This window comes from Pseudomonas sp. NPDC090208 (genome assembly GCF_044746785.1).
GTDB lineage: Bacteria > Pseudomonadota > Gammaproteobacteria > Pseudomonadales > Pseudomonadaceae > Aquipseudomonas.
Genome location: NZ_JBIVCU010000009.1, coordinates 1 through 230,686, shown reverse-complemented (window position 1 = coordinate 230,686; position 230,686 = coordinate 1). Strand labels below are relative to the sequence as shown.

The following is a 230,686-nucleotide window of genomic DNA, read 5'->3' as shown; positions in this document are numbered from 1 at the left end:
TGCCGACTTCCAGGTATTGCGACCACATGCCCTGTTCGATCAGCAGCGCTTTCAGTTTGCTCGCCTGTTCGGAACCCGGTTTGACGCTGCGCAGGTTATCGCCGATAGCGTCGTGAACAATGGCGCGCACGCTTTCAGCCTTGGCCGGGTCGCCTTTGGCCTGCTCTTCGATGACGCGCTCGATCATGCTGGCGGCGAAGGTCACGCCAGCGGCCTTGATCACTTGCAGGTCGGCGGGGGCCAGCAGGAACGGCTTGCTGCTGTCCGGGCTGGCGCTGGAGTTGGCCAGCAGTTCTTCGACACTGGCAATGCGCTCGCCCTGGGTTTCACGCACGGCCTGCAGCGGCGAATCCAGCTCCAGCAGCTCGCTCAAGGTGGCGAAACGCGCCGACAGATCGAACACACCGTCGCTGCGAAGCACCACCGGCGATGGGCCGCCGACCTTGCCGGGCACCCAGGCACGGCCAATCAGAGTACCGTTCAGGCCGTCGGCGGGCAGGGTGTTTTCAGGGGTGAGTGCGATAGGCATGGGTTGAATCCTCGGCGATGTTTTTATGCTTCTGCTGCAAAACCTAATCAGCCATCTCGATAAACTCCAATGACATCTGCTCAATTATCGATAACACTGGGTTATCGCGTATCGAGGCTGCTCCCATGTCCGACATTTCTTTCTCGACGGTCTGCAACTGGCTCAAGTTCAAGCATCTGGTGCTCATCGACACCCTGGCGCGGACTCGCAACATGCACGCGGCGGCGCAGCACATGAACCTCAGCCAGCCAGCAGTGAGCAAGATGCTGCGCGAGATCGAGCGTCTGCTGGGTTTCGATCTGTTCGAACGCCTGCCGCGCAACATGCCGCCGACCGCGCTGGGCGAGCACGTGGTGCGGTATGCGCAGATCGCCTTGAACGACGCGAGCAAGTTCGTCGACCAGATCAGCAGCCTGCGTGAAGGCGGACATGGTTTTCTCAAGGTCGGCGCAATCTTCGCCGCGACCGCCGTGGTGCTGCCGGACGCCATCGTGCAGCTGAAAAAGCGCTGGCCGCTGCTGTCTATCGAGGTGGTCGAGCAGACCAGCGATCACCTGATGGAAATGCTCGACGACAAGAAACTCGACCTCGCCGTGGCCCGTTACACCCACGAAAGCCAGCATCAGGTCTACGACTTCCAGGCGCTGGCGCCGGAGCCGTTCTGCATGGTGGTCAACAGCCGCCACCCGCTGACCGAAATGGAGCAGGCCCCGTTGCAGGAACTGGGCAACTGGCCGTGGATTCTCTACCCGGTGGGCACGCCGATCCGCGCGCGGATGGAACAGGCGTTCGCCAAGGCCGGCATCGCCACGCCGAAGAACACCATCGACACCATCTCCATGCAGACCTTCCTGCAAGTGCTGCAATCCGGGCCGATGATCGCCATGCTGCCGGCGTCCATGGCCCAGCCGCATCTGGAAGCGGGGCTGCTGAAAGTGCTCAACACCCCGCTGCAACTGGCACCGCAGGACTACGGCATTCTGACCCGGCGCGGCGAGCCGCTGCTGGGGGCAGCGTCGGAGTTTGCGCAGATTCTGTTGGCTAATGCGCAGAAGAAGCCCGAGTGACCCCTGACCTTTTGCCGGCCACCGAACTGTAGGAGTGAGCTTGCTCGCGATTGCGAAGTGTCAGGCGATGACAATTTCGAATGAAAGCAAGTCATCGCGAGCAAGCTCACTCCTACAGCGTTCGTAGCATCGCGATAACCCCACGTTATCAATCAATGGAAACATGTCATTGTCCCGTCCCGTGTTTACGGTGGTCAGGGCGGTCTGTTATCGGTAACATCGGTCTCCGTTTCGATCCTCCATAACAACAATACAGGCGCCCCGTGTGCCTGGAGGTCCCACCATGGAAACCGTATCTCCACGCCTGCCCGAGTCTTCGGGTGCCGGGCAAGCCAGCTTTGAAGATCGCACGTACCGCAAGGTCATCCTGCGCATCCTTCCGGTCCTGCTGCTGTGCTACATGGCCGCTTACCTGGACCGGGTCAACATCGGCTTCGCCAAGCTGGACATGCTCAACGACCTGCAATTCAGCAACACCATCTATGCCCTCGGCGCGAGCGTTTTCTTCTGGGGCTATTTCATCTTCGAAGTGCCGAGCAACCTGCTGTTGCACCGCTTCGGCGCCCGCTTCTGGATCGCCCGGATCATGCTCAGCTGGGCCATCGTCTCGATGGCCGTGGCCTTCACCGTGCCGCTGGCGAAGTTCTTCCACGTTGAATCGGAAACCATGTTCTACGTGCTGCGCTTTCTGCTCGGCATCTGTGAAGCCGGGTTCTTTCCGGGCGTGATCCTGTACCTCAACTACTGGTTCCCGACCCGTCGCCAGAGCCGGGTGATGTCCGGTTTCCTCATGGCGATGCCGATCAGCCTGACCCTGGGCGGCGTCATCTCCGGCTGGCTGATGAGCAAGATGCAGGGCGTGCAAGGCATGGCCGGCTGGCAGTGGCTGCTGATCATCGAAGGCATTCCGTCGGTGATCATGGCGTTCGTCGTGCTGGCGTTCATGGCCAACAACATCGACGCCGCGAAATGGCTGTCGCCGGAAGAAAAAGCGCTGCTCAAGGCCAACCTGCAAACCGACAACAAGGGCAAGGCCGGCAGCCTGCGCGAAGTGTTCTTCAATGGCCGGGTGTGGCTGCTGGTGCTGATCCTGCTGACCTTCAACACCGGCTTCTATGGTCTGGCGTTCTGGATGCCGTCGATCATCAAGAGCGCCGGGATTTCCAACCCGCTGGACATCGGCCTGTTGACCGCCATTCCCTACGGCATTGCGGTCATCGCCATGACCCTCAACGCCCGTCATTCCAACAAGACCGGCGAGCGCCGGCTGCACGCGGCGATTCCGGCGATCATCGGCGGCATCGGCCTGATCCTCAGCGCCTACTTCGCCAACAACGTGGTGCTGTCGATCATCTTCCTCAGCGTCTCCGCCTCCGGCGTGCTGAGCCTGATGCCGATCTACTGGACCCTGCCCGGCACTGTGCTGTCCGGCGTCGCGGCGGCAGCGGGCATCGGCATGATCAACGCCATCGGCAACCTGTCGGGTTTCACCGGCTCGATGATCACTGCCATGGCGGAAAACCTCACCGGCAACATCAACAACGGCACCTACGTGCTCGGCGCCTGCCTGTTCATCAGCGCAGGGCTGATCCTGTCGATTCCGCGGGCGATGCTCGGCAATCCCAAGGCCGAAGCGGTGGAGCCGGGCGGGGCGTTGTCGCAGGCGTAAGAGCCTCTCGACGCGCCACAAGTTGTAGGAGCCGGCTTGCTGGCGAAGGCGACGTGTCAGTCAGCATTGAGTTGGCAGGCCTGACGCGTTCGCCAGCAAGCCGGCTCCTACAAGTCCGTTTTCACCCTTCATATTCTCGTCACCACCTGCCATCGCCATCCGCGATGGCAGGCTCGCCAATGCCTGATATACGCCCCCGCCGCTGACTCCTAACATCGGTCGCCAATGACCATTCGTTCCTCGACGGGCCAGCCCATCGGTGTCCGAATCTCCAAAAATAATAAGTTGAGTCCCACGAGGTTTCCCCCATGAAAACCCTGGCTGCCGGGCCTGCGCCCGTGACTGCTTCCGTCGATGGCAGCGCTCAGCTGAGCGTTGGTCAACGTTATGCCACCTTGGGCGGCTCCTGGGCCGCATGGCTGTTCGATGCGCTGGATGCCACCGTCTTTGGCTTCGTCCTGCTGGCCATCGCGAAAAGCTTTTCGGTCGGGCTGGGCGATGTCGTCTCTACCGTGGCCTGGTTTCTGCTGGCGACCGGGATCGGTGGCTTCTTCCTCGGCAATATCTCCGACAAGATCGGCCGCAAAAAGACCATGATGCTGTCGGTGTTCGTCTACGGTACGGGCACCCTGTTGTGCGGCTTCGCCGACAGCCTCTGGCAGCTCAACCTGTTTCGTTTCTGCGTGGGGATTGCCGTGGGTGGCCTGTGGTCAGCGGCAGCGGCGCTGGTGTCTGAAATCTGGCCGCCGGCCGGTCGCGCCAAAGCGTTCGCGGTGATGCAGACCGGCTGGTCCGGAGGCGGTCTGCTGGCTGCGATCTTCGCCTGGAGCTTTCTCGACAGCAGCAACCCCGAGTCCTGGCGCACGCTGTTCATCTATGCCTCGATCCCGGCCTATTTCACCCTGGTGTTCATCTGGCTGTTCGTCAAAGAGTCGCCGGTCTGGCTGGCCAACCGCGAATTCATGCGCCGCAACAGCGACAAGGGCCGGCTGATGGAAATCTTCAGCCCGCAGTACCTGAAAGTGACTCTGCTGGGCCTGAGCATTTCGGTGCTCGGCATGTACGGCTACTGGATCATCACCACGTTCATGCCGGCTTATCTGCAGAACATTCTGAATGTGCGCATCGATCAGGCGCCGGTGTTTGTCATCTGGATCGGCATCGGCGCCACCATCGGCTATCTGGCTTACGGCTACCTGGCTGAAAGCCTCGGCCGTCGCCTGTCCTTCGCGATCTTCTTCGGCGGCATGGCGATCATGGTGCCGGTGTTTGCCTACTCGGCAACGTTGATGCCGCTGACCGATGGCAAGTTGCTGTTCACCACCCAGAACGTCATCACACTCGGTTCGCTGGCCGCGTTGCTGGGTTTCTTCACCGGTTACTTCAGCGGCTTCGGCGCGTGGTACTCGGAACTGTTCCCGACCAGCATCCGCTCTACCGCGTCGGGGTTCTGCTTCAACTTCGGTCGGGTCGGCGCCATTGCCGGCATCAAGCTGGTGCCTGTGCTGATCCCGCTCATCGGCTTCACCGCCACGATTTCTCTCGCTTCCGTTTCCTACGCGATCGCCGCCGTCATGGTGTTCACGCTGCAGGAAACCAAAGGCGTTCAACTCACCAGCGGCAACTGATCTGTATCAGAGGACAGACCCATGAAAAACTTTCGAATCGGCCAAATCGTTCCCAGCTCCAACACCACCATGGAAACCGAAATCCCGGCGATGCTGACGTCGCGGTATGAGTTGTTTCCGGAAGAGCGTTTCACCTTCCATTCCTCGCGCATGCGCATGATGCATGTCAGCCCGGAAGAGCTGAAAAAGATGGACATCGACAGCGACCGTTGCGCGCTGGAACTGAGCGACGCACGGGTCGATGTCATGGCTTACGCCTGTCTGGTGGCGATCATGTGCCAGGGCGCCGGCTACCACAAAGTCTCCCAGGAGCGCCTGGGCAAGACCGTCGCTGCCAACAAGTCCACCGCGCCGGTGCTGAGCTCGGCCGGTGCGCTGATCGACAGCCTGAACCTGCTCAACTACAAGAAAATTTCGATCATCACCCCGTACATGAAGCCGCTGACTCAGCAGGTCATCGACTACATCGAAGCAGCCGGCATCGAAGTGGTCGATTCGATCAGCCTGGAAGTCGCGGACAACCTCGCGGTGGGCCGTCTCGATCCGATGAACCTGGTCGGCCACGCCGACAAGCTGAACATCGGTCAGGCCGATGGCGTGGTGCTGTCGTGTTGCGTGCAGATGCCGTCGCTGCCGGCGATTCAGGTGGTGCAGGACCGTCTCGACAAGCCGGTGCTGTCGGCGTCGGTGGCGACCGTTTACCAGATGCTCAAGACCCTCGGCCTCAAGGCGCAAGTGCCGAACGCCGGTCATTTGCTGTCCGGCGCGTTCTGAGTCGATGGATGTCCGGGTACTATGGCCGCCTCGGTCACCACGCCCGGTACATCACATGAAGCTCGATCCTGTCTCGCTGCGCCTGTTCGTCAGTGTTGTCGAAGAAGGCACCATCGCTGCCGCCGCCAAGCGCGAACACATTGCGGCGGCGGCGGTGAGCAAGCGGCTCAGCGAGCTGGAAGAGCTGCTTGACTCGAAGCTGCTCAACCGTACCAACAAAGGCATCACCGCGACCGATGCGGGCCTGTCGCTGCTGTTCATGGCCCGCAGCGCGTTGAACAACCTCAATGAAATCGTCGTGCAGATGCGCGACTACTCCCATGGCCGGCGCGGTTCGGTCAGCGTGCTGGCGAATATCTCGGCCATCACCCAGTTCATGCCGGGGCTGATCCAGTCGTTCATGGCGCAATACCCGTTGATCAACATCAGCCTGGACGAGCAGCAGAGCCTGGCGATCACCAAGGCGGTGGCGGAAAACCGTGCCGACATCGGCATCTTCACCCGCCTGCCCCACGGCGCCGACATCGAAGTATTTCCGTTCCGCACTGACCGGCTGGTGCTGCTGGTACCCAACGATCACCGGCTGGCCCGGCGCGAGTCGGTGACCTTCGGTGAAACCCTAGACGAGCAATACGTGGCCCTGCGCAGCGGCACCCATCTGAATTTCCAGCTGATCAAGGCGGCGAACGATCTTGGCCGCTCACTGAATATCCGCATGGAAGTGTCCAGCTATGACGCGCTGTGTCTGATGGTCCAGGCGGGCGTCGGCATCGGCATCCTGCCCGAGGGCAGCGTGGGGATTTACAACCTGCCCGGCGCCACGGCGGTGCGTCTGGAAGAAGACTGGGCCCTGCGCGAACTCAGCGTATGCGTGAGGTCACGGCAGGGGCTGTCGGTGGCGGCGGAGCTGTTTCTGGGGCATTTGCTCAACGCCGGGCACCGCAACCCCTTGTAGGAGCTGGCTTGCCCTGCGACCGGCGACGAAGTCGTCGTAAAACCTGTGCACGTGTTTTGTCTGAAATACCGCGTTCACCGGGTTTACGACTGCTGCGCAGTCGTTCGCGGGACAAGCCGCGCTCCTACAGGTTTGGTCCGCGACGATCACTTCGGGTCATACCCCCCCAGACACGCGCGAAACAGCACCATCAACACCATCAGGTTGCCGGTGACGTTGCTGATCTTGGTAGGCACTTCGCCTTGTGGATAACAGCGCATGCTCGGCAGTTCGATGCAGCGGTAGCCCAGTTTCGGTGCGCGGTAAGACATGTAGGCCAGCAGTTCGTAGCCCATGAACACGTTGCGGAAGATCGCCAGGCGCGGGTCCAGCAGCATCTTGCGGCTGTAGGCGCGGAAGCCCTGGGTGGTGTCGGTCCAGTTGATGCCCGACGCCAGGCTGAGCAGTGGCGCGTGGATCAGTCGGATAGCCATGTCGCGCAATGCTGGGGTGTTTTCCGCCATGCCGCCGGCTATGAAGCGGGACGCCTGGACGAAATCGACTCCGCGTTTCAAGGCATCGATGAATGAGCCAATCGCCTGCGGGTCGTCCTTGTCGTTGCCGTCGATGGTGACGATGCCTTCGTAACCCTGATCCAGCGCGAAGGCGTACGCGCAGCGCAATTGCGCGCTGAGTCTCCCCGGCGAGGTTTTTACCAGCAGGCCGCGCACGCTCATCACTGCCAGCATGTCGTCGGCCAGCGAACCGTCGGTGCTGCCGCCGTCGACGATGATGATGTCGGCGATCTGGTTGATCGAATGAGCAGCCATGCGCGCCAGCAGGCTGATGATCCGTTCGCCTTCGTTGATCACCGGGATGATCACGCAGTGGGGATGCTGGCGGCCGCGCCACAGCCGGGTTTCGAACAGGGGAACCTGACGGGCCAGGGTGGCCAGGGTCGGTCGTCCGGGGGAGATTGTTGTGTCGTTCATGAGGCCACCCGCGCAGTGATCAGGGCGACACCTGCGATTACCAGCACAATGCCGGCCGCGGTCGTCCAGTAGAAAGTTTCACGAAAAATCAGGGCCGACGAACAGGCCACGGCAGCCACCGCGCCGGCGGTCAGCAGCGGGTGGGCGACGTTCAGCGGCAAGCGCGCCAGGGCGGCGGCATAGAGCAGAAACGCAGCGCCATACAGTGCCAGGCCGAGCCAGAAGGGCCAGTTGCTCAACGCCTCCAGCGGCGCGCTCAACGAGGGAAAGCGCCGGGGCGGCATCATTGCCATTTTCACCAGCACGCTGGCCGAGGCGTTGCACAGGATGCCGAAAATCAGGATCGCCCATTTCATGCGTACATCTCCACGGCGGCGTTACGGTAATGGTGGATGGCAACGTTGAGCGCGCGCTCGATGGTCACCGGATGCGGTTCGTGGCGGTTGGGCAGCATTTCGATGCTGACCAGTTGTCTGGGCAGGTGACGGTTCAGCGCAGTTGCCATGGCCACATGGTCGGTGTCGCCGTCGCCCAGGGTTTGCAGGTCGCGTTCGCTTGCGTGCACATGGCCGATCAATTCGGCATGGGCATCGAGCACGTCGAACGGGTCTTCGTCGTTGATGGTCAGCGAGCCGGTGTCCAGTTGCATGAGGATGTGCGGGTGATCGACCTCGCGCACTACCTGCGCGGTCTGTGGCGTGTCGGTCATGAAGTTGGCGCCGTAGCAGACCGGGTTCGGCTCCAGGCAGATGGTCACGCCGTGCTCGCGGGCGATGTCGCCGAGGGCGCGGAAGAAGCACAGGTAGATCTGCGTCAAGTGCTCGTCGTCGAGGCCGCTGCGGTCGCGGTTCTTTGGCGAACCGAACACCAGCCGGGTCGCGCCGAGACCTGCGCCGATGCGGCAGATATGGCGCAGGTGTTTGAGCATCGCCGCCTGGCTGGCGATGCTGCCGAACAGGTTCAGGCCCTGGGTGCCGAACAACAGCGCCTGCATGCCGGTGATGCCGATGCCGTGTTCGGCCCAGCCTTTGCGGATCTCGTCGATCTGTGCCGCGGTGGTCGCGGCCGGGTCGGGGAAATATTTGCCGGGGGCGACGTCGATGGCGTCGATGGCGTGCTGCCTGAGCAGCGTCGCGATGTCCTGGTCTTCACTGATGTCCCAGGCGATGTTGGAGATAGCCAGTTTCATTCCATTGTCTCCAGTGAGCGGGGCTCTGATTGCGCGTAGGAGCGAACCGCCAGAAGGGTTTCCCTGGCGCTGTATTGGTAGTGCCCCGTCACACCGAACAGATCGGCATGGCGGGTTTGCATGGAATAGGCCGGGGCGACACCCGGCAGTTCATGGGTGAATGCCTTGCCGAAACCGTGCAGCGCGACGTCGGCGACGCTCAGCGGTTCGGCGCACAGGTGAATCAGGCTCAGGCCGGCATCCAGCGCGACGCGGATGTCGTGCCAGAGGTTGACCATGGGGTAGAACTGGAAGCGGCCACGGCTGTCGATGGCGTCCAGATTGTTGTGGTTGAGCAGGTCGAAAATCACGTTCTTGCGCAGGCCCGGCCCGACCAGTCCTGGCAGGCGCACGATCAGGTGACGCGGGAAGTAATCCTCGACGAAGCACTCCAGCAGCCGCCGGTTCAGGCCGTACGCGTGCAGCCCGACTTCGTTCACCGGCGTGCCCTCGTCGACATGCATCGGCATGGCGAACACATCCACGGTGCTGATCAACACGAAGGTCTCGCAATGCACGGTGCGCAGGTGTTCGATCAGCCCTTCGATCTTTTGCCGGTCGGCTTCCGGGTCGCGGTTGGCGATCCACTTCTGGGCCGGTGCGCCGGCGCAGATCAGGGTGTTGAACCCGCGCCCGTCGATGTCGCCGATGCTGGTCGAGCGGTAAAGCTGCTCGAAGCGCGTCTGCTTCATCAGGGTCGAGCCGACGAAGCCGCTGAAGCCGATCAGAGCGTTGCTCATAATTGCGCACCCAGCGGGCAGTGAACCCGGATCAATTGAGCGTTGTAGACGTAGAAATACGAGGTGTACGTGCAGTTCAGGCGGTTGATCTCTTCCTTGAGTGCGATGCCACGTTCGCTGGTGTCCGTGTCCAGGTTGATGTGCGACACCAGCATCGAGAAGTCACTGGCCGGGCGCTGTTGCAGCAACTCCGTCAGGGATGCCTGGTACTCGGCCCGACCTTGCGCCGGGTCGCGGCGTTTGGTGGTTTCGTCGTAGATCCAGGTGTAATGGTGCTTGCTCAGGCGCTGGTCGATCAGGCTGTAGAACTCCAGCGACGGCACCGCGTCGGGGTAAACCAGAAACTCTGTAGGCGGCAACTCGGCGACGTACTGATACAGCGCGTTGTTGTCGACATAGGCGTAATTGACGCCCTTGACGTTGTTGTAGACGGCCTTGCCGGCCTGCAACGTCAGCACGGTCAGCAGCGCCCAGCCCAGCAGCCGCACGGCCCGGGACGGAGCAGGGATGAATTCGAGGATCGCGCAGCAGGCAATCACCATGCTGAACGGCGCCAGCCAGATCACATGACGCGGGTAGCTCACTGGGTAAAAGCCGATGATTCGCCCGGCCACGACCACCAGCGCGATGCCAAGGAAAAACAGGTTGAGGCGGAACAGAAAATCGCGCTGACGCCGCAACAGCAACGCCAGGTTGGCGACGCCGGAAACGATCAGCAGGGCCTTGCCATAGGCGCCAAGCACGGCTTCCTTGAGCATTGCCAGGGCGGCCAACGCCGAACTGGCGTGGTAGTCGTCGTAATTGGTCAGCTGGAACTGGGCCAGGTATTTCATGAAGGCGTACGCTGCGACGATCGTCAGTGCCGAAGCGAACCAGGCAATCACCGTCGGCTTGCTGCGCACGTCCCGTGGCCTGCGGCTGAACAGCAGGCAGGCGTAAATCAGCAACGCGCCGGAGACGATCAGCGTCGAGAAGCCCAGCACGCTGATCAAGGCGGCCATACCGATCGGCCAGTAGAGGTTGTCGTGTTCGTCGGCTTGCCACAGGGCAAAGATCGCCAGAAAACTCACCGACACTTCCAGGAAGTAATGCTTGAGCTCGGTGAGAAACAGGCCCATGGAAAACGAGTGGCCGATCAGGATCAGCAGAAACAGCGCCACGCCCCAGCGATAGCGACGCAGCGTCAGTACCGTCGGCGCAATCAACAGGCAGGACAGCGCCAGCACTGACAGGCGCAGCGGCTCGATGTCGTAGTGAAACAGGCTGATGATCGCCTTGAAGAACAGCGAGGCCAGCACCGGTTCGGCCTGGTCGTAATAGGGCAGTGGGCGGAAGAATTCCCCCGCGCTGTCCAGCGCGATGATGTCCTTGAGCAGCATCGCTTCATCGACCCACACTGAGCGGGTCGCGAGGGTCAGAAACAGGCTCGCCAGCATGGCCAGGGCCAGGGCGGTCGCGACGCGGGGCAGGCTAGAAGACTTCATGGTCGAGTTTCTCCAGCACGTCGTAGATGTTGTCGATCTTGCCGCCCAGCACGGAATAACACCCCGGCAGGCTGGCGTGCTTTTCAAAGAGAATCGGCCGACCGTCGTTGCTGTCGTTTTTCGCCAGCACGGTTTTCACTTCGTACAGCGAGTCGACATGGCGGGCGCCGAGTATCGCCGGCAGATAGCGGCCGACATCGCGGACCATGCGCTCGACGCGACTGCTGCACGGGTGCTGACGCAGCTTGTCGTACGGGTCGATGGCCTTGTCGTCGTCCCAGTGCAGGTGCGGAGTGAAACGCACGTGGGAGAGGGTGTGCAGGCCGCGAGACGGGAAGGGCATCATCGAAAAGAACGGCCCGTCCATCACCGTCACGCCGAGGCCGTCCAACACCGTCGGCATCTGCATCAGGGCCAGTTCGGTGATCTCATGGCGCAGCCCGGCATGCAGCCCAGGAAAGTCGCCGTCGAACTGATTGCTGCCGCTGTAGGTGCAATTGAACACGTAGCGGCAGTCCAGTTGCCGCGCGCCGTCGGCGTCTTCGCTGATCACCTGCAACGTTGCATCCGGGCCGCGATGGATCTGCGTGGCGCGGGTCTGCAAGCGCACCTGCACACCGCATTCGTCCAGCTCTTGCGCTGCCCAGTCGGCCAGGCGGGTCGAGTCGAAAGCGTACTCTTCGACCTCATACACGTCCTCGATCAGCCGTGGTTCGAACAATCGATGGGTCGGCGCGTCGGCGCGGCGAACCTGTGCACCGATGCTGTGGCAGAAGCGCTCGAACTGATGGGCGGTGATCTTGGAGTTGTGCCGGGCAATGGCGTACAGCTTGGTGAAATCGCGAGTCACCGCCTGCGGCCAGTCAGCAACGAAACGCGGCAGGTTGATGCGGCTGCGATAGGCCGTGGTGAAACTGCGCGGGTAGTGATAGCCGTTATGCACACGCGCTTGATTGTTGTAGGAGGCGCGTCTGAGCAGGCCGCTCTCGCGCTCCAGCAAGACCACGCGGCGCAAGCCGTGTCGGCGGGCGAGGTGGATGGCAATCGCCGATCCGTAAAAGCCGCCTCCGATCACCACGGCTTCGTGCTGGCTGCCCGCTTCGCCGTTCACGATGCCCGCCCTTCACGCCAGCTTCTGACCACGGTCGGCAGCGGCGTGACGTCTTCGATATTGAGCTTTTCCTGCCGGGTCATCCGGCAACTCGTGAACTCCTGACTGATGTGATAGAGCGGCCCCTCACCGGAAAAACTGCCCATGTTGAGGATGTATTCGCCGAGCACCAGCAGCACCAGAGAGATCAGGAAAAACATCCCCGACTGTTGCAGCGACAGGCTGATCCAGCCTGCCGCCACATCGGTCTTGAACAGCGCGATGGCAACCACGTACACGCAGTACAACAGGTTCGTTCCGGCGCCGAACAGCGACAGCGCCGTCACCAGTCGCATCGGCGCGCGGGTGCTCGACACCAGCATGCGGATGCCGCGGTCGACACTTTCGCCCAAGGATTTGCGTGGCTGGGCTTTCGGTGCGGCGGAGTAATGCAGGCAGGTGCGGGCAAAACCGCCGGTGGCCGGCAGATGCCGGTAGATCATGGTCGGCTTGGGGTGCTGCAGGATGAAATTGATGACCTTGCGCGTCAGCAGACGATACTGCGGTGCGTCCTTGACCAGATGCACGCCGTTGCACCAGCAATAGGTCCGGTGAAACAGGCGGAAGGCGAAGCGATACAACAGACTTTGATAGAGATGCTCGCTGTTGTGCGCGAACACCACGTCGGCGCCCTGCGCGGCCTGCTCCAGCAACTGCGGAATAAAAGCGATGTCGTCGGCCAGCGGATCGATGACCACGCCGTAATCGCCCAGCGCATTCTCCAGCCCGACCCAGGACGCCGTGTCCAGGTCGACTTCCTTGGTCAGCGCATACACCTGCAGATTGGCAATGCCGTTCTCGCCGGTCAGCCGTTTCAGCTGCCTGATGCTGTCATCGCTGGACGCGTTGTCGACGATGATCAGCTCGTAATCCGAGACCATCGACGCAATGATCCGCGTCGCTTCGGTCAGCATGGATTCAAGCCCTTCGGCCTGATTGCGAACGACAAACACCACTGACAGGAAACAGGGAAGAAATGCCATGTCTCAGATACTCTGAACGGCCATCCATAGCGTTGTTGTTTTTTTGTGTGCAGACAGATGTTGATCTGTGAACACGCATGAATGACAAGTTATTCAAGTGTAGGAAATGAATCGATATGGCGGATAAAGGCGGGGATAACGCGGTGAAAAGCGAGAGAACTGTTGGCGCCGCGGAGTGACTGTTTTGGAATCAACAAGTTAGGCGCAATATTACGCCCGGCAGAGGCCTGTGGAAGGCGCCATGTACTGCCGTCTGTCATGAATCACGTTCATTTAAAGTTTGCATGGATATAACAGCGCTCGACCGAAAAATTGACGCCACCGCCATGCAGGTGCAAGGGCGCAATCATGCAGGAGCTGGCTTGTCCCGCGGCCGGCTGCGAAGCCGTCGTAAACCCTGACGTCTCTGCAACTCTGACACACCGCGTTTACCAGCTTTACGACGGGTTCCGTCGAGCGCGATCCCGGCGCGCTCGCAGTATTCGCCAGCTCCTACCGTTCATTCATACAACCACGGCTTCAATTCATCCAGATTGCGCACCACGATCTGCTGCGCAGCCGCTCTCGGGTCGAGCTTCTTCGGATCGATCTGGAAGCGCTGCAGCACGTACTTGACCAGTGCCCGACGCGTCGGGATCACCAGTACGCCGTCCCGCATGCCGAAGTCGGCTTCGATGATCGCCTTCTGCTCGGGCGCGAGGCGCGAGTCAGGCTCGATGACCACCGACACTTCGGTGTTCCAGTCTTCGTCCTCTCCGATCAGGTTATTGGCCTTGCGGTCTTCCAGCGCGGGTTCGCCACGCAGCCGGCTCAGGACAAAATCCCGGTACTCGCGGTTCTTCTCGCAATAGGCCCGCACATGCCAGCGCATGCCGGTGTAGACCAGCGTATGCGGCGCGATCAGGCGGGTCTCCGGCAACGGGTTGGCCAGCGACACATAAGCCACTTCGATCAGCTCGCTCTCGCGGCAGGCCTTGAGCAATGGCCGCAACACCTCCGGGCGGATCGTGCGGTCCGGCACTTCCAGCACCAGCGTATGCGCATAGGCCAGCGCCAGCCCTTCGACATGGGGCGCGCGGGAGTGGGTCTGATTCAGCAGGTGCAGATAGGCGCTGGCGCTGTCATCGATGAACAGCGGCTTGAAGTGCTTGCCCGGTACATAGCCCTTCAGCTGCTTGTCATATGTAAGGTTTTTAGGCGCATGGTCATTGATGTAGGTGTTGATGTCTTTCGAGGCCTGCTGACGGCTGATGCCGAAGCTCTGGATCAGGTGGCCCGTGGTCAGCCGGCCTTCCCACCAGGCAACGGTCTCGATCAGACGGTAGCGAAGTGCCAGGTCCCAGCGAACCTGCTTGATGTGCTGTGCGCGTTTCATGACCTCTCCATGTGCGTGATTTGTTTACCTGTATAAGTCTACATTCTATACGTGTAAGGAAACACTACATATTCTTCGGCCATCTCCGAGAGCTATCGGAATCACGAAAGGATGTGGACATGACAACGTCGGATGCAATTTCGACAGGGGCGCTGGTCACCATGACAGCGATTGCGATCGTGCTGGTTATTCAGTGCCTGAAGCTGCAGGACATCTGGCAACTGATCGTCGACTGCAAGACCTCGCTGCGCTGGGCACGCATTCAGGAAGCAGAGAACCGCGAGCTGCGCTCGGCCCTGCGTGCCGAAAAAGCCCACGTCGAGCAGCTGAAACGCAAGCTCGACCTTCTGCAAGACCTGCTGCCAGTTGCGTAAGGACACCCACATGAACCGACTTGAACGAATCAAAGGCTGCCTGCTCGGCGGCGCAGTGGGCGACGCACTGGGCGCGCCCGTGGAATTTCTCGAATGGAACGCCATCCGCGCCGGTTTCGGCGCCCAAGGCATCGTCGACTTCGCCCCGGCCTATGGCCGTGTGGGCGCGATCACCGACGACACGCAAATGATGCTGTTTACCGCCGAAGGCCTGCTGCGCGCTTTTGTGCGTGGCAGCTCACGCGGTATCTGCCATGTACCGAGCGTGATCCACCATGCACTGCTGCGCTGGCTGATGACCCAGGACTATCCACCGGCCACCCCTGTCAGCCTCGACGGCTGGCTGGTCAAAGAGCACGCCTTGTGGTCGCGCCGCGCTCCGGGCAATACCTGCCTGCACGCCTTGAAGGCCAGCGCGAACCTGGGCTTTCTCGCCGAAAACAACAGCAAAGGCTGCGGCGCCGTCATGCGTGTGGCGCCCTGCGCCTTCTTCGGCAACGCCTTCGATTACGCCGCCGAATCCGGTCGCCTGACCCACGGCCATCCCACCGGCTACCTCGCTGCCGGCCTGTTCGCCGACATCCTCCAGCGCATGGCCGAACGCCAGGACAGCCTCGAACACGCCATCAGCGAAAGCCTCGCCCAATACGGCGACCAACCCGGCATGAAAGAGACCCGCACCCTCATCGAACGCGTGCTTTTCTACTACTACGAAGGCTACCGGCCAACCCCGGAACGCATCGACGAACTCGGCGCCGGCTGGACCGCCGAAGAAGCCCTGGCCATTGGCCTATGGTGCGCGCTCAGCGCCAGCTCCTTCGAACAGGGCGTCATCACCGCCGTCAACCACAGCGGCGACAGCGACAGCACCGGCCTGATCACCGGGCATTTGCTCGGCGTTCAATACGGCGTACAAGCCATCCCGCCACGCTGGCTGGAGCGTCTGGAATTGCGCGAAGTCATCGAGAAAGTGGCAGAGGATATCGAGCGCGTACCAAGGGACTATTCGGGGTATGGCGGGGAGTTTGATGGGGAGATTGAGGTGGAGTATCCGGGGAGTTGACGGAACTCTACTTGCTGGGGCAAGCGCGTCGAGACCTTAATGTGTGCCAGTGCAGACTACTGATTTCTCGCGGATGATTGAACGGTTCGACCATCTGTCTTCAGTCGTGAGCTTGTGCAGAAAGAACGTTACAGACTTGCAGGTTCAACTCTACAAACTCATTCCAGGTGTAACGCTCGGCATAGTGCATCTGATACTGACGATCGACCCGACAAATGTCGGGGCGATCATCATAGATAGAGCAGTGCTTGCTGCCTTCAACGTAATGTCGACATGTGCCATCGCCACGATCAAGAAAGCGTGTTTGCTCCGCGAGGTGGACGTTCTGGCAGCACAACCCACATTGGTAGCACGGGAAGGTTTGCATTGTCAGACCAAGGACGCTAGCCATGACCGCGTACTGCCACTGTTTCCCATCTCGAAGGGTAGCGTCACGTCACGTTTGTCCAGTTCTTTTTTCAAAATATGGTTAATCTGCAATTCGTCATTGCAGGAGAGCAGTTCTTGTGTAAACAGGGCGAGTTCATCTATATCAAGATTGAATTCTTGCTGGCTCAGCGCGGATAAATAGTTATCCAATTCTGCATTGATATCCTGGAATTCCCGGACCGTCCCGGCATGGGGCATGATGGACTCAACGAACGTCCAGAGTGTCAGCGCCATTGCACTGTGGAGCATGAAATAGTTCAGTCCCAGTGTCAGCACACCAGTTACCAGAGCGCTGGCAAACGCAGCCAGCTCACCGCCAAAAGGGAAGCTGCAGAGGGGAAGGAGATGGGTATAGGCAATCGAGCCCACCACGGTAGCAACACCGACCGACAATACAGAAACCACGGCCTTGCACAGATCTACGAAACCTAGCTTTCCTGGGTTGAAGATAATCAGTTTGATGGCCTTGACCAGTTGTCCCCAGATCTCCCGAATGATCTTGACTGCCATCTTCTGCGTCGCGGCAAAAATGTTGAACAGCGTCGTGGTAGCGCTGGCCAGAATGCCGGAAAAAACACCATCCTTAAAAGCAATCAGGAAGTCATGGAAGCGTGCCTGAACGCGTGCCCATATTCCTTTCAATGACGCGTTGACACTGTCCAGAAACGCTTCAAGGTCAAACTTGTTCTTGAGCCGTTCCAACAGGAGAGGTAGCTGCGCGCGCAGTTCAAACCAGACTTCTGCCATGATCAACCCCAGCATTTGCCGAGTGCCCATGTTCAGGCCTGCTATGCCTGAAGCCGTAGCTGTCTGTTTCAAAAAGGTGCTGCTGGTGTAGTAGGAATGATTAATTTGCTGCTCATAGGGGGCCCGGGCATCAGCGTCCCGCTTGCGCATCTGCTCGGGGTCAATAGCCTTGAGTTCGGAAATCTTGCCTGAAGTCTTGCGGATTTGGTCTTCCAGAACTCTGGCTTTGTGCTGTTGCTCAGCCGTTTCTCGGGGCATGCTTTCGAGGCGCGCCTGATCTTTTGAGAGTGACGCTTCGTGAGTACTGATGAGATTGGGCAGTCTGTCGAGATAGCTGTTGATAGAAGACTGCTTTTTGGATTTGTTGACCGTTTCGTGGGTGGATTGCAGGTTGCTGCTCTGGTTGGCCAGTTCAACACCATCCAGCCCGGCTAGCACACGCCCAGCGTCATCATGAATTTCCTTGGCGCTGATGACGTGGTCAAGATTGCGCTGCTCGGTCGCTTGCATGGTGCTGTTGCGATAGGGGTCGTGTAGCTCGCCAGCCTGATGAGCCAACTTATCTTGCTGCCCAGTCGCGATGTAGTTTTCATGCTGATGATACGGATCGGAGTTGTACTCTTCACGCTGCTCATAGCGCTGTTTTTCAGCTTCCGTCGCCCAGATCCCCTGGCGGACGTTGTTGATGGTATTGACCTCTCCACCTACCTTGTCCTTGAACAGGAGAAAGTCTAGGCCGAAGCTGGTGGCGAGACTATTGATCACGGTCTTTTCGAGCTCGTCGGCCCAAGGATACTCTGTCGCTGCTGCGTGCATGATGACACCCATGAAAACGGAAGTTTGGAAAAGAGGGCCGAGCCGCCCTCTCATCAAATCAGGCAATGATTCTTCCTGCTTCGGAACTGGCTTGAACCAACACATCCGCCAGTTCTTCGTCGTTCAGGATCATGGAGCCATCGGCATCTGTTTCCATAACAGGCACACCATCCTTGCCTTCTGCGATCTTGCCATCCACTTTCTTCATCTTGAAGATCGGCGTCGTAATGACATTGACTAGAATGGCGGCCAGAGCGTAACCGTTTTCGATAGTGCGAATGATGGAGTCATTAAACTTTGCCAGTTCGCTAGCGCCGTCAGCATTGCGACTTTTGGCATCCTCAATCACACCATTCATGCTCTTGAGTGCATCAAAGTAGCGACTGAACTGACCATTGAGGGCGAGCAACGTCACCCTAATTTCACCGACGTATTCTTCTGTCTCTGCGAGCAAGTTCATAGCCTTGCCGAGCTTGGATACCGCCTTATCGACCTCTTGGTCGGCCTTGCGAGCATTTTTGACAGCTTCTTCGCCGTGACTGTTGTAAGCCCATCCCGCAATTGCCAGAACAGGGGCTGCCACCGCAGCGCCCAAAATGGCTGTTCCCCCAGCGATGCCCAAACCGCCAGTGGCCAGCGAGCCCCCTCCAATAGCGGCCAAGGTCGCATTGGAGGCTGCTACGCCCGCAAGCGATGAGATCGCAGTACCAGTAGACGCAGCACCCAAGGCCATGACGCCGCCATAGACTGCGAAGCCTGCCGCTGCGCCAGCGACGCCAGCGCCAGCCGCACTGCCCAGGACACCTATAGCGGTATAGCTGTAATTTTCTACCTTCTTCAACTTGTGCTTGGGAATCTTCAGTTCCAGTTTGTTCTGGCGCCCAGCGTTAAGTTGTTGTAGGAGTTGGTCTGCTAGCGTCCGGAACTCGTCGAAACTCTTCCCAATTTCAAGTTCTTTCTTTCCGAGCGATTCAAGCGCAGTGTTCGTTTGTCTCTCTTGCAGATCAAACGCGCTTTTTTTGTCGTCGTAACGAGACTTCGCCGCCTTTACAATGTCATCAGCCTCGGAATGAAGCTGATACCCGTCATAGCCTTTTTTTGCACCGTAGGCAGCCGTAACCAGTGCAGCAGCACCGATAATGAGAGGAAGCGGCATAGCGATATCCTTCTATAATTTAGCAGCGTTGCATGTTGAGTCGTCGGCGCTCTGAATGTTGAACACCGAAGGGATCTGAAGAATAGTTAGTTGGCAAAGCCCTGGGCGAGATGGGCGGGGCACTTAGTCCCACGTTTTTCATATTCGTGCTCGCCAGCGGCGTTATGTCGGTCGAGTGCGCGAATGATTGCGCGTGAAGCACCGGCGAAACCGAGGCTTGCTATCAATGCTGAGCAAGAAGTGCGGATAGAAGAAGGGCGCGTCGAGCCGAATTGCGTTCGACAAAAAGGGAGTTTGAGCCGCGTGTCCTTCGCTGGAGGCATGGAGACTTCCTTGTAACGATTGATCAACAGGTGCGCCGGGGATCTGGCGCCAGAGTCACGATGATATTACGTGCCAGGGTGGCTTTATGCTACTGGTATTTGTGATCTGGGCGGGTCAGACAAAGCGTGTTTCGACATCCAGCCGGGTAGGCATGGGGTGGCTAGGTGACGGCTTTTGGGCTAGTAAAGCTGACCGCTGCTCGAATAGATCGTGCTGATGCGATGAACTGAATGCTCGCCGGTACGAACTGGTGTCTGAGGTTTTGTTCTGCCCATTAAAAAGCCGGCTTGTGGCCGGCTTCTCGGTGACAGGTTTGGGGAGTTTTTGGCTCACCGCACCCATCCGCAAAAGTGCGCGCTGTGAACAGGCGCTTGTCAGGTAGACGAGGGCGGTCTGAAAGACTTTACCCCGGTCGATCACCGGCTGGCGGGTAGCCAGCGGGTGTTGAAACGAAGGCGTGCAGGATACGCATGTTCGGCGCGTCTGCCCAGTCTTGTTCGCCTGCCATTTGTCTTTTTCGTTGCAAATCAAGGCACTGTCGCCGGGTGGCGGCGGTTGTTGAGGGTGGACCACCAGAAGATCCAGCCGAGGATGTGAATGTTCTGCTCCTGGATCTGTTCGGCGCTGAAGATTTCGTCCGGGTATTCGCCAGCGTTGTGGCTGCGCAGGCGCAAGCTGCCGCCGGGCAGGCGGTAGAGGTATTTCACCCGCAGCATGCCGTCGTGCTCGATGGCGTAGATCTCGCCGTCGATGATGTGCACGCGGCCGCGGTCGATGCCGATCAGTGAGCCGTCCTGGATCTTGTCGGCCATGCTGTTGCCGACCATCGCCACACAAATGGCATTGTGCAATTCGACGTCCATGGCCTCCAGCACGCGACGTGACAGGCGGACCTTGTGGTTGGGAATTTCGCTGACAGCGGTCTGACCGGGCGTCTGTGTCTGTCGCTCGGTGTAGACGGGCATGTCCAGTTCTTCGCGGCCGTTGCGGTCGGCGCGGGATCTGGGTTTGTCGTCATGGCCGGATTTTTCGCGACCTTCTCTGGGATGTTTGGGACCTTCGCCGTTGCGCAACCAGCGTGCATTGACGCTGAGCAGTTCGGCAACCTCTTCCAGGCGTGCCATGGGGATACCGCGTTTGAACCAGTTGTTCACATGTTGCGGTGTCACCTTTCGGTTGGCGGCAAAGTCTGTTGCGGAGAGATGGCACTCTCGCAGAAGGATGCGTAGTCGATCACCTGATGTATTCATGAGGCAAAGTTTACGGGGAGTGCAAGTTTGTTTAAATGAACGAAGTGTTCAAATGCGATGGGGTTCAAACTTGCCAATGAGTGTCTGGACTACATATTTGAATAAATGATGTAGGGTAATTCTTTCATTGTTTTGTTTCGTGAAAACGCAAATTGCAACAGCCGGCAGTGGCGGCTTGCATGTGCCAATGAAACGGTGTGGAACTCAAAGTGTTGCGTGCTGGGCAGTGCTGTGCGGTGAGTCGACTGTTTCTATTGTGAACTTTCGGAGTGTACGTGGCCGATTAAACGTTCTGTTGAATGCGGCTGAAATAAACACGGGGCGCAAGGAGCAGGGGTGTGATGCGGGGAGGTTGACGAGTGGTGTCGCCACCGAAGCGACAGGCGCTTCGGTGGCGATGCATCGGATCAGCCTTTGTAGGCAGCGACCGATTTGGTAATGGCTTCGCGAGCGGCGTCTGCGCCGGCCCAGCCTTCGATCTTCACCCATTTGCCTTTTTCGAGGTCTTTGTAGTTGGCAAAGAAGTGCTCGATCTGCTGGATCAGCAGCGGTGGCAGGTCGGTGTATTCCTTCACGTCGACGTACAGTTGCGACAGTTTGTCGTGAGGAACAGCGATGACTTTGGCATCGCCGCCGCCGTCGTCGGTCATGTTCAGTACGCCGACCGGACGGGCGCGGATGACCGAGCCTGGAGCGACCGGGTACGGGGTGACAACCAGCACGTCCAGCGGATCGCCGTCGTCAGCCAGCGTGTTCGGGATGTAACCGTAGTTGGCCGGGTAGAACATCGGGGTGGCCATGAAACGGTCAACGAACAGGCAGTCGCTATCTTTGTCGATTTCGTACTTGATCGGCGCGTGGTTGGCCGGGATTTCGATTGCGACGTAGATGTCGTTCGGCAGGTCTTTGCCGGCCGGAATCTTGCTGTAGCTCATTGGGCTTTGCCCCCTTGGTTGACCATTCAGAATCTGGCGTACAACGCCAAAAAGTGGGCCGGATTATAGGCATATTTGGTAACCGTTACCATGTACGCCGATCAGTCCTGGCTGTGGGTATGAGCCTGATAGACCGGGTTATCGGCCTGAAGTGCCGTCAGCCGAGCCAACGGGTCCTGACGGTAGAACAGCTTCAACTGGCGGTACACCTCGGGCAAGGCCTCGTTGAGCAAATCCGGGGCGCTGAAGAAGTATTCGCTGGTCACCGCAAAGAACTCCGCAGGGTCTTCCGCGGCATAAGGGTCGATGGCCGTTTCTGCATCGGGATCGGCGTCGAGCTGGCGGTTGAGGTCGTCGTAGGCGGTTTGCATGGCGTTGGCCCATTCGCTGACGCGCATGTTGCTGTGCAACGGCGGCAAGCCGTTGGCGTGGCCATTGAGCATGTCCAGCTTGTGCGCCAGTTCGTGGATCACCAGGTTGTAGGCTTCCCAGCCACCGCTTTCCAGTACGCCGGGCCAGGCGAGGATGACCGGGCCCTGCGACCAGGCTTCGCCGCTGTGTTCGGCGTCCCACTCATGCTCGATGCCGTTGGCGTCGCGGTGTTTCTGCGGGCTGACGAAGTCGTCGCCGTAGAGGATGATTTCGTGAAAACCCTGATACCAGTTCAGATCGTCCAGGGCCAACAAGGGTAGTTGCGCCTGGGCGGCGAGGAAAAGCCGCGATTCGTCATCCAGCTCGACGCCTTCCAGTTCAGTCAGGCGCTTGGCCTGCAGAAACAGTACGCAGCTGTCGAGCAGGCGGCGGTTTTCATCCTCGGTCAGGCCATCGAGCATCGGCAACCGCTCGCACACCCGTTCCCACAATTCGGCAGGAACGGGGTGGCGTGCCAGCGTGCGGCGTTTCAGCCAGTTACCCAGCAGGCCCATGCTTCAGCGCGCTTCAGCGGAGCGGCCCATGCGGCTGCGGATCAGGCCGATGATCATCGGCAGCAGAGAAATCAGGATGATTGCCAGCACCAGCAGGGTGAGGTTCTTCTTGATGAACGGGATGTTGCCGAAGAAGTAGCCCAGTGCGACCAGGCTGCCGACCCAAAGAATCGATCCCAACACGCTGAAGCCTAGGAAACGCAGATAAGGCATTTTGCCGAGGCCAGCGACGAATGGAGCGAAGGTCCGGATGATCGGCAGAAAGCGCGCCAACGTCACGGTTTTACCGCCATGGCGATCATAGAATTCGTGGGTCTTGGTCAGGTAATCGCGGCGGAAGATTTTCGAGTCGGGATTCTTGAACAGCTTGTCGCCGACCGTGCGGCCGATGATGTAGTTGGTGCTGTCACCGATGATCGCGGCGGCCATCAGCAGGCACGCGAGCAGTACCGGGTCCATGCTGCCACCGGCGGCCACTGCGCCGGCGATGAACAGCAAGGAGTCGCCCGGCAGGAATGGCGTCACCACCAGACCGGTTTCGCAGAAAATCACCAGAAACAGAATGGCGTAGACCCAGGTGCCGTAGTTGGTCACCAACATGTCGAGGTAGACGTCGAGGTGGAGAATCAGGTCAAGCGGGTTGAAATCCATGTACGGCACCTGGTGATTAGACCCGATCCGGGTCGGTGGAAAGAGCTGGTGTGGGCCGCATTATAGAAGCAAGCACGCGAATGTTGCCGGGTGTGGTACCGAGATTGAAACATTTGGATGTAATGCCACGCATGAAGGGGGCACTGTAGGAGTGAGCTTGCTCGCGATTGCAGTGAATCAGTCAATGTAGATGTGACAGAAACGGCATAATCGCGAGCAAGCTCACTCCTACAATCCGGCGTATACGCACGGCATCAATTGATCGGCAACACGTAGTTCTTGAACTGAGTGTCTTCCTTGAAGCCGATCGACTCGTAGACCTTCTGCGCCACTTCGTTGTTGGCGCTGGTCGATACGCGCATGCGCACGGCCTGGGTCTCGCGGGCCATTTTCTTGGCTTTCTGGATCAGGTGGTCGGCCACCAGCTGGCGGCGGGCGTCTTCGGCGACGTAGATGTCGTTGAGGATCCACACGCGCTTGAGCGACAGCGAGGAATAGCTGGGATACAGCTGGCAGAAGCCCAGCAGCTTGCTGTCGTCGTCATCGTGCAGTGCCAGATAGATCACCGACTCTTCGCGGCGCAGGCGCTTTTCCAGAAAGGCGCGGGAGGAATCGGGGTAGGGCAGTTCGCCGTAGAACTCGCGGTATTTGACGAACAGTGGTGTCAGCAGGTCCAGGTGCTCAAGGGTGGCTTGAATGATCCGCATGGTTGGGCCTCAGCTTCATTGTGTAATGCATGAAAGGGGGAGGACGCGCCTGGCACAGGGACAGACGGTTTCGACTGTGCCTAAGCGCTTTAGAAAGCGCAATCCAACTTCGGGATTAGCATTGCGCTCGATCCCTGTAGGAGCCGGCTTGCTGGCGAATGCGTCGTGCCGGTCACATCAGTGGTGCATGGATCACGGCGCCACCCCTGTAGGAGCTGGCTTGTCCTGCGACCGGCTGCGAAGCAGTCGTGAAACCTGACGACTATGCAGTACTGACACACCGCAGATACCGGATTTACGACTGCTGCGCAGCCGGTCGCAGGGCAAGCCAGCTCCTACAGACCAATAAAAACGGCCTCCGAAGAGGCCGTTTCATTCAACAGGTGCTGCGCGGGATCAGAAGAAGCCCAGCGGATTGATGTCGTAGCTCACCAGCAGGTTTTTGGTCTGTTGGTAGTGCTCCAGCGCCACTTTGTGGGTTTCGCGGCCGACGCCAGACTTCTTGTAGCCACCGAACGCGGCGTGCGCCGGGTACAGGTGGTAGCAGTTGGTCCATACGCGACCGGCCTTGATCGCACGGCCCACGCGGTAGGCGCGGTTGATGTCGCGGGTCCACACGCCGGCGCCCAGGCCGAACTCGGTGTCGTTGGCAATGGCAATGGCTTCGGCTTCGTCCTTGAAGGTGGTGACGCTGACCACCGGGCCGAAGATTTCTTCCTGGAACACGCGCATCTTGTTGTTGCCTTTGAGCAGGGTCGGCTGGATGTAGTAGCCGGTTGCCAGATCACCCTGCAGTTTTTCAACCTTGCCGCCGGTCAGCAGCTCGGCGCCTTCGCCCTGGGCGATGTCGAGGTAGGAGAGGATCTTGTCGAACTGCTGCTGCGACGCCTGGGCGCCGACCATGGTCTCGGTGTCCAGCGGGTCACCGCGCTTGATCTTCAGAACCTTCTTCATCACCGCTTCCATGAACTGCGGATAGATCGATTCCTGAACCAGGCAGCGGGAAGGGCAGGTGCAGACTTCGCCCTGGTTGAAGAAGGCCAGTACCACGCCTTCGGCGGCTTTTTCGATGAACTCCGGCTCGGCGCTCATCACGTCTTCAAAGTAGATGTTCGGCGATTTGCCGCCCAGTTCCACGGTCGACGGGATGATGCTGTCGGCCGCCAGTTTCATGATGTGCGAACCGACCGGGGTCGAGCCGGTGAAGGCGATCTTGGCGATGCGCTTGCTGCTGGCCAGGGCTTCGCCGGCTTCACGGCCATAGCCTTGCACCACGTTCAGCACGCCTTTTGGCAGCAGGTCGCCGATCAGTTCCACCAGCACGCTGATGCCCAGCGGGGTCTGCTCGGCAGGCTTGAGCACCACGCAGTTACCGGCGGCCAGAGCCGGCGCGAGTTTCCACGCGGCCATCAGGATCGGGAAGTTCCACGGGATGATCTGGCCGACCACGCCCAGTGGCTCATGAATGTGGTACGCCACGGTGCCTTCGTTGATTTCTGCGGCAGTGCCTTCCTGCGCACGCAGCGCACCGGCGAAATAGCGGAAGTGGTCAACGGCCAGCGGAATGTCGGCGTTGAGGGTTTCGCGGACGGCCTTGCCGTTGTCCCAGGTTTCGGTGATGGCCAGCAGTTCGAGGTTTTGCTCGATGCGGTCGGCGATTTTCAGCAGGGTCAGCGAACGTTCCTGAACCGAGGTCTTGCCCCACGCATCGGCAGCGGCGTGGGCAGCATCCAGGGCTTTATCGATGTCTTCGGCAGTCGAGCGAGGAAAGGTGGCAATCAGCTTGCCGGTAATCGGCGAGGTATTTTCAAAGTACTGGCCTTTGACCGGCGGCACGAATTCGCCACCGATGTAGTTGCCGTACTGGGTCTTGAAGGTGACGAGCGAGCCTTCAGTACCGGGATGGGCATAACGCATGGTGAATATCTCCTTGCTCTTGTGATTGTGTGGGGATAACCGCGCTGCTGCGCTTGATCAAGAGTAGAGCAAAGGCCGGGCCACTGCCGGGAAGTGCCCGTATTCAGGGGCTTTTGCCGATAAAACAGGCGGTTGCAGGCACGCGCTGTGCCGGTCTCGGTACGCCATGGGTGACACTTTGTATCGAATGTGGGACAGCCTGGCGTTCCGCGCCTTTGGAAGCATTGCAATGCACGAGAGCGAGGAGGATGCTGGTCGGCAACTCCTCGGGAGAACAATAAAAAGTGCACAGCAATCATCTGACCCGGCATGCCCGGCAAGTCCTGACGGTCGCTCAAGGCAAGGCCGACCCGCGTTACGGTCCGGGCGCCGATCCGTCCATCGCCCGTTCCTGGCAGCGTTGCCTGGAGGACTATCACCTCGACCCCGCCCAGGCCATGGCGCCCACCGTGCTGGAACACGCCCGTGTGCTGGAAAGTCGCGAACGTCTGCAACAGGTGCTGACCATCGCCGGTGGTGAAATGAACAGCCTGCACCGGCAGCTTTCCGGGGGTAATGCGGTGCTGCTCACCGACGCGCGCGGGGTCATCCTCAATTGCGTGACCGAGCCCGGTGAGCGGCGGATTTTCGAGCGCGCCGGGCTGTGGCTCGGCGCCGACTGGAGCGAAGCGCGCGAAGGCACCAACGGCATCGGTACCTGCCTGGTCGAGCGCCAGCCGGTGACGATTCATCGTGACGAGCATTTTCGCGGCCGGCACATCGGCCTGACCTGCTCGGCCAGTCCGGTGTTCGATCCTCATGGCGATCTGCTTGCGGTGCTGGACGTGTCCTCGGCCCGTCACGACGTTTCGCGGCAGAGCCAGTTCCACACCATGGCCTTGGTCAATCTCTCGGCGAAGATGATTGAAAGCAGTTACTTCCTGCGCCATTTCGATGATCAATGGCTGCTGCGCTTTCATTTACAGGCCGATTCGGTGGGGCTGTTCAGCGAAGGCTTGCTGGCGTTCGACGGTGAAGGGCGAATTGCGGCGCTGAATCAGAGTGCGCTGAACCTGCTGGGCCTGGGGCGTGACAGCCTGCTCGGGCAGCCGGTCGATGCGCTGTTCGAGTGTTCACTGGATGAGTTGATGAGCCGCGCTGCGCCGGATGCCATGACCAGTTGGCCGCTGCGCACCCGCGACGGCCGCGGCTTTTTTGCCCTGTTGCGCGGACAAACGCGAGTGGCGGCAAAAGTGCTGGCGACGCCGGTGGTGGCCAAAGCCCATGTCGCGCCGACGACCCATAGCCTGTGCCTCGGCGATGCCGGGTTGCAGGCCGATTTCCGCCGGGCCCTGAAAGTCTATGAGCGCGACGTGCCCTTGCTGATCAATGGCGAAACCGGCTCCGGCAAGGAGGCTTTTGCCAAAGCCGTCCATCAAGCCAGTCAGCGCACGGATAAACCGTTCGTGGCGCTGAATTGCGCGGCGATACCGGAAAGCCTGATCGAAAGCGAGCTGTTCGGTTATCGCGGCGGCAGTTTCACCGGCGCGCGCAAGGAAGGCATGCGCGGCAAGTTGCAACAGGCCGACGGCGGCACGCTGTTTCTCGATGAAATCGGCGACATGCCGCTGGCCTTGCAGACCCGACTGTTGCGCGTGTTGGAGGACCGTCTGGTGGTGCCCATCGGCGGCGAACCGCAGGCGGTGGATGTGCGAATCATCAGTGCGACCCACCGCAATCTGCTGGGGCGCGTGGCCGATGGCAGCTTCCGTGAAGACCTCTATTACCGGCTCAACGGCCTGGAAATCGCCTTGCCACCGTTGCGCGAGCGCAGCGACAAGTCGCAGTTGCTGGATTTCCTGTTGCAGGAAGAGGCAGGCAATCATCGCGTGCTGATCGACGCCGACGCCCGCCGGGCGCTGCTGGACTTCGCCTGGCCCGGCAACGTGCGGCAGATGCGAAATGTGCTGCGCACGCTGGCGGCGTTGTGCGAGGACGAGCGGGTGGGGCTGGCCGATCTGCCGCAGGTGGTGCGTCAGGGCGGGGTGTCGATGTCTGCGACGCCGGCCTCGAACGATTCGCCGCTGGACGACGCCGAACGCGCCGCGCTGATCGCCACGCTGGAAGCACAACGCTGGCACATGACCCACGCCGCGCGTGAACTGGGCGTGAGCCGCAACACCCTATATAGAAAGCTGCGCAAGCACGGGATCTCACGGTGAGGGCTCCGTAGCAGTCCGGCTTGCCGGCGGCAGCGATGTCACGATTGTCACCGCCGGCAAGCCGGACTGCTACAGAGGATCTGGCGCAGTCAGCCTGTAGGAGTGAGCTTGCTCGCGATAGCGTCCGGTCAGGCAGCATCTGCCATAGGGGCAGATCGCAATCGCGAGCAAGCTCACTCCTACGAAGGCTGGGCCAGTAATTGAACTGTGCGAATCCACCTGCTCTAAGCTACCCTGCGCGAATGTTTTAAGAGGTCGGTCATGCACATTCATATTCTGGGTATCTGCGGCACGTTCATGGGTTCGCTGGCGGTGCTCGCCAAGGATCTGGGCCATAAAGTCACTGGCTCCGACGCCAACGTCTATCCACCGATGAGCACACAGCTAGAAGCGCAGGGCATCGAGCTGATGCAGGGTTACGATCCCGCCCACCTGGACCCGGCGCCGGATCTGGTGGTGGTCGGCAACGCCATGTCGCGGGGCAACCCGGCGGTGGAATACGTCCTCAACAAGGGGCTGCCTTACGTCTCCGGCCCGCAATGGCTGGCCGATCATGTGCTGCGCGGTCGCTGGGTACTGGCGGTGGCCGGCACCCACGGCAAGACCACCACCAGCAGTATGCTGGCCTGGGTGCTGGAGCATGCCGGCATGAGCCCGGGCTTTTTGATCGGTGGTGTGCCGCAGAACTTTGCGGTGTCGGCGCGTCTGGGTGACACGCCGTTCTTCGTGGTCGAGGCCGATGAATACGACAGCGCGTTCTTCGACAAGCGCTCCAAGTTCGTTCACTACGGCCCGCGCACGGCGATCCTCAACAACCTCGAATTCGACCACGCCGACATCTTCCCGGACCTGCCGGCCATCGAGCGTCAGTTCCACCATCTGGTACGGACCATCCCCAGCGAAGGCCTGGTGATCCACCCGACCACCGAACCTGCGCTGCAGCGGGTGATTCAGATGGGCTGCTGGACGCCGGTGCAGACCACCGGGCAAGGCGGGCAGTGGCAGGCGAAGCTGCTCAGCGAAGACGGCTCCAAGTTCGAAGTGATCTTTGAAGGCGTTGCCCAAGGCATCGTCGACTGGGGCATGACCGGCCAGCACAACGTCGCCAACGCTCTCGCGACCCTGGCGGCCGCCCGGCATGTCGGCGTCGTGCCGCAGCAGGGCGTCGATGCCTTGAGCGCGTTCAAGAGCGTGAAGCGGCGCATGGAAAAAGTTGCCGAGGTGCGCGGCATCACCATTTATGACGACTTCGCCCACCACCCGACCGCCATCGCCACCACGCTGGACGGCCTGCGTAAAAAGGTCGGCGACGCGCCAATCGTTGCCATCGTCGAGCCGCGTTCCAACTCCATGAAACTGGGCGCGCACCGTGACGGCCTGCCGGAAAGCGTGGTGCAGGCCGATCAGGTGGTCTGGTATGCGCCAGCCAACCTCGGCTGGGACCTGGGCGCGACCGCTGCGCAGTGCACAGTGCCAGCGGTCGTCTGCGACTCCCTGGAAGCGATCATCGAGCGTGTGAAAAGCCAGGCCCAGCCGGGCACCCATGTGGTGATCATGAGCAACGGCGGCTTCGGCGGCCTGCACGGCAAGCTGGCCGAGGCACTGAAATGAGCGGCCCGGAACGCATCACCCTGGCGATGACCGGCGCGTCCGGCGCGCAATACGGCCTGCGTCTGCTCGATTGCCTGATACGTGAAGACCGCGAGGTGCATTTCCTCATCTCCAAGGCCGCGCAACTGGTCATGGCCACGGAAACCGACGTCTCGCTGCCGGCCAAACCGCAGATGATGCAGGCCTTTCTGACTGAGTACACCGGCGCGGCCGACGGGCAGATCCGCGTGTATGGCAAGGAAGACTGGATGTCGCCGGTAGCCTCGGGCTCCGGCGCGCCAGCGGCGATGGTGGTGGTGCCGTGCTCCACCGGCACGCTGTCAGCGATAGCCACCGGCGCTTGCAATAACCTCATCGAACGCGCCGCCGACGTCACCCTCAAGGAGCGTCGGCAGTTGATTCTGGTCCCGCGCGAGGCGCCGTACTCCAGCATCCATCTGGAGAACATGCTCAAGCTGTCGAACCTTGGCGCGGTGATCCTGCCGGCATCGCCGGGCTTCTATCATCAGCCGCAGACCATCGACGATCTGGTTGATTTCGTCGTCGCACGGATTCTCAATCTGCTGAACATCCCTCAAGACATGCTGCCGCGTTGGGGCGAGCATCACTTTGGCCTCGATGAATAAGCTGCTGATCATCACCCTCGGGCTGCTGCTGACCACCGGGTGTTCCACGGTGCGCACGCTGGACGCCAATCAGCCCGGCGCTCCGGTTGTGTATTCCGGTACCCGGCTGGATCTGTACGCGATGCGCGGTGGTTGCTGCGAGAAGGACCGTTTCGGCGCCGAGGCCCCGAAATACCCGTTGCTGGACCTGCCGGGCAGCGCGCTGCTCGACACCTTGCTGCTGCCGTTGTCGGTGCTGACGGTACTGGGGGTAGGGTTTCAGGCGACGGGAGGGATGTAGCCGACACTACTCCTTGTAGGAGCTGGCTTGTCCTGCGATCGGCGGGGAACCCGTCGTAAAGTCTGAGGACTCTACATCCCTGACACTCCGCGTTTCCCGGCATTACGACTGCTTCGCAGCCGGTCGCAGGACAAGCCAGCTCCTACAGGTTTATTACTTGCCGAGCCTGCGCAACTCATCCGACTCGACAACCCGCACGCCATCTTGCTCTTCCAGCGCCAGACGCCACAACGCGCGGGCCAGTTGGCAGGCTTCGATGCCGCCGTATTTGCCGGGTATCAGCTTGGCGATGGGCGCCGCCAGTTGCTCGACCAGACGTTGATCCTGACGCTCGCCGATCAGCAGCGAAGGCCGGGCGATGGTCAGTTGCGGCCAGTTCTGATCCTTGAGCGCTTCTTCCATCTCGCCTTTGACGCGGCTGTAGAAAATGCTCGACTCCGGATCGGCGTTGACCGCGCTGATCACCAATAGATGCCGCGCACCCAGTTCGCGGGCGCGTTTGCCGAAGGCTACCACCATGTCCCGGTCCACCGCACGGAAGGCGTCCTGCGAGCCGGCCTGTTTGATCGTGCTGCCCAGGCAGCAGTAGGCGATATCGACCCGGCCGCCCAGTTCGGGCAGCAGGGGCATCAAGTCGCCAACAGGGTTTTCCAGGTGGGGGTGCTCCGCCAGTGGCCGACGGCTGGGGGCCAGCACGCGGCTTACGGTGGGTTCATTGAGCAAGCGATCGAGCAGATGCTCACCGGTCAATCCAGTCGCCCCGGCCAGCAGGATGTGTTGCGGCGTCAAGTACATGGTCTTTCTCCCTTGATACGCCACAAGCATAGGCGCTCTAACGCAAGAGACTGCACAGGCACGAAGCAGGTTTCACAAATTGTAAGAAATCTTCATTCGAACCAATGACCGGCTGGGCACTGAGCAGTGAACTGTGGGAGGGAGCCCTGCTCGCGAAAGCGTCAGTTCTGGCACCTCTACGGCGACGGTCATACGGTATTCGCGAGCAGGGCTCCCTCCCACGGGGAATCTGTTAATGCCTGATGTTTTTGTCCAGCGACACGGTATTCAGCGCCCGTTCGGCCTGACGTTTGCGCAACTGCTGCCAATGGGCGATGACGCCTTTCGGTGCCCAGATCTGCGGCTCGGACGCTTCGAAGTTTTCTTCGATCTCGCGCTGGGCGACGATGGCCCGCGCGTTCTCGAAGGCTTGCTGCAAATCGTCGGTCTCGACCAGGGCCTTGCCGAACAGCGCTTCGCCGAAATAAGTGAAGTCGGCCTCCTCGGAACAGCCGAACGACACCCGGTCTTCCCGCGAGGCGGTGATGACCATGGTCTTCTCGTCCTTGATCGCCGGGATGAAACCGCCGGAATAACAGGCCGAAATCACCACGATCTTGTCGCGGTTCTTCAGCGGTGCCAGCACGTTGGCCATGTCGCTGGCCGGCAGATCGGACAGCTCCAGGCGCGGCTGGTCGAGTACCAGTTCGTGGTCGTGGGTGCCATGGCTGGTCAGGTAAATGAAGATCAGGTCTTCCGGGCCGCTGCGCTGGGCGAGCGTCTGCACGGCACGGCTGATGTTCTCGCGGGTCGCCAGCGGGCGGTCGGCCATGTGGTCGCGGTGGTTGACCAGATCGATCTGGCCGTAGGCGCCGAAACGGCTGGCGAGCAGTTTGTTGACGTAGTCGGCTTCGCGCAGGAACACGCTCTGTTTACCGTCGCCACCGACCACCAGGCTGTACAGCTCGACCGCGGGGGTCGAGGCCGGCACGGCGGCGAGCGCCTTGTCCAGCAGCGGGCCTTGGGCGAGCAGGCCGAGCTCCAGCGGATCGGGCAGCAACTTGCCTTGGGCATCACGCACGCGTTGACCATTGGCCCAGGTGCCGCTCTGGATGCTGCCGTCGGCATTGGTCAGCATGCCCGGGCCTTCGTAGGTGTCCTGATCGAAGCGGCCGACGTACACACTGCCATCCGGCAACTGCAAACGGCCTTCGCCGGAGAAGCGCCAGTTGTTGAATTGCCCCTGATAACGGGTGCCGTCGGTGCCGATCAGCTCGCCCTTGCCGGTGAAGGCGCCGTCCTTGAACTGCCCGGACCAGACATCGCCATCGGCGTTTTCGTAACGGCCACGGCCGTTCAACTGGCTGTTGTGAAAGCCGCCGACGTACTGATCGCCATCGGCGCTGTTGAAGTTGCCGGTACCTTCCAGCTGGCCGTTGACGAACTTGCCGCTGAACTGATTGCCCGCCGCATCGCTGCGCTGGCCTTCGCCGTTGGGCTTGCCGTGGTTGAACTGGCCCTGATACTCGCTGCCGTCGGCCAGTTCCAGATGGCCGACGCCGTCGTACAGGTCGGCCTTGAACTCGCCGCGATAACTCATGCCGTGTTCTTTGAGGGTGCCTTCGCCTTCGCGACGGCCCAGCTTGTAGCCGCCGACATAACTGCCGGCGCTGGTGGTCAGCGTGCCCTGGCCGTCGAACAGGCCGTCGCGGAAACCGCCCTTGTAGACGTCGCCGTTGCTGGCGTGCCACTCGCCCTGGCCGCTCCATTGGCCTTTGTCGAATTCGCCGGCGTACCAGCTGCCGTTGGGGTAATCGATGCGGCCTTTGCCTTGTAACAGGCCGTTGACCACGTCACCGCGATAGCGGCCGCCGTCGGGCAGACGTGCATCCGGCGGCAGCAGCGATTCGCCGTCACCGCAGGCGGTCAGCAGAAGGGTCAAGGCCAGAGGGGCAAGCGCGCGCATGGTAAATCCCGAAAAAAAGATGTTTCGGCGTGATCGGATCGCGTACTTGTATTGAGTCGCTCACACGGCCGCCCGCGAGTATGCCGCAGCCGGGAAGCGTCATGAAACAGTCTGTTACGACTGTTTCATGTTTTGCGGGTTTTACACGAAGCAGAGCGACAGTGGCTCAGCGATGAACGCCGGCTTGTCCTGACCTTCGATTTCAAGCGTTGCGGTGGCTTTCAGCAGCCATTGCCCCGGCTTCTTTTCGGTGACTTCGGTGAGCGCAACTTTTAGACGAACGCGCGAGTCGACCTTCACTGGCTGGATGAAACGCACGCTGTCCAGACCGTAGTTGACGGCCATTTTCATCCCTTCCGGCATCACCAGCAGCGGTTCCATGAGCTTGGGAATCAGCGACAGCGACAGGAAGCCGTGGGCGATGGTCGAGCCGAACGGCGTCTGCGCAGCCTTCACCGGGTCGACATGGATGAACTGAAAGTCGCCGGTGGCCTCGGCAAACAGGTTAATGCGTGCCTGATCGATGGTCAGCCAGTCGGACGTTCCCAGGTCCTTGCCTTCGTAGCTCTTGAGTGCTGCAACCGGTACTTGAGGCATCGTTACTCTCCTTGTGAATCAACCTTGTGTTTCAACTATGTTTTAACGGACCCACCGATCCGAACGTCGAAGATCAGCACGCCCCGCAGTATTGTCAAGAAACCGGAGACTTGCGAATACCGATCCATAGCCTGCGGGGTGGCATGCGTATAATGCCGCCGCGAATTTGCTGGAGTTTTCTATGTTGCTCAGAGGCCTGACGTGGCTGGTGCTGTTTCAACTGGTGGGGACGGCGCTGAATCACCTGTTCCTGTCGATCCTCCCGGGGCCGATCATTGGCCTGGTGTTGCTGCTGGTCTATCTGATGATCCGCGGCGAGGTCAGCGAGCCGGTGAGCCTCGCGGCGAGCAGTCTGCTGCGCTATCTGCCGCTGTTGCTGGTGCCGCCAGCGGTGGGTGTGATGGTGTACGCCAGCCAGATCGCCGACGATTTTTGGGCGATTGTCGGCTCGCTGGTGCTGTCGCTGATGTTTTCCCTGACCTTTGCCGGCTGGCTGATGCAAAAGCTCATCGACCGCCGCAAGGACGGAGGGCCCCATGATGCTTGACTGGCAAGGCGCGTGGCTGGCGGTGATCCATCACCCTTTATTTGGCATCGCCGTGACCCTGGGCGCCTATCAACTGGTGCTGGCCGGCTATGAGAAAACCCGCTGGGTGTTTCTGCAGCCGGTGCTGGTGTCGATGCTGGTAGTGATCTGTGTGCTGGTCGGTTGCGGGTTGAGTTACGCCGAATACCGCAAGAGCACGGAAATTCTCAGCATTCTGCTCGGCCCGGCGACCGTGGCGCTGGCGGTGCCGCTTTATCTGAATCTGCGCCGCATCCGGCAGTTGTTCTGGCCTGTCTTGACTACGCTGGTGATTGGCGGCGTGGTGGCAACGGCTTCCTGCGTGGCTCTGGGCCGGGTGCTGGGGGCCGATCACATGATTCTGATGACCATGGCGCCGAAGTCGGTGACCTCGCCGATCGCCATGCTGGTGGCCGAGCAGATCGGTGGCGTGGCGGCACTGGCGGCCGTGTTTGTGTTGATCACCGGCGTCATCGGCGCCATATTCGGCCCCGGCCTGTTGACCCTGGCGGGCGTGCGCAGCCCCGAAGCGCGCGGCATGGCGCTGGGTTTGACCGCCCACGCGGTGGGCACTTCGGCGGCGCTGCAGGAAGGTGAAGAATGCGGCGCCTTCGCGGCGCTGGCGATGAGTCTGATGGGGGTTGCCACGGCCTTGTTCCTGCCGTTGGCGGTGTCTCTGGTTGCTTGAGGATGGGTTTATGTCGTTGCCGTTGTTTCCGCTGAACGCTGTGTTGTTTCCGGGGTGTGTGCTCGATCTGCAGATTTTCGAGGCCCGCTACCTGGACATGATTGGCCGCTGCATGAAACAGGGCGAAGGGTTCGGCGTGGTTTGCATCACCGAGGGCAGTGAGGTAGGCGAGGCGCCGGAAGGCTTTTCGCAGATCGGCTGCGAAGCGCTGGTCACTGACTTCCAGCAACAGGAAAACGGCCTGCTTGGCATTCGCGTGGTGGGTGGGCGGCGCTTTCGTGTGGTCAGCACCGAGGTCCGCCGCGACAACCTGCTGGTCGCCGATGTGCACTGGCTGGAAGACCCGCAGGAGCAGCCGCTGCAGGAAGAGGACGAGGATCTGGTGGCGCTGCTGGCGGCGCTGGCCGAACACCCCATGGTCGCGGCATTGAACATGGGCATGACCGCCAGCGGTCAGCATTCACTGGCCAATCAGTTGGCCTATCTGCTGCCGTTTACCGAAGAAGACAAGATCGACCTGCTGGAGATCGACGACGCCGAAGAGCGTCTGGATGCGATTCAGGACCTGCTCGACGAGATGCAGGGGGATTTGCAGGCTTAACGCATGACTTGTAGGAGTGAGCTTGCTCGCGATTGCAGTGGGTCAGTCGATGCTCATGTCGCTGACACGACGTATCGCGAGCAAGCTCACTCCTACAAAGCTGACCGGTGTGAGCAGGGCGACATCAATACTGATAGCGAATCAACCCATGGGCGAACGAGTGCACGGTAAACCCGCCGAGCAACGCCACTATCGCCGGCAGCAACAGCCACCACACCTTCACCGGCAGCGCCGGCAACGACTGCCGGTTCTGCACCACGCTCAGGCTCGCCGCGCAGGCGAAGAATGCCAGCAGCATGCCTGCCAGCAAGTCGGTGGGCCAGTGAACGCCCAGGTACACCCGCGACATGGCAATCGATGTCGCCGGAATCGCCCCCAATACCAGCCAGGTCAGACGCAGGCGCACCGGTTGGCCGCGACCGGCCAGTACCGCCAGGGTCATGAACAGCGCAAACGCGCCGGATGCGTGCCCGCTGGGCATGCTGTAGCTGCTCAGCGGTTCGGCCAGAATTTCCGGGCGGGCGCGGGCGAACAGCTGCTTCATGCACTGATTGATGACGGCGGCGCCCAGCGTCGTGCCGAGGGCGAAAAGGGCGTGGCGCCACTGGCGGGTTGCCACGAGGATGATCAGCAGCAGCGCTGCGGCGCAGAACTGGGTCTTGAAGTCGCCAAGACCGGTGACCAGCACCACGAAGTTTTCGGCGGCGGCGCTGCGATGTTCCTGCACCAGCGTCATCACGCCCTGATCGAGATGGGCCAGATACGGCCAGCCGAGAAACACCGCAATCAACAGAACCAGACTGGTCAGGGCAATCCAGCGTGGCGCATGGCGCTGGTCGCGCAGGCTGGTCTGGATGGCAACGCCCAGCAGAACGGCAAGGCCCGCAGCGACCACCCCGGCCTGTGGCCAGAAACCTTCAGGCAGTGGCAGGCGAATGGCCGCGCCGGTGGCCCAACCCGGCAGAATGTACGCCACCGACCAGCCGGCTGCAGCGATCAGGCTGACCCCGGCGAAGCGCACGACCGGCATGTCGAACATGCCTGCGACCATTGGCAGCATGGGTCGCAGCGGGCCGATGAAGCGGCCGACCAGAAGGCTGGCGATGCCGTAGCGCTGGAAATAGGTTTCGGCGCCACTGATCCATTCCGGATGCTGGCGCAGGCCCGGCAGGCGGCGGATGTTCTGATGGAAGCGACGACCCAGGAAATATGAAACGAAGTCACCCAGCAGGCCGCCGAGAAAACCCAGCAGCAGGGCCTCGCTCAATTGCAGGACGCCGCTGCCGGCCAGTGCCGCGATGGCGAACAGGGCGACGGTGCCGGGCACGATGATGCCGGCAATCGCCAGGCATTCGGTGAAGGCCACCAGAAAGATCGCCGCGCCCAGCCACGACGGGTTGATGCTCAGCCACGCAGTGATGCTGTCCAGCCATGCGCCCATGTTTCAGTGTCCTTGTTCGATGAACAGATAATTGCGGCCTTCGACTTGTCCGCGTCGCACCGGGTTCCGGGTGCAGACCCGCGCATACTCGGCGTCGACGAAGCGGTACATCAGGTGTTCGTCACGGCCGGCGGTAATGCCCAGGCGCGTGGTTTGAATGATTCGGGCAGGGCGCTTGCCCACGTCTTCGACGAAAATCCGCTCAGGGTCGAAACGCTTGCCGTCCCACATCGGAACTTTCAGCCCGAGTGCCTTGCACAGCAGGGTCTGGCCGGCGCACAGCCGTTCCGGCGGGCGCAGGTTGCCGCTGGCGTCGGGGTTGTTCAGTTGCATCCGCGCCAGGCTGTTCGCATCGGAGAAGGCATCGACCCACGGATAGGCCGATTTGATCAGCACGGCGTTGCCCGGGCCTTCGGCGCTGAAGTTCAGCGAATCGCCGCCACGGGAGTAGTACATATAGATGTGGCCGCCATCCAGAAACAAAGCCTTACGCTTTTCTGTGTAGCCGAGAGAGGCGTGACTGCCTTTTTCCTCAAGGTAATACGCTTCGGTTTCGATGACCCGCGCCGACAGCCACAACTCGCCGACCTTGTGCCTGACCACTTTGCCCAGCAGGTCGCGAGCGAGCGTCTGGGCATCGCGGTTGAAGAAACTGTCGGGCAGGGCGCGCTGTGAGTGGTTGGGCATGTAGGCGGGCAACAGGGTGGAATGGCTGGCGATGATAGCAATGTCGCGCTTAATTGCAGCTGAATAGGATTGCACCCTATGTAGGAGCGCGCTTGCCCGCGATTGCATTGTGGGAGCGAATTCATTCGCGATTGGCCGGTACAGCCGGAGCAGATTTGCCAGCCGGAACATCACATCGCGAATGAATTCGCTCCCACAAAAGCGCCGTGATGCGGTTTAGGCCCCCTGAAACCGGCATATATCGACCATCCGCCTGTCGCCGCTGTCGTTCGTCACGCCCGACAGCTATAATCGGCCGCTTTCCTCTCTGCCAAGACCCCTGAGACCATGACTGAGTCCGTTCTTGACTATATGAACCGTCTGGGTCGCGCCGCCCGTGAAGCGTCGCGCGTGATCGGTCGCGCCAGCACCGCGCAGAAAAACCGTGCGCTGGCAGCCACTGCCGCCGCGCTCGATGCTGCCCGTGACGAGCTGACGGCTGCCAACGAACAGGATCTGGCCGCCGGTCGCGCCAACGGTCTGGAAGCCGCATTGCTCGAACGTCTGGCCCTGACCCCGGCGCGCATCGACAGCATGATCGCCGGTTTGCGTCAGGTCGCCAGTCTGCCGGACCCGATCGGCACCATTCGCGACATGAACTTCCAGCCTTCCGGTATTCAGGTCGGCAAGATGCGTGTGCCGCTGGGCGTTGTCGGCATCATCTATGAGTCGCGTCCAAACGTGACCATCGACGCCGCCAGTCTGTGTCTGAAGTCCGGTAATGCCACTATCCTGCGTGGCGGTTCCGAGGCGATCAATTCCAACCGCGCCATCGCCACCTGCATTCAGCGCGGTCTGGCCGAGGCCGGCTTGCCGGCTGCCGTGGTGCAGGTCGTGGAAACGACCGACCGCGCCGCCGTCGGTGCGCTGATCACCATGCCCGAATACGTCGACGTCATCGTACCGCGTGGCGGCAAGGGCCTGATCGAGCGCGTCAGCCGCGAGGCCAAGGTGCCGGTGATCAAGCACCTGGATGGCATCTGCCACATTTATGTCAGTGCTCACGCCGACCTGGCCGCCGCGCAGGCCATCTGCTTCAACGCCAAGACCTACCGTTACGGCATCTGCGGTGCGATGGAAACCCTGCTGGTGGATCAGACCGTCGCAGCCGACTTCCTGCCGCAGATGGCGGCCCAGTTCCGCGAAAAAGGCGTCGAACTGCGTGGCTGCGAGCGCACCTGCGAGCTGATCGATGTCATCCCGGCCACCGAAGAGGACTGGCACACCGAGTACCTCGCGCCGATCCTGTCGATCCGCGTAGTCAGCGGTCTGGATCAGGCCATCGAACACATCAACCACTATGGCTCGCACCACAGCGACGCCATCGTGTCCGAGCACCAGGGCCAGATTCGCCGTTTCATGGCAGAAGTCGACTCCAGCTCGGTGATGATCAACGCGCCGACCTGCTTCGCTGATGGCTTCGAATATGGCCTGGGCGCGGAAATCGGCATCTCCACGGACAAGATTCACGCCCGTGGCCCGGTCGGCCTGGAAGGCCTGACCTGCGAGAAGTACCTGGTGGTCGGCGATGGCCGGCAACTGCGCGGACAAGGGCCGCTCTGACTTGGCCAACGTTCGTCAGAACAAGACTTCCCGCACCCGCCCGCCGAAACGCATCGGCATGTTGGGGGGAACCTTCGATCCGGTGCATATCGGCCATTTGCGCGGCGCGCTGGAAGTCGCCGCGCTGCTTGAACTCGATGAGTTGCGCCTGACGCCCAGCGCCAGGCCGCCCCATCGCGACACGCCGAGTGTTTCGGCACAGGACCGTCTGGCGATGGTCCGCAGTGCGGTGCAGGACGTGCCGCCCTTGACGGTGGATGACCGCGAACTGCTGCGGGACAAGCCGTCGTACACCATCGACACGCTGGAATCGATGCGCGCCGAACTCGCCGCCGACGACCAGCTGTTTCTGTTGCTGGGTTGGGACGCTTTCTGTGGCCTGCCGACCTGGCATCGTTGGGAAGAGTTGCTGGAGCACTGCCATATTGTCGTGCTGCAGCGCCCGGACGCCGACAGCGAGTCGCCGGATGCCTTGCGCAACCTGCTGGCGGCCCGCGCGGTCAGCGATCCGAAGGCCCTCACGGGCCCGGGCGGACACATTACATTCGTCTGGCAGACGCCGCTTTCGGTGTCTGCCACCCAGATCCGCCAACTGCTGGCCAGCGGTAAGTCGGTACGTTTTCTGGTGCCGGACGCAGTACTGGCCTATATCGAGGCACACGGGCTGTACCGTGTGCCCAACTGAACTGAATGAGTTTTTTATGACAAAGCAAAAAATTACCCTGTCCGGCGAAGAGCTGGTCGAACTGGCCAAGGCCGCACTGGAAGACGTCAAGGCCCAGGATATCCAGGTCATCGACGTTCGCGACAAACACAGCCTGACCGACTACATGGTCATCGCCACCGGTACCTCGAACCGCCAGATCAATGCGATGCTGGACAAGGTTCGCGAAAGCGTGAAGTCCAAGGGCGCGCAGCCTCTGGGTGAAGAAGGCAAGGGCGAAAGCGACTGGGTACTGCTGGACCTGGGCGATGTCATCGTCCACATGATGACCGCCGCTGCCCGCCAGTTCTACGACCTGGAGCGTCTGTGGATGGGCGCCGAGCAGAGCCGTGCCGCCAGCGGCGCGCATCACACGCCGGGCAACGAATAAGGCCTTGTCGTGCGTCTGCGTCTGATCGCTGTCGGTTCACGCATGCCCAAGTGGGTGGAAGAGGGCTGGCATGAATATGCCAAGCGTCTGCCATCCGAATTGGCCCTTGAACTGGTCGAGATTCCGCTCAATACCCGTGGCAAGAATGCCGACGTGGCTCGCCTGATCCGTCAGGAAGGTGAGGCCATGCTGGCGAAAGTGCAGCCGGGCGAGCGGATCGTCACCCTCGAAGTGCATGGCAAGCCGTGGAGCACCGAGCAACTGGCGGTCGAACTCGATCGCTGGCGCCTGGATTCGCGTACGGTCAACCTGATGGTCGGTGGCCCGGAAGGGCTGGCGCCGGAAGTCTGTGCCCGTGCCGAGCAGCGTTGGTCGCTGTCGCCCTTGACGCTGCCGCACCCGCTGGTGCGCATCCTCATCGGCGAGCAGATTTATCGTGCCTGGACGGTGTTGTCCGGTCACCCTTATCACAAGTAGCGCCGCTGCCTTCACTGTGAACACGCCCTAAATGTCTCAGCCGATTCGCCTGAAAGATCACGAAAAGGACGCACGCCTGGTGCGCAACCGGGTCGTGGTCGGTGCTGTGCTCGTGATCGTGCTGATTTGCGTTTTGGTGGCGCGGCTGTATTTCCTCCAGGTGATCCAGTACGAGTACCACTCGACCCTGTCGGAAAACAACCGGGTGCATGTGCAGCCGATTCCGCCGAGTCGCGGGCTGATCTTCGACCGCAACGGCGTGGTCATTGCCGACAACCGGCCCAGTTTCAACCTGAGCATGACCCGCGAACGCTCCGGCGGCGACTGGGCGAAGGTGCTCGACACCATCGTCGAAGTGCTGGAGTTGACCCCGGATGACCGGATCATCTTCGAAAAGCGCATGAAGCAGGGGCGTCGTCCGTTCGAGCCGGTGCCGATTCTGTTCGAGTTGACCGAAGAGCAGATTGCCCGGGTTGCCGTGAACCAGTTCCGTCTGCCGGGCGTCGAGGTGGTCGCGCAACTGATGCGGCACTACCCGCAGGGCGCGCATTTTGCCCACTCGGTCGGCTACATGGGGCGGATCAACGAGAAAGAGCTGAAAAGTCTCGATCCGGTGAACTACAGCGGCACCCACCACATGGGCAAGACCGGCATCGAGCGCTTCTACGAGCCTGAGCTGCACGGTCAGGTCGGTTACGAAGAAGTCGAAACCAACGCCCGTGGCCGTGTACTGCGCGTGCTCAAGCGTACCGATCCGGTACCGGGCAAGGACATCGTGCTGTCCCTCGACATCCAGTTGCAGGAAGCCGCCGAGGCCGCGTTGGCCGGGCGTCGTGGTGCGGTGGTAGCGCTCGATCCGAACACTGGCGAAGTACTGGCGATGGTCAGTCAGCCGAGTTTCGACCCGAACCTGTTCGTCACCGGGATCAGCTTCAAGGCTTATTCCGAGCTGCGCGATTCGGTTGACCGGCCGCTGTTCAACCGCATCCTGCGTGGCCTGTATCCGCCCGGCTCGACCATCAAGCCGGCGGTGGCCATCGCTGGCCTCGACACGGGTGTGGTGACTGCGAGCACCCGGGTGTTCGACCCCGGTTACTACATGCTGCCGAACTACGATCACAAGTACCGCAACTGGAACCGCACCGGTGACGGCTGGGTCGATCTCGACACGGCGATCATGCGTTCCAACGACACCTACTTCTACGACCTGGCGCACAAGGTCGGCATCGACCGGCTGGCGTCGTACCTGAACAAGTTCGGCATCGGCCAGAAGGTCTCGCTGGACATGTTCGAGGAATCCCCGGGCCTGATGCCGTCCCGTGACTGGAAGCGCATCACCCGGCGTCAGGCCTGGTTCCCCGGCGAGACGCTGATTCTCGGTATCGGTCAGGGCTACATGCAGGCCACGCCGCTGCAACTGGCCCAAGCCACCGCGCTGGTGGCGAACAAGGGCAAGTGGAACCGTCCGCACCTGGCCAAGAGCATCGAAGGACAGAAACCGGTGGACCCCAACCCGATGCCTGACATTGTCCTGCGCGATTCGTCCGACTGGGCCAAGGTCAACCACGGCATGCAGCAGGTGATGCACGGTGCCCGTGGTACTGCGCGCAAGGCGGCCATCGGTGCGCAATACCGCATCGCCGGCAAGAGCGGCACGGCGCAGGTCGTGGCGATTCGCCAGGGCGAGAAGTACGACCGCTCCAAAGTCCAGGAACGCCATCGCGACCACGCCCTGTTCGTCGGCTTCGCGCCGGCCGACAACCCGAAAATCGTTGTGGCGGTGATGATCGAGAACGGTGAATCCGGTTCCGGCGCTGCGGCGCCTGTGGTACGGCAGGTCATGGACGCCTGGTTGCTCGGCCCGGATGGCCGCCTGAAACCTGAATACGCCAGCAATACACTGCCTCCGGAGACCGCGGCCCGTGAAGAGTAATTTCGACCGCATCCTCTCCAGCGAAGACGTGATGCGCCGTCGCGCCACCTTCCTGCAGAAAATCCATGTCGATGGCCCCCTGCTGATCCTGCTGCTGACCCTGGCGGCCGGCAGCCTGTTTGTCCTTTATTCCGCCAGCGGCAAGAGCTGGGACTTGCTGATCAAGCAGACCACCTCGTTCGGCATCGGTCTGGTGTCGATGTTCGTCATTGCCCAGCTGGAGCCGCGTTTCATGGCGCGCTGGGTGCCGGTGGCCTACGTGTTCGGCGTGCTGCTGCTGGTGGCGGTGGACGTCATGGGCCACAACGCCATGGGTGCGACGCGCTGGATCAACATTCCCGGGGTGATCCGCTTCCAGCCCTCGGAATTCATGAAGATCATCATGCCGGCGACCATCGCCTGGTATCTGTCCAAACGGACCCTGCCGCCGCACCTCAAGCATGTGGCGGTGAGTCTGGGCCTGATCGGTCTGCCGTTCATTCTCATCGTGCGCCAGCCGGACCTCGGCACGTCGCTGCTGATTCTGGCCTCGGGTACTTTCGTGCTGTTCATGGCCGGCCTGCGCTGGCGCTGGATCATCGGTGTGATCGCCGCCGCCGTGCCGGTAGCCGTGGCGATGTGGTTCTTCTTCATGCACGACTACCAGAAGCAGCGCATCCTGACCTTCCTCGACCCGGAAAGCGACCCGCTGGGCACCGGCTGGAACATCATTCAGTCCAAGGCGGCCATCGGTTCCGGCGGCGTATTCGGCAAAGGCTGGTTGCTCGGCACTCAGTCGCACCTGGACTTCCTTCCGGAAAGCCACACCGACTTCATCATCGCCGTGCTTGGCGAGGAGTTCGGTCTGGTCGGGATCTGTGCGCTGCTGCTGATCTATCTGGCGCTGATCGGCCGCGGCCTGGTCATCACCGCGCAGGCGCAGACCCTGTACGGCAAATTGCTGGCGGGCAGCCTGACCATGACTTTCTTCGTTTACGTGTTCGTCAACATCGGCATGGTCAGCGGTCTGCTGCCCGTGGTGGGAGTGCCGCTGCCCTTTATTAGCTACGGCGGAACTTCGCTCGTGACGCTGCTGTCAGCGTTTGGGGTTTTGATGTCGATCCATACCCACCGCAAGTGGATCGCTCAGGTTTGATTAAGGTGAAAAACTCGATGCAAGTAGTGCGTGGCTGGGCTGCCCGATGTGTACCGCTGGTCGGTCTGATGGGCATCTTCGGTTCTGTGCAGGAGTCGCTTGCCGGCGACTATGAGGGCTCCCCTCAAGTCGCTCAGTTCGTGGGGGAAATGACCCGCGATTACGGTTTTGCCGGCGAGCAGTTGATTGAAGTTTTTCGCGATGTGCAGCGTAAGCAATCGATCCTCGACGCCATTTCGCGGCCGGCCGAGCGCGTCAAACCATGGAAGGACTACCGTCCGATGTTCCTCACCGATGCGCGCGTCGCAAGGGGCGTGGACTTCTGGCGGCAGCACGAATTTGCCCTGGCGCGGGCCGAGCAGGAGTACGGCGTGCCGGCGCAGGTGATCGTCGCGATCATCGGGGTGGAAACCTTTTTCGGCCGCAATACCGGGAATTACCGGGTGATCGACGCTTTATCGACGCTGAGTTTCGACTATCCTCCTAGAGCCGAGTTTTTTCGCAAGGAGCTGCGCGAGTTTCTCCTGCTGACCCGTGAAGAGCAGGTCGACCCATTGACGCTCAAAGGCTCGTACGCCGGAGCGATGGGTTTGCCGCAATTCATGCCCAGCAGTTTTCGCGCTTACGCGGTGGATTTTGACGGAGACGGTCACATCAACATCTGGAACGATCCGGACGACGCCATTGGCAGCGTGGCCAGTTATTTCAAACGCCACGGCTGGGTCGCGGGCGAGCGGGTAGTCAGTCGTGCAAGCGTGCAGGGCAGTCGCGTCGACGAAGGTTTGAGCCCGGGTCTTGAGCCGGTGAAGACCGTCGGGGAGTTGCGGGCGCTGGGGTGGGCGAGTCATGATGCGCTGCGCGATGATATGCCGGTCACGGCTTTTCGCCTGGAAGGCGACAAAGGCCCTGAATACTGGATGGGTTTAAAGAATTTTTACGCTATCACGCGATACAACCGCAGCGTGATGTACGCCATGGCCGTGCATCAGCTGTCTGAACTGCTTGTTCAAGCCCGGGGCGTCAAGTAATGCGGTCATTGCCGATTCAACAACCATTGAAGCTGATGGCCTTCGCGGCACTGGCATTGCTCGTCGTCAGTTGCTCCACCAGTCGTCCGACCCAACAGGGCAACATCATCCGTTCGCAGCCGGGTCTGGACATCAACCGGGCCCACAAGGACGGCGCGCCGTGGTGGGATGTCGACGTTTCGCGCATTCCCGATGCCGTCCCGACCCTGCACACCGGCCCCTACAAGGCCAACCCGTACACCGTGCTGGGCAAGACCTATTTCCCGCTCAGCGACTCGGCGAGCTACGTGCAGACCGGTACGGCGTCCTGGTATGGCACCAAGTTCCACGGGCAGAACACCGCCAACGGCGAAGTGTATGACCTGTATGGCATGAGCGCTGCGCACAAGACCCTGCCGCTGCCCAGCTATGTCCGCGTGACCAACCTGGACAACAACCGCACCGTGATTCTGCGGGTCAACGATCGCGGGCCGTTCTATTCGGACCGGATCATCGACCTGTCCTACGCGGCGGCGAAGAAGCTCGGTTACGCCGAAACCGGTACTGCGCGGGTGAAAGTCGAAGGTATCGACCCGGCCCAGTACTGGGCACAGCGCGGCAAGCCGGCGCCGTTGATGCTCGATCAGCCGCAAGTGGCCAGCAACCCGCCACCACGGCAGGTCGCAGCGCCGGTGATCACGGCGTCGGCGGGCACCATCGAGCAGTGGACGCCTCCGCCGCAGCAACACGCCGCGCCGGTTTCGCCGGTCCCGATCGATGCAAAAAAAAACGCTTCCGGACCAGCGTCTGGGCTGTTTCTCCAAGTGGGAGCCTTCGCCAACCCGGACGCTGCGGAACTGCTCCGTTCGAAGTTGAGCGGGATGGTTCGGGCCCCGGTGTTCGTGAGTTCGATAGCGCGCAATCAACAGACGCTCTACCGCGTGCGAATGGGACCGGTCGACACGCCGGGTGAAGCCCAGCAACTGCAGAACAGCGTACGTTCGGCCAACCTGGGGTCGCCGAGCGTCGTCACCGATCAGTGATCCGCGTCCCGGCAACGGGACAGGATCAAAACGCCGGACCGGCGACTTGCCGCCAGAGCAAGCGTCCCCGGCGTCGTTTCACGGGCTTTCAAAAGTCCGTTGCCAGGGTGGCCTGGCACACACAACAGCTTTGCCCGCGAGGGCATGTTTGCCCATTAGCATTTTCGAGAGACGGATGAACATCACCACCTTTGCAAAACGCCTTTGCCTGCTTATTCCGCTATTCACCGCGCCTGCCGTGTTCGCGGCAGAACAGATGACGCCATCGCCTCCGCAACTGGCTGCCAAGGCGTATGTGCTGATGGATGCCAACAGCGGCAACGTCCTGGTCGAAAACAACGGAGACCAGCGCCTGCCGCCGGCTTCCCTGACCAAGCTGATGACGGCGTACATCGCCACCCTGGAAATCCGTCGCGGCCAGATCGGCGAGAACGATCCGGTGACCGTCAGCGAAAACGCCTGGCGTACCGGCGGTTCGCGGATGTTCATCAAGGTCGGCAGCCAGGTCACCGTCAGCGACCTGCTGCACGGCATCATCATTCAGTCGGGTAACGACGCCAGCGTCGCGGTGTCCGAGCACATCGCCGGCAGCGAAGACGCGTTCGCCGACATGATGAACAAGACCGCGGGCGACCTGGGCATGGTCAACAGCCACTTCATGAACCCGACCGGCCTGCCGAACCCTGATCACTACTCCACCGCCCACGACATGGCGCTGCTGGCCCGTGCGATCATCCACGAAGACCCGGCTCACTACGCGATCTATTCGCAGAAAGAGTTCTTCTGGAACGGCATCAAACAGCCGAACCGCAACCTGCTGCTGTGGCGCGACAAGACCGTCGACGGTCTGAAAACCGGCCACACCGAAGAAGCCGGCTACTGCATGGTGTCGTCCGCCGTGCGTGACGGCATGCGTCTGATCGCCGTGGTCTTCGGTACCAACAGCGAACAGGCTCGCGCCGCTGAAACCCAGAAGCTGCTGACCTACGGTTTCCGCTTCTTCGAAACCCAGACCTTCTACCAGAAGGGCACCGAACTGGCTCAGGCGCCGGTCTGGAAAGGCGCCGAGCACCAGATCAAGGTCGGCCTGGCTGACGATCTGTCCATGACCATGCCAAAAGGCGAGATCAAGAAGCTCACCGCCAGCATGAGCATCAACCCGAAACTGGTCGCTCCGATCGCCAAGGGCGATGTGGTCGGTCAGGTTGAAGTGAAGCTGGAAGACAAGGTCGTGCGCACCGCTAATCTCATCGCTATGGACGGTGTTGAAGAAGGTGGTATCTTCCGCCGCCTGTGGGACAGCATCCGCATGTTCTTCTACAGTCTGTTCAACTGATCGACGCTCGATCATTGTTCCGTACGCCCCTGCCGCTGATCGCGGCGGGGGACTGTCCGTTTTCCGGCTTACGAGGCCGTTACTGCCATGACAGATTCCGAAGTTAAAGCTCCAAAGATCGAATTCCCCTGCGCCGATTACCCGATCAAAGTGATCGGCGACACCATTGTCGATATCAAGCAGAAGATCGTCGACATCGTGAAGAAGCACGCAACGATCAACGATGAACGTGTGGACGAGCGCCAGAGCAGCAATGGTAAATACACCACCATTCAGCTGCATATCTTCGCCACCGGTCAGGACCAGCTCTACGACATCAACAGTGAACTGCGCGCCACCGGTTTCGTGCACATGGTGCTGTGATGAGCGCAACGCTGGGCTTTCGCGATCTCGGATTGATCGACTACGAGCCCACCTGGCAAGCCATGCAACGTTTTACCGACGGTCGCACCCGCGATACCGCCGACGAAGTGTGGCTGGTCCAGCACCCGCCGGTTTTTACCCAGGGACAGTCCGGCAAGCCCGAGCATCTACTACTTCCGGGTGATATTCCGGTGGTACAGGTCGATCGGGGTGGCCAAGTGACTTATCATGGTCCCGGTCAACTGGTGGCCTACCTGATGCTGGATGTGCGCCGCCTGGGGTTTGGCGTACGTGAACTGGTGACGCGGATCGAGCACAGCCTGATCGACCTGCTGGCCAGTTATGGCGTCACCGCTGCGGCCAAGGCCGAAGCCCCCGGGGTCTATGTCGATGGCGCGAAGATCGCCTCGCTGGGCCTTCGTATCCGTAATGGCTGTTCGTTCCATGGTCTGGCGCTGAACGTCGACATGGACCTGAACCCCTTTAACCGGATCAATCCCTGTGGGTACGCGGGGCTGGCGATGACCCAGCTGCGTGAACAGGCAGGGCCGATTGAATTTGCCGAGGTCAGTGCCCGGCTGCGCGCGCAGCTCGTCAGACACCTCGACTACGCTGAGCAGACGACCCTAACGGGCGGAATCGATTGATATGACTACTGCGCATGAGACGGCAGACATAGCCGTGCAAAATGATAGTGCCGTGCAAACCCTGATCCCGACAGTAAGCGTGGCCACGCCGCGCCCTAAAGTAGAAGCCGGCGTGAAGCTGCGCGGTGCGGAAAAGGTCGCGCGCATCCCGGTGAAGATCATCCCGACGGTCGAGTTGCCGAAGAAGCCTGACTGGATTCGCGTGCGCATCCCGGTTTCGCCGGAAGTCGACCGCATTAAGCAATTGCTGCGCAAGCACAAGCTGCACAGTGTCTGCGAAGAAGCGTCCTGCCCGAACCTGGGCGAATGCTTCTCCGGCGGCACCGCGACTTTCATGATCATGGGTGACATCTGCACCCGTCGTTGCCCGTTCTGTGACGTCGGTCACGGCCGTCCGAAACCTCTGGACGTCGATGAGCCGAAGAACCTCGCGGTGGCGATCGCCGACCTGCGCCTGAAGTACGTGGTCATCACCTCGGTAGACCGCGACGACCTGCGTGACGGCGGTGCCCAGCACTTCGCCGATTGCATCCGCGAAATCCGCGCGCTGTCGCCGAACGTACAGCTGGAAACCCTGGTGCCGGACTACCGCGGCCGCATGGACATCGCGCTGGAAATCACCGCAGCGACGCCGCCGGACGTGTTCAACCACAACCTGGAAACCGTACCGCGTCTGTACAAGGCTGCGCGTCCGGGCTCGGACTACCAGTGGTCGCTGACGCTGCTGCAACGCTTCAAGGAAATGGTCCCGCACGTGCCGACCAAATCCGGTCTGATGCTGGGTCTGGGTGAAACCGACGATGAAGTCATCGAAGTCATGCAGCGCATGCGCGAACACAACATCGACATGCTGACCCTGGGCCAGTACCTGCAACCGTCCCGCAGCCACCTGCCGGTCCAGCGTTTCGTCCACCCGGACACCTTCGCCTGGTTCGCCGAGGAAGGTTACAAGATGGGCTTCAAAAACGTTGCGTCGGGGCCGCTGGTGCGTTCCTCGTACCACGCGGACGAGCAAGCCAAGCTGACCAAGTCGCTGCTGACAGCGGGTTGATCGCAGGCTTCTGCCGCAGAAAACAGAACGGGCCGGAGAGTGATCTCCGGCCCGTTTTTTGTTTGCGCCGACAATGGTTGCCTGGCTTCAGGCCGAAGGTCGTGGGAGGGAGCCCTGCTCGCGAAAGCGGACTATCAGTCGATGTCACAGTGACTGACCGGACGCATTCGCGAGCAGGGCTCCCTCCCACTGGGTCATGTGTCCGGTCAAGCCGAGAGGGTAGCCCGGGCGACGCAAGGCTTTTACTGCCGACGCAGACTGTCCAGCAACTCCTGAGTCGGGTAGCCATCGGCGGGCCAGCCCAGCGATTGTTGCGCGCTGCGGATGGCTTTGCGCGTATTGGCGCCGATGATGCCGTCTGCAGCGCCAGCATCGTACTGACGGGCCGAGAGCAGGGTTTGCAGTTCGATGCGTTCGGAACGGCTCAACGGGCGGTCGCCCCGTGGCCAGTTGCCGACAACGTAACCGCCGCCGTTGAAACGCCCGGACAGCAGGCCGATGCCCAGTGCATAGGACGAAGAGTTGTTGTACTTGAGAACCGCGCGGAAGTTGTCCATCACCAGAAACGCCGGGCCCTTGTAGCCGGCTGGCAGCAGCAATGCCGCCTGCTGTTGCAGCAGATTGGCCGGCAATGCCGAGCCGTTCGGCAATTTCAGGCCCAGTTGCTGCCATTCGCCGATGCTCTTGCGCGTCGATGCATCGGTCATCGCGTAGTCGAAGCCTGGATTCAACCGCACCTCGAAGCCCCACGGCTGACCTTTCTGCCAGCCGGAGCTTTGCAGGTAATGCGCGGTCGAGGCCAGTGCGTCGAGAGGGGAGTTCCAGATGTCGCGGCGGCCATCACCGTCGAAATCCACTGCGTGGGTGTTGTAGGTGGTCGGAATGAATTGGGTCTGGCCCATGGCGCCGGCCCACGAGCCGAGCATGTTCGGTGCATCGATATCGCCGTGCTGAATGATCTGCAAGGCAGCGATCAACTGCTCCTGAGCGAACTGCGGACGGCGGCCTTCATAGGCCAGGGTAGCCAGCGAGCGGATCACCGATTGCGTGCCCTGGAACTGGCCGAAGCTGCTTTCCATGCCCCACACCGCGATCAGCGCCTGACGGTCCACACCGTAACGCTGCTCGATGGTGGTCAGCGCATCGGCATACTGCGCCAGCAGGGCCTGGCCCTTGCGCACGCGCACGGCGGAAATCGCACTGTCCAGGTATTCCCAGACCGGGCGTGTGAATTCGGGCTGGCTGCGATCAGCCTTGATGACACTCATGTCCGGGGTGACACCGGCAAAGGCGCGGTCGAAAACGTCAGGGCGAATACCGGCGTTCAGTGCCTGGGCGCGAAACGCGCTCTGCCATTCGCTGAAACTCATGGCCGGCTGGATTTCGAAATTGTCTTCATCAGGGCTGGCTACGGCGCCAACGGCGACGGGCGCGCTTCGGGCGACTTGCAGAGGCGCGGTGCCCTGCAGTGGTGTTGCGGCGGCGGGCGTGGGTTGCTCGGCGCAGGCAACCAGTACAGAGAGGCTGGAGAGTGCGATCAGCTGGCGTACCGGCCAACGACGGGGAAAGCTAAGGGGCATTCTGGGGTCCGCAGGTAAAACCGTAAGGTGCAGACCTTAACATGGCGCTCCGGCTGGCGGGGCGTTGGGGCGATAACCTGATGTGTTTTCAGGCCGCCATAACGGAAGAAGCCTCCCAATCTCTCGACTGGAAGGCTTCGCGGCGGTAGCTGCCCTTGCCCTTGGCGGGTCGTTCCTGGCGGCTGCGGAACAGGGGCTGGGCGATGATGGATTTGGCTTTGTTGGGCCGTTTCGGCTTGCTCATGACACGTACTCCGTGTGGGTGATTGAAACGCGGCGGATCATCGGCCAGAACGGCCCACGCGTCTAATTGATCTGCGCTATCGCGGAGATGGGCTGCGCGATGGCAACGCAAGTATGGCCAACTGTAGGAGCGAGCTTGCTCGCGATGGCGATGTTTCAGGCGCATTTGTATTGATTGTCAGAATGCGATCGCGAGCAAGCTCACTCCTACAAAGGAGAGCGAAGGCGGTTATTCGGAGGGCAGGCTCAGGCGCTGTCCAGCCATCAGCAGCGCCAGTCGGCTCAGGCTGCTCCATACCGATCCTTCGGCCTGGCCTTTGATCTGTGCGTCGATGTGCTGGGCGTCCATCAGCAACTGGCCCCAGCGGCGTGCCGTGTGGCGTTGCAGGGCTTTACTCATGAGTGGCTTGCGCTTGTCCCAGATCGGCGGACGCGCCTGGCTGAAGGCTTTGTCCAGCGGCACGCCCTGGCTGTATTGCAGGGCCAGGTTGGCCAGCACTCGCAATTCCCGTGACAGCGCCCAGAGAATCACCGGCGGCTCGACACCTTCGCCGCGCAAGCCTTCCAGCATGCGCAAGGCATGGGCCGCTTCGCCGTTGAGGATCGCATCGGTCAGGCCGAACACGTCGAAACGGGCACTGTCGGCCACGGCCGCCTGCACGGTTTCCACGGTGATCTGGCCTTGCTCGGCCATCAGCTTGAGCTTTTCGATTTCCTGCGCCGCGGCCAGCAGGTTGCCTTCTACGCGGGCGGCAATCAGCTCCACCGCATCCGGGCTGGCAGCCAGGCCGGCCTGGCCCAGACGCTGACGGATCCATTGCGGGAGCTGGGCGGCATCCACCGGCCAGATCTGGATGAACTGAATCTGCGCGCCTTCGACCAGCGCCTTGCCCCACTTGGTTTTCTGCGCCGCGCCATCGAGCTTGGGCAGGCTGATCAGCAGCAGCGTGTCTTCAGCAGGGCGGTTGCAGTATTCCATCAGGGCGGCAGCGCCCTTGTCGCCGGGCTTGCCGGACGGCAAGCGCAGTTCCAGCAGGCGCCGTTCGGCGAACAGCGACATGCTGGCGCCGGCTTGCAGCAGCGTGCCCCAGTCGAAGTTGGCGTCGGCGCTGAACACCTGGCGTTCGTCGAAACCCTGCTGGCGCGCGGCGGCGCGGATGGCGTCGCAGGCTTCCTGGCATTGCAGCGGGTCATCGCCACTGACGACATAGACGGGCGCGAGCGCACCCTGGAGGTGTTTGGCGAGCTGGGCGGGGGCGAGTTTCATAGGGCGGAAAAGGTCGGGGCCGGCGAACCGGCCCCGTTGCCATCACTTGGTCGGGAATTCGACAGGCGACTGCTGTGGCGTCTCGTCGCGAACCCGCTGGGCAGCGGCTTCGGCGTCAGCCTCGGCGCGGGCGGCGGCATCGGCCTTGGCCTGCAACTCGTCCAGACGCTCAGGTGTCAGCTGTTGCAGACGGGCGACCATTTTCTGCACCAGTTCGTTACGCATTTCCTTGCGGATCTGCTCGGCTTCCTGGTCGGAACCGATCAGGTTGTTGCCGTCGTGAACGAAGGTTTTCTGCGCCTGCACGGTGTCGTCCAGCAGCAGGACGTTCTTGGTGCCATGGATTTCATACTTGAGCACGTTGGTCAGCTCGTATTCGGCCGAACGGCCCGAACCGACGTAGCTGGCGGTGCGCTGGGTTTCGTCTTCGCGAGCCAGGAACAATTTGTACTGGGCGCCGGTGTAGACGTGTACGCCGCTGTTGCTCAGGGTCTGACGCAACTGGGTGACGACCTGGCCGTAAGCGTCACGGGCACTGACGTCCAGTTCCTTGATCGACAGTGCGTTGGTGCCGGTGCCGCGCAGCTGGAAACCGCAGGCGCTCAGCAATACCGCGAGGCCCATAACCAGCAGATTGCGTTTGCTCATCTTGTTGCTCCCCTTGAATCCGTTTGAGCCCGAAATCGCGGGCCCTGGAAGTAAGTCTGGCGCCTGACCGTGCAGGCGCCCGGTTCCGTCAGCTGGCGACGATGTTCACCAGTTTGCCCGGCACCACGATCACTTTGCGGATCGTCAGGCCGTCGATGAAGCGCAGCACGTTCTCGTTGGTGCGTGCAGCGGCTTCGACGTCCTCGCGGCTGGCGCTGGCCGGCACTTCGATCTGGCCGCGCAGCTTGCCGTTGACCTGAACCACCAGTTGCAGGCTGTCCTGCACCAGAGCCGACTCATCGACGACCGGCCAGCCGGCATCGATGACCGGATCGGCATGGCCCAGCGCAGTCCACAGCTCATGGCTGATGTGCGGAGTGATCGGCGCCAGCAACAGGGCCACGGTTTCCAGACCTTCCTGCAGCAGGGCACGGTCCTGAGTGGTGGCTTGCGCTGCTTTTTCCAGCACGTTCATCAGCGTCATCACCTGGGCGATGGCGGTGTTGAATTTGTGGTGCTGACCAACGTCCTGACCGGCCTGCTTGATGGCCAGGTGGATCGAACGGCGCACGGCTTTCTGTTCGTCGCTCAGCGAAGCCTTGTCCAGTGCATCGGGCAGGCCGGCGCTGACGTGGGCCTGAGCCAGACGCCAGACGCGCTTGAGGAAGCGGTGCGAACCTTCGACGCCGGAGTCGGACCATTCCAGGCTCATGTCCGGCGGCGAGGCGAACATCATGAACAGACGGCAGGTGTCGGCGCCGTACTGGTCGATCATCGACTGCGGGTCAACGCCGTTGTTCTTCGACTTGGCCATCTTCTCGATGCCGCCGATTTCCACCGGCAGACCGTCGGCAATCAGTTTGGCGCCGATGATCTTGGCCTTGCTGTCGCGCTCGAACTCGACGTCGGCCGGGTTGAACCAGGTCTTGCTGCCGTTGGCCTCCAGGCGATAGAAGGTCTCGGCGACCACCATCCCCTGGGTCAGCAGGTTCTTGAACGGCTCGTTGGAGCTGACCAGACCTTCGTCGCGCATCAGCTTGTGGAAGAAGCGCGCGTACAGCAGGTGCAGGATCGCGTGTTCGATACCGCCGATGTACTGGTCGACCGGCAGCCAGTGGTTGGCGGCTTTCGGGTCGACCATGCCGCCTTCGTAGTGAGGCGAGGCGTAGCGGGCGAAGTACCAGGACGATTCGACGAAGGTGTCCATGGTGTCGGTTTCACGCTTGGCCGCTGCGCCGCATTTCGGGCAGGTGCACTCGTAGAATTCCGGCATGCGGGCCAGCGGCGAACCGGCGCCGTCCGGCACCACGTCTTCCGGCAGTTTGACCGGCAGTTGGTCTTCAGGGACCGGCACGTCGCCACAGCTGGCGCAGTGGATGATCGGGATCGGGCAGCCCCAGTAGCGCTGACGGCTGATACCCCAGTCGCGCAGGCGGAACTGGGTGCGCGACTTGCCGAGTTCTTTCTTGATCAGCGCGGCTTCGATGGCGTCGAACGCGCCAGCGAAGTCCAGACCGTCGAACTCACCGGAGTTGATCAGTTGGCCGTGCTCGCCGTAAGCGTCCTGCCAAGGGGCAGGCGAGGCGTCGCCAGCGCTGGTGCGCACCACCGATTTGATCGGCAGGCTGTACTTGTTGGCGAATTCGAAATCGCGCTCGTCGTGGGCCGGTACGGCCATCACGGCACCATCGCCGTAGTGCATCAGCACGTAGTTGGCGACCCACACCGGCAGTTTTTCGCCGGTCAGTGGATGCTCGACGAACAGCGAGGTCGGCAGGCCTTTCTTTTCCTGGGTGGCGACGTCGGCTTCGGCGACGCTGCCGCTCTTGCATTCATGGATGAACGCTTGCAGCTCGGGATTGTTTTGCGCAGCCAGGGTCGCCAGCGGGTGCTCGGCGGCAACGGCCACATAGGTAGCGCCCATCAGGGTGTCCGGACGGGTGGTGAAGACTTTCAGGGCGCCGGCTTCGCCGATCGAGGCCTGATCGTACGGGAACTGCACTTCCATGCCGCGGGACTTGCCGATCCAGTTGCGCTGCATGGTCTTGACCTGTTCAGGCCAGCCCGGCAGTTCGTCGAGACTCTCCAGCAGCTCATCGGCGTAAGCCGTGATCTTGAAGTAGTACATCGGAATTTCGCGTTTTTCGATCAGCGCGCCGGAACGCCAGCCGCGACCGTCGATCACCTGCTCGTTCGCCAGTACGGTCTGGTCCACCGGGTCCCAGTTCACGGTGCCGTTCTTGCGGTAGATCACGCCTTTTTCGAACAGGCGGGTGAACAGCCACTGCTCCCAACGGTAGTAGTCAGGCTTGCAGGTGGTGACTTCGCGGGACCAGTCGATCGCCAGGCCCAGGCTCTTGAGCTGGGACTTCATGTAGGCGATGTTTTCGTAGGTCCACTTGGCCGGGGCGACGTTGTTCTTCATCGCGGCGTTTTCCGCCGGCATGCCGAAGGCGTCCCAACCCATCGGTTGCAGCACGTTCTTGCCCTGCATCCGCTGGTAGCGGGCAATCACGTCGCCGATGGTGTAGTTGCGCACATGCCCCATGTGTAGCTTGCCGCTGGGGTAAGGAAACATCGACAGGCAGTAGTACGTGTCCTTGCCTGGCTGTTCACTGACTTCAAACGACTTTTGCTCTTCCCAGAAGGTCTGGGCGGCGGCTTCGATTTCACGGGGCTGATAGAGTTCGTGCATGGCTACTTTTTTTGCTAGAGATTGGTGATCCTTGACCTCTTCGCCGTGTTCCCGGATCAGAAGGGCTGCGCTGTGGACCGTCTCGTCTGCGGCGCGGTGCAATCATGCCCGGGGGAGCTGAAGTGGAATGACAGGAAGCGCCGTAGCATACATGAGGCCAGACAGCCGAGGGAAACCCTCTTTATGTACAAGTCGCCGTTGGTCGCGGCATCGCGCCGGTTTTTGCAGTGCCGCTAAGCTCATTTACGAGGGTATGAGTTTATCTTCAGTGAGGTGAACGGATGGCAGAGCTGCGGCACCAAGTAAACACACCTGATTTGTATGACCGTTTGATTGATCGTCTGGGGCTGGCTCTGGACATGGCGAAAACAGCAGTACGGCTTCGCAATGAAGATCCGGCCGAACTTGAGTTGCGCGGGTTGAGCCCCGCCGAATTCCAGTTGATCGAGGCGTATCTTGATCGTAAGGAAGTCGTTGTCAGAGAGGATTCGTCGAACATAAAGAAGGGGAGTGTCACCACTTCACGGGAGCCTTCGGAGCCGCTCCGCGCCCCGCGTCCCGCAGCCAACGTCATCTGGCTGAAGGACCAGCGTCGCGCCAAAGTGTCGGCTAAGTTGAGCCGTTACAGTTCCAGCAAACATTTCAAGCGGTAACTTTTGCGGGTGCCAACCCCGTTCGATCAAGCATTGTTGCTTGGCATTATTCCTTCTAGGCTTCGGGCATCTTCTGGAGATGCCCGATGCCTTTTCGTTACTTCATCAAGAACCTGTTATTGCCGCCCGGCCTCTTTCTGCTGTTATTGCTGCTGGCCTGGTGGTTGAAACATTCACGGCCACGGCTGGCGCGAAGTTTATTTGTTATTGGACTTGGCGGATTAGTGGCTATGAGCCTGCCGGTTGTCGTGGAGTGGTCGGCGCGCAGTCTGGAGCGAATACCGCCGCTGGCGCAGAGTCAGTGGCAGGATCTGGCCCAGCGAGCCGACGCGATCGTGGTGTTGGGCTCCGGTCGTGAGCGTAACGATCCGAGCTGGGGCAGCGACATTCCGACCGGCATCGCCCTTGAACGGCTGCGCTACGCCGCGCGGCTGGCGAAGGCGTCCGGGCTGCCGATCCTGGTCACGGGTGGGCTACATTACGGCGAGCCGCCGAGTGAGGCGGCGATCATGGCGGAATCACTGAAGAACGATTTCGGGGTGACAGTGCGCTGGCAGGAAGGACTGAGCCGCACGACCTGGGAAAATGCCACCATGAGCGCAGCCATTCTGCAGCCTCAGGGCATCCGGCGCGTGGTGGTGGTCACCCAGGCCTGGCACATGCCGCGTTCGGTGTGGAGTTTCGAGAAGGCGGGGTTCAGCGTGGTGCCGGCGCCGGTCGGGTTTCTGGGTGTCGACAACGCCCGCCCGTTCGGCGGCTGGACGCCTGAGGCAAGGGCGGTCTGGCAAAGCGGCCAATTGATCAATGAAGCGGCGGGGTTGCTGGTGTATCCGTTGATTTATCGCTGACTCGATACAACCCCTGTAGGAGCGCGCTTGCCCGCGATTGCGCTGGATCAGACACATCAACGGTGACTGAAAGAATGCTGTCGTGGGCAAGCGCGCTCCTACGGGATTTGCGCCACGCATCTGCCATCGAATTGTAGGAGTGAGCTTGCTCGCGATTGCGCTGGGTCAGACACATTACCGATGACTGACAGAATGCTATCGCGAGCAAGCTCACTCCTACAGGGGGTGCGTTCCAGCATGTGGAACGTCCGTGTCAGGCAGTCGTGTGCATCCGCCGCGCCACCATCGCCCAACCCACCAGTCGCGGGCAAGCGCGGTCCTACGGGGTTTGCGCCAGGCATCTGCCATCGAATTGTAGGAGTGAGCTTGCTCGCGATTGCGCTGGGTCAGACACATTACCGATGACTGACAGAATGCTATCGCGAGCAAGCTCACTCCTACAGGACTTGCGTTCCACCTTGGCAATCGTGAGTCAGGTGGCTTTGTGCATCCGCCGCGCCACCATCGCCCAACCCACCAGCAACACTGACAGAATGATCAGTGGCCACGAGCGCCAGTGCAGATACGGCGTCAGGTTGTGCATCGGCGTGACTTCGCCGTACATCACCGCGCGTTCAAACTGCGGTACGGTGGTGGTGATCTTGCCGTACGGGTCGATCAGTGCGCTGACGCCGTTGTTGGTGGCGCGGATCATCCAGCGGCCGGCTTCCAGCGCGCGCATCTGCGCCATCTGCAAGTGCTGCAGCGGGCCGATCGAGGTGCCGAACCAGGTGTCGTTGCTGACAGTCAGCAGCAGATCGCTCTGGGCCGAGAGGCCGGCGGCGAATTCCGGATACACCACTTCGTAGCAGATGAATGGCGCAATCTGATAACCCTTGGCTTGCAGCAGCGGCTGGTCGGCAGGGCCGCGAGCGAAGTCGGACATCGGCAGGTCGAAGAAGGTGATCAGGCCGCGCAGCATGTCCTGCAACGGCACATATTCGCCGAAAGGCACCAGCTTCTGCTTCAGATAGGTGCCGTCGCCTTCGCCGGTCACGGTGATGGCGTTGTAGTAGCGATACTCGCCGCGACCGCCTTTCTGGCGCAATGGCACCCCGGTGATCAGCGCCGAACCACGCTCGGCAGCGAACTTGCCCATCACCGACAGATAGCCTTCCACCGACTCTTTAAGCACCGGCACGGCGGTTTCCGGCCAGATGAACAGGTCGGCCTTCTGTGCGGTGAAGGTCATGTCGCGGTACAGCGCCAGTTGTGCGTTCAGTGCCGCCGGGTCCCACTTCAAGCTCTGTTCGACGTTGCCCTGCATGGCGGCCACTTTCAATGGCGCGCCGGACGGTTCGGTCCATGCGTGGTTTTTCAGTGCCAGGCCGATCACCCAAGGGGCGAGCAGCAGTGCCATGCCCGCCGCGAAGGCACCCTTGCGTGCGCGCAGGCGCGGCAGGTTGCACAACAGCGCTGCGGTCAGCGCCAGACTGAAGGAAATCAGCCACATGCCGCCCAACGGCGCCAGGCCTTTCAGCGGGCCATCGAGCTGGCTATAACCGGAATAGAGCCACGGGAAGCCGGTGAGGAACCAGCCGCGAAACATTTCCTGGCCGAACCACAGGGCAGCGAAGGTCACGGCGTCAGCCAGGGGAGCCTGATTGCGGCGGATCCAGCGTGCCCATAACCACGCGGGCAGGGCGAAGAAGAATGCCACCGAGGCGCAGAACAGCACCATCAGGAACGCGGCCAGCCAGACCGGCGCCTCGCCGTAGGTATGAATGCTGACGTAGATCCAGCTGGTGCCACCGCCGAACAGGCCAAAGCCGTAGCTCCAGCCACGCCACAGCGCCTGACGCGGTCTGAGGTCACGCAGACCGAGGTAAAACACCACAAGGACGACAATCGCCAGCGGCCAGATATCGAATGGCGCCAGGGCCAGGGTGGTCAGTGCGCCAGCCGCCATGGCCAGCAGGTTACCGGGCCAGCCGGGGCGGGTGATCCAGCGCATTTACATTCCTTAGCAGTGCTACTTTTGGCAACAACTCACGCGCGCGAGATCGGGCTCAGGCGCAACAGATGAATCCGACGGCTGTCCGCGTTCAGGATGCGGAAACGATACGCGCCGATTTCGGTGATTTCATTACGCTTGGGCAGGTGCCCGAACGCGTTCATCACCAGACCGCCGACGGTGTCGAATTCGTCATCGGAAAACTCGCTGTCGAAGAACTCGTTGAAGCTCTCGATGGGCGTCAGCGCCTTGATCAGGAAGTCACCGCTGGGCAGCGGCTTGATGTAGCTGTCTTCCTCGACGTCGTGCTCGTCCTCGATATCGCCGACGATCTGTTCCAGCACGTCTTCGATGGTCACCAGACCCGCCACGCCGCCGTATTCATCGATGACGATGGCCATGTGGTTATGGTTGGCACGGAACTCGCGCAGCAGCACGTTCAGACGCTTGGATTCCGGCACGAAGGTCGCCGGCCGCAGCAGGTTCTTGACGTCGCTGATACCGCCGTTTTCCTTGAGGATCAGCGGCAGCAGGTCTTTGGCGAGCAACACGCCGAGCACGTCGTCGTGGCTCTCGCCGATCACCGGGTAACGCGAGTGGGCCGAGTCGATGACCGCCGGCAGAAATTCGCGAGGGCTCTGGCTGGCCTTGATGCTGATCATCTGCGAACGCGGCACCATGATGTCGCGGACCTGCAGGTCGGCGACCTGAATGGCGCCTTCGACGATGGCCAGGGCTTCGCTGTCGAGCAGCTTGTTCTGATGGGCTTCGCGCAGCAGCTCAAGCAGCTCCTGGCGATTTTTCGGCTCATGGGCAAATGCCTGGGTCAGTTTGCCCAACCATGACTTTTGCCCGTTGCTCGATCGGTCTTCGCTCATAGCCCTTACTCGTGGTCCTTGCCTGGTGTTTCTGAATGGGGAATACCGACGTCTTCATCGTCGGCGTACGGATCCGGATAGCCCAACTCTGCAAGCAACTCTCGTTCCAGTGCTTCCATTTCTTCGGCTTCGTCATCGTCGATGTGGTCGAAACCGAGCAGGTGCAGGCAGCCGTGAATCACCAGATGCGCCCAGTGGGCATCCAGCGCCTTGCCTTGTTCGGCGGCCTCGCGGGCAACCACCGGCACGCAGATCACCAGATCGCCCAGCAGCGGGATATCCAGCAATCCGTCGGGCACCTCGGCGGGGAACGACAGGACGTTGGTGGCGTAGTCTTTGTGACGCCAGGTGTGGTTCAGTTCCCGGCCTTCGGCTTCGTCGACCAGGCGGATGGTCATTTCCGAATCCGCCGTGCGCGGGCGCAGCCCGGTTTCGCACCACAGGCGGAACTGGGCTTCACTCGGGGCGGTGGCTTCACTGGCGACCTGCAGATCCAGTTCAAGCATCGCGGTCGCTGTCCCGTGGGGCCGGACTGCCGTTGTGCTGTTCGAAGCGCTCGTAAGCTTCGACGATGCGCTGCACCAGCGGATGGCGCACAACGTCCTTGGGCTTGAAGTGGGTAAAGCTGATGCCCGGCACGTCCTTGAGCACTTCGATGACATGGGTCAGACCGGACTTGGTGCCGCGAGGCAGGTCGATCTGGGTAATGTCACCGGTGATCACGGCGGTGGAGCCGAAGCCGATACGGGTCAGGAACATCTTCATCTGCTCGACGGTGGTGTTCTGACTCTCGTCGAGAATGATGAAGCTGTTATTAAGCGTGCGCCCGCGCATGTAGGCCAGTGGCGCGACTTCGATGACCTGCTTTTCGATCAGCTTGGCCACGTGTTCGAAGCCGAGCATCTCGTAGAGCGCATCGTAGAGCGGTCGCAGGTACGGGTCGATCTTCTGGGACAGGTCGCCAGGCAGGAAACCGAGCTTTTCACCGGCTTCGACCGCCGGACGGACCAGCAGGATGCGACGGATCTGCTCGCGTTCCAGCGCGTCGACAGCAGCGGCCACGGCCAGATAGGTCTTGCCGGTACCGGCCGGACCAATGCCGAAGTTGATGTCGTTGGCGAGGATTTCCTTCACGTAGCGCTGCTGATTCAGGCCGCGCGGGCGAATCATGCCTTTGCGCGTGCGCAGGGCGACGCCGACTTCGGCGGCAGGGTGGTTGTCCAGCTCTTCGACGCCGGATTCCTGCAGGAAAAGGTGGACCATGTCCGGCGACAGCTCGGTACTCTGGGTTTCCCGATACAGCCGGCGCAGCAGGTTTTCTGCCGAAGTGGTCTGTTTGCGCTCGCCAATCATCTCGAACTGGCCGCCACGATTGCGGATTTCGATGTTCAGGCGTTGTTCGATCAGGCGCAGATGCTCATCGAACTGCCCGCACAGATTTGCGAAGCGATGTGCCTCGATGGATTCGAGGGTGAAACGATGGGGTTCTATAGGTGCGTTCAAGGTCGTTTTGAGCCGCCTGACGGCAATTGAGATGAAATGAAGGATACGCCCTGTGGGCGGTGTCCGAAAGGGTTCGCTTACTAATGGCTGACGGTATGGCCATTGTTGTAGGAGTGAGCTTGCTCGCGATTGCGCTGGACCAGACACCTCTACAGAGGCTGACAAAATGCAATCGCGAGCAAGCTCACTCCTACAGCGGTAACGTCGTCGATAAAGCCGGGTGCTTCCGAAACATTGGCCTTAGATGGGGGCGCTGGCGCTTATTGCAACAGCGAGCCGCGCAGCGAGTGCGGCTGGGCGCTGTCGATGTGCACGTCGGTGAACTGGCCGATCAGCTTCGGGTTGTCGCAACGGAAGTTGACGATGCGGTTGTTTTCCGTGCGGCCCTGCAGCTCGCCGGGGTCTTTCTTCGAATAGTCGGTGACCAGAATGCGTTGCACGCTGCCGACCATCTTGCGGCTGATTTCAAAGCCCTGGCGGTCGATCAGGTGCTGCAGCTGTTTCAGACGTTCTTTCTTCACTTCTTCTGGCGTGTCATCGGCCAGGTCGGCGGCCGGTGTACCCGGACGCTGGCTGTAGACGAACGAGTAGGAGAAGTCCATGCCGACTTCTTCCACCAGCTTCATGGTCTGCTGGTGGTCTTTCTCGGTTTCACCCGGGAAGCCGACGATGAAGTCGGAACTGATGCAGATATCCGGCACGGCGGCGCGCAGTTTGCGCAGGCGCGACTTGTATTCGAGGACCGTGTGGTTGCGCTTCATCGCCGCGAGAATGCGGTCCGAACCCGATTGCACCGGCAGGTGCAGGTGCTTGACCAGTTGCGGGACTTCGGCGTGAGCCTGGATCAGGCTGTCGGAGAATTCCAGCGGGTGCGACGTGGTGTAGCGGATGCGCTCGATGCCGTCGATGGCGGCCACCACGCGGATCAGCTCGGCCAGGTCGGCCAGGCGCCCGTCATGGGTAGTGCCGCGATAGCCGTTGACGTTCTGACCCAGCAGGGTGACTTCGCGCACGCCGTTTTCGGCGAGGTGGAAGACCTCGGTGATCACGTCGTCGAACGGCCGGCTGACTTCTTCGCCACGGGTGTACGGCACCACGCAGAAGGTGCAGTACTTGCTGCAGCCTTCCATGACCGACACATACGCGCTCGGGCCGTCGACACGAGGCTCCGGCAAGTGGTCGAATTTTTCGATCTCCGGGAACGACACATCGACCTGCGGTAGCTGCGTGATCCGCGCCGCGTCGATCATTTCCGGCAGACGGTGCAGGGTCTGCGGGCCGAACACCACGTCGACATAGGGCGCACGGTCACGAATCGCCGCACCTTCCTGGCTGGCTACACAGCCGCCGACGGCAATGACCATCCCCGGTTTGGCTTCCTTGAGTTCCCGCCAGCGGCCAAGCTGGGAGTAGACGCGGTCCTGCGCCCGTTCACGGATCGAACAGGTGTTGAGCAGGATGACATCCGCATCCTCGGCACGACTGGTGACTTCCAGTGCTTGATGTTCGCCCAGCAGGTCGACCATGCGCGAGCTGTCGTACTCGTTCATCTGGCAGCCGTGGGTTTCGATGTAGAGCTTCTTGGCCATGCGGGTTCGGGTCATCAGGTGATTCGAAGAACCGCGCATTATAGTGACGCGGGCCCCGGGTTCCTAGCGTCGTCTAACGAGCGGCGTGCTATAGTTCGCGCCCTTTTTCAAACCCTGATCATTGCCTGCCTGACATGACCAAACGCGAAGCTCCAATCTACAAGGTGATTTTTCTCAACCAGGGACAGGTGTTCGAGATGTACGCCAAACAGATCTATCAAAGCGATCTGTGGGGATTTCTGGAAGTTGAAGAGTTCGTCTTCGGCGAGCGCACGACGGTGGTCGTGGACCCCAGCGAGGAAAAACTGAAAGCGCAGTTCGACGGCGTGGTGCGCAGCTTCGTGCCGATGCATTCGATCGTGCGGATCGATGAGGTCGAGCGCATGGGCACGGCCAAGATCAGCGAAGCACGTCCGACCGGCAACGTCATGCCGTTTCCGGTGCCAATGCCGGAGAAGTGATCAGGGGAGCGGGGCGAACGGCGTACGACCTTCGGCCGTTTGCAGCTCCAGCAGATACTTGCGGAAGATCTGGCCGAGTACCTGAGTGGCCACTTCCAGGTCTTCCTTCTTCATTTGTGCGGATACTTCGTCAGCCTGATCCAGCGCATCTTCCGAACCATTGACCGCGGCCATCTTCAGGACGATATACGCCTGAATGTTATTGGCCTGTACGCCCTCGCCACGAAAGAACATCAGACCCAGTTGATACTGTGCCTGGGCGTGGCCTTGTAACGACGCCTGTTCGAAGTAGTTGAGTGCCTGAGTGAGATCGCGCGGCGTACTCTTGCCGTCGTAATAGAACTGTCCCAACTCGTATTGCGCCTGCGCATCCCCTGCCTTGGCCGCCTGCTGGCAGGCCGACAACGCTGCGGGCAGGTTGTCTGGCTGGGTATTGAGGGTGCAACGACCCACCGCTGGGATCAACAACGAGTTGCCACCTGCATTCACCAGCAGGGGATGAATAAGCAACAGGCAGCCCAATGCAAGGGTGCGGCCGGTGCGGTTCATGGAAGTCGGTTTACCTCTGAAAAAGGTGCGGGCATGCCCGTGCAGCGAAACGTGCTGGCTGCGCATTATGAAATAAGCAGGGCCTGCCTTACAAAGTCTTTACTGATTTTCTGCTGCACGGGCTTGATGGGCCTGTATTCATGCATTCAAACGGCAATACGTAACTAAATATCTAACAAAATAACCGGATGACACCGTAAATCAACTGTGGGAGCCGGCTTGCTGGCGAATGCGCAGTGTCATTGACGAAAATGTTTGACCGTATGCATTCGCCAGCAAGCCGGCTCCCACAGGAGAGGCGCGTCATTTCAGCTTGGCAAACGCCTTCTCGGCCGCATCCAGGGTCAGTTGCAGTTCCGCTTCGCCATGGGCGATGGAGGTGAAACCGGCCTCGAACGCACTCGGCGCCAGGTACACGCCACCTTCGAGCATCAGGTGGAAGAAGCGCTTGAAGCGGTCGGCGTCGCTGCTCATCACGTCCTGGAAAGTGACGATCTGTTTGGCGTCGGTGAAGTACAGACCGAACATGCCACCGGCTTGCGTGGTGGTGAACGGAATGCCGGCAGCGTCGGCGCGCTGTTGCAGGCCTTCGAGCAGACGGGTGGTGAAGGTGCTCAGTTCGTCGTGGAAGCCCGGACGGCTGATCAGGCGCAGGGTGGTCAGGCCGGCGGCCATCGCCAGCGGGTTACCGGACAGCGTGCCAGCCTGATAGACCGGGCCCAGCGGAGCGATGTGCGACATGATTTCGCGCTTGCCGCCGAAGCAGCCCACTGGCATGCCGCCGCCGATGATCTTGCCGAAGGTGCTCAGGTCGGGCGTCACGCCGTAGTAGGCCTGGGCGCCGCCGAGGGCGACGCGGAAGCCAGTCATGACTTCGTCGAAAATCAGCACCACGCCGTGTTTGTCGCAGGCGTCGCGCAGACCTTGCAGGAAGCCCGGCGCTGGCGGCACGCAGTTCATGTTGCCGGCCACTGGCTCGACGATGATGCACGCGACCTCCTGGCCGACGTCGTCGAGCATCGCGTTGACCGCGTCGATGTCGTTGAACGGCAGGGTCAGGGTGTGTTTGGCGAATGCCGCCGGTACGCCCGGCGAGCTTGGCACGCCCAGGGTCAGTGCGCCGGAGCCGGCCTTGACCAGCAGGCTGTCGGAGTGACCGTGGTAGCAGCCTTCGAACTTGATGATGCTGTCACGGCCGGTGAAGCCACGGGCCAGACGGATCGCACTCATGGTGGCTTCGGTGCCGGAGCTGACCATGCGCACCATTTCCATGGACGGCACGATCGAGCAGACCAGATCGGCCATCTCGGTTTCCATCGCCGTCGGCGCGCCGTAGGACAGGCCGTGTTCCAGTTGCTTGCGTACCGCGTCGAGCACCTCCGGGTGGCTGTGACCGAGGATCATCGGGCCCCACGAGCCGACGTAATCGACATAGCGCTTGTCGTCTTCGTCAGTGACGTAGGCACCGGCGGCGTGCTTGAAGAACAGTGGTGTGCCGCCGACGCTCTTGAAAGCGCGAACCGGCGAGTTGACGCCACCTGGGATGTGTTTCTGGGCGTTGGCGAACAGGGTTTCGGAACGGGACATGGTCAAGTCTCTTCTTGAAGCGAAATTGGGTGCGGGCCGCCCGATGCGGGATCAGGCCGGCTTGAACAGATCGTTGAAAGCACGGGCGCGGCGGGTGACTTCCTGAGTCGTCTCGGCACCGAACAGGCCATGCACCACGGCCAGCAGGTCGGCACCGTGGGCCACCAGCGGCGCAGCGTTTTCCAGCGTCACGCCGCCAATCACGGCAATTGGCAGGGAAATGCGTTTGCGCGCATCGGCGAGCATTTCCAGGCTGCAGGCCGGCGCGCCGGGCTTGGTGTTGGAGTTGAAGAAGCGACCGAAGGCGACATAGGTGGCGCCGTCGGCCTTGGCTTGTTCCGCCAGCGCCAGTTGCGCATGGCAGGTGGCGCCGACGATAGCCTTGTGGCCGAGCAGGGCACGGGCGTCCGGCAATGAGCCGTCGGTCTGCCCCAGATGCACGCCGACGCCAAGGCGGGCGGCGATCTCGGCGTCATCGTTGATGATCAGGCGGGTCTTGTAGCGCTCGCACAGCTTGAGCAGTTCCGAGGCTTCGCGCAGGCGACGGTTGTCGTCGCCGGATTTGTCGCGGTATTGCAGCAGGGTCACGCCGCCGTCGAGGGCGGCTTCGACGTAAGCCAGAAATTTGCCGGCCAACAGTTGGCTGTCGGTAACGGCATACAAGCCACGTAGTTTCATCGAGGTGCCTCTTTCGCGTGGCGTTACGAGCAGAAATCCAGCGGCAGACGGCGCGGTACGAACTGGCCTTTGCCCAGTTGTTCTGCGTCGCGCAGCGTGCGCCAAGTGTAGTCCAGCGCCGTTTCCACCGCGCCGATGACGTCCTGCCCCAGGGCCAGTCGACCGGCCAGCGCACTGGCCAGCGTGCAGCCGGAACCGTGATAGCTGCCCGGCAGGCGCTGGCAGGTAAAAGTGCGCGTCTGACCGTTGCGCAGGTACAGGCGGTTATGCACTTCGTGCTCGTCGCCGTGGCCGCCGGTGATCAGCAGGTGCTCGCAGAACGGCAGAAGTTTTTCCGCGCATTCATCGGCAGTGCCTTCCGGCAGTTCGGCGAGGATGCGCGCTTCCGGCAGGTTCGGCGTGGCGATGGTCGCCAGCGGCAACAGACGTTCGCGCATGGCATAGCCGACTTCATCCTTGCCCAGTCGGCCACCGCCACCTGCACGCAGCACCGGGTCGCAGACCAGCGGTAAATGCGGATGGGCGGCGAGCAGTTCGACGACAGTGTCGACCATCTCCAGTGAGCCGAGCATGCCCAGCTTCACGGCGGACACCGTGGAGTCGTTGAGCACGGCATTGGCCTGGGCGAGTACCCATTCACGGTCCAGTACACGGAAGTCGGTGACATTCACGGTGTCCTGAACGGTCAGCGCGGTGACTGCGGGAGCGGCGTGGCAACCCTGGGCGAGCAGGGCTTCGATATCTGCCTGCAGACCGGCACCGCCACTGGGGTCGTGGCCGGAGAGACAGAGGACAACGGGGCGGGAGGTATAGGTATTCATGGTGCGCGAGCTTACCACTAAAGTTTTTCCCGGACCGCTGGTCGCTGACAGATTTTTCCGACGCTGCGCGGCAGAGCCTCTGGCCCGGCGCTCATGCCCGGGAAAGCGCCAGTCGTCATGAAAGGCGGCCGAAAGCTTGGCGTGGGACGATTAAAGATGGTGTCATCTCGCTATCAATCGCTATGCTGTCCTGCCTAGTGCGTGTCCCTGCCGAAGAGTGAATGCAAGTGCGTTGCCTGTTAACCCCGATGATCGAGTGTGTGGTCGCTGCCAAGCGCCGGACGGCTGTTCCAGACCATACGGGCGGTGCCGCATGCGTCTTGCACTGATCCTGTTGCTGGCCTGGCTGCCGCTGTTCGCTGGCGCCGTGGAGTTCGACGAGCACACCCGCACCCTGGCGCTGGGGCGTGCGACGCAAATCTTTGAAGACCCGACCGATGAGGCCACCATCGAACAGGTGTCGTCGCCCGAAGGCGTGGCGCGCTTCAAGGCGCTGGACGCCGGTTCGCTCAATGCCGGTTATTCGCGCTCCACGTTCTGGCTCAAGGTGAGCCTGACCTATCGCCCCCGGGACCCGACCGCTTCCGCCGACTGGCTGCTGGAGCTGGCCTACCCGCCGATGGACCATGTCGACCTGTACCTGAGCAGCGACGACACGCCGCCAAGCCTGACCTGGCAGACCGGCGACATGCTGCCGTTCTCCAGTCGCCAGATAAAACAGAACAACTACCTGTTCGACCTCAACCTGCGGCCCCATGAAAGCAAGACCGCCTACCTGCGGGTCTCCAGCCACGGCTCGCTGCAGGCGCCGCTCAATCTGTGGTCGGCCCATGCCTATATAGAAGAGCAGCCGTCGCGGCTGTATGTCCTCGGCATGATCTACGGCGTGCTGGCGGTGATGCTGGTCTACAACCTGTTCATTTACCTGAGCGTGCGCGACACCAGCTATCTGTATTACATCCTCTACATCACCTGTTTCGGTCTGTATCAGGTGTCGGTCAACGGCGCCGGGATCGAATACCTGTGGCCGGACAATCCGTGGTGGGCCAACACCTCGACCACCTTCTTGATCGCGGCGGCGATCCTGTTCGCCGGCCAGTTCGCCCGCAAGTTCTTGCAGACGCCGAAACTGGGCTGTTGGGTGGATGTGCCGCTGTTGCTGCTGATGGGCTGCGCGGCAGTGATCATGGGGCTGGCGCTGGCGACCGATTACGGCGTAGCGCTGCGGCTGGTGACCGGGCTGGTGCTGCTGTTCACCCCGGTGATCCTGCTGATCGGTATTGTGGCCTGGGCCCGTGGGCGGCGGGTGGCGCGCTATTTTGTCTTCGCCTGGGGCGCGTTCCTGATCGGCGGGGTGATCAACGCGACCATGTTGCTTGGGCACCTGCCCAATAATTTCTGGACCATGTACGCCAGCCAGATCGGGTCGGTGGTGGAAGTGGCCTTGCTGTCGCTGGCGCTGGCCGACCGCATCAACACCATGCGCGAGCGCGAAGCGCAGATCATGGCGCAGTCGGGTCGCGACCTGGAAAGGCTCAACCAGCAACTGGCGGTCAGCAATCGTCTGAAAGACGAGTTCCTCGCCACCCTGACCCACGAACTGCGCACACCCATGAACGGTGTGATCGGCTCGCTGGAACTGATGCAACTGGACGGCGCTGACGAGGACATCGAGCTGTACCGGCAGACCGCCGCCGACTCCGCACAAAACATGATGGGCATCGTCAACGGCATCCTCACCCTGACTGAGCTCCAGGCCGGCCGCGTGACGCTGCAAAACGAAGCCTTCAGCCTGCGGCATCTGCTGTTTCAGGTGCGCAGCACGTTTGAGCCTGCGGCGCGCTGCAAGGGCTTGAGCCTGACGATCGACCTGGACGAAGCCTTGCCCGACAGCCTGCACGGCGACGCGCTGAAACTGCGCCAGTGCCTGGAATGCCTGATGGACAACGCGATCAAGTTCACCAAGAGCGGTTCGGTGCGGATCAAGGTCGGCGGCCAGTGCATCGACGCGCAGCAAGTCAGGCTGCTGGTGGATGTGATCGACACCGGCATCGGTTTCAGCCGGCTGGACGAAGCGACGCTGTACGCCAACTTCTATCAGGTGGACGGCTCGATGACCCGTGAATACGGCGGGCTGGGCATCGGCCTGGCGATTTGCCGACAGCTGATCGAATTGCAGGGCGGGCGCTTGAGCCACCAGTCCGAGCCGGGCAACGGTAGCCAGTTCCGCTTGAGCCTGGAAGTCATGCGGGCGGCTTCGCCGGTGGTGTGATTATCACTGGATTTCTTGCGATTGCCGCCGAACGTGTAGGAGTGAGCTTGCTCGCGATTGCGTTGTGCCAGACGACATCAATGTTTCAGAGACACCGCAATCGCGAGCAAGCTCACTCCTACAGATGACTACTACAGCACGGCAAAAGCGCCGTGATTTAGTCGCCTATGGCACTTTTTTCGTCATCGAGCGCGTGATTCACTGGGTTTCCTCTGCCGAACGGACCGGAGCCCGCCCATGAATCTGCATCAGTTCGCCGAAACCCACGAAGTCAGCAATCAGCCGCCTTCTCTGGATGGTACCAACCTCTACCGCATCGACCTGCCGCTACAGGAGTGGTCGCAGCGTTTCGGGGCGGGCTGGGCGCAGAGCCGGATCGATGCCTATGGCGCACTGGCCGGCGGACCGTTGATGGAGGCGGGTTTTCTCGCCAATCAGAACAAGCCGGTGTTCGCCAGCCATGATCGTTATGGACACCGCATCGATCTGGTGGAATTTCACCCGGCGTATCACCAATTGATGAAAACCGCCGTGGAACACGGCATTCCATCGCTGCCCTGGACCGATCCGCGCGAAGGCGCCCACGTCGCCCGCGCAGCCATGAGCTACTTGCACAGCCAGGCCGAGGCGGGCAGCGGCTGTCCATTGACCATGACCTTCGCCAGCGTCCCCGCATTGCGTTTGCAGCCGGACCTCGCGCAAGCCTGGCTGCCGAAAATCCTCGCCACCGAGTACGACCCGCGTAACGTCGGCATGGCGCACAAGGCCGGCGTGACCATCGGCATGGCCATGACCGAAAAGCAGGGCGGCACCGACGTGCGTGCCAACACCACCCGCGCGTACCCGGTCGGTCAGCCGGGGCCGGGACAGGCCTATGAACTGGTCGGCCACAAGTGGTTCTGCTCGGCGCCGATGTGCGATGCCTTCCTGACCCTGGCGCAGACCGACAAGGGCCTGACCTGCTTTCTGCTGCCGCGCCATCGCCCGGACGACACCCGCAACGAGTTCTACATCCAGCGCCTGAAAAACAAACTGGGCAACTGGTCCAACGCTTCCAGCGAAGTCGAGTTCCGTGGCGCGCTGGCGTGGATGGTCGGCGAAGAAGGGCGTGGCGTGCCAACCATCATCGAAATGGTCGCCATGACCCGCTTCGACTGCATGACCGGCTCCAGCGCGCTGATGCGTCAGGCGCTGACCCAGGCCGCTCACCACTGCGCCCATCGGCGGGTCAGCGGGCGTCTGCTCAGCGAGCAGCCGTTGATGCAGAACGTGCTGGCTGATCTGGCCCTGGAAAGCGAAGCCGCACTGGCGCTGAGCCTGCGCATGGGCCGGGCACTGGAGCGGCTGGACGATCCCCACGAAGCGCATTTCGCCCGGCTGGTGACGGCGGTGGGCAAGTATTGGATCTGCAAGCGCGCCCCGGCCATGATCAACGAAGCCGCCGAATGCATGGGCGGCGCCGGTTACGTCGAAGACAGCATCCTGCCGCGCCTGTACCGCGAAGCCCCGGTCAATTCGACTTGGGAAGGCTCCGGCAACGTGCAGTGCCTGGACGTGCTGCGAGCGCTGTCCAAAGAGCCCGGCGTGCTCGATGTGTTGTTCGCCGAGCTGGGCGACGGTCATGGCGACAAGCGCCTGGCTGCGCACATCGAACAGTTGAAAACCGCGTTCAAGGACACTGGCGACATTCAGTATCGCGCCCGTCAGCTGACCGAAGACATCGCCGTCGGCTTGCAGGCCAAGCTGCTGCTGGAGGCGGGCAATGCGGTGGTCAGCGACGCGTTCATCGCCGGTCGTCTGCAACAGCCAGGGCGAGTGTACGGATCGTTGCCGCGCGGGGTGGATGTCGAAGCGTTGGTCGCGCGCTCCTCGCCGCAGATCGCCTGATCTTCCCCGCCTTTGGGATATCTGCTCGGCGACACCGCTGGCATGCCAGGCCTGTATTCCCTGTGGGAGGGAGCCCTGCTCGCGAAGACGGCAGATCAGACACTGCGGTAGTGACTGAAACGACGCTTTCGCGAGCAGGGCTCCCTCCCACGGCCTTTGGCCAGAAGCCAAAATGGCGCGGGCAGTGTCGATGTCACAACCCCTGCATCAGTTCGTGCCTTCCCCCCGACTTGCAGGCAAGATGGTGACGTGCAAGATCAGAAGGATGCGCATCGTGACTGAAGCCTTTGTTGTCGTAGAAACCGCCGAGCAAGCCGTGGACCGGCTCGCCGAGCTGCATGGACGTGCCACCACTGCCCTGAGCCAGGCGCTCAAGCGTTACCTGAAAGACCGTGTCGAGCCGGACGCCGCCGAGCGCGAGCTGTTCCGTTATCCTGAACTGCGACTGACCTATCACTGCCAGGGCGAAGTGCCGCTGACCACCCGCGCCTACGCCAAGGTCCAACTGCCGGGCACCTACAGCGTCACCGTGACCCACCCGGCGGCGTTCCGTAAATACCTGATCGAACAACTCGTGCCGCTGATGAACGACTTCACCGTGACGGTGGAAGTGGGCGTCAGCGAGCAGAACATTCCGTACCCCTACGTGGTCGAGCAGGGCGACGAACTGGCCGGCACCGGCGTGACTGCCGCCACCCTGGCGCGGGTCTTCCCGAGCACCGACCTGTCTGCCGCGACCGACGGCATTGCCGACGGACTGCATGACTGGGCCAACACCGATCCACTGCCGCTGGCGCTGTTCGACGCGGCGCGGGTCGATTTCTCCCTGCGCCGTCTGGTGCACTACACCGGCAGCGACTGGCGCCATGTGCAGCCGTGGATCCTGCTGACCAACTACCACCGCTACGTCGACCAGTTCATCGTCCATGGCCTGGAGCGTCTGCGCGAAGACCCGCGTTTCGTGAAGATGGTGCTGCCGGGCAACGTGGTGGTCGACAAGAGCATGGACCGCGCCGAGGCTCAGGCCATCGTCGCCAGCGTGGTCTGGCACCGCTACCAGATGCCGGCCTATCACCTGATCGCCGAAGACGGTCACGGCGTGACCCTGGTCAACATCGGGGTCGGCCCGTCCAACGCCAAGAACATCACCGACCACCTGGCCGTGCTGCGTCCGCATTGCTGGCTGATGATCGGCCACTGCGGCGGTCTGCGGCAGTCGCAGACCATCGGCGACTACGTGCTGGCCCACGCTTACATGCGTCGCGACGGCATTCTGGACCGCGTGCTGCCGCCGAACATCCCGATTCCGGCGCTGGCCGAAGTGCAACTGGCGTTGCAGGAATCGGCGGCGCAGATCACCGGCGAGCGTGGCGAAGACCTGAAAAAGCGTCTGCGCACCGGCACCGTGCTGACCTACGACGACCGTAACTGGGAACTGCGCTGGGCTCAGGAGCGTCCGCTGATCAACCTGTCCCGCGCCGTGGCGGTGGACATGGAAAGCGGCACCATCGCTGCCCAGGGTTATCGTCTGCGGGTGCCGTATGGCACGCTGCTGTGTGTGTCGGACAAACCGTTGCACAGCGAAATCAAGCTGCCGGGCTCGGCCAACGCGTTCTACGAGCGCGCTGTCACCCAGCACTTGAAGATCGGTATCGCCGCGCTGGACCTGATGCGTACCCAGCTCAACTCGCTGCATTCGCGCAAACTGCGCAGCTTCGACGAGCCGCCGTTCCGTTAATGGATTAGGCATTTATGTAAAGGGCCACTAAAGTGGCCCTTTCTGTTTCTGCGTTCCGAGTCAACATGCCCCGTCCACCTCGTCCTCCTTCACGCCGCCCTCAAACCGATCGCGCCGCCGCGCCCCGTCGTGTCGCCAAAGCACCGCCCGCCGAACCTCGGCTGATCCTGTTCAACAAGCCTTTCGACGTGCTGACGCAGTTCAGCGACGGCGAGGGGCGGGCGACGCTCAAGGACTTCATCGACATCCCCGGCATCTACCCGGCAGGGCGGCTGGACCGTGACAGCGAAGGCCTATTGCTGCTGACCAACGACGGGCAATTGCAGGCGCGGATTGCCGACCCGAAACACAAACTGGCGAAGACGTACTGGGTGCAGGTCGAAGGCGAGCCCAGCGAAGAGCAGCTGCAAAAACTGCGTGATGGCGTCGAGCTGAACGACGGCCCGACCTTGCCAGCCCAGGCCCGGCAACTGGACGAGCCGGAGCTGTGGCCGCGCAACCCGCCGGTGCGTTTCCGCAAAAGCGTGCCGACCAGTTGGCTGGAACTGATCATCAAGGAAGGCCGCAACCGCCAGGTCCGCCGCATGACCGCCGCCGTCGGCCTGCCGACCTTGCGTCTGGTACGGGTACGGATTGGTGACTGGACGCTGGACGGGCTGGATCAGGGGCAGTGGCGGGAAGTGCCGGCGAAGTTGTAAAAAACATACCCGGCGGGATGGCGAAAATATGGACCTGTGGGAGGGAGCCCTGCTCGCGAAGGCGTCATGTCAGCTGGCACCGATCTACTGTGGGAGCGAATTCATTCGCGAAGGGCCAGTACAGCTGGCACAGCTTTGTCGGATGGACGATTTTTCGCGAATGAATTCGCTCCCACAATGGTCCTGCGTAGCCTGAGGTCAGGGATGTTGCTCCAGCCACGCAATCACCAGACTCTTGATCACGAACGCCAGAATCCCCAGCCCCAGCACGCCAAACAGCATGATGGTGCCGAAGCGTCCGGCCTTGGACTTCTTCGCCAGGTCCCAGACGATGAAGGCCATGAAACCGACCAGTACGGTGACCAGAATGGTCATCATCCATTCTTCAAACAGTCCGGGATCCATGCTGCTTCTCCGGTGAGGGATTGAGGAGGGCTCAGCTACGCAGGTGAACCAGCGGCAGCTCGGTACTGGCCAGCACCTGGTTGAGCACGAAGCTGGAGCGCACGCTGGTGACGCCTTCGATGCGGGTCAGGTGGCCGAGCAGGAATTTCTGATAGTGGTCCATGTCCGGCACTACGACTTTCAACTGGTAGTCGGCGTCGATGCCGGTCACCAGACTGCACTCCAGCACCTGTGGCAGGTTGCGGATGTGCTGTTCGAAGTTCTCGAAGCGGTCCGGGGTGTGACGGTCCATGCCGATCAACACGTAGGCGGTCAGGCTCAGGCCCAGTTTCTTGCGGTCCAGCAGCGCCACCTGACGGACAATATAGCCGTCGTCTTCCAGTTGCTTGACCCTGCGCGAACATGGCGACGGCGACAGGCCGATGCGTTCGGCCAGCTCCTGATTGGAGATGCGCGCGTCACGCTGCAGTTCGGCGAGAATGCTCAGGTCATATCTATCGAGCTTGCTCACGATTGACACCTTTATGGGATCGATTGCGCTGAATTATTCATCCGAAGTGAAAAATTGCGCAAGAGGTGTTTCAGTCAGCAACATTCGCAATCCTGTGTCGTCCGTCCAAGCCTATTCTTTTACCCAGAATCACTGCCCGGACACAGCGTCCAGCGCGGCCCGCCCAATCAGGCCAGCCGCGGCCTCCAGCCCGACAAGGTTGACCAGGCCACCGGGCTACGCACTGTCCAGAAGACGATGCGAGGTGAGCCGGCGTCAAAAGCGTCGTGCCAGGACGAAGCATTCAAGAGAGGGCCCCTGAGCCCTCTTTTTTTATGCCTGCGATTTCTCCCTCGGCATCCGTAGGAGTGAGCTTGCTCGCGATTGCGCCATGTGAGGCACCTGTTTTTTTCCGGCAGATTGCTCTCGCGGGCAAGCGCGCTCCTACAGTTTCGTGAGCGGTGTTGCTAGAGTGCGGCGAACGGCGCTCATATAAAGCAGTCCTATCCACAGGTATCCGCGCCGCAGTGAGGAAAGCATGAACACGCGCATCTGGCGTTTGGCAGGTGTCAGTCTTCTGGCCATGAGCATCAGCGCTCAAGTGCTGGCCGACGATAACAATCAGCAACGCAACGAACAGCGTCAACAGCAGCACAATTTCGATCAGCAGCGTCAGCAACAGCAGAACCAGCAGCGCAATTTCGGTCAGGAACAGCAGCAACAACGTCAGCAGCAACAGCAGCAGTTCCAGCAACAGCAACAACGCCAGCAGGAACAGTTGCAGCAGCAACGGCAGATGCAGCAGAACCAGCAGCAGCGTTTCGACCAGCAGCGTCAGCAGCAGGATCGCGAGCGCAATCAGCAGCGCCAGGAACAGTGGCAACAAGAGCAGCGCCAGCAGCAACAACGTCAGGACCAACAGCGTCAGGAACAGTTGCAGCAGGAGCAGCGTCAGCAGCAACAACGCCAGGAGCAGCAGCGTCAGGACCAGTTCCAGCAACAACAACGCCAGCAGCAACAGCAATTGCAGCAGCGTCAGTTGCAGGACCGTCAGAGCCAGCTTCCGATCCAGAGCCGCCCCGACACCGTGAGACAGACCCAGGAGCCGCGTCAGGGTTACTACCGTGATCTGCCCCGCAACGATCAATGGCGTGCAGGCGACCGTCGCCCTGATTTCCATCCCGGCGGGCATGGCGACGGTTGGGGTTCCGGGCCGCGCTATCGTCCGGGCTACGCGATCGACCGTATTCCCGGTGGCTATTCCCGCGTGCCGTACCGCGGCAACGACTATTTCTATTCCAGTGGCTACTGGTATCGGCCGCAGGGGCAGCGTTACGTCGTGGTTGCGCCGCCGCGCGGTGTGCGCGTGCGCTATCTGCCGGATTACGCGCAACAGGTCTGGCTGGGCAGCGCGCTGTTCTTCCTCGCCGCCGGCACCTATTACACCTATGAGCAGAGTACCCAGGAGTACGTGGTGGCCGAACCGCCGCAGGGTGTCGAACCGATCTATGCGCCGGACCAATCGCAGCAGGCGGCCAATCCGTATGAAGTGACGGCTTACCCGGCCAACGGCCAGACCCAGCAGCAGTTTGAACAGGACCGCTACGACTGCTATCAGTACGCGATCCAGCAGAGCAACTTCGACCCGTCCAGCGCTGGCTATCAGCCTGCGCCGGAAGTGGTCGGGATTTTCCGTCAGGCCATGGCCAGCTGTTATGCAGGAAGGGGCTACAGCGTTCAGCAGTGACGGACTGGCTTGCCTGTAGGAGCTGGCTTGTCCTGCGAGCGCGCCGGGGTCGCGTCCGACGGAACCCGTCGTAAAACCTATGCGCGCGGTGTACCTGACACACCCAATGCGTATGGGTTTACGACTGCTGCGCAGCCGCTCGCAGGGCAAGCCAGCTCCTACAGGGTGATGCGTCAGGCAGTGGCTTGCTTCACCACTTCCTGCGGATCGGCATGCACCAGCACTTCAGCCTTCGGGAATTCGCCATGAATGGCGTCCTCCACCCGCACGCACAGGTCATGGGCCACCGACAGGGTCAGTGATCCCGGCAACTCCAGATGCAGCTGCACGAACCAGTGGTTGCCGGAAATCCGCGTACGCAAATCATGGGCCCCCAGCACGCCGGGCACGTTGCGCGCCAGTTCCAGCATGCGCGCGCTGACGTCCAGCGGCAGTTCTTCGTCCATCAGCACCGACACGGTTTCCTTGGCAATCGAGATGGCGCTCCAGAGGATGTACAGCGCAATCGCCAGACCGAACCAGGCGTCCAGCTCGGCATAGCCGAAGAAGGCCAGGGTCAACGCTACCATGATGCTGATGTTCAGCAGCAGATCGGAGCGGTAGTGCAGCGAGTCGGCACGAATCGCCGCCGAGCCGGTGGCCTTGATCACCTTGTGTTGCAGGCTGAGCAGCGCCAGCGTCAGCACGATCGACAACGCCATCACCGCCATGCCCAGCCCCGGCGCGCCCATCGGCTCCGGATGCTGGATGCGTTCGATGGCCTGAAAACCGATGAGAAACGCACTCACCGCAATGAACAGCGACTGGGCCATGCCCGACAGGGCCTCGGCCTTGCCATGCCCATAACGGTGATCCTCATCCGCTGGCCGCAGCGCGTAGTGCACCGCCAACAGATTGAGCAACGACGCCGCGCCGTCGAGCAGCGAGTCGGTCAGACCGGCCAACAGACTGACCGACCCGCTCAGCCACCACGCCACGGCCTTGATCACAATCAGGACAATGGCGACCGCCAGCGATGCCCGCGTCGCCAGACGCAACAGACGGGCATGTTCGGGACTGCTGCTCATGGCGCTTCCTTCACTGCAAACATGAAATACCTCACCGTGGGGACATCAGGCGGAAGGCACCAGACCCAGCGAGGCCAGTTGCTGTGCGCTGCCCTTGTGCTGGATCAGACGCGGATCGTCCAGCGGCAGACTGCGACCCAGCTCGGTCTGCAGAATCGCCTGCAGCTTGGCGTTATCCACAGTGCCGTCGGCCTTGATGGCAGGTTGCAGTTTTTGCGGATCGATCTGCGCGTGCTTGCCGTTGGGCAGGTAGATCGCGCCAGTGGCGAAGTCGACCGCAAAGGCGATCACGCCGGGGATGATGTAGAACAGCAGGCCGATGGCATCGAGCACGACAATCGCCGGATCCATCCGACCGCTGCCTTGAATCTGACCACGACGGTCAGGGTAGAAAATACTGCCGCAAGCGGTCAGCTGAGCCAGCAGGCTGCCAATCAGCACGCCGCCGATCAAACGGGTTGGAATACGCATGGAAGTCTCCTCAGGGGAAGTCGCAACTATACAAGGTAAGTGCGTAACCAATAAGACTATGCAATGGGGCGGACGGTTCTGTGAGCGGGTAAACAAAGCGTTGCTGCTACAGGCTGACTGGCGCTGTAAGAAGAGCCTGGAGCTGGACGAATGGAGATTCTCTGCCTGCGTCGCTCCCTAGGGAGCATTTCTCCACTTCAGCCACTCGGTCAGTGTTGCTGGAACCCTGTCATGGACGGTGATCCAGGCGTGTAGTACCGGATCGATCCATCTGATGATCTCCAGGAGATCTCGATGAATTTCGAACAATGGCTGCCAGAGCAACGGTTCGTGATGGAAGCAACGGTTGCGCAACTCTCGTCCTTTATTCAGACGCGCTCTGATGTTGTCCGGCTTGCGCATGTTCTTTGGGCAATGGTGGAAGACCCGCATTAGCGGCTTGGACAAGTTCATTATGTTTGTCCGATTGAACAGTGATGTCCAAAAGCCAAAGCTGAGCTCGGCGACGATGCTGTCAGGGGTGATCTCGACCCTACGATTACGCAATCCCTTCCTGGCCTCATTGACGTTCGAGTAGAGCGTCCGAAGTCCGATATCCTCGGCAGTGTGCCATTCTTCGTACCAGTCGGCTCGACAGTAGGCCAAGGCCATTTCCCTCTGGATGCCGTTACGCAGTGCGACCTCAAGGACATGGAAAATCGACACCAGAGCCTCGGCGACTTTCATGTTGTGCACATAGGCTTCTACTGCCCGAGCGTGCTTGCCATCCGTGCTTTTCAGGTACCGGGACATCCTTGGAGTGGACAGCTTCTCCTCCAGTGTTTGCCAAACCATCGAGCTCCCTCTTGATGCATGTGCGTTCTGGCTGATCTTTGACGATGGCCAATGGGCGACATGCTGCTGGTTGAAAGCGATCTGTTGGGGCTAAAGATGTCTTGGTGTTCACAAACTTTTTTCTTGGTGTATCAGGCCGTGAGCAGGTTACATCTTGCAAGTTGACGCTCTATCTCAATGTGATAAGTTTTCGTCGCCGCCCTGATCCCTCCACTCCCGCGCAACTGAAGCGGTGACGAGCCCAGGTTCTGTGAAAGCCCCGCTTGCGGGGCTTTCTCTATTCTGGAAGGCCGCGCTTCTCGCTGGCACCACAGGCAAGCCGTCTCCACTGCCGGCTTCGAGGCGGCGATCTGTTGCCGTTATACTGCCCGGCCTGTCCGGGAGCCCCCATGAATTCTCTACCCATCGATGCCGTCCTGCCTGCCTTGCGCCAGGCCCTTGCCGAACGTGATGAAGCGGTGCTTGAAGCGCCGCCCGGCGCGGGCAAGACCACCCGTGTGCCGCTGGCGTTGCTGGGCGAGGCGTGGCTGGCCGGGCAATCGATTCTGATGCTGGAGCCGCGGCGGCTGGCGGCGAGGGCGGCGGCTGAACGGCTGGCCAGTGAGCTGGGCGAGAAGGTCGGCGAGACGGTGGGTTACCGCATTCGCCTCGACAGCAAGGTCGGGCCGAATACCCGTATCGAGGTCGTGACCGAGGGCATTCTTACCCGCCGTTTGCAGGACGATCCGTCGCTGGAAGGCGTGGGCTTGCTGATTTTCGATGAATTTCACGAGCGCAGTCTGGACGCTGATCTTGCTCTGGCACTGAGTCTAAATGGCCGGGCGCTGTTCCGTGACGAGCTGCCGCTGAAGATCCTGCTGATGTCGGCGACGCTGGAAGGCGAGCGTCTGTCGCGGTTGCTCGACGATGCGCCGGTGGTCAGCAGCGAAGGGCGGATGTTTCCGGTGGCGATGCAGTGGGGGCGGCCGTTTCAGCCCGGTGAGTTCGTCGAGCCGCGGGTGGTGCAGACCGTGCTGGACGCGCTGGGCAATGACTCCGGCAGCCTGCTGGTGTTTCTGCCGGGGCAGGCGGAGATTCGTCGGGTCCATCAGCAGTTGGCCGATGCGCTGGGTGAGGGTGGGGATGTCATGCTCTGTCCGCTGCATGGCGAACTGGACCTGAACTCCCAGCGCGCCGCCATCGAACCGGCGCCCAAGGGCAAACGCAAGGTGGTGCTGGCGACCAACATTGCCGAAACCAGCCTGACCATCGACGGCGTGCGCGTGGTGGTCGATGCCGGTCTGGCGCGGGTGCCGCGTTTCGACCCGGGCAGCGGCATGACTCGTCTTGATACTCAGCGTGTTTCCCGCGCCAGTGCCACCCAGCGTGCCGGGCGGGCGGGGCGGCTGGAGCCGGGTGTGTGTTATCGGTTGTGGTCCGAAGCGCAGCACGAGCAACTGGCAGCCTACGGCACGGCGGAAATTCTTCAGGCGGATCTCGCCGGATTGGCGCTGCAACTGGCGCGCTGGGGCGTGGAGCCGACGCAACTGGCCTGGCTGGATGTGCCACCGACAGCCGCGTATGCCCAGGCGCAGGACCTGTTACTGCGCCTCGGCGCCCTGAGCCGCAATCCCGGCGAAGACTGCAAACTCACCGCCCACGGCCAGGCCATGGCCGAGCTGCCAGCCCATCCACGGATCGCCCATCTGTTGCTGCGCGGTCAGGAACTGGGGCTTGGCGCGCTGGCCTGCGATGTCGCCGCGCTGTTGGGTGAGCGCGATATTCTGCGCGGCGCCGGTGCCGATCTGCACAGCCGTCTGACCCTGCTGGCGGGCACCGAACGGGCTGCGCGCGGTGCTCAAGGCGGCGTGCAACGGGCGAAGCAACTGGCCCGCCAGTACCGCGGCTACCTGAGAGGCACGCCAAAGCGGGCAGTCGCCGACCCTGATCACCCGCGCTGGCTCGGCGCGCTGCTGGCGCTGGCCTACCCCGACCGTGTCGCCCAGCAACGCAAGGCCGGTGGTGCCGAATACCGTCTGGCCAATGGCCGTGCCGCGCTGTTCGCCGAGCCGGATGCGTTGATGAAAGAGCCGTGGCTGGTGATCGCCGATCTCGGCAGCCGTCAGGACCAGCGTGAAGAGCGGATTTATCTGGCCGCAGAATTCGACCCGGCATTGTTTGATTCAGTACTGGCCGAGCAAGTGACACAGATCGACCAGATTGACTGGGACGAGCGCGAAGGTGTGTTCCGCGCCGAACGTCAGCGCAAGGCCGGCGAGTTGATCATCAGCCGCGAACCGCTGACCGGGCTGGACGATTCGGCGCGGGCTCAGGCGCTGCTGGCGCTGGTCCGGCGCAAAGGCCTGGAACTGCTGCCATGGACCCCGGAGCTGCGTCAGTGGCAGGCGCGGGTCGGTTTGCTGCGTCAGCTGGATCTGCAAAAACAGGACGCCAGCGAATGGCCGGACGTCGGCAACGACGCACTGCTGGACACGCTGGAACACTGGCTGGCGCCGTATCTGGGCAAAGTCACCCGGCTCAGCCACTTCGCCAACCTCGACCTGTCGTCGATCCTGCACAATCTGCTGCCCTGGCCGTTGCCGCAGCGGCTGGAAGAACAGGCGCCGCATCACCTCAGCGTGCCGTCGGGCTCGTCGGTGCGGCTGGATTACAGCGAACACCCGCCGATTCTCGCCGTGCGCCTGCAAGAGCTGTTCGGGCTTGCCGACACTCCGCGCATCGCCAATGGCCGGCAGATCGTCAAACTGCACCTGCTCTCGCCGGCCCGGCGCCCGGTGCAGGTCACTCAGGACCTGGCCAGCTTCTGGAACAACACCTACGCCGAGGTGAAGAAAGACCTCAAGGGCCGCTACCCGAAACACTATTGGCCGGATGACCCGTTGGTGGCCGAGCCGACCGCGCGGGCCAAGCCGCGCAAGCCCTGATCCAGAGCCGCCGCCATCACGCCTCTGGCTAACAGCGGCTAACAACGGATAACGAGCGCTTAACCGCGCAAGGTTTCATCCTGCAGTCTCGGTGGATTGACGATTGCAAAGGGAACCGATCATGTCCCAGGGGTATCACGGCGGCTGCGTCTGCAGTGTGGACCGGCCCAGTAACGATGAGCTGAGTGCGCTGATGGCCCGCGTGGCCGTGCGCGGCGAGGGGGCGTCCGACGCCTTGCTCGTGGCCGTGGCGCCGCTGTTGACCGCATTTTTCGAGGGCCAGGTGCAGGCCGGTCGTGCGCGGCGCGAGGATCTGGACAGCTGGGTGCGCGAGGCCGGCGGCGCGTTATATCGGCGCCGTTCCGGTTATGACGCGACACGACCGTTTCGTGCCTGGTTGCTGGACATCGCCCGCGAGCAACTGCTCGATTATCTGCACAGCCATGCCGATATCGCCCAGTCCCTGTTGGCCGACGCATCACCGGCCTGTCTTTTTGAGCCCGCCCGGGCTGTTTGAGTGATGGCCGCCACGCGCCTTCGTTTACCAGGAAGTGCTCGATGATCAAGGTTGAAAAGGTTCTCTACACCGGCCACACCCATACCACCGGGGGGCGCGACGGGCTGGGGCGCAGTCTCGATGGCCGGCTGCAACTGAAACTCACGCCGCCGGGAGCGCCGGGCGACGGCACCAATCCCGAGCAACTGTTCGCGGTCGGCTGGTCGGCCTGTTTCATCGGCGCGCTGCGCCATGCCTGCAATGCGCGCAAGATCGGCTTCCCGAGCGAGACGGCGGTCGATGCGCAAGTCGATCTGGTTCACGGCGAGCAGGGTTTCTTTCTGCAAGCGCGGCTTGAGGTGTCGCTGCCGGGGCTTGAAACGGAGGTCGCGCAGCAATTGATCGATGCCGCTCACCAGAACTGCCCGTATTCCAAGGCGACTCGGGGCAATCTCGGTGTCAGCATCCGTCTGGTCTGAGGGTGCGACGGCCTTCACAGGACCGTTCTGTCAATCAGGAGAGCAAAGTCCTACACCCTTGATCGCCCAAGCAAAACACCTATCATGCAGGGACCTCGCGCCAGACCGGCCATCCGGCGCACTTTTCCTGACAATGAGAGCGATCCTTGTGGAGTCAGCCCCGGACGACCTGCACGAGTCACTGATCCTGCGATTCGCCTTCGGACCCTTCTGCGTGGTCCCCGGTAAACGCCTGCTGACTCGCGATGGCGCCGCGCTGGACATCGGCGGGCGGGCGCTGGATCTGTTGATCGCACTGCTCGAAAACCCCGGGCGCGTGCTGACCAAGCGTGAACTGCTCAAGCTGGTGTGGCCCGACATCGTGGTCGAAGAGGGCAGCCTGCGTTTCCACATGACCGGGCTGCGCCGCCTGCTCGGCGATGGCGAGGACGGTGCGCGCTACATCGCCACGCAAGTGGGAGTGGGCTATGCGTTCGTCGCGCCCATCGAGCGTTCTCCGGCAATGCCGCAACCCCCTGTCACCGCGAGCCCGCCACAGGCCGAAGGCAAACGCTTTGCCAGCGCGGTCGGCAGCCTGCCACCGCGGGCGAAGTTGATCGGTCGTGAGCGTGACGCGCAACAGATTACCGATTACCTGCTGGAGCCCTGCCTGTTCACCCTGGTCGGCGCCGGTGGCGTAGGCAAGACCAGTCTGGCGGTGGAAATCGGTCACCGTCTGAGCGCTGGCGGCCAGGTGCGTGTGCGCTTTGTCGATCTGGCCCAGGTCGAAGAAGCAGCGCTGGTGCCGTCGGCGCTGGCCGGTTCACTGGACATTCCGGTGCAGGCCAAAGATCCCTTGTTCGTACTGCTGGCGCATTTGCGCACGCAACGCCTGCTGCTGATCATCGACAACTGCGAGCATGTGATCGACACGGTGGCCGCCATTGTCGAGCAGATTCGCGACAGTGCCCCCGGTGTCGGCGTCCTGGCTACCAGCCGCGAACCGTTGCGGGTACGGGGCGAACAGGTTTACTGGCTCAATCCGCTGGCGTTTCCCTGTGAGGCGCAGTTGTTGAGTGTCGACGAGTTGCTGGCGTTTCCGGCGATCAGCCTGTTCGTCGAACGGGCGCGTTCGGCCAACGCTTCGCTGACGCTGCAACTCGACGAAACCCGGCTGATCGCCGACATGTGCCGACGCCTGGAAGGCATGGCGTTGCCTATCGAACTGGCAGCGGTGCGGGTGGCGTCCCACGGTGTTCACGCCACCCACGCGCTGCTCGGCGAGCGTTTTTCCCTCGGCTGGGCGGGGCGGCGTACGGCGTTGCCCCGTCATCAGACGCTGCGGGCGATGCTCGACTGGAGCTACGACCTGTTGTCGACCGATGAGCGTCTGGTGTTCGACCGCCTTGCGGTGTTCGTCGGGCCGTTCTCGCTGGAAGCCGCGTCGCAGATCGTCGCCGATGAGCGGATCGATGCGTTCGAAGCCGCCTCGACCGTGGATGAACTGGCGGCCAAAGGCCTGGTGACTGTCGACCACAGTGAGGCACTGGCGAGTTATCGCTTGCTGGAGATGACCCGGGCCTACGCCCGGGAAAAACTCGTCGCCCACGGCGAAGCCGAAACCCACGCACTGGCGTTCCGGCACGCGGCGTTCTTCATGGATTTGCTTGGTCGTCTCGGCACCTCGCCTGCGGAAATCTTCGACAACTCGGCGCGTCTGGCCAATCAGCTCGGCAACGTCCGGAGCGCGCTGGAGTGGAGCTTCGGTCCCAACGGCGACCCGGGGCTGGCCCTGCCGCTGGCGGCGGCGAGCGCGCCGTTGTTCCTGCATTTTTCCTTGCTGGTGGAGTGCCGGACCTGGTGCGCACGGGCCACGGAATTGCTGGAGCTCGGCTACTTCGGCACGCCGACCGAAATGGAACTGCAAGCGGCGTTGGGACTGGTGCTGATGTTCACCGAAGGCAACAGCGAAGCCGCGCAGACCGCCTTGTTGCGGGCGCTGGACATTGCCACTGCGCTGGCCGATCACTGCTCGCAACTGCGCCTGCTCGGGCGGCTGCAGATCTTTTACGAACGCATCGGCGACTTTCCGTCTTCGCTGGCCTGGGCGGAGCGTGCGGTCGAGGTGGGCGCGATCATCGGCAAACCGGCGGCGATTGCGGTTGCGGCCTCGTTGGCCGGGATTTCCCATCACTTGCTGGGCAATCAGCCGCTGGCGCGTCAGGAGCTGGAAACGGCCTTGCGCAACAGCTTGCCCTCGGAACGCAGCAGCACCGTTCACTACGGTTTCGATCACCGCAACCGCACCGGCCTGGGGCTGGCGCGCACGCTGTGGCTGCTGGGTTTCCCCGATCAGGCACGGGCCTGGGCCGCGCAGGTCGAGGCCGAGGCCTTTGCGCTGGATCACGCGGTGACGTCCTGTATCGCGCTGGTGTGGACGTTGTGCATCTATATCTGGACCGGTGATCTGGACAAGGCGCGCATCGGTCTCGACCGCTTCAGCCAGATCGCCGAGGCCAACGCCTTCGGGCCCTATATGGCGGCGGCCATGGGCATCCGTGGCGCCATCGCCATTCGCGCCGGTGAGCCCGGCAACGCCGTGGCCCTGCTGGAAGAGAGCCTCGCGCGCTTGCGTGGCATGCGTTACGAACTGCTGACCACGTCGTTCGAGATATCTCTAACCGAGGGGCTGATCCTCAATGGCCAGTACGACAAGGCACTGGCGCAAGTGGAGCACACGCTTGAACACTGCCGCCGCAGCGGTGACGGTTTTGCCTTGCCAGAGTTGTTGCGGCTCAAGGCCGGAGTTGTCCGTTTGCTGAACCCCGACGACCTCGATGCGCCGTACGCGATTCTCGACGAAGCCCTGACCCTGAGCCGTCAGCAAGGCGCCCGCGCCTGGGAACTGCGCATCGCCATGAGCGTCGCCACCTTGCACCTGGAGCAACAGCGCCCGGCAGAAGCCAAGGCACTGCTGAGCGCCTGCCGCGAAGGCGTGACCGAAGGCTTCGATACCCTTGACTGGCGCAAGCTGGAGGGGCTTTGGGAGCGGGTTTTGTTGTTGGGGTGAGGGGGGTGATTGAGGGTTGAGGGTTGTGCTGGCTGGGCTGGCCTGGCCTCTTCGCGAGCAGGGCTCCCTCCCACAGGATTTGAGGTGTCCGGAAGTCTTGTGTCAGACACCGACCGTGGGAGGGAGCCCTGCTCGCGAAGGCTGACTGACAGACGCCGCCAAACCCGCACCTGATCCACACATGCCGTCACACCACCAAAAGCAGGCTCCCTCCCACAGGATCTGGAGGTGCTCGGAAGTCTTGTGTCAGGCACTGACCGTGGGAGGGAGCCCTGCTCGCGAAGACTGACTGACAGGCACCGCAAAACCCGCACCTGATCCACACATCCCGTCACACCACCAAAAACAGGCTGCTCCCGCCGTGAACTAGTTTGGAATTTCAACTATTCACACAAGGCCTGCCACATTGTCTGATCTCTCTCATTCCCAAAGTCTGCGCGATGGCCGATTTTCTGAAACCGGGCAAATTTACATGGTCACTTCTACGGTTGTGGATAGGCGGCCGGTGTTTTCAGATTGGCGAATTGGACGTTTGCTGGTCGCAGAGTTGAAGGATGCGCAAGAGCGCAATCTGGCCAGATCCCTTGCCTGGGTCATCATGCCCGATCATTTTCATTGGCTACTCGAACTGCAGCAGGCTGATTTGAGCACTTTGCTTCAGCAGGTCAAGTCCAGAACCTGTAAGGCCGTCAACAGAGCGACAGGCTCTAGAGGCAGCCTTTGGCAGGATGGTTTTCATGACATTGCCGTGCGGGAAGAGGACGATTTGGTTAAGTTTGCCCGTTATATCGTCGCGAACCCTCTCAGGGCGGGGTTAGTCAGTCGGCTAGGGGATTATCCATTGTGGGATGCCGTCTGGTTGGGCGATCAGGCCGGATGACAGCAGCGCGCTAGCTGACGTCTTCGCGAGCAGGGCTCCCTCCCACAGGGTTTGAGGTGCCCGGAAATCTTGTGCCAGACATCGACCGTGGGAGGGAGCTCTGCTCGCGATGGCGTCCCTCCTGCCACCAGAACATCACCTGACCGACAACTCCAACAAAGCCGCCATCTTCACCAGATCCGCCACGGAGCGGGCTTTCATTTTGCGCATGACTTTGCCGCGGTGGGCTTTGACGGTGATTTCGCTGATGCCCATGTCCGAGGCAATGACTTTGTTCAGGCGGCCAGCGACGACCATGGACAGTACTTCCTGTTCGCGCGGGGTGAGGGTGGCGTAGGCGTCGCGCAGGGCGCGCAGGTCGCCTTCGCGTTCCAGCGCGGCGCGGCTGCTGTCCAGGGCCTCGCTGATGGCGCGCAGCAGCACTTCGTCGTCGAACGGTTTGGTCAGGAACTCCACGGCGCCCGCTTTCATCGCCCGCACGGTACGTGGGATATCGCCGTAGCCGGTGATGAAAATGATCGGCATGTCCGGGCGTTCGTTGGCAATCGCGCTCTGCAAGTCCAGGCCGTTGAGGTCCGGCAGGTTGATGTCGAGCACCAGACAACTGGGCACCCGCGGCCTTGGCTGATCGAGAAAGGCCTGGGCGGAATCGAGTAACTGCGGCTCCCAGCCGGAAAAGCGGATCAGCAGCTCCAGCGACTCGCGCACGGAGATGTCGTCGTCGACCACGAACACGATGGGCGGGGTTTCAATCATTTCGGCGACTCTGGGGTTGAGGGCCAAGCGTGGGACATGACTCAACATGCCACCTCCTTGCGAATTCGCGAATACATTCAATTGACCGGCAGCGCTGCGCTCAGGGCCTTGAGCAGGGCGGCCTCGCTGAACGGCTTGAACAGGCATTCCACCGCGCCTTGGGCGATCAGGCGCGGCCGTTCGGCAGCGTCGCCGTGGGCGGTGATGAAGATCACCGGAATCCGGTAGTCGCGCCGGATCAGTTCCTTGAGCAGATCCGGCCCGGACATGCCGGGCATGGCGACGTCGAGAATCAGGCAGCGCGCCTGATCCAGGTACTCGGAAGCCAGAAACGCCTGGGCCGAGGAGAACGCCTGCACGGCAAAGCCGAATTCCTTGATCAGGTCCGGCAGCGCCTCGCGTACGGACTCGTCATCGTCGACCACGCAGACCAGTAAATCAGCGTTCATGGCCGATCCTCCAGGGCCTGAGTCAGCTCCGACGAGTCATCGGGCAACGGCGCCAGGGCAAAGCGGAAGGTGGCGCCGGGGCCATCGTCGTTGAGGCTGGCCCACAGACGCCCTTCGTGGTTTTCGATGATCGAGCGACTGACGGAGAGGCCGATGCCCATCCCCGAACTCTTGGTGGTGTAGAACGCGTTGAACAGCTGCTCGGCGTCCTGGGTGTCGAAACCGGGGCCGTTGTCCCTGACCGCCAGATAGACGCCGAGCGTTGCGTCGTGCCCGGTCATGACCTGCATGTGCCGCGAGCGGCTGGTTATTTTATTCATCGCCTCGGTGGCATTCAGGATCAGGTTGAGGATGACTTGTTGCAGTTGCACGCGATCACCCTTGACCGCGGGCAGGTCGTCGACAAAGTCCGGATGCAGCAACACGCCGTTGCGCTGCAGCTCGCCCAGCAGCATGGCAATCACCTCTCGCGCCGCCTCGTTGAGGTCGACGTTTTCGATGGTGATGCTCTTCTTTGAAAACAGCGCCCGCAGGCGGTTGATCACGTCGGAGGCGCGGTTGCCGTCGCGAATGGTGCGGCGTGCGGTTTCCAGGGCGCCGCTGACGTTCGGCGGATCGGCGCCGAGCATGCGCAGGCAGGTGCTGGCGTTGGTGATGATGCCGGCCAGCGGCTGATTGACCTCATGGGCAATCGAGGCGGTCAGCGTGCTCAGGCTGGCGACCCGGGCCAGATGCGCCAGCTCGGAACGCACCTTGCCCAGCGCCGCTTCGTTGCTCGCACGGTCGATGGCGATACTGGCGAGGTGGGTGAATTGCGCGATCAGGTTCTGCTGCGCGGCGGACGGTGTCCCTGGCCGGCGGTAATGCATCGACAAAATGCCACAGACCTCGCCATTGGCCGAGCGAACCGGGGCCGACCAGTTGGCCCGGAAGCCATGGCTCAGCGCAATCACGCACCAGTGCGGCCAGCGGTTTTCAAGGTTCAGGTCAGCGACGATCACCTGATGATTGTCGGTGGCGGCAATGCCGGCCGGGCAGGGCGCCGAGTCCACCGGATGGCCGTCGGCATCAGGGATCAGGTCCGCCGGCACATGGGGGGCAGCGCCGGGCAGCAGGCGTGGGGTGGGACGTGGCTCGGGGTAGCGACGCTGCTGATCCACCAGCAGAATGCTGCCCACGCAGCCGTCGAAGGTGGCTTCGAGCAGTTCGCACAGGGCCTCTAGAATCTCCGTCAGCGACGAGCCGCCGGCCATCAGGCCGAGCAGGTGTTTTTCTCCGGAGAGCAGCATTTCCGCGCGCTTGCGGTCTTCGATGTCGGTGTTCTCGCCGTACCAGCGCACCAACTGGCCGGACTCGTCGCGCTGGGGCACGGCGCGGATCATGAACCAGCGATACACACCGTCGTAGCGCCGCAGTCGCGCTTCGTACTCGCCCGCTTCGCCGGACTGCAACAGGCCGTACCAGTAGGCGCCGAGGGCGGCGGTGTCGTCGGGATGGATGGAGGCGGTCCAGCCAATGCCGGTGGCCTGCTCCAGCGTCATGCCGGTGTAGTCGCACCAGCGCCGGTTGATGAAGTAGACGTCGCCGTCGGGCGCGGCGCTCCAGACGAAACCGGGCACCGCGTCGATGATGTCGCGCAGGCGGTCTTCCGAGGCGCTGACCTCGGCCAGCGCTTGGGCGATCAGGGCCTTGTCGCGCTTTTGTTCGTCGATATCGACATGAATCACCCACCAGCGGGTGATGCGTCCCTGTTCGTCGCGCATCGGCAGGCCATCGGCGACGAACCAGCGATAGACGCCGTCGGCGCGACGGATGCGTTGTTCCTTGCGAAAGGGCTCGCCGGTGCGCACTGAATGCTGCCAGCTGTCGCCGACGCTGCGCCGGTCTTCGGGGTGGACGACCGTCTGCCAGCCCGCCCGCAATGCGGCCTCGCGGGTGCAGCCGGTGTAGGTGCACCAGCCCTGGTTGACGTAATCGACGCTGCCGTCGGCCGATGCGGTCCATGCCACACCCGGCAACGCGTCGACGACGCGGTCGAGTTGATTGTCCATTGCGGTCCTGTATCTGCGGTCGCCGTTCAAGAAGGATGCGCCTGGAGCGGGCGCGCGCCCATCATACTTAGGTGTCGCACGCCGCGGAAACCGTGGCGTCGCGGATCCGCGAGCGGCGGGCGATACCTTGGTGTTATCGCGCATCGGCGGCCATTCTGCTGTGATCCGTTGCCGGTCCGAGGAGCCCTCCGTCATGAACCGTTCTTCCCTTCTGCTGCCGCTGACCCTGCTGGCTGCGCTGAGCACGGCGCAGCCGCTGTTGGCCGCCGATCAGCCTGTAACGCCAGCGCTGACCCTGCCGATTCAGGGCCATTTACCCAGCCTGGACGGCGCCACCGACTGGCTCAATGGCACGCCGCTCAGCAGCGCCGACCTGCGCGGCAAGGTGGTGCTGGTGAATTTCTGGACGTACTCGTGCATCAACTCGATCCGGCAGATTCCCTACGTCCGCGCCTGGGCGCAGAAGTACAAGGATCAGGGGCTAGTGGTGATCGGCGTGCATGCGCCGGAGTTCGGCTTCGAGCAGAACGTCGATAACGTCCGTCGCGCCATCGGCCCGCTGGGCGTCGATTACCCGGTGGCCATCGATAACGAGCATGCGGTGTGGCAGGCCTTCGACAATCGTTACTGGCCGGCGCTGTATTTCATCGACGCCGAGGGGCGCATTCGACACGACAAGTTCGGTGAAGGCGACTACGCCGAGTCCGAGCGGGTCATTCAGCAACTGCTCACCGAAGCGGGCGCGAAAAATGTCAGCCATGACCTGGCCAGCGTCGATGCCCGGGGGCCAGAGGCCGATGCCGACTGGGACAACCTGCGCTCGCCGGAAACCTATGTCGGCTACGAGCGCACCGAGCGTTTTTCTTCTCCGGGGGATGTGAAGCCGGATCGCACCCAGACCTATGCAGCGCCGTCGCAACTGGCGCTCAACCACTGGGCATTGGCCGGCGACTGGGCCATGGGCACCCAGGCCACGGTGCTGCACAAGGCGGGCGGTCGTGTCGTCTATCGCTTCCATGCCCGCGACGTGCATCTGGTGATGGGGCCGGCGACGGCAGGCAAACCCGTGCGCTTTCGCGTGACGCTCGACGGCCAGCCGCCGGGTGAGGGGCACGGCGTCGATGTCGACGGGCAGGGGAACGGCGTGGTCAACGAACCGCGCATGTACCAGTTGATTCGTCAGGCCGGGGCGGTAGGGGATCGGCAGTTCGAGATCGAGTTCCTCGACCCGGCGGTGGAGATTTTTGCGTTTACCTTTGGATGAGGGGGCTGCTCCCCGGCTAGGTTGTGTTGTTGTGCCGGGATTCAGAAACACCCCGAGCCCCGTGGGAGGGAGCCCTGCTCGCGAATGCGTTGTGTCAGCCGGCGCATATCCCTTGTGGGAGCGAATTCATTCGCGAGAGGGCGCTACGGTCGACATGAATCTGTCGGCTGGAACAGAGCATCGCGAATGAATTCGCTCCCACAGGGTTTCCCCGGTCCGGGCTGGGAGAGGTGACATCCGAAAGATATCCACAGGCCATTTCCTCCACTCATACATAGGTATGCATCGACACCTTGGTGCAATCGTCCGGACTCGGGAGGGGTGATGTCATCGGCGCTGGCATCCGACGATGGTCGCCGTTCAGGCCGGCCTGTTACCAAAAGGAGATTGATCATGCTTGCAGCTTCGCCCGTTTCCTCCCGACCCCGCCTGCTGGTGCGGTCTGCGCTGGCCGGCGCCATTGGCTTGCTTCTGCTGGCCGGCCCCATCGAAGTGCCGCAGGCCGTGGCGGCCACCAGCGCCGGCTCGGGCGCAAGCGCGTCCGAGGCGATTCGCCCGTACCGCATCCACGTTGCCGAAGCGCAACTGACCGACCTGCGCAAGCGCATCGCCGCCACCCGCTGGCCAGACAAGGAAACCGTCAACGACACCTCTCAGGGCGTGCAGCTGGCCCAGGTTCAGGCGCTGGTGCAGTACTGGGGCAAGGGCTACGACTGGCGCAAGGCAGAGGCAAAACTCAACGCGCTGCCGGAATTCATCACCACCATCGACGGCGTCGACATCCAGTTCATCCATGTGCGCTCGCCGCATCCGAACGCCATGCCGCTGATCTTGACCCATGGCTGGCCCGGCTCGCAGTTCGAATTCCTCAAGACCATCGGCCCGCTGACCGACCCGACAAAATACGGTGGCCGCGCCGAAGACGCCTTCGATGTGGTGATCCCGTCGATCCCCGGCCATGGCTTCTCCGGCAAGCCGACCGAACTGGGCTGGGGCCCGGATCGCGTGGCCAAGGCCTGGGATGTGCTGATGAAGCGCCTCGGCTACAGCCACTACGTATCTCAGGGCGGCGATCATGGCTCGGTGATTTCCGACGCCCTTGGCCGACTGGCGCCGCCGGGCTTGCTGGGCATTCACCTGAACATGCCGGCCACCGTGCCGCCGGAACTGGTCAAACCGATCTTCGGCGGCGATCCGGCACCGGCCGGGCTGACCGATCCGGAGCGTGACGCCTTTAATGCGCTGAGCACCTTCTTCGGTCGCAACGCCGCCTACGGCGCGATGATGGTGACCCGCCCGCAGACCATCGGTTATCTGCTGGCCGATTCGCCGGCCGGCACCGCCGCCTGGATGTACGAGAAATTTGCCGCCTGGAGCGACAGCGACGGCAAGCCGGAGCGGGTGATCAGCCGCGATGAAATGCTCGACGACATCAGCCTGTACTGGCTGACCAACAGCGGCGCGTCGTCGTCGCGGTTCTATTGGGAAAACAACAACAATAACTTCAGCGCGACGGCGCAGAAGACCACCGAGATCAAGGTGCCGGTGGCGATCACGGTGTTCCCGCACGAAATCTACCGCGCGCCGAAAACCTGGGCGCAGCGTGCCTATCCTTCGCTGGCTTACTACAGCGAAGTGAACAAGGGCGGCCACTTCGCTGCCTGGGAACAGCCGCAACTGTTCAGTGAAGAACTGCGCAGCGCCTTCCGGCCACTGCGCACGGCTGCAACGTCCACCGCTGGCAAGACCGGCCAGTGACTCTCATCTGCGCTTTTCAGACCCGCAGCCGCAGACCCGCGGCTGCACCCGGAGAAATCACCATGAAGATGACCCTGTTGAACAAGAAGTCCTCATTCCGTCGTCGCCTGCTGGCCCCGTCGATTCTGGCGGCGGCGCTGATGCAGCTGGGAGCGCTGGGCGTCGGTTACTCCCAGGCCAGCGCCGCCGAAGTGGCCGCTGGCACGATCGCGCCGATCACCGCTGGCAGCCACACCTCGTTCGGCACGCTCAAACACGTCAAGGCCGGCCTGTTGGATGTGTCCTATGCCGAACTCGGCCCGGCCGACGGCCCGGTGGTCATCCTGCTGCATGGCTGGCCTTACGATATTCACAGCTATCTGGACGTCGCCCCGGCCTTGGCCGAGAAGGGCTATCGCGTGCTGATTCCGTCGGCGCGCGGCTATGGCGACACCCATTTTCTCTCCGCAAAAACCGTGCGCAACGGTCAGCCGGCGGCACTGGCCACCGACCTGATCGATTTCATGGACGCGCTGAAGATCAAGCAGGCGGTACTCGGCGGCTACGACTGGGGCGCACGTACCGCCAACATCGTCGCGGCGCTGTGGCCGGAGCGGGTCAAGGCGCTGGTGGCGGTCAGCGGTTATCTGATCGGCAGTCAGGAAGCTGGCAAGACGCCGCTGCCACCGGCCGCCGAGCTGCAATGGTGGTATCAGTTCTACTTCGCCACCGAGCGCGGCCGCCTGGGTTACGAGAAGAACACCCACGATTTCGCCAAGCTGATCTGGAAGCTGGCCTCGCCGAAGTGGGATTTCGATGACGCTACTTATGACCGCAGCGCTGCATCGCTACAAAACCCGGATCACGTTGCCGTGTCGATCTACAACTACCGCTGGCGGCTGGGGCTGATCAAGGGCGAAAGCCGTTATGACGGGCTGGAAAAACGCCTCGCAGCGTTCCCGTCCATCGGCGTACCGACCATCACCATGGAAGGCGACGCCAACGGCGCACCGCACCCACCGGCCGAGGCTTACGCCAAGCGTTACACCGGCAAATACGAATACCGCCTGATCAACGGCGGCATCGGTCACAACCTGCCGCAGGAAGCGCCACAAGCCTTCGCCCAGGCCGTCATCGACGCCGATCACCTGTAATTTCTGACAGAGAAGAACTTGCCCATGAAAAAAATGTGTGTGGTGCTGACCGCTGCGGTCAGTGTGCTGGCCGCCGCTTCGGCCTTCGCCCAAGCGCAAAAACCGACCATCGTGCTGGTGCATGGCGCGTTCGCCGATGCGTCGAGCTGGAATGGCGTGGTGAAAGTGCTGGAGAAGGATGGCTACCCGGTCGTGGCGGCAGCCAACCCGCTGCGCGGCGTCAAAAGTGATGGCGCGGCCATCGCCAACCTGTTGGGCAGCATCAAGTCACCGGTGGTGCTGGTCGGTCACTCCTACGGCGGCAACGTCATCAGCGCGGCGGCCAACGATCAGCCCAATGTGAAGGCGCTGGTCTATGTGGCGGCCTTTGCCCCGGAGGCGGGAGAAACGGTCGCCGGTCTGGCCGGCAAGTTCCCCGGCAGCACCCTCGGCCCGACCCTGGCCGCACCGGTGCCGTTGGCGGACGGCGGCAAGGACCTGTACATCCAGCAAGACAAGTTCCACGACCAGTTCGCCGCCGACGTGCCCGCTGCACAGGCGGCGCTGATGGCCGCGACCCAGCGTCCGGTCACCGAAGCAGCGCTCAACGAACAGGCTGAAGCGCCAGCCTGGAAGCACCTGCCGTCCTGGTACATCTACGGCGACAAGGACAAGAACATTCCGCCCCAGGCCATGGCGTTCATGGCCAAGCGGGCGGACGCGAAGGCGGTGGAAGTGGTCAAGGGCGGCTCCCATGTGGTGATGGTGTCGCATCCTGACGCTGTGGCGCATCTGATCGAAAAAGCCGCAACGGCGCAGTGATCCGCGCTGCCGGTCACTCCCCGGCCGGCAGCAGGAAGCGGGCAATCAGCGGCAAATGGTCGGAAATCAGCAGGGTGTCGTCCTGACGGACCTGTGCATCGACCCGTTGCAGGATCGGGCTGTGGAACAGGTAGTCCACGGTCCGGTCCGGGCCGCTGACCCGTGGGTCGTTGGGGAAGCGTGTGTACCACTGGCGGCGGTCTTCGCCATTGGCTTCGGCGTTGGCGGGGATCATCGGGTATTTGTGCCACAGGCTCTGCAACGGGCTGTCGGCTGGGTACTGGCTGCGTTGCTCGACCGGCAGGCGCTGATACTGGCCTTCGGGCAGCAGGTTGAAATCGCCGCCGGCGATCCACGGAATGCCTCGCTGGTCGAGGGATTCCAGCAGCCGGGCGACGGCCTCGACTTGCTGCGCTTGGCTGTCATCGCCGGGCTGGAAGCCGCTGAGCCGGGTGTTGACCACGGCCAGTTGGCCGCCTTCCGGCAGCGGCAGGTAGCTCACCAGCAGTGCCGGCTTCGGTGCGAACTGGCGGGCGATCAGATTATCGGCCGGGGCGGGCAGTTGCAGGCGCTCGGCCTTGTCCATGCGATAGCGGCTGAGGGTCGCCAGCTTCATGCCGACGCTGCCGAAAATGTGCCGGTCCGGCACGAAGTCGGCTTTCCAGTCGAATGCCTCGCTGCTGCACGGGTAAAGGTCGGTGACCCGCTCCAGCAACAGGGCCAGCTGGTTGCTGTAACCGGTGTTCTTGGCGCCGTCGCTGACTTCCTGCAACAGCACGATGTCCGGCTGTTCATCGCGGATCACCCGCACCACTTCATCGAGGTTGTAGGCAATGTCTTCGGTGGTCGGCTTTTCGTCCGGGCCGCTGCCGTCGGCCATGTCGTACCAGAACACGTAGCGCTTGCCGGCCAGGTACTGGATGTTCCAGGTCATGACCTTGAGCGCCTGACCGGGCACCAGCGTCGGCGGCGCAGCGTCCTTGGCGTTGCAGCTGACCGGCAGGTGTTCGTGGCGGGACGGATGCCAGGTCACGTTGTAGATCAGCCCGCCGAGAAACACGGCCAGCAGCACCAGATACAGAACGTAACGCAGCGGACGGGGCATCGGTGCTCCTGGGCCGGTGGTCAGGCCGCTTGCGCGGGCTCGTCGATCAGCATGAACAGGCGGTACATCACCACACTGATGAACAGTTGCAGAAAGCTCGACACGCTGTCGACCATCAGCGACAGCAGCGGGCTCTGTTGGTCGGGCAGCACGTAGAAGCTCAGGCCTTCCAGTACCGACAGGGGAATATAGACGCACAGCACGCAGGCCAGGATGCGCACGATGTGGCCGCGGGTAATCTTGAAGCTTTCGCGCATGGCTTCCAGCGGGCCCATGCCGCGCAGCACCAGCAAGTACTCGGCGAACACCAGTTTGATCATCACCCACACGCCGGGAACGATGAACAGCGACAGGCCGGCCATGATCAGCAGCGTGCTCAGGGCCGTCAGCACGGCGAAGGTCGGCCACAGGCGCAGGGTCGCCGCCAGCAGATCACGCTTGGCCGGCTGCTCGCCACGGGTCTTGGCGTCCAGGAACAGGATCAGCGCGCCGGTATACAGCGGGTAGAACAGCAGGCCGGTCAGCAATTGCCAGCTCGCCGAACCGTCGGCCACCGCCCCGGCGCTGGCCAGCCATTGTTTGGTCAGCGCCTCCAGGATCACCAGCGGCAGGCACAGCGCGAGGATGCTGGCGAAATTGCGCCGGAAAAAGTACAGCGAGTCTTGCAGAACGGTGAGCGGATTCATGGACGGATCACAGGCAAAAAAGCAGGCGGCCACTTTAACGTAGAGCGCCGGACGGGCCAATCGCGGGGGCAATCGGATAGGCGGTGCTGCGCCTCCTTAACTTTTTTTACATCCTATTGAAACGCCCTTGAACAGCCCCACTTCTGTTGTGTCTGACCGATATGTTTCAAAAGGTCACTCACTGAACTCCTACGGCAATCTAACGAGGTCGCCATGAATAGCGAAGAGCAAACCCTGATCGACGGTCTGTTTGGCAAACTGAAACAGGCAGAGACCGATTCGGCCCCCCGAGACGCCCAGGCCGAGGCGCTGATCAAGGAGCACCTGAGCCGCCAGCCCGCCGCGCCTTACTACATGGCGCAGGCAATTCTGGTTCAGGAAGTCGCGATCAAGCAGCTGGAGGCCCAGAGCCGCCAGCGCGATGAGCAGATTCAACAATTGCAGGCCGAGCTGCAGCGGGCCAAGGCCCAGGCGCCAGCCCAGAGCGGCGGCTTCCTGTCGAGCATCTTCGGCGGCGGTTCCCGTGACTCGCAGCCGCAGCAGCCAGCGTCGTCCTTCTCACGTCCGTCCAGCCCACCGCCTTCCAATGGTGGCGGCTGGCGTGACGGTCCGGCGACCCCGCCACCGTCGTACAACGCCCCGCAAGGCAACTACGCTGCGCCGCCACCGCCTCAACAGCAGGCGCCGGCCGCGCCGTTCGGCAGCGGTTTCCTCGGTGGCGCGCTGAAGACCGCCGCTGGCGTGGCGGGTGGCGTGATGCTGGCAGAAGGCATCAGCAGCCTCTTCCACCACAACAGCCAGCCGCAGGAAATCGTCGAAATCATCGAGGAGCAACCGGCACAACCGGCCAGCCAGAATGACTTCGGCAACGGTGGCTGGGGTGAAGACCAGCAACGCGTGACCAGCAACGACGGCTGGGGCCAGGACAACGGTGGCTTCGCCGATACCGATTACAGTAACGACGATGGCGGCTTGTTCGACGATGATGACTCCTACGTCTGATCATCAAAAACCGTTGTAGGCGCTGACTTGCGACCGTTGTAGGAGCGTGGCTTGTCCCGCGACCGGCGGGGACCCCGTCGTAAATCCGGTATATGCGGTGCGTCAGGCATACCGCATGCGCAGGGTTTACGACGACTTCGTCGCCGGTCGCAGGGCAAGCCAGCTCCTACAGGTTCGAGCAAACGCCGTTTCTGCACTGACCTCTTCAAACTGGCATACTGAGCGCCGGTCCGCGTTCGGGCCGTTGTCGCGTGCCAGCGCATCGAGGAGTTCCGGTGAGAAGAATCGCGGTGTTCGCCGACGTACAGAATCTGTATTACACCGTGCGTCAGGCCCATGGTTGCCACTTCAACTACGCCGCCCTGTGGGCCGATATCAGCCAGCGCGGGCAGATCGTCGAGGCGTACGCCTACGCCATCGATCGCGGCGACAGCAAGCAGCAGCAATTCCAGCAGATCCTTCGCAACCTCGGTTTCACCGTCAAACTCAAGCCCTACATCCAGCGCAGCGACGGCTCGGCCAAGGGCGACTGGGACGTGGGCATCACCATCGACATCATGGACGTCGCGCCGAACGTCGATGAAGTGGTGCTGGCGTCCGGCGATGGCGATTTCGACCTGCTGCTGGAGCGGATCATCAGCAAGCACGGCGTCGAGGCCGTGGCCTACGGCGTGCCGGGGCTGACTGCCAATTCACTGATTCGCGCGGCCAGCCGCTATGTGCCGATCGAGGGTGGGTTGTTGCTCAAAAGCTGATTCACCACCTTCCCCGTAGCAGTCCGGCTTGCCGGCGGCGTGTTCAGAATCGCTACCGATGTAGGAGTGAGCTTGCTCGCGATAGCGTAATCTGACTCAACACATCCGTAACAGACCCACCGCTATCGCGAGCAAGCTCACTCCTACAAGTGGGTATCGCCGAGACAAACAAAGGTTTTTATCCCCATGCAGGAACGCATCGCCGTCATCGACTTCGAAACCACCGGCATCTCCCCGAGCAGCACCTGCCGGGCCACCGAAATCGCCGTGGTGATCATGGAGCAGGGCGTCATCGTCGAGCGCTACCAGAGCCTGATGAACGCCGGCGTGCGCATTCCGGGCTTTATCGAATCGCTGACCGGCATCAGCAACGCCATGCTGCGCACCGCGCCACCAGCAGAAAAGGTGATGAACGAAGTCGCCGAGTTCGTCGGCAGCACGCCGCTGGTCGCCCACAACGCCGCCTTCGACCAGAAGTTCTGGGACTACGAGCTGTCACGCATCAAGCGCAACCGCGAGCAGGCCTTTGCCTGTTCGATGCTGCTGGCACGGCGCCTGCTGCCTGCGGCGCCCAACCACAAGCTCGGCACGTTGACCCAGTGGGCCGGCCTGCCGCACACCGGCAAGGCGCACCGGGCCATGGCCGACGCCGAGATGGCCGCCAACCTCACCGCGCACCTGAGCCAGCAACTGCACCAGACCCACGGCATTGCCGGGGTATCCCATCAGCTGCTGTGCACGTTGCAGAAGGTCCCGGCGAAGAAGATTGCCGAGGCCATCAGCAAGCATCGCGGTCGTTGAGTCGCTGTGTGTACCGGGGATTTAAAGTGTATGGGTCGAATTCGGCGCAGTTGTAACTGACAGTGTCGCCGAGAAGCCCCTTACAATCAGCGCAATAATAAATGTCCTGATTTCGAGCTTTTCATGTCTGCTGCCCGCCGTTTTCCCCTGCTGCTCATCGGAGCCTTTTTCGCGCTGTACGTGATCTGGGGTTCCACCTATCTGGCCATCCGCATCGGTATCGAAACCTGGCCGCCACTGATGATGGCCGGGGTGCGCTTCACCATCGCCGGCTCCATCCTGTTCGCCTTCATGCGTTTGCGCGGCGCGCCGATGCCGACCTGGCAGCAGTGGAAAGCCTCGGCGATGATCGGTTTCCTGCTGCTGGCCTGCGGCAACGGCGCAGTGACCCTGGCCGAGCACAATGGCGTGGCATCGGGCGTGGCCGCGCTGGCGGTGGCCGTGGTGCCGCTGTTCACCCTGCTGTTCGGCCTGATCTGGGGCCATCGCAACACCCGTCTGGAGTGGGCGGGTATCGTGCTCGGCCTGATCGGCATCGGTTTGCTCAACCTGGGTTCCAACCTGCAGGCCAGCCCGCTGGGCGCTGCGCTGGTGATCTTCGCCGCCGCCACCTGGTCGTTCGGTTCGATCTGGAGCCGCTACCTGCCGCTGCCGCCCGGCGCCATGGCCAGTGGCTGCGAAATGCTCACCGCCGGCGCCATGATGCTGATCGGCAGCTACGTCAGTGGCGAGCGCATGACCCAGTCGCCCGGTCTGTCCGGCTGGCTGGTGATGGCCTATCTGGTGGTGTTCGGTTCCATCGTCGCCTTCAGTTCCTACATGTACCTGCTGAAAAACGTGCGCCCGGCGGCGGCCACCAGCTATGCCTACGTCAACCCGGCGGTGGCGGTGTTGCTGGGTGTGTTGTTCGCCGATGAACACATCGGCCCGGCGGAAGCGGCGGCCATGTGCGTGATCATCAGTGCGGTGGTGCTGATCGGCCTGCCGCAGTGGCGCAAGCAGGGGCCGGCCCAAAAAGGTTAAGATGCGCGCCATTACGAAACGCGCTGACCCTTTTTCCAACGGTATCCCCATGACATTCGCCACTCTTGGCCTGATCGAACCCCTGCTGCGAGCCCTCGAACGACTGGGCTACCAGACGCCCACTCCTGTTCAGGCCAAGGCCATTCCGCCGGTGCTGGAAGGCCGCGACCTGATGGCTGCTGCCCAGACCGGCACCGGCAAGACCGCCGGTTTCGCCCTGCCGTTGCTGCAACGCCTGACCATGGAAGGCCCGAAAGTCGAGTCCAACTCCGTGCGTGCGCTGATCCTGGTGCCGACCCGCGAGCTGGCCGAACAGGTTCACGAAGCCATTCGTCAGTACGCCGAACACCTGCCGCTGACCACTTACGCGGTGTACGGCGGCGTCAGCATCAACCCGCAGATGATGAAGCTGCGCCGTGGCGTCGACGTGCTGGTGGCGACACCGGGTCGTCTGCTCGACCTGAACCGCCAGAACGCAGTGAAGTTCTCGCAGGTACAGACCCTGGTGCTCGACGAAGCCGACCGCATGCTCGACCTCGGCTTCTCCCAGGAACTGCGCGACATCTACGCCGCGCTACCCAAGCGTCGCCAGACCCTGCTGTTCTCGGCGACCTTCTCCGACCCGATCCGCCTGATGGCCGGGCAGATGCTCGACAACCCGCTGAGCATCGAAGTCAGCCCGCGCAACGTCGCGGCGTCGTCGGTCAAACAGTGGGTCGTGACGGTAGACAAGAAGCGCAAGAGCGAGCTGTTCATCCATCTGCTGAAAAAACAGCGCTGGAGCCAGGTTCTCGTGTTCGCCAAAACCCGCGTCGGTGTCGATCAACTGGTCGACCGCCTGCAAGGGCTGGGCATCAACGCTGACGGCATCCATGGCGACAAGCCGCAGGCCACCCGCCAGCGCGCGCTGGACCGCTTCAAACTCGGCGAAGTGCAGATCCTCGTTGCCACCGATGTTGCCGCTCGCGGCCTGGACATCGACGACCTGCCGACCGTGGTCAACCTCGATCTGCCGATCGTGGCCGAAGACTACGTGCACCGCATCGGCCGCACAGGCCGCGCCGGTCAGACCGGTGAAGCGATCTCGCTGGTCTGCGCCGACGAAGTCGAACTGCTCAGCGCCATCGAAGTGCTGACCCGGCAGACCCTGCGCCGTCAGGAAGAGCCCGATTTCGAGCCGGAACACCGCGTGCCGGTCACCGACGCCAGCGGCCAGATCCTGAAAAAACCGAAAAAGCCGAAGAAACCCAAAGTCAGTGGCGGCGGTGGCGGCAAGCGCAACCTCGGCAAATGGGTCGACAGTGGCGAAACGGTTGCCGATGTGCCGGCTGCCAAACCGGTCAGAAAGGTGCCGGCGTTCAATACCGGGCCGCGCAAGAAAAAGCCGTAACCGGCGATGCAGCAGGCGGGCGGGGCGCTTTCAATCAATAGAAGGCGCCCGCTTCGCCAATGCTCAATGCGTGTCGAGAATGTCCTGATACAGCGCTGTGTAGGACTTCACCATCTTCTCGGCGGTAAACACCTCTTCATAGCGCTGTGCGGCTTTCAGGCCCATGCGGCCCGCCAGCTCCCGGTCATTCCACAACGTAGTCATGGCGCCCGCCAGAGCCGTGGCGTCTCGTGGCGCGACCACCAGCCCGGTTTCATTCGCGATGTTGATGAACGACATGCCGCTGCCGATTTCGCAGGAAATCATCGGCTTGCCGTACATCGCCCCTTCCAGCAGCGAAATGCCGAAGGATTCCGAGCGCAAGTGCGACGGGAAGACAAAGGCTTCGCAGAGTGTCAGCAGGGCGCTCTTGTCTTCATCGGGCAAACCGCCGAGAAACTTCACGTTGCTCAGGCCCAGCGCTGACGCCTTGGCTTTCAGTTCGGCTTCGTCGTGTCCGCCGCCCATGATCACCACCGGCAGGCCCGTGAGTTTGGCGGCGTCGAGCAGGAAACTCAGGCCCTTGTAGTAACGCAGGGCGCCGACGAACAGGAAGAAACGCTCGCCCAGTTGCTGTTTCCAGTGGGCCAGGCGGGCAGGGGACGGCACCGGGTAGGTCGAGCGGTCGATGCCATACGGGATGATTTCGACCTTGTCCTGGAATCGGGTCAGCACTTCGCTGCTGGCCGCGTAGTTGGGCGATGACGCGACGATGCGGTCAACGCTGCCCAGAAAGCGGTTCATCAGCGGCTGATACAGCTTGAGCAGGGTCTTCTGCTTGACGATGTCGGAGTGATAGCTCACCAGCGACGGCTTTTTCAGCCGGCTGGCGAAGTGCGCCACGTCCATGTAAGGCCACGGGAAGTGGTAATGCACGATGTCCGCTTCGGCGGCGAGGGCCTTGAAGTCACGGATGCCGGACAGCGACAGCCCGGTGGAGGCCACGTACAGATCCTGCTTCGAGCGGTGAATGGTGTGATTGCCGTACGTCTCGTTGCGAGCCGAACCATTGGTGCTCAGAAACAGCACGTGGGGTTCGATGCCGTGGGCCACGCTGCCCTGCGACAGCTGGAAAATCACCTGCTCGATACCGCCGCCCGGCGTTTCGGGGAAGTAGGTTTTGAAGAAGTGTAAGACTTTGATCATTGCGGTCCCGAGCGAACGAATGCACGGCCAGTAACAGGCACGAAGCCCCGCAGGCAGGGCTGAACCTGAGGGCTGCGGGGTTCATGTGAGAAGTGCCGGTCGTCTTCGTCAGCAAAGGCAACCGGCCAGAGCGCCAGCGATACGATGGCGCGAGCGGCGCGTCAATCAGTTCGCGCGGCCGTAGACGTCTTCGTAACGCACGATGTCGTCTTCGCCCAGGTAGTCGCCGCTCTGTACTTCGATCAGTACCAGATCGATCACGCCCGGGTTGCTCAAGCGGTGCTTGTGGCCTGCCCGGATGAAAGTCGATTCGTTGGTGTTGAGCATCAGTTCCTGATCGTCGTTGATGATCACGGCCATGCCGCTCACCACGATCCAGTGTTCGCTGCGGTGGTGGTGCATCTGCAACGACAGCGAACCCTTGGGCTTGACCACGATGCGCTTGATCTTGAAGCGCTCGCCGTTTTCCAGGGTGGTGTAGGTGCCCCACGGACGGTGAACGGTGCGGTGCAACTGATGAACCGTGTGACCGGATTTCTTCAGTTGGCCGACGATGTGCTTGACGTCCTGGGCGTGATCCTTGTGCGCGATCATCAGTGCGTCGGGCGTATCGACCACCAGCAGGTCTTCGACGCCGACCAGCGCGGTGAGGCGGTCTTCGCTGTTGACGTAGTTGTTGCGCGAGCCGTGGGACAGCACTTCGCCTTCGAAGCGGTTGCCGTTTTCGTCTTCCGGGGTCAGTTCACTGACCGCGTTCCACGAACCGATGTCGCTCCAGCCGATATCGCAAGCGACGGTCACGACCTTGGCGGAACGCTCCATCAGCGCGTAGTCGATGGAGATGTCCGGGACTTCGGCAAATGCGTCGGCGTCCAGCGCCAGGCAGCGATAGCGGTCGGCCGTGGCCAGGCGCGAGCGCTCGATGGCAGCGGAGGCTGCGTTAAGAACATCCGGCGCGTGTTTGGCCAGTTCTTCAAGGACGGAGCCGACCTTGAAGCAGAACATGCCCGAGTTCCAGAAGTAGTTGCCGGCCGCCAGATACGACTCGGCCGCCTGCAGATTCGGTTTTTCAACGAAGCGGGCAACCTTCAGGCCGCCTTCTGGCTGAATCGGGGCGCCGGCTTCGATGTAGCCGAAACCGGTTTCCGGGTATTGCGGCTTGATGCCGAAAGTGACCAGCCAGCCCTTTTCGGACAGCTGCATCGCACGGGAGACGGCTTCGGCAAAGGCTGCTTCGTTCTGAATCAGGTGGTCGGCGGCCAGTACCAGCATGTGGACGTCGCCGCCGTGGGCTTCTTTCAGTTGCAGCGCGGCAGTGGCGATGGCAGCGGCGGTGTTGCGGCCGAAGGGTTCAAGAATGTAGCTCTGGGCGAGACCGACGGAATTGACAGCGCGGTATTCGTCTTCAGTCTTGAACAGCAGTTCGCGGTTGGTGACCGTCAGAATTTCCGACACGCCTTGCAGGGCCGCAGCCCGCAGGAATGTTTTCTGAATCAGGTTCTGCCCGTCTGGCAGTGTCATGAACGGCTTTGGATGGGCCTCGCGCGAAACGGGCCACAACCGGCTGCCTACACCACCAGACAAAATGACGGGTATCAATCCCATGCTTTCAAATCCTTAATGTGCCAAATAGTGGCAATCTGGAATAACAAAACCGAACACGTTCGCAGTACAGTCCATTGCGCTCGAACTTCATTGAATCACCGAGTCGAACCCGCCCGTGTCTGGCCGGTTTCACGCAATTCTCTCGGGGGCTGAACGAGCGAAAGGATACCAGAGAAACGCCGCCGAAGGTGCCGGAAACTGGGGGCGCCGCCCGGTTTGCAGGCTGTCTGGCAAGAACCTTGGCAACAGAAACCGGCAGCTCTGGCACTGGTTGTCGATGGCGGTGTTTCATCAGTGAGCCATTGGTGTGGAAATAGTTTGAGGATATTTTCTCGCCGTTAAGGGCGCGGCAACTTCCGTTCATGGCGTGCGCACCGCCATGAGTCGCCTGGCAATATCGAACAGCGTGAAGATTGCGCGGCGGATCCGCTGTTTTCGACGTTCGACCCAATAGCCCAATATAAACACCGGTACAACAACGCCCACATACACCAGCGTGCGCAAGAGCGGGTCGTAGAAGTCCCGGTCATGGCTTGCCAGTGCCTGCCAGAAGATCATCAGCGGGTAGTGATAGATGTAAAGGCTGAACGTATAGCCGGCGAGCGTTCGGACAGTGGTTGCCAGGCGTCCGTTACGTTGCGCCTGTGTGCCTTGGGTCAGTTGTCTGACGGCAAAGAGATGCACCGATACCAGCAGGGCGAGGATATAGCCCCAGCCAAAGTTGGCGGCGCCATCCAGACCATGCCCCAGCAATTGTTCTACATAGGCGCCGGCCAAGGGATAGGACCAGTCCCGTGGATTGTTCAACTGCACGAGCAGGAACACGATGATCGGACAAAGACACATCAGCCAGAGTGCGGCTGACGATGGCCGGAATTTGTCGCGACAGTGGTAGGCAAGTACGCCGGCAAACCAGATCGGCAACATGACCCATTGCTTGGGGCCGGTAATCAACAGTGCCAACAGGATCAACGCCACTCGCCAGCGCCCGCGGGTAAACACGGCCAGCCCGTAGATGATGTAACACCAGACTTCGAAGGCGAGGCTCCAGTAGGGGCCATTGCCGAAAGGGCGGATATCTTCCCACCAGAATTCGTTGGTGAAGAACAGCGTTCGGCTCAGGTAATACAGCGGGGCCTCCAGCTGAAACGCATCCGGATAAAGATGGGGCGCGTATTGATTGCCGACGATCATCAGCCCGAGAGACAGCACCACGGCGGTCAGCGCCACCGGAAAGATTCGCGCGATGCGGTTGATGCTGTACGTCAGGCCGTCGGTTTCCTTGGCATCGACCGCATGGCTGATGACATACCCGGAGAGCACGAAAAAGATGATGACCGCGTCGTAGCCGAAATTGTACCGATCCGTGATCGCCGCCTGGCTTGCGGTCAGTGGGTAATGCGACAGGGCGACAACGGCGGCGGCCAACAGCCGAAGCAGGTCTAGATAAAGTGAAAAGCGTTCCGGCATCCTGGCGTGCATGCAGCTCCCTCTCTGAACGATCACCCTTGTGTCAGCAACGAAGTCATACGGCCAGCTTGCTCAACACATCCATATAAAACCGCGTCTGCAAGGCCGCGTGGTCGCGAGTGGCGGCAGTGCCGACCGGGGGGTGATACGTGTCGTAATGGATGGTCTTGAGCCTGAGTTCTTCCACATTGCCGATTTCGAAGAATTCGTAGTCGTCCCGCAGGTTGAACTTCATGTAGTCGACGAAGGCAAAGTTGCGGGAAATGATCATGCGCCGTGAAAGCTCTGCCACTTCGCTGCAGATGGCCGAGGCTTCCTGGCCGACTTCGCGGTAGGGCAGCCAGGAAAAATCCACCCCTGCGATGGCCTTGTACATGGCCAGATCGTCGACGCTGCCCATGAAAAAGGTGCGGCCCAGCACTTTGTTCTTTCTGCACAGTTCCACCAACTGGTCGATCTGCGACGTGTCGGATTGTTTGATGGCCGTGGGATGCAGGCCGGAAAAGATCAGCAGTTTGTAGTTTTCCGGCAAGCGGGCAATGCACTGGATGGCATAGTCGAAACCCTTGTAGCCGCCGAAAAAGCCGAACACGCCGATCAACTGGTTCTTGTTGTCCAGCCCCAGCCGGTCGATCAATTCCTGACGGCATTGCTCATGGCTGAACCCGGCCTTCTCGGCTTCGCTGGTGTAACACAGCGGGTGGCATTCGACATTGGGCAGTTTGAAGCGCTGCTTGAGCACGCGCTTGGTGGTTTCGGTGTGGACGATGACCTTGATCTTGTGCTGCCGGATGTATTCGAACAGGCCCAGTTCGCAGCGTGCCGTCTGGGTCGCTCGCCAGTTTCTGGCGAATTCCATGAGTGACGAGCGCGGGCGCAGCATCAGGCGTGGCAGCGACGGAAAGGTCGCCTGTGCCGAGCATGATCTGCTGAATACGGTATGAAAGGTGATCGTCGAGTTCGGATTGGCGCTCAATATCCGCTTCAACCGGGCAATCGACTGCGCGATGGAGTCCGAAAACAGACCGTATTCGCACTGAATGGAAACGGCATCGAAATCCTTTAATTGCGTGCACAGTTCGTCAATGAAACGCTCGGCCTCGACATCCGTTGCGCCGAAACTTTTCTTCAGCTCTTGCGGCGGCAGTTCAAACACCGTCACTTCGTTGCACGGCGCAAAGTTGCGGTACAAGACTTCCGAGAAGCGCGCGATACCGCATTCAAGCCGGTACGATGAAACGATCGCTATTTTCATGACGGTCATCCAATGGGAAAGTCTTCCACGATTTTTCCGTGTTCAAGCCTGATACAGCGGTTACAGACACTGCTGATAAGTTCTGGCGAGTGGGAGGCGAGGACCAGGATCGAAGCGTTTGAGGTCATCTCGTGCAGCCGCTTGTTGGCCTGTTCCTGAAACTGCGCGTCGCCCACGCCCAGCCACTCGTCCATGAGAATGATGTCGGCGGGGAACGCCGTGGAAATGGAGAAACCCAGACGCACCAGCATCCCCGACGAGTAGGTGCGCAGCGGCAGGCGCAAGTAGTCGCCCAGCCCGGAAAACTCGGCGATGTCGTGGATGGTCTGTTTGATCTCGCCGGGTTTGACCCCCAGGATCGCGCCGCGCAGGTAGATGTTCTCGTAGCCGGTCGCTTCCACTTCCATGCCCAGGGTCAGGTCCAGCAGCGAGGTCACCCTGCCGGCGGACTTCAACCTGCCAAGGGTGGGCCAGTAGACCTGCGCCATGACCTTGAGAAAGGTGCTCTTGCCCGAACCGTTGTGGCCCAGCAGGCCGATTCGCTGCCCCGGCTGGATGTCCAGGCTGACGTTGTCCAGGGCGCGGATGGTCAGGTGGTGACGCCCGGTTTCGCCGATACGGCCGCCGGTGACCCAGGACAGCGCGTCTTTCTTGAACGAGCGATGTGAGACGTCGAGGATCGGATAGTCCACCGTGACGTCTTCTGCGATCAGATAGGTCATGGTCAGAGCCAGTAAGGGATTTTTTTGCGATTGACGAACAGCACCGCGAAGGCCGCTGCCCACAGCACCACGCCCATGGACAGCACCAGCCCGGCGGAGCGCAACGGGAATTCGCCGTTGAGCATCGGCTCGCGGATCAGGTCGATCAGGTAAACGAACGGGTTGAAATGAATCACCCCGCTCAAGCCTGCCAACTGGTCGGGATGCCACATCACCGGGGTGATGAAAAACATCAGCTGCATGGCGCTGGTGATCATCGGCAGCACGTCGCGATAGCGGGCGCACAGCACGGCCAGCAAGGCGGCGAGGGGCGTCAGCACGAAAAGCACCAGCAGGATGCCGATCACGGAACAGGCCAGACCGTAGAGTGTCAGGTAGCCGTACCACATCAGCAGCGGGATCAGGATCACCCAGCTGTGCAGGAAGATGAGCAGGTTCCTGAATGCCACGCGCATGACGTGGGTCAGGATCGGCATGCTGACCTGCTTGATGATGTGGCCGGAGTTGATGATCGTGCTGGCGCCTTCGTTGATGAAGGTCAGGATGAAGGTCCAGGCAATGATGCCGCAGGCCAGGAACGGCAGGTAATCCTTGAGGCTCAGGTTGAGCAGCCTGGAGTAGACCAGCCCCAGCCCGGTGATGAACAGCAGTGAAGTCAGGGTGATCCAGAACGGCCCGATCACCGACCGGCGATAGCGGCCTTTGACGTCATGCAACGCCAGCAGGTACCAGGCGTGCCAGCCATCGGTGAATACCGCCAGTTCCCGTTTTACGAAATCCGCTTTAGTCACAGCATCCCCTTGTTGTCGCGACGTGGCATTGGCGGCAGAAGCCGGCCCGGGCGAGCGGAAAAAGTCGGGCAGCCCGAACGGTGGATGGCGCATGAGCGTCATCCGCAAAAATCAGTCGGACAGTCGAATAAGGCAGGAGCGCACAAGCGCGAAAGCATCCGTGTCGTTTCCATGATCAATCCCTGAATCCGTGTGCAGCGCAAAGCGAAGGGGCGCCAAAATAGGCCGAAAACGGCGCGATCAGGCGGTATATAAATATTGATTGCGGGCGATGTACGGCAGACAACACATCCCCTTGCAGGGACCTGTCACTGAAGGGGAGTCATTCGCCAGAAAGCGGCTGGGCCGCGGGGCGAACAAGACTCGTACTGACAGAGAACCACCAGGCTGGTTTGAGTATACGTTTGAATGGATAGGGCACCGCTTCTGTTGAGGGGCATTTTCAGACCGATTCGCTATATGGCTAATAAGCAGTTGATCTGAGTTAGCGGTCGGGCTGCGCGTTGCTATACCTATTGCGTGATCTCATCGCGCCATTGTCTTTTACGGCGCAACCCATCACCATCGCTTCCCGGTCATCCGTTTGCCCCATGGACTAAACGAATTGGCAGTACGTTCAGCTCATAAGCGGTCTGGATTCTGGTTGCTGCTGGCGCTTGCACTGTCGTGCACGGCGTGTGTCAGCTATCTCAGCGCAGACTGGGACTTCTCGCTCATCAGCCGTCGGGCCGAGGCGCTTTACGGGCCTTTGGGGCCAGGGAAACAGCGCATCGATGCCTGGCAGAACCTGCTGGCGACCGAGAAGCAGGTCAGCGAGATGGACAAGCTGAAGGTGGTCAATCTGTTCTTCAACAAGCAGATGCGCTACGTCGAAGACATCGACCTGTGGCACGAGGTCGACTACTGGGCCACGCCCATCGAGTCGCTGATCAAGGGTGCCGGCGACTGTGAAGACTACGCCATCGCCAAGTATTTCAGCCTGCGCCGCCTCGGCGTGCCCAGCGAGAAGCTGCTGATCACCTACGTCAAGGCGCTGCGTCTGAACCGGGCGCACATGGTGCTGACCTATTATTCGAGCCCCACGGCGATGCCGCTGGTACTCGACAGTCTGATCGACGAAATCAAACCCGCCAGCGAGCGTACGGACCTGTTGCCGGTCTATGCCTTCAATGGTGAGGGGCTGTGGTTGCCCGGAGCCCAGGGCAACAAGAAGGTAGGCGACACCAAGCGGCTGTCGCGCTGGCAGGACCTGTTGAAGAAAATGAGCGCTGAAGGCTTTCCGATCGAGTCAGAGAATTGAGCCTGGGAGCCAGGCCCCGGATTTACCAGCCTCGGATTTACGGCCCCGAATTTAGGAGTTCCGATGTCACTGTTCAAGCAGTTGTTGATCGCCATATGCCTGTTTCTGGTCGTTGCGTTTGCGGGCAGCTTTGTCGTCAGCCTGGAAAGCTCGCGCGCGCAGTACGTCAACCAGTTGCGTTCCCACGCGCAGGACGCGGCCACCTCGCTGGCGCTGTCGCTGACCGCCAACATCGATGACCCGGCGATGGTCGAGCTGATGGTCACCTCGATTTTCGACAGTGGTTATTACGCCAGCATCCGCGTGGTCGACCTGGCCAGCAACGCGGTGATCGTCGAGCGCAGTGCCACCCCGGACAACCAGGGCGTGCCGGAGTGGTTCACCCGCGTGGTCGGCCTGGACCCGGCGGGCGGCGAGGCGATTGTCAGCCGCGGCTGGCAGCAGACCGCGCGGGTCGAGGTGATCAGCCATCCGATGTTCGCCCTCGCCAAGCTGTGGGAGAGCGCGCTGGGCAGTCTGGGCTGGCTGATCGCCTGCGGTGTGGTCAGCGCGATTCTCGGCGCGATGCTGTTGCGCCGTCAGCTCAAACCGCTGGATTACATGGTTGCGCAGTCCCAGGCCATTGGCCGCCGCGAGTTTCTGACCCTGCCGGAACTGCCGCGCACCCCGGAACTGCGCCGGGTGGTGCAGGCGATGAACCAGATGGTCGAGAAGCTCAAGGCGCTGTTTCAGGAAAGCTCCGAGCGCAGCGAGAAGTTGCGCATCGAGTCCTATCAGGACGTGCTGACCGGGCTGTCCAACCGGCGTTATTTCGACATGCAGCTCAAGGCCCATGTCAGCAATCAGGAAGAGCACCGCGCCGGTTATCTGCTGCTGTTGCGCGTGCAGGATCTGGCGGGCCTGAACCTGCGTCTGGGCGGCAAACAGACCGACGCCCTGCTGATCGCGGTGGCACAGGTGCTGCTCAAACTCAGCGAGAAGTACCCGAAAATCCGCAACCTGATCAGCCGCTCACGGGGTGGCGAATTCGCTGTGCTGGCGCCGGGCATGTCGCATGAAGAAGCGCTGGCGCTGGTTCAGGATCTGGAACAGGCGCTGCGCACGCTCGGCGAGACGGGCGCCTCCGATGTCCTGCCGTTGGCCCACATGGGCCTGGCCCCTTACACCCCGGGCGATGCGCCGCTGACCTTGCTCAGCCTCGCCGATCAGGCGCTGTCGCTGGCCGAAACCCAGGGCGAGCAGACCTGGGCCTGCGTCGAGGACGGCGCCGTGACCAACGTCGGCGACGATCAGCACACCTGGCACCGGGTGCTGGACCATGCCCTGACCCAGCGTGGCTTCGAGCTGTTCTTCCAGCCGGTGGTCGACACCCGCAACGGCAACAAAGTGCTGCACTACAAAGTCCTGTCGCGGCTGGTCAACGAGCAGGGCGAGGCGATTCCGGCAGGGCGCTTCCTGCCGTGGCTGGAGCGTTTTGCCTGGTCGAGCCGCCTGGACCTGCTGATGCTGCGCCAGGTTCTCGCGCACATGGAAACCCATGATCAGCCATTGGCCCTGAACCTTTCGGCGGCGACCCTGAATGACCCGGCAGCACTGAATCAGGTGTTCGACGCCCTGCGCCAGCACCCGAAGGTGCGTGGCCGGCTGACCTTCGAAATCGGTGAAGAGCAGCTGCCCGAGCAGGCCGTGCTGGAAAAACTCACTCGCCGCCTGCAGGAAGCCGGTTTCACCCTGGCCCTGCAACGTTTCGGCGGTCGCTTCAGCATGATCGGCAACCTGGCGCACCTCGGTCTGGCCTACCTGAAGATCGACGGCAGCTACATCCGCGCCATCGACAGCGAAAGCCACAAGCGTCTGTTCATCGAGGCCGTGCAGCGCGCAGCGCACAGCATCGACCTGCCGTTGATCGCCGAGCGGGTGGAAACGGAAGGTGAGCGGCAGGTGATCGCCGAGATGGGTATCGAAGGGGTGCAGGGCCGGCTCGTGGGTGAACCGGCGCCTTGGGCGTAAGCCGGTTCAGGCTTTGACGGTGATGATGATGCCGGCAATGATCACGGCGACGCCGACGAAGTACTGGCTCTGGAATTTCTCGCCGAAGATGAAGTAGCTGCCGATGGGCACCAGCACGAAGGCCAGGGCCATCAGCGGATAGACCTTGCCCAGTTCGATCTTCTGCAGCACCCAGACCCAGGCCAGGGTGGTCACGCCGTACAGGGCGAAGGCCGAGAACAGCGTCATCAGGGTCGAGGGGTCGAACAGGTTGCCGGTCTTGTGCAGCGAGGTGGCGCTGAGTTTGAACAGGATCTGACCTGCGGCAATGCCGAGTACGCAGATCAGGGCGACGAAATAGATCATCTTTGAAAGTCCTGGGGCGAAGTTTTTTTCTTTTTGTGCAAATGCAGTACGCGCCGTGGGACTGACTGAATGTCATGGCCCAGGAACGCCAGAATGAATTGCATGCCGACGATGATCGGCAGGGCCGACAGCATGACCGTTCCGGAAGTCGTCTGCACACCGCTGGTCACTGCGTCAGCCCAGTGGCGCAGGCCGAACACGGTGCCGGCCAGAACCATCAGCGCGCCGACCGGCAGTTCGATGGACGCCAGCGACATGTCGCGCAGGTAGTAGTTGTAGAACAGCCGCTTGCCGACGTTGCGCAGGTGTTTGCGCAGGAATTCGCCGATGATCTTCGAGATTTTCAGGTTGCTCACTTCATCGTCGTACTTGGCATCCATCGGGATGTCGATGACCACGGCGCGCAGGATATTCAGGCGGAACAGCATGTCGGTCTCGAAAAAATAGCGACGGCTGATCTTCTTCATCGGCAAGTGCGACGCGACGTTGGCGTGAATCGCGGTGAAGCCGTTGGTCGGGTCGAACAGGTCCCAGTAGCCGGATGACAGCTTGGTCATGAACGACAGAGCGGCGTTGCCGAACAGGCGCATTTTCGGCATCTGACGGATTTCTTCGAGGTCGAAGAAGCGGTTGCCCTTGGTGTAGTCGGCCTCGCCCTTGGCGATCGGCAGCACGAAGTCGGCGATCAGCGCCGGGTCCATCTGACCGTCACCGTCAACCTTGACGATAACGTCCATGCCGTCGGCGATCGCCGCTTCGTAACCGGTCATCACCGCGCCGCCAACGCCCTGGTTGACCGGGCACTGGATGACCTTGACCCGAGGGTCGCTGCAATGCGCCTTGACGTATTCGCCCGATTGATCCGGGCAGCAGTCATCGACCACATAGATTCGGTCGACCTCTTCGCCGATACCGTGCAGTACGCCGAGAATGTGGGATTTGACCTTGTAGCTGGGAATGACAACGGCGACTTTTGCGGAGTGAATCATTGCTGGTCCTTAGCGTGAAGCAGGGGAGCTGGCTGCAGCTTTCTTATATATAGGTGGCAAATGCCATCAAACCGCTTGTCGGCACCGGCCCACAACCGTGTGGGCAGCGTGTCAGTGTACGTACCCGGCCCAAGGGGCACCGTCCGTCGCTTGCTGGACAAGTGGATGCCGGACTCGGGCAGCGGTGAGTGTCAAAACGTTCTGATCGTCGCGACAGTTTTCTGACCCCTGATCCGCAGACGGGTAACAGGGCAGTCGTCGGCGGGGCCGAGTTTAAGGGGGTGCAAGCAGGGTGGGCAAATATTTTGCATTACATGCGGGCAACGTCGCTGGTTATGAAATATGTATCGAAATTTCCTACAAATTAGTGGGCGATTGCCTTCGAAGTTAACAACCTTTTCATTTATCGGGCATAGGGGCGATGTTACACTCGCGCGCTTTTCCTGATCTCATTTCGGCATTAAAAAATATGCGCAGCACACATGAAAACAGCTTGCAGGCTGCCTTGAAATCTTGCAGGAGCAGTTTTATCTCGGTTGGCGTTTTCAGCTTGTTCGTCAATGCGCTGATGTTGGTACCCACCTTCTACATGCTCCAGGTGTACGGGCGCGTCGTCACGAGCGGCAACCTGACAACGCTGAGCATGCTCACTTTGATCATGACCATCCTGGTCGTGACCATGGGCGCTCTGGAGTGGACCCGTTCCCGCATCATGGTCCGGGTCAGCACCCGGCTCGACGTGCTGCTCAGCCGCGATGTCTACAAGGCGAGCTTCAAGCGCGCCCTCGAAAGCGGTGGTATGGACGCTTCGGCCCAGTCGCTCAACGACCTGACCGGCCTGCGCCAGTTCATGACCGGTAACGGTCTGTTCGCGTTTTTCGATGCGCCGTGGCTGCCGATCTACGTCGCCGTGATGTTCATGTTCCACCCGTGGTACGGCTGGGTGGCGATTGCCAGTGCGCTGGTGCTGCTGTTGCTGGCGTACCTCAACGAGCGCTTCACCGGCAAGGCGCTGGGCCAGGCCAACAAGGAAAACATTTCCGCGACGCTGTACACCACCAAGAACCTGCGCAACGCCGAAGTCATCGAATCGATGGGCATGCTCAACACCCTGATCGAGCGCTGGAGCCGTCGTCAGCGCAACGTGTTGCTGCTGCAGTCCCATGCCAGCGACAAGGGCGGGGTGATCAGTTCCATTTCCAAGACCTTCCGCATGCTGATCCAGTCGCTGATCCTCGGCTTGGGTGCGTACCTGGCGGTCAACCATGAAATCAGCCCGGGCCTGGTGATCGCCGGTTCCGTGCTGCTGGGCCGTGCGCTGGCGCCGATCGACCTGATCATCGGCAGCTGGAAGGGCTTTATCGCTGCGCGTTCGCAGTACGACCGTCTGAACGAAATTCTCGACAAGCAGAAGGCCGAGCCTCAGCGCATGTCGCTGCCGGCCCCGCAAGGCCACATCCTGGTGGAAAACCTGATCGTCGGCGCGCCGGGTTCGAAGAACCCGATCATTCGCGGCATCAGCTTCGGCGTGCCGGCTGGCGCAGTGGTCGGCATCATCGGCCCGAGCGCGTCGGGCAAATCGACGCTGGCCCGCGCCTTGATGGGCGTCTGGGCGCCGCAGCACGGTGTGGTGCGTCTGGATGGCGCCGACATTTCCAACTGGGACAAGCACGAACTCGGCCCGCACCTGGGCTATCTGCCACAGGACATCGAACTGTTTGAAGGCAGCATCAGCGAAAACATCGCCCGTTTTGCCGACGTCGACGCCGAACTGGTGGTCAAGGCCGCCAAGACTGCCGGCGTGCATGAAATGATCCTGCAACTGCCGGAAGGCTACGACACCGTGATCGGCAGCGATGGCGTCAACCTGTCTGGCGGCCAGCGCCAGCGTGTCGGCCTGGCTCGCGCCCTCTACGGCTCGCCGCGCCTGATCCTGCTGGACGAACCCAACTCCAACCTCGACGAAGTCGGCGAACGCGCCCTGGCCATGGCCATTCAAGAGCTGAAGCAGACCGGCGCGACGATTTTCGTGATCACCCACCGCACCACCATTCTGTCTCAGCTTGACCGCCTTCTGGTCATGAGCGCCGGCGGCATCAGCATGTACGGCCCGCGCGACCAGGTTATGGAAGAGCTCAACAAGCAGCAGATTGCCGCTCAACAAAAAGCCCAGGTAGGCACAGGCGCGCCAGTTCGCGCCTGACAGGAAGATATCGATGACCCGCATGCCCAGTATTCAAACCGATAACTTCTCGGATTTGCCTGTTTCGGATAACAAGGCCCGTCGTCTGGGTTTCGGAATTCTGTTGGTCACCTTCGGTATTTTCGGCGGATGGGCGGCATTCGCGCCCATCGACGGTGCCGTTTATGCGCCGGGCGTGGTGACCGTGCAGACGTACCGCAAGACCGTGCAACACCTGGAAGGCGGCATCGTCAAAGACGTGCTGGTCCATGACGGCGACATCGTCAAGAGCGGCGACCCGCTGATCATCCTCGACGACTCGCAACTGCGCGCCGAATACGACATGAACCACAACCAGCTGATCGCCGCCAAGGCCATGGAAGCGCGTCTGGTCGCTGAGCGTGACGACCTGCCGTCGATCAACTTCGGTTCGATGGTCGAGGCCGACACACCACGCGGCATCGAAGCCCGTGCGGGCGAAACGCAAGTGTTCAACGCCCGCCGTGGCGCCCGTCTGGGGCAGATTTCCGTTCTGCAGGAGCGTATCGGTCAGCTCAACCAGCAGATCAAGGGCACCGAGGACATGATCGGTACCAAGACCAATCTGGAAAGCTCCTACACCGGTGAGATCGGCGATCTGAAAGACCTGCTGTCCCAGGGCTTCGTCGACAAGCAGCGCATGCTCGAACAGCAGCGCAAGCTGGACATGCTGAAATCGGAAGTGGCCGACCATCGCTCGACCATCACCAAGACCCGTTTGCAGATCAACGAAACCCAGCTGCAGATCCTGCAGATCAACAAAGACTTCAACTCCGATGTCGCCAAGCAACTGGCCGAAGTGCAGACCAAGGCTTACGACCTGCAAGAGCGCACCGCTGCGCTGGCAGACCGTCTGACCCGGGTGATCATTCGTGCTCCGGATGACGGCATGGTCATCGGCATGACCGTCCACACTATTGGCGGTGTTGTGCGTCAGGCCACACCGCTGCTGGACATCGTCCCATCGGTTTCCGATCTGGTGGTCGAAGCACAGGTGCCGCCGCAGGACATCAACCGGGTCGGTATCGGCAAGTTCGCCGACATCCGTTTCAGCGCGTTCAACTCGGCCACCACGCCAGTTATCGAAGGCGTCGTGACCAACGTATCCGCCGACCGCCTGACCAACGAAAAAACCGGCCAGCCGTACTACCTGGCCCGGGTCAAGGTGACCGAAGCCGGTGCGCACAAGCTGGGCGACCGCAAACTGCTGGTCGGTATGCCGGCGGACGTGCTGGTCAAGACTGGTGAGCGCACCATGCTGCAATACCTGTTGCAGCCTGCACGCAACGCTATCTCGCAATCGATGATCGAGGAGTGACCGTGCGTCTGTTTCCATGTCTGATGTTGGGGATGCTGACGCTGAGTGCTCACGCTGCAGAACCGAAAACCGCCGAGCCGTCGACACCCAAGCCGCCACCGGCCGGTGTCAGCGCCAAGAACTACTCGGCCGACCTGATGCAGCTGTACCGCGAATCGCGCCTGGAAGACCCGCGCATCCTGGCGGCCTATTCCAAGGCGCAGTCGAGCAAGGAACAGCAGCGCGAAGCGTTGGGCGGTCTGTTGCCGCAAGTCAGCGCTTCTGCGGGCAAGAACCGTATTCACCAGGAAAACGACCTGATCACTCAGTCGTACAGCAGTGAAAACTACGGCATCCAGCTCAGCCAGCACATCTATAACAAGGCGGCCTGGGAGAACTACCAGAAGTTCAAGAGCCTGGCCAAGCAGGCGGGCGAGGAGTCCAAGGAAGCCCAGGCGGAAGCCACGGTGGACCTGGCTCAGCGTTATTTCGCCGCACTGGCTGCCGATGACGAACTGGAACTGGTCCAGGCCGAGCGTCGCGCCACCCAGAAGAACCTCGACCGGGTGAATGCGCTGTACGCGAAACAACTGGCAATGATTACGGACCAGCTGGATATCCAGGCCCGGGTCGACTCCCTGGAAGCGCAGGAAGTCGATGCGCGCAACCAGGTTCGGGTGACCCGCGCGGCGCTGTCGGAGATCATCGGCCGTCCGGTGACCGAGCGTTTGAGCCGGGTTCGCGACGACGTTCAGCTGAAGGTTTCCGCCGAAAGTCTGGAAGACTGGGTGCAGCTGGCAAGCATCAACAACCCGCAGATTCTCGCCAGCCAACATGCCGTCGAGGCCGCAGAAGCGGCCCTTCGCGGCGGCAAGGGCGGCCATTATCCGACCGTCAGCCTGAACCTCAGCGCGCAAAATACCAACGAAGGCTACAACAACGCACTGGCGCCCAAGACCGACAGTTACGTGGCCGGCATCGGTGTGCAGATTCCGATCTATAGTGGGGGTTCAACCTCTGCGCGTGTGCGTGGTCTGTACCAGGATCAGATCACGACCGAGGAGCAAATGGAGGCGACACGTCGGCAGGTGGTCAAAGAAACTACCAATGCTTACTTGACCGCAGACTCGAGTGTCGAAAAAATACGCGCCAATCGAAATGCCCTGGCGTCTGCCGAGAAGTCGAGTATCGCGGCGGACAAGGCATTTTCCTACGGTGTGGTGAATGCGGTGGATGTGTTGACGGCGACGCAGAACGAGTTCAAGGCTCGGCGCGACCTGCTCAAGACCCAGTACGACTTCATCACTAATCTGTTCATCCTCAACCGTTGGGCTGGCAAGCTTTCCGAGGAGAGCGTCGAGAGCGTCAACGTATGGTTGAGTAACAACAGTAAAACGGACACTGTCCCTCAGCGGAACACGAAGCAATGAATGCAACCAGCAAATCCGTGATCATCACTGGCATCACTGGCCAGGATGGCGCTTACCTCACCCAGCTGCTGCTGGAGAAGGGCTACAAGGTTTACGGCACTTACCGTCGCACCAGTTCGGTCAACTTTTGGCGCCTTGAAGAAGTCGGCGCGTTGAACCACCCGAACCTGGAACTGGTCGAGCACGACCTCACCGACCTGGGTGCCAGCATCCGTCTGCTGCAAAAAGCCGAACCGTGCGAAGTCTACAACCTGGCGGCGCAGAGCTTCGTCGGCGTGTCCTTCGACCAGCCCGTGACCACCGCGGAAATCACCGGTATCGGCGCAGTCAACCTGCTCGAAGCCATCCGCATCGTCAATCCGAAGATCCGCTTCTACCAGGCCTCCACCTCCGAAATGTTCGGCAAGGTGCAGCAGGTGCCGCAGACCGAAGCCACCGACTTCTACCCGCGCAGCCCTTACGGCGTTGCCAAGCTGTACGCCCACTGGATGACCATCAACTACCGCGAGTCCTACGGGATCTTCGGTTCGAGCGGCATCCTGTTCAACCACGAGTCGCCACTGCGTGGCAAAGAGTTCGTGACCCGCAAGATCACCGACGCCGTTGCCCGCATCTCGCTGGGCATGCAGGACGTGCTTGAGCTGGGCAACATGGACGCCAAGCGCGACTGGGGTTTCGCCAAGGAATACGTCGAAGGCATGTGGCGCATGCTGCAGGCTGACGAGCCGGACACCTTCGTTCTGGCGACCAACCGCACTGAAACCGTTCGTGATTTCGTGTCCATGGCGTTCAAGGCCGTCGACATCAATCTGGAATGGAAAGGCTCGGCCGACAACGAACACGGCATCGACACCCGCACCGGCAAGACCGTCATCCAGGTCAATCCGAAGTTCTACCGTCCGGCTGAAGTCGAGCTGCTGATCGGCGATCCGGAAAAAGCCAAGCGCGTACTGGGCTGGGAAGCCAAGACCACGCTGGAACAGCTCTGCGACCTGATGGTCAAGAGCGATCTGGAGCGCGTGAAGTCCGGCAAGTCGTTCTGATCAAGGCGGTACAGCGCAGGGTCGGTGTCTGAGCCGACCTGCCATCCGGCTATATATATAGAAGGGGTCGCGTGCAAACGCGGCCCTTTTTCACATCAGCCCCGGCTGATTGTCAAAGCCCCTCAGGGCAGGGCGTTACCAGCGCACGGACGTCCGCAGCACGTCGTCAGCGCTGCCATTCTGTTTCCGGCTGATCAATAATCGGTCTTTTCATTTTTCACTTCATCCCGAGCACCCCCAATGCAGAATGAAGCACAGGTCACCATTCACCAGTTCGCCATCAGTGTCAGCGTCGGCGACGGCATCAGCAACGGCATGTTCCTGACCCGCAAACTGCTGCGGCAGGCGGGCGTCAAATCCGACATTTATTGCATTCAACCCAACGACACCCTGCGCGGTGACGTGCTGAGCATGGACGAATATCAGCCGGGCAGCGCCACTGCGCTGCTGGTGCACCACGGCATCGGCAACCCGGTGGAAGGCTGGCTGCGCGACCTGCCAGAGCGCAAGTTCATGGTCTTCCACAACATCACCCCGGGTGAGCTGTTTCCGCCGGATCACGCCATCCAGCCAATGCTCGCCCACGGCTGGGAGCAGGTGGATACCTGGAAACACTGGCTGACCGGCAGCATTGCCGACTCCCAACAGAATCTGCAGGAATTGCTGCAACGCGGTTACAGCGCCGACAACACCACGGAAATCCCGCTGCTGGTCGACCTGGAGCGCATCGAGCCGCACGCCGTCAAACGCAACGACCTGCCGCGCCCGTTCACCCTGCTGTTCGTCGGCCGGATCATGCCGCACAAGAACCAGCTGGGCGTGGTCGAGGCCTTCGCACAATTGCTGCGCCGCTCCCGTGTGCCGCTGCACCTGTATCTGGTCGGCGGCTTCACCGTCATGAGCTACAAGGAGCAGATCGAGAAGCGCATCGAGGAGCTGGGGATCGGCGGTTATGTCAGCGTGACCGGCAAAGTCGACGACGAAACCCTGAATTCGCTGTACGCCCGCAGCGACCTGTTCGTGTCCCTGAGCCATCACGAAGGCTTCGGCATGCCGCTGATCGAAGCCATGGCCCACGACCTGCCGGTATTGGCCTACGACGCCGAATCCAGCAACGTGGTGCACACCCTCAACGGCGCCGGCTTGCTGATGAACAGCGACGAACCGCAAGTGGTGGCCGCGACCATCGCCCAGCTGATGGAAAACCCGGCCCTGCGTCGCCACCTGAAACGGCGCGGAGCGGAGCGTTTGCACGAATTCGCCTACCAGCACCTCTACGACCGCCTGAGCGCGTTTATGGGCGGCTTTGATATCAATCTGCCGCAATACAGCTTCCAGAAGCCGGTTCCGCAGCTCAAGGTCGACTACCGCATCGAAGGGCCGTTCGACAGCACCTACAGCCTGGCGCTGGTCAACCGTGAACTGGGGCGCGCCCTGGCCGAACACGGCCACCGCGTGGCGCTGCGTGCCACCGAAGGGCCGGGGCCGATCGCGGTGGATGCCGCGTTCCTTGAAGCCAACCCCGGCTGCGCCGCGCTGCATGACCGTGGCGAGCGCCCGGCCAACAACGTGCTGCGCCTGATGTACCCGCCTCGTGTCAGCGACATGGCTGGGGATTTCAACGTGGTGTCGTGCTACGGCTGGGAAGAGTCGTGCCTGCCGCAAGCGTTCTGCCATGACTTCAACCACCAGGCCCATCTGGTGACCAGCATGTCCAACTGGGTCACGCGCACCCTGCAAGACAACGGCGTGACCGCGCCGATCGTCACCGTCGGCCTGGGTGCCGACCACATCCTGCGTGCTGACATCGACGCTGGCGCACTGCCGCCAATGGCGAAAGTCACCCCTGAACGTCTCAAGCTGCTGCACGTATCGTCGTGCTTCCCGCGCAAGGGTGTCGACGTGCTGCTCAAGGCCTACGGTCAGGCATTCACCGGCAACGACGCGGTGGTGCTGATCATCAAGACCTTCCCCAACCCGCACCACAACATCGAGCAGCAGGTCAAAGACTGGGCCGCCGAACTGCCATCGGCGCCAGCGGTGGAACTGATCGTTCAGGACCTGCCGGATTCGGCGATGCGTGCCCTGTACAACCTCGGCGACGTGCTGGTTGCTCCGTCCCGTGGCGAAGGTTTCGGCCTGCCGCTGGCCGAAGCGATGCTGCACAAACTGCCGGTGATCGTCACGGGGCAGGGCGGCCAGTCGGACTTCTGCACGCCAGACACCGCCTGGCTGATCGACTACCGCTACGAGCGCGCGCGCACGCACCTGGAGGCCAGCGCCTCGGTGTGGTTCGAGCCGAGCGCCGAACACCTCGCCAGCCTGCTCGGCGAATTCCATCAGGCCTGGAAGGGCGGCAAGCTCGATGCCTTCACCGCCAAGCGGGTCGAAGCCGCCGATGCGCTGATCCGCAGCCGCTTCACCTGGTCGGCGGTCGCCAAGGCCACGGTCGAGGCCATCGATCTGGCCCAGCAGCAGCCGCTGCTGAAAAAAGCGCCACGGCTGGGCAGCGTCACCACCTGGAACAGCGCCTGCGGCATCGCCACCTACAGCGACAAGCTGCTTGAGCCGGCGTTTGGTCAGGAATGCCACGTGTTCGCCAACGACGATGCGTTGCTGACCCGTGCTGATCAGACCCATGTCGAGCGCTGCTGGACGGCAGGCTCGACAGACTCGCTGGAGCGGTTGCGCGCGGCGGTGGAGAAATCCGGCGTCGACACGCTGCTGCTGCAGTTCAACTTCTCGTTCTTCGGCATCAAGCAGTTCGCCTCCTTCCTGGACTGGGCACACGCTCGCGGCATCCGCACCCTGGTGGTGTTCCATTCCACCGCCGACGTCAAACATGGCGAAGAGCTGAAGAGCCTGCGCGACATGCGCGAATCCCTGGCCGGTTGCCAGCGCCTGCTGGTACACAGCATCGGCGACATGAACCGCCTGAAGGACTTCGGCCTGGCCGACAACCTGCTGATGTTCCCCCACGGCGTCATCGACACCCCGCCGCCGGCACCGGGGCCGCGCCAGTTGGCGGCCAACCTGGGCAGCAAGACCATCATCGCCAGCTACGGCTTCCTGCTGCCGCACAAAGGCATGCCGGAACTGATCGAAGCGTTCGCCATGCTCGCGGCGAAAGACAAGAACCTGCACTTGCTGCTGGTCAACGCGCAGTACCCGGTCCAGGCCTCGGCGGATCTGGCGGAAACCTGCCGTCAGCGCATCTTGCAATCGGATTTATCCGGTCGAGTGACGTTGATCACCGACTTTCTCTCGGATGAGGAGTCGCTGGCCTGGCTGGGAATGGCCGATGCCATCGTTTTCCCGTACCAACACACCCAGGAATCGTCCAGTGCAGCCGTCCGTTGGGGCCTGAGTACCGGTCGTCCGGTTTTCTGCACCCCCCTGTCGATCTTTGAAGATGTGTCCGATGCTGTTACATTCTTGCCGGGCACCGATAGCCATTCGCTATCTATCGGCATCAAGGCCGAGCTAGACGCATCGCCCCAAGCCAGACAGGAAATCTGGCTCCGCAACCACGCCTGGAGAGCTGTCTCGGCCCGGCTGGACAACGTGTTGCGCGCGATATCGGCCTAAATTTATGGAACTTTAGCCTTCAAAAAATAACGAAACTTCCTACTGACCGGATCAATAAAGTCATATGGACTTTCATAAAAAAGATGGATCACGGCTATTGTTTCGCCGCTATTTTGACATGTATGATCGGCGCGCAATCGTCAGTTATCTGTCTGAAGGACATTGAAAAAGTGTCCGATCAGTTACTGACGGCAGGGCTGGCGGAGGTCGCCAGCTTCCCATAAAGGGGGCCACGGCCCGCTGGGACGTGGCAACAGGCTTAGGCCGACGGGCCTTCTATCCAAACGGATGCCTGCGTGTCGATATCGACTCATATTGGAGATGAAAAAGTAATGGCTATCACCACTGCACAGATTCAACAGCTGTATGTTGCTTACCTGGGCCGCGCTGCGGACAAAGCTGGTCTGGACTACTGGGCAAACCAGCTGAACACCGTTCCAGCAACCCTGACTCTGGAAAACCTGCGCGCTAACTTCGTTAACGAGCAGCCTGAGTACCAAAACGCATACGCTGGTCTGACGCGCGCTGAAACTGTTTCCAAAATCTACCTGCAGCTGTTCGGCCGCCCTGCTGACACCGACGGCCTGGCTTACTGGACCACTGGCGGCGGCGCTAACGTCAATGCCGACCAACTGCTGGTCGCTTTCCTGGCTGGTGCTTCGGCTACTGACGCCAAAACTATCGCTAACAAGGTTCTGGTAGCTGAGGTTTACACTTCGACTGCTGGCGACAACTACGCGAAAGCCGACGCTACTTCGATCATCTCCGAAGTTAAAGATGACACCACTTCTGTAACTGACGCTCTGGCCCACCTGGAAGACGGTTCCCTGTCGGGCATCGCTATCCCAGCTGGTCTGGCTGCAGTTAAAGCTGCTGCTGTTGCCCAAGCCGCCGTCATCGCTGACCAAGCTACTAAAGTCACTTCGCTGACTGCTACCAACGATAAAGTCGTTGCTCTGAACGCTGACTACAAAGTCACCCTGCAAGCGCTGGATGCTAACAACGACAAAACCGTTAGCTACGACGAAGCTACCGCTGCTCTGGACAACGCTAAGGCTCTGTTTGCTGCGATTTCTGGTGGTTCCACCATCGAAACTCTGCAAACTAACGCTAAAACTGCAGCTGATGCCCTGAAAGCAAAATACGACGCTCTGGTTAACACCCACGTTAATGCTGTGGCCGAAGTGAAGGCATACAACGACGCTTTCGCTGCAAACGCAGCTGTCAAAGCACCGGCTGATGCCGATATCAAGATCGCTCTGGACTCTCTGGATTCGACCTTCACCAACAAGCCGGCTGATCTGGCTGCTGCCAACACTGCCTACAAGGCTGCTGTTTCTGGCGCGACCGACATCACCACTGCTGATCAGCTGTTCGCTGCTATCAAAGCTGCTGACGCTACCACTCTGTCCAGCATCGACAAAGCCTTCGGCACCCTGGCTAACTACAGCAGCGTGAAAGATCTGGCTGTTGCTGACGCGAAGAAAGACGCAGCTGAACTGGCTCTGAGCAAAGCAATCGCTGTTGTTGGTGCTGACTACGACGCAGCTTCGGTTGCTAACACCGGTGCTACCAAAATTCTGGCTGACGCTCAGAAAGCTGATGCGCTGGTTGACGAAGCTCAAGCACAAGTTGACGCTCACCAAGGTATTGTTGACTCGGCTCAGGACGCTGTTGACGCTGTTCCTGCCTTTGCCCATGACCTGGACGCTGCTGCTCCTGTTCTGGTTGGCGACAATGCTAAAGCTGATCTGTTCTACTTCAGCGACATCAAAGCTTCGGACGACTTCGCGCTGACTAACTTCACCAAAGGTGATGCTCTGTACGTTGGCACCGGCCTGACCTTCAACTCCAACGTTACCGTTGATGCTGATGGTTACGCAGTTGGCACCAACACTGCTGCTAAAGAAATCTACTTCACCAAGAACGCCACTACTGGCTACGTTGAAGTTAACGTTGAAACCAACGCTGTTGGCCACACTGCTGGCACCGGCGTTACCGACAACGTCGCTGTGATCACCCTGACCGGTATCACTGACGTGTCGCAAGTTAGCTACGCTAACGGCGTGATCACCACCACCCACGCTGCTTAATAATTAAGCAACTGTGAGTGATGCCAGATGGGCTTCGGCCTATCTGACAGATCAAAAAAACCCGCCCCTTAAAAGGCGGGTTTTTTTATGCGCGTCTGATTTGTGAAACACTGCTGTCTGCTCTTTTCACCCCGTCCGTTCAACGTCGATTAATATGTCGACGTCCATGTATTACATCGTTACAATTTTCCTTTCCCTTTTTCACCCTTGCACCCGGCCTGACAGGCGCTATTGCTTGTTGTTGGTTACGCAGTGCCCGCTGCCTGTTGCTTGCCAAAACCCTGATTTAACGGTTTCGACAAAACACGTCACAGACAGCCATGGGAGGCGTCATGAAGAACCCTTCAAAGATCATCTTCGCCAACCAGTTGCGTGGGGTGGCCGCACTGTTGGTGGTGCTGTCGCACTTGTGCTCGGTGTTCTGGGGCGCCAGGGACACGGTGGCGCTGTATACCGGTGCGCTGCCGATAGAAGGTGCTCAACCGGGGTTCGGCTTCTACTTGACCAATCAGCACTGGAACACCGGGGCGCTGGGCGTTGCGATCTTCTTTGCCATCAGCGGGTTCGTGATTCCGATGTCGCTGGGCAGCGCTGGGCGTCTGCGCTTTCTGGTGGCGCGGGCCTTTCGTATTTATCCGACCTATATCGCCGCGTTGAGCCTGGCACTGTTTGCGGTGTGGTTGTCCTGTCATTACTGGGGCCACCCGTTCATGTGGAAGCTCACCGTCATCCTGCGCAACATGATGCTGGTGCATAACCTGACCGGCGCGCCGACGGTGGACCTGGTCAACTGGACGCTGGCCGTCGAGCTGAAGTTCTACCTGGTCGCGGCATTGATTGCGCCGCTGATCGTGGCAGGGCGGGTGTGGCCGTTGATCGGCATCGCGCTGCTGGTCTACGGGGTCAACCGGTTTTCCCACACGGCGCTGGGCACCGAGATGTACTTCGTCACCTTCATGTTCATGGGCGTGCTGTTCAACTATCAGTTCAGAGGGCTGATCGGCCTGCCCAAGTTCCTCGCCTCGCTGGCGGTCATCTTCGGCCTGTTCGTCGCCGGCTGGGATGCTTCACCGTGGCCAGATGCCCTGCTGATCACCGGCGTCAACTACCTCTACGGCCTGCTGATCTTCGGCGCGGCGTACCTGGCGCGTCACCACTTCCGCAACTTGCGCCCGCTGGATTTCCTCGCGGACATCAGTTACCCGTTGTACATCCTGCACTCGCTGATCGGCTATTCGGTGATGCGTGTGCTGTTCGACCGTGGCCTTGATCCGTGGTGGGTGGCAGCGGTCACGGCGCTGGTGATTCTGCTCGCCGCCACGCTGATTCATGTGCTGGTGGAACGCCCGACCATTGCCCTGGGCAAGGCCTTGAGAAGACCGCCTGCGACCAGCGGTTCGCCCAGTGGCGCCGTGGATGTGCGCGCGGCCTCGTAGCGGGTTTTTTATTGGACGCAGAGTGCGTATCCTCTGGCCCTTTCTTCCGTACCGGATTGCCTGATGAACTGGAACCTTATCTTCAACTTCACTCGCCAGGATCTGATTGACCGTCATTCTGCTTCGATGCTGGGCGCGGCCTGGACCTTTATCCTGCCGCTGATCAACATCCTCATTTTCACCCTGGTGTTCTCCAACATCATGGGCATGCGTCTGGGCGGCCTCGGCCAGGACCTGGGCCGCTGGGGTTACAGCGTTTACCTGGTCGGCGGCCTGCTGGCGTGGAACTGCTTCTCCGCCACCCTGAGCCGCATCACCCAGGTGTTCCACGACAAGGCCCACCTGATCGGCAAGGTGCGCATGTCGCTGTGGACGCTGCCGGTGTACGTGGTCATCAGCGAAACCGTGCATTACCTGATCGCCACCGGTTTCTTCCTGATCTTCCTGATCGCCATCGACTTCCATTTCACCTGGGCGCTGCTGTGGTGGATTCCGATCTTCCTCTGCCAGCAACTGCTGGCGTACGCCCTGGGCCTGACCTGCGCGATTCTGTCGGTGTTCATGCGCGACATCGGGCAGATCGTCGGCGTGGTGGTGCAGTTGTGGTTCTGGCTGACGCCGATCGTGTACGTGGCGAACATTCTGCCGGGGGTGATTCAGCAACTGGTGGCGCTCAACCCGTTCTATCACCTGGTGCTGGCCTACCGCGCCGCGCTGATCAACGGCGAAACGCCGCATCTGCTGTCCATCGGCGTGCTGGTGCTGTGCTCGCTGGCGTTGCTGGCGGTGTCGGTGTTCGTCGGCCGCAAGCTGGAACGCGACATTCGCGATTTCCTTTGAACACTCGGTGCCCGTTCAGCGGGCACCGTTCTTTTGCTGTCGGCCGGTGGCTGACGTAGTGCCCGACAAGTCGCCCTTATGATCTTCAGCTCTTACGCCTTTCTTCTCGCGTTCTTTCCAGCGGTGTATCTGGCATTCGTGGTTTTGCGGGCCTGGCGCCTGGAGCGAGCGGCGTTGGCGATGCTGGTCATGACCTCGCTGGTGTTCTACGGCATGTGGAGCTGGCGCTATCTGGGCCTGCTGCTGGTGCTGATCTTCGTCAACCTGATACTGGGCAAGGCGCAGGTTCGCCAACTGGGCAGGGCGCAGGCCAAGGCGTGGCTGATCATCGCCATCGCCTTCAACCTGAGCGTGTTGTGCTACTTCAAATACGCCGGGTTCTTCTTCGGCTTTCTGCCGTCGGCGGCGAGCTGGCACATCATCCTGCCGCTGGGCATTTCGTTCTTCACCTTCCAGAAGATCGCCTGGCATGTGGACCTGTATCAGGGCCGGCTGAAGGACACCGGCAGCGTGTTGCAGTACAGCTTTTTCGTGAGCTTCTTCCCGCAACTGATCGCCGGCCCCATTGTGCATGCGCGCTGGCTGTTCCCGCAGATCGCGCCGGGCTGGTTTGCCCGGCCGTTGCCCTGGCAGTTGGGGTTGTCGCTGCTGACCTTGGGGCTGGTGAAGAAAGTCCTGCTGGCCGACCCGCTGGCGCCCGGCGTGGCCAACCTGTTCGACAGTGCCAACCACGGCGCCGCATTGTCCGCCCCGGATGTGCTGCTGGCCGGCTTGAGTTATGGCCTGCAGCTGTATTTCGACTTTTCCGGCTATGCCGACATGGCCATCGGCCTGGGCCTGATGTTCGGCATCAAGCTGCCGGCGAACTTTCGCTCTCCTTATAAGAGCGGCTCGATCGTCGAGTTCTGGCGGCGCTGGCACATCACGCTGTCGAATTTCCTCCGCGACTACCTGTACATCCCGCTGGGCGGCAACCGCAAAGGGCGCCTGCGCGCCAACGGCAACCTGCTGATCACCATGCTGCTGGGCGGCCTGTGGCACGGCGCGGGGTGGCAATTCATTCTCTGGGGCGGCATCCACGGCCTGTTGCTGGTGATCAACCATTACTGGCGCCACTTCAGCGGCTGGCGCCTGCCACGGCCGCTCGGCGTGGCGCTGACCCTGCTGGTGGTGATGCTGGCGTGGATTCCGTTCCGCGCCGAATCGCTGACCACCAGCCTGCACATGTTTGAACGGCTGGGTGACTGGCGCTGGACCTGGACGCTGGACCCGGGCGTGTGGCTCACCGAGGTCGCCGCGCTGCACATCGACAAGAGCCTGCCGCTGACCTGCGCGCTGTTGCTGGCGCTGGCCCTGAGCGCGCCGGGCAGTCGCCGCCTGTGCCTGAAACTGGGGCCGCTGGGGCGTGGCGTGCTGGTTGCGGCGGGGCTGTTTCTGGTGCTCAAGGCACTGGCCGGCGCGCCGGACCGCGCGTTTCTGTACTTCAACTTTTGAGGCCGGTGATGACGCTGACACCCCGCACCTGTCGTTTTGTCCTTGGCCTGCTCGCCGGGCTGGGGACGGTCATCGGCCTCTGGCTGCTGTTGCTGCTCGGCCAGATGGGGCGCCCGGTGCCGACCACGCAATGGGTCGAGAAGGCTTACGAATACAAGCTGACGCTGGCGGCCAAGGTCAACGAGCCGAAACTGGTGGTGGTCGCCGGTTCTGCGGCGATGTTCGGCATCGATTCGACCCGGCTGGCTCAGGCGGTGGGTCGCCCGGTGATCAACCTCGGGGTCAACGCCGGGGTGTTGTCGCCGTACATTCAGAGCTACGCCCGCCAGGCCATCAAGCCCGGCGACTGGGTGCTGCTGCCGGTGGAATACCCGATGTACCACGGGCGCTGGACGATCAACTATCCGTTCCTCGATTACTGGTGGAGCCACCCGGCGTTCCGCCATCTGGACATCAATACCGCGCAGATGGCCCAGGTGCTGTGGCTGACGCCGCTGTCACGGGCGCTCGGCGGCTATCGCGGCCTGCCAGCGGGTTTTGCGGTGAGCGGCCTGTACGGCCCGCAGAACCTCGACAGCCATGGCGATCAGGTGCGCAGCGAAGCCCGCGAGCAGCAGGTGTGGATGCGCCAACTGGTCGAGCAGTCTACGGTCGAGACCTACGGCGATCAGGCCCGCTCCTGGAACGCCAACTGGGCCGGCTGGAAAGCTTTGGCCGATGAGGTCGAGGCCGCCGGTGGCTGCGCGGTGTTCGTACCGCCGCCTATGTTCGACCGCCCGGCCTATCACCACGGTCGCGAGCTGCGTTACTACCAGTCGCTGCCGGATCAGGCCCGGGCTCAGGGTTTGCGCTATGTCGGTTCGCCGTTGCAGGTGATGTACCCCGTCGAACATTTCTTCGACACCAACTATCACCTGAATGCCGAATCGCGCGCGGTGTATATGCAGCAACTTGTTGACTGGGTGGCGCCGGTATTTGCGCAGTGTCATCCCTCTGCAGGCAAATCCTGAATAAACACCGAGATTAATCTGGCGAGTTTAATTAGATGCCTATAATACAGTGAGCAGGCATTAGGCCATATTCATTGTATGTTTAAGGCGCAGGTTAAACGAATGCGCGGTTTCCACTCGACGCTGTCAGAGGGGCGGTCGTCTGTGCGTCCATCCGCTTGAGTGGAGGCAAGCCGCCACCTTCAATCGTTTGCGAGGCGATGTTTCGATACAGGCTGCAGGGCCCGCACAGCAAGGGCTGCGCGTTTTCTGGCGCTGGGATTTGTCGCGTCCGGTTTGACGCTGTTAGTTGACGTCATTTAACAGTCATTTTTTCCGTGCCGTGAACGGCGGTTATTTTTTGACACGCGGTGCGTGTTTTTTATTGTCATCAGGCGCGCCCGCTATAGAAACTTATGCGGGCTCGTTAGTTGGTGTTTGCCGAAAAGTTGCCCTACCTTAGTGCTGTGTCCGATCTTGGTACACCGGGTGCTTATTCAATAAGCGTGGTGTCTGTTTGTCGATACAAGAACGGATAAGCCGTCTATTTAGGAGCAACACATGACAACTCAAACAGATGTAGCCGAGCTTTATACTGCCTTCTTCAATCGGGCCCCGGATTCTGCGGGTCTGGCGTATTGGGTCAATGAGTTGCAGAGCGGGGTGATCTCCCTGCAGCAAATGGCCAGTAACTGGGTCAACGAACAACCGGAGGGGCAGACCAATTACCCGAGTGGCACATCGGATGCCGCGTTCATCGCCGCTATCTACAGCAACGTGCTCGGTCGCCTGGCGGACACGGCCGGCGCGCAGTACTGGCAGAACCAGCTGGCCTCCGGCGCAGTGACCCGCGATGTGTTCATCGCCGCCATCATCAACGGCGCCCATGCCAATACCTCGGCCCAAGGCGTGCTCGACGCTCAACTGCTGAGCAACAAGGCCGCCGCTGGCGTCGCCTTCGCCAACCAGGGTGTCAACGACACCACACTGGCCGCCAAGGTGCTGACCACTGTGAATTCGAGCAGCGACAGCCTGAGCAGTACGCTGTCGCTGATCAAACTGATTCCTGCCGGTACCCTGACGCCGGCGATGGTGTCCAGCCTGAATGACACCATCACCAAAGTCGCCGCGCTGATCGTGGCCGAGCCCAATGAAGCCGGTGATATGGCGACCTACCTCAGCACGCTGAGCGCGGGCGTTACCTCGACGACCGACCTCAATGTGCTGCTGGGCAAGATCGGCGCCCTGGCTGTAGCCGCGCTGACCGACTCGACGGCGCTGGACAACCCGGCCACCCTGGCGCAGAACGATCTGGGCGCTGCCAACCCACCAGCGGGTGGCGGCGGTGACGGTGGTGGCGGCGATCCAGGCAACCCTACGCCGACGCTGACCGCGACCAACGATAACGGCGTGTTGAAAATCGTCGGCACCAGCACCGCCGACGTACACATAGACATGAACACCCACGTGGTCACTTCCGGTGCCACCACGCTCACCGTGGTCGGCACAGCGGACTTCACCAGCGTGGACTCCGGCACTTACGGCGGTTCGGTCACGGCGGTGGGCACGGCCAAGCAGATTCTCAACCTGGACTCGACGTACACCGGCGTCGACCACCTGCAGATCGTCGACAAGGCGCTGAACATTCTGGGCTGGGCGCTGGAGTTGCCGCGTCAGCCTGTGGAATCGGTCAGCGTGCTGAATAACGCGGCCGGTACGCTGTCGCTGGACCAGCATTCGGAGCTGAACGGCCTCACCACCACCCATGACTGGACCTACGACATTCGCGATACGGTGCAGAACATCACGTTCGCCGAGAATGCGGGTGATCCGGTGCTTGGGAGCGCCACCGAGGTGGTGGTCGGCGATACGCTGGTCAATCTGGCCTCCGATGACGGCATTGCGGTGCGCGGTATTCATGAGTATTCGGTGATCGACACCTACGCGAATATTTCGGGCGCCTCGCCGGACGAACAGACGCTGATCAATGGCGCCGAAGACGTGATCGTGCGGGATACGGTTGCCGGGGTGCAGCAGGCCATCAGCGATGGTTTTACCGCCGAGCACGATTATCAGGTGGTCGACACCGCCCAGCATCTGCTGGATATCAATGCCAGCGACGCGAACTTCCTGCACAACGCCACCGCGGTGAGCGTGGCAGGCGACGACGCCGGGCAACTCACCCTGCAACAGCGCGATGACCTGGGCAAAGTCACCGACAACGAGCACTGGCACTACGCGATTACCGATACGGCCGAGCATATCGTGGCCGGTATCACCGAGCATCTGGACTTCCTGCAACGGGCCGATGACGTGACCATCGACGGCTCGATCAGCCTCGGCCAGTTGGGCGTGGTCGCCAACACCCAGGGTCTGGATTCTTCGGGCTGGCATTACTCGATTGTCGACAGCGTCGAAAATGCCAACGCCTATCCACCGCTGGGCGACCTGAACATGACCCTCACCGCTTCGGCGGGCGTGGACGAGCTGGACGGCAACGTCAGTACCGGCGCGATCACCATGTCGTTCTCCGGGCTGACCGATGCCTCGACCTTCACCTTCGCCAACAACGGCTTCTCCAGTAACACGGCGGCGGACGCGTTCCTCAGCTTTCAGGCTGCGACCGACAAGATCGACCTGCAGGCCTTCCACCTGACCGGGGAAGACACCCTGTCGCTGGTGGCGGGCGGGAACAATGCCATCACCGACGGCCACTTCGCGCTGGTCAAGGGCGTGGCACTGGAGAACGGCGTATACGTCGCCTCCTCGGCACCCGACGCCGGCACGCTGGTGATCTGGGACGCCGACACCACGGCGGGCGTGATCAAACAGGTGGGCGTGTTCGTGGCTGACGCCAGCCTGGATGTCAGCGCCGTCGTCACCGGGCCAGTCACCACCTGACACCCCGTGGCGTGCCCTCTGTGCAAGGCATGAGGGATCAAAAAGGGCAGCCGATGGGCTGCCCTTTTTTGTTTGCGGATTTGTACCGAAATTCATCCGGCACCACAAAACCCGTGGGAGGGAGCTCTGCTCGCGAATGCGGTGGGGCAGGCGGTATGGGTGTGACTGGACTGACGCTATCGCGAGCAGAGCTCACTCCTACGGCCTGCGGCCAGAAGCAGAGCCCGGATTGCTACCGGTTTTGGTGCCATACAGAGATTCATTTGGCACCACAAAACCCGTGGGAGGGAGCCCTGCTCGCGAATGCGGTGTGTCGGTTGATATGGATGTGGCTGGACTGACGCCATCGCGGGCAAGCGCGCTCCTACGGCCTGCGGCCAGAAGCAGAAGTCATGGTGTTTGTGGATCTGTACCGAAATTCATCCAGCACCACAAAACCCGTGAGAGGGAGCCCTGCTCGCGAATGCGGTGGGGCAGGCGATATGGGTGTGGCTGAACTGACGGCATCGCGGGCAAGCCCGCTCCCACGGCCTGCGGCCAGATGCAGAAGCCGTGGTGTTTGTGGATCTGTACCGAACTTCATCCAACACCACAAAACCCGTGGGAGGGAGCTCTGCTCGCGAATGCGGTGGGTCAGGCGATATAGGGGTGGCTGGACTGACGCCATCGCGGGCAAGCGCGCTCCTACGGCCTGCGGCCAGATGCAAAAGCCATGGTGTTTGTGGATCTGTACCGAAATTCATCTGACACCACAAAACCCGTGGGAGGGAGCCCTGCTCGCGAATGCGGTGGGGCAGGCGATATGGGTGTGGCTGGACTGACGCTATCGCGAGCAGAGCTCCCTCCCACAGGTGTGTGTTGTCTGTTGGAATTTGGTCTGCCGGCAAAGGCTGTGTTGCCAGTCACTTCGCCTTCGCGACCCTCGTGACCTCGGATCCCTCCCACGGCCTGCGGCCAGAAGCAGATCCCGGATTGCTACCGGTTTTGGCGCCATACAGAGATTCATTTGGCACCACAAAACCCGTGGGAGGGAGCTCTGCTCGCGAATGCGGTGGGGCAGGCAGTATGGGTGTGGCTGGATTGACGCCATCGCGAGCAGAGCTCCCTCCCACAGGTGTGTGTTGTCTGTTGGAGTTTGATCTGCCAGCAAAGGCTGTGTTGCCAGTCACATCGCCTTCGCGACCCTCGTAACCTCGGATCCCTCCCACGGCCTGCGGCCAGATGCAGAAGCCATGGTGTTCACCGACCCGTAGCAGTCCGGCTTGCCGGCGGTGGCGCCTGTTGGATCGCTGTCGCTGGCAAGCCAAGCTGCTACGGGATTGGCGCCATACAGAGATTCATCCAACACCACAAAACCCGTGGGAGGGAGCTCTGCTCGCGAATGCGGTGTGTCGGTTGATATGGATGTGGCTGGATTGACGCTATCGCGGGCAAGCCCGCTCCCACAGGTGTGTGTTGTCTGTTGGCGTTTGGTCTACCAGCAAAGGCTGTATTGCCAGTCACATCGCCTTCGCGACCCTCGTAACCTCGGATCCCTCCCACGGCCTGCGGCCAGAAGCAGATCCCGGATTGCTACCGGTTTTGGCGCCATACAGAGATTCATTTGGCACCACAAAACCCGTGGGAGGGAGCTCTGCTCGCGAATGTGGTGGGTCAGGCGATATGGGTGTGGCTGGACTGGCGCTATCGCGAGCAGAGCTCACTCCTACAGGTGTGTGTTGTCTGTTGGAATTTGGTCTGCCGGCAAAGGCTGTATTGCCAATCACATCGCCTTCGCGACCCTCGTGACCTCGGATCCCTCCCACGGCCTTCGGCCAGAAGCAGATCCCGGATTGCTACCGGTTTTGGCGCCATACAGAGATTCATCCGTCACCACAAAATCCGTGGGAGGGAGCTTTGCTCGCGAATGCGGTGGGGCAGGCAGTATGTGGGGGGCTGGACTGACGCTATCGCGAGCAGAGCTCACTCCTACAAAAAACGTGGCGGGTGCGGTCTGTAGAGGTCTGGCTTGCCAGCGACGGCGTCTTTGAAAACGCCGGCGCCGGCAGGCCAGGTTGCAGCCTTTTTATGAGACCGTGAAGTCCCAGGTGGACGCCGCTTTGTTGTGGCCGCCCATTTCTACCGAGGTCAGCAGGCTGTCGGCGACCTGGACGAAGGTCATGTGGCCCTGTTGCACTTGTTCGGTCCAGTAGGCCTGGCCCGCTTCATCGGCTGTGCGTCCGAAGAAGGCGCTGTAGAGCGCGGCGATGTCGTGGCTGACGTCGCCGTTCAGGGCCTTGGCTCCCGCTTCGGTCGAGTTGAGGATCGACAGGCCGATGCCGCCGATGCTCATCGGTTGCTGGGTCCAGTAGTCGAAACCGGCGACGTCGGCCTGACGACCCAGCAATCCCTGATACAGGGCGGCCAGGGTCGTTTGCTGGGTATCGGTCTGGATCGACACGGCGCCGTCAGCGAAGCTCAGGTTTTCCACGTTGACCACTTTGACCTGCTGGTTCGGGTCGTTCTTGTTGCTGACGATGGTGAAACCGCCATGCTGCTCGATGGTGTACAGCGAACGGTCGCCGCTGAACTGCACGGTGTCGTTGCCCTGACCGCCTTGCAGAACGGTGTTGTTCGCCGCCGCAAACGAGGTGATCTGCAGGGTGTCGTTGCCGCCGCCGGCGAACACGAAGCTGTTCGAGGCGTTGACGATGAAGCTCTGGTTGGCGTCGTCACCGGTCAAGACTTGACCGACCGTATTGCCCTGCACCGTGGTCTGGCCGATCACGGCCGCGAAGTCGACGTTGTTCAGATCCAGCGAGCCTTTGCCGTTCATCTGGCTGGCGTCGATGACCAGCGCAGTCAGTTGCGAGCCGCTCGAACCGTCCAGTTCCAGCGCCTGGGTCGGAGCCGTTGTCGCGGTAATCGGGGTGATGGTGTTGACCAGCAAGTCGGAGCTGTCGGCCAGTTTGTCGAGGAACTTCTGCCCGTTGACGTTCTGGTGCGCCTGATCGCTGCCCGGGGTGACGGCATCGATCGCCGCCTTGAGGGTTTCAGCGCTGTCGCCGACTGTCTTGGCCGAGCCGCCGACCGAGGTCAGGCCGTAGCCGACCGGCAGTTTGGCGGAAAGTCCTGCGTTGGTGCCGCTGCCCACCAGGTCTATATCGGCCTTGTTGGCGTCGCCGGTGCTGTCCTGGCGCGAATCGGTGACCAGACCGACGCTGATGCTGTTGCCGGTTTCGCCGTTGGGCAGGGTGACCTGGGTGGTGGTCACGGGTACGCCATCGACGGTCACGGGCGGGTTGGTCGGCGGTGTGACCGGTGGGGTGACCGGCGTTGCGCTGACGGTGATGTCGATGGATTTGAGGTCGGTCAATGGGTCCGGGTGGCCTGCACTCTGGCCTTGGTCATCGATCAAGACGCTGAGGCTGGCGTGGCCGGTATAGGCAGTATCCGGGGTGAACTTGAGGCCGTTGAGGGCTGCGTTGATCTGCGCCAGCGTGCCGGTCACTGAGACGTAGCCGGTGATACTGTCAATCAGCACCAGTGCACCGGACCCCGGGCTCACTGTCACCACGCCGTGGTTGGCGACCAGGGTAGCGGTCATCGAGCTATTACCCGCATCCACGTCGCTGATCGTGATCGCGTTGTGGTTGGCACTGCTGAACACCAGCGCAGTGTCCTGACGCACGCTCTGGGTGGCGGACAGGGTGACAACCGGTGCGTCGTTGATCGCAACCAGATCGACGGTCGTGTTGACCGAAGCGCTGCTGTGACCGTCGCTGACGGTATAGGTGATGGTTCGGGAGGTGCCGGTCGCGGCGTCCGAGGTATTTTCGTAAGTCACCAGACTCAGCGCAGTCTCCCATTGGGCGAGGGTTGCCGTACCACCCACGGAGATCAGTGACAGTTCACCGGTCAGCGGGTTGAAGGTGGCCGTGATGTTACCCGTTGTCGCGTTGTCACCGGTGAACGCCAGATGGTCTTCACCGGCCTGGTAGCCACCGATCTTCACCTTGGCGCCTGTCATCGTCAGGCTGTCGGCGTCGGTGATGGTGATGGACGGGTTGATGACAACCGGAGCAAGGCCCTCGGTAAATGTCACGGACAGAGGTGCGGTAGAGGAAATGATTGGCGTGTCATCAGTCGGCGTAACGCTGACCTGCTGGGTCGCCACGTTGCTGTCGGCGTCGCCATCGTTGACCACGAAGCTGATGGTGCGGGTCTCGTTGCTCGGCGATTTTGACGTGTTGGTGTACATCACCGCATGCAGCGCCGCTTCCCATTGCGCGAGGGTGGCGGTGCCGCTCAGGGAGGCCATGGACATGACGCCCGTGGCGAGATCGTAGTTGCCGATAATGTCGCCCATGGTGAGGCCATCGTTGGTGAACGACAAAATATCTTCGGCCACATGGAGTTTGTCGGTGATGCTGACTTTCGCACTGGTCAGCGTGGCGTTGTCCGGATCGGACAGCGTCAGCTGGCTGTTGATGACGACAGGTGTCGCCGCGACATTGTTGCCTTCGGTAAATGGAGTAGTGCCGGTGGTGTTGTGGATAACCGGCGAGTCGTTCACCGAATTCACATAAACGGTTTTGACGCTCGACACGCTTTCACTGTTGCCGTCATTGACCTTGAAGCTGATCAGGTGCTCACCGACCGAAGGGTTATCGGAGTCGTTCTGGTACGTCACGCTGCGCAAGGCTAGCTGCCACTGGGCAAGCGTCGCACCCTGTGCCGAGGTCAGGGTCAGCGTGCCGGAGGCATAGCTCGCGGTGATGTCGCCCATGTTCGTGCCATCGTTGGTGAAGCCCAGCGATTCATCACTGGTCGCGCTGCGCAGGCTCACCGTGGCACTCGCCAGCGTCGGGCTGTCGAGGTCGCTGATGGTCAGCCCGGCATCGATCACCACCGGGGTAGATGCTGTGTTCTGGCCCTCATGGAATTCGGTGACGCCGGCGCTGACGGTCAGAATCGGCGTCTGGTGAGTCGCTGCCACATTCACGGTCTTGGTCGCGACCAGGCTGCTGTTGTGGCTGTCGTTGACACTGAAGCTGATGGTGCGGGGCGCCGTGTTTGGCGTGATGGCGGTGTCGGTGTAGGTCACCGCGTTCAATGCGGCCTGCCACTGCGCCAGCGTCGCGGAGTTGCCAACGGAATTCAGTTGCAATTCGCCCGTCGCGGCGTTGTAGACGGCGCTGATATTGCCGTACTGGACCGAGTTGGTGTTGGTGAAGCTCAGCACGTCTTCACCGATTTGATGATTGACGGTGATGGCGACGGTCGCCGAGGCCAGGGTGGTGTTATCCCGGTCACTCAGTGTCAGTCCGCTGTCGACAACGACCGGCGTCGACACGACGTTGTCGCCTTCGACGAAGTCTGTCGAGCCGCCGCTGGTCGTGACGACCGGCACATCGTTGGTCGCCGCGACGGTCACGGTCTTGGTGACGACGGTGCTGTCGGAATGGCCGTCGTTGACCACGATGCTGATGGTGCGTGGGGAAGTGTCCGGGTTGTTGGACGTGTTGGTGTAGCTCACCGATTGCAGCGCCGCCTGCCATTGCGCCAAGGACGCCGTGCCGCTGGCAGAGGTCAGTACCAACTCGCCGGTCGAGGCGGTGTAGGTGGCGCTGATATCGCCCGTGGCTCCATTGAGAGTGAGCCCCAGTACATCTTCAGCGTTCTTGAGGTTGCCGGTGATAGTGACCTTGGCACTTGCCAGCGTCGTGTCATCGGTGTCGGTGACGGTCAGCGTGTTGTCGATCACTACGGACGAGGACACCGGCCCCGCACTTTCAATGAACGCAGTGCTGCCGCCGCTGACGACGACAACCGGAGAAGCGTTCGGCGCAGGTGCGACGGTGACGATGCTGTAGTCGTACAGGTCGGCAGTGTCGATACCGCCATTGGCGGTGCCACCGTTGTCGCTGATGCTGAGCAGATTGACCTGCCGATCACCTTGTGTCGCGTCTGCGCTGGTGTTCTTGTAGGTCATGTTGTCCAGCAGCGTTGCCATGGCGCCGGAGGTGATGCCGGACGGCATGGACAGATTGATCGCCACGGAGGTGCCGCTACCGGTGGTGGTGTAAGCGATGCCGTTGCTCAATGTACCGGACCCGCCAGCCGCCAGATGGATATCGGTGCCACCAAGGGTCAGGAACTCGCTCGCGGTGTCTACAACGCCGTCGACGCTCAGGCTGAACTTGGTGATCAACTGCCCGGACTCGACGGTGCTGACCGCCGTGTTGCTGAACACGTTGACGGCGGCGCCGCCGATGTTGAACGTCGGGTCGTTGTAATCCTCCATGACCGTCGGCGCTTCGTTGACCTTCACGATGTTCAGCTGGAAGGAGTAGCTCAGCACGTTGACGCCGCCGCCGATGGTGACGTTGTACGAGCCTGCACCGAGAACTGTACCGTTGGGGCTGGTCAGCGTGGCGAGCGGGCGGTAGTCGTCATAGGGCCTGCCATCGCTCGCACCGAAATCGAAGTTGGCCGACTGGTTGATCCCGACGTTGGAGATCGTCAGTGAATAGCCGGTGATCGCATAGCCCACCGGGACGTAGATCGGAATCACGTCCGACGAATCGACCCTGTTCCCCGAATCGATAGTGCCTTGCCAGGTGTTGCTGCCGACCTGGTTCAACCACCACAGCGCGCGGGACGGCTGCCCCAGTGAGTCGGTGTAGCTGGTGTAGATATCAACGTCGGAGGGCGATTCGTTGTAGTTCAGGGGGGCGTTGAGGTAGATATACGGGGAGGTGGCCATCGATCAATCCTTATCTCGCCCTGAACTGCAGGGCACCGCAGAAAAATGCAGGAGTTTTTGTAGGACAACATTTTGGCGCGAGTATAAAGGCAGTGGAGGCACTTTGATATTGCAGCGCGACGCCTGCTGCCGTCCTTGCGAATCTTCCCGACGAACAGCCTGTGGGAGCGCCCGTTGGGCGTGAATGGGGGGAGTTGACGCGCTACGGCTTGCCGGCGATGAGCGTTGTCATTGCCGGGCAAGCCGTATTGGAGGAGGGGTGTGGCTGCGCTTAGCGGCCCAACACTTTGTGATAAACGTCGAGGGTCTGCCGTGCGCATTCATGCCAGGTGTACTGCTGCGCGCGGGCCAGACCGGCCTCGATTTTCGTGTCACGCAGGGTCGGCTGGTTCAGCACGTCCTGCATGGCCGCGTGGATGCTGTCGACGTCCCAGGGATCGACCAGCCAGGCGGCATCGCCGGCCACTTCCGGCAGCGAGGTGCTGTTGGAGGCGATGACCGGGCAGCGCGCGGCGAAGGCTTCGATCACCGGCAGGCCGAAGCCTTCGTACAGCGACGGGAAGGTCAGGGCCGCGGCACTTTGCAGCAGCGCCATGACATCGGACTGCGGCAGGTAGCTGAGCCAGCGGCCTTCACCGCGCTGCTCCAGGTCGTGCAGTTTCGGCAGCAGGTCTTCGTTGTTCCAGCCATCGCGACCGACGATCACCAGCGGGTGCTGCTTGCGCACGTCGGCGGGCAATTGCTCGAAGGCCTGGAGGATGCGCGGCAGGTTCTTGCGCGGTTGCAGGGTGCCGACGAACAGGAAGAATCCCGGCTGCAGGCCGTGTTTTTCCAGCACGGCGTTGCGGGTGTCCTCGGAAACGCGTTCGAAGTACACAGGCTCAACACCCAGCGGCGTCACGCTGATCCGGTCAGGGTGCAGGCCCAGGTGCTCGACCATGTCCTGCTTGCTGAACTCGGAAATGGTGATGATGTGGTCCGACTGGCGGATGGCGGCGGTGAACAGCCAGGTCTTGAGGCTGCGCAGGTCGTTCTTGATCCATTCCGGGTGCAGCATGGGAATGACGTCCATCACGCTGGACACCGTGGGCACACCGGCGATGCGCGGAATGTGGTGATCCGGCGCATGGAAGATATCGACGCTTTTGCGAATCGCGCCCGAGGTGGCCAGCGGCAGTTTCAGAAAGCCGCTGAGCAGAGCATGCACCGGGAAGCGCCGTGCCAGTTGTTCCGGCTGGCCGCAGGGCAGGGCAGGCAGGTCGCGCCCGAATGCATAGGGTTTGACGTGTACGTCCGGCCGCGCCGTCGCGATCTCGTCAAGCCCTTGCCACAGTGCCCGTGAATAAGTGCCGATGCCGTCCAGGTGCCCGGCACGGGTGCCAGCTGCCCAAACGGTACAGCCCAAGCCAATTTCCATGTGTTGTTGTTCTCGATTCAAAGTGTCAAGCGAAGAGCGGTGCTGCTTCGGGATCAGGGCGTTGCAGTGACCTGGGCACGCCAGTAATCCAGCAATTGGCTGAGGGTCGTTTCCAGGGCGATCGCCGGCTGCCAGCCGGTGGTCTGCCTGAGCAACGTGTTATTGCCCGCCGCCACCGGAATGTCGGAAGGCCGCAGACGGTCCGGGTCCAGTTCGACGGTGATACGGGATGTACTTTGCTGCAGCATCAGGTCGAGCACGTCGCGAATCTTGCGCGACTGCCCGCTGGCGATGTTCAGGCAGCGCGGGTGGTCCTTGCGGCCAGCCAGATTCAGCAGGTCGATATAGGCGTCGCAGACATCCTGAACGTCGAGGAAGTCGCGAACGGCATCGAGGTTGCCGACCTTGAGCACCGGTTGCTGCTGGCCGGACTCGATCAGGGCGATCTGGCGGGCGAAGGACGCGGTGACGAAATCGGCACTTTGCTGCGCGCCGATATGGTTGAACGGACGTGCGATCACGCCGTCCTGGCCTTGGCGGAAGTACTCGCGGAAGGCATATTCGGCGGCAACCTTGCTGGCTGCATAAGGATTCAAAGGCTCGGGAAGCGTGTCTTCACTGACCGCGATGCCCGACTTGAAGGCCGCGCCGTAGACTTCCGAAGAGCTCGGAAACAGGACAAAGGCGTCAGGCGCGTGTTTTCTCAGCGCTTCGAGCAGGTTCATGCTGCCGATGACGTTGGTTTGCCAGGTCAGCAACGGCTCCTTGAAGCTGGTAGGCACGTGGGAAATCGCCGCCAGATGAATGACGTGAGTCGGGCTGGCATCCGCCACGGCCTTGGCCAGCGCGTCGGCGTCGCGGATGTCGCAACTCAGGTACTGGTTGGCGATGCCCTGTGCAGGCGCAGCGCTGCCCGCCAGTGCGATCACTTCGTAGCCGGCGCTCTGCAAGCGGCCGGTCAGGATCTTGCCAACGAAGCCGTTGGCCCCTGTCAGTAATAGACGTGGCACGGTGTCTTACTCCTTCACTGGAGAAATCAGGTCAAGCTGCTCCAGCCAGAGAGCCAGGGCTGCCTGCAGGTTTTGACGCTCGTAGCGCGACAGATTGCGCTTTCCTGCTGCAATCATGGCCTCGTACAACCCGGGTTCAGTGTTGAGGAAGTGCGCTGCCATGGCAAAGTCGACCGGATCGTCGCTTTCCAGCAGCAGGCCACCTTCTCCCAGTGTGTCAGGGATATTCGAACGCGCCTGTGTGACCACGGGAAGGGACGCGTAGTTCGCTTCCAGCAACGGCATGCAGAACCCTTCGTGGGCGCTGGCGCACCAGTATTGATGGGAATTCTGGTACAGCCAGCGCAGTTCGGCTTCGGAACATTTGCCGACCAGCATCACCTGATCGCCCAGCTCAAGGTTATCCACATGCTGGTGCAGGCCGCGTGCATAGGCTTCGCTGGTGGTGCCGCCGACGATGATCAGGCGCTGTGGCGGCTGTTCGTCGGCTTTCTGGTTCTGCAGCAGGTGGTAGAACGCTTCGATCAGCAGGTATTGCCGCTTGTTCTCCGCCAGCCGGCCGACCGCCAGGTACAGGCGCGCGCCCGCCGGCTGGTGGTCCATGAACCTCGGCTGGGTCAGGTGGCCTTCCAGGCGGCGGGTGTCCACCAGCAGCGGCAGGGTCTTGCTCTGCGGGTAACCGGCTTCCTTGAGTTCACTCTCGTTCAGCGGCGAATCCGCCAGCGCATGGACGAACTCACCGCGCCATTCGCGCAGTTGCTCAAGGCCCATTTCGGCGTAGCGACGCAGACCACCGCCCGCCGGGAAGAACTCCGGCGGGGTGATGTTGTGGTAGACCATGGCCTTTTTGCATTTCTGCTTGAGCAGCCATGGGCCGTGGTCGTGGCCCATCGAATGGTGGTACATCAGCAAGTCGCATTGCGACGCGTGAAAGGTGCGGGCCGGCAGTACCTGCCCGGCCATCTGATCCGGAATGGTGAAGCTGTAGATGTCGGATTCGAAACCCAGATCGCGCAGCAGGCTGCGGGTGAACAGCAAACCGTTGGTAACGCCGTCCCCTGCCGAAACTGTCGCGGCAAACTGGTCAATACGCTTGGTCATATCTGGCCCTTGCGCGCCGTGACCGCGTAATCCTGCGGGCCGTAGAACAGCGCGTCACAGCGACGAGCCACTTCGCTGTCTTCGTTGAGCGCGTATTCCCGTGGAATCGGGTTCAGACGATGAATCTGCACGTCGTCGAAGCCCTTGAACTCGACCAGGAACTCGGTGAACGCCGGTGGCAGCGGGTGAATATGGGTCGGGTCGGTGTGGAAGTGCGTGGCGGCACTGACGATGTTTTCCGGGTTCGGCGTTTCGAAAATGATCGTGCCGCCCGGCGCCAGTACGCGCTGGCACAGGTCCAGCAGCATGTTGAATTGTTCAAAGCTCAGGTGTTCGATCACATGGAACGCCGACACCGCCGCGACGCTGTTGTCCGGCTGCTCGGCCAGCCACGCCAGCGCGTCCTGCTGTACTGCTTGCAGGCCCTGATCGATGCAGGCTTCAACGTTCATCGAGTTGAGGTCGATGCCGATCCGCGCGTAGCCCTCGGGCAGCATGTTCAGCCATTCGCCGCGACCGCAACCGATGTCCACCAGCGGCAGGCCGGCCTTGAGCGGCTCGATGCGCTCCAGGATCGGCAGGTAGTAGGACTGACGCTCGCGAATGGTTTCGGCGGAGCCACGGAAGCGGTTTTCGAAGGCCAGGTAGAAGCTGTCCGGAATGCTGCTCGGCACCAGGTTAGAGGCTGTCGGTGCGGCAGCGGCCGCCGGTGCTGCAGCGCTGGCTGCGGCCTGGCGCGGTGCGCGCTCCAGTTGACCGATGCGGGCACGCAGCTCCTGCTGGATCTGGCGCTGCTTGTCCAGTTCGGCTTCCAGGCGGCGGGTGTTTTCGGCGTGGCGGGCCAGCTCGAAATTCTGGCTTTCCAGCGCGCGTTGCTGGTCCTGAACAAAACGCACCTGGCTGTCGAACTGCTCGCGCAGCGTCGACAGGGCGTCGTTGTGCATCTTGTGCTGACGAGTCAGCAGGTCCATGCGTGCCAGGTAATAACGGCTGCGCGGCTCGATGGAGGCGAGGGCGTAGGCGCTCAGCAGCAGCTTGCCGATCACCGGCAGGCGGCGCAGGGTGTTCTTCAGCTTGGCCTTGCGCAGGCCGTGGACTTCGGCGCCATGGGCCATGCCTTCCGGCGAGTAGCGCAGGCCGGCCAGCACTTCGAACTTGTCGAAGCCCGAACGCAATTGGTGCAGACCCTGTTGCACCTCGCTCGGCTCGGCCTTGCGACCCAGCAGGCTCGGGTAAGCGGCCAGCATCAGCGGCTCGTCGTCGAGCTGGATCAGCTCCGGCCAGCGGTACGGACGATCGAAGATCGGCGCCGGCGCCGGATCGAATGCCGGCAGCGAACGCTCGGCGGTGTCCAGCTTATAACGCTGAACCTCTGCTTCAATGCGGCGATTGAGTTCCTGGAAGTCGAGGTCAGGGTTATTCGGTATCAGCATTGCTTACGGTTCCGTCAGTGGTCTCGGTCGGGGCGTGAAGTTGCTCCAGCGTGGGCGCCAGGTCGCAAATGCCGCCAAAGAAAGTCCCGGTGATGCCGGCGACTTCAAAACCGATGGCGTTATCGTGCCAGTGGTAGCAGTTCGTGGTGTGATCGGCGCCGTCGTGCAGCGCCAGGGTAATGGTGTACTTGCCGGGCGCCAGACGCATCGGGAAGCGATAGCGCAGGCTGCGGCGTTCCCCGGCCTTCATGGCAATCGGGAAATCCAGGTAATGGCTGTTGGTGCCGAAGATGTCCTGGCCGAAACGGTCGCGGATCATCAGCCCCAGGGAAATGTCGTCCAGATCGTGATCGGCGGCGATCACCACGTCCAGCAGGCCATTGTCGCCATTGGCCAGAATCGTGCTCTGCGAGTTTTCGCCGACGAAGTTGATGCTCTCCATGTACGCCTGACGCGAGCCGTAACCGTGCTGCTCGACGGTGCGCCGCTCGCTGTAGTCTTCGTCGTCGGCGCCGAGCAACTGGTTATAGATGTTGACCGCGTCTTCGGGGTGACCATCGGCCACTACCTTGCCGCCACTGAGCACGATGGCGCGATCACAGATCATCTTCACCGCGTTCAGGTCGTGGGAGACGAAAATGATCGAGCCGCCCTTGGCGCGGAATTCCTTGATGCGGCGCATGCACTTCTGCTGGAAGTGGCCGTCACCCACCGACAGCGCTTCGTCGATCAGGAAGGTGTCCGGGTCGGCGTGGATCGCAATGGAGAAGGCCAGGCGCATGTTCATGCCGGACGAATAGGTGCGGATCGGCTCGTGGATGAACGGACCCAGCTCGGAGAACTCGACGATGGCGTCGCGGCGCTCGTCGATCTGCTGACGGGTCATGCCCAGCAGCAGGCCGTTGCCGACGATGTTCTGCAGGCCGCTCAGGTTCGGGTCGAAGCCGGTGCCCAGTTCCAGCAGGCCGGTGACCCGGCCAGAGATCTTGATCTGGCCGGCATCGGGCAGCAGCACGCCGTTGAGCATTTTCAGCAGAGTCGACTTGCCGGCGCCGTTGCGGCCGAGGATGCCCAGCGTTTCACCGCCGGCGACGCGGAATGTGACGTTGTCCAGAGCGCGGTGAGTGCGATGGAAACTGCGGCGCAGGACGATCTCTTTGAGCCGGTGCCAGGGTCTGCTGTAGAGCTTGAACTCCTTGCAGACGTTTTCCACTTCAAGCATGCGTGCAACTCTTAATCGAAAAAGGGGTGTTTTCAGGCGCGTCCGGCGGCCCCGATGGCGGCCAGCCCTGAAGAATCAGGAGGCGGAGCCTAACATGAGTGGGGGTTTGGAGCATTAATGTGTCAATGCCACCGCTGCGCCGACCGGCCCGACAGAGCGGGCCGCAGCGCATCGGGGCGCTGCCGCCGCTCTATGACGGGGTTCGCGGGTCAATGTTCCAGCGATTCGATCGAAATACTTTGCAACGACAGCCCCAGCTTGCGCTCATCGACACTCAGGCCCAGCTGCGCAGGGCTGGTCGGTTCCGGCACATCGATGCGCAGGGTGCTGGAGCGCTGCGGGTTGTCGATGTCGAAGCTGAACGCCTGGACCTGATCGGTCAGTGTCAGCGTTTCGGTGCCTTCGCCCGCATGCAGGGTAAACGCCTTGCCGATGTTCGGCCCGAACGCCACGGCACTGATGTGGATGCGGTATCGGCTCGGCAGCGGGTTGGCAAAGTCCAGGCGGACCTGCGAAGCGGTGGACCAGGTGCCGCCGCTGTCGGGCAGGGAAAGGCCCTCGGTGTGGTTGACCCAGGCCGGCGAAAGCGGCTCGCGGAAGTTCAGGTCGATTTCGTTGCCGACATAGGTCAGTGCAAAGCCCGGCATGGCGACCTGCCGGCGACCGTCGGCGAACGGTATGTACGAGCCGAGGGACAGCACCCAAGTCTTGCCGGCCGGCAAACCGTGGAAGTCGTAGTGATTGTCCGGTTCGACCTGCAGGTGGGTGGTGTCGGCGTTGTCCATGTAGAACGTCGCCTTGAGCATGCCGCCCATGTCAGAGCCGATGACCACCACCTTACCGCGCTCTTCTGCGGTCAGGTATTGCCGGGTAAAGGTGCCGGCACGGTCGTAGAGGTCCGGAACCAGATGGAGGCGCTGCTCACTGGTGATCCAGATGTTTTGCAACACCACACTGGCCGGCAACAGGCCATAGATGAACAGTGTCGCGCCCAGCCGTTCACGGCCCATCCAGCCCAGCAAGGTGACCAGCATGGCCACGCCGAGCAGGTAGAACGTCACGGTGTGCGAGGTCAGGCCGCGCAGTTCCGGGCTGTCGATCATGTTCGGCTGATAGACGCCCATGCGGGTGTAAAGGGCGTAGGCGGTGGGCAGCAGAATCACCAGCCCCAGGACGATCTGCCATTTGCGCAGCGTCGCCGGCTCGCGGTCGTTCAGTTGCGAGGCGACGACGATCCACAGCAGCGGGAACAGGAAGTCGTAATAGCGCATGTGCAGGCGGTTGATCGACTCGAACACGCTGGTGTTGACGACGGAGGCCGAAAACAGCGCGACCACCGCCACCAGGTTGGCGAACAGCAACAGGGCGAGCACGGCCAGACGTCGCGATTCATCCGGGCGCCCGCGAGAGCCAACGGCACTGACACTCAGTTTCAACGTCGCGGCCATCGGCATGCCGACCAGCAGACACATCGCCAGCAGATGGCCCTGCAGGCTCTGCAGCGACAGCTTGATCAGCTCGACAGCGCGTTCCAGTCCCGATGTCGACGAGGCAATCTTATTATACGAAGGGCCGAAAAAGGTCAGCCCCACAGGGCCTGCGAGCAGCAGGCTCAGGGCAAATTTGGCGATCAGCGCGCCGACCAGGAAAGCGCCGATGTTACGCAGCGAACCGCTCAGGCGATTGTGATCGCTGTAGACCGACAGATAGCCGATGTACAGCAGCACCGCCGGCACCACCAGCATCGAGTGAGGCTTGATCAGCGCACTGGTGCCCAGGATCAACCCGGCAACGGCCCAGCCTTGCCAGCGTTCCGCGCGGGCGTTCGACACCACCCAGATAAAGGCCCAGAAGCCGAAGAAGTAGAAGGCTTCGGGCATGTAATGCGCGGTGTAGATATTCAGCGGCGCCGCCAGCGCGCACGCCGTGATCAGCAGGGCGGGGACGAATGCCGTGACCCGACGCGCGACCCCATAGATGAACGGTGCGCTCGCCACGAAGAACAACGCGTTGAAGAGGCGCGCGCAGCCGAGGAAGTCAGTCCCGCAATGGCTGGTCAGGCGGTACACCGCCAGATACAGGTAGCCGGGAATCAGCGAGTTGGAGATCGGCTCCAGGCGCGAGTAGCGACTGTAGGTGTATTCGTCGGCGAATACGAAGGGAAACAGGCCGCTGTTTTTCAGCAGCAGGGCCAGAAACGCCAGCGCCATGATCAAAAGCAGGGCATAGGCCTTTCTGTGTTGTAGCGTGTCGCGGGTCATTCCCTAACGTCCTTATAGTCAATTCCTGGCAGCGCAAGACCCGAACGGCCTTGTGGCTGAAACGCGATTCAATGGTCGGTAACGACGAAATCGAGCGGGGAGCGCGACCTCGGGTACATAGATTCGGCGCGCGATATTAGCAGGAAGACCACATCGGATCAGGCTTTCGCAGATGCGGGCGACCAATGTCCGCATCTGTATGCCAAAGTGTTTGTGGCGTGGCACTCAGCAGCGCATAAATTCTGAATTTATTCACTACAGCGGAGTGCGTAAGACTGTTTTCTCAATCGATGTAGGAACTGTCTGAAAATATAAAAAACACTCAGCTTTTTCCGTCTGAGCGAACACCCATTTCCATATCCTTGACTGGTAACACTCATCAAGGATTGAAAGCATGGCATTTGACGGATTTATCAAAATCGATGGCATTCAGGGCGAGTCGCAGGACAGCCGCAACCAGGGCTGGATCGAGATCAATGCCTTCAACTTCGGCGTCAACCAACGCTCCACGGCCACCGCCAGTTCCAACGGCGGCGCGGGATCCGGTCGGGCCAGCTTCAGTGACTTCAGCTTCAGCAAGCGTCTGGACCGATCCAGTGCCCGCCTGTTTGAAGCCTGCAGCGCTGGCGAGCACATCAAGTCATTGACCCTGCGCCTGTACCGGGCAGGAGGTGACAAGCTTAAATACTATGAAGTCGCCCTTGAAGAAGTGATCATCTCTGACTTCGCGCAAACCGGCGAAAGCGGCGAGCCCATGGAGCAGGTACAGATCAACTTCGGTCGTATGCGCATCGTCTACACCCAACAGAACCGGGCCAATGGCGGTGCTGCCGGTAACGTTACGGGTGGCTGGGACCGTATCGCCAACAAACGTTTCGCGTAAGAGACTGACATGACCAAGCCTTACGTGTTTATCAACGACCGGATGCAAACCTTCAGCAGCCTCAAAAACAAACTGGATGGCAACGACAAGTTCGACCAGCTCAACGCGCATATCTACAACATTGTCGTCATGCCGGGGCAGTTTGTGATTGTCGGCGATCACTCGACGCGAACACTCAGCGTCGAAGAAACCGAACTGATGCAGCTAGCGCAACAGGTCAAACGCCAGACTGCTTTTAATCAGGTCGGGCCTGAAAGCCTCGCGATCAAAAACTACGACCTGCTGCAGAACATGCTCAATTACGGCTCGCTAGGGATCGGCGCCGCGACCGGGAGTTGGAGCACCCACCTGGAGGGTGTGAAGAAAACGCTGGAAGACATCGAGCGGCTGTACAAGCTGGCCTTGTCCCGAGGCACACCGATTGCCCGGCAGGAGTTCATCAGCCAGCGGCAAGTGCTGTTTGGCAAGCTCGACAAGCAACTGGAAGGCATCGCCCGTTGGGGAACGGGCATGAACAACACCGGTTCGATCAAGAAAATGCTGGGGGTTTCCACCAAGAGCTATTTGCATACGGGGGAAATTCAGGGGTATGCGAAAAAGATCGGCGGCGTGGCCAAGGCGGCGAAGTTGCTGAAGCACGGGACGGCGGTGGGGATTGGACTGAACATCGCTGCGACAGGGCTGGAGATTAAGGAGGCTTGTTCGACCGGGCGGGAAAATCAGTGTGAAAAAGCAAAGTATGTCGAACTTGGGAAATTATCGATAGGGGTTACGGGCGCCATGATTATAGGGGATATAGGGGCCGCCGCCGCATCGGGTATCTGTATGGCTGTTTTTTCTGTGCCTACAGGCGGGCTCGCCATATTGGGCTGTGGAATTATAGGGGGGGTAATTGGTGGTTATGGTGGCGGCCTCGCAGGTGAAAAAATTGGGGAATATGGCGGCACCATGCTGTATGACTGGCGGAAAAATTAATGTTGCCAATCGTTGGCTGGTTCGCAGTTATCTTGTCTTGCTTCATGTTTTTGACTGTGCTCTTTATGGTTGTTTTTGCCAAGTGCAAGATTGGTGTTTTGGAAAGCTATCTTGCTGACTGTAAGTGCGTTATTGATACGAAAGCCATCTGGGGCGGGGGTGTTATAGGAAGGCAGATGCGTATGAATATGATATTTTTTATACTTGCATTTCCTGATGTTATGCATAAGCAAGGGAATACGTCTCGGGATGCTCACAAAAAAGTCCCGACGCATCTAAGGCAATGGGTGTTGTTTCAATATTTATGGCTCATCATTGTTGCTGTATGTATGGTGGTTTTTTGTTCTGTGGTGCCATAACGTCAAGGCATAAAAGCTTTGGAAGGTATAAGGGTCTTGGACAGCAGAGTGGTTGGGTGACCGGCATGACAACACCGGTTCAATCAAGAAAATGCTAGGGATTTCGACCAGAAGCTACCTGCATACGGGGGAAATTCAGGGGTATGCGAAAAAGATCGGCGGCGTGGCCAAGGCGGCGAAGTTGCTGAAGCACGGGACGGCGGTGGGGATTGGATTGAACATCGCTGCGACAGGGCTGGAGATTAAGGAGGCTTGTTCGACCGGGCGGGGAGACATTTGCCAAAAAGCAAAATACGTTGAGGGGACAAAGCTTGTGTCAGGTGTCTTCGGAGGGCTGGTCGGTGGAGCTGCAGGAGCCCCTGCCGCAGCCAGTATATGTGCAGTGGTATTTTCTGTTCCATCAGGTGGGTTAAGCGTTCTGGGTTGCGGAATAGTAGGCGGACTGGCTGGTGGATATTTGGGCGGCACAGTAGGTGAGGCTGTGGGTGGGCCTGCTGGTGAAATGCTTTATCAATGGAAACCAGATTAATGCTGCTGTCGTCTGGCATGTTGGCTTTGTTGTTGCTGATTTGCATGGTAGGCATAGTTATTGTTATGGCGGTATTTTCCTATATATACATAGAAGAAATTGAAAATTATCTGAGCGGCTGTCGGTGCGTGGATGAAACAAAAGCTGTATGGGGGGGAGGGTTTATTGGGCGCCAGATGCGCATGGCTACCGTCCTGATAATCATCGTTTTCCCCAAGACTATGCATCGACGAGGGGACGTTGTTAAAAACGCAAATCATCAAATTCCAAAGAAATTCAGGATGTGGGTGCTTTGGCAATATATTGTTTTATATTTGATATTTGGGTGCATGGTGGCGTTTTATTTCTTCATGGGGGGTATTAGTTAAGATGGATTTTTGTGCTGTGGGAGGCTGGTCGAAATATTTGCCAAGGGTGAGGATTTAATATCTTTTAAGACTGTGATTATCTTTCGACAGAAGTGCTTGCTATTTAGAAGCCGCAAACTGATGCGCCTGACACAACAGGTCAAACGTCAGATTGCCTTCAATCAGGTTGGCCCTGACAGCCACGCCATCAAAAACTACGACCTGCTGCAGAACATGCTCAATTACGGCTCGCTAGGGATCGGCGCCGCGACCGGGAGTTGGAGCACACACCTGGAGGGTGTGAAGAAAACACTGGAAGACATCGAGCGGCTGTACAAGCTGGCCTTGTCCCGAGGCACACCGATTGCCCGGCAGGAGTTCATCAGCCAGCGGCAAGTGCTGTTTGGCAATCTCGACAAGCAACTGGAAGGCATCGCCCGTTGGGGAACGGGGATGAACAACACCGGTTCGATCAAGAAAATGCTAGGGATTTCGACCAGAAGCTATCTGCATACGGGGGAAATTCAAGGATATGCGCAGCGGATTGGCGGGGTCGCCAAGGCGGCGAAATTGCTGAAGCATGGAACCGGAATTGGGATAGGGCTTAACATCGCTGCTGCGGCGTTGGAGATCGAAGAGGCGTGCTCAACCGGGCGCGAGCAAATGTGTGTTAAAGCTCGATATGTTGAGGGTGCGAAGTTGGCAGGTAGTGTGAGTGTAGGGTATCTGGGAGGTGCCGCTGGCAGTTCATTTGCTACATCCATCTGCTTGGTAGTATTCGGAGTTACGGTAGGGCCTGGTGCTGTCGCATGCTTGTTAGCAGGAGGCGTCGTCGGTGGATATGCAGGTGGTTTGTCAGGGGAGGCAGGGGGCGGTTTAATAGGCAATAAATTTTACGAATGGAATTCAAAGAGTGGAGAGTGATAACTGCTTTTGGTGGGCCGTTATTATGCTTTTCAGCGTGTTTTTCAATATTGCAGTGTTGGTATATGTTCAGAATAAAAAATTAAGCTATGCAGAAGATCTTCTCTTTGATGTCAAGCTGATTGTGTGGAATAAAACAATTTGGGGGGATGGTTTTGTTGGCAGGCAGTTGAGACTGAATGGGGTGGCATTGATTGTCATGATGCCCGATTTTATGTGCAGGCGCGGCCAAATGCCAAAAGGCGCTGATCTTCGCTTATCTCAGTCTTTGAGAAGGCAGATACAGGTGCTTTATCTGTTCCTGTATGTAAATATTTTAGGTATGACAGGAGTTTATTTTTGCTGAAGTCATGGGGTGATCGTGAAACCGTACAGGTCACTAATATCAGTCAGTTAAAAGAAAAAACGGCGCTCCGTCAGTATCGAGGAAGCGCCGTTTTTCTTGGATTTCATCGCCTATATGCGCGAGAAGCTTTTCGCTCAAAACCTTAGCCGACTGATATTAAGTCTGGCCGTTTGCGGCTATCAGCTCAACCAGATACCGCCATCCAGCGCGGTCTGGGTGTTGTTGATGTTTTCCTGACTTTCGGAAAACGACACCAGCACTTCGTTGGCCTTCATGCCGTTGGCCATCTGCGTGTTCCAGTACTGATAGCCGGCGTCGTCGGCCGCGCGGTGCAGCACGTGCAGGTAATAGTTGTTGATGACCGAGTTCTGGTCCTGCCCGGGATTGAGCGTCTTGAACTCGTTGCTGTTGACGAAGCTCTGCGCGATCTGGCCGATGTTCTGGCCGCCGTCCATCTCGGCGATCCAGTATTTCAGGCCGGCGGTATCAGGCGTGCGGTCGAACGCGGCCTTGTACAGGCGGTAGGCCGAACCTGCGTTCTGGCCGACCTTGACGTCCAGGGCCAGGGAGCTGCCATCGCCGAACTCCAGGCGTTCGATGTTGGTCAGGGTGTCGATCTTGCCCGGGGTGACCACCTTGTAACCGGTGGCCGTGGCGGTGATGACTGCGCTGCTCTTGCCTGTGTCGTACCAGACGGTGTCGATGCCACCGTTGCCGTTGTACGAATCGTTGCCGTCATAGCCGTAGAAATCGTCGTTGCCGTTGGAGCCGATAAAGGTGTCGTTGCCCTTGAACAGCTGCTTGCCCAGCGCCGTGTCGTTGCCGGCCAGTGCGTAATTGAGCAGTTGCATGTAGCTGGTGTTGATGCCCGAAACGCTGAGCACCGGGGCGCCGCCTGCGGTCCAGTACATGCCGTTCAGCGTTCCGCCGGCAACCCCGTACGGGCTGTAGCTGAACGAGCCGGTGAAATTCAGGGAGTGGTAGCCATCGGTCAACTGGAACATCGTTGAGGTGGCGAAGGAGATGTAGGTGTTGTCGTTGTACCAGTCGTCGATGTCGTAAAGGCTGAACGGCTGGCTGTAAATCACTGCGGTCATGGAGGAATCCGTCTCCGGTAAAGTCAGTCCGCCATTATGCACGTGCAGGCAGACTGGATCCCATTCAACCGACAGAATGTAAGAAAAATGATACAGAGTGGCTATCGCGCAGGTTTTTTCCTGCCTGAGCGATGGCTTTTTCGGCTTAGATCAAGCGCGTCTCGTCATCGTTGATCAGGTCGCTCAGGCCGCCGAGGGTCTCCCGGGCCTGGGTACGGTCCATCAACTTGGCCTGCGCGGCGGTCGGCAGGTCGGTGACGTTGAGAATCCCCTTGCTGGTCAGCACCTGAATCAGGTCGTCGAGTACACGGATCATCTCCATGTCACTCAACTTGAGCTGGGTCAGGCTCTTTTCCATCACTTCGTTGGCGTACCAGGCCTGGATCTCATGATCGTCGGCCGGCAATTGCCCGGTCGCTTCGGCAAACGACGCAGCCTCCACACGTACGAGCACACCTTCTGCATCGCGCTGAACGTAAAACATGGCTCATTCCTCAATGAATGCATCGGCTGGCAACCGTCGATGACGGCTGCCAGCACAGTACATCAGCTCCCGCGACGGAGCTATCAGTGGTGATCGACCTTGATGGTCGGGTCGGTACCCGCCACCAGGGACTTCAACTGGTCGTTGCTCCAGGTCACACCTTCCAGCTTGATATGTACATCGGCCGTGTTGGCTGCCGCTGCAGGGGTCGTGCTGTCGGTGAACTGACCGGTGGTGCTGACTTGCAGAATGGTGTCATGGCCGTCGTTGGTGATCTGCAGGTACTTGCTGATGGTGTCGGTGTCTTCACCCTGCAGCAGGTCACGCAGATCGATCCGGTCACCCTGGCTCTGGTTGAAGTCCTTGATGACGTCGAAGCCGCCACTGTTGGTGTCGCCCAGTTTCCAGACAAAGGTGTCTGCACCGGCACCGCCGATCAGGATGTCATTGCCCTTGCCGCCGACCAGCGTGTCGTTGCCGCCCTGGCCGAACAGGATGTCGTCGCCATTGCCACCGAGCAATGTGTCGTTGCCATCGGCCAGACCCGTGTTGTTCGAGTTGTCCGACAGTGTCTTGACCGCGTCGACGTGCTCGGTGATGAACTTGTGCAGCGCCTTGTCATCGATGGTCGAGACGTTGACATGCAGCGTGTCGGCGGCGAACGCCTTCAGTGCTGCCGTGCCGGCCAGGCTGTTGTAGCTGATCAGGTCGCCGAACAGGATGTCATTGCCGTCACCGCCGCTGATGTTGTCGTTGCCCGGCGCCAGCGCCGTGGTCGACGACTTGATCTTGTCGGCCAGATCGAACGCCGCCAGCGAGGTGTGCGGGACGCCGTCGCTGTCGTACTTGGTGAGCGACGAGGTGATGCCGCTGACCACGCCGATCGCTTCAACGGCAGACACGGCATTGAGCGCCTGGTAAGCCGCCAGCGACTCGGTGTTGGTCGCGCTGTCGGTCGAGTTGCCTGTGCCGGCGACGACTTCATAGATGTAGTGACCGCTCGAATCGACACTGTGCAACACGCCCAGTGTGGTCGACGTCCATTGACCACCGCTTTGCGACCAGCTGAGCACCTCACCATTACTGGTGATCAGCTCGCGTGTGGAACTGCCGCTGCCACGGGTGACTGCCGTACCGACATGCGACTCGTACTCGCTGATGGCAGTTGCCAGGGACAGGCTACCGTTGCTGCCGTTGGCGTATTTCAGGTTGACGCCGCTCACCGTGCCGGTGACCAGGTGATACGTCGGCGCACCGTCGGTGATGAAGAATGTCAGGTTCTGGGCGTTGGTGTTGGACGTCGCCGTCGAGCCGTTGAACCACTGAGTGGCCTGACCCAGCGCGTCTTCGTAGTTGGTCGCGCCGCCTTTGGAAAGGCTGTCGATCACGGCTTGCAGCTTGGTCAGCGCGTCGCTGTCGGCCAGATTGACGGACACAGACTTGTGCACGACGTCGTCGAAGTCCGCCAGGTAGATGTTCACCACGCCTGCACCCGCGCCGCCAAGGCTGCTCTTCAGGTCGCTGAACAGTTGCTGGAGCTGGCTCTTCGCGTTGGAAATGGCCGTGTCGGTCATGCTGCCCGAACTGTCCATCAGGATGGCGATGTTGTAGTTCTTGCCCGGTACGATCACGGTGCCTTTGATGTCACCGACGATGACGTCGTTGCCGCTGGTGCCGTTGAGCGCGAGGTCGGTACCGGCCTTGCCGTTGTTGCTGGCGTAGGCGCCGGCATCGACGATCACGTTGATCTGCTTGGTTTCCGACAGCGACGAGGTCGCGCCTGCGACGCCGACCAGCGAGGTTTCGGTCGAGGTCACGGTGACGTTCAGCGTGAAGTTGCCGTTGAAATACTCCGGTGGCGTGATCTTCAGGCTGGTCAGGTCCAGGCTGCTGACATCGGTCGGCGTCGTGGCGCTGGTGATCGCCACGCTGTGGCCTGCCGCGTCGGTCAGGATGGAGCCTGCCGGAGCGCCGGTCACGGTGGTGACGTGGGTTTCCGAGCCGTCGTTGTCGGTGTAGGCCGTGGTGATCGAGCTGAGCTTGATCGCGCTGTTTTCCGCACCGTGGTTCAGTTCGTACGCGGTGTAGTAACCCTCGCCGGCAGTACCGCCCGACACACTGTTGAGCCCGGACACGCTCAGGCCCGACGCCGTGAGGTCATCGATCGAGGTGTACAGCTGCAGGTTGGTGCTGTTCAGCGCCAGCGTCGTGGTGGTGCTGCCGACCTTGTCGGTCAGGTTGATGTTGTAGTTGCCCGGCCCTGCCTGGTTGTAGTGGTAGATATCCAGCGTGTAGTAGCCGGACGTCGTCGGCGTGAAGCCCGACGAGGAAATCGCGCCACTGTTGGAGCCCCAGGTTGCAGTCGCTACGGTTTTGCCGCCGATGGTGACCAGCAGGCTGTCGTCGGCGGTGCCGGTGAAGTTGTAGGTGTGGTTGGCTTCCAGATAGATCAGACCGGACAGCTTGGTGCCCGTACCTGCCGCAACGGTGGTTTCCTGAGCGGCGCTGGCGATAGTGTGGGTGGTCGCCGCCGTGGTGGTGGTGAAGCCGGTTCTGATCGTCGACTCGCTGGCGCCGTTGCCGTTGGTGCCCATGCCGGTCAGCGTGCCGACCCAGGTCTCTTTGACCAGACCGGTGGACTGAACGACGCTGGTGCCCAGGGTCAGGTGCGGCTGGTCGACATCCGGTGTGATGTCGATTTTCAGCACGGCGTCGTTGCCGCTGACCACGCCGAACACCGGCTTGAAGGTCAGCTGAGCGTAGTCGGCCTGCTGGTCACCGATACCGTTGCCGGTGGTGACGCCATTGCTGTCGGTTTTCTGGAAACCATTGAAGCCGGACTCGTTGGCGACCGGTTTGAAGGTCAGCTGACCGGCGTCGATCTGCGCCTTGGTGATCGTCTGGTTGGCCGTGACGGCCACGCCATTGAGCAGCAGGGTGCCGTTACCCGCCAGCGACGACACGGTAATGCCGGTCGCGGCGACACCGGATGTGCCGATGTTCAGGTCCGCCCACTTGATGGTCAGCGTGTTGTCTTCCAGGCCGGTCACCGAACCGCCGTTGGAGCCTTGAACGTTGATGGTGGTGCTCGCGGTCGCCGTGTGGTTACCGGTGCCGCCGTCATCGACGGTGACGTTGATGGTGCGCGCGGTGAAGTCCGTCGAACCGAGCGTGGTGTTGCTGAAGGTGATGGCCTTCAGCGCATTCTGATACGCCGCCTGCGAGGCAGTGCCCACCAGGATGATGTTGGTCGCGGTGCTGGCCGCCGACACGCTGATGCCGTTGTTCAGCAACGCCACCTTGCTGGCATCGAGCAGATCGCCGGTCTTGGCATTGGCGATCGAGACCGTTGCCGTGGTCAGCGTGGTGCCATCCGGGTCGGTGATCGACGGCGCAGCCGTGATCGCCACGCCCGCGCCTTTGGCGGTGAAGGTCGTGGTGTAGTTGTTGCCGGCGGTCGCGGTGTCCAGATCCAGCACGGGCGCATCGTTGACCGGCACGACCTTGACCGTGGTGACCGAGGTCGACGTGGCAGTGCTGGTGCCGCTGCCGTCATCCACCTGCACGTTGATCGTGCGGTCGGTCGTGCTCGGGTTGAGGCTGGTGTTGCTGAAGGTGATCGCTTTGACGGCGTTCTGGAAGTCGACCAGGGTCGCCGAGGCGTTGCCGGTCAACGTGACCACGTTGCCGTTCTTCACGGCGGTGATGGTCGACGGCATCGAACCGACATTCAGCGTGTCGCCATCGGCGCTGATCGCGTTGTTCAGCGTGACAGTCACTTTGCTGATGGTGCTGTTGTCGGTGTCGCTGATCTTCACGCCCGCTTCGGCAATGCTCACCGCCGCACCTTTTTCGGTGAAGGTGGTGGTGTAGTTGTTGCCCGAAGTGGTGCTGTCCAGATCGATGACCGGTGCAGCGTTCTGCGCCACGGTGATGACGGTGCTGGCGGTGTTGGAGTTCGCCGCGCCGTCATTGACCACCACGTTGATGGTACGGGTAGCCGTTGTGGTGTCCGTGGTGCTGAAGGTGATCGCTTTGATGGCGGTCTGGAAATCAGCCAGCGAGTTGCCTGCCGAACTGGTCAGCGTGACCACGCCACTACTGTTGCTGGAGACCACGATGCCGGTTGGCAGCGCAGCGACCGCCAGTGCATCGCCGGTTTTGAAGCCAGCCACTGTGATGGTCGCGGATTTCAGCGTGGTGTTGTCGACATCGGTAATGCCGACGTTGGCGCTGGCAATCGCCACACCGGCATGGCCCAGAGTGAAGGTGTTGGCGAAGCCGGTCGCGACCGCGCCATCAGCCGTGTTCAAGTCCAGAACCGGTGCATCGTTGACGGCCACAACCTTGACCGTGGTGGTCGAGGACGAAGTGGCAGTCGCAGTGCCGGTACCGTCATCAACGGTCACGGTGACGGTGCGATCCGTGGTGCTTGGGTTGTTGCTGGTGTTGCTGAAGGTGATCGCTTTGACGGCGTTCTGGAAGTCGACCAGGGTCGCCGAGGCATTGCCGGTCAGGGTGACCACGTTGCCATTCTTCACGGCGGTGATGGTCGACGGCATCGAACCGACATTCAGCGTGTCGCCATCGGCGCTGATCGCGTTGTTCAGCGTGACAGTCACTTTGCTGATGGTGCTGTTGTCGGTGTCGGTGATTTTCACGCCGGTCTCGGCAATGCTCACCGCCGCACCTTTCTCAGTGAAGGTGGTGGTGTAGTTGTTGCCCGAGGTGGTGCTGTCGAGGTCGATGACCGGTGCAGCGTTCTGCGCCACAGTAATGACGGTGCTGGCGGTGTTGGAGTTTGCCGCGCCGTCATTGACCACCACGTTGATGGTACGGGTAGCCGTCGTGGTGTCAGTGGTGCTGAAAGTGATCGCCTTGATGGCGGTCTGGAAATCAGCCAGCGAGTTGCCCGCCGAGCTGGTCAGCGTGACGACACCGTTGCTGTTGCTGGAGACCACGATGCCGGTTGGCAGCGCAGCGACCGCCAGTGCATCGCCGGTCTTGAAGCCGGCAACGGTGATGGTCGCGGATTTCAGCGTGGTGTTGTCGACATCGGTAATGCCGACGTTGGCGCTGGCAATCGCCACACCGGCATGACCCAGAGTGAAGGTGTTGGCGAAGCCGGTCGCGACCGCGCCATCAGCCGTGTTCAGGTCCAGCACAGGTGCATCGTTGACGGCCACAACCTTGACCGTGGTGATCGAGGAGGAAGTGGCAGTCGCAGTGCCGGTGCCGTCATCAACGGTCACGGTCACCGAGCGATCAGTGGTGCTCGGGTTGTTGCTGGTGTTGCTGAAAGTGATCGCTTTGACGGCGTTCTGGAAGTCGACCAGCGTCGCCGACGCATTGCCAGTCAGCGTGACCACGTTGCCGTTCTTCACGGCGGTGATGGTCGACGGCATCGAGCCGACATTCAGCGTATCGCCATCGGCGCTGACGGAATTGTTCAGCGTGACGGTGATTTTGCTGATGGTGCTGTTGTCGGTGTCGGTGATCTTCACGCCCGCTTCGGCAATCGACACCGCCGCACCTTTTTCGGTGAAGGTGGTGGTGTAGTTGTTGCCCGAAGTGGTGCTGTCCAGATCGATGACCGGTGCAGCGTTCTGCGCCACGGTAATGACCGTGCTGGCGGTGTTGGAGTTGTCGGTACCGTCGTTGACCACCACATTGATGGTGCGCGACGGAGTGGTGGTGTCGGTGGTGCTGAAGGTGATTGCCTTGATCGCCGCCTGGAAATCAGCCAGCGAATTGCCCGCCGAGCTGGTCAGCGTGACGACACCGTTGCTGTTGCTGGCAACGGTAATACCGCTCGGCAGCGAGCCGACGGCCAGTGCATCGCCGGTCTTGAAGCCGGCAATGGTGATGGTCGCGGATTTCAGCGTGGTGTTGTCGGCATCGCTGATGCTCACACCCGAGGTCGCGGTGTTGGCGATTGCCACACCAGCATGGCCGAGGGTGAAGGTGCCGGTGTTACCGGTGCCATCGGTCGCCGTGTTCAGATCCAGCACCGGTGCATCGTTGACGGCCACGACCTTGACCGTGGTGGTCGAGGACGAAGTGGCAGTCGCAGTGCCGCTGCCGTCATCGACAGTCACGGTCACGGTGCGATCCGTGGTGCTCGGGTTGTTGCTGGTGTTGCTGAAGGTGATCGCTTTGACGGCGTTCTGGAAGTCCACCAGAGTCGCCGACGCGTTGCCAGTCAGCGTGATCACGTTGCCGTTCTTCACGGCGGTGATGGTCGACGGCATCGAGCCAACGTTCAGGGTGTCGCCATCGGCGCTGATCGCGTTGTTCAGCGTGACGGTAACTTTGCTGATGGTGCTGTTGTCGGTGTCGGTGATCTTCACGCCCGCTTCGGCAATCGACACCGCCGCACCCTTCTCGGTGAAGGTGGTGGTGTAGTTGTTGCCTGAAGTGGTGCTGTCCAGATCGATGACCGGCGCAGCGTTCGGCGTCATGGTGATGACGGTGCTGGCGGTGTTCGAGTTGGCCATGCCGTCACTCACCACGACATTGATGGTGCGAGTGGACGTGGTGGTGTCGGTGGTGCTGAAGGTGATGGCTTTCAGCGCGTTCTGGAAGTCAGCCAGCGAATTGCCGTTGGCGCTGGTCAGCGTCAGTACGCCGTTGCTGTTGCTGGCGACCACGATGCCCGTCGGCAGAGAGCCCACAGCCAGTGCATCGCCGGACTTGTAGCCGGCAATGGTGACGGTCGCAGACTTCAGCGTGGTGTTGTCGACATCGGTGATGCCGACGTTGGCGCTGGCAATCGCTGCGCCGGTGTGGCCCAGGGTGAAGCTGTTGGCAAAACCGGTGGCCGTCGAGCCGTCGGCGGTGTTCAGGTCCAGTACCGGTGCGTCGTTGACCGGCGTCACGTTGACGGTGACGGTCGCGGTGTTGGAGTTCGCCTGACCATCAGTGATGGTGTAGGTGAACGAGACCTGGCCGTTGACGTCCTTGGCTGGGGTGAAGACCACGTTGCCGTTGGCGTCCATGACCACCGAGCCGACGACCTTGCCGCTGGAGTCGGTGACCGGGGAGGCCACGGTCGGGCTGTTGCCTTGCAGCGTCTTGATGCTCAGATCGCTGGCTTTGCTGTCCGGGTCGGTGTCGTTGGCCAGCAGCGTCGATGCCTTGATGACCAGTGGCTGATCTTCGAGGGTGGTCAGCGTGGTGTGCCCCAGCGTGGCGCCGGTGCTGGTGCCCAGTACGCTGTAGGCGCCAACGGAACTGCCCGAGCCGCTGGCCACTTCGACTTTCAGCTGTGCGTGGCCGCCCTGATCCCAATAAACGATCTGGATATCGTGCTCGCCGCCGCTGGTCAGCGTGAAGGTGGTGATGCCCGTGGTCGAGGACTGGTTCTGGTCGACTGCAGCCACTTGCTTGCCGTCGATGAGTACGAGATAGCCGTCGTCCGCGGTGATTTTCAGCGAGTAGGTGCCGGCGGCCATGGTGACCTTGCCGGCCAGCTCGATGATGGCATCGGAGGTGGTGGTTTGCGTTGTGCCGCTGGCATAGACCAGCGAGCCGCTGTCACTGCCCAGGAACGTCGCCAGGTTGCCGGTATGGCCCAGGTCGTTGCCGAACAGCGAGTCGCCGCCGTAGGCGAGGGTGGTCGCCGAGAACGACGCATCAGCCTTGTGCGAGGCGATGAAGTCCAGTGCCTGCTTGATGGTGCCGAGGTTGCTGCCGTCGGTGCCTTCCTTGTAGCCGTAGTAGTTGCCTTGCAGGCTGCCGCTGACCAGCGTGCCGATGTCGTCGACCGCAACTGGTGGGTCGTTGACCGGCACCACATGAATGGTGGTGGTCGATACCGACGTGGCGGTGGCCGTGCCGCTGCCGTCGTTGGCCGTCACGGTGACGGTACGGTCGACATCGGTCGGGTTGTTGGTGGAGTTGCTGAAGGTGATCGCCTTGATCGCATTCTGGAAGTCGGCCAGCGTGCTGGTGGCAGTACCGGTCAGGGTGATCACGCCCGCTGCATCCGTGCTGGCAACGATGCCGGTCGGCAGCGTGCCGACGGTCAGCGCGTCGCCAGTGACCGCACCGTTGAGCTTGACGGTGACGCTGCTCAGGGTGGTGTTGTCGCGGTCGGTCACGGTGATCGTGCTGTCGGCAATGCTCACCGCCGCACCTTTCTCGGTGAAGGTGGTGACGTAGTTGTTGCCGGCATGGGCGGTATCTTCGCCCGGACCGCTCAGATCGACCACTGGCGCGGCGTTTGGCGCCACAGTAATGACGGTGCTGGCGGTGTTGGAGTTCGCCGCGCCGTCACTGACCACCACGTTAATGGTACGAGTGGCGGTGGTGGTGTCAGTGGTGCTGAAGGTGATCGCCTTGATCGCGGTCTGGAAATCAGCCAGCGAGTTGCCTGCCGAGCTGGTCAGCGTGACGACACCGTTGCTGTTGCTGGAGACCACGATGCCGGTTGGCAGCGCAGCGACAGCCAGTGCATCGCCGGTCTTGAAGCCGGCAACGGTGATGGTGGCGGATTTCAGCGTGGTGTTGTCCACATCGGTGATGCCGACGTTGGCGCTGGCAATCGCCACACCGGCATGACCCAGGGTGAAGGTGCCAGCGAAGCCGGTATTGACCGCGCCATCAGCGGTGTTCAGATCCAGTACAGGCGCGTCGTTGACCGCGACGACCTTGACCGTGGTGGTCGAGGACGAAGTGGCGGTCGCAGTGCCGCTGCCGTCATCAACGGTCACGGTGACGGTGCGGTCTGTGGTGCTCGGGTTGTTGCTGGTGTTGCTGAAGGTGATCGCCTTCACCGCGTTCTGGAAGTCGACCAGCGTCGCCGACGCGTTGCCGGTCAGGGTGACCACGTTGCCGTTCTTCACGGCGGTGATGGTCGACGGCATCGAGCCGACATTCAGGGTGTCGCCATCGGCGCTGATCGCGTTGTTCAGCGTGACAGTCACTTTGCTGATGGTGCTGTTGTCGGTGTCGGTGATTTTCACGCCCGCTTCGGCAATCGACACCGCCGCACCTTTTTCGGTGAAGGTGGTGGTGTAGTTGTTGCCCGAAGTGGTGCTGTCCAGATCGATGACCGGTGCAGCGTTCTGCGCCACGGTAATGACCGTGCTGGCGGTGTTGGAGTTGTCGGTGCCGTCGTTGACCACCACATTGATGGTGCGCGACGGAGTGGTGGTGTCGGTGGTGCTGAAGGTGATCGCCTTGATCGCGGTCTGGAAGTCGGTCAGCGAGTTGCCCGCCGAGCTGGTCAGCGTGACGACACCATTGCTGTTACTGGAAACCACGATGCCAGTCGGCAGCGAGCCGACCGCCAGCGCATCACCGGCCTTGAAGCCAGCCACGGTGATGGTCGCGGACTTCAGGGTGGTGTTGTCGACATCGGTGATGCTCACGCCCGAGGCTGCGGTGTTGGCAATCGCCACACCGGCATGACCCAGCGTGAAAGCGTTGGTGAAGCCGGTATTGACCGCGCCATCAGCCGTGTTCAGGTCCAGAACCGGCGCGTCGTTGACTGCCACGACGTGGATAGTGGTGGTCGACGACGAGGTGGCAGTCGGCGTACCGGTGCCATCGTCCACGGTCACGGTGACAGTACGATCCGTGGTGCTCGGGTTGTTGCTGGTGTTGCTGAAGGTGATGGTCTTGATCGCGTTCTGGAAGTCGACCAGCGTCGCCGACGCGTTACCGGTCAGGGTAATCACGTTGCCATTCTTCACGGCAGTGATGTTATTGACCGTTGCACCCAGATTCAGGGAGTCGCCATCGGCACTGACAGCGTTGTTCAGCGTGACGGTGATTTTGCTGATGGTGCTGTTGTCGGTGTCGGTGATTTTCACGCCGACATCGGTGATCAGAACCGCCGAACCCTTCTCGGTGAAGGTGGTGACGAAATCATTACCGACATGGTTCGGGCTGGTGCCCGGACCGTTGAGGTCGATGACCGGCGCGGCATTCGGCGCCAGAGTAATCACGGTGCTGGCGGTGTTGGAGTTCGCCGCGCCGTCATTGACGACCACGTTGATGGTGCGAGTGTCAGTGGTGGTGTCGGTGGTGCTGAAAGTGATCGCCTTGATCGCGGTCTGGAAGTCGGCCAGCGAGTTGCCTGCTGGACTGCTCAGCGTCACCACACCGTTGCTGTTGCCGGTCACGGTGATACCGCTCGGCAGAGAGCCGACCGTCAGCGTATCGCCGGTTTTGTAGCCGGCAATGGTGATGGTCGCGGACTTCAGCGTGGTGTTGTCGGCGTCGGTGATGCTCACACCCGAGGTCGCGGTGTTGGCAATCGCCACCGCGGCATGGCCCAGGGTGAAGGTGCCGGTGTTGCCAGTGCCATCAGTCACGGTGTTGAGGTCCAGCACCGGCGCATCGTTGACCGCTACCACATGAATGGTGGTGGTCGAAGACGACGTGGCGGTTGCAGTGCCGCTACCGTCATCGACAGTTACGGTCACCGAGCGGTCCGTGGTGCTTGGGTTATTGCTGGTGTTGCTGAACGTGATGGCTTTGATCGCGTTCTGGAAGTCCACCAAGGTGCTGGTTGGAGTGCCGGTCAGCGTGATCACACCGTTGGAATCGACATTGGCGACGATGCCATTTGGCAGGGTGCCCACAGTCAGCTTGTCGCCGTCAGCCGCAACAGCGCCGTTCAAGGTGATGGTCACTTTGGCGACAGTGGTGTTGTCGCTGTCGGTGACCGTCACACCCGGAGCGGCAATCGAAACTGCCGAACCCTTCTCGGTGAAGGTGGTGGTGTAGTCGGTGCCGGTATGATCTGGGTCCGAGCCTGGGCCGTTGAGGTCAACGACTGGGCGCGCGTTCTGGCCGATGGTGATAACGCTGACAGCGGTGTTCGAGTTGTCAGTGCCGTCGTTCACCACGACATCGATATTGCGAGTCGCAGTGGTGGTGTCGGTGGTGCTGAAAGTGATCGCCTTGATCGCTGCCTGGAAGTCAGCCAGCGAATTGCCTGCCGAACTGGTCAGCGTGACCACGCCATTGCTGTTGCTGGCAACGGTAATGCCGGTTGGCAGCGAACCCACAGCCAGAGCATCGCCGGTTTTGAGATCGGTGATGGTGATGGTGGCGGACTTCAACAAGGTGCTGTCGGAGTCGGTGATGCCGACGCCCGAAGCGCCGGTGTTGGCAATCGCAACACCAGCATGGCCGAGGGTGAAAGTGCCGGCGTAGTCGGCGCCATCGGTCGCGGTGTTCAGGTCCAGCACCGGAGCATCGTTCACGGCCACGACATGAATAGTGGTGGTCGACGACGAGGTCGCAGTCGAGGTGCCGCTGCCATCATCGACAGTCACGGTCACGGAACGGTCTGTGGTGCTCGGGTTATTGCTGTCGTTGCTGAACGTGATCGCCTTGATGGCGTTCTGGAAGTCCACCAGCGTGCTGGTTGGAGTGCCGGTCAGGGTGATCACGCCGTTCGAATCGGTGGTCGCCACGATGCCATTTGGCAGGGTGCCCACGGTCAGCTTGTCGCCATCAGCCGCAACAGCGCCATTCAGGGTGATGGTCACTTTGGCAACGGTGGTGTTGTCGCTGTCGGTGACCGTCACACCCGGTGCGGCAATGCTCACCGCCGAACCTTTCTCGGTGAAGGTCGTGGTGTAGTCGGTGCCGGTATGGTCTGGATCCGAGCCTGGACCGTTCAGGTCAACCACTGGTCGGGCGTTTTGGCCGATGGTGATGACGCTGACTGCCGTGTTCGAGTTGTCAGTACCGTCGTTGACGACCACGTCGATATTGCGAGTCGCGGCGGTGGTGTCAGTGGTGCTGAAGGTAATGGCCTTGATCGCGGCCTGGAAATCAGCCAGCGAGTTGCCTGCCGAGCTGGTCAGCGTCACGACACCGTTGCTGTTGCTGGAGACCACGATGCCAGCTGGCAGCGAGCCTACAGCCAGCGCATCACCGACTTTGAAGTCAGCAATGGTGATGGTCGCGGATTTCAGGTTGGTGCTGTCGGAGTCAGTAATGCCCACGTTGGCGCTGGCAATCGCCACGCCCGCATGACCCAAGGTAAAGGTGCCAGCAAAGCCGGTATTGACCGCGCCGTCAGCAGTGTTCAGGTCCAGAACTGGAGCATCGTTCACGGCCACAACATGAATAGTAGTGGTCGACGAAGAAGTCGCGGTCGAAGTGCCGCTGCCGTCATCGACGGTCACGGTCACCGAGCGGTCTGTGGTGCTCGGGTTATTGCTGTCGTTGCTGAAGGTGATCGCTTTGATCGCGTTCTGGAAGTCGACCAGCGTGCTGGTGGCAGTACCGGTCAGCGTAATCACGCCGCTGGAATCAGTGGTCGCTACGATGCCATTTGGCAGAGTGCCAACAGTCAGCTTGTCGCCATCAGCCGCAACAGCGCCGTTCAAGGTGATGGTCACTTTGGCAACGGTGGTGTTGTCGTTGTCGGTGACTGTCACACCCGGTGCAGCGATCGATACCGCCGAACCTTTCTCGGTGAAGGTGGTGGTGTAGTCGGTGCCGGTGTGGTCCGGATCCGAGCCTGGACCGTTCAGGTCAACCACTGGGCGCGCGTTCTGGCCGATGGTGATGACGCTGACTGCAGTGTTCGAGTTGTCAGTGCCGTCATTCACCACGACATCAATGGTGCGAGACGGAGCTGTGGTGTCAGTGGTGCTGAAGGTAATGGCCTTGATGGCCGCCTGGAAATCAGCCAGCGAATTGCCTGCCGAACTGGTCAGCGTGACGACACCGTTGCTGTTGCTGGCAACGGTAATGCCGGTTGGCAGCGAACCCACAGCCAGAGCATCGCCGGTTTTGAGATCGGTGATGGTGATGGTTGCAGACTTCAGCAGGGTACTGTCGGAGTCGGTGATGCCGACGCCCGAAGCGGCGGTGTTGGCAATCGCCACACCAGCATGGCCGAGGGTGAAAGTGCCAGCGTAGTCGGCGCCATCGGTAGCAGTGTTCAGGTCCAGTACTGGCGCATCGTTGACTGCCACAACATGAATAGTGGTGGTCGACGAAGAAGTCGCAGTCGAAGTGCCGCTGCCGTCATCGACAGTCACGGTCACAGAGCGATCCGTGGTGCTCGGGTTAGTGCTGTCGTTGCTGAACGTGATCGCTTTGATCGCGTTCTGGAAATCCACCAGGGTGCTGGTCGGCGTACCGGTCAGCGTAATCACACCGTTGGAATCAGTGGTCGCTACGATGCCATTTGGCAGAGTGCCAACGGTCAGCTTGTCGCCGTCAGCCGCAACAGCGCCATTCAGGGTGATGGTCACTTTGGCGACAGTGGTGTTGTCGCTGTCGGTGACTGTCACACCCGGAGCGGCAATCGAAACTGCCGAGCCCTTCTCAGTGAAGGTGGTGGTGTAGTCGGTGCCGGTGTGATCCGGATCCGAGCCTGGGCCGTTGAGGTCAACGACAGGTCTGGCGTTCTGGCCGATGGTGATAACGCTGACAGCGGTGTTCGAGTTGTCAGTGCCGTCGTTGACGACCACGCCGATATTGCGAGTCGCAGTGGTGGTGTCGGTGGTGCTGAAAGTGATCGCCTTGATCGCAGTCTGGAAATCAGCCAGCGAATTGCCTGCCGAACTGGTCAGCGTGACCACACCGTTGCTGTTGCTGGAGACCACGATGCCAGTCGGCAGCGAGCCGACGGCCAGTGCATCGCCGATCTTGAAGTCAGCGATGGTGACAGTCGCAGATTTCAACAGCGTGCTGTCGGAGTCGGTAATGCCTACGTTGGCACTGGCAATCGCCACGCCCGCATGACCCAGCGTGAAGGTGCCGGCGAAACCGGTATTGACCGCACCGTCAGCGGTGTTCAAGTCCAGCACCGGAGCGTCATTGACTGCAACCACATGAATAGTGGTGGTCGACGACGAAGTGGCGGTTGCAGTGCCGCTACCGTCATCGACGGTCACGGTCACAGAGCGATCTGTGGTGCTCGGGTTGTTACTGTCGTTGCTGAAGGTGATGGCTTTGATCGCGTTCTGGAAGTCGACCAGGGTGCTGGTTGGCGTACCGGTCAGGGTGATCACGCCGTTCGAATCAGTGGTCGCCACGATGCCATTTGGCAGGGTACCAACGGTTAGCTTGTCGCCATCGGCAGCAACAGCGCCATTCAGAGTGATGGTCACTTTGGCGACAGTGGTGTTGTCGCTGTCGGTGACTGTCACGCCCGGCGCGGCAATCGAAACCGCCGAGCCCTTCTCAGTGAAGGTCGTGGTGTAGTCGGTGCCGGTATGATCTGGGTCCGAGCCTGGGCCGTTGAGGTCAACGACTGGGCGCGCGTTTTGACCGATGGTGATAACGCTGACTGCCGTGTTCGAGTTGTCAGTGCCGTCATTCACCACGACATCAATGGTGCGAGACGGAGCTGTGGTGTCGGTGGTGCTGAAGGTAATGGCCTTGATGGCCGCCTGGAAATCAGCCAGCGAATTGCCTGCCGAACTGGTCAGCGTGACAACACCGTTGATGTTGCTGGCAACGGTAATGCCGGTTGGCAGCGAACCGACAGCCAACGCATCGCCCGTTTTGAGGTCGGTGATGGTGATGGTCGCGGACTTCAACAGCGTGCTGTCGGAGTCGGTGATGCCAACGCCCGAAGCGGCGGTGTTGGCAATCGCAACACCAGCATGGCCGAGGGTGAAAGTACCAGCGTAGTCGGCGCCATCGGTTGCAGTGTTCAGGTCCAGTACTGGAGCATCGTTCACGGCCACAACATGAATAGTGGTGGTCGACGAAGAGGTCGCAGTCGAAGTACCGCTGCCATCATCAACAGTCACGGTCACCGAGCGATCTGTGGTGCTCGGGTTGTTGCTGTCGTTGCTGAACGTGATCGCCTTGATGGCGTTCTGGAAGTCCACCAGCGTGCTGGTTGGAGTACCGGTCAGGGTGATCACGCCGTTCAAATCGGTGGTCGCCACGATGCCGTTTGGCAGGGTGCCTACGGTCAGTTTGTCGCCATCGGCAGCCACGGCACCGTTCAGGGTGATAGTCACTTTGGCGACAGTGGTGTTGTCGCTGTCGGTAACTGTCACGCCCGGTGCGGCAATGCTCACCGCCGAACCTTTCTCGGTGAAGGTCGTGGTGTAGTCAGTGCCGGTGTGATCCGGATCCGAGCCTGGGCCGTTGAGGTCAACCACTGGGCGCGCGTTCTGGCCAATGCTGATGGTGGTCTGGGCGATGTTCGAATCGCTGGTGCCATCGTTGGCGACCACATCAATGGTGCGGGACGGAGCTGTGGTGTCGGTGGTGCTGAAGGTGACGGCCTTGATCGCATCCTGGAAGGCGGTCAGCGATGCCGGCGCGCTGCTGTCGGTGCTGGTCAGGGTGACGACACCGTTGTTCAGGGTCGCGGTCACGCCGTTGTTCAGCGCCGCGACGCCGGAAACGTTCAGGCTGTCGCCGCCCTTGGCGTCGACGATGCTGATGGTCACCGACTGCATGGTGGTGCTGTCGATGTCGGTCAGGCTGACATCGCTGTGGGCGATGGCTGCTGCGTCATGGCCGAGGGTGTAGCCGGTGGTGAAGCCGGTGCCCGTTGCCGAGCCGTCCAGATCCAGTGCCGGTGCGTCGTCGACCGGCACGACGTGGATGGTGGTCGTCGACGTCGAGGTGGCCGTCGCCGTACCGGTGCCGTCATCGACAGTCACGGTCACCGAGCGGTCGGTGTTGCTCGGGTTGGTGCTGTCGTTGCTGAAGGTGATCGCCTTGATCGCGTTCTGGAAGTCGACCAGGGTGCTGGTCGGCGTACCGGTCAGGGTGATCACGCCGCTGGAATCGGTGTGGGCAACGATGCCGTTCGGCAGGGTGCCAACGGTCAGCTTGTCGCCATCGGCAGCAACGGCGCCGTTCAAGGTAATCGTGACCTTGGCAACGGTGGTGTTGTCGCTGTCGGTGACCGTCACGCCCGGTGCAGCAATGCTCACCGCTGAACCTTTCTCGGTAAAGGTGGTGACGTAGTCGGTGCCGGTGTGATCCGGATCAGTGCCCGGGCCATTGAGGTCAACTACCGGTGTTGCGTTCTTGCCGATGTTGATGGTGGTCTGGGCGATGTTCGAATCAACGGTGCCGTCGTTGGCAACCACGTTGATGGTGCGGGACGGAGTGGTGGCGTCGGTGGTGCTGAAGGTGATGGCCTTGATCGCATTTTCGAACGCGATCAGCGAAGCCGGGGTGCTGCTGTCAGTGCTGGTCAGGGTGACGACACCGTTATTCAGGGTCGCAGTCACGCCGTTGTGCAGCGCCGCCACGCCGGAAATGTTCAAGCTGTCGCCGGTCTGGGCGTCGACGATGCTGATCTTCACCGACTGCATGGTGCTGTTGTCGACGTCGATCAGGGTCGCGTCGTCGTGGGCGATGACGGTGGCGTCATGCCCCAGGGTGTAGCCGGTGGTGAAGCCGGTCCCTGCGGTCGAGCCGTCCAGGTCCAGTTCAGGCGCATCGTTGACCGCGCTGACATGAATGTTCGCCGTCGCGTCGGGGCTGGTGTTGTTGGCCTTGCCCGAGCTGTCGATGGCGTTGAACTGGAAGCTGGTGTCGCCGTTCCAGTCCTTGTTCGGCTTGAAGTACACAGTCGCGGTGCCATCGCTGCCCACAGCAATGGTGCTGCCCGGCTTGATGGCGTTGGTCAGGCCCGCATCGCTGTACAGAATGCCGTCGGTCGGCAGCGATTTGATGGTGATCGCCGAGATGCTGTCGCCAGCATCGGTGTCGGTGCCTTTGAGCACGATGGCGATTTTCGGGTCATCTTCCTGACCGCTGACAGGGTCGGCGCTGGCGGTTGGCGCATGGTTGACGGCCGCGACGTCGACGGTCAGCGTCGCGCTGCTCGATGCCTGGCTGTGGTTGCTCTGCTCGGTGGCGGTCGAGGTCACGATCAGGTTGATCTTGCCGCTGTAGTCCGCCGCTGGCGTGATGGTCAGGCTGCTCAGGTTCCAGCCATCGAGATTCGCGGTGCTGTTGTCGCTGCCGGCGGTGAACACGTGGGCCGGGTTGCCGTCTGTCAGCACGGCGCCTTTCGGGATGCCGCCGATGGTGGTGCTGAGTTTTTCCGAACCGTCGATGTCGACCAGTGCGGTGGTGATGTCCAGATGGATCGCCGAATCCTGGTTGCCGGACGTGTTGGTGACCGACAGGGTCGGGGTGTCGGCGTCGGCAATGACGTGGACGGTGAAGTCCAGGGTCTTGTCGACGGCCGTCGCGGTGCCGTCTTTGGCTGTCGCGGTCAGGGTCAGCGGTACGTCGCCACTGAAGTTTTCCGGTGCGGTGAACTTCAGGGTGTCGCGTGTCCAGCCGGTGATGTCGACCGACGCACCGTCAGCAAGGGCGGTGAAGGTGTGGCCTGGCGTGCCGTCGCTGATCACCGAGCCTTTCGGCAGACCGCTCAGGGTCAGGGTCAGGGTTTCCGAGCCGTCGACGTCGGTGGTGGCCGCGTGGATGGTCGACAACAGGATCGGCTGGTCTTCCAGGCCGGTGTTCAGGTTCTGCACAACCGAGATGTTGTCCAGAATGCCGCCCGTGGAATTGTCGTCCACCGCCCTGAATTCCAGGTGAGCGGTGCCGTCCGTGCTGACCGGAACCTGGAAGGTGTAGGTTTTCAGGCCCACTTCGGTCGCATTCAGCGTGCCGATCAGGGTAGTGCCCCAGTACACGTTGATGACCGAGTTATCCAGTGCATCGGCGCGCGGCGAGTAGTCGACCGAAACGGTGTAGGTCTGGCCGGCCTTGGCCGAGAACTCGGTCCACAGGTTGCTGACGTCGCCTGCCTTGTTTTCCAGTTCGATGACCTGGTTGCCCGACGCTTCAGCCGGGTCGGTCACGCCGTAGGTGCTGGCCTTGCCGATTTCCACGGTGCCGTCGGTGTTGCCGGTGTGCCACTGGCCGTTGCTGAATTCGCCAACGGAAATGGCCTTCCAGTCGCCGACCGGCGTGGTGTTGCCCTGGAAGTCGATGCCACGGCTGAACGGGTCGCTGTCCATGGTCAGGGCAGGGGTGTCGGTGACCGGTGCCACGACGATGCTGCCGTTGGTCACGGCCGAGCTGAGTGCGCCCGAACCGTTGCCCAGACCGTCATCCACAGCCTTGTAGGTGAAGGTGTCGGTGCCGCTCCAGTCCGGGGTCGGCACGAAATAGATGGTCGCGCTGTTGCCGGTGGCCGGAATGTCGCTGGTGACATCCAGTTTGGTGGTCAGCGCGGCATCGGCATAGAACGTGCCGTGGGCCGTCAGGTCGACCAGATTGAAGTGGTCGATGTGACCGTCGGCGTCAGCGCCCTTGAGGACGACAGCAATGGCCGGTGTGGTCTGGCCGTCGTCTTCGTTGCCCGAGGCCGTCACGACTTCGGCGGTCGGCGCATGGTTGATCGCATCGACATGAATGCTGGCCGTGGCTTCAAGGCTGGTGTTGTTGGACTGGCCCGAGCTGTCGACGGCGTTGAACTGGAAGCTGGTGTCGCCGTTCCAGTTCGCATCCGGCTTGAAGTAAACGGTGGCGGTGCCGTCGGCAGCGGCCGCAACAGTGCTGCCGACCGTGATGGCGTGCTGCATGTCGGCATCGCTGTACAGCGTGCCGTTGGCAGGCAGCGACTTGATGGTGAACACCGAAATGCTGTCGCCGGCATCGATGTCCGCGCCTTTGAGGACGACTTCGATTTTTGCCGCGCCTTCGTCGCCGGTAACAGGGTCGGCGCTCGCAGTCGGGGCGTCGTTGACCGGGTTGACGTGAATGCTGGCGTTGGTGTCAGCGCTGGTGCCGTTGGCCGCGCCGGAGCTGTCGACGGCGTTGAACTGGAAGCCGGTGTCGCCGTTCCAGTTCGCATCCGGTTTGAAGTAGACGGTCGCGGTGCCATCGGCAGCGGCCGCAACGGTGCTGCCGACGGCGAGGGGGTGCTGCATGTCGGCATCGCTGTACAGCGTGCCGTTGGCTGGCAACGACTTGATGGTGAATACCGAGATGCTGTCGCCAGCGTCGGTGTCGGTGCCTTTCAGGACCACGCCGATCTTCGGCGCGTCTTCGTCACCGGTCACCGGCGCTGCGCTGGCGGTCGGGGTGGTGTTGACCGGCGGCACATCCGGGCCGCTCACCGACACGGTGGTCACGGCGACGTTGGACGTGTTGCTGTGGTCATCGGTCAGCTGCACGCTGATGTCGCGGGTACCGGCGGTGGTGTCAGTGGTGCTGAACGTGATGGCCTTGATCGCGTCCTGGAAGTCTTCCAGAGTCGCGGTAGCACCGTCCTTGACGGTCAGGGTGATGCTGCTGCCGTCCGCGTTGACGACATAGTTGAACTGGTTTGGTGCCGAGGACGATACCGCCAGGGTGTCGCCGGTCACGTGGGCGCCACCGATGCTGACGACCGCCTGGGTGAGCTGGCCGTCGTCGGTGATCTTGACGTCGGTGTCGGCAATCGACACGGCGCTGTCGCCGGCCTTGAAGGCCACGGTGTAGTTGTTGCCGGTGGCACCGCTGGAGTCGTTGGCGTCCAGGTCAATGGTCGGTGCAACGTTGACCGGTGGCACCACGCCGCCGTTCAGGGTCACGGTGGTGACAGCGGTGTTGGAGGTATTGCTGTGATCGTCCGTCAGCTGCACGCTGATGCTGCGAGTACCTGCGGCGTTGTCGGTGGTGCTGAAGGTGATGGCTTTGATGGCGTCCTGGAAGTCTTCAAGGGTCGCGGTCTCGCCGTCCTTGACGGTCAGGGTGACGCTGCTGCCGTCCGCGTTGACGACATAGTTGAACTGGCTTGGCGCCGAGGACGATACCGCCAGGGTGTCGCCAGCCACGTGGGCGCCACCGATGCTGACGACTGCCTGGGTGAGCTGACCATCATCGGTGATCTTGACGTCGGTGTCGGCAATCGACACGGCGCTGTCGCCGGCCTTGAAAGCCACGGTGTAGTTGTTGCCGGTGGCACCGCTGGAATCGTTGGCGTCCAGGTCGATGGTCGGTGCAACGTTGACCGGTGGCACCACGCCGCCGTTCAGGGTCACGGTGGTGACAGCGGTGTTGGAGGTATTGCTGTGATCGTCCGTCAGCTGCACGCTGATGCTGCGAGTACCTGCGGCGTTGTCGGTGGTGCTGAACGTGATGGCTTTGATCGCGTCCTGGAAGTCTTCCAGGGTCGCGGTCTCGCCGGCCTTGACGGTCAGGGTGACGCTGCTGCCGTCGGCGCTGACGACATAGTCGAACTGGCTTGGCACCGAGGAAGATACCGCCAGGGTGTCGCCGTCGACGTGGGTGCCGCCGATGCTGATGACAGCCTTGGTGATTGCGCCGTCGTCGGTGATCTTCACGTCGGTGTCGGCAATGGCCACAGCGCTGTCGCCGGTCTTGAAGGCCACGGCATAGTTGTTGCCGGTGGCACCGCTGGAGTTGTTGTCGTCCAGATCGATGGTCGGTGCAGCGTTGACAGGTGGCACCACGCCGCCATTCAACGCCACTGTGGTAATGGCGGTGTTGGAGGTGTTGCTGTGGTCATCGGTCAGTTGGACGCTGATGCTGCGGGTGCCCGCGGTGGTGTCGGTGGTGCTGAAGGTGATCGCGTGAATCGCGTTCTGGAAGTCGGCCAGGGTGGCGGTGCTGCCACTTTTGACGGTCAGCGTGATGCTGCTGTTATCGCCGTTGGCGGTGACATTGAACTTGTCAGCCAGCGCAGCGGGCAATGAGCTGCTCAGGCTGTCGCCGGTCGCCGGACTGTTGATGCTGATGACTGCTTTGGTAATGGCACCGTCGTCGGTGATCTTGACGTCGCTGTCGGCAATCGCCACGGCGCCGTCGCCGGCCTTGTAGGCCACGGTGTAGTTATTGCCAGTAGCGCCGCTGGAGTTGTTGGCGTCCAGGTCGATGGTCGGCGCGGCGTTTTCCGGAGGTGTGGCGTCGTTGTCCAGAATCGTCGTGGTCGCGCTGCCGGCCGCCGTGCTGATCACCAGGTTTTCGAAGTTGCCACCGCTCGCCGAGTCGATCTTGACGGTCAGGTTGCGGCTGCCATCGACGAGGTCGTTGTCCAGGGTCGATATGGAGAACGTCGTGCTGCTGACGTTGGCCGGAATGGTCACGGTCTTCACGACGGTGAAGTCTTTGCCGTCCACTGCCGTACCGGAGTAGGTCAACGTGACGTTCACGGTTGCGTGCGACGGATTGGTCAGCGCCAGGGTGTACACCGCTGCACCGCCTTCAGTGACGGCCGCCGGGCCGCTGATGCTGATGGTGGTGTCGTCGCGGGTGTCGGTGATGGTGGTGGTCGCCGGCGTGGTGCTGAACGTCAGGTTTTCGTAGTTGCCGCCGCTGACGCCGGTGATCTGGGCGGTTGCATTGGCGTGGCCGACATAGACATCGTTGGGGGCGACTGCGGTGGTGCTGCCGCTGGTCTGGCCGACGCCGATGGTGATGGTCTTGCCGTTATCCAGGGTCACGCTCACCGGCGAGCCGGTCACCGGATTGGTCACGGTGGCGGTGTAGGTGATGGTGCCGTTTTCGGCGACGGTGCTGCTGGCGGTCAGCGTCACGCGCGTGGTGTCGATGGAGTCGACGATCGTGGTCGACGCGGCTTTGCCGTCGATCGCCAGTTGCTCGAAGTTGCCCCCGGAAGCGTTGGTGATGGTCGCGCTGACGGTCGAGGTGTTCTTGTAGACGTCGTTGGCCGGAGCGTCGACGTTGATCGAGCCGCTGGTCGCACCGGCAGCAATGCTGATGACCGCGCCGTTGGACAGGGTCACGGTGACTGCGGTTTGCGCCGCGTTGGTCAGGGTCGCCGTGTAGGTGATCTGGCCGCCTTCGGTCGCCGTCGCGTCACTGGACAGGCTGATCGTGGTGGTGTCGATGGTGTCGGTGACTTGCGTGTTGGCCGGCTGCGGGTTGGTGGTGATCGCAATGCCGTCGCCACCGGTCACGCCGGTGATGGTGGTGCTGATCTGGCCGGGGTTGATGTAGACGTCGTTGCCGTCAGCCATCGGCACGTTGACGCTGCCGCTCAACTGGCCTGCTTCGATGGTGATGGTCTGGCCGTTGGACAGGGTAACCACCACGGCCGACTGGCCCGCGACGGTCAGGGTCGCGGTGTAGACCAGCACGCCGCCGGCCTCGGTGATGGTCGGCGTGCCGGTCAGGGTGAGCGTCGAGGCCACGCGCGCGTTAAGCGTGTTGTCATCCGGCTGAGTGTTGGTCAGCTGGGTGGCCGCCAGCGCATTGGTGCCCAGGCCCACGGTCGGGAAGCCGATGTTCGGGTCAACCACGTCAGCGGTTTCGGTCAGCATCACCACGCTGTGGCCGCCACCGGCGCTGCCGCCGTCACTGGTGCCGGTGGTCTGGCCGGCTGCGGTGGCTTCCAGGTCTTTGGTCGGGTCGGCGCCAGCGGCGATGGCCTGCTGCAATTCGGCGACGGACGGCGCGGCCTGAGCGGTGGCCTCGGCAAGGTTGGTGGTCGAGGTCGGCGCCTCGGAGCTCCACTGGCTGTCGCGGCCCATGTCCAGTTGACGGCCGTCAGGCAGTTGAAGGGTCACGGCGCCCTCTGGCCCGGTCAGCACCTGCTCGCCGGCCAGAAGTCGGTCACCCTCGATCAGCACACGACGAATCCCTTCCGGAGAAACTGCGACGACTTGGCCAACAATGCTTTTGACGATGGCAACAACACTGCTCATGGGGGGGACTCTCCGAATTTACCGTTCAGTTGGTATCCATCATGCCGACCGGCTTTGGGTAATGCCGTTTCGTATTGGAGTACATAAAAATTTAACAGTAATTTGACGTCAGATAACTAAGTTATTGATTTGCCAATGGCTGGATATTTGACGTCAAATTATTTTCTTGCGTTTTTCAGGTCCTGCATTAACTTTATGCCAAACTATTGACCTCTATCGCGACATCCTAAACAATTGCTTGTGTAATGTCACATTGATATTTGATGAGATCGCGTATTTCTGCTGTGTGATCCCACGCCCTTCAGAACAGCCCGACGACGGTCTCTTTAAACGCCTTTTATACGATGCAGCAGTGGGTTCATTGCTGTGTTTCTGAACAAGTACGTTCTCGGGAAGTAACCAACATGCGTGTGCAAATTCTCTCTGCTGTACCCTTTGCTTTGACGGCGGCATTCGTACAGGCACAAACCTTGCCAGAGGCCATGCAGAAGGCGATGGACGTGCACCCAGAGGTGCAGGCAGGCGTGAATGCGCGCATTGCACAGGACTACGCGGTACGTGCGGCGAAGGGTGGCTACTTGCCACGTGTCGATGTTCTGGCGGGTTACGGCAGAGAGGGTTCGGACAACCCGACGACGCGCGCAAGCGGCAGCCATGACTGGCAGACTTTGAACCGCGGCGAGTCCAGCGTGCGGCTCTCGCAAATGCTGTTTGATGGCTTTGCCACAACTAACGAAGTTGGGCGTCAACAAGCCACCGCCAATTCTCGGGCGTATTCTTTGCTGAACACTTCCGAACGCACTGCGTTGACAGTTGCGCAAGTCTATATCGATGTATTGACGCAACGCGAGATGGTGCGTCTGGCAGAAGAAAACCTTAAAAGTCACGAACGTATCTACGACCAGATCAAGTTGCGCACCAGTCGCGGTGTTGGCCGCATGGCGGACATGGACCAGGCCGACGCGCGTCTGGCACAGGCACGTAACAACTTGATTACAGAACAGACCAACTTGGCGGATGCCCAGACCAACTATCTGAGTGCGGTCGGACAACTGCCTGATCAGCTGGAAAAACCGGCGCCGTTCGCCCTGATGCCGGCCGATCTGGAAGAAGCCCGCCGTCAAATGCTCGACAACAGCCCGGTGCTGCGCTCGGCCGAATCGGACATCGCCGCCGCCGAGAAGCAATACGAAGCCGCCAAGTCAACCTTCTACCCGCGTTTCGACGCCCAGTTGGGCCGCACCGCCGACAACAACATCGGCGGCGAAGAGGGCCACAACAATGGCTGGGAAGCCATGGTGCGCATGCAGTTCAACCTGTATGCCGGTGGCAGCAACAAGGCCGACCTGACTTCCAAGTCGTACCAGACCAGCCAGGCGCTGGACATCCGCAACAACGCCCTGCGTCAGCTCAACGAAGAACTCGGCCTGGCCTGGAACGCCTACAACAACGCCACCGCTCAGGTGCCGATTGCCCAGCAATACGTCGATCGCGCCACCAGCGTCCGTACGTCGTACCAGCAGCAATTCAGCCTCGGAGAGCGTACTCTGCTCGACCTGCTGGACAGCGAGAATGAACTGTTCACCGCCCAGCAGCGTCTGGTGCAGTTGCAGAGCCTGAAAACCTACACCCAATACCGTATTCAGGCCGACATTGGCACTCTGCTGAAAAGTCAGGGCGTCGTGGCACCGATGGCATCGGTTGTGCAAAACGATATAAAACCGACAGTAAAACTGCCGGGCATGAACTGATTTTTGACAGAATCAGTTTTTTCCAACTGTTAAAGAGAGTGTCAGCGTGGATTTGGAATTACCTTCTGCCCAACTGGGCCATGACCCGCGCAGCCAGCATGACGACCCGCTGCTCGATGGCCTGCTGACACTCTGTGCCCTGCATCACAAACCGGCGAGCCGGGCCATGTTGAGCACCGGCCTGCCGTTGCCCGACCAGCGCCTGACGCCCGATCTGCTGCCCCGCGCAGCGGCCCGGGCCGGTTTGCAAGGGCGCCTGCTGCAACGCAAGCTGGAACAGATCCCGACCATCGCGCTGCCGGCCATGCTCTTGCTCAAGGACGGTCGTTGCGCCGTGCTGTTGAGCTGGGAAGGCGACGTCGCGCGGGTGCTGATCAGTGAAAGTGACGGCGGTGAAGTACGGGTCGAGCGTGAAGCGCTGACCCAGGATTACAGCGGCCGGGTGTTCTTCGCCCAGCCGCAGCACAAGTTCGACATGACCAAGGGTCAGCTCATTCCGCGGGCGCGCTCCTGGTTCAAGGACACCCTCAAGCTGTCGCGCTGGCTGTACGCCGACGCGATTGCTGCAAGCCTGGTGATCAACCTGATCGCCCTGGCGGCGCCGCTGTTCGTGATGAACGTCTACGACCGCGTGGTGCCGAACCAGGCCACCGCGACCCTCTGGGTGCTCGCCATCGGTATCTGCGGTGCCTACCTGTTCGACCTGCTGCTCAAGGGCCTGCGCAGTCTGTGCCTGGACCTGGCCGGCAAGAAGACCGACCTGATCATCTCCGCGACCCTGTTCGAGCGCATCGTCGGCATGGCGATGAAGTTCCGCCCGGCGCGGGTCGGCAGCTATGCGCAGAACATCCATGAATTTCAGGGCATGCGCGACTTTCTCACGTCGCTGACCCTGACCAGTCTGATCGACCTGCCGTTCACCCTGATCATCCTGCTGGTGATCGCGCTGCTGGGCGGGCATCTGGTGTGGATTCCGATTGTCGCCTTCCCTCTGGCGCTGGGCATCGGCCACTTCCTGCAAAAACCGTTGACCGCCACCCTTGAGCGCACCATGGCGCTGGGTGCAGAGCGGCAGTCGAGCCTGATCGAAACCCTGGCCGGCCTCGACGCGGTCAAGGTCAACAACGCCGAGAGCGAGCGCCAGTACCACTGGGAGCAGACCATCGGCACCCTCAGCCGTCTGGAGCTGCGGGTCAAGATTCTGTCGGGCCTGGCGATGAACATCACCCTGCTGATCCAGCAACTCGCCGGCGTGGCGATGATCTGCTTCGGCGTGTACATGATCATTGACGGCAACCTCAGCATGGGCGGCCTGGTGGCCTGCTACATGCTCAGTGGCCGCGCCCTCGGTCCGCTGGCGCAATTGTCCGGTCTGCTGACCCGTTATCAGCAGGCCAAGGTGACCATGGTGTCCGTGGACCAGATGATGGAGCTGCCGCAGGAGCGCAATTTTGAAGAGCGCCCGCTGAGCCGTCAGGTGCTGCAAGGCGCCATGGAATTCCGCAACCTGGACTTCACCTACCCGAATCAGCAGAACCTGGCGCTGAAAAACATCAATCTGGTGATCCGCCCCGGCGAAAAGGTCGGCATCATCGGCCGCAGCGGCTCGGGCAAAAGCTCGCTGGCTAAACTGCTGGTCGGTCTGTATCAGCCGGATGAAGGCTCGTTGCTGGTCGATGGCGTGGACATTCGTCAGATCGACGTCAGCGAACTGCGCCACAACATCGGTTACGTGGCCCAGGACATCCAGCTGCTGGCCGGCAGCCTGCGCGACAACCTGGTGTCCGGCGCCCGTTACGTCGACGACCAGATGGTGCTGCAAGCCGCTGAACTGGCTGGCGTCCACGAATTCGCCCGCCTGCACCCGCAGGGTTACGAGCTGCAAGTCGGTGAGCGTGGGCAAAACCTCTCCGGCGGCCAGCGACAGAACGTCGCCCTGGCGCGCGCCTTGTTGCTCAACCCGCCGATCCTGCTGCTCGACGAACCGACCAGCGCCATGGACAACACCGGTGAAGAGCGCCTGAAACAGCGCCTGCAAGCCGTTATCGAGAAGAAAACCGTCGTGCTTGTGACACACCGTGCCTCGCTGCTTTCGCTGGTCGACCGCCTGCTGGTCATCGACCGTGGTCAGATTCTCGCCGACGGCCCGAAAGCTGCGGTCATGGAAGCGTTGAAGAAGGGGCAGATCAGTGTTGCTTAAATCGGGTCCAAATTCCGGCGGTGGCCTGTTTGGCTACTTCAAAGGCTCGCCGTCCCTCGACGGGCAGCCGATGCCCGAAGTCGAAAAGGCGCTGGTCGACGACGCGCCGCGTATCGTGCGGATCACCATCTGGGCGGTCATCCTGTTTTTCACCTTCCTGGTGCTGTGGGCCAACTTCGCGGTCATCGATGAAGTGACCAAGGGCGAGGGCAAGGCGATCCCGTCGTCCAGAGTGCAGAAAATCCAGAACCTGGAAGGCGGTATCGTCGCCGAGATCTATGCCCACGACGGCCAGATCGTTGAAGCCGGCGCGCCGCTGATCCGTCTCGACGACACCCGTTTTGCCTCCAACGTCGGCGAAACCGAAGCCGACCGCGTGGCGATGGAATTGCGCGTCGAGCGTTTGAGTGCGGAAGTCGACGACCGTCCGCTGAACATCAGCCCGGAAGCGCGCAAGTCGGCGCCAAACCAGGCGGCCAACGAAGAGTCGCTGTATCAGAGCCGCCGTCAGCAACTGGTCGATGAAATCGGCGGCTTGCAGCAGCAACTGATCCAGCGTCAGCAGGAACTGCGCGAGTTCGGCTCCAAGCAGGAGCAATACCGCAACAGCCTCAACCTGCTGCGTCAGGAAATCGGCATGTCCGAGCCGCTGGTCAAGCAGGGTGCGGTATCGCCGGTGGATATCCTGCGTCTGAAGCGTTCGGAGGTGGAAACCCGCGGCCAACTGGACGGCACCACGCTGGCGATTCCCCGCGCGCAGGCGGCCATCGCCGAAGTGCAGCGCAAGATCGACGAAACCCGTGGCAAGTTCCGCAGCGATGCGCTGACGCAACTGAACGAGGCCCGCACCAACCTGGCCAAGGCGCAATCCACCGCCAAGGGCCTGGAAGACCGGGTCAACCGCACCATGGTCACCTCGCCGGTACGTGGTGTCGTCAAGCAGATGCTGGTCAACACCGTGGGTGGCGTGATCCAGCCGGGCAGCGACATCGCCGAAGTGGTGCCGCTGGACGACACCCTGCTGGTCGAGGCTCGCATCCGTCCACAGGACATCGCCTTCCTGCACCCGGGTCAGGAAGCCATGATCAAGTTCACCGCCTATGACTACACCATTTACGGTGGCCTCAAGGGCAAGCTGGAACAGATCGGCGCCGACACCATTCAGGATGAAGAGAAGAAGAACACCTTCTACGTGATCAAGCTGCGCACCGATCGCAGCCATCTGGGCACCGATGAGCATCCGCTGCTGATCATCCCCGGCATGGTGGCCTCGGTGGACATCATCACCGGCAAGAAAAGCATCCTCAGCTACCTGCTCAAGCCCGTCCTGAAGGCCCGCGCCGAGGCACTGCACGAGCGTTGATCGCTACGCTGCCGACATCACCTGTGGGAGGGCGCCAACTGTCTTAAGCGTCCAACCCGGCAGTAGCGCGCTGACTGACACACCGCCATCGCGGGCAAGCGCGCTCCTACAGGTTTGGCGGCAATCCACAAAACGTGTGGCTGACAGCGATCCTGTGGGAGGGAGCTCTGCTCGCGAAAACGGACTGACAGACACTGCAAGGGTGACTGAACCGACGCATTCGCGAGCAGGGCTCCCTCCCACGGGGATTGCGTGTTCCCCGATGACGCAAAAACCATCACCGATTTCGATACACAACCCCTCCCCATCACGCCCGTCAATTCATCCTTATGGATAGTAGCCTTGTGACATATTTCACCCGTAATTTATCTGCCCCGCGCATTAAAGATCCGCGGCAAAGCAGCGATACGGTGAAATGAAGCTGTCGTCTACGCGTTATTAATCACAAGAAGCTCTTGATCGTTTTCCGCCCGGAAAACGGATCTTTCCTGCATATAAAGGAAATCGTCGTGACGTTGAATCTACGCAGCAAGGTCATTCTCCTTGCGATCATCCCGAGCCTGCTGCTCGCCGCGGTGATCAGTTGCATCACCTGGGTGGTCCTGCAGAAACTGGCCACCGACGAAGTCGAACAGACCCGCGCGACCCTGCTTGAGGAGCGCAAACTGTCGCTGCAGCACTACCAGGAAATCGGTGAGGCGGCGATCAAGTCGATCTACGAAGCCTCGGCGCCCGGCGACATGGAAGCCCGCGACCGCGCGGTGAAAGTGCTCAAGACCCTGCTCTACGACAAGGCCAGCTACTTCTTCGGTTACAACTCGTCCTATGTGCGAGTGTTCTGGGCCGACAAGGACGTGGACATCGGCAAGAACTTCTCCGATGCCAAGGACGCCAACGGCGTCTACGTGATCCGTGGTCTGGTGGACAAGGCCAAGGACGGCACGCACTTCTTCCGCTACGACTGGACCACGCCCGGCAGCGACAAGCCGATTCCGAAACTGGGCTACACCACCTACCTGCAGAAATGGGACCTGGCCTTCGGCACTCAGGTGAACCTCGACGACATCGACCGCCAGGTGGCGGAGATCGCCGCGTCGACCCAGAGCCGCATCGGTTCTTCGGCCGCGCTGATCGTGGCGATTGCTGCCGTGGTGCTGATCCTCGTTGCGCTGGTCGGCGTGTTCTTCGGCAACGGGCTGGTCAAACCGGTTCTGGCGATCAAACAGAACCTCGATGACATCGCCGCCGGTGACGGCGACCTGACCCGGCGCCTGCCGGTCAGCAGCGGTGACGAACTCGGCGCGCTGGCGAAGTCCTTCAACCAGTTCGTCGAGAAGATCCATGGGCTGGTGCGGCAGATCGCCGAAATGACCGGCCAGCTCAACGGTCTGGTCGGCGACATGTCGTCCCAGGCCAGACGCTCCGAGCAGGCCATGGGCCGTCAGCGTCAGGAAACCGATCAGGTGGCGACCGCCATCCATGAAATGTCCTCGGCGGCCCATCAGGTGTCGATCAGCGCGCAGGGTGCTTCGCAGGCCGCGCGCCAGACCAGCGACGTCGGCCAGGATGCGCGGACCGTAGTGAACAAGAGCATCGACAGCATTCATGCGCTGATCGGCGAAATCGGCGAGAGCAGTTCATCACTGGATACGCTGCGTCAGAACGTGCAGTCGATTGCTTCGGTGGTGGACGTGATCCGTTCGGTGGCCGAACAGACCAACCTGCTGGCCCTCAACGCCGCCATCGAAGCGGCGCGGGCCGGGGATGCCGGACGCGGGTTTGCCGTGGTGGCCGATGAGGTGCGCGCGCTCGCCAGCCGCACCCAGCAGAGCACTCAGGAAATTCACGACATGATCAACGCGCTGCAACGCGGCGCCGAAGAGGCCGTGGTCGCCATGAGCCGCTCCAGCGACACCGGCAAGACCACCGGCGAGCTGGCCAACGAAGCCGGCAGTTCGCTGGATGCCATCGGCCAGTTGATCGAGACCATCAACGACATGAACGCGCAGATCGCCAGTGCCTCGGAAGAGCAGACCGCCGTCGCCGAAGAGATCAGCCGCAGCATGACCCAGATCGCCCAGGCCGTGGACAGCGTGGCCGACGACGCCCAGAGCGGCGCGCAGACCGCGCACAGCCTGACCGAACTGGGGGATCGTCTGGGTGGGTTGGTGAAACAGTTCAGGATTTGAAGCGAATACGGCGCACGATGGGGCGCCGTCATGACCCTGTGGGAGCGAATTCATTCGCGATGCGATAGCACAGACGATGCATCTCTATCGTCTGTAACGGCCTCTCGCGAATGAATTCGCTCCCACAGGTTCGATGCAGGATTGAGCCTAACGCCCGCGCTTGCTATCGATGCGCACCAGCTTCCCGCCCTCGAAACGCAGGTACTGATACATCCCGCTGTTCGGCCCGTAGATCCACTCCTGAACCTGCACCTGATCGACCTGGCGGAAGTGGTTGACGGTTTCCTTGTAGCCGACGATTTCCTGGCTGATCGGTGTTCCACATTTCTGCTGCACTTCGAACATGCGATCGCCAGCGCTGATCAACTGGCTGCCGCAGCGCAGGGTGTCGGCCTGAGCCAGGCTGCTCGACGCGGCCAGGGCCAGCACCAGCGCGGTTTGTGCTAACACGCTTTTCAAGATCGTTACTCACTGTCCAGATGCAGGGGGCTGATGACGCGTCCGTCTTTTTCCGGCTGACCGATGGTGGCGTCGACGAAGTACACCCGATCATCCTCCAGTTGCCCCTTGTCGACCAGATAGTCCTTGATGCTGCTGGCGCGGGACTGGCCGAGCTGACGCAGCAGCAGGGCGCTGGAACTCCAGGATTTGAGCACCGCCTGACGCAATTGGTTCTGCCGCTCTTCCTTGCCCAGATCGACCCACTCCGGCGGTGGTTGCTGCTTGAGTCGGGTGCGATAGATGCCGTCCAGCATCGGGCCTTTTTCGTCGTCCGGCACCATCAGGTCGCTGGCCTGAGCCGGCACCTTGTCGCCACGGCGCTGCAGGATCTTGTAGTAGGTGCTCTGGTATTCACGCTCCAGCCGCTGCTGGGCAATCAGCGGGCCGTCGCTGGCTTCGGCGCTGGTGCCTTCGATTTCCAGACGCAGGCCGGGGCGTTTTTTCAGCGCTTCGGCGAGTTTGTCCAGCGAACCCTGTGCTTCAGGGCTCAGCTCGTCGGAGCCGGGGGAGAAAGACACCGTGCCGAGGTCTTCGGCGCCGCTACCGTTGAGCAGCCCGCCAATGAGTTTGAATGGCGCGGCGGCGGCCTTGACGATCAGGTTGCGCAGGGTCTGCCAGACGATGGGCATGACGCTGAATTGCGGATTGTTCAGGTCGCCCGACACCGGCAGCTCGATGGAAATCTTGCCGTCGACGTCCTTGAGCAGGGCGATGGCCAGTTTCAGCGGCAGATTGACGGCGTCCGGACTGTCGACCTTTTCACCCAGTTGCAGCTGCTCGACCACCACCTTGTTTTCGGCTTTCAACTGGCCCTTGGTGATCAGGTAATGCAGGTCCAGATTCAGCCGGCCCTTGCGGATGCGGTAGCCGGCGAACTTGCCGGAGTAGGGCGTCAGCGTGGTCAGCTCGACGCGCTTGAAGCTGGTGGCGATGTCCAGACTCGCCAGCGGGTCGAACGGGTTGAGCGAGCCCTTGATGGTCACCGGCGCATAGCGGTCGACCTTGCCGTTGATGTTCACCGGTGCTGGCTTGTTCTGCTGGTTGTCGATGGTGCCGATCTGGCCGTTCAGTTGTTGAATGGCGGTGGCGAAGTTCGGCGTCAGGCTGTTGTCGGCAAAGTTGGCCGAGCCATTGCGGATATTGATCTCGCCGATGCGGATGGCCATGGGCTTGTCGCCGCTGGCCGCTGCCGGTTTGCTTTTTGCTGCCGGTTTGCTGTCGGCGGGTTTGCTGCCAGCCGCCTTGCCGCCGTCCTCGGGCTGCGCCACCAGCAGGTCGTTGATGTTGGTGGTGCGGTCCTCGGCAATGATGAAACGCGCGTAGGGCTGATCAAGATTGACCGAGGCAATGCTCAGGCTGTTGCCCAGCTGAAAGTTGATGCCGTCGACGTTGACGCGCTGCCATTTGACGAAGTCCCGCGACTTGAGCGTGTCGAGGGTGTGCAACTGATCGACCTGCGCCTTGCCGGTGATCCCCAGCGCCAGCGGCTCGGTGCTTTTCAGGTCCACTGCCAGATCGCTGTTGAGCATGCCGCTGCGCACTTCCAGGCGAATGAACGGCGTGACATAGGACTGGGCGATACGCAGATCGATGTCGCGGGTGGTGACATCGAGTTTGGCCCGCACCGGCGCCAGATTGACCTCGCCGGCAGCGGTGAGCTTGCCCTGTTTGCCCAGACCGGTGTCGAGCTTGAGGGTGAAAGGCGATTTGTTCAGGCTGTCGAAGTTGTTCAGGTCCAGATTGAGCGGGCCGACTTCCAGCGCCACCGGCTCCTTCGGCACCTTGTCCGCGAGATGGATGCGGTAGTCGCGCAGCTGGGTGTCGCGCAGCAGCACCTGCCAGGGTTTGCTCGGCGCTGCGGGCGCCGCGGCGGTGGTTTCGCTGCCGCTGGCGGTGGCCGGTTGTTTCTTCTCGGCCTCGACCTTTTTCTGCTCGTTTTTCGAAGGCTGGCTGGCAAACAACTTCTGCCAGTCGAGTTGGCCATCGGACTCTCGCGCTGCCCAGGTTTCCAGACCCTGGCTGCGGATCTTGCCCACGGTGACCAGCTGTTTGGCGAGGTCTATCGACGTCTCGCTGACTTCCAGCGTCTTCAGGCGCACCAGTGGCCGGCCATCCGGCGCATCGATGGCGAACGGCGCGACCTTGATCGAGGTCTTGTCCAGCAGCAGCTCGGTTTCCTTGGCCAGACTCAGCTTGTAGTGCGTTTCGAGACTGAGCACGCCATCTTTCAGCGCCAGCGGCAGGGCGTCGCGCACGTACGGCCACCACAGCTTCATCTTGCCGTCGGTGACTTTCAGGGTGCCTTCGGAGGTGATGGGTACCAGGCTGATCCGGCCGACCCAGTCGATCTGACCGCCATTCGGGCCGGCGGCGACCAGGGTCATGTCGGCATTGTCTTCGGGCAGGGTGCTGAGGTTCTTCAGCTCGAAGTTGAGGGCGTCGTAGAGAAATTCGATGGGCTCGCTGGGGCGCAGATCCTGAAAGTGCACGTAGCCGTCGGCCAGTTTGATCTCGTCGATACGCAGCGGAAACGGTTTGCTCGGCGGCTCGTCAGGCTTGGCGGGTTCGATGGGCGGCAGCTTGAACAACCCGGCCAGATTCAGCGTGCCGTCCTTGGAAAACAGCAGCTCGGTCTTCGGTTTGTCCAGCTCCACGGCCTTCAGGTGCAGGGCCTTGGTCCACAGGCTGTCGATTTCGAGGTCGGCGAACAGCCGCTCGAAGCCGATCTGTTCCTTGCCGGGTGCGCCAATGGAAAGCCCCCACAGCGTGACTTTCAGGTTGTAGGGGTTGAGTTCCAGGCGTTCCAGTTTCGCCGGCACGGTGGCGTAGTTCGCCAGTTGTTGGTTAATCACCCGCAACGCAACGCCCGGCAGGATCAGAAACCCCAGCAAGCTGTAGATTGCGAAGACGGCCAGCAAGGCGCCGATGGCGCGTTTCAATCCTTTGGGCATGTAGGTCGCCGACTCTCGATATGAGGTGCCTTTGAGTATGGCACGCCAATCTGGTTCCAGAGCCGCGTCCTCAATGCCTGTAGGAAATTTCTCTGCTGATCACAGCTGCAAGATCAAGGTCTTGAGCGGTGGTTGCTGGTCCATTGACGGAAAATCGACGCCGGGCGTGAGCACCTGACAGTCCCGCACCGGACGGCCGATCTTGCTCGCACAGCGCAGCACTTGCTCGCGCCAGTCGGCCATGTTGACCTTCGCCAGGTTGTTGCAGCAGATCAGCACGCCGTCGTCGGCAGTGGTCAGCAGCGCCGGCTTGAGCAGGCTCTGATAGTCGCGCAGCAGGTCGACGGTGCCGAACGCACTCTTGGCCCAGGCCGGCGGGTCGAGCAACACCAGGTCGTACTGACGCTGTTCCAGGCGCACGTACGACGGCAGTTTCTGACCCCGGCGCGAAGCTACCGGCAGGCCGGCCAACTGGCGGATTGCCGGAAAGTAATCGGACTGGATGAACTGCATTGGCTGCAGTTGCGGATTGAGCGCGCCGTTCTCGCGGCCCACCGCCAGATTGCCTTCGGCGAAGTCGAGGTTGCACACCTCGCGGGCGCCCCCGGCAGCGGCACTCAAGCCCACGCCGCAGGTGTAGGCGAACAGGTTGAGCACGCTCTTGCCTTTGGCGTGCTGTTTGACCCAGCCACGGGCATTGCGCAGGTCGAGGAACAACAGCGGGTCTTGCCCGGCATGGCGCCCGCGCACGCGGTAATTCAGACCCCATTCATGGCCGACCAGATCTTCCAGCGCGGCGTCGTCGGCCTTGTAGATCGGGTCGTTGCGGTCGACCCGCGAGTTGCCCTGGGAGCGGTCGTTGTAGACCAGCATCAGGTCCAGACCGAGACGGGCGTTGACGGCGGCATGCACGGCCAGCAGCGCGTCGCGGTCCAGCGTCTGATGAAAGCTCTGTACCAGCAGTTGCGGACCGTAGCGGTCGACGGTCAGACCGCTGGCGCCTTCCTGACTGCCGTGGAACAGGCGATAGCAATCGGTGCCCTGGGCGTGCAGCTCGGCGAGCAGGGATTGACGGTTATCGAGGGCGACGCTGAGCGCCTGATTCAACGAAGACATGCACGGCGCCTTGGAGCAGGAATGAGGCGCGCAATTCTAGCAGCAACCGCCGCCCATGTAGGAGCTGGCTTGTCCTGCGACCGGCTGCCGTGTACTCGACCTCTGTGGGAGCGAATTCATTCGCGAGACGTCGGCACGGGCGACACATGTGTGTCGGCTGTACCGGCCTCTCGCGAATGAATTCGCTCCCACGGTTTTATCCGTGTCCGGCAGGCCCGACCGCCACTTCCTGAACCTTCCCTGAAGCCCCGCGCAATAGTCCCGGCAGGGGCTCTGATGGCGGTTTACTCTCATGGCAGGCCGGGCGTATTCTGCGCCCGTTTTCAACCCATACGGAGACCCACAGTGGGTACTTGTTCGAGTGACAGACGTCAGCCGGTTTCGATGACCGGCCAATCCTCGGCAAGATAACGCGCAGTCTTTTCGCTGCCGTGATCTCGCCGACAACGCGAGAAACGGCAGTGCCCTCCTTGGTGCCTGTCCTTTCCCTGACGCCCGATTTGCGTAACGAACGCGCACGGCCTTTTTCATGCCGTGCGGATCGACCGTTGCTGCGCCGTTCTTGCCTGAACGCTGCGCACCGCGGCTGACAGTGCCTGCCTGTGGCTTCTTGTAGCCACCCTTTTGCGCGGGGGATACCGCCATGACCTTGACCCTCCTGAAAGAGTTTTTCGCAGGCTTTCTGCGCACTCGCCATTTCGCTCGGCACTTCCGTCGACTGGCGCTGCTCGACAGCCTCACCGACGCCACCGTCAGCCGCGAAGTGCCGCCATCTCTGGCGCAGACCCTGAGCCGTGGCGCCACCAGCGAGGTGCCGGAACTGCTGGCCCGTCTGGGCACGCAGGGCGATGGCCTGAGCGACGCCGAAGCCGCGCAACTGCGCCTGCAACATGGCCTCAACGAAGTCGAGCACGAACAGCCACTGCCCTGGTGGCAGCACCTGTGGCACTGCTATCGCAACCCGTTCAACCTGTTGCTGACCTTGCTGGCGTTCGTCTCCTGGGTGACCGAGGACATGAAGGCCGCCACGGTGATCTTCTCCATGGTGGTGCTCTCGACCCTGCTGCGTTTCTGGCAGGAAAGCCGCTCCAACCAGGCTGCCGATGCGCTCAAGGCCATGGTCAGCAACACCGCCACCGTGCTGCGCCGCGAGGACGGGCAAAGCCTGCGCATCGAGCTGCCGATCAAGCAACTGGTGCCGGGCGACCTGATCGTGCTGTCGGCCGGTGACATGATCCCTGCCGATTGCCGCGTACTCAGCGCCAAGGACCTGTTCGTCAGTCAGGCAGCCATGACCGGTGAATCGCTGCCGGTGGAAAAGTTCGCCCGCCGTCAGGAGGTCGACAGCGGCAACCCGCTGGACCTGGAAAACATCCTGTTCATGGGCACCAACGTGGTATCCGGCGCTGCCACCGGGGTGATTCTCGCCACCGGCAACAGCACCTATTTCGGCGCGCTGGCCCAGCGCGTCAGTGCCACCGACCGCGCGCCGACCGCGTTTCAGGCCGGGGTGAACAAAGTCAGCTGGCTGTTGATCCGCTTCATGCTGGTGATGGCGCCGTTGGTGCTGTTCATCAACGGCTTCACCAAGGGCGACTGGATGCAGGCGCTGCTGTTCGCGCTGTCGATTGCCGTGGGCCTGACCCCGGAAATGCTGCCGATGATCGTCACCTCGACCCTGGCCAAGGGCGCGGTGTTTCTGTCGCGCAAGAAAGTCATCGTCAAACGCCTGGACGCCATCCAGAACTTCGGCGCCATGGACGTGCTGTGCACCGACAAGACCGGCACCCTGACCCAGGACCGGATCTTCCTGGCGCGGCATGTCGACGTCTGGGGCGATGAGTCCGATGACGTGCTGGAAATGGCTTACCTCAACAGCTATTACCAGACCGGCCTGAAAAACCTGCTGGACGTGGCGGTGCTGGAGCACGTCGAGATCAACCGGCAGTTGCAGGTTGGTACGCAGTTCAGCAAGGTCGATGAAGTGCCGTTCGACTTCAATCGTCGGCGCATGTCGGTGGTGGTGCAGGAGCAGGGCCAGCCGCATCTGCTGATCTGCAAAGGCGCGCTGGAAGAAGTACTGGGCGTGTGCAACCGGGTGCGCCATGGCGATGCGGACGAAGCGCTGACCCCGGAGCTGCTCGCGCGCATTCTTCAGGTGACCGCCGAGTTCAACGAAGAAGGCCTGCGGGTGGTGGCCGTGGCAGCCCGCTCCATGGCGTCCGGGCGTGAAGCGTACGGACTGGCCGATGAAAGCGATCTGACCCTGATCGGCTATGTCGCGTTTCTCGATCCGCCCAAGGAAAGCACCGCGCCGGCTCTCAAGGCGCTGGCTGAACATGGCGTGGCGGTGAAGGTGCTGACCGGTGACAACGAACGTGTCACCGCAAAAATCTGCCGTGAAGTCGGGCTGGAACGTCAGGGCCTGTTGCTCGGTGGCGATATCGAGCGCATGAGCGACGCCGAACTGGCGGTGGCCGTGGAAACCACCAACGTGTTCGCCAAGCTGACCCCGGCGCACAAGGAGCGCATCGTCCGGCTGCTCAAGGGCAATGGTCATGTGGTCGGCTTCATGGGCGACGGCATCAACGATGCGCCAGCCCTGCGCACAGCGGATATCGGTATCTCGGTGGACAGCGCCGTGGACATCGCCAAGGAGGCGGCGGACATCATCTTGCTGGAAAAAAGCCTGATGGTGCTGGAGGAGGGCGTGCTGGAGGGGCGCCGGACCTTCGCCAACATGCTCAAGTACATCAAGATGACCGCCAGCTCCAACTTCGGCAACGTGTTCTCGGTGCTGGTCGCCAGCGCGTTCATTCCGTTCCTGCCGATGCTGCCGATGCATCTGCTGGTGCAGAACCTGCTGTATGACGTGTCGCAGATCGCCATTCCGTTCGATCACGTCGATGAGGAGTTGCTGCAGAAACCGCAACGCTGGCAGCCAGGAGAAGTGGGGCGCTTCATGCTGTTCTTCGGGCCGATCAGCTCGGTGTTCGACATCACCACCTTTGCGGTGATGTGGTACGTGTTCGGCGCCAACACGCCGGAGCATCAAACCCTGTTTCAGTCCGGCTGGTTTGTCGTCGGCCTGCTGACCCAGACGCTGATCGTGCACATGATCCGCACACCGAAGATCCCGTTCCTGCAAAGCCGCGCGGCCATGCCCTTGATGGTGATGACCGGGGTGATCATGGCGCTGGGGATTTTCCTGCCGATGGGACCGCTGGCGCACTACTTCAAACTGCAGGCGTTGCCACCGCTGTATTTCGCGATCCTGCCGCTGATTCTGCTGGCGTACGTCGGCCTGACCCAGGCGGTGAAGGGGTTTTACGTGAGGAAGTTTGGTTGGCAGTGACGATGCAGGAGCGCGCTTGCCCGCGATTGCATTGTGTCAGACAGCATCGTCACCACAGACCTGTCGCAATCGCGAGCAAGCTCACTCCTACAGGGGAATGCGATTAACTGTAGGAGTGAGCTTGCTCGCGAGAGGCCGGTATGGCCAGCATCGCCCGCCACAGGGTGGGGACAGGGTGTGGCCGAAATTACCGCGCCAACGCCAGCGCCACGCCCTGACCGCCGCCGATGCACAGGGTCGCCAGACCTTTTTTGGCATCGCGCTTGATCATTTCGTGCAGCAGGGTCACCAGCACGCGGCAGCCCGAGGCACCGATCGGGTGGCCGATGGCGATGGCGCCGCCGTTGACGTTGACCTTGCTGGCGTCCCAGCCCAGTTCCTTGCCCACCGACAGCGATTGCGCGGCGAAGGCTTCGTTGGCTTCGATCAGGTCCAGTTCGTCCAGGGTCCAGCCGGCCTTGTCCAGGCAACGACGGGTGGCGCTGACCGGGCCGATGCCCATGATCGCCGGATCGACACCGGCGTTGGCGTAGGCGGCGATGCGTGCCAGCACCGGCAGACCCAGTTCTTCAGCCTTTTTCGCGCTCATCAGGATCACGGCGGCGGCGCCGTCGTTCAGCGACGAGGCGTTACCGGCAGTCACGGTGCCGTCTTTCTTGAAGGCAGGCTTGAGCTTGCCCAGGGTTTCGGCGGTGGTACCGGCCCGTGGCTGCTCGTCGGTGGCGAAAGAGACCGGGTCGCCCTTGCGCTGCGGAATCAGGATTGGGGTGATTTCATCGACAAAACGCCCGGACTCGATGGCAGCAGCAGCTTTCTGCTGCGACGCGGCGGCAAAGGCATCCTGAGCTTCACGGCTGATGTCGAACTTCTCTGACAGGTTTTCGGCGGTGATACCCATGTGGTAGTCGTTGAAAGCGTCCCACAGGCCGTCGCTGATCATGGTGTCGACCATGGTGGCGTGGCCCATGCGCAGACCGGTGCGGGCGCCCGGCATCACGTAGTTGGCCAGGCTCATGCTTTCCTGACCGCCGGCGATGATCACATCGGCGTCGCCGCAGCGGATCGCCTGGGTGCCGAGGTGTAGAGCCTTGAGGCCCGAGCCGCAGACTTTGTTCAACGTCATGGCAGGCACGGTGAACGGCAGGCCGGCCTTGATCGACGCCTGACGCGCAGGGTTCTGCCCGGCACCGGCAGTGAGCACCTGCCCCATGATCACTTCGTCGACCTGCGCCGGATCGAGACCGGTCTGCGCCAGCAACTGACGGATCACCGCCGCGCCGAGGTCAACGGCAGGAATGTTCGCCAGCGAGCCCTGGAAACTGCCGACCGCGGTGCGGGTGGCGGCAACGATAACGACGTCTTGCATGGTACGAATCCTCACTGTTGTTGGTTTTGGCGCCGGGACCTGGAGAAAAGCTGAAAAGAGGGTCCCGGACAGGGGAATCAAGGGCGCACATGGTGGCATGAATGACGGGAATAATTTAAGCCCTTTGTCGCTTTGATCGGGCGCCAGGTACTCAATGCCACTGTGGGAGCGAATTCATTCGCGAGACGTCGGCATGGGCGACATAGGTGTGCCGGATGTACCGGCCTCTCGCGAATGAATTCGCTCCCACAGGTTCAATCGGTGTCAAATTACTCCCATCCGTCGCCTGGCCCGATGCACCGACGCATTCCTCACCGCCCAGCGCAGCACCGGGGCGGTACGGTTGATGCTGGCGCGGATCAGTTGGCGTCGGAAACTGCCCTGGCGAATGTCGAACATCGCACAGGCCCACTCCGGCAGCAGGTCGACGCCGGCGTACCTCATCAGGTTGCCCACGGGCCGAGCCAGACGGCTGGGCGCCGGGGCGGCTTGCAGCACGCGCCAGACTTCGCGGGTGCGTTCATCGCACAACAACTGCGGACGCATGCGTTGCAGGTAGGCGGCAATTTCCGCTGCCGAACGCGGCACATCGCGTGCGCCGAGGCGTTCGGCGACCAGGGCGGTTTCTGCGTAGTAACGGTCCTGATCCGCCAGCGACAGATGCGGGTTGAGGTAACGCAGGTGCGCGGCCATGAAACTGCTGACCTCCGCCACATGCACCCAGGTCAACAACTCGGGATCATCGGCGGCATAGGCACTGCCGTCCGGCGCCGTGCCGCTGATCTGCGCATGAATGCCGCGGACCTTGTCGATCAGCCAGTTGGCATCATGGGTGGAGCCGAAGGTAGTACCGGAAATGAACTGCCCGGTGCGCCGCAGCCGGCCGAGCATGTCCTCGCGAAAGTTGGAGTGGTCCCAGACCCCGGCCAGCACGCGCGGATGCAGCATCTGCAACATCAATGCGCAGATGCCGCCGATCATCATGCTGGCAAAGTCACCATGCACCTGCCAGCACACCGCCTGCGGCCCGAACAGCCCGGGGTCACCCTTGGGGTTTTCCATGTCCAGTTGACCAAGGGCAAGGCCGGTCATGCTCATGACCTGGGTTTCGATGCGGGTGCGGATGAATTCCATGGTTTTCCAGAAAACGATGCAGCTATTGATCACAGGATGTTGGCTTGCCCAGATACCTGTGGGAGGGAGCTCTGCTCGCGAAGACGGATGATCAGACACTACGGCTGTGACTGAACGGACGCTTTCGCGAGCAGGGCTCCCTCCCACAGGATTCGGGCAGCCCGGTAAATCGTGATATGCCAAGGATCGTTGGGGTCAGCGGTTCAGCCGCTTATCAATCAACCCCTCAACCACACTGGAATCGGCCAGGGTCGAAATATCCCCCAGGCTGTCCAGCTCGTTGCAGGCGATCTTGCGCAGGATGCGGCGCATGATCTTCCCGGAACGGGTTTTCGGCAAGGCCGGCGCCCACTGGATCAGCTCCGGCTTGGCAAAGCTGCCGATCTCCTTGCTGACCAGCGCCAGCAGCTCCTTCTTCAGCGCCTCGTCCGGCTCGATCCCGGCCATGGGCGTGACAAACGCATAAATGCCCATGCCTTTCACGTCGTGGGGATAACCGACCACCGCCGCCTCGGCGACGCTGTCGTGCAGCACCAGCGCGCTCTCGACTTCGGCGGTGCCGATGCGGTGCCCGGACACGTTGATCACGTCGTCCACGCGGCCGGTGATCCAGTAATGACCGTCTTCATCGCGGCGCGCGCCGTCGCCGGTGAAGTAATAACCGGGATAAGGCTTGAAGTAGGTATCGACCATGCGCTGACGGTCGCCGTACACGCTGCGGATCTGCCCCGGCCAACTGGCCTTGATCGCCAGCAGGCCGCTGGTGGCGCCTTGCAACTCCTTGCCCTTGTCATCCAACAGCACCGGTTGCACGCCGAACATCGGCTGCATCGCGCAACCGGGTTTCAGCGGGCTGGTGCTGACCAGCGGGGTGAGCATGATGCCGCCGGTTTCGGTCTGCCACCAGGTATCGACGATCGGGCAGCGCTGCTGGCCGACTTCGTTGAAATACCACTCCCAGGCTTCCGGGTTGATCGGTTCGCCCACCGTGCCCAATACCCGCAGGCTGTCCCGGCGCGTGCTCTGCAACGGCTTCGGCCCTTCGCGCATCAGGGCGCGCAACGCGGTGGGGGCGGTGTAGAAAATATTGACGTGGTGCTTGTCGATCACCTGCCAGAAGCGCGAGCTGTCCGGGTAGTTCGGCACGCCCTCGAACATCAATGTAGTGGCGCCGTTGGCCAGCGGCCCGTAGACGATATAGCTGTGGCCGGTGACCCAACCGACGTCGGCGGTGCACCAGTAGATATCACCGTCGCGGTAATCGAACACGTACTTGTGGGTCAACGCGGCCTGCAACAGGTAACCGCCGGTGGTGTGCAGCACACCCTTGGGTTTGCCGGTGCTGCCGGAGGTGTAGAGGATGAACAGCGGGTCTTCGGCGTCCATCGGTTCCGGCGGGCAGTCGTCGCTGAGTCCGTGAACGGCTTCGTGGTACCAGATGTCGCGGCCTTCGACCCAGTCCACCTTGCCCTGAGTGCGCTGCACCACCAGCACTGTGCTGACGTTCGGGCAGCTTTGCAGAGCCTTGTCGACGTTCTGTTTGAGCGGGATGTACTTGCCGCCGCGCACACCTTCATCGGCAGTGATCACGGTGCGGCAGTCGGCATCGAGGATGCGGTCACGCAGGGCGTCCGGGGAGAAACCGCCGAACACCACCGAATGAATGGCGCCGATACGGGTGCAGGCCAGCATGGCGTAAGCCGCTTCCGGCACCATCGGCATGTAGATGCACACCCGGTCGCCTTTTTTCACCCCGCGCTGCTTCAGCGCATTGGCCAGGCGGGCAACGTTGTGGTGAAGCTTGCTGTAGGTGATTTCGGCCGACTCGGCGGGATTGTCGCCTTCCCAGAGAATCGCCACCTGATCGCCACGCGCGGACAGATGGCGGTCGATGCAGTTGTAACTGACGTTGAGCTGGCCGCCCTTGAACCACTCGGCGCTGCCGGTCTTGAGGTCGCACTGGCAGACCTGATCCCAGGGGCGAGACCAGTCGAGGAACTGTTTCGCCTGCTCGGCCCAGAACGTGTCCGGCTGTTCTACCGACTGTCGGTACAGGCGCTGGTAATCGTCGGCACTGATCTGCGCGGCTTTGCGGGACGCATCGGCGTGAGGGAAATCGCTGAGATTGAACATGGCGTCTCCTTTCTTGTTGTGGGCTCAATATGACATCAGAGTAGTTCGTCACCGTGGGGTTCAGGCTGGATAGCGGCCGTGAGGCTGCATTGTTTTGTGGGAGGGAGCCCTGCTCGCGAAGACGGATTGCCTGACACCGTTGTGGTGACTGACCAGACGCTTTCGCGAGCAGGGCTCCCTCCCACAGAAAACGGCGATGTCTGTCGAAAGAGTGATGGGGCAACAGAAAAACAAAACCCGCCGCCTCTTGCGAGGGGGCGGGTTGCGGTTGTTGCGCGAGGCAGGATCAGCCGCGGTGACGACCGCGGAAGTAATTGATCAGGCCCTGGGTCGACGCATCTTCGGCCGGACTGTCTTCGCTGCCCACCAGGCGGCTGTAGACACCCTTGCCCAGTTCCTTGCCCAGCTCGACGCCCCATTGGTCGAAGGCGTTGATGCCCCAGATCACGCTCTGCACGAAGACCTTGTGCTCGTACATCGCCACCAGCGCGCCGAGGCGACGCGGGCTGATGCGTTCGACCACCAGCGTGTTGCTCGGACGGTTGCCGGGGATGATCTTGTGCGGCGCCACGCGCTGCACTTCTTCCTCGGACAGACCCTTGGCACGCAGTTCGGCTTCGGCTTCTTCGCGGGTCTTGCCCTGCATCAGCGCCTGGCTCTGCGACAGGCAGTTGGCGTACAGCCACTGATGGTGGTCGGAGACCGGGTTGAAGCTGACCACCGGCACGATGAAGTCGGCCGGAATCAACTGGGTGCCCTGGTGCAGCAACTGGTGATAGGCATGCTGGCCGTTGCAACCCACGCCACCCCAGATCACCGGACCGGTGTCGGTCTTCACCGGCACGCCGTCCTGACGGACGCTCTTGCCGTTGGATTCCATGTCCAGCTGTTGCAGGTGCTTGGTGATGTTACGCAGGTAGTGGTCGTACGGCAGGATCGCGTGGCTCTGTGCGCCCCAGAAGTTGCCGTACCAGACGCCGAGCAGGCCCAGCAGCACCGGCATGTTCTGCTCGAACGGCGCGTTCTGGAAGTGCTGGTCCATGGTGTAGGCACCGGACAGCAGCTCCTTGAAGTTGGACATGCCGATCGCCAGCGCGATCGGCAGACCGATGGCCGACCACAGCGAGTAACGGCCGCCGACCCAGTCCCACATCGGAAAGATGTTTTCTTCGCGGATGCCGAAAGCCACGGCCGCAGCGTTGTTGCTCGATACCGCGATGAAGTGACGATACAGCTCGGCCTCGGAACCACCCTGAGCCAGATACCAGGCGCGCGCCGCAGTGGCGTTCTTCAGGGTTTCCAGGGTGCTGAAGGTCTTCGACGAGACGATGAACAGCGTGGTTTCGGCGCGCAGCTTGCTGGTCAGCTCGTGCAGCTCGGTGCCGTCGATGTTCGCCAGATAGTGGCAACGCACGCCTTTCTGGGCGTAGGACAGCAGCGCTTCGGACACCAGCTCAGGGCCGAGGAACGAGCCGCCGATGCCGATGTTGACCACGTCAGTGATCGGTTTCTCGGTGTAACCGCGCCACAGGCCGTCGTGAATGCGGCCGACCAGATCGGTGATCTGGTTCAGCACCTTGTGGACTTCCGGCATCACGTTGACGCCGTTGACCAGCAGCTTGTCGCCGACCGGGCGACGCAGGGCGGTGTGCAGCGCCGGGCGACCTTCGGAGGAGTTGACCAGTTCGCCGTCGTACTGCGCCTTGATCGCGTCCTTCAGGCCCACTTCATCGGCCAGATTGACCAGCAACTGGCGGGTCTCGGCGGTGATCAGGTTTTTCGAATAATCGAGGAACAGGCCGCTGCTGCTGAGGCTGAACTGATTGAAGCGCTGCGGATCGGCGTTGAATGCCTCGCGCATGCTGAAGTTCTGCATGGCTTCGCGGTGTTGATTGAGCGCCTGCCAGGCGGGCAGGGTCGTGACGTCATGAGGAGTGCGGTAGTACGCCATCGCTGCGGGTTTCCTTGTACGTGAACTGCCTTTGGACACTGATAAGCCAGGGCGGGTCGAATGCCTGCGTGATCCGCAAGCCTAACCCTGCGGGTGCGCCGATGTCTGCGCCTGACTTTACCTTTGCTCGGTACTTTTTCTCACAGGGCCATGCCGCCCGGTCAGGCGGCGTGTACCGGTATGGCATTGCGGGTGTCGCTAAGTTCATTGCGCGGCGCCAGGGCCGCGTGGCCCTGGCTGCCCTGCTGCAGCGTAGAGAGCATAGGCGCAGATGATGACATGAGCACCTACGGGTTTTCCGTGGTCAGGTGCAGGTTGTCGATCAGACGGGTCTTGCCCAGGAAAGCCGCGCCCAGCACCACCAGATCGTGATCGTCCGTTGTGGCCGGACGCAGGCTGACGGCGTTGCGGATTTCCAGATAATCGGGACGGAAGCCAGCACTTTCCAGCGCTTTTTGCCCCTCGGCCAGCAGTTTGCCGTGGTCGGTTTCGCCGTTGCGCAGCGCTTCGCCAATCTGCTTGATCACACGGTACAGCGTTGGCGCCGTGGCACGTTGCTGCTCGTCCAGATAACCGTTGCGCGAGGACAGCGCCAGGCCGTCGGCGGCGCGCACGGTGGGCTCGCCGATGATCTGGATCGGCATGTTCAGGTCACGCACCAGCGCGCTGACCACCGCCAGTTGCTGGAAGTCTTTCTGGCCAAAGATGGCGATGTCGGGCTGCACCATGTTGAACAGCTTGCTGACCACCGTCGACACACCGTCGAAATGCCCCGGGCGACTGCCGCCGCACAGGCCTTCGGACACCACCGGCACGCGGACGATGGTCTGGTCGGCCATGCCGTGGGGGTACATTTCCTCGACGGTCGGGGTGAACAGCAGATGGCAACCGGCTTGCAGCAGTTTTTCCTGATCCGCCGCGAGGGTGCGTGGGTAGGTCGCCAGGTCTTCGTTGGGACCGAACTGCAGCGGGTTGACGAAAATGCTCGCCACCACGAAATCGGCGCGCTGCGAGGCTTTGGTCACCAGGGCGATATGGCCGCTGTGCAGGTTGCCCATGGTCGGGACCAGGGCGATCCGCTTGCCTTCGCTGCGGGCGCGGGCAATGGCGGCACGCAGCTCGCGTACGGTTTTGACTGTGTTCATGCCGAGAATCCGTGTTCAGGGGCCGGGAAACTGACGTCTTTGACTGCGCTGACATACGCGGCGATGGCGGACTGAATGTCCGGCTGGCCGGCCATGAAGTTCTTCACGAACTTCGGCACGCGGCCGCTGATCGACAGGCCGAGCATGTCGTGCAACACCAGCACCTGACCGTCGGTCGCGCTGCCGGCGCCAATGCCGATCACCGGGATCTTCACCGCATGGGTGATTTCCTGGGCCAGTTCGCTCGGCACGCATTCAAGCAGGATCATTGCCGCGCCGGCCTGTTCCAGGGTGATGGCGTCGGCGCGCATCTGCCGCGCCTGGGCTTCCTGGCGGCCCTGCACTTTATAGCCACCGAGCACGTTGACCGCCTGCGGGGTAAGGCCCATGTGCGCGCACACCGGAATGCCACGCTCGGCCAACAGACGGATCGAGTCGGCCAGCCATGCCGCGCCTTCGACCTTGATCATGTGCGCGCCGGCCTGCATCAGCATCGCGCTGTTGGCGAAGGTCTGATCGGCAGTGGCATAGGACATGAACGGCAGGTCGGCGAGGATCAGCGCACCCTGATTGCCGCGTTTGACACTGGCAACGTGGTAGGCCATCTCGGCGGTGGTGACGGGCAGGGTGCTGTCGTGGCCCTGCAGGACCATCCCCAGCGAGTCGCCGACCAGCAGCACTTCAACGCCCGCCTGGCAGGCAGCGTGAGCGAAGGTGGCGTCATAGCAGGTCAGCATGGCGATCTTTTCGCCTTTCTGCTTGAGCGCCAGCAGGGACGTAATGGTGATATCGGGCATGAAAAAGTCCTCATTCAGGCGCTGTGAACACTACGGCGAGCAACGCGTGATTCATTCTGGAAACCCAGGCACATCGTCGTTTCGCGATGTTTGCAAAGACCTGTTCCGCGCCTTTTGGCCGGTACTCCGGCTTCGGGACGCTTATCTTCGTGAGGAGGGGGCGGGAAGTCAAATGCAGGTGTTACCGGTTTCGGCGGGATGTTACCGGTGGGTAACGCGACCAGGTCACCGCCGGGCTTCTGTGGGAGCTGGCTTGCCCTGCGACCGGCGGGGAACCCGTCGTAAAACCTGCACACGCGGTCTGCCTGACACACCGGATTTACCGGGTTTACTGCCGGTGCCCGGCAGGTCGCAGGGCAAGCCAGCTCCTACAGGTATCGTGTTCAAGCATCTTTGTAGGAGCGCGCTTGCCCGCGATTGCGTCGTGTCGGGCGATTTCTTCATAGCCGGGCTTCTGTGGGAGCGTGGCTTGCCCGCGAAGGCGTCAGATCAGACGCTGCGGCGGTATTGAGTGAGCGCTTTCGCGAGCAAGCCCGCTCCTGCGGGAGCAGTGTCAGCCCGAAATGCGCTCCAGCCCTTCGAACGGGCAAGCGGCCAGCAGGTCATTCAGCGCACGGCCGTCGGCCAATGTGATACCCGGCGCCAGCTCGGCCAGCGGGTACAGCACGAACGCGCGGGCCTGCATGTGGTAATGCGGCACTTTCAGGCGGGGCTCGTCGATCACACGCTCGCCGAACAGCAGAATGTCCAGGTCCAGCGTACGCGGGCCCCAGCGTTCCAGGCGTTCACGCCCCTGGCCGTTTTCGATGGCCTGCAGGGCGTCGAGCAGGGTCAGTGGTGCCAGCGAGGTATCCAGTGCCGCCACCGCGTTGGTGTAACGCGGCTGGCCTGGCAGCAGCGAGTCGCTGACATAAAAGGAAGACACGCCGACAAAAGCGCTGTCCGGCAATTGCGCCAGGCTTTTCAGGGCTTCGCGCAATTGCTCGGCGGGATCGGCCAGATTGCTGCCAAGACCGATGTAGACACGTTCCATTGCCATCATTCCGAGGCGTCGGCGCCTGCGCGCTTGCGTTTGCCGCCACCGCTGCGGCGACGTTTGCGCGGACCCTGGCCCGTGGCGTCCGGCTTGTTACCGAGGTCGCGGATCATGTCGCGACGTTCGGCTTCATTGGCGTCCTGGTAATCGGTCCACCACTCGCCCAGGCCGTCGGTCTCCTCGCCAGCGCTTTCGCGCAGCAGCAGGAAGTCGTAACCGGCGCGGAAGCGCGGGTTGTCCAGCAGCAGGTCGGCACGCTTGCCGGAACGGCGTGGCAGGCGTTCCTGCATGTCCCAGATCTCGCGGATCGGCATGGTGAAGCGTTTCGGAATGGCGATACGCTGGCATTGCTCGGCAATCAGTTCATGGGCAGCTTCTTGCATCGCCGGAATCGGCGGCATGCCGCGCTCTTGCAGGCGCAATACCAGAGCCGGCAGAGCAGGCCAGAGCAACGCAGCGAACAGGAACGCCGGTGTGACCGGTTTGTTCTGCCGCACGCGCAGGTCGGTGTTGGCCAGCGCCTCGCTGATCAGCGTGTGGGTGTAGGTCGGGTTGTGTTCCAGCGCGTGGGCGCTGGCCGGGAACAACGGCTCGAACAGTTCCAGATCCACCAGCATTTCAAAGGTCGGCTCGGCGTGACCGGACAGGAACAGCTTGAGCACTTCTTCAAACAGACGCGCCGCCGGAATATCGCGCAGCATCGGTGCCAGCGGACGAATTGGCATGGCGGTGTGCTTCTCGATGCCGAAGTCGAGCTTGGCGGCGAAACGCACGGCCCGCAGCATGCGCACCGGGTCTTCCTTGTAACGTTGCTGCGGGTCGCCGATCAGACGGATCAGGTGGTTGCGGATGTCGTGTACGCCATTGGCGTAGTCGAGCACGCGCTCGGTGACCGGATCGTAATACAAGGCGTTGATGGTGAAGTCGCGGCGCTGGGCGTCTTCTTCCAGGGTGCCGTAGACGTTGTCACGCAGAATCCGCCCGCTCTCGTTACGCGAGGACTGATTGCTGTCTTCGTCCTCTTCATCCTGTGGATGGTTGGCGCGGAAGGTGGCGACTTCGATGATCTCACGGCCGAAATGGATGTGAACCAGCTTGAAGCGACGGCCGATGATGCGGGCGTTACGGAACTCGGCGCGAACCTGCTCGGGGGTGGCGCTGGTGGCAACGTCGAAGTCCTTCGGCGTGATGCCGAGCATCAGGTCGCGGACGCAGCCGCCGACCAGGTAAGCCTGATAGCCGGCGTTTTGCAGGCGTTCGACGATATTGACCGCATAGCGGCTGAATTGGCTGCGCTGCAACGAGTGCTGGCTGCTGCTGAGCACCTCGGGCGTTGTGCGCACATGTTGCTGCGGCTTGCGCAGAGGAGAACGGAATGACTGGAACAGCTTCTTCAGCATGGGATGCACTGTTTGAAGGAATATTCGGCCAATGACGAAGAATGGCCGCACGATGGGCGGGGATTCTAGCATTTAGTCGAGGGATGGTGTAGGACGCTGCGCGAAGGGCTGTTCCAGGCCGTCTTTACGGGCATGAAACGGAAGGCTGGGAGTGTTGCGTAAGCTACTGGGGGAGCCGAAGCTCCCCCAAAGTGCGTGCTCTTATTTTTATTGTCTGTTGGGCTTTTTATTTTTGTTGAGCGCCCAATTCACGGCTTTTCGCCTGTGAAACCTCCCAATCGGGAGTCAAGAGCAAACGGATTGCTTTGGTCGCTGTGCTGCAGTGATCAATCGATCCAACCAGTTCAGGCTCTACCTTGAGGTAGTTTTTTGTTGTTCTCGGCCTGGTTGCGGGACAAGTCCCAAATGCAACGCCTCTCCAAAAGAATCAGTTAGCTGCGCCTCCGCCGTTTTGTTCTTGTTATGCGTGAGTCGATTCGTCTTGTTTTTATTGTGTTGTTTTGCGGGTGACTGATTTTTGTTGTTCTTGTACGAATATATATAGCAGGAGCCGTGCCAACTTTTGCGAAAACGGCTGCAGCCCTTTAAAAACGGGGGTGTGGCAAAGCGACGCTATTTTTTGTAGTCGAAAAAAACCGGGGCTACGTTACCGTACGCCCCGGCTTTTTGTTACGTGTCGCTGGTGAGGTAACAGTTTTTTCACAACTGCCGTACACCGCGGGGCAGAGCCTTGCGCGAGGTACGGCGGGTGGAATCGCGCCTCAGGTTTCGCTGGCCACGCCGGTCTTGCGGCGGGGAATGCCCAGGCGCTGGCGACGTTCCCACAGGCATTTGCGGCTCACGCCCAGTTTGCGCGCCAGCTCGGTTTCGGTCATGTGGTCCTGGTGTTCGAGGACGAAGTGCTGGAAGTAATCCTCCAGTGACAGGTCCTCGGTCGGCTCGTGAGCGGTGGAGCTGGCCGTCGGCGTGGTTTGCGGGGCCAGGCCGATGAACTCGTCGACCTCCAGATCGCCCAGCTCGATGTCGATGCCCAGCAGATCAGCAGAGATTTCCGGGTTCTCGCACAGGATGACTGCGCGCTCGACAGCGTTTTCCAGCTCGCGCACGTTGCCCGGCCAGGAATAGTGACGAATGGCCTGCTCGGCGTCCGGTCCGAATTTCAGGTCGTTGCGGCCCGCCTTGGCGCTCTGGCGGGCGAGAAACGCGTTGGCGATCTCGATCACGTCGGCACCGCGCTCGCGCAGTGCCGGAAGTTTCAGGGCAATGACGTGCAGGCGGTAATAAAGGTCTTCACGGAACTGACCAACCTTGGCCAGGCTCTTGAGGTCGCGGTGGGTCGCGGCGATCAGGCGCACATCAACCTTTTGTGACTGCACCGAACCCACCCGGCGAATCTCGCCCTCCTGCAGCACGCGTAGCAGGCGCGCCTGAGCTTCCAGTGGCAGTTCGCCGATCTCGTCGAGGAACAGCGTGCCACCGTCGGCGGCTTCCACCAGACCGGCACGACCGGCACTGGCACCGGTGAACGCGCCTTTTTCGTGGCCGAACAGTTCGGATTCGATCAGGGTTTCCGGAATGGCCGCGCAGTTGACCGAAATCATCGGCGCCTTCGCCCGTCGAGACAGGTTGTGCAGGGCGCGGGCGACCAGCTCCTTGCCGGTCCCCGACTCACCCTGGATCAGCACGTTGGAATCAGTCGGCGCGACCTTGCGAATCTTGCCGTACAGGTCCTGCATCGGCGGGCAGGAGCCGATGATGCCGATCTCGCCGTTGCTGTTGTCCGGCCCGGCCTTGTCGGCCGCAGAGGACTTGCCGCCGGCAGCGCGCTCGGTCTGCAGGCTCTGCACGGTCTGGCGGTCACGCAGGATGCGCGAAACGGCCTGAAGCATTTCGTCGTGGTCGAACGGCTTGGCGATGTAGTCGACCGCGCCCATTTTCATCGAGTCCACGGCGGAGCGCAGGCTGGCGTAGCTGGTCATGATCAGCACCGGCTTGCCCTGGCCGAGCTTGATCAGCTCGGTACCGGGGGCACCGGGCAGACGCAGATCGCTGACGATCAGGTCAAACGACGGGATGCTGAAACGTTCCTGAGCTTCCTGCACGGATCCGGCTTCACTGACCTGGTATTGATTGCGTTCCAGCAGGCGACGCAAGGCAGAGCGGATAATGGTTTCGTCTTCGACGATCAGAATGTGAGGCATTGATTCGATTCTCTCGACGGTCTCAGTTCACAGCGGACGTCGCTTCGACATGTCGCGGTAACGTCACCCGAATACGGGTTCCGCGTTGGTGCTCGGGGTCAGCCGGGCTGTCGATGGTGATTTGTCCATAATGCTCTTCAACGATGGAATAGACCAGTGCAAGCCCCAGTCCAGTCCCTTCGCCCGGATCCTTGGTGGTGAAGAACGGTTCGAACAAGCGGTCCATGATTGCTTTCGGAATGCCGGTGCCTTCGTCTTCGACGATCAGATCGACCGTATGTTCGGAGGCTTCGCTCTTGACCCGTACCGCACTGCCTGCAGGCGAGGCGTCACGGGCGTTGGAGAGCAGGTTGATGAGTACCTGGGCGAGGCGTTGCGGGTCGCCATCTACCCAGTGACTCGGGTTGCACAAGTTGAAGAACTGTACTTCGAAATTGCGCCGGTTGAGGGCCAGCAAACCGATGGCATCCTGAGCGACCTCGGCCAGACAGACGGCTTCGTCGGCATGCTGATGACCGCCGGCATGGGCGAAGCTCATCAGCGATTGCACGATGCGTGACACACGCTTGGTCTGCTCGATGATCTGGCTGCTGATTTCGGTCAGTTCGCCGTCTTCTTCACGTTCTTCGCGCAGGTTCTGCGCCAGACAGGCGATGCCGGTGATCGGGTTGCCGATTTCGTGGGCCACGCCAGCGGCCAGACGCCCGATGCTGGCCAGTCGCTCGGAGTGAATCAGCTTGTCTTCAAGCATCTGCGTGTCGGTCAGGTCTTCCACCAGAATCACCAGGCCGCTGTTGCCCGGCGCCAGCGGCTCGTCGATGGCCGCCTTGTGCAGGTTAAGCCAGCGGGTCTGGCCGTCCAGTGGCAGTCGCTGCTTGTGCAGGTGTTCGTCGGGGACGTTGATGAAGCCCAGCAACAATTGGCGCCACGGATCGACGATGGTTTCCAGGCGTGAACCGACCACGCGTTGCGCACCGATGCCAGTGAGCTCTTCCATGGCCTTGTTCCACATCAGGATTTCCTGATCCTTCGCCAGCGAGCAGACGCCCATCGGCAACTCCTGCAAGGTCTGGCGGTGATAGCGGCGCAGGGCATCGAGTTCGGCAGCGAGGCCCGTAAGACGCGAGTGGTAGTCCTCAAGCCGGCTTTCGATGAAGTGAATGTCCTCGGTCACGTAGTTTTCGCTGCCCGATTTGTAGGGCAGGAAGGTTTCGACCATGTCCTGGGCCACGCTGGGGCCCATCAGACCGGAAAGGTTGGCTTCGATACGGTCACGCAGGCGCCGCAGGGCGTAAGGGCGGCGCTCGTCGAACGGCAGATAGAGGTCGCGCAGGGCCTGCTCGACTTCTTTCTGCGCAGCCTTGGCGCCCAGCGGCTTGGCCAGTTGCGTGGCGAATTCCTGTGGCGAGGCGGCGTACAACTCGCGGCGTTGCGGGCGACGCACGTTATCCACAGCGCAGGCTTCTGCGGCGCTGGCTTCTTCCGGGCTCGGGTTGCTGAACAGCGAGATCAGGGTGAACACCAGCACGTTGGCAGCCAGCGAGGCGATTGCAGCCATGTGCCAGCTGGTGTCGTCCAGCACGTAAATCATGTTCAGCAGCGGAATATAGAAGCCCTGGAAGTTGCCGATCAGCGGGAACAGCATGCTGATCATCCAGACCACGATCCCGGCGATCAGCCCGGCCATGAAGCCACGCCGGTTGGCGGCGGGCCAGTACAGCACCGACAGCACGCCAGGCAGGAATTGCAGGGTGGCGACGAAGGCGACGATGCCGAGGTTGGCCAGGTCCTGACGGGCGCCGAGCATCAGGTAGAACGCATAACCGGCCATGATGATCGCAACGATCAGGCCGCGGCGGGTCCATTTCAGCCAGCGATAGATGTTGCCTTCGGCCGGCGGCTGATAGAGCGGCAGCACCAGATGGTTCAGGGCCATGCCCGACAGCGCCAGGGTGGTGACGATGATCAGCCCGCTGGCCGCCGACAGACCGCCGACGTAGGCGAGCAGGGCCAATGCGGGGTTGTGCGCGGCAATACCGATGCCGAGGGTGAAGTATTCCGGGCTGGTGGTGGCGCCAAGTTTCAGCCCGGCCCACAGCACCAGCGGCACGGCCAGACTCATCAACAGCAGGAACAGCGGCAGGCCCCAGCTGGCGCTGACCAGCGAGCGCGGGTTGAGGTTTTCCGTGAAGGTCATGTGATACATGTGCGGCATCACGATGGCCGAGGCGAAGAACACCAACAGCAGCGTACGCCACGGGCCTTCCTGCAATGGCGTGTGCAGGGCGGCGAGGGCGCTCTGGTTCTGCAGCAGCCATTGTTCCAGGCTCTGCGGGCCGTCGAACACGCCGTACAGGGCGTACAGGCCGATGCCACCGATGGCGACCAGCTTGATCACCGATTCAAAGGCAATCGCGAACACCAGCCCTTCGTGTTTTTCGCGGGTGGCGATGTGCCGCGAGCCGAAGAAGATGGTGAACAGGATGATCAGCACGCAGAACGCCAGGGCCACGTAATTGCGCACCGGTTCGCGGGTGAGGATGCCGATGGAGTCGGCCACCGCCTGGATCTGTAGCGCCAGCAAGGGCAGCACGCCGATCAGCATGAAAATGGTGGTCAGCGCGCCGGCCCAGGTGCTGCGAAAGCGAAACGCGAACAGATCGGCCAGTGATGACAGCTGGTAGGTTCGGGTGATCTTGAGGATCGGATAGAGCAACACCGGCGCCAGCAGAAAAGCGCCGGACACCCCAAGATAGCTGGAAAGGAAGCCGTAGCCGTACTGATAGGCCAGCCCCACCGTGCCATAAAACGCCCAGGCACTGGCATAGACGCCCAGCGACAGGGTGTAGGTCAGGGGATGGCGGATGATCCAGCGCGGAATCAGGCCGCGTTCGCTGATCCAGGCCACGCTGAACAGCACCAGCAGGTAGGCGGCGCTGATCAGGATCATCTGGGTCAGGCTAAAGCTCATCGGCATCTCGTTGGCTCTGCAGGATGAAAGTCACCACGATCAGGATCAGCCACAGCATGTAAGGCCGGTACCAGGCGCCCGTCGCGTCTATCCACCAATCCATGATGGCCGGGGAGAAGAGGTAGATACCTACCACCAAGAGCAGGACCAATCGATAGATGTACATTTGGCCTCCCGGGTTGAGTGACATGAAGCCTGAGGGTGCGGCATGGTAACGGATGGCTATCAACCTGCAAGCGACGTTTCGGCCAGCTTTGTGTTGCAGTTTGAGCAGCCGCTCTGGCTCAGTCTATTCGAGCCTCTTCCAGGTTGCCGACGCGAGGAATCAAATCGGCGTTCCAGTGGGCAATTGCCCGGTCCAGCAGTTCCCGTGGCGTGGCAAAAGCCAGTTCGTCCGGCGCCGGCTGTCCCAGCGCACGCAGGGCCCGTAACAGCAACGGCACCGCCTGATCGGCTGGTAACGGCGGCGAGCGGTAGGATTTGCCCAGTTTGTGGCCATTGGGCTGGGTGATCAGCGGAACATGCAGGTAACGCGGTTGCGGCAGACCCAGCAGTTCCTGCAAGTAGAGCTGGCGGGGTGTGGAGTCGAGCAGATCGGCACCACGCACAATATCGGTAACACCCTGCCAGCCGTCATCGAGCACCACTGCCAGTTGATAGGCGTACAGGCCGTCGCGGCGACGAATCACGAAATCGCCGACATCGCGGCCCAGATGCTGGCGAAATTCGCCCTGAACCCGGTCTTCGAAGCGGTATTCCAGCTCCGGCACGCGGATACGAATCGCGGCGTTGTCCGGCGAATGTCCGGCATCGCGACAAAAGCCCGGGTAAATGCCCTGGAAATCTTCCAGTTGCTTGCGCGAGCAAGTGCAGGCGTAGGCCAGCCCGTAGCTGAACCAGCGGTTGATGATGTCCTGATAGGCGTCGTGGCGGTTGCTCTGCCTGACCAGTTCGCCATCCCATTCGAAGCCGTAGGTTTCCAGGGTCTTGAGAATCGCTGCCTGGGCGCCGGGCTCTTCCCGTGGTGGGTCGAGGTCTTCCATGCGCATCAGCCATTTGCCGCCGGCTGCGCGGGCATCCAGGTAGGACGCCAGCGCCGCAACCAGGGAACCGAAGTGCAGATAGCCGCTGGGGGTTGGCGCGAAGCGCCCTATATAAGAAGGGGATTTCATGGGTGTCGATGGTACTGGAATTCAAAGGGGCAACAAACCGGACAGCGCCTCGCTTTCTGTAGGAGCGTGGCTTGCCCGCGACCGGCGGGGACCCGTCGTAAATCCGGCAAACGCGGTCCGTCTGGTATGACGCAGGTGTCTGGTTTTACTGCCGCTTCGCGCCAGGTCGCAGGGCAAGCCAGCTCCTACCGGTTATTGCGTTGACAGGGCTGGCAGAAACAACAAAGGACGCCGCAGCGTCCCTTGTTTGCAGAAAACCCCAGTCAGCTCTTGCCGACCTGTTTTTCCTTGATTTCAGCCAGCGTCTTGCAGTCGATGCACAGATCGGCGGTCGGACGGGCTTCGAGACGGCGCAGACCGATCTCGATACCGCAGGATTCGCACCAGCCGTATTCTTCGTCTTCGATCAACTGCAGGGTCTTGTCGATCTTCTTGATCAGCTTGCGTTCGCGGTCGCGAGCACGCAGTTCCAGAGCGAATTCTTCTTCCTGGCTTGCGCGGTCGGCAGGATCGGGGAAGTTGGCTGCCTCGTCCTTCATGTGATCTACCGTGCGGTCGACTTCCTGCATCAGGTCCTGTTTCCACTTGTTCAGGATCTTGATGAAGTGATCGCGCATGGGCTTGCCCATGTATTCCTCGCCCTTCGTCTCCACGTAAGGCGTGAAACCGCTGATCGTCTGATTGCTCTTTTGCTTTTCTTCGGTGGGCATGGAATGGACCGCCTCTCACTCTTCTAAGCCATTGCGCAGGGTAATGATCCCTCGCCGACACCTGCCGGCCCTGCGGCTGCAAGCGGGCGAACTTACCAGATCGAATCGGAGCGCGCTACTCCCGGTTGTCGAGCATGGCTCTACAACGCGCCCGTGAACTATGACCACAGCCAAAGCGCCCGGTTTTATATTATTTTGCGATGCCATCAGTCTAGTCCCCCGAACGAATCGTGCGTTCGTTTCCGGATTGCCGGGCGCTGCGATGAGTCGTTGCGCCGATTAATCCTGCGGCCCGTGCTGACGGTTGGGTAGAATCGCTGCAATCGTCACCGACACTCCTGTTTAAAAGGAAGGCTCATGCCCCAGTCCTACAGTGCGCGCAGTCGCGCCATCGAACCGTTTCACGTCATGGCGCTGCTGGCGCGGGCCAACGAATTGCAGGCGGCGGGGCACGACGTCATTCACCTGGAAATCGGTGAGCCGGATTTCACCACGGCCGAGCCGATCATCAAGGCCGGTCAGGCTGCCCTGGCTGCCGGGAAAACCCGGTACACCGCTGCCCGTGGCCTGCCCGAGCTGCGTGAAGCGATCGCTGCTTTTTATAAGCAGCGCTACGGGGTCAGTGTCGATCCGGGGCGAATCCTGATCACGCCGGGCGGTTCGGGGGCGTTGCTGCTGGCGTCGAGCCTGCTGGTCGATCCGGGCAAGCACTGGCTGCTGGCCGACCCGGGTTATCCGTGCAATCGCCACTTCCTGCGGCTGGTCGAAGGCGCGGCGCAGCTCGTGCCAGTCGGACCGGACGTGCGTTATCAACTGACCCCGGAACTGGTCGCGCAGCACTGGAATCAGGACAGCGTCGGTGCATTGGTTGCCTCGCCGGCCAACCCGACCGGCACGTTGCTGCACCGTGATGAGCTGGCGGCGTTGTCGGCTGAATTGAAAGCCCGTGATGGGCATCTGGTGGTGGACGAGATCTACCACGGCCTGACTTATGGCACCGATGCACCGACCGTGCTGGAAGTGGACGACGATGCGTTCGTCCTGAACAGTTTTTCAAAGTATTTCGGCATGACCGGTTGGCGTCTCGGCTGGCTGGTAGCGCCGGAAGCGGCGGTCGCCGATCTGGAGAAGCTGGCGCAGAATCTCTACATCAGCGCGCCGAGCATGGCGCAGAGTGCCGCGCTGGCCTGCTTCGAACCTGCCACTCTGGAAATTCTCGAACAACGTCGCGCCGAGTTTGGCCGCCGTCGTGATTTCCTCTTGCCTGCCCTGCGTGAGCTGGGCTTCAACATTGCTGTCGAGCCTGAGGGCGCGTTCTACCTGTACGCCGATATCAGCGCGTTCGGCGGCGATGCCTTCGCGTTCTGCCGGCATTTCCTCGAAACCGAACATGTGGCGTTTACTCCGGGCCTGGATTTCGGTCGCCATCTGGCCGGTCACCACGTGCGTTTCGCCTATACCCAGAGCCTGCCACGGTTGCAGGAGGCGGTGGAGCGTATCGGTCGTGGTCTGCGGAGCTGGCAAGGCTGATGCGATTTTCTCCTGCTCTCGAAGAAGGCCGTCTGCTGCAACGTTACAAGCGCTTCCTGGCGGACATCGAAACCGCCAGTGGCGAACGGTTGACCATTCATTGCCCTAATACCGGCTCGATGCTCAATTGCATGCTGCCCGGCGGCAGCGTCTGGTTCAGCCGCTCCGATGACCCCAAGCGCAAGCTGCCGGGCACCTGGGAAATCAGCGAAACGCCACAGGGGCGGCTGGCCTGCATCAATACCGGGCGAGCCAACAAGCTGGTGGAAGAGGCGTTACTGGCGGGCACCATTACTGAGTTGAACGGTTTCACCGGGCTCAAGCGCGAAGTGGCCTATGGCGTGGAAAACAGCCGCGTCGATTTTCGTCTGGATTACCCGACCGGCCCGCTGTTTCTGGAGGTGAAGAGCGTCACCCTTGGCTTCGATGACAGCGACGTGGCGGCATTTCCCGATGCGGTCACCCAGCGCGGCGCCAAACACTTGCGCGAGCTGGCTGCGTTGGCCCGTGAAGGTGTGCGTGCGGTGTTGCTGTATTGCGTCAACCTGACGGGCGTCGAGGCCGTACGTCCCGCCGAGGAAATCGACCCTGCGTATGCTGCCGCGCTTCGCGAAGCCGTTGCGGCCGGGGTGCAGTTGCTGGCCTACGGCGTGCAACTGACCCCGGAGGAGGTGCGTCTCGACCGCCCGCTTGCCATTCAATTGAATGGGCTGGATCCGCTCAGCGCCGTGCCGGCACGGTGATCCAGATGCCTTGAGCGTCTTCACCGCAGGTGATGGCGTTCAGGGACTTTCCTTCGCACGGACCGGCGATGCACTCGCCGCTTTCGATCAGAAACAGGGCGCCGTGAGTGGCGCACTGAATCAGGCTGCCACTGCTGTCGAGAAACTGGTGAGGCTGCCACTCCAGCGGCACACGGCGGTGCGGGCAAAGATTTTGATACACATAAACCTGCCCGGCCCGGCGAACCGCCAGCAACTGCAGATCATCGATCACAAAACCATGGCTGCTGCCTTCCGCCAGTTCATGGCTGTTGCACAGGTACTTCAGTGCTGACTCCTCCGCGCTTGACGCGCAAATGCAAATAATTATCAAATTGCCCGGCCTTTTCACTGGCCCGGGCCTCAAGGCCATAGTCTGACCGCTTCCGAAACGATGCGTCGAGCTGTTCCCGGCCTATTCTTCGACAGGCCCGGCCGCTGTGTCCCTTCTCTTTAATAAAGGATCCCCCGTTATGCGCTTTACAGCCAAGCTGACTGCCATCCTGACCGGGTTGCTGTTGACCCATCTGGCGCTGGCCGACTCGCAGCCGCCGCAGCGGTGGGTCAGTGCCGGCGGTGCCTTGACGGAGTGGATCGTGGCGCTGGGCGGTGAAGCGCGGTTGGTCGGCATCGACACCACCAGCCAGCATCCGCCTTCGATCACCAAACTGCCGAGCATCGGTTACCACCGTCAGCTGTCTTCGGAAGGCATCCTGAGCCTGCGCCCGAACGTGCTGGTCGGCACCGAAGAAATGGGGCCGCCGCCGGTGCTGGAGCAGCTGCGTGCTGCGGGCGTGAAGGTCGAGGTGTTTTCGGTGAATGCCGAGGTGTCTGCGCTCAAGGGCAACCTGCAGAAGCTCGGCAGTCTGCTGGGCAACGAGGGCCAGGCGGTCGCAGCGGGCGAGCAGTATGAGCAACAGTTGGACGCTCAGCATGACTGGGTGGAGAAGGCCCAGCACCATCAATCCGCCCCCGGCGTGTTGTTGCTGGTCAGCCACGCCGGTTCGCGGGCGATGGTGGCGGGTCAGGGCACCGTGGGCGACTGGCTGATCAAGCAGGCCGGCGGACGCAATCTGGCGACCCATACCGGTTACAAGATTTTCTCCACCGAGGCGATGGCCGGACTGAATCCCGATGTTCTGGTGTTCACCGACCGTGGTCAGAACAATCCGTCGTCCCGCGCCACCTTGCTCAAGGAAAACCCGCTGCTGGCAGAAACCCTGGCTGCGCGAAACAACCGTGTGGTCGAGATCGACCCGACCCTGCTGGTCGGCGGCCTTGGTCCGCGCCTGCCGGATAGCATGAAGCTGCTGGCGAAAGCCTTTTATCCGGCGGATTCAGGCATGAGTGCCAAGGTGGCACCTGCTCAATGAGGGTGATTCTGCGACCACGCACATTGTTCATTGCCCTCGGGCTGGCCTGCACGCTGGCGGTCTGGCTGTCGCTGGCGCTGGGGCCGGTAAGCCTGCCGTTGCTCGATACCCTGCGCGCCGGGGCACGTCTGCTGGGGTTTCCGGTCAGCGGGGTAAACCTGCAACAGGCCGAGTTGATCCTTGGCCAGATCCGCGTACCGCGTACCTTGCTGGGGCTGGCGGTCGGTGCAGTGTTGGCGCTGTCCGGCGTCGCCATGCAAGGGCTGTTTCGCAACCCGCTGGCTGACCCCGGTCTGGTCGGTGTCTCCAGCGGCGCGGCACTGGGGGCGGCGGTTGCCATCGTCGCCGGGTCGTCGCTGGGTGGCATTCCCGAGGCCATAGAGCCGTATCTGCTGTCGATCTGTGCGTTTGCCGGCGGCCTTACCGTAACGGCCATCGTTTACCGGCTTGGACGGCGTGACGGACAGACCAGCGTGGCGATCATGCTGCTGGCCGGCGTTGCGATGACGGCGCTGGCCGGCTCGATCATCGGTCTGTTCACGTATCTGGCTGACGATGCCACCCTGCGCACGCTGACATTCTGGAACCTGGGCACGCTCAATGGCGCCAGTTATGCGCGACTCTGGCCGCTGTTGGTGGTGTGCGTGCTGGTCATCTTCTGGCTGCCGAAACGGGCCAAGGCGCTGAACGCGCTGTTGCTTGGAGAGTCGGAAGCGCGACATCTGGGTATTGAAGTCGAGCAGCTCAAGCGCGAACTGGTGCTGTGCATCGCGTTGGGTGTGGGTGCTGCAGTGGCCGCGGCCGGATTGATCGGCTTTGTCGGGCTGATCGTCCCGCACCTGGTGCGTCTGTTAGCGGGGCCTGATCACCGCGTGGTGCTGCCGGCCTCGGCGCTGGCCGGCGCGAGCCTGTTGCTGTTCGCCGACGTTTTCGCCCGTCTGGTGCTGGCGCCTGCTGAATTGCCCATCGGGATTGTCACTGCATTTCTGGGTGCGCCGTTCTTTCTGTTCTTGCTGGTTCGGGGACGTACCTGATGATGAAAGCCACAGATGTGGTCGTGCATCGCGACGGCAAATCGGTGCTGGCGGATGTCGATCTGACGCTGCACCCCGGCGAGATGCTCGGCGTGCTCGGGCCGAACGGTGCGGGCAAAAGCACCCTGTTGGGCGCCTTGAGTGGCGAACTGAGAACGGCTCAGGGTCAGGTCTGGCTGGACGACCAGCCCTTGCCGCAATGGAAGGGCGCGCAACGGGCGCGGCGCCTGGCGGTGTTGCCGCAGAGTTCGACGTTGAGTTTTGCCTTCAAGGTGCAAGAGGTCGTAGCGCTCGGACGTTTGCCTCACGACAGCGGCCAGCAGCGTGATGCCGAGATCGTCAAGGCCTCGCTGGAAGCTGCCGATGCCTGGCACCTGCATGACCGTAGCTATCTGGCGCTGTCCGGCGGCGAACGTCAGCGCGTGCATCTGGCGCGGGTGCTGGCGCAGGTGTGGCCAGGGGAGGGTGGACAGACGCTGCTGCTCGACGAGCCGACGTCCATGCTCGACCCGCTGCATCAGCACACCACGCTACAAGCGGTGCGTGAATTCGCCGATCGTGGCGGCGCGGCGCTGGTCATCCTCCACGACCTCAATCTCGCCGCGCGTTACTGCGATCGTCTACTGTTACTGCAAGCGGGACGGCCCTACGCGCTCGGTACGCCGCAGACGGTGCTACAGCCGGATGCGCTCAAGGCCGTGTTCGGGCTGGATGTGCTGGTGCAGCCGCACCCGGAGCGAGGGCATCCCCTGATCATTGCCCGCTGAACAAGGAGGTAGTGTGCGTCGCTATCTGCTGCTGTTGCTGATCGCGCTGAACGGCGCCTGTCAGTCATCACCGCCGCTGCCGCCGCTACCCGCCTGGCAAAGCCCGGAGGGACGTGAGCACGTGGACCTTGGCATGATTCGGGATCTAGGTAATGGTCAGTCTCTGACGCCAGAGCAACTGGTCGTGCGTCTGGCGGCGGCACCGCGGGTGCTGGTCGGTGAGCAGCACGACAATCCCGATCATCACGCCTTGCAGCTGTGGCTGCTGCAGGCCATGAGTGCTCGACGACCGCAAGGCAGCGTGTTGCTGGAAATGCTCACTCCGGATCAGCAGGGGCGGGTCGAACAGGTTCAGCGTGAAACCCGTCAGGCACACGCCCCCGCAGACCTGCCCCGGGCGCTGGCCTGGCAAAAAGGCTGGGACTGGTCGTTATATGGCCCTCTGGTAAGTTTCGCTGTCGCCCAACCTTATCCGCTGTTGCCGGCCAACCTGGCGCCCGGCGAGGTCGGGGTTATCTACCATCAGCGCCCGGTGCTCACCGGCGTGGAGTCCACCCGTGACAGCGTGCGTGAGCAATTGCTGCAGCAGGTGCGGGAGTCGCATTGCGGCATGCTCCCCGAAGAGGCATTGCCTGCCATGTTGGCCGTTCAGCAGCAGAGGGACCGGCGGATGGCCCGCAGTGTGATGGAGTCGCCGGCCCCGTCGTTGCTGTTCGCTGGCAGCTATCACGTACGCAAGGACCTGGGTGTGCCGTTGCACATGGCCGATCTGCACAGTGCGGAGCCTGCGGTGGTGCTGCTGTTGGCGCAGGTGGGCAACCAGGTCGATGCGCGCAATGCTGATTACGTCTGGTACACCGCGGCATTGCCTGATCAGGATTACTGCGCGCAGATGCGCATGCCGTCCCGCTGACAGATTGCGGAAACAGGTTTGCAGGCCATGTCCTTAGGACGTTTCTGATAGTTGCGTAGCTGTCTTCCCTTGCGCGATTGTGGCCGTTCAGGGGCATCCATCCTCGATTATTGTCGTTCTCCAGTATTCGAGGAGAGCGGTATGGCAGTCATTCAAGACATCGACGAGGCGTTGGCGCATCGGGCGCTGGGTTTGCTGGAGCTGAATTCGCTGAATACAAGCGACACGCCCGAGAAAATCGTGACCCTGTGTCAGCGCGCATTGACGCCGCTGGGGCAGGTAGCAGCGGTCTGTGTCTTGCCCCGGTATGTGGGGCTGGCGCGTCGTACCCTGGACAGCCTCATGGCCAGAGAGGTCAAGGTTGTAGCCGCAGTGAATTTCCCCAGCGGAGCGCCTTCTGTCGCGATCGCTGAAGCGCAAACCAGGGGCGCCGTGCTGGCTGGTGCCGACGAAATCGATCTGGTCTATCCGTATCACGCTCACTTGAGTGGCGACCGGCGCGTGGGCGACGAGATGATTGCCGTCTGCGCCGATCACTGCGGAGAGCGCACCCGGCTTACGGTCACGCTGGAAACGGGCGTGCTGCGAGATGGACAGATCATCCATGATCTCGCGCGCAAGGCCATCCGCGGTGGCGCGTCGTTCCTCAAGACCAGCACCGGTAAACAGATCGTCAGCGCAACGCCGCAGGGCGCGCGAATCCTGATCGAGGCCATCGCCGAACTGGGCATGCAAGTGGGGTTCAAGGCCTCGGGGAACATCCGTAACCTGAATGAAGCGCAGGTCTACATGGACATGGCCAGCGCCCGTTTCGGACGCTTCTGGATAGAGCGCAGCAAATTGCGCCTGAGCACCACCAGCCTGCTGGATGATTTGCTGTTGCGACTGGGCGTGTGCCCATGATTTTTCCGGGCAAAAAAAGACCCGGCAAAGTGCCGGGTCAAAAACCGTGATTAGCCTGATGAGGAGATAATCTGAGAGTCCGAACCAAGGAGCCTTTCAGGTTACCAGCCAGTCTCGCGACCGGATGTGATAATCATAGTGATTATCATTTGTGCAAGTCAACAGGCAATTTCAAACTATTTTTCCTGGCCGAATCCAGCCAGGTTTTCGGGCGATGCCGCGAGCAGGCTGGCCTGTCGACTCAGGGAGTGCTTGAGTTCGGCGGGAAGGTCACACCAATGCTGATCGAGCAGTGCCCCCTCGATCGCATACAACAGAACCTTTGATATGCGAAAGCCTCTGACCTCGGCTCTGACCATGACTGCGCGATAGGCGTGAAGGGCGCCTATTCGACGCAGGTCGGCTGCGTTGTGGATACCGGCGGCGTGCAGCCATTGGGCCGAAGTCTTGCCCAGATTTTTCATGCGTTGCAGATCGTCTTCCATGATTGTTCCTTGCAGTATGTAGCTCCGTGTCTTGCGACCTCCTGGACTTGACACAAACTGCAGGTACAAGCCATGAAAACCAGTGTAGTGGCGGGTGATGGGGGGTAGGCGCGGGCGGCCCGAAAATCCGCGGCGAGGCGCCGGACGGTCGCAGGAAGGCAGGCAAAATGAGAGCGCATTGCCGGCATGTCCACGCATGCACGGCAGGTTTCAGTCACCTCTTGCGGGTGGCTGTTCGAGCGGGCTCAGCGGGTACGATAGCGCAGGCGAGTACCGAAATTGACGGACATCAGGATCTCGTCCGCACTCAGTTCGGGCGGGAAATAAGCACCCGAAATTTGTGCGTGGGCGATGCTGGCACCCTCCAGCGACGACGTGCGGAAGTCGACACCGCGAAGGTCGGCGGAACGGAAATAGGCGTCGGTGAAATCAACGTCCGTAGCATCCATTTCGCGCAGGTCCAACCCTCGGAAATCACCACCCGAGAGGTCGATCACGGCATTTTTGGGGCGTTCACGGTTGAAAGTGACCACATCGTCTTTTCGCAGCAGGGCGAACAGCGGTGAGTCGAGCAGCTTGGGCTGGGTCATCTGGCGCCACCTTTGTTGGAATTCTGACGCCATTATAATGCCACCACCATCAAGCCGTGAAGAGGACACCTTCACGACTCGACGACGGGTTCACGAAATTACAGCCCGGGCAGGCACTGACGGATGTCGGTGACCAGTTTGTCCAGGTCGCTGCTGACATTGGTTTCCACATGTCGGCTGCGCAGGGCCTCATCAGCCGTCAACGGCTCGCGACTGGCCAGCTGTGCCTCGATGACGTCCATGGTGGCATCGGACGGATCGTCGTTCTGCGCCTGGCGTTGTGCCAGCCAGCCGGCGATGACGGCCTTGGGCGCTGCGCAATCGAGAATCAGGAACGGCGCGCCGGTCGATTCAGCTACCTGCGCGGTGGCCTGACGCTGAGCGTGCTTGAGATACGTCGCGTCGACCACCACCGGAAAGCCGGCATGCAGGACAACGGCGGCCAGCTCGTTCAGGCGGGTGTAGGTCGCCGCGCTGACATCTGCCGAATACAGGTCGTTGCTGTCGGCGAACAGGCGCTTGCGCTCGACGTCCGAACGCAGACGAACGGCGCCCAGTGCCTCGACCAGTCGCATCGCGACGTGGCTTTTGCCGACGGCCGAGACACCGTGGGTGATAGCCAGGAAATTCGACGGAATGGCGCTGTAGCTCTCCGCCAGATTGGCGTAGTTGCGATACTGGCGCAGCGTGGTGGCGCGCTGCACATGGTCGGCGTCCGCCGGCAGGCTGAACAGCGCGACCTTGGCGCGGACCATGGCGCGGTAGGCTTTGTAGAAATTCAACAGCTCCAGCCCGGCATAGTCGCCGGTCAACTCCAGATACTGGCTGACCAGGCGCCGCGACAGGCTCTTGAGGCCGCGGTCTTCCAAGTCCATGGCCAGGAAGCCGAGATCGGCATACACGTCGGTCATGCGGAACGGTTCGTTGAACTCGATGCAGTCGAAGATCACGACCTTGCCATCGATCAGCGTGGCGTTGCCCAAGTGGATATCACCGTGGCACTCACGAATGAAACCTTCGTTCTTGCGCTGTACCAGCAGTGGCTTCAGGCGTTCGAAACTGGTGTTGGCCCAGGCTTCCAGCGCCTGCAACTGAGTCAGGTCGGCTTTCTCGCTGAGGAACGGCAGGATCTGCTCGAAGTTCTGGGTGACCGGTGCCATCACGCTCTCGGCGGTGCCCAGCGGATGTTCCACCGGAACTTTCGGCGCGCTCAGATGGAACTCGGCAATTTGCCGGGCCATGTCATCGATGTGCGCGGTGGTCAGTTCGCCCTTGCTTTGCAGAGTGCTGAGCAGGCCGTCCTGAGGGAACTGACGCATTTTCAGCACGTATTCGATGGCTTCGCCTGCGCCGCCGAGTTGCGGGGCTTCAGCGCTGCCGGTGACAGGCAACACTTCCAGATACAAATTGTCGGTCAGGCGCTGGTTGAGCTTCAGTTCCTGCTGGCAGAAATGCTCGCGGGCCGAAAGGCTGGTGAAGTCCAGGAAGCCGAAGTTGACCGGTTTCTTGATCTTGTAGACATACGGGCCCGTGAGCAGCACCCAGGAAATATGTGTTTCGATGACCTGAAACTGCTCCACGGGGTGTGGAAACAGGTCAGGGTTCTGCAGGGCTGCAATCAGTGTCTGGCTCACGGACGATCCTTGAAAGATGGTAAGTCGATGGTGAAGTGACTAAAGAAGGCCATTATGGCCGCTCGGCGCCTCGCTGGAAACCGCGTCGAGGTGGTCTGCCGATGACTCTGAAAGTGCGTATAATCCGCCGCCATGACACGATCCCGTACCCCGAAAAAAGCCCCCAAACCCGCCAACAGCCGGCTTCGCAGCCTGTTGGGCTGGGCCCTGAAACTCAGCCTCGTCGGCCTTGTGGTGCTGGCCTGCTTTGCTGTCTATCTGGACTCCATCGTCCAGGAGAAATTTTCCGGCAAGCGCTGGACCATTCCTGCCAAGGTCTACGCACGGCCGCTGGAACTGTTCGTCGGCCAGAAGCTGTCCCGGGATGACTTCCTGATCGAGCTCGACGCGCTGGGCTATCGCCGCGAAAGCGTCGCCAACGGCCCCGGCGCCGCGTCGGTCAACGGCAACACCGTCGATCTCAACACCCGTGGTTTTCAGTTCTATGAAGGTGCCGATCCTGCACAGCAGATCCGTGTGCGCTTCTCTGGCGATTATGTCGCCGACCTGACCGCCGCCAACGGCAGCAAGCTGGCCGTAGCGCGTCTGGAGCCGTTGCTGATCGGTGGTCTGTACCCGAAAAACCTTGAGGACCGCATCCTGATCAAGCTCGATCAGGCGCCGCCTTATCTGCTGGATACGCTGGTTACCGTCGAGGACCGCGACTTCTACCACCATCTGGGTGTGTCGCCGAAGTCCATCGTCCGTGCCTTCTGGGTCAACGCTTCGGCAGGGCAGTTGCGTCAGGGCGGTTCGACCCTGACCCAGCAGTTGGTCAAGAACTTCTACCTGACCAACGAGCGCAGTCTCACTCGCAAGCTGACCGAAGTCATGATGGCTGTGCTGCTGGAGATGCATTACAGCAAGCAGGAAATTCTTGAGGCCTATCTGAACGAAGTGTTCGTCGGTCAGGACGGCCAGCGCGCGGTTCACGGCTTTGGTCTGGCCAGCCAGTATTTCTTCAGCCAGCCGTTGTCCGAACTGAAACTCCATCAAGTGGCGTTGCTGGTCGGTCTGGTCAAGGGGCCTTCCTATTACAACCCGCGGCGTAACCCGGATCGTGCGCTGGAACGGCGCAATCTGGTGCTCGACCTGCTGGAGCAGCAAGGCGTCGCTACGCCCGAGGCGGTGGCCGCGGCGAAAAAAATGCCGCTGGGTGTGACCAAGACCGGCTCGCTGGCGGACAGCTCCTTCCCGGACTTCCTCGATCTGGTGAAACGTCAGTTGCGTCAGGACTACCGCGACGAAGACTTGACCGAAGAAGGCTTGAGGATTTTCACCAGTTTCGACCCGATCCTGCAGATGAAATCCGAAGCTGCGGTGCGTGACAGTTTCGCGAAGATTGCCGGTCGCAAAGGCGCCGACGAGATGGAAACGGCGATGGTCGTGACCAACCCGGAAACCGGTGAGGTGCAGGCGCTGATCGGCAGCCGTCAGGCCGGCTTTGCAGGCTTCAACCGTGCGCTGGATGCAGTGCGGCCGATCGGCTCGCTGGTCAAGCCGGCAATCTACCTGACAGCGCTGGAGCGCCCGCAACAGTACACGCTGACCAGTTGGGTGCCTGACGAGCCATTCCAGGTCAAAGGCGCGGACGGCCAGATCTGGAAGCCGCAGAACTTCGACCACAAGGCCCACGGCAATATTTTCCTGTACCAGGGCCTGGCGCACTCCTACAACCTGTCCAGCGCCAAGCTGGGTCTGGAACTCGGTGTGCCGAACGTCTTCAAGACCCTCAACAAGCTTGGGGTGAACCGCGACTGGCCAACGTTCCCGTCGATGCTGCTGGGCGCGGGCGCGCTGAGTCCGATTGAAGTGGCGACCATGTACCAGACCATCGCCAGTGGCGGTTTCAATACGCCGCTGCGCGGGATTCGCAGCGTGTTGACGGCTGAGGGCGAGCCACTCAAGCGCTATCCTTTCCAGATCCAGCAACGCTTCGATCCGGGGTCCATCTACCTGCTGCAGAACGCCATGCAGCGCGTCATGCGCGAAGGTACCGGCAAGTCGGTGTACAACGTGCTGCCAAGCTCGCTGAACCTGGCAGGCAAGTCCGGCACCACCAACGACTCCCGTGACAGCTGGTTCGCCGGGTTCAGCCAGGACCTGCTGGCGGTGGTCTGGATGGGCCGTGACGACAACGGCAAGACACCGTTCACCGGTGCTACCGGCGCCTTGCAGATCTGGACCAGTTTCATGAAGAAGGCCGATCCGTTGCCGCTGGACATGGCCATGCCAGACAACGTCGTGCAGGCATGGGTCAATGCCACTACCGGGCAGGGCACTGATGCCAGCTGCCCGAATGCCGTGCAGATGCCGTATATTCGGGGCAGTGAGCCGCAACCGGGTCCAAGCTGCGGCGGGCCGACAGCGCCTGCCGAATCGGTGATGGACTGGGTCAAAGGCTGGTTGAACTAAGCAAAGGGGTGTGAAGTGAACAAGTGGTGTATTCCGGCTTTAACGGCTCTGGCTTTGCTCAGCGGTTGTGCGACCCAGACGCGCGGAAACATTCCGGTGGTGGATTCTGGCTCTCGCGTTTCCAACAGCGAGCGCGTATCGGCCAACCGCAACGCGGCCTACCGCGCGCCGGTGCAGGCCCAGGCGCAATCCCAGGCCATTCCTGAAGATTCCGGTGTGGTGGTCATGGTGCCGGGCGGTGCGAATGCCAGCGCGGCACCGATCTCGAGCTATGCTCCGCCGATCAATACGGCACCGATCGACACTTCGCCGGTCAATCAGGCGCCGATCAATAACACCTACACGCCACCGGCCGTGAACAGCAACACTTACAACATGCCGCCGTCGGCGCCGACAGGCATTCCATCGGCTTCCAGCAGCGGTGGTCTGTCCGCTGATGAACAGCTGGACGGGCCGGTACTGGCGCTGCTGACCACTGCTCAGCAACAGCAGAGCGGCGGCGACCTCAATGGCGCAGCGTCGAGTCTTGAGCGTGCTCAGCGTGTAGCGCCTCGCGAGCCACAAGTGCTGTATCGTCTGGCGCAAGTGCGTCTGGCGCAGGGGGATGCGGCTCAGGCCGAACAGCTGGCTCGTCGTGGCCTGACCTATGCCAATGGTCGCACCAGCCTGCAAGCCAGCCTGTGGAACCTGATTGCTCAGTCGCGTGAGAAGCAGGGCGATCCTGCTGGCGCAGCACTGGCGCGGCAAAAAGCCAATGGATAAGCGTTTTCTGCAAATCGCCGATCAGCTTCTGCTGATCGAGCGTGAGCTACGGATTCTCGGGCGCTGGGAGGACGTGCCGCCCAGCGACGAAGCGCTGTCCAGTCGGGAGCCATTCTGTGTCGACACACTGGATTTCGATCAGTGGCTGCAATGGATCTTCCTGCCGCGCATGAAGACCATCCTCGAACAGGATCTCGCGCTGCCCAACGCTTCCGGGATTCTGGAAATGGCGCAGATGGTCTACGCCACTCGTGCTACGGAGACCCGGCAACTGCAAGAGCTGCTGGCGCAGTTCGATCGCCTGATCAGCGAGTCAGCCTGACATTCAGTTGCAGTTATCGTCGATGGACTTCTTGACCTCGACGATACGGGCCTGACGTTCTTCTTCGGTGAAACGGCGAAACTCGCCGTTCACTTCTTCGCGTACCCGTGGATTGTTCTGCAGTTGAGCAAGATTGGTGCGTTGCTGTTCGCAGTACGCCTGGCGTTTGCTCTCCTGCGCCGCCACCTGTTTCTTCACCTTGCTGTCGATGGCGCGCTGCTCGGCCGATGCGTCGGGCTGTGCGGCAGGCGTGGAGGGCGGCGGCGCTACGGGTTTCTGGGTGTCGATTTCCTGCGCGGCCTGACCGGCAGGCGGCTGTGCGTCGAAATGCGTGATTCCCTGTGCGTCGACCCATTTGAAGATCTGGGCGGCCTGGCCGGCTGCAGAACCGGCCGCCAGCGTCAGCGCGGCTGCAAACATCGTCCAGCGCATACTGCTTCCTTAACATCGGTGGCTGTGTCGAGGAAACCTATCACAAGCGCAGGCCAACGACCTCATTCAGTGCTTTTTCTCGCTTCATGAGCGAAGAAAGCGCAGGGATGACTTGACTTGAGAGGGTTGAATCAGAACAATCCAAAGTCCGCTGTAGAGGGACTGCCAGAAGCAGACCCGCTCGGTAGATCATGAGGCGCACACCCGCGCCGACCTGTAACACCCGCAACGCGTTACCTCGCGCTGGGTGGGAAGACCCCGAAACACTCATGGGGCGATCCCAATACTTGCTCAGTCAGTGCTGACGTAGTCGGCGACCACCGTCGCTCATGCTCTGCTGGCAGTAAACCTATTAAGACCCGTCTTCAGTTTGAGTGGACGGATTTCTGGCGTTTTAGAGGTGGACAACGTGGAGCTTTTATCTGGCGGGGAAATGATCGTCCGCTTTTTGCGTGACGAAGGCGTCAAGTATATCTATGGGTACCCGGGCGGTGCCGCATTGCATATCTACGACGCGCTGTTCAAAGAACCAGCAGTTCAACACATTCTCGTACGTCATGAGCAGGCAGCCACGCACATGGCTGACGGTTATGCGCGCGCAACCGGCAAGGCTGGCGTGGTACTGGTGACTTCGGGTCCTGGTGCTACCAACGTCATCACCGGTATCGCCACGGCGTACATGGACTCGATCCCGATGGTCGTCCTGACCGCTCAGGTTCCGAGTTTCATGGTCGGCACCGACGCCTTCCAGGAAACCGACATGATCGGTATCTCGCGTCCTATCGTGAAGCACAGCTTCATGGTCAAGCACGCTTCGGAAATCCCGGAAGTGCTGAAAAAGGCTTTCTATCTGGCCGAGTCCGGCCGTCCAGGTCCGGTCGTTGTCGATATTCCGAAAGACATGACCAACCCGGCCGAGAAGTTCGAATACATCTACCCGAAAAAGACCAAGCTGCGTTCGTACAGCCCGGCAGTACGTGGCCACTCCGGCCAGATCCGCAAGGCTGTGGAAATGCTGCTGGCGGCCAAGCGTCCGGTGATCTACGCCGGCGGTGGTGTCATTCTAGGCAACGGCTCCGCGCCGTTGACCGAACTGGCACAACTGCTGAACGCTCCGGTCACCAATACACTGATGGGTCTGGGCGCCTATCCGGGTACTGACCGCCAGTTCGTCGGCATGCTGGGCATGCACGGCAGCTACACCGCCAACCTGACCATGCACCATTCGGACGTGATCCTGGCTGTCGGTGCGCGTTTCGACGATCGCGTGATCAACGGTGCGCCGCGCTTCTGCCCGGGTGCCAAGATCATTCACATCGACATCGACCCGGCTTCGATCTCCAAGACCATCAAGGCCGATGTGCCGATCGTGGGGCCTGTTGAAAGCGTCCTGACCGAAATGGTCGCCATCTTCAAAGAGATTGGCGAGACGCCGAACAAGGAATCGGTTGCGACCTGGTGGAAGCAGATCGAAGAGTGGCGCGGTGGCCGCGACATGTTCCCTTACAACAAGGGCGACGGCAGCATCATCAAGCCGCAGACCGTTATCGAGACCCTCAGCGAAGTCACCAATGGTGATGCGTACGTCGCTTCCGACGTGGGTCAGCACCAGATGTACGCTGCGCAGTATTACCGTTTCAACAAGCCTAACCGCTGGATCAACTCCGGTGGCCTGGGCACGATGGGCTTCGGTTTCCCGGCAGCAATGGGCGTCAAACTGAGCTTCCCGGATGCCGACGTGGCCTGCGTCACCGGCGAAGGCAGCATCCAGATGAACATCCAGGAACTGTCGACCTGCCTGCAGCACAACCTGCCGGTGAAGATCGTTCTGCTCAACAACGGCGTGCTCGGCATGGTCCGTCAGTGGCAAGACATGAGCTACGGCGCACGTCATGCACATTCCTACATGGAATCGCTGCCTGACTTCGTCAAGCTGGCCGAGGCTTATGGTCACGTCGGTCTGCGCGTTACCGACCTGAAGGATCTCAAACCGACGATGGAAAAGGCGTTCGCCATGAAAGATCGTCTGGTGTTGCTCGATATCCAGGTCGACCCGAACGAGCACGTCTATCCGATGCAGATCAAAGACGGCGCGATGCGTGACATGTGGCTGAGCAAGACGGAGCGTACCTAACCATGCGGCACATCATTTCGCTTTTGCTGGAAAACGAGCCGGGTGCCTTGTCTCGCGTCGTCGGTCTGTTCTCGCAGCGCAACTACAACATCGAAAGCCTGACCGTGGCGCCAACCGAAGACCCGACCCTGTCGCGTCTGACGCTGACCACGGTTGGTCATGATGAGGTGATCGAGCAGATCACCAAAAACCTCAACAAGCTGGTTGAAGTGGTCAAGCTGGTCGATCTGTCGGAAAGTGCTCACATCGAGCGCGAACTGATGCTGATCAAGGTCAAGGCCACCGGCGCCCAGCGTGCCGAAATCAAGCGCACCACGGATATCTTCCGCGGCCAGATCGTTGATGTTTCCAGCAGTGTCTACACCGTGCAGCTGACAGGGACGAGCGACAAACTGGATAGTTTTATTCAGGCCATTGGCACCACCGCCATCCTGGAAACCGTACGCAGCGGCGTTACGGGCATTGCCCGCGGCGACAAAGTGCTGAGCATCTAATCAAATTTAGCGAATGGCCCGAGCGGCCAAGATAACAGGGGAATTTCATGAAAGTTTATTACGACAAAGACTGCGACCTTTCGATCATCCAGGGCAAGAAAGTTGCCATCATCGGTTACGGTTCGCAGGGCCACGCTCAAGCGTGCAACCTGAAAGACTCCGGCGTTGATGTCACCGTTGGTCTGCGTAAAGGTTCGGCTACCGTCGCCAAGGCTGAAGCCCACGGCCTGAAAGTGACTGATGTTGCCTCGGCCGTTGCCGCTGCCGACCTGGTCATGATCCTGACTCCGGACGAGTTCCAGTCCCAACTGTACAAGAACGAAATCGAGCCGAACATCAAGAAGGGCGCTACCCTGGCCTTCTCCCACGGCTTTGCGATCCACTACAACCAGGTCGTGCCTCGTTCCGACCTGGACGTGATCATGATCGCGCCGAAAGCACCAGGCCACACCGTTCGTACCGAATTCGTCAAAGGCGGCGGTATCCCTGACCTGATCGCTGTTTACCAGGACGCTTCGGGCAACGCCAAAAACGTCGCTCTGTCCTACGCTTCGGGCGTTGGCGGCGGCCGTACCGGCATCATCGAAACCACCTTCAAGGACGAGACTGAAACCGACCTGTTCGGCGAGCAGGCTGTTCTGTGTGGCGGTACCGTCGAGCTGGTCAAAGCCGGTTTCGAAACCCTGGTTGAAGCTGGCTACGCGCCAGAAATGGCCTACTTCGAATGCCTGCACGAACTGAAGCTGATCGTTGACCTCATGTACGAAGGCGGTATCGCCAACATGAACTACTCGATCTCCAACAACGCCGAATACGGCGAGTACGTGACCGGCCCTGAAGTCATCAACGCCGAATCCCGTCAGGCCATGCGCAACGCTCTGAAGCGCATCCAGGATGGTGAATACGCGAAGATGTTCATCGCTGAAGGTGCTACCGGCTACCCATCGATGACTGCCAAGCGTCGCAACAACAAGGCCCATGGCATTGAAGTCATCGGCGAGCAACTGCGCTCGATGATGCCTTGGATCGCGGCCAACAAGATTGTTGACCAGACCAAGAACTAAGATTCATCGAATCCGGTTCTGCTTCAGGAAAAACGCGACCTCAGGGTCGCGTTTTTTCGTTATGGGGGCTCATCTGGTATAAAGCTGCATCGTTTGCCGGCGTCGTGTCGCGGCGAGCATCTGTCGAAAATTCATTGCTGCAAGGTATTGTCCATGAGCGAACGTCCCGAAGAGCCGAACAAGCCCTCAGACGCCGAAAGCCTGCTACCGATCGATGAGCATATAGAAGAAGGCCACGATGCCGACGGACGCAAGGTCCGCCATCGCGGTATCTATTTGCTGCCCAACTTGTTCACCACGGCCAACCTGTTTGCCGGTTTCTACGCCATCATCAGTGCCATGAGCGCCCAGAGCGCCATGAGCGCCGGTGATCAGGCGGGAGCGAGCAAGTACTTCGCCTTCGCCGCCATCGCTATCTTCGTGGCCATGGTGCTGGATGGTCTGGACGGCCGCGTTGCACGCATGACCAACACCCAGAGCGCGTTCGGCGCCGAGTATGACTCGCTGTCCGACATGGTTGCCTTCGGTGTAGCGCCGGCATTGCTGGCTTTCGGCTGGGCGCTGGGGGATATGGGCAAGGTCGGCTGGATGGTTGCCTTTATCTACGTGGCAGGGGCTGCGTTGCGGCTGGCGCGCTTCAATACCCAGGTGGGCAAGGCTGATAAGCGCTACTTCATCGGTCTGGCCAGCCCGGCAGCTGCCGGAGTGGTTGCCGGTACGGTCTGGGCGTTCAGCGATTACGGAATTCAGGGTTCCAAGCTGTCGTTTCTTGTCGCGCTGCTGGTGGCGGCTGCGGGCATGCTGATGGTCAGCAACATCAAGTACAACAGTTTCAAGGAGCTGGATCTCAAGGGGCGCGTGCCGTTCGTTGCCATTCTGGCGGTCGTGTTGGTGTTTGCTGTGGTATTCAGCGATCCGCCACGCATTTTGCTGCTGATCTTCCTCGGTTATGCAGCATCTGGTCCGGTGCAGTACCTGCTGCGTCTGCGCCGCAATAAGTAGACCAAGAGATACATTTCACAGCGAGCTCTGCAGTCTATAAGGTTTATGTGTTTACAGATTGCGGAGCTCTCATGCTTATCAAGATCCCTGCCGCATCCGCTTGTAAAGAGTCGGATGTCACTCCCGAATCCTTCTATCTTTCTCGCCGCTCCCTGCTTGGGGGAGCCATGGCAGGGCTCGCGCTTGCCGGACTGCCGCTTTCCGCTGAAGCAGGGGAGGTGTCGCAGTATGCGGGCGTCGAACCTGGCGCTGCGCCAGGCTGGTTCAAGAACAAGCTTCCCGACACCCGCTGGCAGGCCGTTACTGTCAAGGATGAATCGATCACGCCTTTCAAGGATGCGACCCACTACAACAACTTCTATGAGTTCGGTACGGACAAGGGCGATCCAGCAACGAACGCCGGTTCCCTGAAGACCGAGCCATGGACCGTGGTGATTGATGGCGAGGTAGGCAAGCCGGGTCGATATGCGCTTGAAGATTTCATGAAGCCCTATCAGTTGGAAGAACGCATCTACCGGCTTCGCTGTGTTGAAGCGTGGTCGATGGTCATTCCATGGATGGGGTTTCCCATCTCCGAACTGCTCAAGCAGGTCGAACCTACATCGAACGCAAGGTTCATTCGGTTTGAAACGCTTCAGGATCCCAAGAGCATGCCGGGGCAGCGCTCCGGCTTTGCATTGATCGACTGGCCGTATGTAGAGGGGCTACGCCTGGATGAGGCAATGAATCCGCTGGCGATTCTCGCGGTCGGCATGTATGGACGTGAACTGCCTAATCAGAATGGGGCGCCATTGCGTCTCGTAGTGCCCTGGAAGTACGGATTCAAGAGTGTGAAATCCATTGTGCGCATCAGTCTGGTGAGCGATCAGCCCAAGACGACGTGGCAGAGCATCGCTGCGGATGAATACGGCTTCTATGCCAACGTGAATCCGACGGTCGATCATCCGCGCTGGACCCAGGCCCACGAGCGACGCCTGCCGGGGAGCCTGTTCAGCCCTAATATCCGGCAAACGGAAATGTTCAACGGCTATGGCGAGCAAGTGGCTGCTCTCTATACGGGCATGGATCTTCGGAAAAACTACTGATGCGTTATCTGTTCTGGCGTCTGGCTGTCTTCTTTGCTTGTTGCATTGCACCCGTGTTGTGGCTGTACCAGGCTTGGATCTTTGCCTTGGGGCCTGATCCTGGAAAGGTACTGGTGGATCGCCTGGGGCTGGGGACTCTGGTGTTGCTGCTGATCACGCTGGCGATGACACCCCTGCAACGCATGACCGGCTGGGCTGGTTGGATCGCCGTGCGGCGCCAGTTGGGGCTGTGGTGCTTCACCTATGTTGTGCTGCACATGCTGGCTTACGGCTTTTTCATCCTGGGTTTCGACTGGGCGCAGTTGGGCGTCGAGCTGGTGAAGAGGCCCTACATCATTGTCGGAAGCCTGGCCTTCCTTTGTCTGCTGGCTTTGGCGGTGACTTCCAATCGCTTTAGTCAGCGTCGGCTCGGTGCCCGTTGGAAGAAGCTCCATCGGCTTGTCTATATAGTGCTGGGGCTTGGGTTGTTGCACATGTTGTGGATCGTTCGAGCCGATCTCAAGGAATGGTCCATATATGCAGGCATTGGTGGACTGATGTTACTGCTCCGTATCCCTCCTGTTATGCGACGGATCTCGCGTCGCCCCGGCCGAAAATCAGGCGCTGTAACAAAAGTTTAAATAAGTGCTTGACGCGCCAGCGGATGTCTCTATAATTCGCCCCACTTCCGGCGCAGACGGAACGGAAAACTCCTTGAGTATCAACGAGTTAGACGATAAGTCAGCGAGGAAGTGCTTCGGTTTAGATGTTCGAATCGACAGCGGTGAAAAAGGTGGTTGACAGCAGGTTGTAA

Annotated in this window: 176 protein-coding genes and 2 pseudogenes (1 of these 178 cut by a window edge); 90 read left to right on the top strand and 88 right to left on the bottom strand. The window is 61.3% G+C overall.

Translation table 11 applies throughout. From position 1 onward, the window contains the following. Positions 1–529, bottom strand: partial view of a fumarylacetoacetate hydrolase family protein gene (locus ACIPL0_RS16930; RefSeq protein WP_400597477.1) — the 5' portion only. The gene continues 653 nt to the left of window position 1, outside the view; the window shows 529 of its 1,182 coding nt (coding positions 1–529); its start codon is at positions 527–529; the stop codon falls past the left edge of the window. Positions 530–654: 125 nt separating this feature from the next. Between ACIPL0_RS16930 and ACIPL0_RS16925 the strand changes: the two genes are divergently transcribed. The 5 genes from ACIPL0_RS16925 (at position 655) to ACIPL0_RS16905 (ending at position 6,622) form a co-directional block, all read left to right on the top strand. Further along, positions 655–1,596 (top strand): LysR family transcriptional regulator, encoded by a 942-nt coding sequence (locus ACIPL0_RS16925; protein WP_400597478.1) that lies wholly within the window; start codon positions 655–657, stop codon positions 1,594–1,596. A gap of 283 nt (positions 1,597–1,879) precedes the next feature. Further along, entirely contained in the window at positions 1,880–3,265 is a 1,386-nt protein-coding gene (locus ACIPL0_RS16920) for an MFS transporter (protein WP_400597479.1), read from the top strand. Positions 3,266–3,573: 308 nt separating this feature from the next. Then, positions 3,574–4,893, top strand: a complete 1,320-nt coding sequence (locus ACIPL0_RS16915; protein ID WP_400597480.1) for an MFS transporter — start codon at positions 3,574–3,576, stop codon at positions 4,891–4,893. A gap of 21 nt (positions 4,894–4,914) precedes the next feature. After that, a complete protein-coding gene (locus ACIPL0_RS16910) occupies positions 4,915–5,667 on the top strand; it encodes an Asp/Glu racemase (RefSeq protein ID WP_400597481.1) in 753 nt (250 codons plus the stop codon). 55 nt (positions 5,668–5,722) lie between these two features. Next, positions 5,723–6,622 carry a LysR family transcriptional regulator gene (locus ACIPL0_RS16905; RefSeq protein ID WP_400597482.1) on the top strand — a complete coding sequence of 300 codons (900 nt, stop codon included), beginning with the start codon at positions 5,723–5,725 and terminating at the stop codon, positions 6,620–6,622. Positions 6,623–6,768: 146 nt separating this feature from the next. Here the strand turns inward: ACIPL0_RS16905 and ACIPL0_RS16900 are convergent, their stop codons facing one another. From ACIPL0_RS16900 to ACIPL0_RS16865, 8 genes are all read right to left on the bottom strand, one after another. After that, positions 6,769–7,593: a glycosyltransferase family 2 protein gene (locus ACIPL0_RS16900; protein ID WP_400597483.1), complete on the bottom strand. Its 825-nt coding sequence runs from the start codon at positions 7,591–7,593 to the stop codon at positions 6,769–6,771. After that, positions 7,590–7,949: a multidrug transporter gene (locus tag ACIPL0_RS16895; RefSeq protein ID WP_400597484.1), complete on the bottom strand. Its 360-nt coding sequence runs from the start codon at positions 7,947–7,949 to the stop codon at positions 7,590–7,592. Before ACIPL0_RS16895 ends, ACIPL0_RS16900 begins: the two co-directional genes overlap by 4 nt. After that, positions 7,946–8,782, bottom strand: coding sequence for a sugar phosphate isomerase/epimerase family protein (locus ACIPL0_RS16890; RefSeq protein WP_400597485.1), 837 nt, complete (start codon positions 8,780–8,782; stop codon positions 7,946–7,948). Before ACIPL0_RS16890 ends, ACIPL0_RS16895 begins: the two co-directional genes overlap by 4 nt. Further along, complete coding sequence (locus tag ACIPL0_RS16885) at positions 8,779–9,561, bottom strand: pyridine nucleotide transhydrogenase (protein ID WP_400597486.1); 783 nt, start codon at positions 9,559–9,561, stop codon at positions 8,779–8,781. Before ACIPL0_RS16885 ends, ACIPL0_RS16890 begins: the two co-directional genes overlap by 4 nt. Further along, the gene (locus ACIPL0_RS16880; RefSeq protein WP_400597487.1) at positions 9,558–11,045 is read right to left on the bottom strand and encodes a hypothetical protein; all 1,488 of its coding nucleotides are present in this window, start codon (positions 11,043–11,045) and stop codon (positions 9,558–9,560) included. Before ACIPL0_RS16880 ends, ACIPL0_RS16885 begins: the two co-directional genes overlap by 4 nt. Next, positions 11,032–12,156 (bottom strand): NAD(P)/FAD-dependent oxidoreductase, encoded by a 1,125-nt coding sequence (locus ACIPL0_RS16875; RefSeq protein ID WP_400597488.1) that lies wholly within the window; start codon positions 12,154–12,156, stop codon positions 11,032–11,034. Before ACIPL0_RS16875 ends, ACIPL0_RS16880 begins: the two co-directional genes overlap by 14 nt. Next, complete coding sequence (locus ACIPL0_RS16870; protein WP_400597489.1) at positions 12,153–13,178, bottom strand: glycosyltransferase; 1,026 nt, start codon at positions 13,176–13,178, stop codon at positions 12,153–12,155. The genes ACIPL0_RS16875 and ACIPL0_RS16870 overlap by 4 nt, the downstream gene beginning before the upstream one ends. Positions 13,179–13,677: 499 nt before the next feature. Next, positions 13,678–14,553 (bottom strand): WYL domain-containing protein, encoded by an 876-nt coding sequence (locus tag ACIPL0_RS16865; RefSeq protein ID WP_400597490.1) that lies wholly within the window; start codon positions 14,551–14,553, stop codon positions 13,678–13,680. Positions 14,554–14,672: 119 nt separating this feature from the next. Here ACIPL0_RS16865 and ACIPL0_RS16860 point away from each other — a divergent pair, with 119 nt between their 5' ends. Continuing rightward, positions 14,673–14,927 carry a hypothetical protein gene (locus ACIPL0_RS16860; RefSeq protein WP_400597491.1) on the top strand — a complete coding sequence of 85 codons (255 nt, stop codon included), beginning with the start codon at positions 14,673–14,675 and terminating at the stop codon, positions 14,925–14,927. Between the two features lie 10 nt (positions 14,928–14,937). Continuing rightward, positions 14,938–15,990 (top strand): ADP-ribosylglycohydrolase family protein, encoded by a 1,053-nt coding sequence (locus ACIPL0_RS16855; protein ID WP_400597492.1) that lies wholly within the window; start codon positions 14,938–14,940, stop codon positions 15,988–15,990. 100 nt (positions 15,991–16,090) lie between these two features. Here the strand turns inward: ACIPL0_RS16855 and ACIPL0_RS16850 are convergent, their stop codons facing one another. The 9 genes from ACIPL0_RS16850 to ACIPL0_RS16810 all read right to left on the bottom strand — a co-directional run bounded on the left by ACIPL0_RS16850 (position 16,091) and on the right by ACIPL0_RS16810 (position 25,848). Continuing rightward, positions 16,091–16,357 carry a YkgJ family cysteine cluster protein gene (locus ACIPL0_RS16850; RefSeq protein ID WP_400731556.1) on the bottom strand — a complete coding sequence of 89 codons (267 nt, stop codon included), beginning with the start codon at positions 16,355–16,357 and terminating at the stop codon, positions 16,091–16,093. A gap of 2 nt (positions 16,358–16,359) precedes the next feature. Then, a complete protein-coding gene (locus tag ACIPL0_RS16845; RefSeq protein ID WP_400731555.1) occupies positions 16,360–18,048 on the bottom strand; it encodes a hypothetical protein in 1,689 nt (562 codons plus the stop codon). Continuing rightward, positions 18,041–19,138, bottom strand: coding sequence for a hypothetical protein (locus tag ACIPL0_RS16840; protein ID WP_400597496.1), 1,098 nt, complete (start codon positions 19,136–19,138; stop codon positions 18,041–18,043). Before ACIPL0_RS16840 ends, ACIPL0_RS16845 begins: the two co-directional genes overlap by 8 nt. An 851-nt stretch (positions 19,139–19,989) precedes the next feature. Beyond that, positions 19,990–20,712 (bottom strand): helix-turn-helix transcriptional regulator, encoded by a 723-nt coding sequence (locus ACIPL0_RS16835; protein ID WP_400597497.1) that lies wholly within the window; start codon positions 20,710–20,712, stop codon positions 19,990–19,992. A gap of 407 nt (positions 20,713–21,119) precedes the next feature. After that, on the bottom strand, positions 21,120–21,647 hold the full coding sequence (gene ppa / locus ACIPL0_RS16830) for an inorganic diphosphatase (RefSeq protein ID WP_400597499.1): 528 nt from the start codon (positions 21,645–21,647) through the stop codon (positions 21,120–21,122). 101 nt (positions 21,648–21,748) lie between these two features. After that, on the bottom strand, positions 21,749–22,573 hold the full coding sequence (locus tag ACIPL0_RS16825; RefSeq protein WP_400597501.1) for a zinc-dependent peptidase: 825 nt from the start codon (positions 22,571–22,573) through the stop codon (positions 21,749–21,751). 3 nt (positions 22,574–22,576) lie between these two features. Further along, a complete protein-coding gene (locus ACIPL0_RS16820) occupies positions 22,577–23,224 on the bottom strand; it encodes a DedA family protein (RefSeq protein WP_400597502.1) in 648 nt (215 codons plus the stop codon). 254 nt (positions 23,225–23,478) lie between these two features. Beyond that, entirely contained in the window at positions 23,479–23,931 is a 453-nt protein-coding gene (locus ACIPL0_RS16815) for a GNAT family N-acetyltransferase (RefSeq protein ID WP_400597503.1), read from the bottom strand. Between the two features lie 396 nt (positions 23,932–24,327). Then, a complete protein-coding gene (locus tag ACIPL0_RS16810; protein ID WP_400597504.1) occupies positions 24,328–25,848 on the bottom strand; it encodes an aldehyde dehydrogenase family protein in 1,521 nt (506 codons plus the stop codon). A gap of 284 nt (positions 25,849–26,132) precedes the next feature. On the opposite strand from ACIPL0_RS16810, the gene ACIPL0_RS16805 reads away from it, so the two are divergent. The 4 genes from ACIPL0_RS16805 to ACIPL0_RS16790 all read left to right on the top strand — a co-directional run bounded on the left by ACIPL0_RS16805 (position 26,133) and on the right by ACIPL0_RS16790 (position 30,566). Next, positions 26,133–28,049 (top strand): sigma-54-dependent Fis family transcriptional regulator, encoded by a 1,917-nt coding sequence (locus tag ACIPL0_RS16805; RefSeq protein ID WP_400597505.1) that lies wholly within the window; start codon positions 26,133–26,135, stop codon positions 28,047–28,049. 261 nt (positions 28,050–28,310) lie between these two features. Further along, positions 28,311–29,660: a UDP-N-acetylmuramate:L-alanyl-gamma-D-glutamyl-meso-diaminopimelate ligase gene (mpl, locus tag ACIPL0_RS16800; RefSeq protein ID WP_400597506.1), complete on the top strand. Its 1,350-nt coding sequence runs from the start codon at positions 28,311–28,313 to the stop codon at positions 29,658–29,660. Beyond that, complete coding sequence (gene ubiX, locus ACIPL0_RS16795) at positions 29,657–30,286, top strand: flavin prenyltransferase UbiX (RefSeq protein ID WP_400597507.1); 630 nt, start codon at positions 29,657–29,659, stop codon at positions 30,284–30,286. Before mpl ends, ubiX begins: the two co-directional genes overlap by 4 nt. Continuing rightward, positions 30,279–30,566 (top strand): YceK/YidQ family lipoprotein, encoded by a 288-nt coding sequence (locus ACIPL0_RS16790; RefSeq protein ID WP_400597508.1) that lies wholly within the window; start codon positions 30,279–30,281, stop codon positions 30,564–30,566. The genes ubiX and ACIPL0_RS16790 overlap by 8 nt, the downstream gene beginning before the upstream one ends. A gap of 153 nt (positions 30,567–30,719) precedes the next feature. Here the strand turns inward: ACIPL0_RS16790 and ACIPL0_RS16785 are convergent, their stop codons facing one another. The 3 genes from ACIPL0_RS16785 to ACIPL0_RS16775 all read right to left on the bottom strand — a co-directional run bounded on the left by ACIPL0_RS16785 (position 30,720) and on the right by ACIPL0_RS16775 (position 33,903). Beyond that, a complete protein-coding gene (locus ACIPL0_RS16785; RefSeq protein ID WP_400597510.1) occupies positions 30,720–31,361 on the bottom strand; it encodes an oxidoreductase in 642 nt (213 codons plus the stop codon). A 232-nt stretch (positions 31,362–31,593) separates the two neighbouring features. After that, the gene (locus ACIPL0_RS16780; RefSeq protein ID WP_400597512.1) at positions 31,594–33,306 is read right to left on the bottom strand and encodes a C13 family peptidase; all 1,713 of its coding nucleotides are present in this window, start codon (positions 33,304–33,306) and stop codon (positions 31,594–31,596) included. 141 nt (positions 33,307–33,447) lie between these two features. After that, positions 33,448–33,903: a MaoC family dehydratase gene (locus ACIPL0_RS16775; RefSeq protein ID WP_400597514.1), complete on the bottom strand. Its 456-nt coding sequence runs from the start codon at positions 33,901–33,903 to the stop codon at positions 33,448–33,450. Between the two features lie 181 nt (positions 33,904–34,084). On the opposite strand from ACIPL0_RS16775, the gene ACIPL0_RS16770 reads away from it, so the two are divergent. The 3 genes from ACIPL0_RS16770 to ACIPL0_RS16760 are packed head-to-tail and all read left to right on the top strand — an operon-like array spanning position 34,085 to position 35,757. After that, positions 34,085–34,450, top strand: coding sequence for a CidA/LrgA family protein (locus tag ACIPL0_RS16770; RefSeq protein WP_400597516.1), 366 nt, complete (start codon positions 34,085–34,087; stop codon positions 34,448–34,450). Then, the gene (locus ACIPL0_RS16765; protein ID WP_400597518.1) at positions 34,440–35,156 is read left to right on the top strand and encodes an LrgB family protein; all 717 of its coding nucleotides are present in this window, start codon (positions 34,440–34,442) and stop codon (positions 35,154–35,156) included. Before ACIPL0_RS16770 ends, ACIPL0_RS16765 begins: the two co-directional genes overlap by 11 nt. A gap of 10 nt (positions 35,157–35,166) precedes the next feature. Beyond that, positions 35,167–35,757 (top strand): LON peptidase substrate-binding domain-containing protein, encoded by a 591-nt coding sequence (locus tag ACIPL0_RS16760; protein ID WP_400597520.1) that lies wholly within the window; start codon positions 35,167–35,169, stop codon positions 35,755–35,757. A 124-nt stretch (positions 35,758–35,881) separates the two neighbouring features. Here the strand turns inward: ACIPL0_RS16760 and ACIPL0_RS16755 are convergent, their stop codons facing one another. Further along, entirely contained in the window at positions 35,882–37,198 is a 1,317-nt protein-coding gene (locus tag ACIPL0_RS16755) for a bifunctional DedA family/phosphatase PAP2 family protein (RefSeq protein ID WP_400597522.1), read from the bottom strand. Positions 37,199–37,201: 3 nt separating this feature from the next. After that, positions 37,202–37,885, bottom strand: coding sequence for a DNA-3-methyladenine glycosylase (locus ACIPL0_RS16750; RefSeq protein WP_400597524.1), 684 nt, complete (start codon positions 37,883–37,885; stop codon positions 37,202–37,204). Between the two features lie 327 nt (positions 37,886–38,212). Here ACIPL0_RS16750 and ACIPL0_RS16745 point away from each other — a divergent pair, with 327 nt between their 5' ends. The 12 genes from ACIPL0_RS16745 to lipA all read left to right on the top strand — a co-directional run bounded on the left by ACIPL0_RS16745 (position 38,213) and on the right by lipA (position 49,573). Then, complete coding sequence (locus tag ACIPL0_RS16745; protein WP_400597526.1) at positions 38,213–39,487, top strand: glutamate-5-semialdehyde dehydrogenase; 1,275 nt, start codon at positions 38,213–38,215, stop codon at positions 39,485–39,487. Next, positions 39,453–40,172, top strand: coding sequence for a nicotinate-nucleotide adenylyltransferase (gene nadD, locus ACIPL0_RS16740; protein WP_400731554.1), 720 nt, complete (start codon positions 39,453–39,455; stop codon positions 40,170–40,172). The genes ACIPL0_RS16745 and nadD overlap by 35 nt, the downstream gene beginning before the upstream one ends. Positions 40,173–40,188: 16 nt before the next feature. Beyond that, positions 40,189–40,581 carry a ribosome silencing factor gene (gene rsfS / locus ACIPL0_RS16735; protein WP_400597529.1) on the top strand — a complete coding sequence of 131 codons (393 nt, stop codon included), beginning with the start codon at positions 40,189–40,191 and terminating at the stop codon, positions 40,579–40,581. A gap of 9 nt (positions 40,582–40,590) precedes the next feature. Continuing rightward, positions 40,591–41,058 carry a 23S rRNA (pseudouridine(1915)-N(3))-methyltransferase RlmH gene (gene rlmH / locus ACIPL0_RS16730; RefSeq protein WP_400597531.1) on the top strand — a complete coding sequence of 156 codons (468 nt, stop codon included), beginning with the start codon at positions 40,591–40,593 and terminating at the stop codon, positions 41,056–41,058. 31 nt (positions 41,059–41,089) lie between these two features. Continuing rightward, positions 41,090–42,991, top strand: a complete 1,902-nt coding sequence (gene mrdA, locus ACIPL0_RS16725; protein ID WP_400597533.1) for a penicillin-binding protein 2 — start codon at positions 41,090–41,092, stop codon at positions 42,989–42,991. Between the two features lie 31 nt (positions 42,992–43,022). Then, positions 43,023–44,126 (top strand): rod shape-determining protein RodA, encoded by a 1,104-nt coding sequence (gene rodA / locus ACIPL0_RS16720; RefSeq protein ID WP_400597750.1) that lies wholly within the window; start codon positions 43,023–43,025, stop codon positions 44,124–44,126. Between the two features lie 17 nt (positions 44,127–44,143). Then, positions 44,144–45,154, top strand: a complete 1,011-nt coding sequence (gene mltB, locus ACIPL0_RS16715) for a lytic murein transglycosylase B (RefSeq protein WP_400597535.1) — start codon at positions 44,144–44,146, stop codon at positions 45,152–45,154. Continuing rightward, a complete protein-coding gene (locus tag ACIPL0_RS16710) occupies positions 45,154–46,176 on the top strand; it encodes a septal ring lytic transglycosylase RlpA family protein (protein WP_400597538.1) in 1,023 nt (340 codons plus the stop codon). Before mltB ends, ACIPL0_RS16710 begins: the two co-directional genes overlap by 1 nt. Before the next feature lie 175 nt (positions 46,177–46,351). Further along, on the top strand, positions 46,352–47,512 hold the full coding sequence (locus tag ACIPL0_RS16705; protein ID WP_400597540.1) for a D-alanyl-D-alanine carboxypeptidase family protein: 1,161 nt from the start codon (positions 46,352–46,354) through the stop codon (positions 47,510–47,512). 87 nt (positions 47,513–47,599) lie between these two features. Then, positions 47,600–47,875 (top strand): DUF493 domain-containing protein, encoded by a 276-nt coding sequence (locus ACIPL0_RS16700; protein WP_400597542.1) that lies wholly within the window; start codon positions 47,600–47,602, stop codon positions 47,873–47,875. Further along, a complete protein-coding gene (gene lipB / locus ACIPL0_RS16695; protein ID WP_400597544.1) occupies positions 47,875–48,522 on the top strand; it encodes a lipoyl(octanoyl) transferase LipB in 648 nt (215 codons plus the stop codon). Before ACIPL0_RS16700 ends, lipB begins: the two co-directional genes overlap by 1 nt. Before the next feature lies 1 nt (position 48,523). Then, a complete protein-coding gene (gene lipA, locus ACIPL0_RS16690) occupies positions 48,524–49,573 on the top strand; it encodes a lipoyl synthase (protein WP_400597547.1) in 1,050 nt (349 codons plus the stop codon). Between the two features lie 242 nt (positions 49,574–49,815). On the opposite strand, the gene ACIPL0_RS16685 is transcribed toward lipA, so the two are convergent. From ACIPL0_RS16685 to leuS, 5 genes are all read right to left on the bottom strand, one after another. Further along, positions 49,816–51,153 carry a lytic murein transglycosylase gene (locus ACIPL0_RS16685; RefSeq protein WP_400597548.1) on the bottom strand — a complete coding sequence of 446 codons (1,338 nt, stop codon included), beginning with the start codon at positions 51,151–51,153 and terminating at the stop codon, positions 49,816–49,818. Between the two features lie 88 nt (positions 51,154–51,241). Then, positions 51,242–51,397 (bottom strand): alternative ribosome rescue factor ArfA, encoded by a 156-nt coding sequence (gene arfA / locus ACIPL0_RS16680; protein ID WP_400597549.1) that lies wholly within the window; start codon positions 51,395–51,397, stop codon positions 51,242–51,244. Between the two features lie 228 nt (positions 51,398–51,625). Next, the gene (gene holA, locus ACIPL0_RS16675) at positions 51,626–52,663 is read right to left on the bottom strand and encodes a DNA polymerase III subunit delta (RefSeq protein ID WP_400597550.1); all 1,038 of its coding nucleotides are present in this window, start codon (positions 52,661–52,663) and stop codon (positions 51,626–51,628) included. A 42-nt stretch (positions 52,664–52,705) separates the two neighbouring features. After that, a complete protein-coding gene (gene lptE / locus ACIPL0_RS16670) occupies positions 52,706–53,311 on the bottom strand; it encodes an LPS assembly lipoprotein LptE (RefSeq protein WP_400597552.1) in 606 nt (201 codons plus the stop codon). 88 nt (positions 53,312–53,399) lie between these two features. After that, a complete protein-coding gene (leuS, locus tag ACIPL0_RS16665; RefSeq protein WP_400597554.1) occupies positions 53,400–56,006 on the bottom strand; it encodes a leucine--tRNA ligase in 2,607 nt (868 codons plus the stop codon). A 281-nt stretch (positions 56,007–56,287) separates the two neighbouring features. Here leuS and ACIPL0_RS16660 point away from each other — a divergent pair, with 281 nt between their 5' ends. Then, on the top strand, positions 56,288–56,659 hold the full coding sequence (locus tag ACIPL0_RS16660; protein WP_400597556.1) for a hypothetical protein: 372 nt from the start codon (positions 56,288–56,290) through the stop codon (positions 56,657–56,659). Positions 56,660–56,745: 86 nt separating this feature from the next. Then, positions 56,746–57,507, top strand: a complete 762-nt coding sequence (locus ACIPL0_RS16655; protein ID WP_400597558.1) for a YdcF family protein — start codon at positions 56,746–56,748, stop codon at positions 57,505–57,507. Between the two features lie 472 nt (positions 57,508–57,979). Here the strand turns inward: ACIPL0_RS16655 and lnt are convergent, their stop codons facing one another. From lnt to miaB, 5 genes are all read right to left on the bottom strand, one after another. After that, entirely contained in the window at positions 57,980–59,500 is a 1,521-nt protein-coding gene (lnt, locus tag ACIPL0_RS16650) for an apolipoprotein N-acyltransferase (RefSeq protein WP_400597559.1), read from the bottom strand. A 35-nt stretch (positions 59,501–59,535) separates the two neighbouring features. Then, positions 59,536–60,378 carry an HlyC/CorC family transporter gene (locus ACIPL0_RS16645; protein ID WP_400597561.1) on the bottom strand — a complete coding sequence of 281 codons (843 nt, stop codon included), beginning with the start codon at positions 60,376–60,378 and terminating at the stop codon, positions 59,536–59,538. A 5-nt stretch (positions 60,379–60,383) separates the two neighbouring features. Further along, positions 60,384–60,884, bottom strand: coding sequence for an rRNA maturation RNase YbeY (gene ybeY / locus ACIPL0_RS16640; RefSeq protein ID WP_400597562.1), 501 nt, complete (start codon positions 60,882–60,884; stop codon positions 60,384–60,386). Further along, a complete protein-coding gene (locus ACIPL0_RS16635; RefSeq protein WP_400597563.1) occupies positions 60,877–61,881 on the bottom strand; it encodes a PhoH family protein in 1,005 nt (334 codons plus the stop codon). The genes ybeY and ACIPL0_RS16635 overlap by 8 nt, the downstream gene beginning before the upstream one ends. A 260-nt stretch (positions 61,882–62,141) precedes the next feature. Continuing rightward, on the bottom strand, positions 62,142–63,470 hold the full coding sequence (gene miaB, locus ACIPL0_RS16630) for a tRNA (N6-isopentenyl adenosine(37)-C2)-methylthiotransferase MiaB (protein WP_400597752.1): 1,329 nt from the start codon (positions 63,468–63,470) through the stop codon (positions 62,142–62,144). A gap of 134 nt (positions 63,471–63,604) precedes the next feature. Here miaB and ACIPL0_RS16625 point away from each other — a divergent pair, with 134 nt between their 5' ends. Next, positions 63,605–63,931: a DUF1820 family protein gene (locus tag ACIPL0_RS16625; protein ID WP_400597564.1), complete on the top strand. Its 327-nt coding sequence runs from the start codon at positions 63,605–63,607 to the stop codon at positions 63,929–63,931. Here ACIPL0_RS16625 and ACIPL0_RS16620 read toward each other — a convergent pair whose 3' ends face one another. From ACIPL0_RS16620 to ACIPL0_RS16605, 4 genes are all read right to left on the bottom strand, one after another. Beyond that, positions 63,932–64,480 (bottom strand): tetratricopeptide repeat protein, encoded by a 549-nt coding sequence (locus ACIPL0_RS16620; protein ID WP_400597565.1) that lies wholly within the window; start codon positions 64,478–64,480, stop codon positions 63,932–63,934. 303 nt (positions 64,481–64,783) lie between these two features. Continuing rightward, positions 64,784–66,067, bottom strand: coding sequence for a glutamate-1-semialdehyde 2,1-aminomutase (gene hemL / locus ACIPL0_RS16615; RefSeq protein ID WP_400597567.1), 1,284 nt, complete (start codon positions 66,065–66,067; stop codon positions 64,784–64,786). 51 nt (positions 66,068–66,118) lie between these two features. Continuing rightward, positions 66,119–66,745 (bottom strand): thiamine phosphate synthase, encoded by a 627-nt coding sequence (gene thiE, locus ACIPL0_RS16610; RefSeq protein WP_400597568.1) that lies wholly within the window; start codon positions 66,743–66,745, stop codon positions 66,119–66,121. Positions 66,746–66,768: 23 nt separating this feature from the next. Next, complete coding sequence (locus ACIPL0_RS16605) at positions 66,769–67,566, bottom strand: hydroxymethylpyrimidine/phosphomethylpyrimidine kinase (protein ID WP_400597569.1); 798 nt, start codon at positions 67,564–67,566, stop codon at positions 66,769–66,771. A 313-nt stretch (positions 67,567–67,879) separates the two neighbouring features. On the opposite strand from ACIPL0_RS16605, the gene ACIPL0_RS16600 reads away from it, so the two are divergent. The 4 genes from ACIPL0_RS16600 to ACIPL0_RS16585 all read left to right on the top strand — a co-directional run bounded on the left by ACIPL0_RS16600 (position 67,880) and on the right by ACIPL0_RS16585 (position 74,161). Continuing rightward, on the top strand, positions 67,880–69,838 hold the full coding sequence (locus tag ACIPL0_RS16600; protein WP_400597570.1) for a 7TM diverse intracellular signaling domain-containing protein: 1,959 nt from the start codon (positions 67,880–67,882) through the stop codon (positions 69,836–69,838). Positions 69,839–70,075: 237 nt separating this feature from the next. Then, positions 70,076–71,725 (top strand): acyl-CoA dehydrogenase family protein, encoded by a 1,650-nt coding sequence (locus ACIPL0_RS16595; protein WP_400597571.1) that lies wholly within the window; start codon positions 70,076–70,078, stop codon positions 71,723–71,725. Positions 71,726–71,966: 241 nt separating this feature from the next. After that, positions 71,967–73,463 (top strand): AMP nucleosidase, encoded by a 1,497-nt coding sequence (gene amn / locus ACIPL0_RS16590; protein ID WP_400597754.1) that lies wholly within the window; start codon positions 71,967–71,969, stop codon positions 73,461–73,463. A gap of 65 nt (positions 73,464–73,528) precedes the next feature. After that, complete coding sequence (locus ACIPL0_RS16585; protein ID WP_400597572.1) at positions 73,529–74,161, top strand: rRNA large subunit pseudouridine synthase E; 633 nt, start codon at positions 73,529–73,531, stop codon at positions 74,159–74,161. Between the two features lie 198 nt (positions 74,162–74,359). On the opposite strand, the gene ACIPL0_RS16580 is transcribed toward ACIPL0_RS16585, so the two are convergent. The 3 genes and pseudogenes from ACIPL0_RS16580 to ACIPL0_RS16570 all read right to left on the bottom strand — a co-directional run. Further along, positions 74,360–74,566, bottom strand: coding sequence for a DUF2788 domain-containing protein (locus ACIPL0_RS16580; protein WP_400597573.1), 207 nt, complete (start codon positions 74,564–74,566; stop codon positions 74,360–74,362). A 31-nt stretch (positions 74,567–74,597) separates the two neighbouring features. Continuing rightward, positions 74,598–75,077 (bottom strand): Lrp/AsnC family transcriptional regulator, encoded by a 480-nt coding sequence (locus ACIPL0_RS16575; protein WP_400597574.1) that lies wholly within the window; start codon positions 75,075–75,077, stop codon positions 74,598–74,600. A 475-nt stretch (positions 75,078–75,552) separates the two neighbouring features. Continuing rightward, a pseudogene (locus tag ACIPL0_RS16570) lies at positions 75,553–76,089 on the bottom strand (hypothetical protein); the annotation flags it as partial. Between ACIPL0_RS16570 and ACIPL0_RS16565 the strand changes: the two are divergent. Beyond that, a complete protein-coding gene (locus ACIPL0_RS16565) occupies positions 75,991–76,803 on the top strand; it encodes a DUF6515 family protein (RefSeq protein ID WP_400597576.1) in 813 nt (270 codons plus the stop codon). The pseudogene ACIPL0_RS16570 and the gene ACIPL0_RS16565 sit on opposite strands and share 99 nt — an antisense overlap. A gap of 173 nt (positions 76,804–76,976) precedes the next feature. Here the strand turns inward: ACIPL0_RS16565 and ACIPL0_RS16560 are convergent, their stop codons facing one another. The 3 genes from ACIPL0_RS16560 to ACIPL0_RS16550 form a co-directional block, all read right to left on the bottom strand. Continuing rightward, a complete protein-coding gene (locus tag ACIPL0_RS16560) occupies positions 76,977–77,870 on the bottom strand; it encodes a cation diffusion facilitator family transporter (RefSeq protein WP_400597579.1) in 894 nt (297 codons plus the stop codon). 45 nt (positions 77,871–77,915) lie between these two features. Next, complete coding sequence (locus ACIPL0_RS16555; RefSeq protein WP_400597581.1) at positions 77,916–78,341, bottom strand: polyribonucleotide nucleotidyltransferase; 426 nt, start codon at positions 78,339–78,341, stop codon at positions 77,916–77,918. Between the two features lie 177 nt (positions 78,342–78,518). Continuing rightward, complete coding sequence (locus ACIPL0_RS16550) at positions 78,519–79,175, bottom strand: hypothetical protein (RefSeq protein ID WP_400731553.1); 657 nt, start codon at positions 79,173–79,175, stop codon at positions 78,519–78,521. Positions 79,176–79,564: 389 nt separating this feature from the next. Here ACIPL0_RS16550 and hrpB point away from each other — a divergent pair, with 389 nt between their 5' ends. From hrpB to ACIPL0_RS16525, 5 genes are all read left to right on the top strand, one after another. After that, the gene (gene hrpB, locus ACIPL0_RS16545; RefSeq protein WP_400597584.1) at positions 79,565–82,099 is read left to right on the top strand and encodes an ATP-dependent helicase HrpB; all 2,535 of its coding nucleotides are present in this window, start codon (positions 79,565–79,567) and stop codon (positions 82,097–82,099) included. Between the two features lie 121 nt (positions 82,100–82,220). After that, on the top strand, positions 82,221–82,616 hold the full coding sequence (locus ACIPL0_RS16540) for a hypothetical protein (RefSeq protein WP_400597586.1): 396 nt from the start codon (positions 82,221–82,223) through the stop codon (positions 82,614–82,616). A 41-nt stretch (positions 82,617–82,657) separates the two neighbouring features. After that, positions 82,658–83,074 (top strand): organic hydroperoxide resistance protein, encoded by a 417-nt coding sequence (locus ACIPL0_RS16535; RefSeq protein WP_400597588.1) that lies wholly within the window; start codon positions 82,658–82,660, stop codon positions 83,072–83,074. Between the two features lie 148 nt (positions 83,075–83,222). Continuing rightward, positions 83,223–86,123: an ATP-binding protein gene (locus ACIPL0_RS16530; RefSeq protein WP_400597590.1), complete on the top strand. Its 2,901-nt coding sequence runs from the start codon at positions 83,223–83,225 to the stop codon at positions 86,121–86,123. A 406-nt stretch (positions 86,124–86,529) separates the two neighbouring features. Then, positions 86,530–87,003, top strand: coding sequence for an REP-associated tyrosine transposase (locus ACIPL0_RS16525; RefSeq protein ID WP_400597592.1), 474 nt, complete (start codon positions 86,530–86,532; stop codon positions 87,001–87,003). A 135-nt stretch (positions 87,004–87,138) separates the two neighbouring features. Here ACIPL0_RS16525 and ACIPL0_RS16520 read toward each other — a convergent pair whose 3' ends face one another. From ACIPL0_RS16520 to ACIPL0_RS16510, 3 genes are all read right to left on the bottom strand, one after another. Then, positions 87,139–87,759, bottom strand: coding sequence for a response regulator transcription factor (locus ACIPL0_RS16520; protein WP_400597756.1), 621 nt, complete (start codon positions 87,757–87,759; stop codon positions 87,139–87,141). A 77-nt stretch (positions 87,760–87,836) separates the two neighbouring features. After that, a complete protein-coding gene (locus ACIPL0_RS16515; protein WP_400597593.1) occupies positions 87,837–88,208 on the bottom strand; it encodes a response regulator in 372 nt (123 codons plus the stop codon). Further along, the gene (locus ACIPL0_RS16510) at positions 88,205–90,259 is read right to left on the bottom strand and encodes a PAS domain-containing protein (protein WP_400597595.1); all 2,055 of its coding nucleotides are present in this window, start codon (positions 90,257–90,259) and stop codon (positions 88,205–88,207) included. Before ACIPL0_RS16510 ends, ACIPL0_RS16515 begins: the two co-directional genes overlap by 4 nt. A gap of 193 nt (positions 90,260–90,452) precedes the next feature. On the opposite strand from ACIPL0_RS16510, the gene ACIPL0_RS16505 reads away from it, so the two are divergent. From ACIPL0_RS16505 to ACIPL0_RS16490, 4 genes are all read left to right on the top strand, one after another. Beyond that, positions 90,453–91,523, top strand: coding sequence for a thioredoxin family protein (locus tag ACIPL0_RS16505; protein ID WP_400597598.1), 1,071 nt, complete (start codon positions 90,453–90,455; stop codon positions 91,521–91,523). A gap of 393 nt (positions 91,524–91,916) precedes the next feature. Then, positions 91,917–93,281 (top strand): epoxide hydrolase family protein, encoded by a 1,365-nt coding sequence (locus ACIPL0_RS16500; protein WP_400597599.1) that lies wholly within the window; start codon positions 91,917–91,919, stop codon positions 93,279–93,281. A gap of 62 nt (positions 93,282–93,343) precedes the next feature. After that, entirely contained in the window at positions 93,344–94,414 is a 1,071-nt protein-coding gene (locus ACIPL0_RS16495; RefSeq protein ID WP_400597600.1) for an alpha/beta fold hydrolase, read from the top strand. Positions 94,415–94,438: 24 nt separating this feature from the next. After that, positions 94,439–95,215, top strand: coding sequence for an alpha/beta fold hydrolase (locus tag ACIPL0_RS16490; protein WP_400597601.1), 777 nt, complete (start codon positions 94,439–94,441; stop codon positions 95,213–95,215). 13 nt (positions 95,216–95,228) lie between these two features. Here ACIPL0_RS16490 and ACIPL0_RS16485 read toward each other — a convergent pair whose 3' ends face one another. Beyond that, the gene (locus tag ACIPL0_RS16485) at positions 95,229–96,320 is read right to left on the bottom strand and encodes an endonuclease/exonuclease/phosphatase family protein (protein WP_400597603.1); all 1,092 of its coding nucleotides are present in this window, start codon (positions 96,318–96,320) and stop codon (positions 95,229–95,231) included. Positions 96,321–96,340: 20 nt separating this feature from the next. Beyond that, on the bottom strand, positions 96,341–97,006 hold the full coding sequence (locus tag ACIPL0_RS16480; protein WP_400597605.1) for a YciC family protein: 666 nt from the start codon (positions 97,004–97,006) through the stop codon (positions 96,341–96,343). Between the two features lie 213 nt (positions 97,007–97,219). Here ACIPL0_RS16480 and ACIPL0_RS16475 point away from each other — a divergent pair, with 213 nt between their 5' ends. From ACIPL0_RS16475 to ACIPL0_RS16455, 5 genes are all read left to right on the top strand, one after another. Beyond that, positions 97,220–98,008, top strand: coding sequence for a DUF2076 domain-containing protein (locus ACIPL0_RS16475; protein WP_400597607.1), 789 nt, complete (start codon positions 97,220–97,222; stop codon positions 98,006–98,008). Positions 98,009–98,283: 275 nt separating this feature from the next. After that, positions 98,284–98,763: an NYN domain-containing protein gene (locus ACIPL0_RS16470; protein ID WP_081569331.1), complete on the top strand. Its 480-nt coding sequence runs from the start codon at positions 98,284–98,286 to the stop codon at positions 98,761–98,763. Positions 98,764–98,949: 186 nt separating this feature from the next. After that, positions 98,950–99,564, top strand: a complete 615-nt coding sequence (locus ACIPL0_RS16465) for a PolC-type DNA polymerase III (RefSeq protein ID WP_400597608.1) — start codon at positions 98,950–98,952, stop codon at positions 99,562–99,564. 123 nt (positions 99,565–99,687) lie between these two features. Continuing rightward, positions 99,688–100,587 (top strand): drug/metabolite exporter YedA, encoded by a 900-nt coding sequence (gene yedA, locus ACIPL0_RS16460; RefSeq protein ID WP_400597609.1) that lies wholly within the window; start codon positions 99,688–99,690, stop codon positions 100,585–100,587. A 49-nt stretch (positions 100,588–100,636) separates the two neighbouring features. Further along, positions 100,637–101,977, top strand: coding sequence for a DEAD/DEAH box helicase (locus ACIPL0_RS16455; protein WP_400597610.1), 1,341 nt, complete (start codon positions 100,637–100,639; stop codon positions 101,975–101,977). A 63-nt stretch (positions 101,978–102,040) separates the two neighbouring features. Here ACIPL0_RS16455 and ACIPL0_RS16450 read toward each other — a convergent pair whose 3' ends face one another. The 6 genes from ACIPL0_RS16450 to ACIPL0_RS16425 all read right to left on the bottom strand — a co-directional run bounded on the left by ACIPL0_RS16450 (position 102,041) and on the right by ACIPL0_RS16425 (position 109,005). After that, a complete protein-coding gene (locus tag ACIPL0_RS16450) occupies positions 102,041–103,162 on the bottom strand; it encodes a glycosyltransferase family 4 protein (RefSeq protein WP_400597611.1) in 1,122 nt (373 codons plus the stop codon). Positions 103,163–103,327: 165 nt separating this feature from the next. Then, the gene (locus ACIPL0_RS16445) at positions 103,328–104,767 is read right to left on the bottom strand and encodes a mannose-1-phosphate guanylyltransferase/mannose-6-phosphate isomerase (protein WP_400597612.1); all 1,440 of its coding nucleotides are present in this window, start codon (positions 104,765–104,767) and stop codon (positions 103,328–103,330) included. Between the two features lie 360 nt (positions 104,768–105,127). Continuing rightward, positions 105,128–106,249 (bottom strand): acyltransferase family protein, encoded by a 1,122-nt coding sequence (locus ACIPL0_RS16440; protein WP_400597614.1) that lies wholly within the window; start codon positions 106,247–106,249, stop codon positions 105,128–105,130. 43 nt (positions 106,250–106,292) lie between these two features. Then, entirely contained in the window at positions 106,293–107,492 is a 1,200-nt protein-coding gene (locus tag ACIPL0_RS16435; protein WP_400597616.1) for a hypothetical protein, read from the bottom strand. 5 nt (positions 107,493–107,497) lie between these two features. Next, on the bottom strand, positions 107,498–108,214 hold the full coding sequence (locus tag ACIPL0_RS16430) for an ABC transporter ATP-binding protein (RefSeq protein ID WP_400597617.1): 717 nt from the start codon (positions 108,212–108,214) through the stop codon (positions 107,498–107,500). 2 nt (positions 108,215–108,216) lie between these two features. Then, positions 108,217–109,005, bottom strand: a complete 789-nt coding sequence (locus ACIPL0_RS16425; protein ID WP_400597618.1) for an ABC transporter permease — start codon at positions 109,003–109,005, stop codon at positions 108,217–108,219. A gap of 604 nt (positions 109,006–109,609) precedes the next feature. Between ACIPL0_RS16425 and lapG the strand changes: the two genes are divergently transcribed. Further along, on the top strand, positions 109,610–110,305 hold the full coding sequence (gene lapG, locus ACIPL0_RS16420; protein ID WP_400597619.1) for a cysteine protease LapG: 696 nt from the start codon (positions 109,610–109,612) through the stop codon (positions 110,303–110,305). Positions 110,306–110,368: 63 nt separating this feature from the next. Beyond that, positions 110,369–112,315, top strand: coding sequence for a cyclic di-GMP receptor LapD (gene lapD / locus ACIPL0_RS16415; protein ID WP_400597621.1), 1,947 nt, complete (start codon positions 110,369–110,371; stop codon positions 112,313–112,315). 6 nt (positions 112,316–112,321) lie between these two features. Here the strand turns inward: lapD and ACIPL0_RS16410 are convergent, their stop codons facing one another. The 3 genes from ACIPL0_RS16410 to ACIPL0_RS16400 form a co-directional block, all read right to left on the bottom strand. Further along, the gene (locus ACIPL0_RS16410) at positions 112,322–112,660 is read right to left on the bottom strand and encodes a 4-amino-4-deoxy-L-arabinose-phospho-UDP flippase (protein ID WP_400597622.1); all 339 of its coding nucleotides are present in this window, start codon (positions 112,658–112,660) and stop codon (positions 112,322–112,324) included. Continuing rightward, entirely contained in the window at positions 112,657–113,649 is a 993-nt protein-coding gene (locus ACIPL0_RS16405; RefSeq protein WP_400597623.1) for a glycosyltransferase family 2 protein, read from the bottom strand. Before ACIPL0_RS16405 ends, ACIPL0_RS16410 begins: the two co-directional genes overlap by 4 nt. 399 nt (positions 113,650–114,048) lie before the next feature. Further along, complete coding sequence (locus ACIPL0_RS16400; protein ID WP_400597764.1) at positions 114,049–114,231, bottom strand: hypothetical protein; 183 nt, start codon at positions 114,229–114,231, stop codon at positions 114,049–114,051. Here ACIPL0_RS16400 and ACIPL0_RS16395 point away from each other — a divergent pair. The 11 genes from ACIPL0_RS16395 (at position 114,155) to ACIPL0_RS16345 (ending at position 132,981) form a co-directional block, all read left to right on the top strand. Continuing rightward, the gene (locus ACIPL0_RS16395; protein ID WP_400597624.1) at positions 114,155–115,852 is read left to right on the top strand and encodes a type I secretion system permease/ATPase; all 1,698 of its coding nucleotides are present in this window, start codon (positions 114,155–114,157) and stop codon (positions 115,850–115,852) included. The genes ACIPL0_RS16400 and ACIPL0_RS16395 overlap by 77 nt on opposite strands. Before the next feature lie 22 nt (positions 115,853–115,874). Then, entirely contained in the window at positions 115,875–117,188 is a 1,314-nt protein-coding gene (locus tag ACIPL0_RS16390; RefSeq protein ID WP_400597626.1) for an HlyD family type I secretion periplasmic adaptor subunit, read from the top strand. A 23-nt stretch (positions 117,189–117,211) separates the two neighbouring features. Continuing rightward, positions 117,212–118,597 (top strand): TolC family outer membrane protein, encoded by a 1,386-nt coding sequence (locus ACIPL0_RS16385; RefSeq protein ID WP_400597757.1) that lies wholly within the window; start codon positions 117,212–117,214, stop codon positions 118,595–118,597. Then, entirely contained in the window at positions 118,594–119,640 is a 1,047-nt protein-coding gene (gene gmd, locus ACIPL0_RS16380; protein WP_400597628.1) for a GDP-mannose 4,6-dehydratase, read from the top strand. The genes ACIPL0_RS16385 and gmd overlap by 4 nt, the downstream gene beginning before the upstream one ends. 240 nt (positions 119,641–119,880) lie before the next feature. Further along, entirely contained in the window at positions 119,881–123,228 is a 3,348-nt protein-coding gene (locus ACIPL0_RS16375; RefSeq protein ID WP_400597630.1) for a glycosyltransferase, read from the top strand. 332 nt (positions 123,229–123,560) lie between these two features. Continuing rightward, entirely contained in the window at positions 123,561–125,321 is a 1,761-nt protein-coding gene (locus ACIPL0_RS16370; protein ID WP_400597632.1) for a DUF4214 domain-containing protein, read from the top strand. Positions 125,322–125,653: 332 nt separating this feature from the next. After that, positions 125,654–126,757 (top strand): acyltransferase family protein, encoded by a 1,104-nt coding sequence (locus ACIPL0_RS16365; RefSeq protein ID WP_400597634.1) that lies wholly within the window; start codon positions 125,654–125,656, stop codon positions 126,755–126,757. Between the two features lie 63 nt (positions 126,758–126,820). Beyond that, complete coding sequence (locus ACIPL0_RS16360) at positions 126,821–127,597, top strand: ABC transporter permease (RefSeq protein WP_400597636.1); 777 nt, start codon at positions 126,821–126,823, stop codon at positions 127,595–127,597. Positions 127,598–127,675: 78 nt separating this feature from the next. Next, positions 127,676–129,091: an MBOAT family O-acyltransferase gene (locus tag ACIPL0_RS16355; protein WP_400597638.1), complete on the top strand. Its 1,416-nt coding sequence runs from the start codon at positions 127,676–127,678 to the stop codon at positions 129,089–129,091. Positions 129,092–129,099: 8 nt separating this feature from the next. Further along, the gene (locus tag ACIPL0_RS16350; protein ID WP_400597640.1) at positions 129,100–130,101 is read left to right on the top strand and encodes a hypothetical protein; all 1,002 of its coding nucleotides are present in this window, start codon (positions 129,100–129,102) and stop codon (positions 130,099–130,101) included. A gap of 540 nt (positions 130,102–130,641) precedes the next feature. Further along, entirely contained in the window at positions 130,642–132,981 is a 2,340-nt protein-coding gene (locus tag ACIPL0_RS16345; protein WP_400597642.1) for a DUF4214 domain-containing protein, read from the top strand. Positions 132,982–135,046: 2,065 nt separating this feature from the next. Here the strand turns inward: ACIPL0_RS16345 and ACIPL0_RS16340 are convergent. From ACIPL0_RS16340 to ACIPL0_RS16310, 7 genes are all read right to left on the bottom strand, one after another. After that, positions 135,047–139,729, bottom strand: a complete 4,683-nt coding sequence (locus ACIPL0_RS16340) for a DUF4214 domain-containing protein (protein WP_400597644.1) — start codon at positions 139,727–139,729, stop codon at positions 135,047–135,049. A gap of 271 nt (positions 139,730–140,000) precedes the next feature. Further along, positions 140,001–141,146, bottom strand: coding sequence for a glycosyltransferase family 4 protein (locus ACIPL0_RS16335; protein WP_400597646.1), 1,146 nt, complete (start codon positions 141,144–141,146; stop codon positions 140,001–140,003). Between the two features lie 53 nt (positions 141,147–141,199). Then, complete coding sequence (locus ACIPL0_RS16330) at positions 141,200–142,156, bottom strand: GDP-mannose 4,6-dehydratase (protein WP_400597648.1); 957 nt, start codon at positions 142,154–142,156, stop codon at positions 141,200–141,202. 6 nt (positions 142,157–142,162) lie between these two features. After that, the gene (locus tag ACIPL0_RS16325) at positions 142,163–143,257 is read right to left on the bottom strand and encodes a glycosyltransferase (RefSeq protein ID WP_400597650.1); all 1,095 of its coding nucleotides are present in this window, start codon (positions 143,255–143,257) and stop codon (positions 142,163–142,165) included. After that, a complete protein-coding gene (locus ACIPL0_RS16320) occupies positions 143,254–144,690 on the bottom strand; it encodes a class I SAM-dependent methyltransferase (RefSeq protein WP_400597652.1) in 1,437 nt (478 codons plus the stop codon). Before ACIPL0_RS16320 ends, ACIPL0_RS16325 begins: the two co-directional genes overlap by 4 nt. Next, complete coding sequence (locus ACIPL0_RS16315) at positions 144,674–145,912, bottom strand: ABC transporter ATP-binding protein (protein ID WP_400597653.1); 1,239 nt, start codon at positions 145,910–145,912, stop codon at positions 144,674–144,676. The genes ACIPL0_RS16320 and ACIPL0_RS16315 overlap by 17 nt, the downstream gene beginning before the upstream one ends. A gap of 209 nt (positions 145,913–146,121) precedes the next feature. Further along, positions 146,122–148,173 carry a DUF7024 domain-containing protein gene (locus ACIPL0_RS16310; RefSeq protein ID WP_400597655.1) on the bottom strand — a complete coding sequence of 684 codons (2,052 nt, stop codon included), beginning with the start codon at positions 148,171–148,173 and terminating at the stop codon, positions 146,122–146,124. Positions 148,174–148,567: 394 nt separating this feature from the next. Here ACIPL0_RS16310 and ACIPL0_RS16305 point away from each other — a divergent pair, with 394 nt between their 5' ends. The 7 genes from ACIPL0_RS16305 to ACIPL0_RS16275 all read left to right on the top strand — a co-directional run bounded on the left by ACIPL0_RS16305 (position 148,568) and on the right by ACIPL0_RS16275 (position 152,536). Continuing rightward, positions 148,568–149,056 (top strand): Hcp family type VI secretion system effector, encoded by a 489-nt coding sequence (locus ACIPL0_RS16305; protein ID WP_400597657.1) that lies wholly within the window; start codon positions 148,568–148,570, stop codon positions 149,054–149,056. A 9-nt stretch (positions 149,057–149,065) separates the two neighbouring features. After that, positions 149,066–150,031 carry a hypothetical protein gene (locus ACIPL0_RS16300; RefSeq protein ID WP_400597659.1) on the top strand — a complete coding sequence of 322 codons (966 nt, stop codon included), beginning with the start codon at positions 149,066–149,068 and terminating at the stop codon, positions 150,029–150,031. Beyond that, entirely contained in the window at positions 150,031–150,390 is a 360-nt protein-coding gene (locus ACIPL0_RS16295; protein ID WP_400597661.1) for a hypothetical protein, read from the top strand. The genes ACIPL0_RS16300 and ACIPL0_RS16295 overlap by 1 nt, the downstream gene beginning before the upstream one ends. A gap of 52 nt (positions 150,391–150,442) precedes the next feature. Then, positions 150,443–150,919 (top strand): hypothetical protein, encoded by a 477-nt coding sequence (locus tag ACIPL0_RS16290; protein ID WP_400597663.1) that lies wholly within the window; start codon positions 150,443–150,445, stop codon positions 150,917–150,919. Then, a complete protein-coding gene (locus tag ACIPL0_RS16285) occupies positions 150,919–151,287 on the top strand; it encodes a hypothetical protein (protein WP_400597665.1) in 369 nt (122 codons plus the stop codon). The genes ACIPL0_RS16290 and ACIPL0_RS16285 overlap by 1 nt, the downstream gene beginning before the upstream one ends. Positions 151,288–151,407: 120 nt before the next feature. Continuing rightward, a complete protein-coding gene (locus ACIPL0_RS16280; RefSeq protein WP_400597668.1) occupies positions 151,408–152,190 on the top strand; it encodes a hypothetical protein in 783 nt (260 codons plus the stop codon). Then, positions 152,180–152,536: a hypothetical protein gene (locus tag ACIPL0_RS16275; protein ID WP_400597671.1), complete on the top strand. Its 357-nt coding sequence runs from the start codon at positions 152,180–152,182 to the stop codon at positions 152,534–152,536. Before ACIPL0_RS16280 ends, ACIPL0_RS16275 begins: the two co-directional genes overlap by 11 nt. A gap of 179 nt (positions 152,537–152,715) precedes the next feature. On the opposite strand, the gene ACIPL0_RS16270 is transcribed toward ACIPL0_RS16275, so the two are convergent. The 3 genes from ACIPL0_RS16270 to ACIPL0_RS16260 form a co-directional block, all read right to left on the bottom strand. Beyond that, the gene (locus tag ACIPL0_RS16270) at positions 152,716–153,633 is read right to left on the bottom strand and encodes a DUF4214 domain-containing protein (RefSeq protein ID WP_400597674.1); all 918 of its coding nucleotides are present in this window, start codon (positions 153,631–153,633) and stop codon (positions 152,716–152,718) included. Between the two features lie 145 nt (positions 153,634–153,778). Beyond that, positions 153,779–154,117, bottom strand: a complete 339-nt coding sequence (locus ACIPL0_RS16265; protein ID WP_400597676.1) for a tryptophan synthase subunit beta — start codon at positions 154,115–154,117, stop codon at positions 153,779–153,781. A gap of 83 nt (positions 154,118–154,200) precedes the next feature. Beyond that, complete coding sequence (locus ACIPL0_RS16260; protein WP_400597678.1) at positions 154,201–176,712, bottom strand: immunoglobulin-like domain-containing protein; 22,512 nt, start codon at positions 176,710–176,712, stop codon at positions 154,201–154,203. 404 nt (positions 176,713–177,116) lie between these two features. On the opposite strand from ACIPL0_RS16260, the gene ACIPL0_RS16255 reads away from it, so the two are divergent. From ACIPL0_RS16255 to ACIPL0_RS16235, 5 genes and pseudogenes are all read left to right on the top strand, one after another. Further along, complete coding sequence (locus tag ACIPL0_RS16255; RefSeq protein WP_400597680.1) at positions 177,117–178,463, top strand: TolC family outer membrane protein; 1,347 nt, start codon at positions 177,117–177,119, stop codon at positions 178,461–178,463. Positions 178,464–178,509: 46 nt separating this feature from the next. After that, positions 178,510–180,663, top strand: a complete 2,154-nt coding sequence (locus tag ACIPL0_RS16250; protein ID WP_400597681.1) for a type I secretion system permease/ATPase — start codon at positions 178,510–178,512, stop codon at positions 180,661–180,663. Next, the gene (locus tag ACIPL0_RS16245; protein ID WP_400597683.1) at positions 180,653–182,026 is read left to right on the top strand and encodes an HlyD family type I secretion periplasmic adaptor subunit; all 1,374 of its coding nucleotides are present in this window, start codon (positions 180,653–180,655) and stop codon (positions 182,024–182,026) included. The genes ACIPL0_RS16250 and ACIPL0_RS16245 overlap by 11 nt, the downstream gene beginning before the upstream one ends. Before the next feature lie 509 nt (positions 182,027–182,535). Then, positions 182,536–183,357, top strand: a pseudogene (locus ACIPL0_RS16240) (cache domain-containing protein); the annotation flags it as partial. Between the two features lie 36 nt (positions 183,358–183,393). Continuing rightward, positions 183,394–184,215, top strand: a complete 822-nt coding sequence (locus ACIPL0_RS16235) for a methyl-accepting chemotaxis protein (protein ID WP_400731561.1) — start codon at positions 183,394–183,396, stop codon at positions 184,213–184,215. A gap of 147 nt (positions 184,216–184,362) precedes the next feature. Here ACIPL0_RS16235 and ACIPL0_RS16230 read toward each other — a convergent pair whose 3' ends face one another. From ACIPL0_RS16230 to ACIPL0_RS16220, 3 genes are all read right to left on the bottom strand, one after another. Beyond that, a complete protein-coding gene (locus ACIPL0_RS16230) occupies positions 184,363–184,665 on the bottom strand; it encodes a DUF2845 domain-containing protein (protein WP_400597760.1) in 303 nt (100 codons plus the stop codon). 14 nt (positions 184,666–184,679) lie between these two features. Beyond that, positions 184,680–187,667 (bottom strand): DUF748 domain-containing protein, encoded by a 2,988-nt coding sequence (locus ACIPL0_RS16225; RefSeq protein ID WP_400597685.1) that lies wholly within the window; start codon positions 187,665–187,667, stop codon positions 184,680–184,682. A gap of 99 nt (positions 187,668–187,766) precedes the next feature. After that, positions 187,767–188,783 carry a class I SAM-dependent rRNA methyltransferase gene (locus ACIPL0_RS16220; protein ID WP_400597687.1) on the bottom strand — a complete coding sequence of 339 codons (1,017 nt, stop codon included), beginning with the start codon at positions 188,781–188,783 and terminating at the stop codon, positions 187,767–187,769. A gap of 643 nt (positions 188,784–189,426) precedes the next feature. Between ACIPL0_RS16220 and mgtA the strand changes: the two genes are divergently transcribed. Next, positions 189,427–192,138: a magnesium-translocating P-type ATPase gene (mgtA, locus tag ACIPL0_RS16215; RefSeq protein WP_400597689.1), complete on the top strand. Its 2,712-nt coding sequence runs from the start codon at positions 189,427–189,429 to the stop codon at positions 192,136–192,138. A gap of 187 nt (positions 192,139–192,325) precedes the next feature. Here mgtA and ACIPL0_RS16210 read toward each other — a convergent pair whose 3' ends face one another. The 13 genes from ACIPL0_RS16210 to dksA form a co-directional block, all read right to left on the bottom strand. Beyond that, a complete protein-coding gene (locus ACIPL0_RS16210) occupies positions 192,326–193,504 on the bottom strand; it encodes an acetyl-CoA C-acetyltransferase (RefSeq protein WP_400597690.1) in 1,179 nt (392 codons plus the stop codon). Positions 193,505–193,768: 264 nt separating this feature from the next. Beyond that, complete coding sequence (locus tag ACIPL0_RS16205; RefSeq protein WP_400597691.1) at positions 193,769–194,638, bottom strand: oxygenase MpaB family protein; 870 nt, start codon at positions 194,636–194,638, stop codon at positions 193,769–193,771. 195 nt (positions 194,639–194,833) lie between these two features. Beyond that, positions 194,834–196,771: an acetate--CoA ligase gene (acs, locus tag ACIPL0_RS16200; RefSeq protein ID WP_400597693.1), complete on the bottom strand. Its 1,938-nt coding sequence runs from the start codon at positions 196,769–196,771 to the stop codon at positions 194,834–194,836. A gap of 286 nt (positions 196,772–197,057) precedes the next feature. Further along, positions 197,058–198,722 (bottom strand): glucose-6-phosphate isomerase, encoded by a 1,665-nt coding sequence (pgi, locus tag ACIPL0_RS16195; protein ID WP_400597694.1) that lies wholly within the window; start codon positions 198,720–198,722, stop codon positions 197,058–197,060. 287 nt (positions 198,723–199,009) lie between these two features. Continuing rightward, positions 199,010–199,867: a pantoate--beta-alanine ligase gene (gene panC, locus ACIPL0_RS16190; RefSeq protein ID WP_400597695.1), complete on the bottom strand. Its 858-nt coding sequence runs from the start codon at positions 199,865–199,867 to the stop codon at positions 199,010–199,012. Next, the gene (gene panB, locus ACIPL0_RS16185; RefSeq protein WP_400597697.1) at positions 199,864–200,664 is read right to left on the bottom strand and encodes a 3-methyl-2-oxobutanoate hydroxymethyltransferase; all 801 of its coding nucleotides are present in this window, start codon (positions 200,662–200,664) and stop codon (positions 199,864–199,866) included. Before panB ends, panC begins: the two co-directional genes overlap by 4 nt. 553 nt (positions 200,665–201,217) lie before the next feature. Beyond that, positions 201,218–201,697, bottom strand: coding sequence for a 2-amino-4-hydroxy-6-hydroxymethyldihydropteridine diphosphokinase (gene folK, locus ACIPL0_RS16180; RefSeq protein ID WP_400597699.1), 480 nt, complete (start codon positions 201,695–201,697; stop codon positions 201,218–201,220). A gap of 5 nt (positions 201,698–201,702) precedes the next feature. Beyond that, positions 201,703–203,100 (bottom strand): polynucleotide adenylyltransferase PcnB, encoded by a 1,398-nt coding sequence (locus ACIPL0_RS16175; protein ID WP_400597701.1) that lies wholly within the window; start codon positions 203,098–203,100, stop codon positions 201,703–201,705. 761 nt (positions 203,101–203,861) lie between these two features. Continuing rightward, on the bottom strand, positions 203,862–205,301 hold the full coding sequence (locus ACIPL0_RS16170) for a sigma-54-dependent transcriptional regulator (RefSeq protein ID WP_400597703.1): 1,440 nt from the start codon (positions 205,299–205,301) through the stop codon (positions 203,862–203,864). Between the two features lie 22 nt (positions 205,302–205,323). Beyond that, positions 205,324–208,278 carry a sensor histidine kinase gene (locus ACIPL0_RS16165; protein ID WP_400597705.1) on the bottom strand — a complete coding sequence of 985 codons (2,955 nt, stop codon included), beginning with the start codon at positions 208,276–208,278 and terminating at the stop codon, positions 205,324–205,326. Further along, positions 208,262–208,438 carry a hypothetical protein gene (locus ACIPL0_RS16160; protein ID WP_002552060.1) on the bottom strand — a complete coding sequence of 59 codons (177 nt, stop codon included), beginning with the start codon at positions 208,436–208,438 and terminating at the stop codon, positions 208,262–208,264. Before ACIPL0_RS16160 ends, ACIPL0_RS16165 begins: the two co-directional genes overlap by 17 nt. A 118-nt stretch (positions 208,439–208,556) precedes the next feature. After that, a complete protein-coding gene (gluQRS, locus tag ACIPL0_RS16155; RefSeq protein ID WP_400597707.1) occupies positions 208,557–209,444 on the bottom strand; it encodes a tRNA glutamyl-Q(34) synthetase GluQRS in 888 nt (295 codons plus the stop codon). Positions 209,445–209,707: 263 nt separating this feature from the next. Further along, positions 209,708–210,154: an RNA polymerase-binding protein DksA gene (gene dksA / locus ACIPL0_RS16150; protein WP_400597709.1), complete on the bottom strand. Its 447-nt coding sequence runs from the start codon at positions 210,152–210,154 to the stop codon at positions 209,708–209,710. A 357-nt stretch (positions 210,155–210,511) separates the two neighbouring features. On the opposite strand from dksA, the gene ACIPL0_RS16145 reads away from it, so the two are divergent. Beyond that, positions 210,512–211,684 carry a pyridoxal phosphate-dependent aminotransferase gene (locus ACIPL0_RS16145; RefSeq protein ID WP_400597711.1) on the top strand — a complete coding sequence of 391 codons (1,173 nt, stop codon included), beginning with the start codon at positions 210,512–210,514 and terminating at the stop codon, positions 211,682–211,684. After that, positions 211,684–212,427 (top strand): DNA/RNA nuclease SfsA, encoded by a 744-nt coding sequence (gene sfsA / locus ACIPL0_RS16140; protein ID WP_400597712.1) that lies wholly within the window; start codon positions 211,684–211,686, stop codon positions 212,425–212,427. The genes ACIPL0_RS16145 and sfsA overlap by 1 nt, the downstream gene beginning before the upstream one ends. Here sfsA and ACIPL0_RS16135 read toward each other — a convergent pair. Continuing rightward, positions 212,405–212,734, bottom strand: a complete 330-nt coding sequence (locus tag ACIPL0_RS16135) for a Rieske (2Fe-2S) protein (RefSeq protein WP_400597762.1) — start codon at positions 212,732–212,734, stop codon at positions 212,405–212,407. The two genes, sfsA and ACIPL0_RS16135, sit on opposite strands and share 23 nt — an antisense overlap. 184 nt (positions 212,735–212,918) lie before the next feature. Between ACIPL0_RS16135 and ACIPL0_RS16130 the strand changes: the two genes are divergently transcribed. The 5 genes from ACIPL0_RS16130 to deoC all read left to right on the top strand — a co-directional run bounded on the left by ACIPL0_RS16130 (position 212,919) and on the right by deoC (position 217,435). Continuing rightward, a complete protein-coding gene (locus tag ACIPL0_RS16130; protein WP_400597713.1) occupies positions 212,919–213,818 on the top strand; it encodes a hemin ABC transporter substrate-binding protein in 900 nt (299 codons plus the stop codon). Then, positions 213,815–214,852 (top strand): FecCD family ABC transporter permease, encoded by a 1,038-nt coding sequence (locus ACIPL0_RS16125; protein ID WP_400597715.1) that lies wholly within the window; start codon positions 213,815–213,817, stop codon positions 214,850–214,852. Before ACIPL0_RS16130 ends, ACIPL0_RS16125 begins: the two co-directional genes overlap by 4 nt. Then, positions 214,852–215,619, top strand: a complete 768-nt coding sequence (locus ACIPL0_RS16120) for a heme ABC transporter ATP-binding protein (protein ID WP_400597718.1) — start codon at positions 214,852–214,854, stop codon at positions 215,617–215,619. Before ACIPL0_RS16125 ends, ACIPL0_RS16120 begins: the two co-directional genes overlap by 1 nt. Positions 215,620–215,632: 13 nt before the next feature. Further along, positions 215,633–216,532: a ChaN family lipoprotein gene (locus ACIPL0_RS16115; protein WP_400597720.1), complete on the top strand. Its 900-nt coding sequence runs from the start codon at positions 215,633–215,635 to the stop codon at positions 216,530–216,532. A gap of 141 nt (positions 216,533–216,673) precedes the next feature. Then, positions 216,674–217,435 carry a deoxyribose-phosphate aldolase gene (deoC, locus tag ACIPL0_RS16110; protein WP_400597722.1) on the top strand — a complete coding sequence of 254 codons (762 nt, stop codon included), beginning with the start codon at positions 216,674–216,676 and terminating at the stop codon, positions 217,433–217,435. Between the two features lie 176 nt (positions 217,436–217,611). On the opposite strand, the gene ACIPL0_RS16105 is transcribed toward deoC, so the two are convergent. The 3 genes from ACIPL0_RS16105 to ACIPL0_RS16095 all read right to left on the bottom strand — a co-directional run bounded on the left by ACIPL0_RS16105 (position 217,612) and on the right by ACIPL0_RS16095 (position 220,144). Beyond that, complete coding sequence (locus ACIPL0_RS16105; RefSeq protein ID WP_400597724.1) at positions 217,612–217,920, bottom strand: TfoX/Sxy family protein; 309 nt, start codon at positions 217,918–217,920, stop codon at positions 217,612–217,614. A 245-nt stretch (positions 217,921–218,165) separates the two neighbouring features. Further along, positions 218,166–218,510 (bottom strand): pentapeptide repeat-containing protein, encoded by a 345-nt coding sequence (locus tag ACIPL0_RS16100; RefSeq protein WP_400597726.1) that lies wholly within the window; start codon positions 218,508–218,510, stop codon positions 218,166–218,168. A 98-nt stretch (positions 218,511–218,608) separates the two neighbouring features. Beyond that, entirely contained in the window at positions 218,609–220,144 is a 1,536-nt protein-coding gene (locus ACIPL0_RS16095; RefSeq protein ID WP_400597728.1) for an AAA family ATPase, read from the bottom strand. Between the two features lie 132 nt (positions 220,145–220,276). Here ACIPL0_RS16095 and mrcB point away from each other — a divergent pair, with 132 nt between their 5' ends. The 3 genes from mrcB to ACIPL0_RS16080 are packed head-to-tail and all read left to right on the top strand — an operon-like array spanning position 220,277 to position 223,682. Then, complete coding sequence (gene mrcB / locus ACIPL0_RS16090) at positions 220,277–222,598, top strand: penicillin-binding protein 1B (protein WP_400597730.1); 2,322 nt, start codon at positions 220,277–220,279, stop codon at positions 222,596–222,598. A 15-nt stretch (positions 222,599–222,613) separates the two neighbouring features. Continuing rightward, positions 222,614–223,360, top strand: a complete 747-nt coding sequence (locus tag ACIPL0_RS16085; protein WP_400597732.1) for a tetratricopeptide repeat protein — start codon at positions 222,614–222,616, stop codon at positions 223,358–223,360. Beyond that, positions 223,353–223,682, top strand: a complete 330-nt coding sequence (locus tag ACIPL0_RS16080) for a YqcC family protein (RefSeq protein ID WP_400597733.1) — start codon at positions 223,353–223,355, stop codon at positions 223,680–223,682. The genes ACIPL0_RS16085 and ACIPL0_RS16080 overlap by 8 nt, the downstream gene beginning before the upstream one ends. A 3-nt stretch (positions 223,683–223,685) precedes the next feature. Here the strand turns inward: ACIPL0_RS16080 and ACIPL0_RS16075 are convergent, their stop codons facing one another. Further along, on the bottom strand, positions 223,686–224,114 hold the full coding sequence (locus ACIPL0_RS16075; protein WP_400597735.1) for a DUF4124 domain-containing protein: 429 nt from the start codon (positions 224,112–224,114) through the stop codon (positions 223,686–223,688). Positions 224,115–224,523: 409 nt separating this feature from the next. On the opposite strand from ACIPL0_RS16075, the gene ACIPL0_RS16070 reads away from it, so the two are divergent. The 6 genes from ACIPL0_RS16070 (at position 224,524) to msrQ (ending at position 230,513) form a co-directional block, all read left to right on the top strand. Then, positions 224,524–226,248: an acetolactate synthase 3 large subunit gene (locus tag ACIPL0_RS16070; protein WP_400597737.1), complete on the top strand. Its 1,725-nt coding sequence runs from the start codon at positions 224,524–224,526 to the stop codon at positions 226,246–226,248. Positions 226,249–226,250: 2 nt separating this feature from the next. Then, complete coding sequence (gene ilvN / locus ACIPL0_RS16065) at positions 226,251–226,742, top strand: acetolactate synthase small subunit (RefSeq protein WP_093469284.1); 492 nt, start codon at positions 226,251–226,253, stop codon at positions 226,740–226,742. A 47-nt stretch (positions 226,743–226,789) separates the two neighbouring features. Beyond that, positions 226,790–227,806 carry a ketol-acid reductoisomerase gene (gene ilvC / locus ACIPL0_RS16060; protein ID WP_400597740.1) on the top strand — a complete coding sequence of 339 codons (1,017 nt, stop codon included), beginning with the start codon at positions 226,790–226,792 and terminating at the stop codon, positions 227,804–227,806. A gap of 153 nt (positions 227,807–227,959) precedes the next feature. Then, entirely contained in the window at positions 227,960–228,808 is an 849-nt protein-coding gene (pssA, locus tag ACIPL0_RS16055; protein ID WP_400597742.1) for a CDP-diacylglycerol--serine O-phosphatidyltransferase, read from the top strand. A gap of 71 nt (positions 228,809–228,879) precedes the next feature. Beyond that, a complete protein-coding gene (msrP, locus tag ACIPL0_RS16050) occupies positions 228,880–229,893 on the top strand; it encodes a protein-methionine-sulfoxide reductase catalytic subunit MsrP (protein ID WP_400597744.1) in 1,014 nt (337 codons plus the stop codon). Further along, positions 229,893–230,513 carry a protein-methionine-sulfoxide reductase heme-binding subunit MsrQ gene (gene msrQ / locus ACIPL0_RS16045; RefSeq protein WP_400597746.1) on the top strand — a complete coding sequence of 207 codons (621 nt, stop codon included), beginning with the start codon at positions 229,893–229,895 and terminating at the stop codon, positions 230,511–230,513. The genes msrP and msrQ overlap by 1 nt, the downstream gene beginning before the upstream one ends. Positions 230,514–230,686 lie beyond the last annotated feature (173 nt).

Bases quoted from the DNA above. Each gene is read 5' to 3' on its own strand.
- ppa (WP_400597499.1), bottom strand. From the start codon at position 21,647: ATGAGCTACAGCAAGATTCCGGCCGGCAAAGACCTGCCGAACGACATC.
- ACIPL0_RS16835 (WP_400597497.1), bottom strand. From the start codon at position 20,712: ATGAATACATCAGGTGATCGACTACGCATCCTTCTGCGAGAGTGCCAT.
- ACIPL0_RS16405 (WP_400597623.1), bottom strand. From the start codon at position 113,649: ATGATTCACTCCGCAAAAGTCGCCGTTGTCATTCCCAGCTACAAGGTC.
- rodA (WP_400597750.1), top strand. From the start codon at position 43,023: ATGCGCCGTCGCGCCACCTTCCTGCAGAAAATCCATGTCGATGGCCCC.
- ACIPL0_RS16450 (WP_400597611.1), bottom strand. From the start codon at position 103,162: ATGATCAAAGTCTTACACTTCTTCAAAACCTACTTCCCCGAAACGCCG.
- ACIPL0_RS16775 (WP_400597514.1), bottom strand. From the start codon at position 33,903: ATGCCTCAAGTACCGGTTGCAGCACTCAAGAGCTACGAAGGCAAGGAC.
- ACIPL0_RS16435 (WP_400597616.1), bottom strand. From the start codon at position 107,492: ATGAAAATAGCGATCGTTTCATCGTACCGGCTTGAATGCGGTATCGCG.
- ACIPL0_RS16145 (WP_400597711.1), top strand. From the start codon at position 210,512: ATGCCCCAGTCCTACAGTGCGCGCAGTCGCGCCATCGAACCGTTTCAC.
- ACIPL0_RS16900 (WP_400597483.1), bottom strand. From the start codon at position 7,593: ATGAACGACACAACAATCTCCCCCGGACGACCGACCCTGGCCACCCTG.
- ACIPL0_RS16765 (WP_400597518.1), top strand. From the start codon at position 34,440: ATGATGCTTGACTGGCAAGGCGCGTGGCTGGCGGTGATCCATCACCCT.
- ACIPL0_RS16490 (WP_400597601.1), top strand. From the start codon at position 94,439: ATGAAAAAAATGTGTGTGGTGCTGACCGCTGCGGTCAGTGTGCTGGCC.
- ACIPL0_RS16225 (WP_400597685.1), bottom strand. From the start codon at position 187,667: ATGCCCAAAGGATTGAAACGCGCCATCGGCGCCTTGCTGGCCGTCTTC.
- ACIPL0_RS16560 (WP_400597579.1), bottom strand. From the start codon at position 77,870: ATGAGCAGCAGTCCCGAACATGCCCGTCTGTTGCGTCTGGCGACGCGG.
- ilvN (WP_093469284.1), top strand. From the start codon at position 226,251: ATGCGGCACATCATTTCGCTTTTGCTGGAAAACGAGCCGGGTGCCTTG.
- ACIPL0_RS16320 (WP_400597652.1), bottom strand. From the start codon at position 144,690: ATGCTGATACCGAATAACCCTGACCTCGACTTCCAGGAACTCAATCGC.
- mrcB (WP_400597730.1), top strand. From the start codon at position 220,277: ATGACACGATCCCGTACCCCGAAAAAAGCCCCCAAACCCGCCAACAGC.
- ACIPL0_RS16480 (WP_400597605.1), bottom strand. From the start codon at position 97,006: ATGAATCCGCTCACCGTTCTGCAAGACTCGCTGTACTTTTTCCGGCGC.
- dksA (WP_400597709.1), bottom strand. From the start codon at position 210,154: ATGCCCACCGAAGAAAAGCAAAAGAGCAATCAGACGATCAGCGGTTTC.
- ACIPL0_RS16660 (WP_400597556.1), top strand. From the start codon at position 56,288: ATGGCAGAGCTGCGGCACCAAGTAAACACACCTGATTTGTATGACCGT.
- ACIPL0_RS16840 (WP_400597496.1), bottom strand. From the start codon at position 19,138: ATGCCGCTTCCTCTCATTATCGGTGCTGCTGCACTGGTTACGGCTGCC.
- ACIPL0_RS16770 (WP_400597516.1), top strand. From the start codon at position 34,085: ATGTTGCTCAGAGGCCTGACGTGGCTGGTGCTGTTTCAACTGGTGGGG.
- ACIPL0_RS16255 (WP_400597680.1), top strand. From the start codon at position 177,117: ATGCGTGTGCAAATTCTCTCTGCTGTACCCTTTGCTTTGACGGCGGCA.
- ACIPL0_RS16265 (WP_400597676.1), bottom strand. From the start codon at position 154,117: ATGTTTTACGTTCAGCGCGATGCAGAAGGTGTGCTCGTACGTGTGGAG.
- ACIPL0_RS16355 (WP_400597638.1), top strand. From the start codon at position 127,676: ATGATCTTCAGCTCTTACGCCTTTCTTCTCGCGTTCTTTCCAGCGGTG.
- ACIPL0_RS16535 (WP_400597588.1), top strand. From the start codon at position 82,658: ATGATCAAGGTTGAAAAGGTTCTCTACACCGGCCACACCCATACCACC.
- ACIPL0_RS16260 (WP_400597678.1), bottom strand. From the start codon at position 176,712: ATGAGCAGTGTTGTTGCCATCGTCAAAAGCATTGTTGGCCAAGTCGTC.
- ACIPL0_RS16655 (WP_400597558.1), top strand. From the start codon at position 56,746: ATGCCTTTTCGTTACTTCATCAAGAACCTGTTATTGCCGCCCGGCCTC.
- holA (WP_400597550.1), bottom strand. From the start codon at position 52,663: ATGAAACTCGCCCCCGCCCAGCTCGCCAAACACCTCCAGGGTGCGCTC.
- ACIPL0_RS16555 (WP_400597581.1), bottom strand. From the start codon at position 78,341: ATGCGTATTCCAACCCGTTTGATCGGCGGCGTGCTGATTGGCAGCCTG.
- ACIPL0_RS16915 (WP_400597480.1), top strand. From the start codon at position 3,574: ATGAAAACCCTGGCTGCCGGGCCTGCGCCCGTGACTGCTTCCGTCGAT.
- ACIPL0_RS16210 (WP_400597690.1), bottom strand. From the start codon at position 193,504: ATGCAAGACGTCGTTATCGTTGCCGCCACCCGCACCGCGGTCGGCAGT.
- ACIPL0_RS16365 (WP_400597634.1), top strand. From the start codon at position 125,654: ATGAAGAACCCTTCAAAGATCATCTTCGCCAACCAGTTGCGTGGGGTG.
- thiE (WP_400597568.1), bottom strand. From the start codon at position 66,745: ATGAAACTACGTGGCTTGTATGCCGTTACCGACAGCCAACTGTTGGCC.
- ACIPL0_RS16605 (WP_400597569.1), bottom strand. From the start codon at position 67,566: ATGAATACCTATACCTCCCGCCCCGTTGTCCTCTGTCTCTCCGGCCAC.
- mltB (WP_400597535.1), top strand. From the start codon at position 44,144: ATGCAAGTAGTGCGTGGCTGGGCTGCCCGATGTGTACCGCTGGTCGGT.
- ACIPL0_RS16475 (WP_400597607.1), top strand. From the start codon at position 97,220: ATGAATAGCGAAGAGCAAACCCTGATCGACGGTCTGTTTGGCAAACTG.
- ACIPL0_RS16925 (WP_400597478.1), top strand. From the start codon at position 655: ATGTCCGACATTTCTTTCTCGACGGTCTGCAACTGGCTCAAGTTCAAG.
- ACIPL0_RS16500 (WP_400597599.1), top strand. From the start codon at position 91,917: ATGCTTGCAGCTTCGCCCGTTTCCTCCCGACCCCGCCTGCTGGTGCGG.
- ACIPL0_RS16335 (WP_400597646.1), bottom strand. From the start codon at position 141,146: ATGGAAATTGGCTTGGGCTGTACCGTTTGGGCAGCTGGCACCCGTGCC.
- ACIPL0_RS16850 (WP_400731556.1), bottom strand. From the start codon at position 16,357: ATGCAAACCTTCCCGTGCTACCAATGTGGGTTGTGCTGCCAGAACGTC.
- ACIPL0_RS16755 (WP_400597522.1), bottom strand. From the start codon at position 37,198: ATGGGCGCATGGCTGGACAGCATCACTGCGTGGCTGAGCATCAACCCG.
- ACIPL0_RS16370 (WP_400597632.1), top strand. From the start codon at position 123,561: ATGGCTATCACCACTGCACAGATTCAACAGCTGTATGTTGCTTACCTG.
- deoC (WP_400597722.1), top strand. From the start codon at position 216,674: ATGGCAGTCATTCAAGACATCGACGAGGCGTTGGCGCATCGGGCGCTG.
- ACIPL0_RS16790 (WP_400597508.1), top strand. From the start codon at position 30,279: ATGAATAAGCTGCTGATCATCACCCTCGGGCTGCTGCTGACCACCGGG.
- ACIPL0_RS16810 (WP_400597504.1), bottom strand. From the start codon at position 25,848: ATGCGTTATGCCCATCCCGGTACTGAAGGCTCGCTCGTCACCTTCAAG.
- ilvC (WP_400597740.1), top strand. From the start codon at position 226,790: ATGAAAGTTTATTACGACAAAGACTGCGACCTTTCGATCATCCAGGGC.
- lipA (WP_400597547.1), top strand. From the start codon at position 48,524: ATGACTACTGCGCATGAGACGGCAGACATAGCCGTGCAAAATGATAGT.
- ACIPL0_RS16895 (WP_400597484.1), bottom strand. From the start codon at position 7,949: ATGAAATGGGCGATCCTGATTTTCGGCATCCTGTGCAACGCCTCGGCC.
- lptE (WP_400597552.1), bottom strand. From the start codon at position 53,311: ATGAGCAAACGCAATCTGCTGGTTATGGGCCTCGCGGTATTGCTGAGC.
- ACIPL0_RS16430 (WP_400597617.1), bottom strand. From the start codon at position 108,214: ATGACCTATCTGATCGCAGAAGACGTCACGGTGGACTATCCGATCCTC.
- ACIPL0_RS16465 (WP_400597608.1), top strand. From the start codon at position 98,950: ATGCAGGAACGCATCGCCGTCATCGACTTCGAAACCACCGGCATCTCC.
- ACIPL0_RS16785 (WP_400597510.1), bottom strand. From the start codon at position 31,361: ATGTACTTGACGCCGCAACACATCCTGCTGGCCGGGGCGACTGGATTG.
- ACIPL0_RS16825 (WP_400597501.1), bottom strand. From the start codon at position 22,573: ATGGGCCTGCTGGGTAACTGGCTGAAACGCCGCACGCTGGCACGCCAC.
- ACIPL0_RS16325 (WP_400597650.1), bottom strand. From the start codon at position 143,257: ATGACCAAGCGTATTGACCAGTTTGCCGCGACAGTTTCGGCAGGGGAC.
- amn (WP_400597754.1), top strand. From the start codon at position 71,967: ATGGTGACGTGCAAGATCAGAAGGATGCGCATCGTGACTGAAGCCTTT.
- ACIPL0_RS16620 (WP_400597565.1), bottom strand. From the start codon at position 64,480: ATGAACCGCACCGGCCGCACCCTTGCATTGGGCTGCCTGTTGCTTATT.
- ACIPL0_RS16080 (WP_400597733.1), top strand. From the start codon at position 223,353: ATGGATAAGCGTTTTCTGCAAATCGCCGATCAGCTTCTGCTGATCGAG.
- ACIPL0_RS16455 (WP_400597610.1), top strand. From the start codon at position 100,637: ATGACATTCGCCACTCTTGGCCTGATCGAACCCCTGCTGCGAGCCCTC.
- ACIPL0_RS16360 (WP_400597636.1), top strand. From the start codon at position 126,821: ATGAACTGGAACCTTATCTTCAACTTCACTCGCCAGGATCTGATTGAC.
- ACIPL0_RS16205 (WP_400597691.1), bottom strand. From the start codon at position 194,638: ATGGAATTCATCCGCACCCGCATCGAAACCCAGGTCATGAGCATGACC.
- ACIPL0_RS16130 (WP_400597713.1), top strand. From the start codon at position 212,919: ATGCGCTTTACAGCCAAGCTGACTGCCATCCTGACCGGGTTGCTGTTG.
- leuS (WP_400597554.1), bottom strand. From the start codon at position 56,006: ATGCACGAACTCTATCAGCCCCGTGAAATCGAAGCCGCCGCCCAGACC.
- ACIPL0_RS16100 (WP_400597726.1), bottom strand. From the start codon at position 218,510: ATGACCCAGCCCAAGCTGCTCGACTCACCGCTGTTCGCCCTGCTGCGA.
- lnt (WP_400597559.1), bottom strand. From the start codon at position 59,500: ATGCGCTGGATCACCCGCCCCGGCTGGCCCGGTAACCTGCTGGCCATG.
- ACIPL0_RS16685 (WP_400597548.1), bottom strand. From the start codon at position 51,153: ATGCCCCTTAGCTTTCCCCGTCGTTGGCCGGTACGCCAGCTGATCGCA.
- ybeY (WP_400597562.1), bottom strand. From the start codon at position 60,884: ATGCTTGAACTGGATCTGCAGGTCGCCAGTGAAGCCACCGCCCCGAGT.
- mgtA (WP_400597689.1), top strand. From the start codon at position 189,427: ATGACCTTGACCCTCCTGAAAGAGTTTTTCGCAGGCTTTCTGCGCACT.
- hemL (WP_400597567.1), bottom strand. From the start codon at position 66,067: ATGTCCCGTTCCGAAACCCTGTTCGCCAACGCCCAGAAACACATCCCA.
- ACIPL0_RS16270 (WP_400597674.1), bottom strand. From the start codon at position 153,633: ATGACCGCAGTGATTTACAGCCAGCCGTTCAGCCTTTACGACATCGAC.
- ACIPL0_RS16495 (WP_400597600.1), top strand. From the start codon at position 93,344: ATGAAGATGACCCTGTTGAACAAGAAGTCCTCATTCCGTCGTCGCCTG.
- ACIPL0_RS16280 (WP_400597668.1), top strand. From the start codon at position 151,408: ATGCGCCTGACACAACAGGTCAAACGTCAGATTGCCTTCAATCAGGTT.
- folK (WP_400597699.1), bottom strand. From the start codon at position 201,697: ATGGAACGTGTCTACATCGGTCTTGGCAGCAATCTGGCCGATCCCGCC.
- arfA (WP_400597549.1), bottom strand. From the start codon at position 51,397: ATGAGCAAGCCGAAACGGCCCAACAAAGCCAAATCCATCATCGCCCAG.
- ACIPL0_RS16625 (WP_400597564.1), top strand. From the start codon at position 63,605: ATGACCAAACGCGAAGCTCCAATCTACAAGGTGATTTTTCTCAACCAG.
- ACIPL0_RS16375 (WP_400597630.1), top strand. From the start codon at position 119,881: ATGCAGAATGAAGCACAGGTCACCATTCACCAGTTCGCCATCAGTGTC.
- gluQRS (WP_400597707.1), bottom strand. From the start codon at position 209,444: ATGAAATCCCCTTCTTATATAGGGCGCTTCGCGCCAACCCCCAGCGGC.
- ACIPL0_RS16345 (WP_400597642.1), top strand. From the start codon at position 130,642: ATGACAACTCAAACAGATGTAGCCGAGCTTTATACTGCCTTCTTCAAT.
- sfsA (WP_400597712.1), top strand. From the start codon at position 211,684: ATGCGATTTTCTCCTGCTCTCGAAGAAGGCCGTCTGCTGCAACGTTAC.
- ubiX (WP_400597507.1), top strand. From the start codon at position 29,657: ATGAGCGGCCCGGAACGCATCACCCTGGCGATGACCGGCGCGTCCGGC.
- ACIPL0_RS16750 (WP_400597524.1), bottom strand. From the start codon at position 37,885: ATGCCCAACCACTCACAGCGCGCCCTGCCCGACAGTTTCTTCAACCGC.
- rsfS (WP_400597529.1), top strand. From the start codon at position 40,189: ATGACAAAGCAAAAAATTACCCTGTCCGGCGAAGAGCTGGTCGAACTG.
- ACIPL0_RS16390 (WP_400597626.1), top strand. From the start codon at position 115,875: ATGCCCAGTATTCAAACCGATAACTTCTCGGATTTGCCTGTTTCGGAT.
- ACIPL0_RS16520 (WP_400597756.1), bottom strand. From the start codon at position 87,759: ATGATTGAAACCCCGCCCATCGTGTTCGTGGTCGACGACGACATCTCC.
- ACIPL0_RS16315 (WP_400597653.1), bottom strand. From the start codon at position 145,912: ATGCTTGAAGTGGAAAACGTCTGCAAGGAGTTCAAGCTCTACAGCAGA.
- miaB (WP_400597752.1), bottom strand. From the start codon at position 63,470: ATGGCCAAGAAGCTCTACATCGAAACCCACGGCTGCCAGATGAACGAG.
- ACIPL0_RS16865 (WP_400597490.1), bottom strand. From the start codon at position 14,553: ATGAAACGCGCACAGCACATCAAGCAGGTTCGCTGGGACCTGGCACTT.
- ACIPL0_RS16745 (WP_400597526.1), top strand. From the start codon at position 38,213: ATGACTGAGTCCGTTCTTGACTATATGAACCGTCTGGGTCGCGCCGCC.
- ACIPL0_RS16920 (WP_400597479.1), top strand. From the start codon at position 1,880: ATGGAAACCGTATCTCCACGCCTGCCCGAGTCTTCGGGTGCCGGGCAA.
- ACIPL0_RS16600 (WP_400597570.1), top strand. From the start codon at position 67,880: ATGCGTCTTGCACTGATCCTGTTGCTGGCCTGGCTGCCGCTGTTCGCT.
- ACIPL0_RS16890 (WP_400597485.1), bottom strand. From the start codon at position 8,782: ATGAAACTGGCTATCTCCAACATCGCCTGGGACATCAGTGAAGACCAG.
- nadD (WP_400731554.1), top strand. From the start codon at position 39,453: ATGGCCGGCAACTGCGCGGACAAGGGCCGCTCTGACTTGGCCAACGTT.
- lipB (WP_400597544.1), top strand. From the start codon at position 47,875: ATGAGCGCAACGCTGGGCTTTCGCGATCTCGGATTGATCGACTACGAG.
- pssA (WP_400597742.1), top strand. From the start codon at position 227,960: ATGAGCGAACGTCCCGAAGAGCCGAACAAGCCCTCAGACGCCGAAAGC.
- ACIPL0_RS16295 (WP_400597661.1), top strand. From the start codon at position 150,031: ATGTTGCCAATCGTTGGCTGGTTCGCAGTTATCTTGTCTTGCTTCATG.
- ACIPL0_RS16105 (WP_400597724.1), bottom strand. From the start codon at position 217,920: ATGGAAGACGATCTGCAACGCATGAAAAATCTGGGCAAGACTTCGGCC.
- ACIPL0_RS16550 (WP_400731553.1), bottom strand. From the start codon at position 79,175: ATGGTTTGGCAAACACTGGAGGAGAAGCTGTCCACTCCAAGGATGTCC.
- ACIPL0_RS16760 (WP_400597520.1), top strand. From the start codon at position 35,167: ATGTCGTTGCCGTTGTTTCCGCTGAACGCTGTGTTGTTTCCGGGGTGT.
- ACIPL0_RS16585 (WP_400597572.1), top strand. From the start codon at position 73,529: ATGCCCCGTCCACCTCGTCCTCCTTCACGCCGCCCTCAAACCGATCGC.
- hrpB (WP_400597584.1), top strand. From the start codon at position 79,565: ATGAATTCTCTACCCATCGATGCCGTCCTGCCTGCCTTGCGCCAGGCC.
- ACIPL0_RS16820 (WP_400597502.1), bottom strand. From the start codon at position 23,224: ATGGATTTCAACCCGCTTGACCTGATTCTCCACCTCGACGTCTACCTC.
- pgi (WP_400597694.1), bottom strand. From the start codon at position 198,722: ATGGCGTACTACCGCACTCCTCATGACGTCACGACCCTGCCCGCCTGG.
- ACIPL0_RS16445 (WP_400597612.1), bottom strand. From the start codon at position 104,767: ATGGGATTGATACCCGTCATTTTGTCTGGTGGTGTAGGCAGCCGGTTG.
- ACIPL0_RS16075 (WP_400597735.1), bottom strand. From the start codon at position 224,114: ATGCGCTGGACGATGTTTGCAGCCGCGCTGACGCTGGCGGCCGGTTCT.
- ACIPL0_RS16175 (WP_400597701.1), bottom strand. From the start codon at position 203,100: ATGCTGAAGAAGCTGTTCCAGTCATTCCGTTCTCCTCTGCGCAAGCCG.
- yedA (WP_400597609.1), top strand. From the start codon at position 99,688: ATGTCTGCTGCCCGCCGTTTTCCCCTGCTGCTCATCGGAGCCTTTTTC.
- ACIPL0_RS16515 (WP_400597593.1), bottom strand. From the start codon at position 88,208: ATGAACGCTGATTTACTGGTCTGCGTGGTCGACGATGACGAGTCCGTA.
- ACIPL0_RS16870 (WP_400597489.1), bottom strand. From the start codon at position 13,178: ATGGCATTTCTTCCCTGTTTCCTGTCAGTGGTGTTTGTCGTTCGCAAT.
- ACIPL0_RS16120 (WP_400597718.1), top strand. From the start codon at position 214,852: ATGATGAAAGCCACAGATGTGGTCGTGCATCGCGACGGCAAATCGGTG.
- msrP (WP_400597744.1), top strand. From the start codon at position 228,880: ATGCTTATCAAGATCCCTGCCGCATCCGCTTGTAAAGAGTCGGATGTC.
- ACIPL0_RS16410 (WP_400597622.1), bottom strand. From the start codon at position 112,660: ATGATCTATTTCGTCGCCCTGATCTGCGTACTCGGCATTGCCGCAGGT.
- ACIPL0_RS16780 (WP_400597512.1), bottom strand. From the start codon at position 33,306: ATGCGCGCGCTTGCCCCTCTGGCCTTGACCCTTCTGCTGACCGCCTGC.
- ACIPL0_RS16705 (WP_400597540.1), top strand. From the start codon at position 46,352: ATGAACATCACCACCTTTGCAAAACGCCTTTGCCTGCTTATTCCGCTA.
- ACIPL0_RS16385 (WP_400597757.1), top strand. From the start codon at position 117,212: ATGTTGGGGATGCTGACGCTGAGTGCTCACGCTGCAGAACCGAAAACC.
- ACIPL0_RS16710 (WP_400597538.1), top strand. From the start codon at position 45,154: ATGCGGTCATTGCCGATTCAACAACCATTGAAGCTGATGGCCTTCGCG.
- ACIPL0_RS16505 (WP_400597598.1), top strand. From the start codon at position 90,453: ATGAACCGTTCTTCCCTTCTGCTGCCGCTGACCCTGCTGGCTGCGCTG.
- panB (WP_400597697.1), bottom strand. From the start codon at position 200,664: ATGCCCGATATCACCATTACGTCCCTGCTGGCGCTCAAGCAGAAAGGC.
- ACIPL0_RS16910 (WP_400597481.1), top strand. From the start codon at position 4,915: ATGAAAAACTTTCGAATCGGCCAAATCGTTCCCAGCTCCAACACCACC.
- ACIPL0_RS16645 (WP_400597561.1), bottom strand. From the start codon at position 60,378: ATGAGCGAAGACCGATCGAGCAACGGGCAAAAGTCATGGTTGGGCAAA.
- ACIPL0_RS16860 (WP_400597491.1), top strand. From the start codon at position 14,673: ATGACAACGTCGGATGCAATTTCGACAGGGGCGCTGGTCACCATGACA.
- ACIPL0_RS16595 (WP_400597571.1), top strand. From the start codon at position 70,076: ATGAATCTGCATCAGTTCGCCGAAACCCACGAAGTCAGCAATCAGCCG.
- msrQ (WP_400597746.1), top strand. From the start codon at position 229,893: ATGCGTTATCTGTTCTGGCGTCTGGCTGTCTTCTTTGCTTGTTGCATT.
- ACIPL0_RS16440 (WP_400597614.1), bottom strand. From the start codon at position 106,249: ATGCACGCCAGGATGCCGGAACGCTTTTCACTTTATCTAGACCTGCTT.
- panC (WP_400597695.1), bottom strand. From the start codon at position 199,867: ATGAACACAGTCAAAACCGTACGCGAGCTGCGTGCCGCCATTGCCCGC.
- mrdA (WP_400597533.1), top strand. From the start codon at position 41,090: ATGTCTCAGCCGATTCGCCTGAAAGATCACGAAAAGGACGCACGCCTG.
- gmd (WP_400597628.1), top strand. From the start codon at position 118,594: ATGAATGCAACCAGCAAATCCGTGATCATCACTGGCATCACTGGCCAG.
- ACIPL0_RS16160 (WP_002552060.1), bottom strand. From the start codon at position 208,438: ATGTACATCTATCGATTGGTCCTGCTCTTGGTGGTAGGTATCTACCTC.
- lapD (WP_400597621.1), top strand. From the start codon at position 110,369: ATGTCACTGTTCAAGCAGTTGTTGATCGCCATATGCCTGTTTCTGGTC.
- ACIPL0_RS16305 (WP_400597657.1), top strand. From the start codon at position 148,568: ATGGCATTTGACGGATTTATCAAAATCGATGGCATTCAGGGCGAGTCG.
- ACIPL0_RS16510 (WP_400597595.1), bottom strand. From the start codon at position 90,259: ATGGACAATCAACTCGACCGCGTCGTCGACGCGTTGCCGGGTGTGGCA.
- ACIPL0_RS16700 (WP_400597542.1), top strand. From the start codon at position 47,600: ATGACAGATTCCGAAGTTAAAGCTCCAAAGATCGAATTCCCCTGCGCC.
- ACIPL0_RS16285 (WP_400597665.1), top strand. From the start codon at position 150,919: ATGCTGCTGTCGTCTGGCATGTTGGCTTTGTTGTTGCTGATTTGCATG.
- mpl (WP_400597506.1), top strand. From the start codon at position 28,311: ATGCACATTCATATTCTGGGTATCTGCGGCACGTTCATGGGTTCGCTG.
- ACIPL0_RS16165 (WP_400597705.1), bottom strand. From the start codon at position 208,278: ATGCCGATGAGCTTTAGCCTGACCCAGATGATCCTGATCAGCGCCGCC.
- ACIPL0_RS16580 (WP_400597573.1), bottom strand. From the start codon at position 74,566: ATGGATCCCGGACTGTTTGAAGAATGGATGATGACCATTCTGGTCACC.
- ACIPL0_RS16300 (WP_400597659.1), top strand. From the start codon at position 149,066: ATGACCAAGCCTTACGTGTTTATCAACGACCGGATGCAAACCTTCAGC.
- ACIPL0_RS16815 (WP_400597503.1), bottom strand. From the start codon at position 23,931: ATGCGGATCATTCAAGCCACCCTTGAGCACCTGGACCTGCTGACACCA.
- ACIPL0_RS16905 (WP_400597482.1), top strand. From the start codon at position 5,723: ATGAAGCTCGATCCTGTCTCGCTGCGCCTGTTCGTCAGTGTTGTCGAA.
- ACIPL0_RS16170 (WP_400597703.1), bottom strand. From the start codon at position 205,301: ATGCCTCACATTCTGATCGTCGAAGACGAAACCATTATCCGCTCTGCC.
- ACIPL0_RS16310 (WP_400597655.1), bottom strand. From the start codon at position 148,173: ATGACCCGCGACACGCTACAACACAGAAAGGCCTATGCCCTGCTTTTG.
- ACIPL0_RS16485 (WP_400597603.1), bottom strand. From the start codon at position 96,320: ATGCCCCGTCCGCTGCGTTACGTTCTGTATCTGGTGCTGCTGGCCGTG.
- ACIPL0_RS16855 (WP_400597492.1), top strand. From the start codon at position 14,938: ATGAACCGACTTGAACGAATCAAAGGCTGCCTGCTCGGCGGCGCAGTG.
- ACIPL0_RS16340 (WP_400597644.1), bottom strand. From the start codon at position 139,729: ATGGCCACCTCCCCGTATATCTACCTCAACGCCCCCCTGAACTACAAC.
- ACIPL0_RS16220 (WP_400597687.1), bottom strand. From the start codon at position 188,783: ATGTCTTCGTTGAATCAGGCGCTCAGCGTCGCCCTCGATAACCGTCAA.
- ACIPL0_RS16880 (WP_400597487.1), bottom strand. From the start codon at position 11,045: ATGAAGTCTTCTAGCCTGCCCCGCGTCGCGACCGCCCTGGCCCTGGCC.
- acs (WP_400597693.1), bottom strand. From the start codon at position 196,771: ATGTTCAATCTCAGCGATTTCCCTCACGCCGATGCGTCCCGCAAAGCC.
- ACIPL0_RS16540 (WP_400597586.1), top strand. From the start codon at position 82,221: ATGTCCCAGGGGTATCACGGCGGCTGCGTCTGCAGTGTGGACCGGCCC.
- ACIPL0_RS16125 (WP_400597715.1), top strand. From the start codon at position 213,815: ATGAGGGTGATTCTGCGACCACGCACATTGTTCATTGCCCTCGGGCTG.
- ACIPL0_RS16235 (WP_400731561.1), top strand. From the start codon at position 183,394: ATGACCGGCCAGCTCAACGGTCTGGTCGGCGACATGTCGTCCCAGGCC.
- ACIPL0_RS16885 (WP_400597486.1), bottom strand. From the start codon at position 9,561: ATGAGCAACGCTCTGATCGGCTTCAGCGGCTTCGTCGGCTCGACCCTG.
- ACIPL0_RS16350 (WP_400597640.1), top strand. From the start codon at position 129,100: ATGACGCTGACACCCCGCACCTGTCGTTTTGTCCTTGGCCTGCTCGCC.